Origin of the sequence: Streptomyces sp. NPDC048436 (genome assembly GCF_043200355.1) — a bacterium.
Taxonomy (GTDB): Bacteria; Actinomycetota; Actinomycetes; order Streptomycetales; family Streptomycetaceae; genus Streptomyces.
Genome location: NZ_JBICXP010000006.1, coordinates 278,530 through 502,385, shown reverse-complemented (window position 1 = coordinate 502,385; position 223,856 = coordinate 278,530). Strand labels below are relative to the sequence as shown.

The following is a 223,856-nucleotide window of genomic DNA, read 5'->3' as shown; positions in this document are numbered from 1 at the left end:
TCAGCAGGTCACCGCTGCGGAAGGCGGGGGTGCCTGCCGGAGCGAGCGGCACCAGTGCCTCGTACACCCGCGTACGGAAGCCCGCGACGGCGCGCAGCACGCCATCGTGCCCGAGGAGCCGGTCGGCGTAGCGCAGCGCCCCGCGACCGAGGGCCAGGGCGCGCACGGCGACGATCGCCAGGCTCACCGAGGCGAGCGGCGGCTGTTCGGCGGCGCGAGTGATCAGCCAGGCCGCGGTGGCCGTCAGCGCGGCGGCGGCAAGGTCGCTGCCCGCCGAGGCGAGCGCGGCGGGCAGCAGCCTGCGCCAGTGCGGGAGGAGGTGGCGCAGGAGACGGAGCGTGGGGCGAGGCTTGCGTGCAGAGGCCGGGGCGGAGCGCTCGGCCTGGGGGGCGGTCATGAGGTCACAAGGCCTTCCGCAGACGCCAGTTGAGGAACCTCGAAACGGCCTGCCCGTACGGTGATGACCCGGTCGGCGTACGGCAGCAGGCTCGTGCGGTGGGCGACCAGCACCGAGGTCCGGCCACGCATGAGGTCGACCGTGGCGCGCGTGACGGCGGCCTCGCTCTCGGGGTCCAGGTGGGCGGTCGGTTCGTCGAGGAGCAGGACGGGGGCGTCCTTGAGGAACGCGCGGGCCAAGGCGATCCGTTGGCGCTGACCGGCGGAGATTCCGGTGCCGTGTTCGCCGAGCACGGTGTCGTAAGCCTCCGGCAGCTCCTCGATGAAGAGGTCGGCCGAGGCGACGCGGGCCGCGTCACGCACCTCGGCGTCGCTCGCGTCGGGGCGCCCGAGACGGATGTTGTCCGCGACGGTCGCCGCGAACAGGTGCGGGCGCTGCGGAACCCACGCCACGTGGGCGCGCCACGCGTCGGGGGTGAGCTCCGCGAGATCCGTGCCGCCGACCGTGACCCGGCCCGCGATGGGGTCGACGAAGCCGAGGAGCAGCGAAAGGAGGGTCGACTTGCCCGCGCCGCTCGGGCCGACCAGGGCCACGTGCTCGCCGGGCCGGACGGAGAGGGAGACGTGCCGGAGGGCGGGCGCGGTGCGGCCGGGGTAGTGGACCGTGACCCCGTCGAGGCGCAGGTGGGCAGTGCGCACGTCAGGAGTCCTTGCACGACCGGCGCGCACCACGGACACGGCAGACGCGGCGGACGCCCTGGGCTCCTCCTCGTCAAGGACAGCGAAGACCCGCTCGGCCACAGCGATACCCTCCGCACTGTCATGAAAGGCAGCGCCCGCCGCACGCAACGGCAGATACGCCTCGGGCGCGAGGAAGAGGACGGTGAGGGCCGCGCGCAGGTCCAACTCCCCGTCTAGCAGCCGCAGTCCGACGGGGACGGCGACCAGGGCCACGGAGAGGGTGGCGACCGTCTCCAGGACGAAGGAGGAGAGGAACGCCACGCGCAGCGTCCGCATGGTGGCCCGCCGGTGGGCTTCCGCCATCTCGCCCATCACCCTGGCCTGGTGCTGCTCGCGGCCGAAAGCGCGCAGTGTCGGCAGCCCGGCCACCACATCCAGGAAGTGACCGCCGAGGCGAGCGAGCAACTGCCATTGACGTGCGGTGCGTCGGGCGGTGTGCAGGCCGACCAGCGCGCCGAACACAGGGATCAGCGGCAGCGTCACCACGATGATCAGTGCCGATGTCCAGTCGGTCCACGCCAGCCAGGCGACGACCGTGAGGGGCACCACCGCGGTGGCCGTCATCGTGGGCAGGTAGCCGACGACGTACGGGTCAAGGGCGTCGAGGCCGCGAGTGAGCAGCGTGACCGTCTCGCCGTGGCGGCGGGACGCAAGGCGCAGCGGCCCCGTGTGCCGCAACAGGCGGGTGACGCGGTCCCGCAGCACGCGCTTGGCGTCGGCGGCGGCACGCTGCGCGAGCAACCCGCGGACCCAGGTCAGCAGCGCGCGTGACGCCATGACGGCACCGAGTGCGGCAAGCGGCGCGATCCGGGCTCCGCGTCCGGTGAAGCCGTCCGCGATGACCGTCGCCAGGAGCACCGCCTGGGCGACGACGAGGCAGGGGCCGAGCAACGCGAGGACCGTGGAGTACGTCATGTGCCGCCGCAGCGACGGGAGTTCCCGTATCAGTCGGCGCTCGACCGGCTTCACAGTGCAGCCCCTCTCGTTTCGTCGCTCTCGTCGTGCTGGGGGTCAGAAGTAGCTGGGGTGGCGGCGGCCTGTCCGCCCGCGGAAGGCCCACCAGCTCCACGACTGGTACGCGAGGATCACCGGGATCAGTACGACCCCGAACGCGGTCAGGATCTTCAACGTGGCGCCGTCCGTGACAGCGTGGTGGATCGTCATCCCGCTCCCGGCCGAACTGATCAGGACGTACGGGTAGTGCCCCGCCCCCACAAGCAGCACGGGCAGCGCGCTCGCACAGCACGTGGCCGCGAACGCCCGGACATGATGTCCACCGGTGAGGGACCACCAGGCCCCTGCGAGCGCCGCCGCGAGCAGGGCGGTGATGACCGCCGAGGTCACGCGGTTCGTCATCGATGCGCCCGCGCCGAAGAGCGTGAGGAGCAGCGGGAGGGTCCCCGCGGCCCCGGCCGTACGCAGCAACCGCGTACCCAACCGCGCAGCCCTGCACGCGAGTTCGGGAGCGGAACGCAAGGCGACGAAGGCCGCCCCGTGCGCCGCGAAGAGCAGGGCGGTGGTCGCACCGCAGGCCAGCACGAAGGGCGAGAGCACCTCGCCGAACCCGATGCGGAAGGAACCGTCGGCCCGGCGGGGCACGCCGTGGAGCAGCAGGCCAAGGACCAGCCCCCAGCACACGGCGGGCAGTGCGCCGCCGAACACGATCAGGGCGTCCCACCAGCGGCGCCCGCGGGCCCCGTCGGCCCGGCCGCGGAGCTGAATCGCGGCGTTGCCGAGGACCAGGCCGACGAGGATCGCCACGATCAGCGGATACAGGCCGGACAGGAGAGTGCCTTCCAGATGCGGGAAGGCACCGAACAGGACCCCGGCGAAGGCGACAAGCCAGACCTCGTTGCCCAGGAAGAACGGTGCGATGGCGTCTAGGGCACCATTCCCGCCCGCGCGCTCGCCTTCGCGGCTTTCGCCGCTGTCTCGGCCGAGGAGAGGGTGCAGCATCTGTACGCCGTAGTCGTAGCCGCCGAGCACGAAGTACCCGGCGAGGAGCAGGCCCAGCAGGGCCAGCCAGAGGGTCTCCAGACTCATCTCGCTCAACTTTCTGTCGCGACAGGGAAGGCCATGTCGGTCATCTCAGTGGGGGCCGGTCGGGCCGGATCAGAAGGCCGCCATCGGCTGTTGTTCGTCGGCGTCGTCCGCCGGTCCCCCGGGCGGGCTGCCGGGGAGTGGCTCGGTGGCGCCGAGCTGGGTGGCGTCCGGGCCGCGGCGGGCGAATCGGGTGATCAGGGTCCAGTTCGTCACGGCCAGCGCGAGGAAGATGGCGATGAACACGGCGCAGGAGACGGCCAGCGCGGCGGCACTGACATGGGAGAGCGCGTCCTCGACCGTCAACTCGCCGTAGACGAGCCATGGTTGGCGGCCCACCTCGCGCACGACCCAGCCGCCCACCGAGGCGATGAAGGGGAACGGGACCGTCGCCACCAGCACGTACAAGGCCGGACGCCAGCGCATCAGACGGTTCTTCCACAGCAGGACGACGGCGATGAGCGTGATGGTGGAGACGGTGTTGCCGATGATCGTCATGACGTCCATGGAGATCCGCACCGTGTCCTGCCAGGGCACGTAGTCGCCGGGCCCGTGCTCCTTGACGAGCTGCGCCTGCGCCTCGGCGACGCCGCTGTTCTCCAGGACCGCCGCCTTCATGGGCTGGGTCCGCTCGATGACGGGCCGCTGCATCTCGCCGACGATGACGACGAAGAAGGAGGCGACCGTCGCCACCCACAGCCCCAGACGCATGGAGCCGCGGAACAGCTCGGTCTCCTTGGTGTGCCGCAGGAAGTGGTAGGCACTGACACCGGCGACGAAGACTCCGCCTGTCGTCAGCGCGGCCAGCGCGACATGACCGAGGGCGACCAGGGCGCTGGAGTTGGTCAGCAGCGCGCCGAAGTCGGTCAAGTAGGCGGCTCCGTCCCGGACTTCGTGGCCTACGGGGTGCTGCATGAAGCCGTTGGCGATCAGGATCCAGTACGCGGAGGCGTACGCGGTCAGGGCGACCAGCCAGATGAGCGTGACGTGCACGCCCCTGCGCAGCCGGCCCCAACCGAAGATCCACATGCCGAGGAAGGTGGACTCGGCGAAGAAGGCGATGAGGGTCTCCAGGGCCAGCGGGGCGCCGAAGACATTGCCCGCGAACTTGCTCAGGCCGCTCCAGCTGAGCCCGAACTGGAACTCCATGACGAGGCCGGTCACGATGCCGACCGCGTAGTTGATGACATAGAGCTGCCCCCAGAAGCGCGTCATGCGCTCCCGGACGGCTCTCTTGACGGGATCACGGGTGTACGCGGCCCGGCTGTGCATGATCGCGACGAGGGGGACGAGCCCCATGGTGAGGATCACGAACAGCCAGTGGATGCCGGTGGTGGCCGCGAACTGGAGTCGGGCCAGATCCGCAGCGCTCATGAGGCGACCTTCCTGGTGTGGGGGACGGCGTGAGGGGGACGGCGTGAGGGGGACGGCGTGAGGGGGGCGGCGCCCCCGTCGAAGACCTAGGAAGACCGTAGGGAGAATCGCTTATGCACTCCAAGACCGGTTTCGTCATGTGAAGATGCCTGAGAAGGCATAAGCAAAGGTGGACCGTGGATCTTCTGCAGTTGCGCTATTTCCAGGCCGTAGCCCGTTACGAGCACATCAGCCGCGCCGCGGAGGAGTTGCGCGTCGCCCAGCCCTCGCTCAGCCGCACCATCGCGCGTCTCGAAGCCGATCTCGGCTCCCCGCTCTTCGACCGGCAGGGCCGCCGTATCCGGCTCAACCAGTACGGCGTGATATTCCTGCGCCACGTCGACCGCGCCCTGAGCGAGCTCGACGACGGCCGCAGGGCGGTCAGCGAGGCGCGTGACACGGGGCTCGGCCGGGTCGGTGTCGCTTGCGAGACGCTTCTTACGATCACTCCGATCCTGGGCGGCTTCCGTACCGCGCACCCCCGTGCCGACGTACGGCTCTTCCAGTCGAACGTGGCGGAGATGGACCGCCAATTACGCGCCAGAGAGGTCGACTTCTGCGTGGCGTCGCAGCCGCTGACCGGCACGCATCTCGACTCGGTCGAACTCGCCCGCGAGGAGGTGCTGCTGGCGGTTCCGTACGGGCACCGGCTCGACGGCCGAAAGAGCGTGACGATCCCCGAGATCGCCGACGACCCCTTCGTCACCACACGCGTCGGTCACTGGCAACGCGCCCTCCTAGACCGGCTGTTCGCGGCGGAGGGGCTCACGCCGCTGGTGTCCTGCGAGGGCGACGAGCCCGGTGCAAGCCAGGGCTTGATCAGCGCGGGCCTCGGCATCGGCTTCATCCCGGGGGTGTCACGCCGGCTCGGCACGCAGGAGAGCGTCCCGGTCGCGTGGGTACAGGTGGACGCGCCCGACTGCCACCGGATCCTCAGCCTGGTGTGGAACCGCGGCACCTATCTGTCCGAAGCCGCCCTGAAATTCCGGGAGTTCCTCACCAGCAAGCCCTTCATGGCACACCACCTGCCAGAGCCGCGCCACGGCGACGCGGACCGGTAAGACGCCGCCCGCATTCCTCAGCCCGCCAACGGCGTACCGCAACGAGAGCAGAAGCGGGCGTCGCGCTCGGCGGCGAGACGGCCGCACTCGGGGCAGACGCGGTCGAGCAGGCAGGCCGGTTCACCGGCGTCGGAGCCGGACCCGGAGCCGGGAGCGGAGCCGGACCCGGAGCCTGGAGCGGAGCCGATGGTGAGGGGCTGCCGGCGGCGGTGCGCGGTCACATAGCGGAGCCCCTCCTCCCCCGCGTGTACGGAGCGGGTGGCGCCCGCCGGGAGCCAGGCGAGGGCGCCGGGCGTGAGCGGCCACGCCCCCTCGGGGGTGCGGAGCTCGCCGGAACCGGCCAGCACGGTGACCAGCACACCGAGTGCCGTCTCGGTGTGCTCACCGATACCCGCGCCCGGTGCCAGCCGGACGACGTTGGCGTCCAGGTCCCGCGTGTGACCGCCCAGCGACCACACGACGCTGATCGGCCCGGTCCCGGCGGCTGCGGTCCGCTCGGGTCCGACGAACACCGGGGCGGCGGGGGCGGGCGTACTCATGGGGTCTCCAGTCAAAAGGCGCGGGGACAGGGCGACCGCGAGGGGCGCTCACTCCGAGAGACGGCTACGGCCTCACCCCTTGGGATAAATCGTAGCCCCGGGCTCGGACTTCCGGCTTCCGCCTAGGACATCGCGCCGTGGAACGGCGAGGTCAACGCCAGTCGGGGGCACCCGATACGCGCGACAGGAGGGTTTCGATCTTCGTCTGGATCTCCCGCATGACGGACACCACGCGGCTCTGGTGTTCTTCGGTGAGCCGGGCGACGGGAACCGAGCAGCTGATGGCGTCGACAGCCGGTACGTCGTGCCGCAGGGCGAAGCCGAAGCCCGCGATGCCGGTCACCGTCTCCTCGCGGTCGATGGCGTAGCCGCGCTCACGGACCCGCTCCAGGTCGGCGACCAGGGCGGCGCGGTCGGTGAGGGTGTTCTCGGTGCAGGCCGTCAACGGGCCCTCGGGGAGCGGCACTTCACCCTCCAGGCGCTCCGCGAGGAGAGCCTTGCCGAGGGCGCCCGCGTGCGCGGGGACGCGGCGGCCGACGCGGCTGATGGTGCGCAGGTACTCGTGGGATTCGCGGGTCGCGAGGTACACGACGTTCGGCCCGTCGAGCCGTGCCAGGTGGATCGTCTCGCCGAGGGCGTCCGAGGCCTCGTCGAGGTAGGGGCGGATCGTGCGCACGCTCAGGTCGCTGTCGAGGTAACTCGTACCGGTGAGCAGCGTGCGGATGCCGATGCCGTAGAGGGATCCGGTCGTGTCGGTGCGCACCCAGCCACAGTCGACGAGTGTCTGCAGCAGTTGGTACATGCTGCTGCGCGGGACATCGAGCTCCTCGGCGAGCTCGTCCAGGCGGGCAGGCCGGTCGGCGCGTTCCGCGAGGAGCTCCAGCAACGCCACCGTGCGGAGCGCCGACTTGACCCCGCGGACGCCCGATCCGGCTCCGCGGTCACTTCTGGTCTCCGCCGTGGGCCCCTCATCCGCCATGAACACATCGTAGATCCGCGGTGTCCCACCCATTGACCCCAGTCGTTCATCACCCTAGCCTCCATTCTCATACGTGGACGCCATCTGCATATAGAGATGAGATTCATGAACAAGTTCAGTATGGGGTCCAAGAGTGAGCCCGAGGCCGAGCCCGAGTCCGATCCCGCGGCGGTCGCCCAGCGGCTGCGTGAAGGCATGGCGAGTGGGGTGCTGTCCTTCCCGCTCACGAGCCTGAGAAGCGACGGCAGTCTCGATCTGGAGTCCTACCGGTCGTACCTGACCGCACAGTTGGCCACGGGCCCGGGCGCGGTGTTCCCCGCCTGCGGCACCGGCGAGTTCTTCTCACTGGACGAGGAGGAGTACCGCGGGGTCGTCCGCGTCACCGTCGAGGTGGCGGACGGCCGGATGCCGGTGGTGGCGGGCGTCGGCTACGGCTGGGCCCAGGCGCTGCGGTTCGCGCGGATCGCCGAGGAGGAGGGCGCGGACGCCCTGTTGGGGATGCCGCATTACCTCGTCGAGGCGTCGCAGGACGGCCTGGTGGAACAGGTGCGCCGGATCGCCGGCGGCACCCGGCTGCCGCTCATCGCCTACCAGCGCGGCCAAGTCACGTTCGACGCCGGCGCCCTGCGCCGGATCGCGGAGATCCCCACCGTCATCGGCCTCAAGGACGGGCACAGCGACCTCGACCGGCTGCAACGCCTCACGCTCGCCGCCCCCGAGGGCTTCCTCTTCTTCAACGGCGCCTCCACCGCGGAGATGCAGGCCCGCGCGTACGCCACTGTCGGTGTCCCCGCCTACTCATCGGCCGTCCATGCCTTCGCCCCCGAGATCGCCGATGCCTTCTTCAGCGCGCTGCGGGAGAAGGACGACGCGGCGGTGGACAGGCTGCTGCGGGACTTCTACGTGCCGCTGGTCGAACTGCGCGACCGGGTGCCGGGGTACGCCGTCTCGCTGGTCAAGGCCGCCGCCCGGCTGCGCGGCCTCCCGGTCGGACCGGTGCGCGCGCCGCTCACCGATCCCGGCCCTGACGACACCGCCGAACTGCGAAGGGTGCTGACCGCCGGTCTGAAGCTGGCCACGGAACTGCGCCGCACAGCCTGACCGTTCGAGAGAGTTCAAAACAGTTCAAAGGGGAACTGAATAATGCCGCTCGTCGTAGTCGGGATCAGCGTCCTGATCCTGCTGTTCCTCATGACCAGGCTGAAACTGAACGGCTTCGCCGCCCTCCTGCTCGTGGCGGTCGGCGTCGCGCTGGTGCAGGGGATCCCGGTGGCCACCATCCCGGACGTCCTCTCGGAGGGCATCGGCGGTCAGATCGGCGACACCATGCTGACCATCGGGCTCGGCGCCATGGTCGGCCGCGTCATGGGGGACTCCGGTGCCGCGCAGCGCATAGCCAACAGGATGCTGGAGGCCTTCGGGCCGCGGTGGGTGCAGGTGGCCATGGTGGTCACGTCGATGCTGATCGGCGTCACCATGTTCTACGAGGTCGCCTTCATCATCATCGTGCCGATCGCGTTCACCCTCGTACGCGTCACGGGGGCGAAGCTCCTGTGGATCGGGCTGCCGATGTCCATCACCCTCTCCACGATGCACAGCTTCCTGCCGCCGCACCCGGGCCCCACCGCCGTCGCCGCGACCTTCCACGCCTCGGTCGGACTGACGCTGGTCTACGGCCTGTTCATCGCGATACCCGCCGGTGCGCTCGTCGCGCTCGCGTGGCCGAGGCTTCCGTTCATCAGGGCGATGAACCCCACCATCCCCAAGGGCCTGGTGAGTGAGCGCGAGTTCACCGACGAGGAGCTGCCCGGCATGGGCTGGGCGCTCACCGTGGCCCTCTTCCCCGTCGTACTGATCGCCGCCGCCTCGGTGACCGAGATGGCCGCCTCCGGCGAGAGCCCCTTCCTGCACTTCGTCACGTTCATCGGTTCGGCGCCGATCGCGCTGCTCCTGACCCTCCTCCTGGCGATCTGGGCGTTCGGACCGCGCATCGGCCGCAGCCTGGCCGACGTCAGCGCCTCCTGTACGTCGGCGGCCCAGGCCATGGCGATGATCCTGCTGGTGATCGGGGCCGGCGGCGCCTTCAAGAACGTCCTCGTCGAGGGCGGCATCTCCGACTACATCAAGGACGCCACGGACGGCTGGTCCATCTCCCCGCTCATCCTCGCCTGGCTCATCGCGGTCATCCTGCGCATCGCGCTCGGCTCCGCCACGGTCGCCGTCGTCACGGCCTCCGGTGTGGTCCTTCCGCTGCTCGCCGGCAGCGGTGTCCACCCCGAGATCCTGGTGCTCGCCGTCTCGTGCGGCTCGATCGCCTTCTCCCATGTGAACGACCCCGGATTCTGGCTGTTCAAGGAGTACTTCAACCTCTCCGTCGTCGAGGCCATCAAGGTCCGCACCACGTATACGACGGTGCTCGCGCTCCTCGGCCTCGGCGGCGTACTCGCGGTCGAGTGGGCCCTGGACGTCCTCAGCCTCTGACCCGCCCTCTCTTTCCCCTTCCGCCCTCTCCCACCCGAGGATTCTCTGATCATGAACAGGCAGCCGACCGTCACCGCGTTCACCGTCTATCCGGTCGCAGGGCGGGACTGCATGGAGCTGAACCTCTCCGGCGCCCACGGCCCCTACTTCACCCGCAACATCGTGGTCCTAGAGGACTCCGAGGGCCGCATAGGCCTGGGCGAGGTGCCGGGCGGCGAGAGGATCACCCAGACCTTGCGCGACGCCGAGTCCCTTGTCGTCGGCGCCAAGGTCGGTGACTACAAGCGCGTCCTGCGCGAGATCGGCGACCGTTTCGCCGACCGCGACGCGGGCGGACGAGGCGCCCAGACCTTCGACCTGCGCACCGCCGTGCACGCCGTCACCGCCGTCGAGTCGGCGCTGCTCGACCTCCTGGGACAGCACCTGGACGTTCCCGTCGCAGCCCTGCTCGGCGACGGACAACAGCGCGACTCCGTACGGGTGCTCGGCTATCTCTTCTACGTCGGTGACCCCGACCGCACCGATCTCGACTACGTCCGCGAGCCCGACTCCCCCGTCGACTGGCACCGCGTCCGGCACGAAGAGGCCCTCACCCCCGTCGCGATCGTCCGGCAGGCCGAAGCCGCGTACGACCGCTACGGATTCTGTGACTTCAAGCTCAAGGGCGGCGTCCTGGAGGGCGCCGAGGAGGTCAAGGCCGTCCGGGCGCTGAAGGACCGTTTCCCTCAGGCCCGCATCACCCTCGACCCCAACGGCGCCTGGTCCCTGCGCGAGGCGATCGAGCTGTGCACCCCGTTGGCCGGCACGCTCGCCTACGCCGAAGACCCCTGCGGCGCCGAGGGCGGCTACTCGGGGCGTGAGGTCCTTGCCGAGTTCCGCCGCGCCACGGGCCTTGCGACCGCCACCAACATGGTCGCCACCGACTGGCGGCAGCTGACCCATGCCCTGGCCCTGCAGTCGGTCTCCATCCCGCTGGCCGACCCACACTTCTGGACCATGCAGGGGTCCGTACGCGTGGCGCAGCTGTGCAACGCGATGGGTCTCACGTGGGGCTGCCACTCCAACAACCACTTCGACATCTCCCTGGCCATGGTCACCCACTGCGGAGCCGCCGCGCCCGGCGACTACAACGCCCTGGACACCCACTGGATCTGGCAGGAGGGCCTGGAGCGCCTCACCACCGCCCCGCCCCGCATCGTCGGAGGCGAGATAGCCGTTCCCGACTCCCCCGGACTCGGCGTCCAGCTCGACATGGACCGCCTGCTCGCGGCCCACGAGCTCTACCAGGAGAAGGCACTGGGAGCGCGCGACGACGCCACCGGCATGCGTTACCTGATCCCCGACTGGCAGTTCGACGCCAAACGTCCCTGCCTCGTGCGCTAGCCGCCGCACGGAGGTGATCAGTTGTGCGATCGCGCGTGAGCATGGTGTTCTCGGCGTGGGCGCGACGACTGAAGTACGAGAAGGGACACACGATGGCAGCGGCTGAGACAGTGACATTCCCCTCCGGTGCGAGCGTGCCCGCCCTGGGTCAGGGCACGTGGCACATGGGAGACGATCCCGCGCGGCGCTCCGAGGAACTTGCGGCGCTCCGCAGGGGCCTGGATCTGGGCATGACGCTGATCGACACGGCTGAGATGTACGGGAGCGGCGCCTCGGAGGAGCTGGTCGGCGAGGCGGTGCGCGGGCGCCGTGACGAGGTGTTCCTCGTGAGCAAGGTGCTGCCGTCGAACGCTGACTCCCGTGGCACCGTCGACGCCTGCCACGCGAGCCTGCGGCGCCTCGGCACGGACCGCATCGACCTGTATCTGCTGCACTGGCGGGGCGGTGTGCCGCTCTCCGAGACCGTCGAGGCCCTCGAAAGGCTGGTGAGCGAGGGCAGCGTCGGCGCCTGGGGTGTCAGCAATCTGGACGTCGACGACCTGACCGACCTCCCCGAGGGCGCTCTTCCCCAGACGAATCAAGTGCTGTACAACCTCACCCGGCGCGGCCCGGAGTACGACCTGCTCCCCTGGTGCCGCGAGCGCTCGGTGCCTGTCATGGCGTACTCCCCGCTCGAACAGGGGCGCCTCCTCGGCCACGGAGCCCTGGAAGCCGTGGCGTCGGCCCACGGGAGCACACCGCTCCAAGTGGCGCTCGCCTGGGTGCTGCGCCACCCCGACGTCATCGCCATTCCCAAGGCCTCCACGGCGGCGCACGTGGAGCAGAACCACGCGGCCCTCGACCTGCGCCTCACCGACGACGATCTCAAGGCGCTGGACGCCGCGTTCCCGCCGCCGGTGCGCAAGCAGCCCCTGGAGATCCTCTAGAAGTCTCTGGGCATGCCCCCTTGCGTACGTCGCCCTAGGGTGGGAACCCGGTGCCACGTCACAGGTATCCCAGGCATCCCGAGGAGGACACGGCATGCCCATCGCCACGGTCAATCCCGCCACCGGCGAGACGCTCAAGACGTTCGAGCCGCTCACGGACGAGGAGGTCGAGCGCCGCCTGGCGGCAGCCGCGGCCGCGTTCGCCCAGTACCGCACCAGCGACTTCGCCCAGCGCGCCCGGCTCCTGAACCGGGCCGCCGATCTGCTGGAGGAGGACAACGCGGCCATCGCCCGGACCATGACCACGGAGATGGGCAAGCCCATCAAGGCGGCCAGGGCCGAAGCGGCCAAATGCGTGAAGGCCATGCGCTGGTACGCCGAGCGGGCCGGGGAACTGCTGGCGGACGAGCACCCCGTACAGGCCGATGTGAAGGATTCCGGCGCGTCCCGGGCGATCGTCCGCTACCGCCCGCTCGGCGTCGTGCTCGCCGTGATGCCGTGGAACTTCCCGCTCTGGCAGGTCGTACGGTTCGCGGCCCCCGCCCTCATGGCGGGCAACGTCGGCCTGCTCAAGCACGCGTCGAACGTGCCCCAGACCGCCCTCTACCTGGAGGACCTCTTCCGCCGCGCCGGATTCCCCGAGGGCTGCTTCCAGACGCTGCTGGTCGGCTCGGGCGCCGTGGAGGGCATCCTGCGCGACAAGCGGGTGGCGGCGGCGACCCTCACCGGCAGCGAGCCCGCGGGCCGCTCGGTGGCGTCCGTCGCGGGCGACGAGATCAAGAAGACCGTCCTGGAGCTGGGCGGCAGCGATCCGTACCTCGTGCTGCCGAGCGCCGACGTCGAGCGGGCCGCGGCGACCGCGGTGACCGCCCGGGTGCAGAACAACGGGCAGTCCTGCATCGCCGCAAAGCGCTTCATCGTGCACACCGACGTCTATGACGCCTTCCGGGACCGGTTCGTGGCGGGCATGCGGGAGTTGACCGTCGGCGACCCGTCGAGCGAGGAGACGGACGTCGGCCCGCTCTCCAGCGAACAGGGCCGCAGCGATCTGGAGGAGCTCGTCGACGACGCGCTCGGCCACGGCGCCACCGCGCTGTGCGGCGGGCAGCGCCCCAAGGAGCAGGAGCGGGGCTGGTTCTACTCCCCCACCGTGCTCGCCGACGTGACCGAGCAGATGCGCATCCACCAGGAGGAGACGTTCGGCCCGGTGGCCACGCTCTACCGCGTGGCGGATCTGGACGAGGCCGTGGCACTGGCCAACGACACGCCGTTCGGGCTCAGCTCGAACGTGTGGACGCGGGACGACGACGACGTCGAGCGCTGTGTACGGGATCTCCAGGCGGGCGGTGTCTTCTTCAACGGCATGACCGCCTCGCACCCCGGCCTGCCCTTCGGCGGCGTCAAGCGTTCGGGCTACGGGCGTGAGCTGTCGGGGCACGGCATCCGCGAGTTCTGCAACGCCACGACGGTCTGGCACGGCGCGTCCGACCCGGACGCCAAGAGCTGACGAAGCTCTGGCGCCGGGTCAGGGACGTACGTAAGGAGCAAGGGCATACGGGAGGGAGCGGCGCGGCCGAGTGGCCGCGTCGCTCACTTCTGCGAGAGCGGCGGCTCTCCGTGCTCGGAGCCCGTCAGACGGAGCTGCACCTGTACCTCCTGGTCACCGGAGACGGTCCCGGTCACGGAGGTGGCGAAGGCCGATTCGAGCGTGGCCCGCAGTCGGTTCACCGCCACCGGGCCGCCCTGCAGATCGGCGGTGACGGTGTCCGCGAGCAGCACGCCCCGGACGGGGCCCGGGTCGTGGGCGGCGAGGAAGCCGCCGGTCCAGACTTCGGGGCGGGGCTGCTCGGTCCGGTGCGGCGCGTCGTCACCGCGGTCGGAGGGATAGTGGGTCCGCAGCAGTCCGAAGACGGCGTCCGCGTCTGCCGCGGAGCACTCGCCGAGGACCACTTGCACCTGGTCGGGGGATCCGGACTGCTCGGCGGGGGAATCCGGGGCGGGTGTGTCGTTCACGCTGTTCTCCATGGGGTCGCAGGTACCTGACGTGGTCACGGGTACCCGAAGTGGCGCCAGGTAGTTGAGGGGTTCAGGGATCGCGGGTCAGAGCTCGCGCAGCGCGGGCAGCAGTTTCTTCTCGGCCCAGTCGATGAAGGGACGCTGCTGGTCACCGCCCACCTGGACGAGGGCGACTTCCGTGAAGCCCGCGTCGACGAAGGGGCGTACGGCGTCGACGAAGTCGTCGATGTTGTCGCCGCAGGGGATCTGTTCGCCGATGTCCTGCCGGGTGACGAACTGGGTGGCGCCGGCGAAGCCGGAGGGCCCGGGCAGTTCGGAGTTGACGGGCCAGCCGCCGACCGACCAGCGGAACTGATCGTGTGCGCGGGCGACCGCCGCGTCCTTGTCGGTGTCGAAGCAGACCGGGAGCTGGCCGACGCGGGGCTTGCCGCCCCCGCCGTGCCGCTCGAAGGCGTCCAGCAGCTCGGCCTTGGGCTCGGTCGCGATGACCAGGTCGGCCAGGCGCCCGGCCAGCGCGCAGGACCGCCCGCCGGAGACCGCCACTCCAATGGGCGGCAGCTCGTCGGGCAGGTCGTACAGGCGGGCGTTCGCCACGTCGAAGTGGGTGCCCTGATGGTTCACGTTGTCGCCGGTGAAGAGGGCGCGGATGATGTCCACCGCCTCTTCCAGCATCTCCAGACGGACCTGCGGCGATGGCCAGCCCTCGCCGACGACATGCTCGTTGAGGTTCTCGCCCGAACCGAGGCCGAGCCGGAAGCGGCCCTCGGCGAGCAACTGCATCGTCGCCGCCTTCTGCGCCACCACAGCGGGGTGATAGCGGACCGTCGGGCAGGTCACGTACGTCATGAGCGGGATCCGCGAGGTCGCCTGTGCGGCCGCGCCGAGGACACTCCAGGCGTACGGCGCGTGCCCCTGCGAGTCGAGCCAGGGGAAGTAGTGGTCAGAGGTGACGGAGAAGTCGAATCCGGCCCGCTCCGCCGCGACCAGGTCGTCGACGAGGGCGCGGGGGCCCGCCTGCTCGGTCATCATCGTGTAGCCGATTTGCACCATATTTGTACGCTTTGCCGAACTGCTCCCGCTGAAACCTCGGCCATCCGGCCCATGGGGACCCGAGTGCCCTCCCTGATCACTTCCAGTCGTACGCGTACGCGGCGACCCAGGTGATCTCCAGCTGCGCACTGCTGCCGGGCGCCGCCCCCGGGCCCTCCAGAGCGCTCTCGTTCTGCAGGATCCATGACAGCGGCTGGTCGGGCACGCCCCTGGTGTCGTGTCCCGTCTGCCTGCCGTCCACGAAGAAGCGCACATGTCCGGGGGTCCACTCGGTCGACACCGTGTGCCATCGCGTCCAGTCGTCGGCGCCGCGGAACGTGCCCTGCTCGCCGCCGCCGCACGGGTGGTGGAAGGCGGTGAGGGAGCCGTTCCAATTGCCCTCGGGGTGGTCCATCTCGCAGCCGCCGCCGTAGTGCAGCCAGGCGGACTTGTAGCCGGGGGCCGGCTTGGTCACCTTGATCCGGGCGCTGTATTTGCCGTACTTCATCTGCATGACGGCCCGTGGTACGACCGCCGCGGCGTGCACGGGACCTCCGTCGGCGGGCCGCCACATCCGGATGCGCATGCGGCCGTCGCCGTTCTCCGCAGGGTCTACGCTCACCGTGTCCTCGGGGTGGTAGACACCGACGACGTCACGGCCACGGTCGTTGGACGTGTCGCGCCAACCGGTTGGGTAGGCCCACCAGTTGTCACGGTAGGAGCCGTCGAGTTCGCCGCAGTACGCCGCGGAGGTGTCGGCGTGGTGGTCGCAGTCGCCGAACGCGCCGAGCGGCACCTGATCCTTGTTGAAGTCCTCGGCGAGGACCTGCCAGAACGGCCCGCAGTCACCGCGCGGCAGCTCAGTGCCCACGCCGGTGCCGCAGGCGTCGCCCGGCCGCGGCGCTCCCCCGGCACTGGGAATGGACAGCAGGGCGGCGAGCAAGGCGGTGCCCAGCGCCGCGAGCACGAGGGGCCTGCGCCGTCTCGCCGCCGCGTGTGATCCCATCGCGATGCCCTTCTCCCGGCCGCGCGCCCACCTCCGCGGACGTCCCAAGCGAAGGGGTCATCCTCGCGGAGTGCGCGACGCGCCGCCATACCGGCGACGCTTCGTCCCGCTCGGCATCGTGACCGGCCTACGGGGAACACGGGGAAAAAAATAGGCCGAGGACCGAGGAGGGCCCATGCAGGTGTCCGACGGCGTAGGCGCGATCGCCTACAAGGGCGTGGACAGCACCCCGCCATGGCTGGTGATTCCGCTCGTCCTGCTCACCGTGCTCGGGATCGCGCTGGCCTGGCAGCGGGGGCGGAACCAGTAGGAACCAGCAGGAGCGAGTAGGAACGGTTGGGCGAACTCGCCGGTAACGTGAACTGGTATACGTGTCCGGGCGGTTGGGACGTAGGTTGTGCCCACAACCTTTCAGGCCTCGGGTGAAAGACGGACGCTCTCCATGACCGACAACACGACGACGCCGGGACCGGCGGCGCAGCAGAAGATCGACTCATCGGTGCCGCACTCGGCCCGGATCTGGAACTACTGGCTGGGCGGCAAGGACAACTACCCCGTCGACGAGGAAGCCGGTGACGCGTACGGCGCCGTCTTCCCCGGCATCGTCACCATCGCCCGCAGCAGCCGCGCCTTCCTGCGCCGCACCATCACATACCTGGTCACCGAGGCGGGCATCGGCCAGTTCCTGGACATCGGGACGGGCCTGCCGACCGTGGACAACACCCATGAAGTGGCCCAGCGGCTCGACCCGCGGACCAGGATCGTCTACGTCGACCACGACCCGATGGTCCTCGCGCACGCACGCGCGCTGCTGACCTCCACCCCGCAGGGGGCGACCGCGTACGTCGACGCCGACCTGTCCGACCCCGACCGGATCCTGGCGGCCGCAGCCGAGACGCTCGACCTCAGCCGCCCCACGGCCCTGATCCTCAGCAACATCCTGGGCCACGTCGGCGACTACGACCTGGCACGCGGCATCGTCACCCGCCTGATGGACGCGCTGCCCTCGGGCAGCTACCTGTCCATCAACGACGGCTCGCGTGGCATCGACGCCACCTACGAACAGGCACAGGACGCCTACAACGAAACCGGCGCCGTCCCCTACTTCCTGCGCCCCGTCGACCAGATCACCGCGTTCTTCGACGGCCTCGAACTCCTGGACCCCGGCGTCGTCTCGGTCCCCTTCTGGCGCCCGGAAGCAGGCTCCCCCACCCCGGTGGCCATCGGCGAACACGGCGGCCTCGCCCGCAAGCCGTAGCCGTAAGCCGTATGTAGACGACGGCGGCTACCAGGGAAGGCGGCCTTCAGCGTCCCAGTAACCGCCGGTGGGGCCGCCGGGGTCCACCTGCGCCATGCGCACGATGATCTCGGCGCCCTCTTCGACGGTCTGGACACCGGTGTTGCCGTTCAGGTCCGTCTTGGTGAAGCCGGGCTCCACCGCGTTGATCCGCATGCCCGGGAACGCCTTCGCGTACTGCACAGTGATCATGTTGACGGCGGCCTTCGACGCCGGGTAGGCGACGCCCGGATACGCGTACGCCGGTGTGCCCGCCTCGGCCACCCGGCTCAGGGAGGCCAGACCGCTGCTGAGGTTGACGATGACGGGGGCTTTCGAGCGCCGGAGCAGCGGCAGGAACGCGTGGGTGACGCGCACCATGCCGAAGACGTTCGTATCGAAGACCTCCCGCATCTGGTCGGCGGTCATGTCCGCGGCGCCGGGCGCGTTGTTGTCGGCGTCCCGGCTCTCGATTCCCGCGTTGTTGATCAGTACGTCGAGGCCTCCGCCGGCCGCGACGGTCTCGGCCGCGGCTGCCACGGACGCGTCATCGGTGACGTCGAGCAGGACCGGCCGCGCGCCCAGCAGCTCGGCGGCGCGGAGACCGCGTTCGGCGTCGCGGCTGCCGATGTAGACGGTGTGGCCTACGGAGACGAGCCGGCGGGCCGTCTCGAACCCAAGGCCCTTGTTCGCTCCGGTGATCAGTGTCGTAGTCATGCCCCCAGGCTGCGCCGGGCGGCCGGGAGCAGCCAGGAGTCCCCTCTTCCTGGGACTGCCGGTACCAGGAAGATCCGGGCGGCGCGGTGCACAGTGGTGGCATGGCGAGCACGGAGTTCGGGCGGATGGTGCGGCGGTGGCGCGACCGGGTCCGCCCGGAGGCGGCGGGGCTGCCGGCGGGCGGTCATCGGCGCGCGGCCGGGCTGCGCCGCGAGGAGCTCGCGATGCTGGCCGGGATCTCGGTCGACTACGTGACCCGCCTCGAACAGGGCCGGGCGACCAACCCGTCGGAGCAGGTGGTGGAGGCGCTCGGACGGGCGCTGCGGTTGTCCTCGGCCGAACGTGAGCACCTGTTCCACGGCGCCGGGCTTGTGCCACCGGGGCAGGGCACGGTCCCCGCGTACATCACGCCGAGCGTTCACCGCATGCTGGACCGGCTGACCGGGACGCCCGTCGCGGTCTCCGACGCGTCATGGATGCTGCTGCTCGCCAACCCGCTGTACACGGCGCTGATGGGCGAGCGGCACGGCCGCGACCGCAGCGGCGCGTGGCGCGCCTTCCTCGGCTCGGGCGGCCGTGTCCGCCACACGTCGCAGTCGCAGCTCGCGCTGGAGACCGCGGTCGTCGGCGACCTGCGCGCGGCGGCGAGCCGGTACCCGGCGGATCAGCGGCTGCGGCGGCAGATCGCCGAACTTCGGTCGCGCAGCGAGCGGTTCGCCGAGCTGTGGGACTCCGGCGCCGTGGGCCGTCACGAAGCGTCCCGCAAGACCGTCGACCATCCCGAGGTGGGCCCCGTGACGCTGGACTGCGACGTCCTCAGTGTCGCGGGCAGTGACCTGCGCATCATGATCTACACGGCCGAACCGGGCAGTCAGGACGCCGAACGCCTCGAACTCCTCGCGGTCCTGGGCTGTGCGGGTGTCTGATGTGACCGGCAGTCCCAATGGGGCACGTGTTCTGTGTGGAGCTTGCAGGAGAGAACAACCGCGAACCCTTCGGGGGCAAAAGTCCGGAAGCCCCCGGGATATGACATCTGGTGTGCTGCAATATCCGTCATCTTGACTGGTGTTGGAAGCGAAGCGAGGCACCGATGATGTCAGTGGAATCTCTGCAGGGCTCCGGCGACCAGCAGGGGTTGTTCCGGGGGCTGGTCGAATCCTCGCAGGACGCGATCCTCATGAAGACCCTCGACGGGCAGATCATGTTCTGGAACGCGGCCGCCCAGCATCTGTACGGGTACACGCCCGACGAGGCCGTCGGCAGCCACGTCCGCATGCTCGTGCCCCCCGAGCTCAAGGACGAGGAAGCCGAACTCCTCGAACGGATCGCCGGCGGCGTACGCATCGAGCACTACGAAACCCGCCGCACCGCCAGCGACGGCCGCATCCTCGACATCGACGTCACTCTCTGGCCGATCCGCACCCACGACGGCTCCATCACCGCCGCCTGCTCCATCATGCGCGACATCACCGAACGCAAGAGAGCCGAGGCCGAACTCGCCGAACTGTATGCGCAGCAGCGGCACATCTCGCTGGCCCTCAACCTGATGGGGGCCTCCAAACAGATCCCCGGTGCGCGGGCGGCCAGCCGCTATCTGCCCTCGACACAGGGACAGGGGGTCGGCGGGGACTGGCTCGACCTGATCGACCTGGGGGCCGGGCGGGTCGGGGTGTTCGTCGGCGACGTGATGGGGCGCGGCCTCGACGCGGCCGTGGTCATGGGCCAGTTGCGCTCCGCGGCACGCGCCCTGGCCCTCGCCGGTCTTCCGCCCTGTGAACTGATGCAGGCACTGGACGCGTTCGCGCGCGATCTGCCCGAACCATTCGTCACCTGCGTCTACTTGCAGGCCGACCCGGCCCAGGGCGAGGTAACGGTGTGCTCGGCCGGTCATCTGCCGGTCCTCCTCATCGATCCGGACTCGGGGGTCCACGAGCTGCCGGTACCGACCGGCATCCCCCTGGGAGTGGGCGGAGTGCCGCATCAGCAGGTCCACCTCCCCCTCCGGGCCGGAACGACCCTGGCCCTGTACACCGATGGGATGGTCGAGACCTCCAGCAGCGACATCGACCTCCAGCTGAAACTCCTGACCAGCACGCTGGAGGACGTCTTCGCCACGGCCGACAGCCTTGAGGACGCCGCCGACCGCGTCCTGCGTACGCTGCTGCCCGACACCGACACGTACGCCGATGACGTGACCCTGCTGCTCGTCAACTTCCCCACGGCCCCGCTGGACACCGCGGAGGCGGGCCTGGCACGCGAGGCGGTCTCGGTTCCGGCCGGGCGGCGCTTCCTCCGGGAGAAGCTGCGGGAATGGGGCCTCACGGCGCTGAGCGACAGCGCGCTCCTGCTGGCGTCGGAGCTCCTGACCAACGCGTTCCGCCACGCCGAGGGACCGCTCAACCTGCGGGTGTGGCACAGCGTCCGCGAACTAGGCGTGGAGATCAGCGACCACAGCACGCCCCGGCCACGGGCCCGGCTCGCCGAGGACACGGAGGAGAGCGGCCGTGGGCTGATCCTGGTCGAGGCCCTCGCCGATGCCTGGGGCACCCGGCCCACCGCCGCCGGCAAGAACGTGTGGTTCACCTTGCTCATCCCGCCGGCCGTCACCGGGGCCCAGATTCCGGAAGCACCGGACACCGCCCTGGCTTCGTGACGTTCGGTACGTTCCCTGGGCGGGGTGCCCGGAGAGGTCAGGAGCTGGTGAGGACCACGAGCTGTTGGGTCGCCCTGGTCATCGCGACATAGCGGTCGACCGCTCCCTCGATGCCGTCGCCGAACGTCTGCGGGTCGATGAGGACGACCAGGTCGAACTCGAGCCCCTTCGTCAGCTCCGGGGCCATCGAACGGACCCGGGGAGTCGCCCGGAACGTGGGGTCGCCGATGACGCAGGCGATCCCCTCGGCGTGCGCGCCGAGCCAGGTGTCGAGGACCGAGTCCAGATCCGCGACAGATCCGTGTACGACGGGGACGCCGCTGCTGCGGATCGACGTCGGCACGTTGGCGTCCGGGAGAACGGCCCGGATGACCGGCTCGGCCTGCGTCATGACCTCTTGCGGCGTCCGGTAGTTGATGCTCAGCGACGCCACGTCGATCCGGTCGAGTCCGGCCCGCTCAAGACGTTCCTGCCACGACTCCGTGAACCCGTGCCTGGCCTGGGCGCGGTCCCCGACGATGGTGAAGCTCCGGGACGGGCAGCGGAGCAGCAGCATCTGCCACTCGGCGTCGGTCAGTTCCTGGGCCTCGTCCACCACGATGTGCGCGAACGGTCCCGCGAGCAGGTCCGGGTCGGCGCCGGGCAAGGCGGTGTCGTCGATCAGGCTGTCCTGCAAGTCCCGGCCGCGCAGCATCGTCACCGCGCCTTCGCCGTCGTCGTCGGCCTGGAGCAGGTTGTCGATGACACCGGCCATGCGCTCGCGTTCGGCGGCGACCGCCGCGCTGTGCCGCTGCTCGCGCAGGGACGCCTCCGGGTCGCCGAGCCGCTGCCGTGCCGCGTCGAGGAGCGGCAGGTCGGACACCGTCCAGGCCTGCGGATCCTCCTTGCGCTGGAGCTTGTGTACGTCGTCGGGGCTGAGCCAGGGGGCGCACAGCCGCAGGTAGGCGCGTACCGACCACAGGTCTCCGACGACGTCTGCCGCTTCGAGCATCGGCCAGGCCCTGTTGAGCGTCGTACGCAGTTCCCTGTTCTGCAGCAGCGACTTGCGGAAGAGGTCGGCCGATATCTCGCCGTCCTGCTTGTCCAGCAGGATCGCGACCAGTTCCTCCCAGATCTGCTCGCGCGCCTCGTTGTGCGGGGTGCCGGGCTCCGCCGCCGCGAACGCCTCGGCCCAGTCGTCCGCGCTCAGCCAGCTGTCGGACCAGTGGGTCTCGACCGTCATGCCCTTGGTGGGCGGCTCCTCGTAGAACCTGACGGCGGCCTCGATCGCCTTCACCAGGTCAGCGGAGGACTTCAGGCGGGCCACCTCCGGGTCGGGCTCGGTCGTCGCCGTGGCTCCCTCGGTGACGAGGTCCCGCAGGGTGCAGGTCTGCACGCCTTCCTCGCCGAGGCTGGGGAGCACGTCGGCGACGTAGGCGAGGTAGGACTGGTGCGGGCCGACGAACAGCACGCCGCCCCGGCGGTGACCGAGGCGGGGGTCGGAGTAGAGGAGGTAGGCGGTGCGGTGCAGGGCGACGACGGTCTTTCCCGTGCCGGGACCGCCGTCGACGACGAGCGCGCCGCGGGATCCCGCACGGATGATGGCGTCCTGGTCGGCCTGGATGGTGCCGAGCACGTCGCGCATCCGGGGCGAGCGGCTGCTGCCGAGGCTGGCGATGAAAGCGGACTGGTCGTCGAGGGCGGCGTGCCCTTCGAACCCGTCCGCGGTGAAGACCTCGTCCCAGTAGTCGCTGATCCGGCCGTGGGTCCAGCGGTACCGGCGGCGGCTCGCCAGGCCCATGGGATTGCCGTGGGTCGCCCCGAAGAACGGTTCGGCCGCGGGGGAACGCCAGTCGAGCACCAGCCGGCGTCCCGTGCTGTCCGTGAGGCCGACCCGTCCGACGTACACGGGCTCGGGATCGTCCGCACTGACCATGTGTCCGAGACACAAGTCGAGGCCGAAGCGGCGCAGGGCGCGCAGGCGCGTGGTCAGCTGGTGGACCTCCACGTCCCGGTCCATCGCCGCCCGGCCTTTGCCGCCGGGCGCCTTGAGCGTCGCGTCAAGCCGGTCGGACAGGTCGGCGACGGCATCCGCGAGGCTCTCCGCGATGGCCGCGAAGTGCCGCTCGTCGCCGGCGATCAGCGTCGGGTCGGCTTTGGCCGAGAGATGGTCGGGAAGGTCGAAAGCGCTCGACGACCCATGAACCGACGACAGCAAACTCACTTGGTGAATCCCCCATTTTTTTTCCGCGAGTTCCGGCTACGGTGAGCGATTGTGCGGTACTGCGGGGGCCTTGCCGCAAGCCCCCCTGTGCGCTATAAGTTGAAAGTGGCAAGAGGTGGGTACTCCCCCTTGCCCCCTTCGCCCGCTGCGGTCGGGCCCTCCTCGGTCACCTCTTCGACACATCCGGCATGCCGCGACGCCCCCAGAGGCGAACGGTCATTCAGCCGACCCATTCGGTCACTCACGGGCAGGCCCGGAGCATCCGGTGACCCGAACGCGTCGGTCTCGCGCATGTTCCCCTGGAAAATGCCAATCCTCCTCAGAACCCTCACAGCCTTACGTACCTTCCTCGGCACGGGCGGTGGGGACCGCCCAGTCTCACTCTGGGGAAGGGAGGCCGCGTGCCCGGAATCGATGAGTGTCTGCTCGAAGCGATGACACTGCCCGGCGCACGTGGGGCCGCGATCGTCGACTGGACCAGCGGGCTCTCGCTCGGTTCGGTCGGCGAATCGCCCAACGGCGACCACGAGGCGACCGCCGCCGAGACCGCGGAGGTGGCACGGGCTGCGGCCGAGTACCAGGCCTTCGCTCCCGCCGACGCACAGTGGGATGAACCGGACGGCAAGGGGATTCCCGTCGAGGACCTGATGCTCACCACCCGGACCGGCTTCCACCTGATCCGTTTCGTGGAGACCACGTTCGACAGCAGCGTCTTCCTGCACCTCTGGCTCGACCGTGACACCGGGAATCTCGCGCTCGCCCGCATCCGGCTGCGTGATCTCGCCGACCGGCTGGTGCTGGTATGAGTACCGCTTCGCCCCCCGTCGCCACCTCCCCCATGCTCCTGCGGCTGGCCGAGGAGGAGGCCACCGGCGCGCTCCTGCGCGACCAGGGAGTCCTCTATCTCTCGCAGGGACGCGTCGTGCACGCCGAGAGCCCCGCGGCGCCCGGCATCGACGTACTGCTGACCACCGGCGGCGTGCTGCCCCCGCAGGGCTGGCAGGACGCCCTTTCGCAGGCGGGGTCCCACAACGCGGTCGGGCAGCATCTGATCGACAGCGGCCGGGTGACCGCGGGCGAGCTGGAGATGTGCCACCTCGGCGCGCTCTTCGACGCCGCGTTCTTCGTCCTCGCTCCGGGCAAAGGCGCCACCCGGTTCCGTTATGGCGTCGCCCACTGGCTCGGGCGTCTCCATCCCGTACCGGCCGCGGTCGTGGCCCGTGAGACGCGGCGCCGCCGTGCCCTGCTGGACAGCGTCTGGCCCGACGCGGTGATCGACACCGCCCCCGTCATGGCCCGCACCGCCGCCCCCGGCCAGAAGGTCGGCTGCCGTCAGCGCGCCGTCCTGCGGCTCGCCGACGGCAGTCGTACGCCGACACAGATCGCCTGGGAACTGGGCCGCCCGGCGTTCCACACCCTCCTGGAGGTCCGACGCCTTGCCGCGGCCGGCCTCGTAAAGACGCCACGGCCACCCGAACCGGTGGCGTCCCCCATCCCTCTGTGGTGCGTGGAGTCCTCCACGGACCCGGACATCGCCCTGCTCCGCCGGCTTCGCGACGCCCTGGAGGCGAGCCCGTGACGTTCCGCTCCGCTCACCGGGCCGAGCACCGGCCCTCATGAAGCTCTTCGCGCTCTGGAAGCGCGCCGAGAGGAGACACCTGATGGGTGCCGAAGCCGACGTACTGAGCGAACTGCGACGCCTACGAACCCGGATACCGCAGCTCAGGGGCGCGCTGGCGGCCAGCGTCGACGGTCTGGTGCTCGCCCAGGACGCGACGGACGTGGAGGCCGAAGGCGTGTCGGCCCTGACCGCGGCGGCCCTTGGTGTGGCCCTGCGCCTGTCCGAAGCAACCCACCAAGGCGACTTCCGCGAACTGCTCATCCGAGGTGAGCACGGATACGTCGCCACGTACGCCGCCGGTGCTTCGGCCGTCCTGACACTCCTGGCCGAGCCCCGCATCAACGTGGGCCGGCTGCACCTGGAGGCCCGCCGCTCCAGCACCTGTATCGGAGAGCTGGTCGACGCCGCCGTCGAACGAGCGGAGGAAGGCTGATCCATGCCCCCCACCCCACCCTCACCACGGACACCCGGCAGACGAAAAGGAAGCAAATTCATGACGAACACCGAAACCGCACTCAAGGAAGCCACCACCTCGATCGAGGGAGTCATCGGCGCCGCCCTGGTCGACTACACGAGCGGCATGGCCCTCGGCACGCTCGGCGGCGGCAAGGACCTCGACCTGTCCGTGGCCGCGGCGGGCAACACGGACGTGGTCCGCGCCAAGCTGCGCACCATGGAGATGCTCAACCTCAAGGACGAGATCGAGGACATCCTGATCTCCCTCGGCAGCCAGTACCACTTGATCCGCCTCATCAAGGGGCGCAACAACAACGGCCTTTTCCTCTACCTCGCCCTCGACAAGAACCGCGCCAACCTGGCCATGGCACGCCACCAGCTCAAGCGGATCGAGGCGGACATGGACGTGTGAGCCGGCCTCACGATCGGCGGCGCCGCGCCCCCTGAGGGCGCGGCGCCCATGAGCCGCCCGCGCTAACCCGGCATGCCGGAACGGTTGTCCTGACCCAGGCTGGATACACGGTCACATCCCCGACCGCGTACCGACCAGGGAGCAGAGCACCATGGGAACCGACGTGTTCCACTCGCAAGTGCGCCTCACGGTGAACGGCGAGCCACGCCACATCACCGTCGACCATCGCTCGACGCTGCTCGACGTTCTGCGTGAGCAGCTGGATATGACCGGCGCCAAGAAGGGCTGCGATCACGGCCAGTGCGGTGCCTGCACCGTCCTCGTCGACGGGCGCCGCGCGAACAGCTGTCTGCTGTTGGCCGTCGCCCACGAGGGGTGCGACATCACCACCGTCGAAGGACTGAGCCCCGCCGACGGCCAGGGCCCCCACCCCCTTCAGCGGGCCTTTGTGGAACGTGACGCCTTCCAGTGCGGATACTGCACTCCTGGGCAGCTCTGCTCGGCGGTCGGCGCCATCGCGGAGGCCGCGGCGGGCAGCGCCTCGCATGTGACGGATCCGGGCGCGGCCACGGGCGCGCCCGTGGAGCTGACCCCGGAGGAGATCCGCGAGCGGCTCAGCGGCAACCTGTGCCGCTGCGGCGCCTATCCGCACATCGTCGAAGCGGTCGGGGACGTGGTCCGGTGAAATCCTTCATGTACGTACGCGCGCACAGCGTCGATGAGGCGACCGCGGCCCACGCCGGGCGCCCGGCCTCCCGCTATCTGGGCGGCGGCACCAATCTCGTGGACCTGATGAAGCTCGGCGTGGAGCGGCCGGGCACGCTGATCGACGTCAGCAGGCTGCCGCTGGACGCGGTGGAGGAGCTCCCCGACGGGTCCGTGCGCGTCGGTGCGACGGTCCGCAACAGTGACCTCGCCTCCCACCCGCTGGTCCGCGACCGCTACCCCGTCCTCTCCCAGGCGCTGCTCGCGGGGGCGTCGGGCCAGCTGCGCAATGTGGCCACGACCGGCGGAAACCTGCTCCAGCGCACCCGCTGCCCCTACTTCCAGGACCCGTCCAAGCCCTGCAACAAGCGCGAGCCCGGCAGCGGCTGCGGCGCACGCGACGGCGTCCACCGTGACCACGCCGTCCTCGGCCACTCGCCGCAGTGCATCGCCACGCACCCTTCCGACATGGCGGTGGCCCTCGCCGCGCTCGACGCCCAGGTGGAGTTGCAGGGCCCGCGGGGACGGCGCACGCTTCCGGTCACCGAGTTCCACCGGCTGCCCGGTGACCGCCCGGAGCAGGACACCGAGATCGCGCCCGGCGAACTCATCACCGCCGTCGTGCTCCCGCCCACGGCCGCGGGGCTGCCCAGCGCCTACCGCAAGGCCCGCGACCGTGCCTCGTACGCCTTCGCGCTCGCCTCCGTGGCCGTGGTCCTGCACGTCGAGGACTCCGTCGTACGCCAGGTGCGCATCGCGTTCGGCGGGCTTGCCCACCGGCCCTGGCGCGCCGTGCGGGCCGAGCGGGAACTGCTCGGCGCCGCGCCGGGCGACGACGCGTTCCTGCGGGCCGTCGACGCCGAGCTCTCCGCCGCCGAACCGCTGCGCGACAACGCCTTCAAGGTGCGCCTCGCCCGCAATCTCGCGTGCGACGTCCTGCGGCGCCTCGCCGACTCGTCCCCCGCCTCCTGACCCAGACCCCGCACCGCACCGCAGCTTTCAGGGAGAAATCCATGCCGGACAACGCCGTCAGCGCTCTCGGGGCGCCCGAGGAGCGCAGGGAAGGCCCCGACAAGGTCACCGGCGCCGCCCGCTACGCCGCCGAACACACCCCCGAGCGGTGCGCCTACGCCTGGCCTGTCCCCGCCACGGTCGCGCGCGGCGAGGTCACCGCCGTCGACGACAAGGCGGCTCTTGCGGTACCCGGCGTCGTCGGTGTCCTCAGCCACCTGAACGCGCCGCGTCTGACCGAGCCGGAGGACCCGACCCTCGCCGTGCTCCAGAACGCGCGCGTCCCGCACCGGGGCTGGTACGTCGCCCTCGTCGTCGCCGACACCCTGGAGGCGGCACGCGAAGGCGCCGGTGCCGTCCGGATCACGTACGCCGAGAAACCCCACGACGTCACCCTGCGGGCCGACTCCTCCGACGCCTACGTCCCGGAGGACTCGGACGGCACATCGGGAGAGCACACGCGCGGCGACGCCGAGAAGGCATTCGCCGCCGCGCCCGTCAGAGTCGACGCCACCTACCGGGTCCCGCCGCTGCACAACCACCCCATGGAGCCGCACGCGGCCACCGCCCACTGGCAAGGCGGCCGGCTGACCGTGCACGACTCCAGCCAGGGCGCGACCACCGTCCGCGACGTCCTGGCGAGTCTGTTCTCGCTCTCCAAGGAGCAGGTCACCGTCGTCTCCGAGCACGTCGGCGGCGGCTTCGGCTCCAAGGGCACGCCCCGCCCGCACGTGGTGCTCGCCTCCATGGCCGCCCGCGCCACCGAGAGGCCCGTCAAACTCGCCCTGCCGCGGCGCCAGTTGCCCGCCGTGGTGGGCCACCGCTCACCGACCGTGCAGCGGCTGCGGCTCGGGGCCGAGGCGGACGGGACCCTGACCTCGGTGATCCACGAGGTGACCTCGCACACTTCTCGTATCAAGGAGTTCACCGAGACGGCCGCCGCCGCCACCCGGGTCATGTACGCCTCCCCGCACGGCCGCACCACCCACAAGGTCCTGCCGCTCGACGTGCCGAGCCCCTCCTGGATGCGGGCACCGGGCGAGGCGCCCGGCATGTACGCGCTGGAGTCGGCGGTGGACGAACTCGCCGTGGAGCTCGGCATCGACCCCGTCGAACTGCGGCTGCGCAACGACACCCAGACGGAACCCGACAGCTCCAAGCCCTTCAGCAGCCGTCATCTCGCCGAGTGTCTGCGCGAGGGAGCCCGCCTCTTCGGCTGGTCCGAGCGCGACCCGCGCCCCCGCTCCCGCGCCGAAGGGCCCATCCTGGTGGGCAGCGGGGTCGCCGCCGCGACCTATCCGGTGACGGCCATGCCGTCCCGGGCGAGCGCACACGCCTACCCGGACGGAAGCTACGTGGTGCGGGTCAACGCCACCGACATCGGAACCGGCGCCCGCACGGTGCTCGCCCAGGTCGCGGCCGACGCTCTCGGCGTCCCGGCGGCCTCCGTGCGCGCCGAGGTCGGCAACAGCGACCTGCCGGACGCATCGCTGGCGGGCGGCTCCTCCGGGACCGCTTCCTGGGGGTGGGCCGTCCACGAGGCCTGTACGCGACTTGCCGCGCGCCTGTCCGGGCAGCGGGGGCAGCAACTGCCCCCGGAGGGCGTCGGCGCCACCGCCGACACCGAGGGCACCGCCGACGCCGAGAGCGATTACGCCCGCCACGCCTTCGGCGCCCACTTCGCCGAGGTCGGCGTCGACACGGTCACCGGCGAGGTCCGCGTGCGCCGGCTGCTCGGCGTCTTCGCGGCGGGGCACATCCTCAACTCCCGCACCGCGCGCTCCCAGTTCATCGGCGCGATGACGATGGGCCTGGGGATGGCGCTGACCGAGGGCAGCACGATGGACGCGGCCTTCGGCGACTTCGCGGAGTCCGACCTCGCCGCCTACCACGTCCCCGCGCACGCCGACGTACCCGTCCTCGAGGCGCACTGGATCGACGAGGACGATCCGCATCTCAACCCCATGGGCAGCAAGGGGATCGGCGAGATCGGCATCGTCGGGACGGCCGCGGCCATCGGCAACGCCGTGCACCATGCCACCGGAGCGCGCCTGCGTGAACTGCCGCTCACGCCGGACCGCGTGCTGGCAGCCGTCGAGTGAGTCCGCAGGAGCACGGCCCTTCAGGAGGCGGTCCGTGACCGGTTCTCCCCCGTCCAGGCCAGTAGCTCGTCCGCCGTCCAGGTCGTCACCACGCGCTCGGCGGGCACCCCGCACTCCTCGGCCCGCGCGCAGCCGATCACCTGCCAGTCCAGCTGGCCCGGCGCGTGCGCGTCGGTGTCCACGGAGAACAGGACTCCGGCGTCCAACGCTCGGCGCAACAGCCGACGCGGCGGGTCGAGCCGCTCCGGCCTGCTGTTGATCTCCACCGCCGTGCCCGCGGCGGCGCACGCGGCGAACACCTCGTCCGCGTCGAACTGCGACTCCGGCCTGCCGCGTCCGGTGACGAGCCGGCCGGTGCAGTGCCCCAGCACATCGGCCCGGGGGTTGCTGACGGCGGCGACCATGCGCCGGGTCATCGCGGGGGCGTCCATGCGCAGCTTGGAGTGCACCGACACGACCACCACGTCGAGCCGGTCGAGCAGCTCGGGCTCCTGGTCGAGGGAGCCGTCGTCGAGGATGTCGCACTCGATGCCGGTCAGCAGCCGGAACGGGGCCCAGCGCTCGTTGAGGGCGGCCACCACGTCCAGCTGTTCGCGCAGCCGCTGGGGCGAGAGGCCACTCGCCACGGTCAGCCGTGGCGAGTGATCGGTGAGCACGGCCCACTCGTGGCCGATCTCCCGGGCCGCTTCGCCCATCTCCTCGATGGGGCTGCCGCCGTCGGACCAGTCGGAGTGCAGGTGGCAGTCGCCCCGCATGAGCGCCCGCAACCCGCTGCCGCCCTCCACGATCGGGGTCTGTGCCTCGTCTTCGAGCCGCTCCAGATACCCCGGCACGCCACCGGCCAGCGCCTCACGGATCACTCCGGCGGTCTTGGGGCCGATTCCCTTCAGCGATTCCAGGGACTGGTCCGCGACACGCCGCTCGGCCTCGCCGTCGGCCAGCTCACCGACCACGGCGGCTGCGGTACGAAAGGCCCGCACGCGGTAGGTCGGAGCACGGCCGCGCTCCAGCAGAAAGGCGATGCGTTCCAGCGCCTGCACGGGATCCATCGGCACCTCCGGCCGCCGGTCTCGCTGTGGACGGCGTACGTGTGCTTCCAGCGTCGCCCACACAGGGCCGAGGGGCACGCCCGCGCTACGCCGGTTCGGCGGCCGGGGCGTCCGGCTCGTTCGGGACGACCGTGATCGGCCCCCGGAAGTCGAGGACGTCCTCGGCTCTCTGCTGGGTCTCCTCCGCGGCCTTGCGGGCTGTCGCGAGGACGTCTCCGTGCTCCTGCACGAGGGTGTCGTAGATCGGCGCCTGAACAGCGTCATTGGCTGGCATGACCAGCAGCTCCTTGGGTGTGGCTGTATTGGTTCTCTTCGGCCGCACGACGGCCGGTCCGCGACCTTACGCGTCGATCGCGGGGCGCCGCCGACCGGGGTCGACCGCTGAGACCAGCCGGACCGGTGCCCTGGGGAGACCCTCGTACGCCGGAAATCCGTTGTGCGTACGCGAGATGCGTATCCCACCCACCGGAACGCGGGCGGAATCCGGTGCCCGATGTGAGACTGCAGTGAGGCGGTGATCACATATGGCGAGCGAGCCCAGGAAGCCCGGCCCCGGGGAGCAACTGTTCGAGCAGCTGCTCTCCGCGGCGCACGCGGCGGCTCCGATGGACCTTCCTGTCCTGGTGCAAAGCTTCGCCGAGGCCGTCGGGCTCGACTGGATCGAGGTGTACCTGGTCGACCTGCAGCAGCGGTCCCTGGTGCCGCTGACGAACGGACCGGCCGTCCTCGGCGTGGACAACACCATCGCCGGTTCGGCCTACCGGGCCCACGCGCTGCGCATCGAGGAACTGGACGAGGGCAGGATCACGGCCTGGCTGCCCCTGATCGACGGTGCCGAGCGCCTCGGCGTCATCGGTGCCACGGCGTCGGCCATCGACGCCGCGCTGCTGCGGCGCTGCCGCATGCTGGCCTCCATCCTGGCCATGGTGATCACCTCGAAGCGGTCGGCGAGCGACAGCTACGCGCGCCGGACACGGTCCGAGCGCATGCAGCTACCCGCCGAGATGCTCCGGGCCTTCCTGCCGCCCCGGACCGTCGGCAACTCACGGGTGATCTCGACCGCCGTACTCGAACCGGCGTACGAGATCGGCGGCGACGCCTTTGATCACTCCCTGACCCAGTCCACCCTGCACGTGGCGATCCTGGACGCCATGGGCCACAACCTGGCGTCGGGTCTCACCACCGCCGTCGCGCTGGCCGGCTGCCGCAACGCCCGCCGCGCCGAGGCGGACCTGCCCGAGCTCGTCGACACCGTCCACCGGACACTGTCCCGGTGGCTGCCAGAGCAGTTCTGCACGGGGATCCTCGCCCAGCTCAACCTGGCCGAAGGATTGTTCCGGTGGTGCAACTGCGGGCACCCGCCGCCCCTGCTGATCCGGGACCACCGGGTGCTGGACCGTGCGCTGGAGCGGCCGGCCCAGCCGCCCATCGGCACGCCCGCCGTACTGGCCGACGTGAGGTGGGACATCCACGAGGAGGCACTCCAACCGGGTGACCGCGTGCTGATGTACACCGACGGCGTCACCGAGCTGCGGACCAGGGACGGCGACGAGTTCGGCCTCGAGCGGTTCACCGACAGCATCATCCGGGCGACCGCCGCGGGCGAACCGGCGCCGGAGGCCCTGCGTCAGCTCATTCACTCCATCCTCGACCGGCAGGACAACCAATTGCGGGACGACGCGACGCTGTTGCTCCTGGAGTGGCGGCCGCCGGAAACGTGGTGACCGAACGGCGCCTGCCGGTAGGTGTGCTCTGGATCAGGGTGGAAACACGCAGAACACCGGCATCAGCACCGGCAACGCGCCGCGCGTGAAGGAGGACGAGGACCATGGAGAGCGACGAGGTCATGGGCGACGAGGTCTACCAGCCCGACGCGGACGAGGTCCGCGAGGACGAGGGCATCCTCGACGCGGAGGACACACTCACCGACCTCGCGTCGGATCCGTACGACGAAGGCTGGTCGCCACCCGAGCGACCCCTCGGTGTGGGCCATACCGGCACGACCGCCCAGGAGCAGCAGGAGGGCGAGAGCCTGTCGGAACGGCTCTCCGAGGAGCGGCCCGACCCCGCGCTCGAGGTTCCCGACCCCGTAGAGGGCGACGACGTCATCGACGAGACGTTGACCGATACCGAGGGCGAACCGATTGACGAGACAGAGGTGGCGGATGCCGACGCCGAGCGTCTGCTCGCCCCGGACGAAGGCGCCAGCAACGACCCGGAGGACGACGCCGAACACGACATGATCGGCGAGGACATGGGCATCGACGAGGGGGCGGCCTCGTAGGGCTCAGGGGGATCGGCGCCTGAGGTCGGCCAGCAGCGCGTCCAGGGCGTCTCCGAGCGCCGCACGGTTCGGATCGAACCACGTCGTGCGGATCCGTTCGTTGATACCGCCCGGCGTTTCGTGGCTCGCGGCGATCTGCGGCAGGTCCCTGGTCTCGTCCCCCAGCGGGTGCGCCACGTTCCGGAACAGGTCGCGGACATAGCGGTCCGCGTCCTTCGCCTCCAAGCCCTGCCGGGAGGCCCAATCGGCGAGCGTGGACAAGTACGCGTAGTGCGAGGTGAAGGTCGATGTCAGCGCGGAGAACACGTCGAACGCGCCCTCCGCGGGCGCGACGAGGGACCCGCCCAGTGCGCCGAACAGGGCTTCGGAGACCGGGTGTTCCGGGAAGGTGACGGTGATCGAAGAGCGGCGGCTGACGGCGGGCAGCGGTATCGCCCTGATCACCGGCCCCGAGTGACCGAGCAGGTCACGGAGCTCGTCGACGGCGACACCTGCCATGAGGCTGATGACGACAGTGCCGGGCACAATCGTGAGCGAGGTCAGGGCCTCGCTCCGATCCTGCGGTCGTACGGCCACCATCACGACGCCGGCTTCGTCGGCCACGGCTTGGTTGTCCGTGCACACGCGTACGTTGGGATAGCGGCCGGCCAACTCGGCACCGACGCGGGCCCCTCGTGGGGACAGCAGAATCCGCGGCGGGCTGTCCACGCCCTCGCACAGACCGCTCACGATGGCGTGGGCGATCTCGCCCACGCCGATGATCCCGATCGGCCCTGCTGCCGTCATCCTCGCTCCTTGGTCACGGCGCACCCGATGCGCAAGTCCCTTGCCCACAGGCGCAGTTACGCCTCGTATATCTCATGCATCTCATGCATCTCATGGGCATCGTAGACGCAAGGGATCAGGGGGATGTCGTCGACGCTGTCGCGTCAGGAGCCTGCCTCTCGACGCGCACGCGGGCCACGGACGCGCCCTGAAGGTCGAGGTGCGACTCGGCGACACCGGGGAGGATGGTGTCGAAGCGCTCCAGTCGCCGGCCGCCGAGCCGGACGGTGCCGTCGAGTACCACCAGGGCGGTGGCGGACGCGGCCGAGACCGGCAGCTGCGCGTCGCCCCGGAGAAGGTCAAGGCTGCTGCTGATGCCGGTGCGTGCCATGAGGTTGAGCGCCTGTGCCCTGCCGTCGACAGCGGTGGTGGCCACCGTGGAGTCACCGGCGAACGAGACCACTTGGGTGTACCGCAGGTCGTGCGCGACCCCGTCGATGGACAGCCGCAGGGGCACGGGCGCGGCCGACATCAGATGGCGCTCCATACCCGGGAACGGTGAGAAGGGCCCGGTGTCCTCGATGTCCGCGAGGCTCAGCCGCCACGCGGTCACCCCCGGGTCGCCGGCGGCGGGCTCACGGTGAATCTCACGCGTCCAGCCTCGCCCGTTGGCCCACCGCTGTGGTGCGAGGGTGGCCACCCGGATGACGCGAGGGGCGTCGTCGTCCGCCGAGGCGTTTCCCGGCCCTCCGGAGAGCGGTTGCGGTGTGGGCATGTCGGGCTCGTCTCCTCCCGGTCGGGCTCGGCGGAGCGCGTCATACGTCTGCCGGTGGCCGGACCCGTCCGCCCACACCCTAAGACGCGGGCGAACGGGCAGGTGAGGGCGCCCCGGCGAGTCGGGCATGTTAGGCAGACACGGCAGGTCGCATCAGGGCAGGCGCATGGCGAGGCACCCGGCCAAGTGACAGCGCACGAGGACATGACCCGGCGCCCGGCCCCCGCAACAGCGCCGTAGCCACCCTCATTTCGGGGGGAGTACCCCTCAACTGACCCCACGGAGGCGGCCCTCCGCGCTAGCGTCGCCGCACCCCCGCTGTTCGGCGGGGGAGGTACGGGAGGTGCAGGGATGGGGCGCTCGGCCGCGCATGACGAGCTGCTGCGGCGCGTGGCCGCCGGTCAGGGCACGACCGACGGCTGGGCCACGGCCGCCGCCGGGCTCGACGAGCGCGTCACGGCACCCCTGGTACGGCTTGGACTTGCCCGGGTCGCACCTCCGGAAGACCAGGCGGAGCTCTCCGCGCAGGCCGGCCGTCCCGTGCTGTGGGCGGTGCAGCTAACGGATGACGGGTGGGATGTGCTCCTCTACGCGCAGGCGCGGGCCACTTCGGCGGCCTTCGAGGCTCCCGTACCGGGCCTGCAGAAGGTGGCCCTGCGCCGCTCGGATCTGGACATAGTGAAGCGGTTCCTCGCGGTGGGCGGACGCCTGCGCCGACCCCCCGCACCGGGCCTGGAGGCGGCCGTTGACGCGGCTCGCTACAACGCCGCCTCCAACCGGTGGATCGTGTACGTGAACGGTGAGCAGATGCGGTCGATGGCGCGGGCCTTCTTCCTTGAGCGGCTCGCTGGATCAGCCGCCCCCGGCAACCGTTTCGCCCGCGTCTACGGAGAGATCTATCCGCCTCGGCGCCTCTCCCCCGCCCGCGAGCCGGAGCACGGCGAAGCACGCTAGCCGGCCGCCGTCCCGGCGCCTCTCCTCACACTCCCTGCCCCACGCGTCCCGTATGCGCGGGAGAGTCGACCACCAGCACGAGCTTCCCGCGTACGTGACCGCCCTCGCCGAAGCGGTGCGCTTCCGCCGCCTCGGTGAGCGGGAAGGTCCGCGCGATCGGGAGCGAGAAGCGCCCGGCGTCGATCAACCCGCCGATCTCGGCGAGCGCGTGGAGCGCGCGGCCGGCGTCGCCGCTGCTGAACTTCACCCCGTACTCCTGCGCGCCGCCGAAGTCGGCGATCGTCACGACGTGCTCCGGGGCACCCGCGAGCCCGATGAGCTCGGGCAGGACGCCGCTGCCTGCGACGTCGAGCGCTGTGTCGACGCCGTCAGGCGCGAGCGCGCGAACCCGCTCCACGAGGCCCTCGCCGTAGGCGACGGGCTCGGCTCCGAGCGAGCGAAGGTAGGCGTGGTTCGCCGGACCTGCGGTGCCGATCACGCGCGCGCCGCGTGCAACGGCGAGCTGAACCGCGGCGCTGCCGACGCTTCCGGAAGCGCCGTTGACGAGCAGCGTGCTGTCACTCACGACGCCGAGCTGGTCGAGCGCACGCGTGGCCGTCTCGATGGCGGCCGGCAGCGCGGCGGCGCCGGGGAAGTCGAGCGACGGCGGGACCGGCGCGTAGTGGGACAGCACCGCCAGCTCCGCCTGGGCCGCCCCCTCGGCGGAGAAGCCGAACACGCGATCGCCGACGGAGACATCCGTGACGCCCTCGCCCAGCTCGTCGACGACGCCCGCAGCCTCGTAACCCATGGTCTGCGGGAGCTCCTTGTCCATCAACCCCTGGCGCTTCATCCAGTCGCTCGGGTTGACGCCGGCCGCGCGCACCGCGATCCGGACCTGGCCGGGCCCCGGGTGCGGATCGGGGAGGTCCACGATCTCAAGGACCTCCGGGCCCCCGAACTGGTGGAAGCAGACGGCCTTCATCATTCACCCCGAGCTTCGCCGCGCGCCTCGCCCGCCCGCGCGGCCACCCCGCGCGCCCACATCACCAACGGCACCTGAAGCGGCAGCCGGGCCAGGGCCGCCGTCCTCAGGGGTGCGGGGCGGTCGCGCCAGTCGAACGCCATCTGGACGTTCGCGGGGAAGACGCCCACGAAGAAGGCCGCCGCGGCACGGGCGGCGGGGCGCCGGGTGAGGGGCAGGGCGATACCGGCCGCCAGGGCGAGTTCGACGGCTCCGCTCGCGTACGTCCAGGTGCGGGGATTGCCGGGCAAGGCGCGCGGGATCGTGGCGTCGAACGGCTTCGGCGCGGCGAGATGCAGCGCTCCCGCGCCGGCCAACAGCCCGGCGAGCAGCAGCGACGAGCGGTCGGTGCGGGGCATGGGGTCTCCAGGTTCGCTGTGACGGATGACCTGCTGCCGGGCGATGTTACTGGAGAGTCAGCGATATCGGGCCGGCCGAAGCCCGCATGGTCCACCTCGCAAAAGAAGCAGACGTCACTCGGTGTGGGCAGGCCGCCGTGCGGGCACCAGGGGGCGCGCACGACAGACGAAACCGGCCATCGACAGGGGCTCGGAACGCGACAGGAAACGGAATGCCCACGGGCGCTCCACATGATCTCCACGCGATCTCTGCCCAACGGTTGAGAGTTGGACAAGTTCCCAGCTCGGGGGCGTTTATTACTCAATCTTTGGCAGAATTTTGCCCTGTCATCAGAGGTTAATGTGATGGCAAAGTGGGAGACACGGCAGCCGTCCAGGCTGTCTCCCCGGGGCGACGAACGGCCCGCTGTCACTCAGCGGTCCTCGCCGCCTCACTGTCACCATCGACCCGACCACACCGCGTCCCGGTTTCCGCCGCGAAGACGCAGGAGGCAGGCCACCATGAAGTCCCTGATCGACAACGCCCGTTCCTTCGCCGCGACGCATGTCGCGGACCCCCAGAACTCCGAGGCCTTCGAAGCCCTCAGAGCGGGGCAGTCCCCCCAAGCCCTGTTCATCACGTGCTCCGACTCGCGCGTCGTGCCGGCCCTGATCACCGGAGCGCGCCCCGGCGAGCTCTTCGAACTCCGTACGGCGGGCAACGTCGTACCGCCCTACCCCGGTGCCGTCGACGTCACCGGGAACGGCCACCCCATGAGCGAGGCGGCCACCATCGAGTACGCGGTGTGCGTGCTCGGAGTCCGCGACATCGTCGTCTGCGGACACTCGCACTGCGGCGCCGTGGGCGCCCTGGTGCGGGGTGAGGACCTGTCAGCCGTGCCCGCCGTGCGCGACTGGCTCGAGCACTCCGTCGGCCCCGACGCCGCGCTGCGCTCGTCGCCCCCTGCCTCGCCGGACGTGGCGGAGGCGGTGCAGGCACATGTGCTCGAGCAGCTGGAGCGGTTGTGCGCGTATCCCTGTGTGAAGGAGCGGACCGACGACGGCTCGCTCACCCTGCACGCCTGGTACTACGAGGTGCACACCGGCAACGTCACCGCCCAGCACCCGTCGTCCGAGGGCCGACCGGCGTTCGGTCCGTTGTGAGGGCCGCCGCGCCCCACCGTCCGGCCCGCTCCCACGACAGGACCCCCCACCCTCATGTCCTCCTTCCTCTCCCCACTCCGCTCCCCCTTCAGCGCGCTGCGTGAACCGGGCGTCCTGCGCAAGGACTTCCTCGCCTCGCTCGTCGTCTTCCTGGTCGCCCTGCCGCTGTGCGTCGGCGTGGCGGTCGCCTCCGGAGTACCCGCCGAACTGGGCCTGGTCACCGGCATCGTCGGCGGCCTGGTCGTCGGCTGTCTGCCGGGCAGTGCCCTCCAGGTGAGCGGCCCCGCCGCCGGACTGACCGTGCTCGTCTTCGAGGCGGTACAGGAGTTCGGGCTCGCCATGCTCGGCGCGATCGTGCTGCTCACCGGCGCGCTGCAGATCGCCCTCGGCCTGCTGCGCTGCGGCCGGTGGTTCCGCGCCATCTCGGTGTCCGTCGTCCAGGGCATGCTGGCGGGCATCGGACTCGTACTGATCTTCGGTCAGCTCTACACCATGGCCGGGGCCGAACAGCCGCGCTCCGGCATCGACAAGATAGCCGGGCTGCCCGGGCTGCTTGTCGACGTGCTCGGTGACACCGCCTCACTGACCGCCGCGGCCGTGGGAGTCGGCACCATCGCCGTGCTCGTGCTGTGGCCGAAGCTGCCCGCGGCCGTGCGCGTGGTGCCCGCTCCGCTGGCCGCCGTCGCCCTGGCCACCGCTGTGACGGCCGGATTCGGCCTGGACGTCGCGAACGTGACGGTACGAGGCCTCGTCGACGCCATCCAGCCGCCGGGGCTCGGTGACCTGGCGGCCCTGGGCAGCGTCGCCGTGCTCGGCACGGTCCTGGCGTTCACTCTGATCGCCTCCGCCGAATCCCTGTTCAGCGCGGCGGCCGTCGACCGCATGCACGACGGTCCCCGCACGCAGTACGACAAGGAGCTCGTCGCCCAGGGCGTCGGCAACACGGTCTGCGGTGTACTGGGTGCCCTGCCGATGACCGCGGTCATCGTCCGCAGCTCGGCCAACGTCGAGGCCGGTGCCCGCACCCCGCTCTCGCGCATCCTGCACGGCGCGTGGCTGCTGTTGTTCGCCGTGCTGCTGCCGACCGCACTCGGCATCATCCCGCTGGCGGCGCTCGCCGGTGTCCTGGTGCACGCGGGCTGCAAGCTGATCCCCGTCAAGGAGATCGTCCCGCTCGCCCGTGCCCATCGTGGCGAGGCCGTCGTCCTCGCCGCCACGGCGATCGCCATCGTGGTGACCAACATGTTCGAGGGCGTGATCCTCGGACTTGTCCTCGCGGTGGTCAAGTCCGCCTGGGAGACCTCCCACATCAACGTGGATGTCCGGGAGCTGACCGGTGGCCGCCTCGTCGTGACCCTGACGGGCAATGCGACGTTCCTGCGGCTGCCGCGCATCCTGGAGACGCTGGAGGCCCTGCCCAAGGACAGGCCCATAGAGCTGGACCTGACCGTCGTACGCCACTTGGACCACGCCTGCCGTACGACGCTGGAGAACTGGGCGAAGCGGCACAACGACAGCGGCACGGAGGCGGTGCGCATGAAGGTGTCTCCGGTGGCCGGTTCCGGGGCCGAGAGCCCCTCGGCCGCCTCGGCCGCCTCGCCCGCGGAGACGGGGACGCGGCACTGATGCCGGGCGTCCACTCTCACTGAGGCCAGGCGTCCACCCATACCCGCCGTCTGCCGCCCGCCCCGGCGGCAGACGGTGCGGGCTCGTTGGCATGCCGACTATTGCCAATTAGCGAAACATCGAAACAGCGAACACCTGTGGAGGTTTCATCATGGAGCAGCTCATCAAGCGCATGACCGAGGAGTCGGTGTGGCAGAAGTGGGTCGCAGCCAACTCGGCCACGGCAGGCTCCGGGCAGGGCTCGAAGGACGGCTGTATCAGCTCGGCGCCCAAGAGCGGCTGCATCAGCGCCACCGGCAAGGGCGGCTGCATCTCCTGAGCCGCTGATGTCGCGGGGCCGCCGCCGCACCCGTCGCGGCGGCGGCCCCGCGCCCCGCTCCTCCCCCACGCCCCGCCTGCACCGGAGCCGCCTTGAACCGCCTGCCGAGCGCCGACGTCCTGGACCGCGTACGCGACATCCCCCTCTACCGCGCCTCCGCCGAGCGCGGTGACTTCCCCGTCCTCGAGAAGCCGGACATCGCACGGGGCTTCCCGGACAACTGGATGACACCTGAGCTGGCCCGTGCCCTGGAGACGGGCGAGGCCGAGTTCGTGCTCTCCACCGGGACCAACCACGCCCGCATGCAACTCATCCGGCCCCCGTACTTCCTGCTCCGCTCCTACTACCGGCTGTGGAGCGAGCACCCCGAACTCGGTCCCGCCTGGCACACGGGGGCCCGGCGCGTCTCACTGACCACGGTCCTCGCCACCGAACACGTGGCACGGGTCAACGCCCGTAAGCAGGACGGGACTCCGGGCGAACGGTGGCTCGACGGCCGCACCCTCTACCTCAACCGCCAACTCGACCCGGCCAGTTGGGAGCGTCCGGAGGTCGAAAGGATTCTCGCCGAGATCCGGGAGGTCAGCGCCGCGCACCCCGACGGCTCGTATCTCCTGGACTGCTCCGGCTACCACCTCGCGCATCTGGTCCGCAAAGTCACCGAGTGGGACCTGTGGGACGGCTTTCCGCAGCCGACCGGGATCGTCCACGCCTACGAGTACACGCCGCTGAACGTCCGCTCGTATCTGCGCGCCCACTTCGACTGCCCCGTGGTCGACCTCTTCGGCAGCACGGAACTCGGCTACCTCTTCTACAGCGATGCCGATGGCCGCTACCAGCCCTATCTGGACGGCATGAGCGTGGAGTTGATCCCGGTGGAGCCGGGCAGCGGCATCCACAGCCTCATCGTCACCAGCATCCGCAATCCCTACATGCCGCTCGTGCGTTACCGGTCCGGCGACTGCGTCCGCACCCGCGACGGCAGCACCGACCCGAAGCAGATCGTCTCCTTCTGCGGCCGCGAGAAAGAACTGCTTCCCACGCCCGGCGGGCCCGTCGCCCAGGCCGATCTCGATGCCCGCATCGCCGCCGTCTGCCCCCGCGTCTTCCTGCACCAGCTACATCTGACCGGTGATGACCAGTGCCGACTGTGGTGCACGACGTTCGACGGCACGCCACTGACGGCCGACGAGGAGAGCGAGTTGGCGGCTTCCGTCAGCGTCCTGACGGGCCGCTCCTGCCGCGTGGAGCACCGCGCCCATGTACCGATCGGACGCTCGGGCAAGTACGCGTGGCTGGGCGCACCGGACGCCGTCTGAACCGGGCCACAGATCCGACAAGCCAGTACCGCGACGCCGGTTCCGTTACGCACGCGGCCAGTTGCTCCGCGCCGCCCGCATCACCCCACCCCGCACAGCCAGTTACTGCCCCCTGCGCCAACCGCCGACAGGACCCCGCCATGCACACACCTGCCGCACCCGCCCCTTCGGCCGCCGAGAAGGCCCCCACCGCCGAGGGTCTGCTCGGCACCGCTCTGCACGAGGAGGTGGTGGCGCACTTCGCGGCGAAGCCCGGTGCTCCGGCCGCCTCCGTCGTGACCCACCAGGTCCGCGAGTGTCTGCGCTACCTCTACCTGGTCTCACGCCATCCCGACCGGCTGGCCGGCCTCTTCCTCCCCGTCGAGCAGGACATCGACGAGATCTGGCACTACCTCATCCTGCAGACCCGTGAGTATCGGCAGCTGTGCGAACAGCGGCTGCCCGGGGGTCACTTCATCCACCACCGCAGCATCTCGTACGACGCCTACCAGGCGGATCCGGGGCGTGAGACGGCCGCCGAAGAGGCGCTGCGGTGGATTCCCCTCTACACCGCAGCGTTCGGGCCGTTCGATGAGAACGCCCTGCCGCACTGGACCGTCGTACGTTTCCTGCACGACGAACTGGACCTGTCCCTGGCGCAGATCGCGGACCTGGTCGCGGCCGAGGAGCCCCCCGCGTCCGCGCACGCGCCCGCATGACCCACGTCGTCACGCGGGCCGGGGACGAGGCGTCGCCCCGCGTGCTGCGGCGCGTCCTCGGCGTACTCGTCCTCTCGCAGGCGCTCGGCGGCGCGGGTATGGCGGCCGGCATCACGGTCGGCGCGCTGCTCGCCGAGGATCTGCTCGGCTCCGCGGGCCTGGCAGGACTGCCGACCGCACTGTTCACCGCGGGGGCCGCCCTGGGAGCCGCGGTCATCGGCCGGGTCTCGCAGCGCTTGGGGCGGCGCCCCGGCCTTGCGCTGGGTCATGGCATCGCGGCGCTCGGCAGCGCGGGGGTGGTGGCGGCGGCCGCGGGCCAGTGGGTGGGGCTGCTGCTGGTGTCGCTCTTCGTGTACGGAGCGGGTACGGCGACGGGGCTGCTCGCACGGTACGCGGGCGCCGACCTCGCCCCGCCGGAGCGGCGCGGTCGCGCCACCGGCACGGTACTGCTGGCCACGACGCTGGGTGCGGTCGCCGGTCCCAACCTCGTCGGCCCCACCGGTGAACTCGCGTACGCCTGGGGGATTCCACGGCTGGCAGGCCCCTTCCTGCTGGCAGCGCTCGCCTACGCGGCCGCGGGGCTTGTGCTGCTGGTGTGGCTGCGCCCTGACCCGCTGTTCCTGGCCCGCGTCCAGTCACCGCGCGAGGCGACAGCGGTACCTGCGCCTACGACACCGTCACGGGCTGCCGCAACGGTGCCTGTAGCGACGCCGCAGCAGCGCTTCTCCCCCGGCGTCGTCACGGGCGCCACCGTGATGATCACCGCCCAGCTGGTGATGATCGCCGTCATGACGATGACGCCCCTGCACATGACCGGGCACGGCCACAGCACGCAGGCCGCGGGGTTCGTCATCGCTCTGCACGTGGGCGCCATGTTCCTGCCCTCACCGCTGAGCGGCCTGCTCGCCGACCGGATCGGCCGACTGCCCGTGGCGGCCGCCTCCGGAGCTGTCCTGCTGAGCGCGGGCATGCTCGCCGCAGCCGCCCCGCCGGACAGTGTGCCGCTGCTGTCCTGCGCCCTGGTCCTGCTCGGTGTGGGCTGGAACCTGGCCCTGGTCAGTGGCACGGCCTTGATCACGGACGCCGCCCCGGCCGACAACCGCGCCTCGGTACAGGGATGGGTCGACGTCGGCATGTCGCTGGCGGGAGCGACGGGCGGTATGGCCTCGGGCCTGGTGGTGGCGGGCGGCGGCTACCCGCTCCTGGCGATGGCGGCAGGGACGCTGGCCGTGGCGGTGATCCCTGTGGTAGCCCTCCGGACAGCCACGCCCCGCTGACAAACAGTCAAGCCGCCTCACTGCCACGGCCGTTGTGTCGGCGTGAATGCGACACCCGCCCTCCTGTCCGGCAGCGGCGCCGGTCTTGTTCACCGCTCCCTTCCAGGCGACCATTTCGCTCGGCGCACTCCTGGCCGTCGGGGGTTCCGAGCGACTGCAAGACGGTGCCGCCCGGTCGAACCGCGCCACCAGGCCATCACTCATGGAGACACGAATGCCGACCATGGTTGTCATCGGATACAGGCCAGATCTCGACCAGGCGTTGCAGCGCCGGGACATAAGTCCGTACTACGTCGTGCAGGCGCCGTCGATCCCGCCTTCGGGCCGGAGGTTCACCCGCGTCGCCGACATGGAGAATGCCCAGGAAATCCTGCGTGCGGCGCTCGGGGCGGGCATCGATGAGGTGGCAGGCGTTCTCACCGTCCATGAGATGGGCGTGTTCGGGGCGGCCTATCTCCGACAGCAGCTCGGCCTTCCCGGGAACGCGGACTCGAAGACGGCGCTCTACTTCCGGGACAAGTTTCTCCAGAAGAGCCGGCTGCCGCCTCAAGTGCGGCGTGCGCGCTGCCGTTACGTGTCACACGACACTTCCTTCACGGATCTCGCCGACGATCTGGGGAAGGTCTTCGTCGTCAAGCCCGCCACCGGAGCCGGGTCTCTTCGTACGAACATCGTCCGTTCCGCGGAAGAGTACGCGCAAGCGTCGGAATTGTTCTCGGGGCGGTCGGATGTCGAAGTCGTGGCCGAGTCCTTCATAGACGCCCCGGAGGTTTACCTGGACGGCATCTGGCAGAACGGCGCTCTTCGATGGTCATCCATGACGCGGTATCACCTGTCACCGCTCAGCGCCGCACAAGGCGGCGTCCTGGCCGCGCACTTATTGGACAGAAGACGGAATCCGGCACTGTTCGATCACATGGAGATACTCGCCGGCCAAGTACTCGGAAGCCTCGGCGCACCCGATTGCGTATTCCATATGGAGGCGTTCGTGGAGGAAGAGGGGCTGACCTTCGGTGAGTGCGCCATCCGTCTCCCCGGTGCGCTGTCCCCGCAGATCAACAAGCTGACCTTCGGTGTAGATCTCTTTGACGCCGAAATCAGCATCGCCCTCGGGGAAGAGCTGACGCAGCCCCTCGGCAGCGGCGTACCGGATCGCCTCCACGGATACATACTTCTCCGCAGATCCGCCGACGGGAACCTCACACAGGAGGAGTTCGAGCGCCGCTTCCGGTTTGACGACATCGAATATTTTTCGTCGCCCGATACGCCGCTCGGGCCGTACGGCAAGGTCGGCCACGCGATCGTCTCCGACCCGGATGAGGTGGAACTCCAGAAGACGATCGAGGAAATCGTGCACTTCAATGAGGTGGGCGGAGGAGAGTGACGATCTCCTTCACACGGTCGGTTCGTCCACCGCCGCGAGCAGCTTCGGGCGCAGATGCTCGTAGGCCCAACTCCCAAGCGTGGTAGGGGTCGTCGTCGTCAGGTCGCGTGACTGCTCGGGAACGAGGTCACGCGACCCGGCGGTCATGCCGACGATTCCCTCCACCGCACCGGGCGGCAGCCCCGCCGAGCGGAGCGCGTCGCGGACATCGTCGTCGTCGACGGTCTCCGGCCTGACCGGGTATCCCAGAACGCCGGAAAGGATCTCGGTGACCCGGCGGTGGGTGAGGTCCTCGGGGCCGTGGACGGCCTGGACCACGCGGCCCTGCCAGCTGTCGCTCAGGAGCCGGGCCGCCGCGACGTCCCCGATGTCACGGGGGTCGACCCACGGCATGGCGGCACGCGGGGCGGCGTTGCTGGTCAGCACGCCTCGGGCCAGGTCATCGAGGCTGAGCATGAGGTTCGTGAAGAAGTAGCCGCAGCGAAGGTGGAGGACGTCGGCGCCGGTTGCGTCCAGTTGTTCCTCGATCCTGGCCAGGCCGTCGATGTGCCCCACCCCGTTGCGTTTCTCGGCGCCGACGCTGCTCAACAGGACGGCTCGTGCGATGCCGTTCGCCCGCATCGCCCGGGCGTATCCGGCGCCGATCTCGCGCGAGGCCTCCACCGGTTCGGCGTCCGAGTGCGGTGTGGGATCGACCCAGAAGACCGTACGCGCCCCCTCCGTCGCCTCGCGAACGAAGTCGGCGTCCGCCAGGTCGCCCTGCCGTATGTCGACCGCGTCACGGGTCGCGGCCTCGAGGCGGGCCGGGTCACGGACGATGACGCGCGGGCGGGCACCTGCCTGCAGCAGGAGCCTGACCACACGCGTACCGACGTGCCCGGTGGGTGTGGTGACGACGATGCTCAAGACCGATGTCCCTTCATGCGCGGGGATGGCGGATCATGCGGGGTTGGCGGACGGGCTACGGGGCCGTATGCGTCTGTACCGTCGATCTATACCGCCGATCCCCGGCTCCGGCGCGACATCAGAACCGACTCCTGTTGATCGTGTCGAAAGTCGGAGGCGTGACATACGTTTTCCTGGGCACCCGATACTTGGCCCCGCCGTGTCCCCCCGTCGCGGCGGGGCCGCCGCCTGTCGGTCTTCGAGGCACGCATTGCATTCATGGCGTCATAGAGGGGGTGCCGCCCCCTCCGGCCCCCCGCCGGGCCGGCGTACCGAACGTGGTGATGGTCGAGAACAGCCGCAGTTCCCGTCCGCCGAAGCGAGTTCAGGATCGGGAGCCGTGGCCAGCTGGCGCGTGACGCGGGCGCGGAACATCGCGCGTACGTCGGTCAGGTTGACGACCAGTGAAGCCAGGCCGCGCGGATCAAGACCGAGCCGCACCAGGTTGACCGGCGGGCGCAGCAGGTCGGGGGCCACATGCGCGAAGAACGGGTCGACGGCACGGTTGGTCATCACGATGTTCCAGCGGCGGTCGAAGACCAGCGCCGGGCCGGCGTCAGCGCGTCGGCGCCGAGCGGGCGCTCGGTGTACCGGGGTGCGAAGCCCGCCGCGAGCAGAAGCCGGTTGCGGTCACGCAACGGCACATCGAGCTGATCGCCGAGGCGTGGGAACTCATCGAACCGGTGGCCGAGGCGGCCTCCCACCTCGCCTGGTGGGAGGCGCCACGCTAGTTGCCGCAAGGCCGGGCGTCCGAGCCGTGCCCGGCAAGCGACGAGCGCCGTCAGTACAGCTTGTTGACGGCCTTGACGGTCGTGGCCTTGAAGTCGGCCACCTGCGCGTTGGCGAAGTCGCCCATCTGTCCCCACTGGACGAGCGTCACCGTGGTGCCGTCCCGGCCGACCGAGAACATGTTGATGTCGGAGGATCCACCCGTGGACTCGGTGTGGACGCCGTAGACATGGGCCCCTTCCTCGACGTTCAACTTGCCGTAGTACTTCTGCTCCGCGGTGACATCGGGGTTCTCCCGCATCACCTTGTTCGCGCAGCCGTCGAGGTCCTTGCGCAGCAGGGCCGCGAAGTCCTTGGCACGCTGCTCGCTGCGCTCGACCACGGTCACCTGGAGAGCCCCGGTGTCATAGTCCGTGCGGTACACGCGGTGCACGGAGATCGACGGCAGGGCCTCCCCCACGCACATCGGCAGCGGGTCGGGCTGCCCGGAGGTCACCGGCCCTGCGGTCCAGGCCGACGACGAGTGCGGCGGCAGTTCGGCAGGCGCAAGGAAGCGGGGCGTGCCGGCGGCGGACGCCGGAACCGCACCGGCGAGCACACCGGACACGGCAGCCGCTGCCGCCACAGAACACAGGCCACGGTTGATACGAACGTTCATCCTGGTCAACTCCCCGTTTTTGAAAGGTCAGTTGGTCTCCCCGGGCGGCACACTCCGTCCGGGGGCAGCGGGCCGGTCATCGTCGAACGTGACAGTGCCGGTCCCGCTACCTGACTCCCACGCCCTGTACGACCCGCGACCCCCTGTGCCCGTTGCCCTGCCTCACGTCACAGCTCTGTCCGCGATGTCACCGAACGGCAACGCCGACAGGAAGGAGAAGCGACCAGGGCCTGGTTCCTCACCCGAGGACGAACGGAAGCCTCGCCGCCAGCTCGCCCAGTTGGGCCTGCTCCGCCTCCGTCGGGGCGCGTCGTCCTGTGCCCACCAGCAGCGCGTCCTTGTCGGAGAACGACGCGGGGAACGCGGACCCTGCGATCTTCTCCAGCATCTCCCGGGTCCGGGCGAGCCCCTCCGCCGGCGGCTGCGGCGCGGTCGGGAGGTGGGCGGTCAGGTCGAGGTGGTGCAGGGTCCACTCCAGGACGTACGCGTCGAGGTAGTCCCCCGCGGTGAGGACCTCGTCCTGGGTGCTGACCCGCAGGGCAGGGTCGGCCAGTTCGGCGGCGCGGCCCGCGGCCGAGCCGACGTCGTCCAGGTGGAATGTGAGCAGGCCGGGATCCTCGTACGCGGCGGCCAGCCGCACGGTCAGCGCGTCGAGCGGGTCCTCGCCGGTCGGCGGCGTCCGCGTCACGGCCCAGTAGGTCACCGCATCACGGGTCGGCTCGGTGTCGGCGGGGGTCACGAGGGTGATCAGGACGTCCTGGGCGTCGATGATGAGGTGGCATACCAGGTCCCGCACGAGCCAGCCCTTACAGCCTGACGGGCGTGCGAAGTCCTCGTCCTGGAGTGCGGCGACCGCCTTGCGCAGAGCCGCCCAAGAACGTGAGAAGAGATCCACATCGGCACGCTAGTGCGATGCGGCGAGGGCGGGCAAGTGCCGCGGCGGCGGTGGAGAGGGCCGACTGGGCCGACTGACATCGGTCCTCGCGGGCAGGGGAACATTGGCTCCCGGCCGCCTCCGCGTGACGGACCCGGGTGACGCGTGTCCAAAGGGGTGAGCCGGGATGGCGGTGCGGTAGGCCACAGGCCGTCGGCGAGAGACAACGAGGAGTAGCCCATGGACAGTTCCGGGACGCCCGGGCGTGCGGCGCGCGCAGCCTTTGCCCGTATCGACGACGGGGCAGGAGCCGTTCCCGCCGCTGCCGGGCATGCAGGGCCTGGCGCCGTCCCCGCCCGGTGGGCCCTGCGGGGTACCGCGCTGCGCCGCACCCCGGTGTCGATGTGGAACGACGACGTGTCGGACTGGGCCGCGGCGTTGACGTACTACGCGATCCTCGCTCTGCTGCCCGCCCTCCTGGTCACGGTCAGCCTCATCAGCCTGGTCAGCCCCTCCACGACGCAGGCCCTGATTGCCGAGGTCACCGACTGGGCGCCCGCGCAGTCGGGCAGCGCCTTGAACGAGGCGCTGAGCGAGATGGCCGGTGAACGTTCCGCCGCCGTGACGGTGGTGATCGGCGGTGGCGTCAGCGCCTTGTGGTCCGCCACCAGCTACGCCGCCGTCTTCCGGCGGGCGCTGCACGCCATGCACGGCGTGAAGGACACGCGGCCGGTCCTGCGCAAGGCGCACCGTGTGCTCACGACCGCCGTCGCACTGCTCGCACTGCTTGCCTCCAGCGCGCTCCTGCTCGTACTGAGTGGCTCGCTCGCCAAGACCGTCGGGCGGCGCGTGGGGGTCGGCAACGCCGGGCAGGCCGCGTGGAGTGTCCTGAAATGGCCTGCCCTGGTCTGTCTGGTGGTTCTGCTCGTCCTTGTGCTGTTCCGTAACGCGCCTCCCTCGGCGCGTGGTTGGCGCCACAGTCTGCCGGGCGGGTTGCTGGCCGCGCTGCTGTGGCTGCTGTCCTCGGGCCTCTTCACCGTGTACGCGTCCGGGTTCGGCACGTACGGCAAGCTCTACGGCTCACTGGCCGGCGTGGTGGTCTTCCTGGTGTGGCTCTGGGTGTCCAACCTGGCGCTGCTAGCCGGAGCGCAGTTCACGGTGGAGATGGCCCGCGTCCGCGCCTGACTCGTGCGCCCCCGGGCGGAAACCAGGACCGATCTCCCCGCGTCCGCCCTTCCCTGCGCGCCGCGTGCGCTCCCCTCGGAGGGCTTCGGGCGCGCGTGCGCCGGTGATAAGCCTGAAGGCGTAACTACTCGTGCGCTTGTTCGCCCGCGCGGCCCGCGCGGCATCGAAGAGGAGCGATCGAATGGCCTCGTTCGACACGGGACGGTTGTGCGCGATCGTCAAGATCCTTGACCAGGCAAGCACCCACCTTCGACTGGCCGCCGGGGAGTGGGCCGTCTCCGCGACGGCTGCGACCACGACGGCGGCGACCACGACAGCGGCGCCCGCACCGACGGCCGTGCCTCGGCCGGCCGCCGCCGATCCCACCGCCTCCGGCATCACCGCGCTCCTGAGCGTCTCGGAGCACGCGTCGGTCAGTGTCCGGCGCGCGCTCGTCCACATCCGCAACGGAGAGATCCAGAGCGCCCAGTACGAACTGGACAGGGCCCGAAGTCAGCCGTGCGCGGCGGCCCTCACCCCGGCGGGCCTGCCGCAGCCGCTCCCCCGGCGCGTGACCACGGCCCTGCGCCTCATGCAGGGGATCACGGGTTTCTTCCCTTCCGAGACGGAACAGGTGCTCGTCCAGGCAGCCCTTCCCTGATGCCCTCCCCATTCCCCATCACCCGATTGGACTAGTCGAGCCTGTGGGGGTCAGAAAGTTCCGATCGCCGCAGTCACCCCGCCGAACGCCTCCCGGCGAACAATCCGTGCACGTTCAGTGACGCTTCTAGTTGCACGGCGCACCCGCACGCAGCGCCATGGAGGGGAGGCGTGCGTCGTCCATGGCGAGATTCGATTCTGCCCGTCGCGCGCTCCAAGGGAGTGATCACCCATGACGCAGGGCGAGGCCTTCACCAGCGCCGACGGGCTCGCGGGCCTGACGGCTTACGACCAGACCGGCGAGAAGATCGGCAGCGTCGAGCAGGTATATCTCGACGACCGCACCGGCCGCCCCGAGTGGGTGACCGTGAAGACCGGTCTCTTCGGCATGAAGCAGAGCTTCGTCCCGCTTGCCGGAGCCCGCCGCCAGCAGGACGAGCTGCACGTCGCGGCCACCAAGGAGACCGTCAAGGACGCCCCGCGCGTCGACGCGGACCAGCACCTCGAACCGGGCGAGGAGCACGAGCTCTACGCCCACTACGGACTCGCCCGGCCCGACGCGACCACCCGTGGCCCGGCGGCCGGCGGTCGTGACCGCTCCGGTATGGCGGGAGCGGCCGGCATGGCCGGCGCCGGTATGGGTGGCGCGGGCAACCGTGAGTACGCGACCCGCGCCGGGGCACGTGGCGACAGCAAGGACGAGATGGTGCGCTCCGAGGAGCGGCTGCGGGTGGGGAAGGAAGAGCAGGAGGTCGGGCGCGCCCGGCTTCGCAAGGTGGTCGTCACCGAGGATGTGAAGACCTCCGTTCCCATCTCCCACGAGGAGGTTCGCGTCGTACGCGAGCCCATCCGCGAGGGCGACACCACGCGCGCCAACATCGGCGAGGCGGAGACCGAGGTGACCCTGCACGCCGAGAAGGCGGTGACCCGCAAGGAGTCGGTGCCGGTCGAGCGGGTCCGTCTGGAGACCGAGAAGGTCACCGAGACGCAGGAGGTCTCGGACACCGTGCGCAAGGAGCAGATCGAGTTCGACGACGCCAAGGGCGAGCGCGGTACGAAGGGCGAGGGCTGGCGCGACCGGAAGCAGGGCCCGCGCCACTGACGCCCTGCGGTGGCCCGCGCCCGGTCTGAGGGCGCGTGGAGGGAGGGAACACCCGTCGCGGGTGTTCCCTCCCTCCACGCCATGTGCCAAGCGGAGTCAGGCCTCAGGCGGCGGGCACCGACCCGGTGGCGAAGTACGGCTTGCACACCGAGCCGGACCAGTCCGTGGCGATCTCCAGGAGCCTGTTGCCATCGGCCGATGGCAGCAGGCTTGAGCTGTAGTTGGGGCAGTAGTCGACGGTCGTCGACTCGACGGCGACCGGCGCGGCGATCTCCCGCCAACTGCCAGCGCCACCCGCACTGTTGACCCAGACGGTGCGCCCGCTCCCGGCCGCCCTGCTGCCGTCACGGTTGTACATGACCTGGCCGACCAGGAAGAGCCTGCCCTTCGGGTTGCCCGCCTCGGGCGCCCACGCCAGGTTCGGCGCATGCTTGAAGTACTTGCCGTCCGCGGTCTCCGGGCGGATGCCCAGGGACGTGGGCGCTCCCCAGTTCCAGCCGTCGGACGAGGTCCGGTAGTGCACGACGCACTGGAACTGGCCCGCGGCCGCGCAGATCTCGAACGACATGAAGTAGGTCCCGTCGCCCATCCTGCGCACCACCGCCATGCCGGGCCGGTCCGAGGCGAGCGTGCTGGCGACGGTGTCGTGGTGGCCGGTCCACGTCACCCCGTTCGCGGTACGGGCGGCCACCAGCTTCTGGCTGTGCGCGGCATCGGTCTCGTCGGAGTAGTGCGCCACGAGTTGCCCGGAGGCGTCGACGGAGAACTCCGGCTCCCACAGACCCTTGTCGTTGGACGCCGTGGCGATGGTGGACAGGTAGCTCCAGTTGCGGCCCACGTCAGTGCTCTTGAAGACCCGCAGGGCCATGCGCCGGTTCGGCTCGTCCTGCCCGATCGACGCCGCCCACAGCAGTGTCCCCGCGGGCAGTTTGCCGATGCGCCGCGGGAGTTCGTACAGCGTCGAGCAGCACAGTCCTTGGCCGCCCGCGGCGTCGGGGTCGCGCACCGTGCCGACTTGGCGGAACGAGGCGCCCCCGTCCGTGCTCTCGTGAATGGCGCCGAGCCCGTCGTTCCCGGAGAACGTGACCACGGAGGCCAGGACGCGGCCGTTCGCCTCGCCACTGTGGGCGAGTCTGACGGCGCGTGGGTACAGGCCGGTGCCGTCGCGCAGCAAGGTGCCGGTCGCGGCGTCGGCGGGCGTACCGGACTGCGTGACGAACAGCGCCGCCACGAGAGCGAGCAGCAGGGGAAAGAGAACGGTGGGGCGGAGGAGACGTGGTCGTGCGGGGTGGTGCGCTGACATGGGCCTCTCCTGGCTCTGCGGGAAATGGGTGAGTACGGCGAACTGGGTTGCTCGTCAGTGCTGTTGGGGCGCGAGCCGGATGACGTTCCAGGAGATCGGCGGCAGTTCGGCCGTCAGCGCGCCCTCGGCGGTGATGTGCGTCCCGGACGCACGGCGCGGCACCACCCGGTCCGGCTCGGCCTCGGTGTTGACCGCGTCCGGGTCCTGGTCGGCAAGCACCAGGTGCTCCACGACGCGGTATCCGGCGGCTTCCCCGCGCAGCGCGGCCTCCAGCACCAGCGGCTTCCCCTGGTCGCGGTTGACGGCGAGGACGGTGAGTTCGCCGGTCTCCTCGTCGTACGTCACCACCGAGTCGAGGGCGGCTACATCGCCGTACTGGGAGGTGTCGACGCGAGGTCCGGTGGCCTCGGTGCGCAGCACACGGCCGGTCGCGAACCGCGCGGCCTGCGCGAACGGGTGGAAGATGGTCTGACGCCAGCTCGCGCCGCCGGGCTCGGTGCGGATGGGGGCGATGACGTTGACCAGCTGGGCGAGGCAGGCGATGGCCACGCGGTCGGCGTTGCGCAGCAGGGTGATGAGCAGCGAGCCGACCACGGCGGCGTCCGTCACGCTGTAGGTGTCCTCGATGAGGCGGGGGGTCTCGGCGGTCTTCAGGTTGCGCTCGCCGGGGAAGCGGGCGGCGTACCAGACGTTCCACTCGTCGAAGGACAGCTTGATGTGCTTCTTGGCACCGCGCACCGCCCGTACGTGATCGGCGGTCGACACCACGTCGCGGATGTACTGGTCCATGTGCGCGCCCGACGCGAGGAAGCTGGCGCGGTCGCCGTCGAACTCCTCGTAATAGGCGTGCAGGGAGAGGTAGTCGACCTCGTCGTACGTCTGCTCAAGGACCTCGCGCTCCCAGGTGCCGAAGGTGGGCATGCGCGAGTTGGAGCTGCCGCAGGCGACCAGCTCGATGGACGGGTCGACCTGGCGCATCGCCTTTCCGGCCTCGGCCGCGAGCCGGCCGTACTCGGTGGCGGACTTGTGGCCCGTCTGCCACGGCCCGTCCATCTCGTTGCCCAGGCACCACAGCTTCACGTTGTGCGGATCGGGCACTCCGTGCTTGATGCGGAGGTCCGACCAGGCGGTGCCGCCCGGGTGGTTGCAGTACTCGACCAGGGCGCGGGCGGCGTCGATGCCGCGGGTCCCGAGGTTCACGGCCATCATCGGGTCGAGGCCCAACTGGCGTGCCCAGCCGAGGAATTCGTTCGTTCCGACGTGGTTGGTCTCGATGGAGCGCCACGCCAGGTCGAGCCGCCGCGGGCGCTCGGCGACCGGCCCGACACCGTCCTCCCAGTGGTAGCCGGAGACGAAGTTTCCGCCGGGGTAGCGCACGAGGCCGGTGCCGAGTTCACGCACCAGGTCCGCGACGTCGCCGCGGAATCCGGCGGCGTCGGCGGTGGGGTGCCCGGGGTCGTGGATGCCGGTGTAGACGCAGCGCCCCATGTGCTCGACGAAGGTTCCGTACAGGCGCGGGTCGACGTCGCCGACGCTGAACTCCGGGTCGATGACGAACCGTGCGGTGTGCGGCATGTTCTGGTGCCTCTCTCTGTGGGGCTCTTTCAGCGGTGCTGTTCAGCGGTGCTGTTTCAGTGGAGTGGGGCTACTTGAGGCCGGTGCCTGCGATGCCCTCGACGATGCGGCGCTGGAACAGCGCGAAGACGGCCAGCAGCGGGATCGCGCCGAGCACGGCGGACGCCATGAGCTGGGCGTAGGGGACGCCGAACACGTCCTGGACGGAAGTGAGTCCGACGGGCAGCGTCATCATCTCGGGGTCGGTCACCACGAGCAGGGGCCACAGGAAGTTGTTCCAGACGCCGACGAACACGAAGATCGTGACGGCGGAGACGGCCGGGCGGGAGATCGGCATGACGATCTGCCAGTAGATGCGCAGCCAGCCCGCGCCGTCCGCGCGGGCCGCGTCGATCAGCTCGCGCGGGATCCCGTCGAAGAACTGCTTGAAGACGAACACGGCCACGACGTTGGGCACTTGGGGCAGCACGACTCCCCAGTAGGTGTTCAGGAGCCCCGCCGACTGGAGCGCGAGGAACTGCGGGATCATCAGGACCTGGCCCGGGATCATGATCCCGGCGAGCAGCAGCACGAACGCGGCACGGCGCATCCGGAAGCGGGTCTGCGACAGGGCGAAGGCCGCCAAGGACGCCATGATCACCGTAAGGACCGTGGTGAGGATCGAGGTGATGAAGCTGTTGGCGTACCAGTAGGGCAGCTTGCCCGCGTCGAAGATCTCCCCGTACGCCGCGAGGGTCGGGTGCGCGGTGAACCATCCGGTCGGGTTGGTGACGACCTCCTGCGCGGGCCGCACCGAGGTGGCGAGCGCCCAGGCCAGCGGCACGAGCCACAGCAGCGCGAGGGCGATGAGCGTGCCGAGCGCCACCCGGTTGAAGAGGCGCTCCGAGTCGCGGGGGCGGGTCGGCGGGGCCGTGCTGCCGCGGTGTGCCGTCTCGGGGCGCGTGGCGATCGCGGTCATGGTCAGTTCTCCTTCTCGGCGCGGCGTACGAGGGCGAACCAGACGAGGGAGACGAACAGGATCACCAGGAACAGCAGCAGTGACACGGTCGAGGCGTAGCCCACGCGGCCCTCGACGAACCCGGTGTCGTAGATGAGCTGGAGCGAGGGGCGGGTGCTGCCGTCGGGGCCGCCGCTCGTCATCATGTAGATCTGGTCGAAGACCTTCAGCGAGGCGATGACCTGCAACACCGTGACCAGCGTCGTCGTACGGCCCAGCATCGGCACGACCACGTGACGGATGCGCTGCCAGGGTCCGGCACCGTCGATGGCCGCCGCCTCGTGGACCTCGCGCGGCACGTCCTGGAGACCGGCGAGGTAGAGCACGAAGTTGAAGCCGATCGTCCACCACACGGTGGCCGCCGCTATGGAGATCATCGCCCAGTCCGGGTCGCCGAGCCAGGATGGCGGGATGTCGACGCCGAACCACTTCACCACCTCCTGGGCCAGGCCCAGTTGGTCGGCGTAGATGAACATGAAGAGCAGCGAGACGACCGCCGACGGCAGTACGAAGGGCGCGAAGAACGCGAACCGGAAGAACCAGCGGCCACGCACGAAGCGGTCGGCGAGCAGGGCGAGGGCCAGGCTGAGCAGCACCAGGGGCACGGTCGTCAAGGCCGTGAACCACAGGGTGTTGCGCAGGGTCCGCCAGAACTCCGGGTCGCTGAGCGCCGCCGTGTAGTTCGAAAGGCCCGTGAAGTCACCGAGGCCGCTCTTGAGCAGGCTCGTGTCGAAGAATCCGGCGATCACGGTGTAGATCAGCGGCCCCACGAGGAACACCAGATAGAAGAGGGCGAAGGGCAGCAGCATCCCCGGTCCCGCCCAGCGGTCGCCTCTGCTGGACGTCGGGGTCGGAGCGGTCGTCGTGGCCACGGTTCGGCCTTTCGGTCAAGGCGTACGGGATCCAAGGGCGGGTGGAACAAAAGGGGTCGAGCGGGGGCCGGGTCATACGGGAGCGGGGCGCGAGGCCAGGGTCTGCAGCTCGCGGCGCAGCCGCGCGGCGCCCGCCGTGGGACTGGCGTCACCGGTGAACACCGTGGTCACGACGTCGCCCACCACGGTCTGCATGGTGCCTCCCGCGCCGCCGTACCAGGCGGCCGGGTCGTAGACCGCGCCATCGGCGGCCGTGGCGTAGTGCGACTGCGGTTCCAGTTCCTTGTACGCGCGTGAACGCTGGGTCGGCAGCCAGGCCGGCACATGGCCTCCCTGGGCCCACAACTCGCTGGAGTGCAGCATCGACGCAGCGAACCCCAGGGAGAGATCGAGGCGCTGGGCCTTCGCGGAGGGCGCCTTCGGCAACACCAGGGCGTGCGAGTCGGCGGCGCAGGCGTAGGGCGCGTCCTTGAAGATGCGCGGCAGGGGCCGCATGTCGAACTTCACCTTCGCCGACTGGACCGCGAGGGCCTGCCAGACGCCGTCCATCAGGAAGCCGGCCTTGCCGGTGGTCAGCAGGGTGATGGCGCCCTTGCCGTCGGTGTTGGCGGGGATCACCTTCTCCTGGCTGAGGCGGCGGATGTAGGCGAGTGCTTCGGCCGCGGCGGCGGTGTCGATGACCACCCGCTTGCCCTGGTCGGCGACGAGGTCCCCGCCGCCGACCTGCCGGTAGAGCGACCAGAAGATGCGGAACTGCATGGAGGCGTCCTTGACCGAGGCGATCGAACCGCCCCAGGCGCCGGTGACCTCCTTCGCCGCCCGCAGCGCGTCGATGAACGCGTCGGGCCCGTCGACATCCACCAACTGGCCCTGCTTGTCGAGCAGTCCGGCCTTCTCGGCGATGTCCGTGCGGAAATAGAGCACGAAGGGGTGCGTGTCCAGCGGCACGGCGTGCGGCTTCCCGTTGAACTGGGACTTTCGCCACGGCCGCGCGTCGAACTTGTCCTCGGTCAGCCCGTGTCGGGCCAGGTCGTCGGGGTGCAGCTCGGTGAGCAGGCCGGCCTCGGCGAGCGTGGGCAGCTTCGACAGATGGACGACCGCGACCTGGGGCGGCCGGTCGCCGAGCGTGGCGAGGGTGAGTTTCGTGTAGTACGGGTTGCCCCACAGGAACGTCGCGGACTTCAGTTCGGTCGACCGGTGCGCTGCCCGGTAGACGTCCTGCATCGCCAGCATCCGCTCGCCGTCGCCGCCGGTGAACGGGTTCCAGAAGTTCAGCCGCGACGGCGAGGGGGCACCGCCGGTGAATCCCTGCGCCAGTGTGCTGCCGCAGCCGCCGACGGTGAGCGCGGCGGCGCCGGCCGCACCGAGAGCGAGCCCTCCGCGCAGCACACGGCGGCGGGTCGGGACGGGCGGCGACGGGGCAGGCGGCGACGGGGGCGGTATGCGATCCCGCATGGGCATGCGTCCTTCCACGGCGGACAAGACAGCTACGAAGTACAACGTTGTAAACCGCACCGACGACAGCCGCGTTTCATGGCTGCTCGATGTGGTTACAACGTTGTATCCAGCCAGCAATACGGCGTCAACACCTGGGCACGTATTACCTGTTCACTCAGCTGTTCACGTCCGCTCGGAACCGAATCGCCCTCCGGCCCTCTACAACGTTGGACCATGACGTACGCTGCTGCTGTCCGGGGAGGGAGAACCACGTGGCAGGCACACGCCTGAAGGACGTCGCCGAGCGCGCCGGGGTATCGATCAAGACGGTGTCGAACGTCGTCCGCGGCGAGACCCGGGTCGCCGACCGCACACGCGAGCGGGTCCTTCGAGCCATAGCGGATCTCGACTACCAACCCAACGCGTCCGCGCGGCACTTGAGGACCGGACGCAGCGGCATCATCGCGCTCGCCGTCCCCGAACTCGTGGCACCGTACTTCGCCGAACTTGCCGCGGAGGTCATCTCTGCCGCGAAGAAGCGCGGCTGCACCGTGCTCATCGAGGACACCGGCGGGAACCCGGACGAGGAACTGCGGATCGCCTGCGGGCTCAGCGACCCGCTCATCGACGGCGTCCTGCTCAGCCCGCTCCGGCTCGACGAGCAGGTGCTCGGCGCCCGCGAGCGCCGCGTACCGCTCGTGCTCTTGGGCGAGCAGTCGTACGAGATCCCCGCCGACCATGTCCTGATCGACAACTCGGCGGCGGCCCGCGAGGCCACCGGCCACCTCCTGTCCCTCGGCCGCCGCCGCGTCGCCGTCATCGGCCAGCCATCGGGTCCCGCCCACGCGACGACGGTCCAGCGCATGCACGGCTATCTGACCGCGCTGCACGCCGCGGGCGTTCCGCACGACCCCCAACTCGCCCCGGACACCAGGGCGTTCACTCGCGCCGAGGGGGCCGCCGCGATGCACGCGCTGCTGAGGCTCGGCGACCCGCCGGACGCGGTGTTCTGCTTCAACGACCTGCTGGCGTCAGGGGCGCTGCGGGTCGCGCACGAGCATGGCTTGAAAGTCCCGCACGACGTGGCCGTGGTCGGCTTCGACGACGTGGAGGAGTCCCGCTACAGCGTGCCGACCCTGACCACCATCGCCCCGGACAAGCGGGGCATCGCGGAGCTGGCCGTGGACGCGCTGCTGCGCAGAATCGAGGCCGGCGCGATGGCACCGCACGCGCGGCTCACCGCGGGGTACGAGCTGATGGTCCGCGAAAGCACGCAACCGGCGTCCTGAGCAACGGCGGATGTCATGAACACCGGCCGATGTCCCGCACCGGCAGGTGTTCTGTACTGGCGGATGTCCCGCACTGGCAGAGCAAGGCTTCCGGCTGACAGGATTTGACCATGACTCCGGAGTCCCACGACCTGTCCGACACCTCGTGGCTGGGTGGCCCGATCGACGCTCGCCGTCTGTTCGGGCCCGAGTTGGAGGCGCTGCTCGACACCCTCCATGGCCTGCGCCCCGCCGACTGGGACAAGGCGACGGTCCCGGGCTGGACCGTGCGTGACCTCGCCGTCCACGTCCTCGGTGACTGCTACGGCCGCCTCGGCGCCGCCCCTGACGGTTACCGACGCGTCTTCCGGCCCGCGGAGACCCTGGAGGAGTTCATCCACCGGACCAACCAGGAATGGGTCGACCTCCATGCCGGTGACAGCCCGGCTTCGGTCATCGGCGCCCTGGAGGTGGCCGGGGGTCGTCTGGTCCGCCGGTTCGCCGCCGCCGACCTCGAAGCGCCGGCCCTGGGTGTCTCCTGGGCAGGGGTCGATCCGGCGCCGGCCTGGCTGGACATCGCCCGGGAGTTCACCGAGTTCTGGACCCACCGCCAGCAGATCCGCCACGCCGTCGGCCTCGGCACCGACCCGGGGCCGCATGCCTTGTCCACGGTCCTGGACACCTTCCTGCGGGCCCTGCCCCACACCCTGCGGCATACGACGGCACCGGCCGGGACCCAGATCCGGGTGATCGCCGACGGGCCGGCCGGCGGCAGGTGGACGGTCACCGCCGGCGCGGGCCGCTGGTCGCTGGCAGGACCGCGCGGCGCCCGGCCGGCCGCGTCGGTGCTGATGGACACGGAAACCCTCTGGCGCCTGTGCACACGCGGCCTTGATCCCGCCACTGCCATGGACCGCGCGCACATCCGGGGAGAGGCTCGGCTCGCTCAGGCCGTGTGCCGGATCGTGTCCGTCGTGTACTGAAGTCGGCCGCCTCCCTCTGTTACTCCTCCACCGGGCCGAGGTCCGGCGCGTCGCGCAGTTCCACGGTCCGGGACCGTGGTGGTGCGTGCAGTTCCAGTACGACGATGTCGTTGCGTCCCTGGCGCAGCGCGGGGCCCGGCACATAGAGCGAGTTCTGCGGTCCGCGGGACCAGTAGCGGCCGAGGGCGAAGCCGTTGATCCAGGCGTTGCCCTTCGTCCAGCCCGGGAGGTGGAGGAAGGTGTCGGCGGGCTCGTCGATGTCGAACGTGCCGCGGTGGAAGGCCGGGCCCACGGGTTGCCCCGGCGACTCATAGGCGAGGCCGTCGAGAGAGTCCAGCGGCAGCGGCCGGTTGGTCCAGCCGGTCAGCTCCGCCCCGTCGATGCGGACGCCGCCGAGCAGGCCCTTGCGGTCATGGAGGGCGGGGCCGTAGTTGACCCTCCCCTGGTTCTCGACGAGGACGCTGAGCACCGCGCCCGCGGCGGGAACGTAGAAGGTGAGGGTCTGTTCGTGCCGCTCGCGTTCCAGGACGCCCACCGGCTGGCCGTCCAGGAAGAACTGGGCGCGGTCGTGCACGTCCGGGGCTTCCAGGAGTACTGCGCCCGCTGTGCGCAGTTCCGTCTCGTACAGCACGAATCCGAAGTCCTGATGGAGCTGCTCCATGGTGAGCGGGCGCTCCGAGCGGACTGCGGAGCCCAGGACGGGCGCGTTGGACAGGAGCGGGGCGCATTCGGTCAGGGAGGTGCCCAGGGCGCCGATCTTCTTGGTGCGGTCCGGTACGCCCTCCCGCGGCACCGGGGCGTACCGCGCGATGACGTCCCGGAACGCCGTGTACTTCTCCGTGGGGTCGCCCGCCTCGTCGAGGGGGGCGTCGTAGTCGTAGGAGGTGACCGTGGGGCGGTAGGTGTGCTTGTCGTTGGCGCCGTTGGTGAAACCGAAGTTGGTGCCGCCGTGGAACATGTAGAAGTTCACCGAGGCTCCGGTGGCGAGCAGTTCGTCCAGTTCGCGTGCGGCCTGTGCTGGGTCACGGACGACGTGCCGGCCGCCCCAGCGGTCGAACCAGCCGATCCAGAACTCCGTGCACATCAGCGGGCCGGTGGGTCGGAGCGCGCGCAGGGCTGCGAGGTTCCGCGCCGAGCCGCTGCCGAAGTTGGCGGTCGCCAGGACACCGGGCAGGGATCCGTCCTCCAGGTCGGCGGGCTGGTCGCAGGTGAAGAGGGGGACGTCGGCGCCGCATCGGAGCAACGCCCCCTCGATGTGCCGCAGATGGGCGGTGTCGTCGCCGAAGGCCCCGTACTCGTTCTCCGCCTGGATCGCGAGGATGGGCCCGCCGCGGGTGGACAAGTACGGCAGGACCGCGGGCATGAGAGCCTCGAAGTAGCGGTCCACGGCGGCGAGATAGCGTGGGTCCTGGGTGCGGAGTTGGATGCCGGTGCTGCTGTCGGCCTGGCCCTCCGGCTCTGCGAGCAGCCACGACGGCAGGCCGCCCCCCTCCCACTCCCCGCAGATGTAGGGGCCGGGGCGCAGCAGTACGTGCAGCCCTTCCGCCGCCGCCAGTTCGAGGAAGGCGGGCAGGTCGAGGCCACCGTCCAGCCGGAAGACGTCCGGGCGCGGCTGGTGCAGGTTCCACGGCACATACGTCTCGACGGTGTTGAGGCCCATCAGGCGGGCCTTGTGCAGGCGGTCGGCCCACTGGTCGGGGTGGACGCGGAAGTAGTGCAGGCCGCCGGAGATGATCCGGAAGGGCTTGCCGTCGAGGTGGAAGCCCTCGTCGTCGATCTGCAGTACGGCCATGTGGAGCTGCTCCTGTGTTCCTGTGGTCCTGGTGAAGAGGGCGGGGCTACGTCGAGGGGCCGGGGCCGCCCCGGAGCGGGGCGGCAGCGCAAGCCGCCGGCCCCGCGTAGGGCGGTGCTGTCACGGCGTGCTGACCTCGAAGCCCTGCCGCTTGCCGTACTCGGCGGCGCGCTTCTGCCAGGCGGCAAGACCGGCGGACATGTCGGGGCTGCTGCCGAGGCTCTGCCCGACGGTGTCCTTGAAGACCGAGTTGGCGTACACCTGGTAGGGCAGGTACTGCCAGCCCTTGCCGACGTCGTCCGATGAGGCGGCGAGGACCTTGTTGGCGCGCTGGCCGCCGAGCGCCTCGACCGGCTTGTCGAGGAAGGCCTTGCTCTTGAGCAGGCCGGACGTCGCGGGGAAGAGCCCGTTGTCCGAGAGCGACGCGGTGGCGACCGGGTCGGAGTTCAGCCACTGGGCGAAGGCGACGGCCGCTGCCTTGTTCTTGGTGGTGGTCGGCACGACATTGGCCGAGCCGCCGTTCTCCGCGGAGACGGACTCGCCCGCCGACCACTGCGGGACCGGCGCCGCACGCCAGTCCTTCGTCGTCTTGGGCATGGTGCCCGCGAGGTTGCCCGGAGCCCAGGCGCCGGTGATCCACATGGCGTACTGGCCCTTGCTCATGGACTGCCACCACTCGTTGGTCCAGCCGGGCGTGGCGTCCACGAGCCCGCGGTCGACCAGCGAGGTCCACATCTTCGACACCTTCTTGGCGCCGGCGTCCTGGAAGTTCAGGTCGACGGATGTGGGGTTCTTCTGCTGGAAGGGGCGGCTGCCCGCCTGCCACAGGAGGCTGTCGACACCGCCCGCGTCGCCGGGGTCGATGGAGGTGATGTAGTTCTTCGGGTCCGCCTTGTGGATCTTGACGGCCGCGGCCTCGAACTCCGCCCAGGTCTTGGGCGGCTGGATCTTCAGCTCGTCCAGGACCTTCTTGTTGTAGAACATGGCCATGGGGCCGGTGTCCTGCGGTATGCCGTAGATGCCGTCGTTGATGGCGACCTGGGACCAGGCGGAGGGGGCGAACTTGGACTTGAGGTCGGCGGCTCCGTAGTCCTCAAGGTTGACGAGCCGCTTGGACAGGGCGAACTCCGGCAGGGCGAAGTACTCCATCTGCGCCACGTCCGGCGCCCCGGTGCCCGCCTTGATGGCGGTCTGGAGCTTGGTGTAGGCGGCCTTCGACTGGCCGGCGTTGACGACGTTGACCTTGATCTTCGGGTACTTCTTCTCGAAGAGGTCCACCGTCTTCTGGATGCCCGGCACCCACGTCCAGAACGTCAGGGTGGTCGGCGTGCTCAGCGCCTTGGCGGGGTCGACGGCCTTGTCACTCGATCCGCCGTCCGAGCCGCCGCACGCCGTGAGCGTGAGGGCGAGAGCGGCGGCCGACACCACGGCGGGCCAGGCGCGGCGTGGCGTGAGGCGTGGAGTGGGACGTGCGGCATTCATAGGGAAACTCCTTGCTGGGAAAGGCCGTTCGGGCCGAAGCCGGGGTGAGAGGCGGGAAGCGCGGGCCGCGCTCACTGCTTGACGCTTCCGGCGGCCAGGCCGGACTGCCAGAACCGCTGGAGGAAGAGGAAGGCGACGACGAGCGGCACGATGGCCAGCACGCTGCCGGTGACGACGAGCGGATAGAAGTGAGCGGTGGTCGCGCCACTGCCCGCCGCGCCGGTGGCCATGCTGTTCCACTGGTTGAGCCCGACCGTGAGGGGGAACCAGTCCGGGTCGCTGAGCACGATCAGTGGCAGGAAGTAGTTGTTCCATGTGGCGACGAGCGCGAAGAGCAGCACGGTGACGAAGCCGGGTGCGAGGAGCCGCAGCGAGATGGTGAAGAACGTCCTGATCTCCCCCGACCCGTCGATACGGGCGGCTTCGAGCATCGAGTCCGGCACGGCTTCCTGGGCGTAGACCTTCATCAGGTACACCCCGAACGGGCTGACCAGGGACGGCAGGAGGACCGCCCAGGGGGTGTCGACGACACCCATCTTGCTGAACAGCAGGTACGTCGGTACCGCGAGTGCGGAGCCGGGGATCGCGACGGCGCCGAGGACGAGGGCGGAAAGGGCGGCGCGGCCCCGGAAGCGGTACTTGGCCAGCGCGTATCCGCCCGCCGTGGAGATGAGAGCGGCGCCCCCGGCGCCGACGACGGCGTACATCAGGGTGTTGGCGAACCACCGCAGATAGATGCCGTTGTCGTAGGTCAGGACGTCGTGCAGGTTGCCGAAGAGGTGGAAGCCGTCGCCGAACCAGAGGCCGAAGCTGTTCACCAGGGAGTCGGCGTCCTTGGTGCTGGACATCAGGAGCCAGAACAGCGGCAGCAGGGCGTACAGGAGCATGGCGCCCATGGCGAGGGTGAGCGGAGTGCTCGAGCGCTTGGGGCGCCGGACTCCCTGGGTGACCGTGCGGCTCACAGGCCCTGTCCCTTCCGTATCGACCGGACCTGTACGGCATAGGCGACCACCACGGTCACCAGGCCGAGGACCACCGCGACGGCCGCCGAGTAGTTGTACTCCTGGCCGTTGAACGCGAGGTTGTAGGCGTACATGTTGGGGGTGTAGCTGGTGGTGATCACCTGGGGCGCCAACGACTGCATGATGTTGGGCTCGTTGAAGAGCTGGAAGCTGCCGATGATCGAGAAGACGGTGGCCAGGAGGAGCGCGGGGCGCACGGCGGGCAGCTTGATGCTCCATGCCTTGCGGAACTCGCCCGCGCCGTCCATCGCGGCCGCCTCGTAGAGCTCACTGGGGACGGTGCGCAGGGCCGCGTACAGGATGAGCATGTTGTAGCCCACGAACTCCCAGGTCACGACGTTCCCGATGGAGGCGAGCATCCAGGAGTGGCCGAGCAGGTCGGGCACGTCGGTGCCGATGGCGTCCCCGACCTGGCGGACGAGCCCGAACCGGTCTCCGTACAGATAGCCCCACATCAGTGAGGCCACCACCGCCGGCACTGCGTACGGGATGAAGATCCCGATGCGGAAGAAGCCCGACCAGCGCAGCCGTCCGCTGTCGATGGCGAGCGCGGCGAGGAGCGCGATGCCGAGCATGAGCGGCACCTGGATCACCAGGAAGAGGGCCACGCGCCACAGGCCCGCGCGGAAGAGGCTGTCCCCCAGCGCGCGTCGGTAGTTGTCGAGGCCGACGAAGACGTTGCCGCCCACCAGGCGTTCTTCGAAGAGGCTGAGGTAGGTCGCATAGCCGAGCGGGGCGGCGATTCCGATGATGAAGACCACGAGGAACGGCGCGAAGAAGACATAGCCGTAGCGGCCGTTCCGGTCCCCGGCGCGGCGTTGGCGACGCGGCGTCCGGCGCACCGGGGCCTCGTCGCGCGCGGCGCTCGACGAGGTGGGATTCAGCAGAGTACTCACGGGAATGGGCGCCCCTCGCAACGAATGTTTGCGCGAACATCAAGCTGCGGTGAGTCTCAACGGAGCGAGCTGAAACCGTCAAGGGGTGTGCAGGAGCTATCTGCCCTGGTTTCAGGGCTCGTTCGCGGCCGAGGCGTGGAACGGACGAAGATCGGGGTCCACCTTCCGCCCCGCTGGTCCGGCAGTACGATGTTCGCGCTGACACACTCCGGAAAGAGGCACTCGATGGCAGGTCAGGCCGCTCCCCCGCCCTCGCCCGGCGCCCGCAGGCGTCCTCCGTCCCAGGCGGATGTCGCGGCCGTGGCCGGCGTTTCCGCCCAGACCGTCTCCCGCGTGGCCAACGGACGTTCCAACGTGGACCGGGAGACCCGCGAGCGCGTCCTTTCGACCATGCGCATCCTCGGCTACCAGCGCAACAGTGCCGCACGCGCCCTCGCCCTCGGCCGCTTCCACATGCTCGGCGTGGTCACGTTCGACCTGAGCGCACATGGCAACGCCCGTACGCTGTCGGCGATTTCGAGCGCCGCGCAGACCAAGGGCTACTCGGTCCACGTGGCCTGTGTGGAGCAGCAGACCGAGGACGCGGTCAAGGAGGCCTTCTCCAAGCTGACCGACCAGGCGGTCGACGGAGTCGTGGTGATCGAGGCACAGATACTCGACAGCCGGGGGCTGCATCTGCCCCCGGGCATCCCGGCGGTCGTGGCGGACGGCGACCCCGCGCGAACGCATTCCTCGGTCGACACCAACCAGACGGCGGGGGCCACCGCCGCCACCGAGCACCTGCTCGACCTCGGTCACCGCACGGTGTGGCACGTCGGCGGCCCGCAGGACTCGTACTCCGCGCGCAGGCGCGCCGCGGCCTGGCACAGCACGCTCAAGAAGCGCGGGGCCGCGGTGCCGCCGCTGCGCCTGGGCGACTGGACCGCCGAGTCCGGCTACCGCATCGGCCGGGAACTGGCAGGCAGGCCGGACATCACCGCCGTGTTCGCGGCCAACGACCACATGGCGCTCGGCATCATGCGCGCCCTGCACGAGGCGGGTCGCCGCGTCCCCGAGGACATCAGCGTGGTGGGCTTCGACGACGTGCCCGAGTCGGCGTACTACATGCCGCCCCTCACCACAGTCCGGCAGGACTTCGAGGAGGTCGGGCGCAGTTGCGTGTCTCTGCTGCTCGACCAGATCGAGGCGGACGGCACGCCCGGCCGATCGGTCTCGGTGCCCCCGCAGTTGACGGTGCGCACCAGTTCAGGCGTACGACGCTGAGGCGGGGGCGGCTTCTGCCCCGCGGGTCCGAACTCCGCTCAACCTATTGACAGTTCTCCGTCGCGCTTCGACACTCTCGTGCAGTCATCGATGTTTGCGCCAACATGCATGGAGTGGGTCTCAGTAGCCGCCCCACTCCAGCTCCGGCCCTCACGCCGGAGACGGCGGACGACTCGACCCGTGTTCCATGGCCGCGCTCCCATCGATGCATCCCTGTGTCATGCCCTCATCAGGAATGAGGTTTCCCGCACACATGCTTCGATCGTCTCCGCACAAGAGAACAGCCGTCCTCACCGTGCTGCTCGCTCTCCTCCTCTCCCTGCTCGGCTCGGTGGCCACCGCCTCGGCGGCCGAGGTCACCGTCCCCAACGGCGGGCAGTTCAGCGACACTTCGGGGAATCCCGTGCGCGCCCATGGCGGTGGTGTGATCAAGGTCGGCACGTACTACTACTGGTTCGGCGAGAACCGCAACGCCGACAACACTTTCCGCTACGTCTCCGCCTACCGCTCCACGGACCTCAAGAACTGGCAGTTCCGCCGCCACGTCCTGACCCAGGCCACCGACCCGGAGCTCAAGGACGCGAACATCGAGCGCCCCAAGGTCGTGCACAACAAGGCCACCGGGAAGTTCGTCATGTGGATGCACAAGGAGAACGGCAGTGACTACGGCGAGGCTCGTGCCGCCGTCGCCGTCTCCGACACCGTCGACGGCGACTACTCCTGGAAGGGCAGCTTCCGCCCCCAGGGCCACATGTCCCGCGACCTCACCCTGTTCGTCGACACCGACGGCACCGGCTACATGATCTCGGCCGCCAACGAGAACCGTGACCTGCACGTCTACCGGCTCAGCTCCGATTACCAGTCGGTCGCCGCCCAGGTGCAGAAGCTGTGGGCGGGCCAGTCACGCGAGGCGCCCGCGATGTTCAAGCGGAACGGCGTGTATTTCCTGCTGACCTCCGGCGCCACCGGCTGGTCGCCCAACCAGCAGAGGTACGGCACCGCCACCAGCGTCACCGGCACCTGGAGCGGGCTGAAGGACGTCGGTGACGCCACCTCCTACCGCAGCCAGACCGCGTACGTGCTTCCGGTCCAGGGCAGCGAAGGCACCGACTACCTCTATCTGGGCGACCGTTGGGGCAACGCCACGGGCGGCACCGTCAACGACTCGACGTATGTCTGGCTGCCCCTGGAGTTCCCTACGTCCACCACCATGACCATGGACTACTCGCCGCGGATCACCATCGACGCCGCGGCCGGGACCGTCACCGGCATGGACGGCCCGTGGGAGACCCTGACGGCCGCCCACAGCGGCAAGTGCGCCGACGTCTCCGGATTCTCCATGGCCGAGTCCGCGCCGCTGGTCCAGTACGGCTGCGGCACGGGCGTGAACCAGCAGTTCCGGCTCGACGACGCCGGCGACGGTTACGTACGGATCATGGCGCGGCACAGCGGCAAGTGCGTGACCGTCAGCGGCGGTTCATCCGTGGACGGCGCCAAGGCCGTGCAGAACACGTGCGGTGACGCCACTTCGCAGCAGTGGAAGGCCGAACCGGCCACCGGCGGTGCGGTCCGTCTTGTGGCGCGGCACAGCGGCAAGTGCCTGGACGTCCGGGATGTGTCGGGCGCGGACGGCGCCGCCCTGCAGCAGTGGGCGTGCGACTCGGGTGCCGCGAACCAGCGGTGGCAGCGCACCACGGTCTGAATCCCCCTCGCCCACCGGGAAGTTCGTCCTCCCCCGCCGGGGAGTTCCCCCTCCCGTACCGAAGTTCCCCCCTCTCACGGAGGCACCATGCCCTTCACCAGAACACGTAGCGCCGCCCTGGGCACAGCCGTGCTCGTGGCAGCAGGACTCGCCACGCCCCCGGGCACGGCGGCCGCCGCCGCCGACGCCGCACACGTCACCGTCCGGCTGGACCCCAGCTACCAGCAGCAGCCCTTCCAGGGGTGGGGCACGGCGCTCGGCTGGTTCGCCAATGTCACCGGCGGCTGGCCCGACGCGGCCCGCAACCGCCTCGCCGACGACCTCTACGGAGCCGACGGCCTGGGCTTCACCATCGCCCGGTACAACATCGGCGGCGGTGACAGCCCCGAGACCCCGCCCTATATGCGCGCCGGAGCGGCCGTACCCGGCTACTGGAACCGTCCGGCCGAGTACGGGCCTCCGGCGGACGCCGGGGAGGACTGGAAGGAGACCACCGACTGGTGGGACCCGGCCAATCCCGGCCACTGGAACCCGAAGGCCGACGCCAACCAGCGCTGGTGGCTGAAGGCGGCCAAGCAGCGGGGCGCCCACACGTTCGAGGCGTTCTCCAACTCACCGCCCTACTTCATGACCAACAGTGGCCTGGTGTCCGGAGCCCAGCAGGGCGACAAGGACAACCTCCGCCCCGACCAGTACGGCCGGTTCGCCTCCTACCTCTCCGGTGCGCTCGACCGCGTCGAGGACTCCACCGGCGTCGACTTCGACTCCGTATCCCCCGTGAACGAACCGAACACGAACTACTGGAAGGCGGGCGGCCGCCAGGAAGGATCGCACTGGGACCCGGCTTCCCAGGCCCGCATGGTCTCCACGCTCCGCGACCGCCTCGACGCGGACGGCCTCGACACGCCCGTCGCGGCCATGGACGAGACCAACCCGCAGCTCTTCCGTACCAATTGGGAGTCCTACTCGCCCTCGGTGCGGTCCGACATCGGACGCCTCAACACCCATACGTACGGGACGTCCGGCCGGCCCGCCGCCCGCGACATCTCCAAGGGCTCCGGCATCCCGCTGTGGATGTCGGAGGTCGACCTCGGCGGCAGCGTCGGGCAGAGCTTCACCTCCATGAGCCCCGCCCTCGACCTCACCAAGCGCATCAACGACGACATCAAGGAGCTGGAGCCGAGCGCCTGGGTCCTGTGGCAGGCCGTCGAGGACTACGAGAACATGACGCCGGACCGGGAGAACTCCAACTGGGGTCTGATCCAGACCGACTTCACCCCGGCCGACGCGACCACCGAGCCGCTCCGCAAGAACAAGAAGTACTGGGCCATGGCCAACTACAGCCGCTTCATCAGGCCGGGCGCCCGCGTCATCAACACCGACGGCACCGGCACCCTGGCGGCGCTGCGACCGGGCGGCCGAGGCACGACGGTCGTCCACACCAACGCCACCGACCAGGCGCAGGAGGTCACCTTCGACCTTTCCGGCTTCCGCGACCTCTCCACTGCCCCCGTCCAGCGGTACACCACGGACGCCACCAAGAACGTCGCACGCGGCACCGACCTCTCCGTGGACAGGGAGCACAAGCGGCTCACCGCCACCGTCGCTCCCGGCTCGGTGACGACGTTCGTCCTGCCCGGCGCCACCGGCACCGACCCCGCCGCCGCGACCGCGCCGACCGACGCGCCGCGTCACCTGGTCAACGACAACAGCGGCAAGTCGCTGAGCGCCCCGTCCGACGGGACGTCCACGCCGGTCCAGCGCACGACGGACGCCAAGGACGCAGCACAGGAGTGGAAGTTCACCAAGGTCTCGGGATCCTGGTCGAGCACCGCCGCCTACCGCGTCACGAACGTCGGGACCGGCAAGGCGCTCAGCGTCGGCTCCGACTCCAAGGGCGCCGCGGCCTCCCTCGTCGCCCCCGCCTCCGGGGCGCGTCAGCAGTGGATGCTCTCCACCACCGGCGGCGGACATTACGTGCTGGTCAACAAGGCCACGGGGCTCGTCCTCGACATGACCGGCGCGGCCACGCACGACGGAGCCCCCGTCGGGGTCTACGGCCCCAACGCGGGGAGCAATCAGTCCTGGACGTTGCCGCGGGGTTCGGGCGGCGCTTCGTAGAACACGCGTACATGGCGGACGCGTGCGTGGCGGGCAGCCGGGGGCTGCCCGCCATGGCCAGATCCTTGCACTCCCTGGCCATCTGGCCACTCGTCGGCCTCCGGGGCCGGGGCGCAGGATCGATGGCATGAAGATTCTTTGGGTATTCGCACATCCCGAGCCGCAGTCCCTGAACGGGTCCCTGCGTGACGACGGGAAGCGGGCTCTGCGCGACCTCGGGCATGAGGTCCGCGAGTCCGATCTCTACGCCATGGACTGGAAGCCCGTCGTGGACTCCGCCGACTTCCATCGCGAGAACGCCGACCGGCTTCTGGTCGGCGCCGAGCAGGAACACGCGTACGCCGCGGGCAAGTTGACCGACGACATCGCAGCCGAGCAGGAGAAGATCGCCTGGGCCGACGCGCTGGTCTTCCAGTTCCCGCTGTGGTGGTTCGGGCCGCCCGCCATCCTCAAGGGGTGGTTCGACCGCGTGCTCGTACAAGGCTTCGCCTTCGGGCTCCAGGACCGGCAGGGGCGAACCCTGCGCTACGGGGACGGCGGCCTCGCCGGGAAGCGCGCCATGGTCGTCACCACCGTCGGGGCGCGGGAGTCGGGCTTCGGGCCGCGCGGGATCCACGGACAGCTGGACGAAGTGCTGTTCCCGCTGCTGCACGGCACCTTCTGGTATACGGGGATGGACGCACTGCCGCCGTACGTGGTCTATGGCGCCGACCGCCTCGACGCCGCCGGATTCCGCGACCGCGCCGCCGAACTGCGCGAGCGCCTCCGGGCGTTGCCCCGCACCGAGCCGCTTCCCTTCCGCCACGAGCACCGCGGCGACTACGACGACGAGCTCGTCCTGCGTCCGGAGATCGAGCCGGAGCTCTCCGGCGTAGCAGCCCATCGGGCCCGGTGAGCTCATGCCGTCGACCTGAGCCGGGACTGACCCATGGGCGCCGGCGCATTCCCGCGGCGTCGACGCCCATGGTCGGGCTGCACCGTCTGTGGAGGGGAGCTCATCGCAGGCGGTGCGCCCTACCCCCACGGTCCTCCTCCAGCGGCAGCCAAAACGGACCGCCCCGACGCATTTCCTCTACGCCACTAGGCTCCCGCCCCCGCTCGCGGCCACGGCGCGCCCGGCTTCAGTCCGCGACCGGCGCCTCCGCACCACCATCGCCATCGCCGGGCAGCCGCGCCAAGTAGGCGTCGACCAGCGCGGTCTGCCGCTCGGCGAGGAACTCCTGGGGCGCGAAAAGGGCCTGGACGACCAGGCCGAGTACGAAGCTCTGGGCTGCCGCGGCGGTGTCATCGGCCCGCGGACCGGGCGGCAGTTCGCCCAGCCGCTGGGCGTCCGCGATGTGCCCGGCCATCCGCTCGCGCGCCCGGCGATATCGCTCGGCGTGCTCCCGCGCAAGCTCCGGATCGGTGAGCGCGACGTCCCAGGAGGCCACCCAGATCCGGTTGCTCGCCGCGCTCTCGGCGTCGAGCGGCAGGATGTCGAGCAGCACCGCCCGCAGCATGGCGAGGCCTGACGCCTCCCCTGCCCGCCGCGCCGCCGGGCGCGGCCGGTCGGCCGAGTGCCGGTCGAGCACCTCAAGGGCGTGCTTGAGCAGGGCGCGCTTGCTGGGGAAGTAGTGCGTCAGCAGCCCGGTGGTGGCTCCCATCTCCGCGGCGACCGCGCGCAGCGTGAGGCCGCCGAAGCCGCGGGCGGCCAGGACTCGCCACACCGCCTGGGAGACCTCGGTACGGCGGGCGTCATGGTCGGTCCGGGCGGGCGGCGTCATGACCGTTAGAGTACATACCCAACGTTCGTTACGTACCTGCGGGCGCCGCGCCCGACACCACTCGCGCGCGCCCAGCCGGGCAACGCCGTCACACCACGCCGTCACCACACCGGACAACCGCATAGGACCAGCCATGTACGCCATACCGCTGACCGAGAATGCCGAGCTCCGCCTGCTGGAGCCCTGGCAGGACGCCGAGTTCCTGGCCCACATCGACCGGGCCCGCGCCAACACCGACCCGTGGATCCCCTGGGCCTCGCGCTCCACCGATCTGGAGTCCGCGCGCGCCACCCTCCAGAAGTTCGCGGACAAGCAGGCCGCCGACTCCGGGCGCATCTACGGGATCTGGCGGGACGGCATCCTGATCGGCGGCGTGATGTTCGTGCAGTTCGACGCCACGACGGGCAACTGCGAGATCGGCGTATGGGCCGAACCCGCGGGTGAGGGGCACGGCCTGATCAGCGCCTCCGTCCGGCATTTGATCGCGTACGCGTTCGGCGAGCGCGGTATGCACCGCATCGAGTGGTGGAACAGCGCCGGGAACACCCGCAGCCGGGCCGTCGCCCAGCGCATGGGCATGCGCCTGGACGGCACCCTGCGCGAGCAGTCCCTCTACAAGGGGGTCCGCCACGACATGGAGATCTGGTCCCTGCTCGCGCACGAGTGGCAGGGCGGGCCGAAGGAGGCGTGACCCGAGGAGCCTTGCGGGGGCTGGGTGAGCAGGCGGCTCAGGCCGTGAGGCTTTCCACGAGCAGCAGTACGCCGATCACGATCATCGCGGCGCCCGAGAGCCGGGTGACGGCGCGCGCGGCCGCTGGCCGGGCCGCGAGGACGGTGCGGGCCAGCACGCCCACACCGAGGTAGATCGCGGCGCAGCTGAGCGTGTGGACCAGGCCCAGCGTGCCGATCTGCGCGGCCAGCGGCCAGCTGTCGTTCGGGGTGGTGAACTGCGGCAGCAGGGCCAGGAAGAGCAGGAGCGCCTTCGGGTTGAGACCGCTGATCCCGATCCCCTTGAGGATCCGGGCTCCCACCGCCGCGCCGTCTGCTGCTTTCGAGGCGCCCCCGGCTTGTGCTTCACCACCGGTCCCGGCGACTGCGGGCCGGGCAAGGGTGGTGGCACCGAGCCACACCAGATACAGGGCTCCGAGGACGGTCAGCGTGGTGAGCACGGACGGGGTGCGCGCCACGACCGCCGCCACCCCTGCGGCGACCACGGCGGTCAGTGCGAGATAGCCGAGCAGGAGACCGCCCACGGCCGGCACCACGGAGCGGTCCCGGAGTCCGGCGTTGATCGCGTAGGCCCAGTCCGCCCCCGGCACGAGGATGAGCAGGACTGAGACCGCCCAGAAGGCGGTTATAGAGCTGACGGCCACGACGTACTTCTCCCTCTCGAACTGGTTCCGAGTAGGAGATTAGTTGCGATACGCCCAAAGGTGTTTCTAAGTATTGCCGGTCCGAATGGTCTGGATGGGAGAATCTTCCTCATGGACGATGTGGACCGGAAGATTCTTGCCGAGCTCCAGGACGACGGCCGTCTTACGGTCACGGAACTGGCGGCCCGCGTGCGGCTCAGCCTCTCCCCCTGCCACCGCCGGCTGCGCGAACTGGAGAACAGCGGTGCCATCCGGGGCTACCGCGCGATCCTGGACGCGGGGGCCGTCGGCCTCAGTTTCGAGGCGCTCGTCTTCGTCACCATGCGCCAGGAGGACCGCGACACCGTCTCCGCCTTCGAGCACGCCCTCACCGAGATCCCGCAGATCCTGCAGGCCGAGCGCCTCTTCGGGGACCCCGACTATCTCGTACGCATCGTCAGCAAGGACCTGCCCGCCTTCCAGCGGCTCTACGACGAGAGGCTCGCGACCCTGCCGGGCGTGCAGCGGCTGAGTTCCACGCTGGTCATGAAGCACGTCGTGAGCGAGCGCGCCCTTCCCCTGTGAACTTCCGCGGCGGTCCCGAGGCTGTGCTTCAGCCGCGCCCTCACCACTCGGCGAACGAGCCGTCCGCGTGCCGCCACACCGGGTTGTGCCAGTGAGGCTCGCTGTCGTCGGCCGCGCGCACCGCCGCCTCGTCGATGTCGATGCCGAGTCCCGGGCCGGTCGGGCGCAGCAGATGGCCCTGGTGGAAGCGGAACACCTCGGTGTCGGCGAGGTAGGAAAGGACGTCGGCGCCGGTGTTGTAGTGGATGCCGATCGACTGTTCCTGGATGAGGAAATTGGGGACGCTGACGGCGATCTGCAGGCTGGCGGCGAGCGCGACGGGGCCCAGCGGGCAGTGCGGGGCGATGAGGGTGTCGAAGGTCTCGGCGAGGGAGGCGATCCGGCGGACCTCGGAGATGCCGCCCGCGTGGGAGAGGTCCGGCTGCAGGACCGCGATGCCGGCCTGCAGGGCGGGCAGCACGTCGCGCCGCGAGTACAGGCGCTCGCCGGTGGCGATCGGCACGGGTGAGGACGCGGTCAGCGCCGGCAGGAGGTGGTCGTACTCCGGCAGGAGCGGTTCCTCGACGAACATGGGGCTCAGCGGGGCCAGGTGAGGCAGCAGGCGGCGGGCGTTCGCGGCGTGGAACCGGCCGTGGAAGTCCAGGGCGAAGTCCCGTTCGGGGCCCAGGACTTCGCGGGCCGCGGCGGCACGGGTGACGATCTCGTCGACGTCGGCGACGGTGGCCAGCGGATTCATCCGGCCGCTCGCGTTCATCTTCACTGCGGTGAAGCCCGCCTCGACCTGGGCCGTCACCTGCTCGGTGATGTGGGCGGGGCTGTCGCCGCCCACCCAGCTGTAGGCGCGGACCCGTTCGCGTACCGGGCCGCCGAGGAGCACATGTACGGGCACGCCGAGCCGCTTGCCCGCGATGTCCCACAGCGCCTGGTCGAGCCCGGCCACCGCGCTGGACAGGACCGGGCCGCCCCGGTAGAAGGACCCCTTCGTCATCACCTGCCAGTGGTCCTCGATGGCCGACGGTTCCTTGCCTATCAAAAGTTCGGCCAGCTCCCCGACTGCCGTACGCACCGTGGCCGCGCGCCCCTCGACGACCGGCTCGCCCCAGCCGATCACTCCTTCGTCGGTCTCCACGCGGCACAGCAGCCAGCGCGGCGGCACGGCGAACGTCTCGATGCGGGTGATCTTCATGGGGTCAACCTCCATAGGATTCCGCTTACTTGGTCGCCACATCCGGGGGCGGCCGGTATCAGGCGGACGTCTTGTACACGCTCCAGCCCCCGTCGACGACGAGACTCGCGCCGGTGACGAAGGACGCCTCGTCGCTCAGCAGGAACGCCGCGCTCGCCGCGATCTCGTCAGGGCGGCCCAGCCTGCCCGCGGGCGTCTGCTCGACGCTGCGCGCCCGGTCCTCCGCGCCGATGGCGTCCCAGGCCCGGGTCAGGATCGGGCCCGGCAGCAGCGCGTTGACCCGTACGCCGGGTGCGTACTCCACCGCGAGCTGGCGCGCCAGACCGGTCAGGCCCGCCTTCGCCGCCGCGTAGGCGGGGCGTCCGGGCAGCCCCATCACGGCGTGCACCGACGAGACCAGGACCACCGCGCCTCGCGTGGCACGCAGGTCGTCGAGGCAGGCCCGTACGCCGAGGAACGCGCCGGTCAGGGTGACCGACAACTGCCGGTTCCACTCTGCCGCGTCGATCGCGTCGGCCGCGCCGCCGCGCACGGTGTAGGCGTTGCTGACCAGGCCTGCGACCGGCCCGAAGCGGGCGCGGGCAGCCGCCACCGCCCGCGCCCAGGACTCCTCCTCGGCCACATCACACGCCTCGAAGACCGCGAGCCCGCCGTCCCGGCGGATGGACCGTGCCGTGCGCTCACCCTCCTCGACATCCACATCGGCGATGACCACCCCGGCCCCTTCGGCCGCGAGCCGCCGCGCGGTGGCCGCGCCGATCCCATGAGCCCCGCCGCTCACCAGTACACAGCGGCCGACGAAGCGGTAGCCGGGGGCGGTTGACGGTCGGGGAGGAGGTGTACCCGGCGGCGTACGCGACGCACCAGGCCCACGCGATGTACTCGACGCACCCGAAGCCTCACCACTCACAGGCAACTCCCCGTTCGACCCCATGAAGCCCTCCCTCCCCCGTACGCCACTTCGTAACCGCGGCCCTGGAACACACCCCTCCTGGTTACAGTCTCCCGGGCAACTCAGGTCGATACGAGGAGACAGCACGTGCACCCATTGGCGGTCGAACAGAACTTCAGGATGCGGGCGGGCCGACTGCAGAGTTGGGGAATCGGCCTGCTGGTCTGCGCCTCGCTGCTCTGGTTCTACGCCGTGTGGCAGGTGTTCACGTCGTACACGTCCACCTATGGCGCCGTGGACTGCCCCGCCCCCGTCAACTCCGAACCCAGGGATCTCTATTACGAGGGCGCCGCTGATGCGCACGACGAGGCGCGGCAGTGCGCGTCCGACCGGAGCTGGCCCAAACCGCTGGCGGCCCTCGCGGTCTCCGTACCGCTGACGGCCATAGGCGCGGTGCTGCTCACCGCGGGAACGGTCAGCATCCGGCTGCGCCGCCACGACGACGAACTACGGAGCGCTCAGAAGTGAGCCGCCGGGGAGACCGGGGACCCGGCCAGGTGGGCGGCGGATGACTCGGCCAAGGTGCGGACCGCCGAGTGCCAGGGACGGTCATGCGGTCCGGTCAGTACCAAGCTGCGGGACACCTGAGGCTTCAACGGCAACAGGGCGAGGTCACTGGGGAGTTGGGAGCGGGAGGCCTCGGAGAGGATGGTGACGCCGATGCCTGCCTGCACCATGCTGATCAGGGTGGACAGGTCCCGTACCCGGCGGGCGGGGGTGAATGTCAGTCCAGCCTGGATGTGGATCGTGCGAATGCGGGCTTCGCAGTTGTCGGGCGAGATCAGGAACGGGTCGTCCTCCAGGTCGCGGAGGTCGACGAGCGGCTCGTCCGCCAGGGGGTGATCGCGCGGCAGCACCGCCCGGTAGACATCCTCGGTCAGTTGGATGCCGGTGCCCGGGAGCGGGTCGACGAGGACGGCGGCGTCGGCCACGCCGTCCGCGAGCCAGGACGACACCTCGGCGCTGCCGCCCTCGAAGACGCGCACCGTGAGCCGGGGGTGTTCCTCGCCCCAGTGCCGGAGCAGGTCAGGGATGAGCCCCTGGCAGACCGTGGGCGTGCAGGCCAGCCGTACCGTCCCGGTCAGGGTCTCGGCGGCTTCGGCCGCGATCTCCTCCACGGACCGCGCCGCTGACAGTGCCGTACGGGCGTACGGCAGAATCCGCTCCCCCAGCGCCGTCGTACGTACGGGCGTGGCCCGGACCACCAGCGGAGCCGCCAGCTCGCGTTCGAGGGCGGCGACGGCGTGCGAGACCGCGGACTGGCTCATGCCGAGGTCGGCGGCCGCGGCGCTGAAGCCGCCCGCTTCGACGACGGCGAGGAAAGCCCTGAGCTGGGGGATGTTCACGGTCATGCGAGGGCCTCATACACCTATGACGATTGTGCGTTGGATCCATCGTCCCAGGTTGGCGACGCTTGTCCCGCGCCGCCGCTTCCGGCCCGGCGCCCGTTCAGCGCGTACCGAGGAGAGCCATGCCGTACATCCGGGTCACCGTCACCGACACCGACACCGACACCGACACCGATCTTCCCGCACATGTGCGATGCACCCTCGCCGAAGGGCTGACCAGCCTCGCCGTCTCGGCCCTGCGCAAGTCCAGCACGCGCACCATTGTCCACATCGATGTCGTCCCGGCCTCCTCCTACTACGTGGACGGCAAGGCCCTGACCGACGGGCGCGACGCGCACGTCGAGGTCAGCATCACGCTGGGCACGAACAGCGCCGAGGAGAAGGCAGCCTTCATCGCCGGGGCCGGGGAACTGCTGACGGACGTCCTCGGCCCGCTCGCCCGCTGCGGCGTCGCCCTGCACGAACTGCACCCCGAGAGCTATGGCTACAACGGGGTGACCCAGTTCGACCACTACCGCGCTCGGTAGCCCTGCTCGCCCAGGCCGCAGCCGTAACCATAGGCGAGCAGGGTCCGCGAGGCATCAGGACAGGTACGCCTCCACCTCACTGAACTGGGCCGCGGGCCAGCCCGTGTTGGCGGTGACGCGCAGCCGCAGGTGGCGGATGTTCGGAGTGGATCCGGGCAGCGTCACGGTCACCTTGTTGCCGCTCGCCGGGTCGAAGCGGTAGTCCTTCGCGTCGGCCAGCGTGGTGTAGGTGGTGCCATCCGTGCTGCCCTGGACGGCCAGGGTCTGGGTTCTTGCTCCCCAGGCGGCGGACGGCGGCAGCTTCAGGACGAGTCTGCGGACCGCCTCGGTCTTGCCGAGGTCGACGGTGATCGACTGGGGGAAGGCGTTGTTGGTGGATTCCCAGTACGTCGCCGGGTCGCCGTCGACCGCCTTGGCGGGGGTGTAGACGTCGGCGGAGCCGGTCGCGGTGGCCGGGCGGCCCTTGGCGAGGTTGCGGTCGGGGTCGGGGTCGGGGTTGCCCGCGCCGGGCTTCGGCCAGGTCGAGCAGTCGTCCCAGGTGCTGTTCCAGCCGGAGTTGCCGCCGCCGTCGGTGAGGGCGAAGGTGCCGGATCCGGTCGGGTAGGGGCAGTTGTAGACGCCGGCCGCACCGACGCCGGTGGCCTTGACGTTCGACATCTTCACCGCGCCGGGCGTCTCGGCCTGGACGACGACCGTGCCCACCTTGTCGACGGTCGTGCCGTCGATGTTCACGTTCTTCACCGCCTTGCCGGTGCCGCCGCCCGACACGAACTCGTACGCGCTCCACGGGCTGTCGGTGATCGTCGTGCCGGTGATGTTCACCGTGGCCTCGATGGCACTGTCGTACGCGTCCACGCGCAACGCGCCCATCGGATGCTGCCAGTTGGGGTTCATGGCGCCGGTGCGGACGAGGCTGTTCCCGGAGACGGTGATGGTGCCGGCCAGCGGGAAGAACGGGTCCATGAACTTCTGGTTGGAGATGGCGATGCCGCTGCCCAGGGCGTTCGTGTCGAGGATCAGGTTGTCCTTGACGGTGATGTCGCGACCGCCGTAGATGGCGATGCCGTTGGCGAGGTTGGGCTGCGAGATGGTGTTGCCCGCGAACGTCGAGTCGCTGTTGGTGGTGTTGAGGGCCCACATCGCCAGGGCGTCGTCGCCGGTGTTGCGCAGGAAGTTGTCGCGTACGTTCACGCCCTTGGCCGTGCCGTTGAGGTTGAGGCCGTCGGCCGTCATGTCGAGGATCCGGTTCTTCTCCACGACGAGGTTGTCGTTGTTGCCCATCAGCCAGAAGCCGACCTTGAGGTGTTGCAGCCACATGCCGGAGACAGTGGAGTTCGGGCCGAGCGAGCCGTTGACGAAGTTGTCCGGGTTGTTGTCGACCCGCTCGGTGACCTCACCGATCACCGCGAAGTCGTGCAGGCCCACCTTGCCGGTGGGCGCGCCCGACTGGTCGATGAAGCGTGAACTGCGCACCACCGAGTGCCAGTTGCCCGCGCCGCGGATCGTCACGTTGTCGACGTTGTTGAGGGACTGGGTGAGCTTGTACTCGCCCGGCGGGATCCAGACCGTGCCGCCCTTGGCCGCCCCGATGGTCTCGCGGAAGGCCTGGGTGGAGTCGCCCTGACCTGTGGGGTCGGCGCCCTTGTCGGTGACCGAGAGCGCGCCCGAAGGCTTGGCCGCGGCGCCCGCCACCTGCTCGAAGTCGGCCACATCGACCGTGACTTGGGTCGAGGAGGCCTCCAGCTTCACCTTGTCGCCCGATTGCAGGTTCTGGCCGAGCTGCAGCCGGGCGTTGTCGAAGAGGTGGTGGGTCTTGGAGCCCGCGATCCAGGGGGTGTCGACGTAGCTGTACTTCGAGGTGACGGCCAGCGTCTTGGCGGTCTTCTGCCCGTTGACGTAGACGGCCATCGAACCTGACTGGCCGTCGGGGACGTTGTAGGCGACGTTGAGCGCGTTCGCGGCCTTCGTGAGCGTGAACTCGACGCTCTGGCCCGCCGCGAGACGGACCGCCTGACGGCCCGACGCCTCGGAGGCGACCGTGCCCTGGGCGTAGTCGGGGCCGATCTTGGTGCCGTTCGCGGTCGCGCTCTCCGCCTCGACGGAGGTGAAGGGCACAGTGGCCCCTACCGCCGCCTCCGCGGCCTGCGCTTCGGTGGCCGCGAGGCCGGTGACGAGGGTGCCGACGAGGCCTGCGGCGGCCACGGCGGCGTACCACTTGCGGATCGATCTTGGCGTGCTCCTGTCATGTCTTGCCATGGGGTGATGCACCTTCCTTGTGAGTGGGGAGGTCAGTGCGCGGCCTCGGGATCGAGGCCTAGAGGCAAGGCCCTGGTCAGGGCTTGGGCCATGCGTCGCAGTACGTCGCGGGGAGCTGCTCGTTCCAGCCGGAGTTGCCCGCGCCCCGCGTGATCGTGAAGCGGTCGCCGAGACAGCTATAGACGGGCTCGGGGAAGCCGAGACGCGTGGCCGTCACCCGAGTGAAGGAGGCGGCGCCGGGATCCTGCAGCTGGAGGGCGAAGGTGCCGGTGCCGTCGATGTGTACGTCCTCGAAGCTGACGCCTCGGGTGGTTCCGGAGATGAACTGGATCGCCGAGTAGGAGCTGTCGAGGATGTCGGTGTCGGTGACCTTGATGGCCGCCTTGTCGATGGGGCTGTTGCGGGCGTCGAACCAGAGGGCGCCGATGGGGAAGTCCCAGCCGACGTCGGTGTTGCCCGCCCTGATCAGGGTGTTGCGGGCGAGGGTGATGGTGCCGGTGAGGTCGGTGCCGTTGCCGGGCGTGACGCCGTCGAAGCGGTTGCCCACGTGCAGTCCGCCGCCGTTGGTGAGGTTCTCGCCGAGGACGTTGTCGGTGACGGAGTTGTCCTTGCCGCCGTAGATGGCCACGGCGTTCGCCAGGATCGGCAGGACCACGGTGTTGGACGCGAAGGTGTTGTCGGCATTGGTCTTGGTGTCGGCCCACATCGCGAGGCCGTCGTCGCCGGAGTTGCGTACGAAGGTGTTCTCGACCCTCGAATTGCTCACGCCCCAGTGGAAGTTGACGCCGTCCGCCGTCTGGTCCAAGATCCGGCTGTTCTTCAGCGTGAAGTTGTCCATGGGGCCGTCCATCCAGGCGCCGACCTTGGTGTGCTGCAGCCATACGTTGTCCACGGTCGAGTCGCTCAGGGCACCGCCGATGGCGTTGACCTGGTCGCCGTCGACCCGCTCTGTGATCTCACCGAGGATCGCGAAGTCCTTGAGGATGACGTTGCGGCTCGGCCCGCCCGCCTCGTGAGGCCGTATCTCCCCTTTGTAGCCGCCGCCTTGTACGTATTTGCCGTAGATCCCGGCCGCGCGGTCGCGGTCGGTGGGGTGGCGGCCGGTGAGCTCGGAGTACCAGGGTCCGGCGCCGCGCAGCGTCACCCGGTCGACCACGACGTGGTCGGTGAGCTTGAAGCGGCCCTCGGGGATGTAGACGTCCTTGCCCTGCGAGCTGCCCGCATCGACCGCCCGCTGGAAGGCCGCGGTGGAGTCCTGTCCACCGGTGGGGTCGGCGCCGTAGTCGGTCACCGAGAGGGAACCCGCGGGGCGGGCGACCGGCGCCGCGACCGCTTCGAAGTCGGCGAGGTCGATGACCGCCCAGGGGGTCTCGGTGGTCAAGGGGAGTTGGACGCGCACCTTGGTTCCGGCCTGAAGTGTCTTGCCGAGAAGGGCCCTGGTCTCGTCGTAGAAGTGGTGCGGGGAGCCGTCGGACGGACGGTTGGTGAACGGATAACTGCCGTAGAACCAGCCGTACTTGGAAGTCAGGGTCAGCTTCTTGAGCTGGTCACCGTCCGCGCTGAGTTGGACGGATGCGCTGATGCCGGTGCCTTCGGCACTGTCGGGCAGCGCGTAGCGCAGGGAGATCGCGTTGGCGGGGGCGGTGAGCGTGAACTCGACGTACTCCCCCGCCGCGTCGAGCCGCACGGCCCTGCGGCCGGACGCCTCCGACGGGAGGGTGGTGTACGTCCGGTCGGGTCCGATCACGGATCCCGAGGTGACCGCGGACTCCGCCTCCAGCTCGCTGAAGGGGACGGTCGCGCCCCGGCCCTCGACCGCCAACGGCGACAAGGGGGCGGGCGGTTCGGCGGCGTCGGCCGTGTGGCCCGCGACGCCCAGGGCCACGGCGCAGACGAGTCCGGCGAGCACCGCGGTCAGCCGCTTTAGCGGCGGCACTAATCCGATTCTTGTGGGGGGCATGACATACCTCTCTCCTCGGGGTGGGGGGACGGCGGTGGCGCCGCGGTTCGTGGAGTCAGACGCGCAGCCAGACCGCCGTGTCCTGCGGCAGGCTGCCGGCATCGTCCAGGGGCCCACTGGCCAGCAGAATCCGCGTGTGGGGCGGGAGTTCGCAGGGCGTCGGGGCGAGGTTGAGTACACATGCCATCCCTGGCTCGCGTACGAAGGCCAGTACGCCATCGGCGGACGGCAGCCACGCCAGCGGGCCGTCGCCGAAGCCAGGCTCGATACGGCGCAGGCGCAGGGCCTCGCGGTAGAGCCTGAGCATGGAGTGCGGATCGGCGGCCTGGACGTCGGCGGCATACGCGGACCAGCCCTCCGGCTGCGGAAGCCAGGGGGCGGTCATGGAGCCGAAGCCCGCGTGGGGTTCGGCGGCCGTCCAGGGCAGTGGCACCCGGCAGCCGTCGCGGCCGGGGTCGGTGCCGCCCGAGCGGAAGTGCATGGGGTCCTGGATGCGGTCCAGGGGGATGTCGGCCTCGGGCAGGCCCAGTTCGTCGCCCTGGTAGATGTAGACCGCGCCGGGCAGGGCAAGGGCAAGGAGGGCCGCGGCGCGGGCGCGGCGGGTGCCGAGGGCCAGGTCGGTGGGGGTGCCGAACTCCTTCGTGGCGAAGTCGAAGCCCGTGTCCGCGCGGCCGTAGCGGGTGACCGTGCGGGTCACGTCGTGGTTGCACAGGACCCAGGTGGCGGGGGCGCCGACCGGGGCGTGCTCGGCGAGGGTCGCCTCGATGGACGTACTCAGCTTTCGCGGATCCCAAGGGCAGGACAGGAAGGAGAAGTTGAAGGCGGTGTGCAGCTCGTCGGGGCGAAGGTAGCGGGCGAAGCGCTCGGCGTCGGGGAGCCAGACCTCGCCGACGAAGACGGCCTGGTACTCGTCGGCGATGGCGCGCCAGGAGCGGTAGATGTCGTGCAGTTCGTCGCGGTCGATGAAGGGGTGCGGGTCGGTCCCCTCGGTGAAGTCGGGCAGGGCCGGGTCCTTGGCGGGCAGGGCCGCCGAGTCGATCCGTACGCCTGCCACGCCACGCTCGAACCAGAACCGCAGGACGTCCTCGTGCTCCTGACGGACCGCGGGGTGGGCCCAGTTGAGGTCGGGCTGCTCGGGGGCGAAGAGGTGGAGGTACCACTCGCCGTCCTCGACGCGGGTCCAGGTGGAGGCGGTCGCGGAGAACTGGGAGGGCCAGTCGTTGGGCGGGAGTTCCCCGTGTGCGCCGCGGCCGGGACGGAAGTGGAAGAGCTCGCGCTCCGGGCTGCCGGGGCCTGCCGCGAGGGCCGCCTTGAACCAGGCGTGCTGGTCGGAGACGTGGTTGGGCACGATGTCGACGATGGTGCGGATGCCGAGCGCGCGCGCCTCGGCGATCAGCTTCTCGGCCTCGTCGACGGTGCCGAACGCGGGGTCGATCACACGGTAGTCGGCGACGTCGTAGCCGCCGTCGACCATCGGCGAGAGGTACCAGGGGCTGAACCACAGGGCGTCGACGCCGAGTTCGGCGAGATGGGAAAGCTTGCCGCGGACGCCCGCGAGGTCCCCGGTGCCGTCGCCGTCGCCGTCCGCGAAGCTGCGTACGTACACCTGGTAGATGACGGCCGAGCGCCACCAGGAGGCGTCGGTCGGGGAGGTGACTGCCACGTGAGGGTTCCTTTCGGGCAGGTGGGACCCCGTCGCCGTGGTGCCAGTGCGGTGCGGAGACGGGGTGCGCGTGGTGGGCCCGGGGTCAGCCCTTGAGGCTGCCGGCGGTCAGGCCGCTCATGATGTTGCGCTGGAAGATCAGGAAGATGATCAGGGTCGGCAGTGAGGCGATGGCGAGGGCGGCCAGGAGCCAGTTCTCGGAGACGCTGGCGGCCAGGGAGTAGATGCCGACGTTGACCGTCTGTTTGCCGGGGTCGGGCAGGGTGAGCATCGGCCAGAGGAAGTCCTTCCAGACCGCGACCACCGCGAAGATCGACACGACGCCGAGGATCGGCCGGGAGAGCGGCAGGACCACGGAGCGCAGGGTGCGCAGGGAGGAGGCGCCGTCGATGGCGGCGGCGTCGAGGAGCTCGCGCGGGATGGAGTCGAAGAACCGCTTGAGCAGGAAGATGTTGAAGGCGTTGGTGACCGAGGGGAGCCAGATCGCCCAGGGCGAGTTGATGAGGTTGCGCTCCACGATCGGCACGTCCAGGACGGTCAGATACTGCGGCACGACGAGGACGGTGGCCGGGATCATCAGCGTGAGCAGCATCGCCCCGAGGATCGCCTTGCCGAACACGGGCCGCAGTTTGGAGAGCGAGTAGGCGGCGGCGACGTCGAAGATCAACTGGAAGGCGAGTGCGCCGAACGCGTAGTAGAGGGTGTTGAAGAGGAGCTTGGCCAGGTCCATCACACCCCAGGCGTCCGCGTAGTTCTGCGGATGGACGGCGTCGGGGACGAGTGTCGGCGGGGTCTGGGCGAATTCCTGTGGTGACTTGAGGCCGCTGGTGACCATCCAGTACAGCGGGCCGATGAAGACCAGCGTGAAGACGACCGTCACCAGGGTGAAGGAGCTCCGGTAGAGGAACTTGCCGCGTGGACGGGCCAGTTGGGCCGGGGAGATCAGGGTGCGTGTGCTCATGTCCGTCGTCTCCCCCGGCTAGTCTTCGCTGCCGGCGCGGCTGAGTCGCGCGTACGCGGCCGAGAAACCGGCGAGCAGTACGAGCAGGACCAGGCCGAGCGCGGCGGCGCTGCCGTAGTTGTTGAAGGTGAACGCGTACTGGTAGATGAGGTGGACGACGGTCAGCGTCGCGCCCTCGGGGCCCGCGCCGCCGGTGAGCAGGAACGGCTCCACGAAGACCTGCATGGTGGCGATGATCTGCAGGAGCAGCATCAGCGAGAGGATCAGCCGGGTCTGCGGGATGGTGACGTGCCAGATCCTGCGGAGGACCCCGGCACCGTCCAGCTCGGCCGCCTCGTACAGCTCCCCCGGGATGGACTGCAGCGCGGCCAGGTAGATCAGCGTCGCGCCGCCCATGTTCATCCAGGTGGCGGCGATGACGACGGAGATCATCGCGGTGTCGGTGCTCTGCAGCCAGTCCTGTCCCGGCAGTCCTACGGCTTCCAGGATGCGGTTGAAGAGGCCGTATCCGGGGTCGTAGAAGTACTTGAAGAGCAGGACGGATGCCACCGGTGGCAGCATCACCGGGAGGTAGACGAGCAGCCTCAAGTAGCCGCGACCGTGCCGGAATTCATTGAGTACGAGGGCGATGGCGAAGGGGACGGCGAAACCGAGGAGCAGCGCGAGCGCGGTGAACAGGAGGGTGTTGCGCCACGCCTGCCAGAAGGCCGGGTCGTTGAAGATGTAGGTGAGGTTGGACCAGCCCGCCCAGACCGTCTCGCCGTTCTCCGTCTTCTGGAAGGCCAGGATGAATTCCCTGACCATCGGATACCAGGAGAAGAGCGCGAAGCACAGGATGGCCCCGATCAGGAAGCCGTGCGCGGTCAGGTTGCGCTTGAGTGCCTGGCGGAACGCGGCGCGTTCGGGCCGGGCCCGGCCATCCGTCCGCGGGGACGGCCGGGTCTCGTTCTTGGGGAGGGTGGGTGCGGACATCACTGGTTGGCCAGGACCTGGTTGACCTGTTGTTCGGCGGTCTTGAGGAGCTTGTCCGCGTCGGCGTCCTTGTTGGTGAGCACGGCCGACATCAGGGTGTCGAGCACCTTGTAGATCTCCTGGGCCTTGGGCGGCTCGGCCTTGCCGGTGACCGGCTTGTCGGTGAAGGCCTTGAAGTTCTCCACGGGCATCGTCGAACTCGCCGCGCGGGCCTTGTCGTCCTTCGCCCTGCTGTCACCGGTCCAGAAGTTCGGCTGCGGCAGGCCCACCGGCAGTCCGTCGGCCTTGGAGCGGGCCCAGTCGAACTGGCCCTTGCCGACGGTGAGGAACTTGAAGTTGATCCAGGCGATCGCGGCCTTGATCTGGTCGGGCGAACTGCCCTTCTTGATCATGTAGTCGTTGCCGCCGAAGAGGGTCGCCTTCTGGCCGGGTATCGGGCCCATCCCGAAGTCGTCGTACTTCGCGCCGAGGTTCTGCACCATGTACGTGATGTCGTCGGGCGCGGCGAGGAACATGCCGAGCTTGTCGGCGGCCATCTGCTTCTGCAGGTCGCCCCACTTCAGGAGCTGGGTCTTGCCCATGCTGTCGTCGTCCCAGCGCATGGCCTTCAGGTTGTCGACCACCTGTTTGCCGGTGTCGTTGTTGAAGGCGGCCTTGGTGCCGTCCTCGTTCACGATGTCGCCGCCGAGACCGTAGGTGGTGGCGGTGAAGTGCCAGCCGCCGTTGTTGCCGGCGCTGTACTCGCCGAAGCCCGAGACGCCGTCGCCGAGTGCGGCGATCTTCTTGGCGGCCGTACGGACCTCCGCCCAGGTGGTCGGGGGCGAGTTGGGGTCGAGTCCGGCCTTCTCGAAGAGCTTGCGGTTGATCAGCAGGCCCATCGTGTAGTTGCTGTAGGGCAGGCCATAGAGCTTGCCGTCCTTCTTCAGGACGTCGAGGACGTTCGGATCCATGTCCTTCAGCGCCGGGACGGACTTGTCGTTGACGTACGCGCTGATGTCCTGGGCGCCGTCGTTGTCCATGACCTGCTGAAGGTCGGTGAAGTAGGTGTAGAAGACGTCCGGTTGGGACTTCGCCTTCAGCATCGCCGTGAAGCGGGGAGGCTCCAGGCAGGGGTCGGTCTGCTTCCCCTTGATCGTGACGTTCGGATACTTCGCGCTGAACGCCTTGACGTCCTCCTTCCACTGCTTGAGCTCGGCCTTCTCGGCGGCCGGCGGCATGCAGTCGATGGTGAGCGTCACCTTGGCCTTCGGGTCCAGCGGGGCGGCGGCGTTGGCCGCGTTGCCGCTGTTGTCCCCGTCGGAGTCACCGTCGTCGCTGCTGCTGGTGCCGCAGGCGGCGAGGGCAGTGAGGGCGAGCGCGGAGGCGACGGCGACGGTTGCCGTACGGCGGCGGATACGTGAGAGGTACGGCATTCCGGAGCTGCTCATCGGTGGACCCCTTTGGACAGTGCCACCTGCCCGGGTGGGCAGGGACGGCATGGCAGGAGCAGGAAGCCCACAGCTGCGCGGACTGTGTGGCGGCGCTCACTCAAGCACCGTCCACAGACCAGCGCAATATCTCGCGCGATGATTGCAATAAATTGACAGCAGGGCGGCAGCAGTCACCTACCGCAGCCGACCGACCCGGCTCTCTACCCCTGCGAGGGCCGCGGCGGCTGTCCGGTCGAGCTGCGCACCACCAACTCCGGCTCGAAGAGCAGCTCTTCCGTGGGCACGGCGCTTCCCCCGATCTGCAGGGTGAGCAGCTCGACCGCGGCGCGGCCCATGGCCTCGATGGGCTGGCGCACCGTGGTCAGCGGGGGTTCGGTGCAGGTCATGAACGCCGAGTCGTCATAGCCGACCACCGAGACATCGTGCGGGACGCCGAATCCGCGACGGCGCGCGGCGCGGATCGCGCCGAGGGCGAGGGGGTCGCTGGCGCAGACGATGCCGGTGACGCCGGCGTCCAAGAGGCGCGCGGCGGCGGCCTGACCGCCCTCGATCGAGAACATCCCACGTACGACGTGTTCATCGGGCAGCTCGGTGCCCGCCTTCTCGGCGATGGCGCGGGCGGCGGCGAGCTTGCGCTGCGATGGCATGTGGTCGGCGGGGCCGAGCACCAGGCCGATGCGGCGGTGGCCGAGCGAGGAGAGGTGACGCCAGGCCTGCTCGACGGCGACCGCGTCGTCGCAGGAGACGGCGGGGAAACCGAGCCTCTCGATGGCCGCGTTGACGAGAACCACCGGGATCTTGCGCGCCGCGAGCCGCTTGTAGTGCCCGTGCGGGGCGTCCGCCTGCGCGTAAAGCCCCCCGGCGAAGACGACACCGGACACCTGCTGTTGCAGCAGCAACTCGACGTAGTCGGCCTCGGAGACCCCGCCCTTGGTCTGCGTGCACAGCACGGGGGTCAGCCCCTGCTGGGCGAGCGCTCCGCCGATCACCTCCGCGAACGCCGGGAAGATCGGGTTCTGCAGCTCGGGCAGGACGAGACCGACGAGCCTGGCCCGCTCCCCGCGCAGCTGGGTCGGCCGTTCGTACCCCAGCACGTCCAGGGCGGAGAGCACGGACTGCCGGGTCGCCTCGGACACCCCGGGCTTGTTGTTGAGCACCCGGCTGACCGTGGCCTCACTGACCCCGACCTTCCGAGCCACTTGAGCAAGTCGTCGCGTCATGCACGCAAGAATAGTGCAATTCTTGCGTTCTGTTTGCGTGCTTGCTGAATCCTCTTGACCGAGGCCGAGCGGGGCCGAACGGGGCCGAACGGGTGAAGGCGGATCGTTTTGGCGCCGACTCTCCGTGGATTCAGGTATCACCGCTGGTGAGGCCGGGAATGCCGCATTCCGTTCAACCGCCGTAACCAGCTCACCAGGTAAGGAATCCCTCCATGCGCCTTCGTCACTCACTGGCCGCCGCGGCCGGCGCCGCCGTACTGATCCTCACCGTGCCCGGCTCCGCGTACGCCGCCGAGGGCGACTTCAGCTATACGTACATCGACAGCAGCGGCGACGAGGAGCAGGCCACGCTGCACGACCCGGCGAACGGGGAGTGCATCACGCTCGCCGAGGCGGCCCAGGAGTACACCCAACCGCCCGCGCACTCCCCCAGGAACCGCACCGACGCCTTCGCGACGGTGTTCACCAACGCGGACTGCTCCGGCGACAACTTCATGTTGCGGCCCTCCACCGGGGGCGCGGGCGAGCGGTTGCAGCTCCGGTCGGTCGTGTTCTCCTGACCGTCCCCTGACTCGCGGTGCCCGCGTCAGGCCTCAGGGGACGCGGGCGACCGCCACATAGAAGCCGCTCAACTCGGAGTCGGGGACAGGCGAGTCCTTGTACCAGTGCGTCGCCGTCACCAGGCCGGGATCGACAAGATCAAGCCCTTCGAAGAAGGGCTCGACCTCCGCGCGAGAACGCATCCTCAACGGCACCTGGCCCTTCTTGTAGGTGTCGGTGACGGAATCCGCGAGCTCCGGGTGCTCATCGGTGGTGCCGTGGGACAGCACCAGATAGCTGCCGGAGGGCAGAGCGTTCACCAGGGTGCGCGTGAGGCCGTAGGGGTCCTCCTCGTCGGTGATGAAGTGCATCAGCGCGATGAGGGAGAGTGCGATCGGCCGGTCGAAGTCCAGCAGCTCCCGGGCGTGGTCGAGGATCGCTCCAGGCCTACGTACGTCCGCCTGCACATAGTCCGTGGCGCCTTCCGGGCTGCTGACCAGCAACGCTTCGGCGTGCCGCAGCACGATGGGGTCGTTGTCCGCGTACACGACCCGGGAACTCGGCGCGATCGCCTGGACGATCTGGTGGAGGTTCGGCGCGGTGGGGATGCCCGTGCCGATGTCGAGGAACTGGGTGACACCGTTGTCGGCAAGCCAGGCGGCGGCGCGGTGCATGAACGCCCGGTTCCGCGCCGCGTTCGCGCGCGCCTCGGCCGGCAGCTTCTCGCCCATCGCCTGATCAACCAGGTAGTTGTCCTTGCCGCCCAGAAGCCAGTCGTAGACACGCGCCGGGTGCGGCTTGCTGGTGTCGATGAGGACGTCGGCGTCTTCTGCGGTCATCCGTGGCTCCAGTACGTGTCCGTCCGGGGCCGTACGCGGCGAGCAGGGTGCGCCCGGCCCCGGTCTGCAAGGATCTTCTGAGCGTACAGGCCAATTGTGCTGGCTGGTGAGGTAGTTCGAGGCGGCGAGCGCCACGGGAATCAGGCGTCCCGGCACTCCACGTGTCCCCAGCCGTGCGCGTTCTTCGCGATCTTCTCTCCGGCGGCATAGGGCTTCTGGCAGTGGCAGCGGCCGGGGAACTTGGCCTTGATGACCGCGGTCGAGGACCCCTTGGCCGCCTTACCGGTGGAGCTCTTGCGCGGCCGGGCCGCGGCCGGGGCCGTCATGCGCTCGGGCCGCGGCTCCGGGATCGTCAGCGCCCCGTGCGCGGTGCCCGCGGGCTGCTGCGTCGTGGCGGCGTCGCTGGCCGCGACGTCGGCGATCGCGTTGAGGTGGTCGCCGTCCACCTGGTGGGCGGCCACGTGCCGGAAGGTCACCGCGCGGCCCTGCAGAAGCGCGTCGATGCGTACGACGAGTTCCTTGTTGGCGACCGGCTTCTTCGCCGCGGTCAGCCAGCCGTTCCGCTTCCAGGACGCGATCCACTTGGTGACGGCGTTCATCGCGTACTGGCTGTCCATCCGGACCTCCAGCGGAAGTCCCGGGTCCGTGGACTCCAACAGCTCGGCGAGCGCGGTCAGTTCGGCCACGTTGTTGGTCGTGTCGCCGAGCGGCCCGGCCTCCCAGCGCTGCGGGCGCTCGTCGGCGTCGGCGACCACCCAGGCCCAGGCGGCGGGGCCAGGATTCTTCTTCGCGGCTCCGTCACAGGCGGCGATGATCAAGTCAGACATCCCTCGATGATGCCAGCCGAGGCCCGGCAGGGACGCCACCGCCCCTCCGCATCGGCCCGCGGAGCCAAGCGCCCCTCAGAGCCCCGCACCTCTTCAGGGCGTGGCCGGACCGCAGCGAACCTCACCGCGACGCGACCGCTCAGTGCCGCTCGGCGTCCAGCGCCGGTGCGATGACGGCGAAGGCCCGGTCGGTCAGCTCGGCGGGATCCTCCGCGCCGTCACTGTCGCTCCACCGCTGCAGCACGGCGTCGAAGGCGGTCAGCGCCATCCCGGCGGCCAGCCGCGGATACATCTCACTGTCCGCGTCGAGCCCCAGGCGGTGCGCCACCTCCCCCGTCAGATCGTCGCGCCACTGCGCCTGCCGCTCAAGGAAGCGTGCGCGCAGGGCCGGGGTGCGCAGAATCAGCCGCACCACGGGCAACACCCGCTCGGCGTGGTCGCCGCAGGCGGCGAGGGGAACCCACACGGCGTGCCGCAGCGCCACGGATGGCCGCTCCATGGCGGGGCGGGCCGTCAGCTCCGCGTGGATGCCGGTTCCCATGTCGGCAAGGAACTGGACGACCACGTCCTCCTTCGACGCGAAGTACCGGAAGAACGTCCGCCGCGAGACCCCGGCGCTGGTCACGATCTCGTCGATGGTGACCGCGTCGAACCCCTTCTGGGCGAGGAGTTGCAGCGCCGCTTCGGTCAACTCGTTCGAGACGAGCCGCCGTTTGCGCTCGGCCATGGTCACTTCGGGGCGGGAACTCACGGGGCCAGGATACATGCGCGCCCGCTACACACTGCCTCCCGTGGCACTCAGGATCTTCTTGACACTGAGTGCCACGGGCGACAACATATGCCGCATGACGCAGCAACAGCGCTGGACAGCCGACCAGATCCCGGACCAGACCAAGCGGGTGTTCGTCGTCACCGGAGCCAACAGCGGCCTCGGTCTCGCGACCACCAGGGCGCTGGCCGCCCGGGGCGGGCACGTGATCCTCGCGGTACGCGACGAGGCCAAGGGGCGCCGGGCGGTCACGGAGATCACCGCCGAACACCCGGCCGCCGACCTCGAAGTGCGCCGTCTCGACCTGGCCGACCTCGACTCGGTACGGGGCTTCGCCGACGACCTGCGCGCCGACCATCCGCGGCTCGACGTACTCATCAACAACGCGGGCGTGATGGCGCCGCCTCGTACGCTGAGCGCCCAGGGCCACGAGTCGCAGTTCGCCTGCAATCACCTCGGCCACTTCGCGCTCACGGGCCTGCTGCTCGACCTGCTGGCCGCCGGGAGCGACCCGCGTGTGGTGACGGTGAGTTCGGTCAACCACCGGCAGGGGAAGCTCCACTTCGACGACCTGAACGGCGAGAACGGCTACAAGCCGATGGGCTTCTACAACCAGTCCAAGCTCGCCAACGCCGTCTTCGGCCAGGAACTGCACCGAAGGCTCGCCGAGTCCGGCAGTCCGGTACGCAGCGTGCTCGCCCACCCCGGCTACACCGCCACCAACCTCCAGATGGGCGCCCCCATCGGCCTGTGGCGAGTGGTCCTCGGCCGCATCGGCAATCCGCTCTTCGCCCAGAGCCCGGCGAACGGCGCACTGTCACAGCTGTACGCGGCGACCGAACCGACGCTGGAGGGCGGCGAGTTCATCGGCCCGGGCGGCCTGGCCGAGCTGCGCGGCGCACCGGGGAAGGCCCGGCTCTCCCCCACGGCGACGGATCCGGGGACCGGCCGCCGCTTGTGGGAGGTGTCGGAGCGGCTGACCGGCGTACGGTTCGCGTTCCCGACGCCTGTCTAGAGACCCGCGGATGCGGCGCAGATGATCCGCTGATCCGCGGGACTCACCGCGCGACGGGCCGGACCGCCCGGCGTCCCGGGAGAGGGGCATCAGGGCCTCGTCCGGGATGTCGATGCCGAAATGCCGGCGGTCCGGTTCGACCCGCGAAGCCTGGGCACTCAGGAATTGGCCGACGTGCTGGAGGAGAGCCATCGGCTCCCGCGACCGCGGCTGGTCGACTTGAAGGCCTTTCGCGGCGGGACCACACCGCAGCGCTACGCAACGGCCTTCCGTTCGATGCCAGAGGGAGGCCCAGTGTCGACGCGGAACCAACGCCTGACCATCAACGAGCTCGCGAGTTGCGGCGAATGCGCCGTGCTCCGCGTGAGCGGTGCGCTCGACGCGAGCGGCGAGACGTACTTCCTGCGCACGCTCGGCGGGTCCGTCCTCGCGGGCCATCGTCACCTGGTGCTCGATGTGACGGCCCTGGTGTTCTGCGATTCCCGTGGGCTCAACTGCCTGCTGGGGGTGCGGTGGTTGCTGCGGCGCCGCGAGGGTCGGCTTCTCCTCGCGGGAGCCGGCCGCCATCTCGAAAAGCTCCTTGCGCTGACCGGCAGCACGGAGTTCTTCCCCCGCTACCCCACCGTGGGCCAGGCCCTGCTGTCCTTGCCGCGGGCCCACCGTCCCGCGTGGCCGCCTACTGCCTCACCGCCTTCGGCCTCGCCTCAGGCGGCGGACCCGTAAGGGCTGTGCATGGTGAGGAAGCGGATGGCGAGGTCGGACTCCAGGTAATCCATCCGCGTCTCCCAGAAGGCTCGCATGTGCGGCAGGGCAAGATGCGCGTCGAGGTCGGCCTGGGAGCGCCAGGCCTCGTAGAAGACGAAGACGCCGGGCTCGTTCCGGTCCTCGTGGAAGTGGTACTCCAGGCAACCGGGCTCCTCCCGCGTCGGCTCGACGAACGAGAGCAGAAGCTCTTTCAGTTCGGCGGCACGGCACGGACATGCAGCTCGTTCGCGCTGCCGGTCTCCAAGGCGACCGTCACGCACCACTTCCGCGCACTGCGCGAGGCCGGGCTGATCCAGCAGGTCGCCCGTGGCAACAGCCGGATGGCAAGCCTGCGCCGGGCGGATCTGGAGCGGCGGTTTCCCGGGCTCCTGGGCATTGTGGCGGCCGAGCCGGAGGAGTGATGCCGCAGAAGTGATGCCCGTACCGATGACGGCTGCCGTCATCGGTACGGGCATCACCCGCCACTCTGTCCTGGACTAGCCGACCCGCTGCTCGTACCCCACGAGCCGCACGCACGTGGTGAGCCCCTTGATGGCCTGTTCGAGCTCCGCGAGGCTCGGGTAGCTGGGCGCGATCCGGATGGTCGCGTCGCGCGGGTCATTGCCGTACGGGTGGGTCGCGCCGGCCGGGGTCAGCACGATGCCCGCCTCGGCGGCACGGCGTACGACCTCCTTGGCGCAGCCCTCGGCCACTTCGAGGGTGACGAAGTAACCGCCCTTGGGGTCGGTCCACCGGGCGAGCCCGGTACCACCGAGCTCCGCCTCCAGGATCCGGGCCACGGCCTCGAACTTCGGCTGGAGCAGGGCGCGCTGGCGCTCCATGTGGGCCCGCACCCCGTCGGCGTCCCGCAGGAACAGCACGTGCCGCAGCTGGTTGATCTTGTCCGGGCCGATCGACCGCTTGGCGTTGTTGGCGAGGAGCCACTTCACGTTCGCGGGCGATGAGCCGAAGAAGGCGACACCGGCACCCGCCGCCGTGATCTTCGAGGTGGAGCCGAAGACGAAGGCGCGGTCCTCGTTCCCCGCCTCCGCGCAGGCGCCGAGCAGGTCGGCGATCTCGACGGGCTGGTCGGTGAGGTGGTGGGCGGCGTACGCGTTGTCCCAGAAGATCCGGAAATCGGGCGCCGCGGCCTGCATCGAGGCAAGGCGCGCCACGGTCGCGTCGCTGTAGCAGACCCCGTCCGGGTTGCTGTACTTCGGGACGCACCAGATGCCCTTGACCGCCGGGTTCTCGGCGACGAGCCGCTCCACGACGTCCATGTCCGGGCCCTCGGCGGTCATCGGCACCGGGATCATGTCGATCCCGAACCGCTGACAGAGCGCGAAGTGCCGGTCGTAACCCGGAACCGGGCACAGGAACGCGATCCGCTCCTGCTCGACCCAGCGCGACTCGGCCCCCGGCACCACGCTCAGCAGGGCGTGCACGAGGCAGTCGTGCATCAGCTCAAGGCTGGAGTTGCCGAGCGCGAGCAGCTGCCCGGCCGGCACCTGCAGCACATCGGCGAAGATCTCCCGGAGCTCCACCAATCCCTGCAGACCGCCGTAGTTGCGTACGTCGGTGCCGTCGGCGGAGGTGTACCGCCCGCCCGGCAGGCTCAGCAGCTCCTCGGAGAGGTCCAGCTGCTCGGGGGCCGGCTTTCCGCGCGTGAGGTCGAGCGAGAGCCCTCGTCCCGCGAGCTCCTCGTAGTCCTGGCGGGCCCGCTCGAGGAGACCGGTCAGGGCGTCGGGGCTCAGCTCGGTGGTCATGGTGTGTCCTTACGTTGTCGGCGCTGCCTGCCGAGGATACAAAGCGCCCGGCACAGGCCGTGCCGTCATCCATTCCTCGGGATCGCGGGGAGGGGCGGGGCGGAGGTCACGCCGCCGGAACCGGCCGACGTCGCAGCCCGCCGCCGCTCGTCTCCCCTGCCCAGTGCCACGGAAAGCATGTGACCAGGCGGGACGTGATCAATCCTGCTGGCGTGCGCCTGCCCTGCTGCCTTCCTGCCTGGGCTCAGGGCCCGCGGCCGGGAGCTGCTGTCTGCGCACCGGGAGCTGCCCGGCAACAACCTCACGCGCGCTCCCGCCCCTGCCCTACCATCGGTCGGACATGGCCACACGGGAGACGCGACCCCAGGGCGGTGCGACATGCACGGCTCTCCTCGCCATGGCCTTCCTCTTCCTCGTGCCCTTGCTCGGCATCGAAGTTCCCTCCGGCACCGCTGCCGCGACGGCATCCCAAGACCGCGGCGCGGCCACGGTCGTCCTCGGGCCGTACGCCGACAGCCGTGACGCGGTGCGAGAGGGGGCACGCGACGGCGGCCGTGGCTGTCACGAGGGTGGGAGCAGGGCCCCGGGCGGGGTGTTGCCCGCTCCCGAGCGCACCGGCTCGGCCGCCTTCGTCCCGGCCCCGGCGCCGTACGCACCGCGGGAGGACGTCCCCGCACTGCCCGGGGCGTCTCCCGCGGACGCGACCTCCGTGGACCTCTACAGAACCCAGGTCATCAGAACGTAGACGGGATCTCTCCACCCGCATCCCCGCCGACAGGACCGGTCGGCAGCACCACGTCACCTTCACCGATCCACAGGAGAGATCCGCATGTCCATTTCCACGCGTACGCCCACCGCCTCCCCGGAGGGCGACACCTCCCCTCTCGCCTCCTCGCGGTCCGGCACCGACATCGGGCTCCTGCTGCTGCGCTGCGCGATCGGCCTGACGATGGCCGTCCACGGCGGCCAGAAGCTCTTCGGCTGGTTCAACGGCGCCGGCCTCGACGGCACCGCCGGGTTCTTCGCGAGCGACGGCTACTCGGCCCCGAAGACGATGGCCACGGTCGCCGGGCTCACCGAGACGCTCGGCGGCCTCGGCCTCGCCGTCGGTCTGCTCACCCCGCTCGCCGGGGCGGGCGTCGTCGGCGTCATGCTCAACGCCATCGCCATGAAGTGGGGCAACGGCTTCTTCAACCCCAGCGGCATCGAGTACGACCTGGTCCTGCTCGCGGGTGCCGTGAGCCTGGCCCTCGCCGGACCCGGCAGGCTCGCCCTTGACCACCTCCTGCCGGTCCCGCGCGGGCACCGCCTCTCCCACGGCATCGCGGCCGTGGCACTCGGCGCCGTCTCGGCGGCCGTCGTCCTGGTGGCCCTGCACGACTGACCGCACGGAGCCTCAGCCGGTGGAAGGCGCCTGGAGGAGGTCGCGGACCTCCTCCAGGGTCGTCTCCTCGAGTTCCTCCGCCACGAACACCCAGCGGGTGACGCCGACCGATTCCAGGAAGGCCAGGTCGTGGCCGGCGATCAGGAGGGCGCCCTCGTACGACTGGAGGGCGCCTTTCAGTTGGCGCACACTGGCCAGGTCGAGGTTGTTGGTCGGCTCGTCCAGCATCAGCAGTTGGGGGGCGGGAGCGGCGAGCATCACCGCCGCCAGCGCGGCGCGGAAGCGTTCGCCGCCCGAGAGGGTGCCCGCCGGCTGCTCTGCGCGTGCCCCCTTGAAGAGGAAGCGCGCGAGCTGGGACCGGATGTGGTTGTCGGTGAGACCGGGAGCCAGCCGGGCCACGTTCGCCGCGACGCTCAGCTCCTCGTCGAGGACGTCCAGGCGCTGCGGCAGGAACCGCAGCGGCACGGACGTCTTGACCTCGCCGGACAGTGGGGCCAACTCGCCGGTGAGGGTGCGCAGCAGCGTCGTCTTCCCGGCGCCGTTGCGTCCGACGAGAGCGATCCGTTCGGGCCCCCGCACATGCAGGCTGCCCTCGCGGAGCTTGCCGTACCGCGGGCGCAGCTCGTCCAGGGTCAGCACGGTGCGGCCCGCGGGCACGGCGGTGTGCGGGAGGCTGACGCGGATCTCGGCGTCGTCGCGGATGGCGTCCGCGGCCTCCTCGCGCCGCTCGCGCGCTTCGCTGAGCCGATCCTCCTGCAGCCCGCGGAGCTTGTCCCCCGACTCCTGCGCGGACCGCTTCTTCTCGCCCGCGACGATGCGCGGGGCGCGCCGCTGGGCGTCCATCTTCTTGCTGTGGCGCCGGCGGCGGGCCACCTTCACCTGCGCCTCCTCCAGTTCCCGCTTCTGGCGGCGTACGTCCGCCTCCGCTGACCGCAGCATCCGCCCTGCCGCTTCCTGCTCGGTGGCCAGCGCTTCCTCGTAGGCGGACCAGCCGCCGCCGTACCAGCTCACCGATCCGGCGCGCAGTTCGGCGATGCGGTCGACGCGCTCAAGGAGTTCGAGGTCGTGGCTGACCACGACCAGGACTCCGCTGCGCCAGGAGTCGACCGCTTCGTAGAGCCTGCGGCGTGCGAACAGGTCGAGGTTGTTGGTCGGTTCGTCGAGGAGGAGGACGTCCGGGCGTTCGAGGAGCAGCGCGGCCAGGCGCAGCAGAACGGTCTCCCCGCCGGACAACTGCCCCACGGTGCGGTCGAGTTCGACGTCGCCGAGCCCGAGCGAACCGAGGGTAGCCAGGGCTCGTTCCTCGACGTCCCAGTCGTCGCCGATCGTCTCGAAGTGCTGTTCGCGTACGTCACCGGATTCGATGGCCCGCAGCGCGGCGCGCCGTTCGGCGATGCCCAGGGCCGCCTCGACGCGCAGGGTCGTGTCGAGGGTGATGTTCTGCGGCAGGTAGGCGAGGCTGCCGCCGACGGTCACCGACCCCTGGGACGGGCGGAGCCGACCGGCGAGGAGGCGCAGCAGCGTGGACTTGCCGGTGCCGTTGGTACCGACGAGTCCGGTGCGGCCCCGGCCGAAGCCGAGGGAAAGGCCGTCGAAGACGCTCGTGCCGTCCGGCCACTGGAAGGACAGGGCGGAGCAGGTCAGCGAGGCCGCGGGTGTGGTGGGTGTGGACATGGTGATTCTCGCAGTCGTAAGCGCAGTGATCGGGGGGCTTCGTATGCGAGCACCACGCGGCGACCGAGCCGGAATAGGGGTGCGGCTGTCCGGAAGAAAGAGGGACGGCTCATGCACCGAGGTCGCATCCACGCGGGGTCACGGGCGGCACGGCAAGGCCGGCTGCGGCGTGACGGGCGTACGGCGAGGGCCGTACGGCGCGATGATCGCGAACCTCAGATGCGCAACGTCCACCTCTATCGGAGACAACAGGACGTTGAAAACGATAACGAGGAGGGAAGTGAAAGGCAAAGGACTTTCGCGCGGACTCCCTGTCACCGCCGCGTCTGGATCAAGGCGTGGGTGCCGCTTGTCTTCCAGGCGTGGCCGTGTGCGGCGACGAGTTTCGCCTCGGTCCGCTCGTCGAGTCCCACGATCACGTCGGACTTCAGCGTCCGCAGCGCGGCCACGGGTCCCGGGAAGTACGCGGTGCGTTCGGCGAACGGCGTGGTGGCGGGCCACAGTTGGTCGCCGACCAGGCGCCGGTAGTTCAGGTCGCCCTTCACGACGGTCACGTCGGCGTCGGCGAAGTCCTGGCGCAGGTCGTCGGGCATCTCCGCGTACGGCAGAGGGGCGCACGAGAAGGCGTGGCTACGCAGCGTGAGACGCCCGGTACCCATGGCCGACCACAGGCGCTCGCCCACCTCTGCCGCGGCGCCCCGCGCGCCGCTCAGACGGCGCAGGCAGTCGACGACGTCGGCGGTCATGGCATCCGAGACGTAGTACGGGTACGGCTTGACGTGCAGGACGGCTCGCCCGGCGCGCTGATGGCGCAGGAGGTGGTCGATGAGGATGAGGTCGGGCAGGAGTTCACGCCCTGCGTTGTCCGCGACCAGGCAGAGCGTGGCCGCACCGCGCTCGGGCAGCAGCGACCACAGCGCCTCGGAGTCGTCGGCGACGAGGCGGGCGTCGACGGCATCGGCTGCGTCGCCGTGTGCGGCGATGCTGAAGCCCAGGTCCGCGCGGTTGCCCCACAGCGAGCCGAGGAGCAGCGCCTGGCCTTGCTCGTCGACGGGCCGCCGGGCGAGCGGGTCAAGGGCGGCAAGCTCCTCGTCGGCCTCCGCGGTGTGGAGTTCCGCCTGCTTGAACGGCCGGAACGGGTCGATCCCCTGCCAGGGACCGGGCTCGAAGTATCCGACGGCGGACAGGAGTTGGCGGTAGAAGTAGCTCTCCGCCCACAGGAAGGGGACATCGAACCAGGACATGCCGAAGTAGTCGCGCCCCCACTCCTCCCACTGATGCCGGTCGTGCGCGCCGGGGCCCAGCGGTTCGATGACGCCCTCGGTGGCCTGCTTCAGGAGGGCGTCGAGCGCGCGATGCTCTCGGGGGCCGTAGGGGAAGGCGTCACGTACCTTCTTGATGAGCGCGGGGTGTCGTTCGGCGAGCACGCTTCTCGGGAAAGAACCGGGTTCGTTGCTCAGGATGACGGGCGCGGCGGCTGCTTCTTCCATGGCGTGCTGATCCTTAGGGTCGGTACTCGCATACTGTCGCGTTCCAGGTCATCCCCCGCTGCTCGACCCGTCTTCGCGTTCGCCTCCGCCTCCGCCTGGTCTGGCGCGTACGTGCATGCGCTCGCCCTGGGGCCCGTACAGGGCGAGGAACTCGACGGGGTGATCGCCCGCGTTGGCGAGGCCGTGGGGGGTGCGGGTGTCGAACTCGGCGGCTTCGCCCGCGGTGAGGACGAGGTCGTGGTCGCCCAGGGCGAGCAGCAGGCGCCCGGAGAGGACATAGAGCCATTCGTAGCCCTCGTGCATGCCTTGCTCGGGGCGCGTGGCGGGCCGGTCGGTCTTGGTGACCTTGGTGACCGGCAGGACCTGCTTGTAGGCGTGCATGCCGCCGAGGTGCCTGGTCAGGGGGATCCAGGTGTGGCCGTGGCGCATGAACGGCCGCGGATGGATGCGCGGGTCGCCGGTCTGCGGTGCTCCGACGAGTTCGTCGAGCGGTACGCCGTACGCCTTGGCCAGCGGCAGGAGGAGCTTCAGGGTCGGCTCGCGCTGTCCGGCCTCCAGGCGGGAGAGCGTGCTGAGGGAGATCCCCGTCTCCTCGCTGAGCCGGGCCAGGGTGCCGCCCCGGGCCTTGCGCAGCGCCCGCAGCCGGGGGCCGACGGAGGTCAGCACCTGCGTGAGGTCGTAGTCGCTCATCCCTCCATTTGCCATGGCGGCAAATATCTTTGTCAAGCCGCCGTGGCCGGGCGCAGGGTGGGCGCTGAGCAGAAGGAGCCCACATGAGCGACCAGAGCACCACCCACGCCGACCACGCCACCGGCACGGCCTCCGCGTCCGCCGAGGCGTTCTGGGACGAGCGCTACAACCAGAGCGGCCGTCTGTGGAGCGGCGAGCCCAACGCCGCACTCGTCCGTGAGACCGAGCACCTGACACCGGGCACCGCCCTTGACCTGGGGTGCGGAGAGGGGGGCGACGCGATCTGGCTGGCCCGGCAGGGCTGGCGCGTCACCGCCACCGACATCTCCCGCGTCGCGCTGGACCGCGCGGCCGAGCACGCGGCCCAGGCGCAGGTCGCCGACCGCGTCGACTGGCAGCACCACGATCTCGGTACGTCCTTCCCGGCCGGCACCTACGACCTGGTCTCCGCCCAGTTCCTGCACTCCCTGCACGAGATGCCGCGCGAGCGGATCCTGCGCGACGCCGCCGCGGCCGTCACGCCGGGCGGCATCCTGCTGATCGTCGGCCACATGGGCTTCCCCGCCGAGGAGACCGAGCCGCACCCCGACGTGGACTTCCCCAGCCCCCAGAAGGTCCTGGCATCGCTCGACCTGCCGGCCGGAGAGTGGGACGTACTGGTCTGCGACACCCATGAACACCAGTGGACGAGCCCCGATGGCAGGCCGTCCACGCGGACCAACTACACCGTCGAACTGCGGCGCCGGTGACGGGAGAACGGCGCGCCCCCAGGCGTGGGCGCGCGCCTCACGGGTGACTGCCGCTACAGGGGCAGTCGCACGGTCAGGGTCACCCTCGATCCGCCGGGCCCCGCGTCGATGGTCAGCTCGTCCGTGAGCATCTCGGCGAGCCACAGCCCGCGACCGCCTCCATGACCTTCGAGTCCGGGAGCCAGCGTAGGGATGACGCTGGAGCTGAAGCCCGGGCCCCGGTCATGGATATGGCAGGACAGCTGGCCGTTGACGCGCTGCAGGACGAGCGTGCCGCTGCCGCCCGCGTGCTCGATGGCGTTGACCGCGACGGCGTCCAGGGCCACGATGAACTCGCCTCGGCGCAGTTCGGGCAGCCCTTGGTGACCGGCGTACTGCTCGACGAGCATCCGCAGCCTGGGCAGGTCGTCCTGGGTGAAGCGGGATTCCAGCAGGGTGACGGGCGGGACCTCGGGGTGCCCTGGCGTAGTCGTCATCAGTGCTCCACCTCGCTGATGACGAGGTCCGGCACCTGGTCCGCGCCTGCTTGCCGCAGTATGCGGGCCGGGGTCGGTGGACAGTGGACCTGGACCGGGCCGTGCGCATGGGTGAGGACCAGCCGCAGCAGGTCGAACGCGCAGGCGACGCCGAGGAAGATGAGGCCGGACAGGTCCACGACCAGAAGCCTGGAATCCTCGCTGCGCCTGAGCGCCTCACGCACGGCGCCGATGAACTGCTCCCTGGTGGCCAGGTCCGCCTCGCCGGCCAACTGCACCATGCCCTCCGTCTGTTCCGCGTGCAGGGCGCCCAGACGGGGCAGCAGCCGGCAGGGGTGGGCCTGGTGCATGGCCTCCAGGACCGCGGGCTCGAACCAGCGGCAGTCGTAGGCGCAGATCTCGGTGTAGGGGCGGCCGGTGAAGAGATGCTCGGCGTGGGACTCACGGTGCATCATCACCCCGACATCGGCGTCCAGGTCCCCCACCCAGTGCATGTCGATATAGGTGCGCAGCCCGCTGTAGCCCTCGGCCAGGGCGCGGTCGGTCTCCTCGGTGATGCGCTCCCACTGCCGTTGCGGGGTGAACCCGTCCTGGGGGTGGATGAGGGCGCGCATGCTGCTGAGCACAAGCTGACCGTGCTCGCGAGCGGCGCCGATCAGGGCACCCGGGGCGTCAAGCCGGTTCCAGACCTCGTCCTCGTCCAGGTCCGGAGCGGCGAAGACCATCACCTTCTCCTTCTTCACCAGCCCCGCCCATGCGAAGGCGGACACCACGTCACGGCCCGCATCGTCGTCGGCGTAGCTGACGAACGCGTGGTCGCCCGGCCGGAGGTTCTGGACCGGGATCGTGCCGACCGATGCCGAGCCGGCAGCCGCCATCTCTCACCTCCAGGGCCAAAGGGCCCGACGGGAACAAGTGCGGGCCACACGGTAGCGGCCCGTACCGCACGTTGGAGCATCTCCGCGCAAAGCGACAGGAAGCTGACTCAGCGGCCGCTCATGGTGATCGAGAGTGCTTGTGGATGTTCAACTCGATGCCTGTTCTGTTCACCGGATTCGGCCCTCATGCGCTCCTTCAGGCTGTCGGTCACCATTGCTGCCGTGACCTACCCGACCCCCGAAGTGCCCCCCATGTCGCAGTAGGTGTCCCGGCCGGGCCGTTCCCCCGTCGCCAAGTAGTGGGAGACAGTTCGGTCGCCGCACGCGTTGCCGTTGGCGAGGTAGGCGTCGTGGCCGGTGGAGTCGACCGTGACCATGGTGGCGCGCTTGCCCAGCGCGTCGCGGAGCTTCAGGGCGCCGCTCAGCGGGGTCGCCGGGTCGCGTTCGTTCTGGACGAGGAGGATGTTCGACGGGCCCCGGTCGGTGATGCGTACCGGAGCTTCCTTCGGCCGGTGGGGCCAGGCAGCACACAGCAGCGCGTTCCTCGGCATCCCCGCGGTCAGCGGGTACGCGGCCCGGCTCTCGGCGACCCCCTTCTCGTACGCCGCTGCCGACCTGGGCCACTCGATGTCGTTGCAGAGGACCGCGGAGCCCACCGCGACGGCGTTCTGCAGCACCGACTCCGGCGGTGCCGGCGGCGCGGGCGGGACCGTGCCCTTCTGGGCGGCCAGGATCAGCTTGGCCAGGTCGGGGAAGGCGTCGGGGTCGTAGAGCGTGTTGAGCAGGGTCTGGCGCAGTACGTTGCCGTTGAGCTCGGCGGGGTTGGCGCCGGGCCAGGCGATCGGCTCGCGGTCGAGTTCGGCGGCAAGCCGCAGGAAGAGCGGGCGCACCTCGGCCGCCGTCCGGGCCAGGCGGTCCGGATTGCCGGGCGCCGAGGCCCACTTGGCGAATTCCGGGAAGGTGTCCTCGACCCCTCTCTCGTGCGCGCCGATCCAGCCGCGGGAGACCGTGGTGTGGTCGGGATCGTCGTTGCTGTCCAGGACGACGCGGTCGGTGCGGTGCGGGAACAGCTGCCCGTAGACCGCGCCGACGTACGTCCCGTACGAGACGGCCCACGCGGAGACCTTCCGTTCGCCGAGCGCCGCCCGGACGCGGTCGATGTCGCGGGCCTCGTTGACGGTGCTGATGTGGCGGACGAGGTCGCCGCCGTTGCGTGCGCAGGCGTCCGACATCCGCTGCGCCGTCGCCATGTTGCCGGCGATGGAACCGTCGGCGGCTGGCCAGGGGCGCAGTCTCGACGTGGCGAGGTCGGCGTGTTCGAAGCCGCAGTCGGCCCGGGTCGAGCGGCCGAGGCCCCGGGGGTCGAAGCCGATCAGGTCGTAGGCGTCCCGGACCGCCTGCGGCAACTTCTGACCCTTGCCCGAGGGGTTGTCGATGCCGCTGCCGCCGGGCCCGCCGGGGATGAGGAGCAGTGCGCCGCGGCGTGCTTCGGGGTTCTCGCTGGGGATGCGGGAGACGGCGATGCCGATCTGCTTGCCCTTGGGGTCGGCGTAGTCCATGGGGACTTCTACGGTCGCGCACTGCTGGCGGGGGTCGACCCCCTTGCCCTCGCACTGCTTCCAGTCGAGGGACGGGGGAGCCGAGAGGGGCGCGGCCGTCGCGGCCAGGGGCGCGGTGAGGCTGAGGACCGCCGCGGAGGCCGCGAGTAGGGCCGCGTTTCGCTTGATCTTCGTCATGTGGAAGATCCTCGTCGAACCTTCCAGGCCGCCACATCCCGCCAACTGGCCTATGCGGTCTGGGGTTTACCCCCGTCGTTCCCCTAGGGGACGCGGGGGCGACTGTGGCGGGCGCCACACAATTGACGGTATGTTACTTAGGTAAGCCTAAGCTAAGTTGTGAAGCGATCGCCTCTCCCCAGGGGCGCCTCTGTCAAGGAGATCGACGCAGCATGACCTCACTCACCCGCCGTATCCGTCGTACCGCCGCAGTCGCCGTGGCCCTCGCCGCGGGCAGCGCGCTGACCGTGACCGGCACCGCGACCGCGCAGCCCGGTCAGCACTCCGGCAAAGCGTCCGGCTCGACCGTCGAGTCCGCGCCGCTCGTGAAGGGGCTCTACCAGTCCGCGTACTCCGAGCGGAACCACGTACTGTGGGCCACCTCCTCGGTGGGCCGTCCTCCGGTCACCAACTCCAGCCTGCTGAAGGTCGATCCGCGCACCCTGAAGGTCAAGGCGAGCTACACACCGCCGACCACCGACGCCGGGACCGGCGCCGTCGAGGCCGTCTACGGAGTCGCCGTCGACGACGAGCACAACACCGTCTGGACGACGAACACCCGCGACAACTCCGTCGCCGTGTACGACCAGCGCACCGGCAAGCACCTCGCCTCACTGCCCGGCGTGAACCACGCCCGCGAGGTCGTCGTGGACACCAGGCACAACCTCGCCTGGGCGAGCAGCTTCGGCGACGGCACCGTCGTCGCCTTCGACACCCGCACCTTCAAGGAGAAGAAGCGCGTCACGGTCGAGGGGTCGAGCCCCGCAGGCCTCGCGGTGAACGAGCGGACCGGCGCCACGTACGCCGCCGACCTCGCGGGCGACCAGATCATCGAGATCACCCCGAAAAGCGAGAGCCCCCGCCTCATCCCGACCGGCGACGGACCGATCTCGGTCGCGCTCTCCAAGGACGGCCGCACCGCCTACACCGCGGACCAGGCCGCCGGCGGGCTCTCCGTCGTCGACCTGGCCAAGGGCACCGTCACGAAGTCCGTCGCGACCGGCGCGGGCGCCCTGTCCGTCGCCACCGACCGGCGTTCGGGCCGCGTCCTGGTCGCCAACCGGACCCCCGGCAACGTCACCGTCGTCGACCCCGTCAAGGGCGCGGTCGTCGAGACCCTGACCACCGGCGCCAACCCCAACCACGTCGGCGTGGCGGGCGGCACGGCGTACGTGGTCGACAAGTCCGGCACCGGACCCGAGGGCCAGGACCAGGCGCACCGCATCCGCCTCGGCCGCTGAGGCCACGTCCCGCCCGGGCGTTGACCGCTACGAAGCGGTGCGCCGGCCGCGACGGGTCGGCGCACCGCGCGGGTGCGCCGGTCCGCCCTGCCGGGGCAGTCGCCTTCGTACGAGACGGCTCTGCGCCACGACGGTCGCGATCACCCCCGCGCCGAGCAGCGGCCACGCCAGGTGGCCCGCGGCGATCACGGCCGTGACCAGGAGCGGTCCCCCGCTGCGCTGGGCGGACGAGGACAGACCGTGCACTCCGAGGTAGGCGCCTTGGGCGTCGTCGGGGGCGAGCGCGATGGACAGTTCCCAGGACGCGATCGCGTGGAGTATCTCCGCGAAGGTGAAGGCGATCGCCGCGACCGTGAGGGCGGCGACGGCGAGCCCGGTGCCGCCGGCCACCGACGCCGTCATGGCGGCGCAGCCGATGACGAAGCAGGCGGCGAGGGGCACAAGAAGTGCACGCGCCTTGTCCGGGGTGCGGCCGAAGCGGGAGAGCGGGACCTGGCAGCAGACGACCAGGACGCAGTTGAGGACCATGAGCAGCGGCGCGAGACCGTGCGGGGCGTCGGTGGCGTGGACGATCCAGAGGGGCATACCGACCTGGAGCACCGCGTCGTCGAGGAAGAGTGCCGCCTCGGTGGCGGTGAAGAGCAGGTAGGGGCGGTCGCGCCAGGGACTGGACGGCCGGGTCGCGGCGGCGGCGACCGTCGAGTCGGTGACCACCCGGGACGGGGAGGGCGGTTCGGCACAGCGCAGGGTGAGGAGCGCGGCGGCGACGAAGCTGACGACGTTGCCGACGAGCAGCGCCTGGTAGGCGTGGGTGGTGCCGACGGCGAGGGCGAGCGCGCCGGCCAGGCCGCCGATGGCCCAGCCCGCGTTGGAGACGGTGCGCTGCACGGCCTGGTACTTGGTTCGGTCCGGGCCCGCGATACGGGCGGCGTACAGCTTGGTGAGGACGTTGGCACCGCGGTCGGCGAGACTGCTGACGGCCGAGTACAGCAGGAGCAGCGAGAAGCTGTCCGTCGTGAGCAGCGCCAACAGGGCCACGGCTTGCTGGAGTTGGGCTCCGATGAGGACGCGGGTGACGGGGAACCGGTCGGCGAGATGGCCCGCGAGCGGCGCGCCCGCGATGCCGACGGCACCCGAGACGCCCATGAGTACGCCGACTTCGGTGACGGAGAGCCCGGTGACCAGAGTGAAGTAGAGGGCGGCCGCCCCCATCCAGAGACCGGTCCCCGCCTTGTTGATCAGGGCGATCCAGAGCATGCGTCGGCCGTCGAGGCCCCCTGGTATGCGTGCGTACAGCGCGGCCCGACCGCGGCTTGGGCTCACCGCTCCCCCTTGGCTTGACTGGTCTTTTGTATCGGTACATAATGTGTTACGTGGCAGCACAATATGCGATCAGTGGCACGACCGCCAAGGGCATTACCTCGTCGGTCGAACAAGCCGTGGCCGAGGGCGCTTTGGAGCCGGGCGAAGCGCTGCCTCCCGTGCGCAGGCTCGCCGATGAACTCGGCGTCGGCGCCGGGACAGTGGCGACGGCCTACAAGGAACTCCGGCAGCGCGGCATCGTGGTGACCCGCGGGCGCGGCGGAACCGTCGTGGCGCGGACGCCGGCCGTCGGGTCACGCAGGCCGCCGAAGGTGCCGCAGGGGGTGCGCGATCTGGCGGGCGGGCATCCGGACCCGGCGCTGTTGCCAGTACTGCTGCCGCCCGAGCGGGTGGACCCCGTCAACGGTTCGCACCGCGCGTCGCCGCGCCTCGCGGGCCTTGAGGAGCTGGCCCGGCGGTGGTTCGCGCGGGACGGGGTGCCGGACGCGCATGTGACCTTCGCCCATGGGGCACTGGACTGCATGGCGCGGCTCCTGTCGGTCGAGCTGAAGCCGGGCGACGCGGTGGCCGTGGAGGACCCCGGCTTCCACCATCTCCTCGACCTCGTACCGGCGTTGGGGCTGCGTATGGTGCCGGTGGCGGTGGACGACGAGGGCATCAGGCCTGAGGCGCTGCGCGGTGCGCTGCGCGCGGGGGCCAGGGCCGTGGTGTGCAGCCCGCGGGGGCAGAACCCGGTGGGCGGCTGCTTCTCACAGGAGCGGCGGAACGCACTGCTCGATGTCCTAGGCGGCTTTCCCGAGGTGCTGGTCGTCGAGGACGACCACAACGCCGAGATCGCGGGAGCCGCCGCGCACTCTCCGGCGTCTCCGGCTTCTCTGCCGCCTCTGTCACCTCTGCCGTCTCTGGCGACCGGCAGGCTTGGGCGCTGGGCCCAAGTGCGCACGGTGTCCAAGCATCTGGGCATCGACCTGCGATGGGCGGCACTCGCGTGCGACGCCACCACGCTGGCCAGGCACGAAGGGCGGATGCTGCTCACTTCGGGGTGGGTGAGCCACGTACTGCAGGAGACGATCGAGCGTACGATGACCGATCCCGCCGCGCTGGCGCTGGTGGGCCGCGCCGGGCGTATCTACGCCGAGCGGCGCAAGACGCTGATCGAGGAGCTCGCGCGGCGCGGGATTCCGGCGCACGGGGCGAGCGGCCTGAACGTATGGGTGCCGGTGCGGGACGAGTCCGCTGTGGTCAACGGGCTGCGCTCGTGCGGGTGGTGGGTGGCAGCGGGCGCGCGGTTCCGCATCGCCACACCGACCGCCGTACGGATTACGACGGCCACGCTGGAGGCGGCGGACGCGGCGCGGCTCGCCGACGATTTCACCGCGGTGCTCGGTGAGTCCGAGGCTACGTACGGAGGTTGAGGTGGAAACCCTGCGAGGTGACCCGATGATCAGCTGGCGTCGACTCGACGAACCGGACTTCCCCTTGCTGCGGCGATGGCTGGAGCAGCCGCACGTAGCGCGCTGGTGGAACCACGAGACCTCACCCGAGGCGGTGGCGCGCGACTTCGGCCCGGCGGCGCGCGGAGAGGAGCCGTCGGAGGACCTGCTCATGCTGCTGGACGGCGAACCCTTCGGCCTCGTCCAGCGCTACCGCTTCGCCGACTACCCGGAATACGCCGCCGAGTTGGCGGGCCAGTTCGAGGTACCCGAAGGGGCCATGTCCATCGACTACCTGATCGGGGACCCGCCGCTGGTCGGCCGGGGGCTCGGCACGCGCATGATCCAGGCGGTCGTCCAGGCCACCTGGCCGGACCATCCCGAAGCCACCACGGTCCTCGTCCCCGTACACGCGGGCAATCTCGCGTCCTGGCGGACGCTGGAGAAGGCGGGCCTGCGGCGGGTCGCCGAGGTGTCACTGGCCCCCGACAACCCCATCGACGACCGCGCCCACCACCTCTACCGGATCGACCGCCCGGCGGCGGGCGGGCGCTGACCCGGCTCATCCAGCGGCGGGAGGCGCGATCCGGTCCAGTCGCTTCCACTGTTCGTCGCTGAGACGCAGGCTCGCCGCGGCGACGTTCTCTTCGAGGTGGCCGATCGAGGCGGTGCCCGGGATCGGCAGGACGACCGGTGAACGGCCCAGCAGCCAGGCGAGCGCGATCTGCGCCGCGGTGGCGTCGAGTTCAGCAGCCACGGCCGCGATCTCGGACGCCGCCGTCGAAGTCGCCGTCGATGCCGGGTGGACGGGTCGCCAGGGCAGGAAGGCGATCCCGGCCGCATCACAGGCGTCGAGCACGGCCTCGTGCTCACGATCGAGCAGGTTGTAGCGGTTCTGCACGCTCGCCACGTCGACGATCCGCCGCGCCTCTTCGAGCTCGGCGACCGTCACCTCGGAGAGGCCGATATGGCCGATCCTGCCGTCGAGTTGGAACTCCCGCAGCGTGCCGAGCTGATCGGCGAGCGGCACCATCGGGTCGAGCCGGTGCATCTGGAGCAGCCCGATCCGGTCGACGCGCAGCCTGCGCAGGGCCTGCTCGACCTGCTCACGCAGGAACTCCGGACGGCCGTTGACCGATATCTCCTCGCCGGGACCCGGGCGCTCGATGGCTACCTTGGTGGCGATGAGCAGGTCGTCCGGATAGGGGTAGAGCGCTTCGACGAGAAGGTCCTCGTTGGCGCCCCACCCGTACATGTACGCCGTGTCGATGAGCGTGACGCCGAGTTCGACGGCCCGACGTGCCACCGCGATGCCGGATTCCCTCGCCGCTCCCGCCTCGGTCGGCAGGCGCATGGCCCCGAATCCGAGCCGTCGTACGTCGATTTCTCCGCCGATGCGGAAGGTGCTCGATGTCATGTGTCGCGTCCACCCCTCGGTCGACGCGTCACACTACCTTCACCGTCAGGGCCCGCTCGCCGTCGGCCCGCTAGCCGCGCGGCGTGATGCTGAAGTCGAACGCGGAGGTCCCGGGATCCACCGCCGTCACCCCGCCGTCGACGGTGAGCACCGCGCCGTTGACGAAGGAAGCGGCGGGCGAGAGCAGCCAGGTGATCGCCTCGGCCACCTCATCGGGCTCCCCCGGCCGGCCCGCCGGGAGGAGCCGCGTCGCTTCCTCGTACGCGGCGTCGGCGCCGCCGTCCCCCAGTTGGGCCTCCTCGGCGAAGCGGGCCATCCGCCGGTCCGCCATCTCGGTGCGCACCCAGCTGGGGCACACGGTGTTGGCGCGCAGCCCCGCCTTGCCGTAGTCGACGGCGACGGAACGGCACAGCTGGAGCAGCGCCGCCTTGGACGTCGCGTACGCGGCGTTGGCCACGCCGTTGCGCAGGGCGGCGACCGAGGCGACCGCGACCACCGAGCCCCGCGCCTCGATGAGATGGGGCAGCGCGGCACGCAGGAGGAGGAAAGGGCCGGTGAGGTTGGTGCGCATCACCGTCTCCCAGTCCTCGTCGGAGAGGTCGCCGACCGCTCCGCTGCGCCCCGTACCGGCGTTGAGCACGAGCCCGTCGATGCGGCCGTAGGCTTCCGTGGCCGCCTCGACGAGGCCCGCTACGTCCCCCGGGTCACCCGCGTCGGCGGGGTGGGCGAGCGCCCCGGTCTCCTCGGCCACGCGGCGCAGCGGCTCGGGGCGCCGCCCGGAGACGACGACGCGGTGTCCTGCGGCACGGAGCTGCCGGGCCGTCGCGGCGCCGATGCCCGTGCCGCCACCCGTGACGATGACAACTCGGCTCTCTGTCATGCCTGTTCAGCCTCCGAACGCAGTCGTGAGCACATGCCCATGATCATACGTAGACCGGTGCCCGGCCGCTCACGACCGCGTTCGGAGCGCTCTCGTCCGGCAGTCAGCTGCCGGACGACAGCGCCTACTCGTCGATCGCCGCGCCGAACGCCGCACCGGGTCCGGGCGCGCCCAGCGAGTCCGCGCCGTACGTCCAGGACCCGGACGCGGTGATGCCGCCCGCCCCTGCGGACAGGACCCACACGACGCCGTCACCGGCGTTCTCACCGGGCGCCGCGGCGAGGAGACCGAAGCGTCCGTCGCGGTTCGGGTCCGTCAGGCGCACCTGGGCGCCCCACTTGTCGCCCTTCTCTGCCGCGCCGGGGATGTCCGCGGAGTTCTGGTCCCAGGACTTGGCTCCGGTCGCCGTGACGCCGTGCTCCGAGCCGGGCAGCACCCAGACCGCCCCGGCGTCCGCGACGGTGCCGATGTCCTCGCCGGGTGCGCCGATCGCGATGTCCGCGTAGCCGTCGCCGTCCGTGTCCCCCAGGGACAGGTCGCCGCCCCAGCCGTCGCCGCGCTCGGCGGTGCCGGGCACGCCCGCGGTGTCCTGCGTCCACCACTTGGCCTCGTCCTTGAGGCCGCCCGCGTCGCCGTAACGGATGCCCACCAGGCCACCGGTCTGCGTCTCTCCCCCGTCGTCAGGGGAGTTGGGCTCGCCGGTCACCAGGTCGTCGTAGCCGTCGTTGTCGATGTCGCCGGACGCGGCCACGGGGCCGCCGCGCAGATCACCTTCGTACGTGAGACCGTCGGCGTGCCCCGAGAAGTGCGCGGACCAGCCGTGACCTGGCTCCTCGCCCACGCTCACGCCGGACACGACGAGGTCGGCGTATCCGTTGTTGTCGTAGTCGCCGGTCGTGAGTGACTTCGGCAGGATGTCGCGTCCCTCGGCGGCAGCGGCCAGCGGTTCGCGTGCCTGACGCCGCAGGGGTGCCTGCCCTTCGGGTTGCGGTGCCGCGTCGTACGCGAAGAGTTCCAGGTCGTCCCGGTCCAGTACGGCGAGCACGTCGCCCGGCGTCTGGCCGGTGAAGTGCGCCGCGGCGAGGCCCGAGCCGAACTGCTCGCCCTTGGTGGGTTCCTGGGTCTGAAGCCAGTCGCTGGCCGTGCCGCTGAGGCCCGCCTTGGAGCCCCACAGGATCGCTACCCCGCCGGCGTCCGCCTGGTCGCCGATGTCCTCGCCGGGGATGCCGATGATCGCGTCGTCGTAGCCGTCGCCGTCCAGGTCACCCGTGGCGACGGCCTTCCCGAAGCCGTCGGCCGCCTCGGCGGCGCCCGCGACCCCGGCCGTCGACTGGCTGAAGCGGGCGACGGAGGTGGTTCCTATGCCTCTGGACGAGCCGTACTGGGCCGTGACGAGACCGGCGCCTTTCTGACCACTGACCGTCGCCCCGGGGGCTCCGACCAGGACGTCTTCGTATCCGTCGCCGTTGAAGTCACTGTTGCGGTCGTTGGCATGCGTCCCGCCGGGGGTACCGGCGACGGCGGATGGGGCGGCGGCGATGCACGCGCCGGTGAGAAGGAGAAATGAGGCCGCGGTGAGGGCGGCCGAACGGTTCTTGCGCACGAGCGGCTCCTTTGAAGGAAGGTGGCCGGGCAGCGCGGGGGGTGTCCGGAAAGGGCCCGTTCCTTGTCCGGCGCCCTGTTCGACACCGGATGGGGCACAAGGGTTGTACGCGGCCTTCGTTTCCGTCGTGCTGGTCCTGTCCGGGGCGGCTCAGTGGTCCTTCTTGGTGACCACGAACCGGTCGATGACCAGGTAGTCGATCTCGGTGGCGAGGAAGCACTCCAGCGCGTCCCGCGGCGAGCAGACGATGGGCTCTCCGGCCACGTTGAAGGACGTGTTGAGGAGGCAGGGCACGTCCGTCCGCGCCGTGAAGGCGCGCAGCAGCCGCGCGAGTGCGGGGTTCTGCCGTTCGTCGACCGTCTGGACGCGCGCCGTGCCGTCCACGTGACAGGCGCCGGGGATCCGCTCCTGGTACTCCTCGCGCACCGGGAAGACGAACGTCATGTAGGGCGACGACGTCTTTTTGCCCATCTCGAAGACGCGCGGAGCCTCTGACGCGAGGATGACGGGCGCGAACGGGCGGAAGGGCTCCCGGTGTTTCACCCGGAGGTTGATGATGTCCTTGATGTCGGGGAAGGCCGGGTTGGCGAGGATGCTGCGGTTGCCGAGGGCACGCGGCCCGAACTCGGTGCGGCCCTGGAACCAGCCCACGACGTTCTTCTCGGCCAGCAGTTCCGCCGTCCTGTCGGCGACGGAGGTGACGTCGGCCTCCTCCCGCCATTCGACTCGGTCCGCGTACTGGGCCAGGGTGTCCAGGGTCTGCCTCTCGTCGTACGAGGGCCCCAGGTAGGGGGTGGTGACCGCGTCGGCGGGCCGGTTCCTGAGACCGGCGGCGTAGACGGCCGCGCCGATGGCCACTCCCGGGTCGCTGGCGCCGAAGCTGACCTCCATGCCCGTGAAGGGCGAACGCTCCAGCATCTTCGTGTTGGCGACGCAGTTGAGCGCAAGGCCGCCCTCGAAGAGCAGCGTGTCCAGGCTGGACGCGGCGGTCAGGGACCGCAGTTGATGAGCGGTGACGGCCTCGACCATGTGCTGTGCGAGGCCCGCGACCTTGACGCGGAAGTCGAACTCCTCGCGCTTCTCGCTGTCGCCGCAGAACAGGGCGTCGAACAGGGCGTAGTAGGCCCGTACGTCGGCAGGGATGGAGATGGTGTACGACCCGTTCTCGTGCAGGCGCACGACCTGTTCAAGGAGGGGGTTGTGGAGCGGCGGCGGACCGTACGCGGCCATCCCCATCACCTTGTACTCGTCGTTGTTGGGAACGAACCCCAGATAGCGGGTGATCCTTCCGTAGGCCACGCCGAGTGAGCTGGCCATGTCGACGGTGCCCTCGTCGAAGACGCGGACCACGCCGTCACGCAGCTCGCCCATGACGGAGGAGAGGGTCTCGGCCCTGCCGTCGCTCACCAGGAAGGCGGCGTCGCCCCCGCCGGCCAGGTAGGCGCCGCACATGAGGTGGGCCAGGTGGTGCGGGACGAGGGCGAGCTTGTTGGGGTCCAGTTCGTAGCCGGTGCGCTGGACGAAGTCGCCGTACACCGCTTCGCGGCTGAGCATGTCGGTGTAGAGCTCGCCCGTGCGGCGCAGGGCATCGAATTTCGCGGCAACGGGCAGGTCGCCGTCGCATATTCGCGCCATCATCTCCTCGGCCACGGTCGGTGAGAAGCGCCAGGGGAAGGCGACGACGTCGACCTGGTCGAGCTCGACACCGGCGGAGTCCAGGCACCAGGCGATCGCGTTCGCCGGGAAGTCGGAGGTCTTCTTGACCCGGCTCAGCTGCTCCTCCTCGACGGCCGCGACCACCTCGCCGTCGACCATCAGAGCTGCCGCGGCGTCGTGCCCCACCAGGAGGTTGCGGCCGACGCCGGTCGCTCCGTAGAGACGTCCGAAAAGCTCCGCACCCCTGGTGAATCCGTTGTAACCGAGCACGATCACTGGCCCTCAGCCTCCCAAGCGCGACGGTAGCGGCGCAGGCAGGTTACTCGGCCGGGATACGTGAGGGATAGGCGTGACGCACGAGCATCATGTGGTTTGCTTTCGGGCATGGCAACCAGGAATCCAGGCAATCCGCCTCTTCGTGACCGAAAGGATCCGGCTCGTGGGTATTGACTCTGAGGCCAATCCACCGCTGATCAGCACTGTCGTCGCCGAAGGGTTCGAACGATGGAGCCCCGAACTGCACAAGGACTTCGAGAAGAACGCTCACAACGGCCGGATCGGCCAGACGCTGGTGAAAGAGACTGATGTGCTGCGCGTCTGGGAGACACACCTCCAGCCGGGAGAGCGAATTCCCGTTCACCGGCACGTCCTTGATTACTCATGGACCGCCCTTACGAGCGGACGTGCCCGTCAGCATGAGAGTGACGGCACGTCTCGGGAAATCTCCTACGTCCGTGGAGAGACCTGCCATTTCCGTTTCTCAGAGGGGGCCCATCATCTGCACGACCTGAGGAATATCGGCAACGATGTCCTTTCGTTCATGTGCATAGAGATAAAGGGCGGAGCCAACGAACCAGTTGAGCTCTGAGACAGGCCCCTTCCTCACGGGGCCGAGGAGAGCGCTTCGAGCAGGGTCTTGTTCGCCCGCCGCGTGCCGATGGTGATGCGGCAGGTGGCGGGGACAAGCCTCGCGGTGTCGGCGACGAGAATTCCCGCGTCCCGAAGCTGGTCGACGACACGCTCGTGCTTGTGGAACCTGACCAGCAGGAAGTTGGCCTCCGAGGGGAACACCCGCTCCACCGTGGGGTGTTCGGCCAGGGCCGCGGCCATCCACTCCCGTTCGGCACGAATGCGCTGGATTCCGGCCAGCACCCGTGAGGAGTTGGTCAGCCGGTCCCGCACGGCATGCTGCGACGCGTTGGTGAACCCGAAGGGCACCTGCACCCGCCGCAGGGCGTCGACGATGCCGGGATGGGCCAGGGCGATCCCACAGCGCGCGCCGGCGAGTCCCCAGGCCTTCGAGAGCGTCCTGAGGACGATGAGGTTGTCGTGTTGCCCGATCAACTCGGCGTACGAGGGGTGCTCACTGAACTCGACGTACGCCTCGTCGATCACCACAAGGCCGCGGCTGCGGTCCACCAGTTCGCGCACCTGCGCCCGGTCGAGCCGGGTGCCGACGGGGTTCCCCGGATCGCACAGGACGGTCACCCGCGCGTCGGCAGCCAGAATCCGTTCGGTGTCAAGGCCGTTCAAGTCGTCTCCCCGCAGGGGCACTTCGACGACGGGCAGTCGCAGGAGGCGGGCGAAGTGGGAGTAGAGCTCGAAGGTGGGCGGGGTGACACAGACGCGCTCGCCCGGTGAGGCCAGCGCCGCCAGGAGCAGCATGACACCGTCGACCGCGCCGCTGGTGAACAGCAGGTGTTCCGCGGTCAGTTCGCCGACGCCGTGGTGGCCTGGCAGCTTCGCGATCGTGGCCAGGTATGTCCTCGCGAGGTCCGCCGTGTCGAGTTCGGGGTAGTGGCTCTCGGTGCCCAGGAAGGCGTTGGTGTTGCTCGAAAGGTCGAGCAGGTCGAACCGCGGCCGGTGGCGGAAGCGGGCCGGGCCCGGCACCGTCACCGTCGCGACGGGGGGCGCCGCGAAACCCGACAGGACTGGCTCCGTCGACACCTCTTCCTCTTCCAGGGCTACGAGATCGGGAGCCCGCAGCCAGTGGTCAAGGGGCACGAACAGGTCGGCTCCAAGGCGGCGGTGCGTGGCGGCGTCCCCTTGGCCGAGGTGGACCCAGTCCAGGCCGGAGCGCCGGGCGTCCAGATACAGGCGGTACAGCGACGCCACGTAGAGGTTGCGCCGTGCCACCGGATCGCCGTGGTCGATCGCCTGCGTGAGGTAATAGCTGCCCCGGCCGTTGTGGGACCGCACCGTGAGCCCGGCCTGGACGACGGTGTCTCCTCTACGGCGTACGAACATCTCGGCGCGCTCCGCCAACTCCCCTGTGGCCAGGGCTTCGAGGGCGCCCGTGTTGTACGGGTTGTCGTGGCCGCCGTGGCTCTCGGCGTGGTGCTGGTGCAGTTCCACGAAGGCGTCGCGCGCCCACGGCTTTCCGGCGAGCTCGCTCAACCGGACGCGCTCCCAGGTGACTTCACGGGACACCGCGTGATGTCGGCGGCGCAGATCGGCGAGCTGCCGGGCGCCTACCCGGATCCGCAGCGCCTCGTCCACCTCCCCGGGCAGCCGGGCGACACACTCGGTTCCGGCGGCGACGGGTACGAATCCGGCGGCCCGTAGCGCGCTGGTGTCGTCGGTGCGGCGCACGTGGGGCAGCAGGATCTGGGGCACGCCCAACGCCTCCGCACGGCGCACCAGTTCGTCGAGGGCTTGGGGGGTGGGCGCGGGGCCGGTCGGTGTGTAGGGGGCTCCGCCGCCGACGAGTGTGGGGCGCTTGAGTATCTCGGGGTCGACATCGGCGAAGGCGCTTGCTATGACGCCCAGTTGGGGCAAGGAACACACCGGTTCACCGGTCCCGAGGGCGGCGCCCAGCACGTGCTGCAGCGCGTCGATGTCTGCGGACCTGCGCATGCCGGCTCCACTTCTCTTTCTCTTGTCACTTGGATGTCTTGGCGTTCAGTTGGACGTTCCGGCTCTCCGCGCATCGGTGTACGCGTCGATGCGCTCCCGGTACTCCTCGAACAGTTCGGCCAAGGTGCGGGCGATACCGGCCTTCCAGCCGACCGTGCAGTCACCGATGAGGCCGCGGCGGACACTGTGGTCGAAGATCGCTGTCTCCCGGCTGTAGTCGGTGCGGTCCAGGCTGACCGGCACACCGGTGAGCGCGGACATGTACTCCAGCAGGTCGGTGAAGCCGACCTCCGCGTCGCCGCCCCAGTTCACGACCCGTGCGCGCACCCGCGCCGCGTCCCACAGCAGTGGCACCTGGCGGATGATGTCGTCGGTGTGCAGGAGGTTGCAGTAGTTCTGCCCCTCGCGGGGCACCGCGCACGGCCGCCCCTCGCGCATCTGGTTGAACAGGATCACCGGCACGCCGCCGTGACCGTACGGACCGTAGGCGATGTTGAGGCGCGCTATCACCGTCGGCAGCCCGAGCGCTTCGGCGAGACCCCGTGCCACCCCCTCGGCGGTGATCTTCGCGACGGGGTACGTCGGCAGCCACGGCGCCGACCCGCCCAACGGGTCGCTCTCGCGGTACCGGTGGGTGCCGTCGGCCCTGTCGTAGACGACGCCGGAAGAGACGTACAAGAACGCCTCCGCGGTGGAGCAGTGCGTCATCAGCCGCGCGGTGCCGACGGCGTTGACGCGGGCCGCTTCCTCGAAGTCCTTGCCGTCGCCCCGGTGTACCGCGGAGTGCAGTACGTGGGTGAAGTCGCCCGGGAGGCCCTCCAGTTCGTCGACTGCCATGTTCCAGGTGAAGGTGTGGACTCCGAGTCCTTCCAGGTCCTTGCGGGCGGCCAGGTCACCGAACCGGCCCAGGCACCACACCTCGTTGTCCTGGGCGAGCGCCTCCGCGACGGGCCTCGCGACCTGCCCGGTCCCACCGGTGACGAGAATCTTCTTGCCTTGCATGATCAGCGGCTCCTGGTCGTGTCGGCGATGGCCTCTGCCCGTCCTCAGCCGAGGGCGCGGGTCAGTTCGTGCCGCAAGGTCGCCTGGAAGGTCTGCACGTGCTGCGGGCTCATCAGGGTGTAGTGCTCGCCGTCGACCTCGATGTACGTGTTGGGGTCGCGGGTGAACTCGTCCCAGTGGCGCAGCTGGTTGTCCAGCCATTCCTGTGTGGAGCCGCGCAGCGGGGTGCAGTAGAAGACCCGCACCTGCTCGACCGTCCCGGCCGGTTCGTATGTGCGGCCCAGGTGCACCATGCTCTGTGCGAGGTGTACCCATCGGGTGAACTGGCCGACGGTGAGGTCGAGTTCGGTCAGGCGTCGTTTCGGCGCGTGGTCGATCAGATACTGGAGCTGTTCGGCTTCGGGCAGGCGGCCGAGGGCGGCGGTCAAGCCTTCGACGTCGGCGGCGCTGATCAGCTCCAGGAACAGCGCCAGGTTGATCGCACCGTCGGTGAAGGTGATCTCGTTCATGCGGTCGGAGATGCGCGGCGGCAGGTTGAAGACGCCCACGAAGTCGACCTTGTCGCCTTCTGCCTCCAGGCGTTTGGCGATCTCGAAGGCGACCGCCCCGCCGTAGGAGTAGCCCGCGACGGCGTACGGTCCGCTCGGCTGGGTCCGTCGGATCGCCTCCACATAGGTGGCGACCATTTCGTCGAACGACCCGAAGTGGGTCTCGCCCTCCCCGAACCCCCGTGCCCGCAGCGCGTAGAACGGCCGCTCGCCGGTGAAGTACTTGGCGAGATTGACGAACACCAGCACCTCCCCGAGGCCGGGATGGACGCAGAACAGGGGTGTTCCGTCGCCGGTGACCTGCAAGGGCACAAGCGGGTCGTATCCGGCGTCCCCCTCGGCGTTCCGTCCGGCGCTCAGGCGCCCGGCCAGGGCTCGCACGCTCGGGGCCTGGAGGAGCATGGCCATCGGCACGTCGTCGATACCGAACTCGGCCTGCATCTCCAGCTTGAGGCGCAGTACGTCCAGCGATGTTCCGCCCAGGTCGAAGAAGCTGGCCGTCGCCGGCACCTTCTCGGTGTTCAGTACGCGGGCGTAGAGATCGGCCAGTGCGGTCTCGGCGTCGCCCTCCGGCGCGACGTAGTCGCCGAGGAACCGGGTGCTGACCTCGTCCGACCGGCGGGCCGCCGCGTCCAGGCTCCCGGCTTCGACGGCCGCGCGCAGCCGCGAGCGCTGGACCTTGCCGAGGTTGCCGCGGGGGATGTCGGCTTCGGCGACGGGGAGGATCAGCTGGGGCCGGAACCCCCAGTGCATCACCGTGGAGCTGCGGATCGACACGATGGCGCGGTAGAGGGCCGTGTCGTCGGCGGGATCGCCCGCCGGGACGAACGCGACGGCGAGCTGTTCGGAGTCGGCCCCCTCGGGCCGGATCGGGAAGGCCGCGAGCTGCCCGCGCCGTACGCCGTCCAGCTCGTCGAGGACCGCTTCGAGGTCGTGGCTGTAGTAGTTGACGCCGTTGACGATGACGGAGTCCTTGGTGCGGCCGACCAGCATCAGCCTGCCGTCGGAGTCGAGGCATCCCAGGTCGCCGGTGCGGAACCAGCCGTCGGGGGTGAATGCCTGGGCGGTGGCCTCGTCGTTGCCGAAATACCCGGCGGTGACCATCGTGCCGCGCAGCTGCACCTCCCCCGACTCGGCGCTGCTCGGGTGTTCGGTGGAGGCAAGCACCGTGCCGTCGCCGTCGACGATGCGGATGTGCAGTCCTCGTACGGGGTGGCCCAGCGGAGGGAACTCCGTGTCCAGGTGGCGGGCGGCGAAGTCGCGGTTGAACACGCTGCCCGCGCAGGTCTCCGTCATGCCGAACGCGGGCACGATGACGTCGCCGCGCAGGCCGTTGCGGGCGAGGGTGTCGAGGAACGCCCGCACGGTGGCGGTCACGGTGGCCTCACCGCCGGAGATGATGTGCCGCACGTGCGACAGGTCCAACTCCTGCCGCGGTACGGGACGTTGCGCGAGCGCCTGGTTGATCTGCCCGAACAGGAAGTTGGGCGTGAACGTGACTCTCACCTGGTGGGTCACGAGCATCCTGAGGAACTCCACGGGGTCCGCGAGGACCGTGGCCGGGGTCGTCATGACTTGGTCGGCGCCGTTGAACATCGGCAGTAAGTGCGCCTCGATGGCGGCTATATGGTCGGCCGATATCCAGTTCAGGGAGGTGTCGTCGGGCCCCAGATCCAGCGCCCCTGCCTTCCCGGCCTGCGCCGCGAGGAGGTTGGCGTGCGTGAGCCTGACCGCCTTGCTCGATCCGGTGGACCCGGAAGTGAGCATCAGCAGGGCGAGATCGTCCGGGCCTGGCACATGGGACTGCTCATGCTCGGCCGATGCATGGCTCAACTCCTCCACCGACACGGTCCGCAGCCCGATATCCGGCAGGTCTCCTTGAGCCTCCTTGGAAACGATCACCAAGGGGTCGGCCAGGAGTGTGCGCAGATGCTCCAGCTGCGCACGCCACCGCGCGGGGTCGGCGGGCGGCGCAACCGGGCACGGCACGACACCGGCGAGAACGCACCCCCAGAAGGCCGGGAAGAACTTCTCGGGGTCGGTGGCGGAAATGAGCACTCGGTCGCCAGGGGCGGTTCCGTGGTCGCGCAGTCCTTGGGAAATCCGGCAGGCGCATTCCCGCAGCTCGGCGTAGGAGAGGAAAGATCCGCCGATAAAGGTGACGCCTCGGGAGGTGTTCTGGGCGGCGCGCTCAAGCAGTTGAGGGAGCGTCGAAGAATGACGTTGATCCGGCATGGGGGTGACGACCTCCGAAAGAGAAAAGCACCATGGTGGGGAATCCGGCTCAGCGCACGGCTCCCGTCAACCGCCGACCTCGTTGAATCGCACAATCTCCGCGATTGTTTTCTGCAGTCTCAGCTCGTCCTCGTCAGATACGATTGCTTGCCCGAAACGGCCGTAAGGACCGATGGCGGCGTCCGGCGACGAAGGATACTGAATCTCGTCGAACTGGAAGTTACGCTCAAAATCCTGCTGGGTCAGGCCGACGCAGGAACCGCTCGCGCGGCGCAGAAGTATATATCCATAGAAGCGGTCAGGGGTGCGGATCTCCAGATTCTGGGTGAGCGCTTCCCCTAGCGCGAGACTGATTTCCACGTCGAAGAGGTCGACGCCGTATGTCAATTTGTTGACCTGCGGGGAGAGCGCCCCGGGGAGGCGGACGGCGCACTCACCGAAGGTCAATCCTGTTTCCTGTGCGAATGCTTCGAGATGGAAGACACAATCCGGCGCTTCCAGTCCTGTCAGCGCTTTTTGGACGAGCACATCGGCCTGCCGAAATAGCTCGGGGTGCAGCCTTCTGTCCAGAATGTGCGCGGACAGGATGCCGCCCTGTACGGCGTCGAGCGGCGAGATGTGGTTGCTGCTCATGGAGGACCATTGAAGCTCGCCGTCCTTCCAGATGCCGTCTACGTAGACTTCCGGGGCGTCGACGAACGACTCACCGACGATCTCGACGTCCGACCGGCTCGGGAACAGCTCCAAGGCCCGTGCGTACTCTTCCGGCGTACGGACGATGTTCGTACGCAGGGATCCGGCGCCGATGGCCGGCTTGATGACGAAGGCATCCCCTAAGTCGCCGGAAATCTCCAGGAACGAAGCGTCCTTCGACACATACCGGCAGCGCGCTCGTTTTACTTCGGGCGGCAGTTTGCTCTTCTGCAGATACTTGTCCCGGAAGTAGAGAGCGGACGCTGAATCCGCGTGCCCGGGGAGATTCAACTGCTGCCGCAAATACGCCGCCCCGAAGACACCCATTTCATGGACGGTGAGCACTCCTGCCACATCGTGAAGGCGCGCGGAGAGAACTGCTCGCAATATTTCCTGGGCGTTCTCGATGTCGGCGACGCGCTGGAAACGCCGCCCTTGCGGCGACCCGGCAGGCGCCTGGACGAGATAGTACGGGTCAAAACCCCTGAGTTGCAGCGCCCGGTCGAGATCTTCCCTGTATCCGATGACGATCATCGTCGGTTTCAGCACGCTTGTCTCCCCGAATTACAGCTGGCCAAAACTTTGAGAAAAGCAATCTGCCGTACTGCGACCCGAATGTGATTCGGGTGATCGGTGCGCCGGATCGGTCGAGGCCAACACGCTGGCATCGTGTCACACGAGATCCAGCCATGTGGATATGCCCAAGCATGATCTTTTGATGGGCGAGACGTGACATACGTCACAAGTAAAGCTTTAGTCGGTCAGGCATGAAATGAGCCGCAACACGGCTGATCAGCAAGTCCTATTCACCGCGCGTCCCACTGTCACTTACCTCGCCCTTACATTCCCGGCACGAACAGACACGGCCTACGCAGACGCTATGAATTCGGCCGGTACGGGCAAACAGGACGCGCACGGCACCCCATTTCCCGCGCGGCAGATCATGCGGCGGGGCGACTCCACCCGACCGGGCTGCTACTGCGTTCGGGTGGCTTGATGGAGCCGACGCAACCGGACGACGGCTCCACCGCCTCCTGTCCGACACAGGCACTGCCCGCCCGTCGTGAGGAAGCCGCCATGACTTCACCCGCCACCATCCTGCCGACCGTGAACTGGGACGCGGAAGCCGACTTCCTGCTGCCCCCGCCCGACCCGACACAGCGCCTGGACTTCGGCGTCGACGCCGACGCCGACGTTGCGGCGCGGCCCGTACTGACGTCCTGTGACCGGCACCGTCTCACCCTGCACGCCACGCTCACCAGGGCCGGAATCCCTCCGCACCCGGACGACGTCAAGGCCATCGACGCGCTGAGCGCGCTCGACGACACCGTCGCCCTCGCGATCTGCCGTTGGCTGGGTACGCATGCTCATCCCGCGACGCCGCTCACGTGACGGGGGGCGACGACGCCGCCACCGCGCACCCATCACGCGCGCGCGTTCCGCAGAGGTGACAGAGAGGTGACAGCCTGTCAGCCTCTGCGGAACAGGTCCTGCGGATCGACACGCTCCCAGCCCGAACGCCGGGCGGGCACACGCGGTACTTCACGGTCCCTGGCGCGCCACTCACGCATCAACGCGTCGTAGATGGGGGTCATCGAAGGAGCTTCGCCACCGCCGGCCCTTGTCCCCGCGCGGGGCGGCCGCGGCGAAGGAACCGCTTTCCCCGCATCGCTCATGCCAAGCCCAACGATCCTCCCGCCTTCCGGCAACGCCACCCCCGCGCGGACATGTCCACGCCGGGATCCGACTACGCCGCCTCCCCCTTGGCTCGACGGCGCAGGTCGGCGAGTTCCGTACGCGGCACCTCGTCGACAAGGCGGCGGGACAGGCTGATGAGTCGTCGCCGAAGGGCGGTGTTGCCGACGCCGGGAGCCTGGGCGAGAGCGTTGTAGGTGCGGTCCCAGTCGCGCTGGGTCTGGAGGGGGTCAGGGGTGGGGTCGTTGTGCACCATGACGCCAGTAGAGCATGTGTTCGATTTATTAGGCGAGCCGACGCGAGCCGAAGCCCACCACTCCCCACACCACTCGCAAAGCCGAAGCCGCCCGTACCGAGCGCCGGTAGGCGGACGGCCGGCAGCACCCTCAAGCGCAGTGACGCCCCATATAGGCGTCGAGCGCGGCCGCGCCCGCCAGCATCGCGAGACCCCGCGCCGTCAACCGGTCGCGCCACTCCCCCAGCGTCGCCTGCAGCGGCTCAGTTCCACCGGCGGCCCGGACCTGCTCCAGCACCCGCGCGATCTGCCCAAGGCCGTACCCGCCCCGCCGCAGCTGATGGGCCAGCAGCCCGTCGCGTACGTCGGCGGCCGTGTAGACGCGGTAGCCGGTGCGCCGGTCACGCCGGGGGACGATCAGCCCGGCTCGCTCCCATTTCCGCAGCGTCGCAGGGCGGATGCCGATGCGGTGTGCCAACGGCCCGATGTGCGTCACCCCCGGCTCCGGCTCCCCCGGCGGCGCCAGGTCGCGCAGCGCCACTTCCACGGCCTCCAGCGTGCTGCGGTCGTCGGCCAGCTGCCCGTGACTCGCGTCGATCAGCCGCAGCGCCTCCTGGACCGCGCCGTCGTTCACGGCCCGCATGATCGCCCCGGCGGTCGCATGGCCGTGCGCGGGGATCAACGCCAGGAAGGTCCGCAACGCCGCCGCGTGGCGCGGGGCGTAGACGCGATAGCCGTACGGAGAGCGCTCGGCGGCCGGCAGCACCCCCGACTCCTCGTAGTTCCGCACCGCCTGGGTGGACAGGCCGTGTTCGCGTGCCAGATCGATGGGCCGCAGCCGCATTTTGAAGGTTTGTCCTCATCAGCCGCAGAAAAATCCGCCAAAGTTTACACCGAGGGTTCAACGATACCGTTCAAGGAATGACGGCCTTGATCCGGGACGCAGCCCGTCCCTTCACCGGCGGTGCTCTCACCGCGCTCCTGTCCCCCGCCACGCGCCTGCTCGGCCTCGGCGAACCCACGCACGGCGTCGAAGCCTTCCCGGAGCTGCGCAACGAGCTCTTCCGCCACCTCGTCGAACACGAGGGCTACCGCTCGATCGCGATGGAGAGCGACTGTCTGGACGCCCTGGTGGCCGACGCGTACGTCACCGACGGCATCGGGACCCTCGACGACGCGCTGGCCCGCGGCTTCAGCCACGGCTTCGGCTCCTCGCCCGCCAACCGCGAGCTCCTGCGCTGGATGCGCGCCTACAACGAGCAGCGCACACCCGACGAACGGCTCCGCTTCTACGGCATCGACGGCCCCCTGGAAATGACCGGCGCCGCAAGCCCCCGCACGCCCCTGACCGCACTGCACGACTACCTCGCGCCCCACATCGACCTGGCCTGGAGTCGCGAGACCCTCGACGCGTCGCTCGGCCCCGACGAACGCTGGAGTGACCCAGGCACCCTCATGGATCCCACCCGGTCCATCGGCCGCACGCCCGAGGCGAGGGAACTGCGGCAGATCGCCGACGACTTGGGTGTGCTGGTCGCCGCGCACGCCCCTCACCTGACGGCCGCCACATCCCCCGACGACTTCTGGCGCGCCGAACTGCACGCCCGCACCGCCACCGGACTCCTGCGCTACCACGCGGGTCTGGCCGACACCGCGCCCACTCGCATCGGCGCACTCCTGGGCCTGCGCGACCTGATGATGGCCGACAACCTCGACGCCGTCGTCCGCCGCGAAGCCCCTCGCGGTCCCACGCTCGCCTTCGCCCACAACGGGCACCTTCAGCGCGACAAGAGCCAGATGCGGTTCGCCGGTCTGCCGCTCCAGTGGTGGAGCGCGGGCGCCATCATCGGGACCCGCCTCGGCGACCGTTACTCCTTCGCCGCCACCGCCTTCGGCACCCGCGGCTCCGATGTCCCGCACCCGGACACCCTCGAAGGCGTCCTGTCGTCCCTCCCGCACTCCCGCGCCGTCGTCGACCCCGACCAGCTCACCGCGGCCCTCGACCGGGAGCTGAATCCCCGGGTCCCTGCCGATCACACGTACGCCGCCCTCGACCCGACGACGACCGACCGGACGGACGCCATAGTTTTCGTCAAGGAGATCTGAGCCGGTCGAGGGTCTGAACCGAGCGAACCAACCACTCCGGAAAACGCCTCGGGGGCGACACCATCCGGTGTCGCCCCCGATCTACGCGCCCGCAGTCAGGACTGGGGACGGCTGCCGTGGTTCGCGCCGTTCTTGCGGCGGGCCTTCTTCTTGCGGCGTCGCTTCGAGGACATGGATACCTCCGTGGTTCCGGTATTGCTTCCCGGGTGCAAACCCAGGCGATCATGAGCCGCATACCCAGGACGTCGCCTCGTAATGTCGTGTCCTACGTCACCCGTCCCAGTGACGTGACCGGGCAGGACACGGCGTCCGGCCGCGCACCGGGCTCCCGGCCTCAGGCGGGGAGGGCGTCGACCGAGGGGACGACCGTGCCGAACAGGTCGGTGATGCTCGTCAGGGCCGCGGCCTGGAGCGCGGAGGCGGGCAGGACCGTACCGTCCGGCGTGGGAAGAGCGCGCGTGGCGGTGGCCTCGGCGACGACGGCGGGCCGGTAGCCGAGGTTGAAGGCGCCCTGCGCGGTGTAGTTGACGCACATGTGCGTCATGAAACCGGCCAGCACCAGGTCCTTGCCGCCGCCCGGGCCCGCGCCCAGGCCGCTCAGAGTCTTCTCCAGCTCGGTCGCGTGGAAGGAGTTGGGGAACTGCTTGACCACGACCGCCTCACCGTCCACCGGCGCGACCTCGTCGCTGATGGCACCTATGTGGGCCCGGATGTCGTACGGGGTGTTCTCGCCGCCGTCGTTGATCACGTGGATGACGGGGGTACCCGTGGCCCGGGCACGCTCCAACAGACGGGCGCCCGCCGCCAGCGCCGCCTCGGCACCCTCCAGCGCCATGACGCCGGTGCGGTACGTGTTCTGGAAGTCGATCATGATCAGGACGGACTCGCTCAGCCGGGGCGCGCGGTTGTCCAGGCCGATGACGTCGCGCAGGGTCATGGACGCGTGGTTCGTACTCATGGGATGCCTTTCGTGGGGCGTTGAGAAGTGGGGCATGGCGAAGCGACCGAGCGACTTGGCTCGAAGCCGGACGATGGGTCGGCCCGTAGGCCGTAGCTCAGCCGGTCTGGACGCGGAAGCGGCGGCGGTAGGCAGCTGGGGTGATCGTGAGCTGTCGCCTGAAGGCACGGTGCAGGGTCTCGACCGAACCGAGCCCGGCGGTGGCGGCGACCTGGTCCAGGGAGCAGTCGGTGCTCTCCAGGAGCCTGCGCGCGACCTCCACCCTGGCGGCCTCGACGTAGTCGGCCGTACTGGTGCCCGTCTCCTGTTTGAAGACCCGGGCGAAGTGCCGTTCGCTCAGGCACATCCGGGCCGCGAGCGCCGCCGCGGACAGGTCTTCGCCGAGGTGGTCGGCGATCCACAGCCGCAGCTCGTCGATGTCACGGCGCGTGGAGGCGGGGCGGCTGAGCGGCACGGAGAACTGGCTCTGGCCGCCCTGGCGTTTGAGGTACATCACCAGCTGCCGGGCCACCGACAGGGCGACGTCCTCCCCCTGGTCCTCGGCGACCAGGGCCAGGGCGAGATCCAGGCAGGCGCTGATACCGGCCCCGGTCCACAGCCGGCCACGATCGGTGCGTACGAAGATGGGGTCCGGGTCGACCGTGACGGCGGGGTGGTCGGCGGCCAGTTGGGCGGCGGTCGACCAGTGGGTGGTCGCCGTCTTCCCGTCGAGGAGCCCGGCCGCGGCCAGCAGATGGGCGCCCACGCACACCGACGCGACGCGCCGGGCCTGGGGCGCGGTCGCCCTCACCCACTCCACGACATCGGCGTCGATACGAGCGACGGGGCCGTCGTCGGTCATGTCGACCGCGCCGGGCACCAGCAGCGTGTCCACCTGCCCGCAGGCCTCATCAAAGGTCAAGTCGGTGACGAGCCGCACGCCCGCCGACGTACGAACCGCGCCGGCGACGGGCCCGGCAAGGCGGACCTGATAGCCGGCGCGGCCCGCGGTCTCCCGGTTGGCCAGCGCGAACACCTCGGCCGGGCCGGTGACGTCGAGGAGATCGGCATCGGGGAAGACCGCGATGACGACACGGTGCGGAAGGGACATGTCCCCATCCTCACCACCGCCATCCATGACCGCAATGACGATTCCCTGTCACATCCGGACATGCGCCGTGCCGAGTCGACGCGGGCCCTCGTGATCCGGAGCGCCGTTGGCCAGAGCGATCGGAGCTGAGCGGCGTTGCCATCAGAGCCGGAGCGCTTCACAGTGTCGCCGCGGAACTTGCCATCCCGCACAGGTTCCCCCCACGAGGGCGCTCCCATGAACGCCCCTCCGACCAGCCCCGGGGCGACCGGATACAGTGCGCAAGACGGCAGCCCGGTCAGGGAGGGGAAACGTGACCGACACCAGCGACACTCGGCCCGCCGAGGGGGAAGCGCAGGCGCCGCGGCAGAGCCGACTGCACCGTCTGATGCGGTACATCCCCCTGATCGCCCCCGTCCTGCTATGGGCTGTGCCCTGCTGGCTGCTCCTGCACACCGGCCAGCACTGGCCGCTTCCCGTCACGCTGATCGGCACCGCCCTGTTCGCCCTCGGCCTCGTCGGCATGCCGCTCGCGATGGTGCGCGGTCACGGCCGACGCCAGCAGGACCGGGCGGCGATCGTCGGGGACACCCTGCTCGGCGCCGGCTGGGTCCTGTTCACCTGGTCCGTTCTGCTCGGTGTCCCACTGCGGCTCGCCCTGACCGTAGTCGGCGTCGGCGAGAGTCAGGACCGGGCCCGAATCGTCACCTGGGCCGTCCTCGGCATCACCGCCGTACTGCTCGCCTGGGGGTACACCGAGGCCCGCCGCGTGCCACGTGTGCGCCGACTCGACGTGCAACTCCCGCGGCTGGGTGCCGGGTTGGACGGCATCCGTGTCGTCCTCATCACCGACACCCACTACGGACCGCTCGATCGCGCTCGTTGGTCGGCGCAGGTGTGCGAGACGGTGAACACTCTGGACGCCGACCTGGTCTGCCACACCGGCGACATCGCGGACGGCACGGCTGAACGCCGCCGCGCCCAGGCCGTCCCCCTCGGTACCGTGCGGGCCACCCGGGCCCGTGTGTACGTCACCGGCAACCACGAGTACTTCAGCGAGGCCCAGGGCTGGGTCGACCTGATGGACGAACTGGGCTGGGAGCCGCTGCGCAACCGCCATCTGCTGCTCGAACGCGGAGGGGACACCCTCGTAGTCGCGGGCGTGGACGACGTCACCGCCGAGTCCTCCGGCCTGGCAGGCCATCGCGCACACCTCGCCGGAGCCTTGACCGGCGCCGACCCTGACCTACCCGTCCTGCTCTTGGCACACCAGCCCAAGTTCGTCGACCGGGCGGCAGCCGACGGCGTCGACCTCCAACTCTCCGGCCACACCCACGGCGGCCAGATCTGGCCCTTCCACCATCTGGTCCGCATCGACCAGCCCGCCCTCGCCGGCCTCAGCCACCACGGCCCCCGCACCCTCCTCTACACCAGCCGCGGCACCGGCTTCTGGGGTCCTCCGTTCCGCGTCTTCGCCCCCAGCGAGATCACCCTGCTCGTACTCCGCTCCCCGCACCTGCCCACCTCGCCGTAGCACTGGGCGGCCTGACGCTTCCGCTCGGAGCAGTCCACGAGCCCAGGGGCAGGGTGGGGCGGGGTGGGCATAGCGCTGACCATCAGTCACGATCGCCCATCGGGGCTTCGGCCCCCCGCTGACCGCGGCATCCGCGAACTAGGCAACCTCGGGCGGCAAGTCGGCGTTGGCCCAGGTGTACGGGCAGGTCCCGACGGAGATTCAATCAGCACTGCCGCTCCCGCGCGCCCGGCGCCAGCTCCACTCCCGACGAGACGGCACCCCAGAGATCGCTCCGTCGCGGCTCCGGAGTCCTAGGGCTCGTACGGCGGATCATGGGCCGAGCCAGGGCCGGACCGAGGCGAGGGCCGGTCAGGGCCCTAATCGTGTTGACCGCCCCCGGCAGGCAGTGCTGGAGTCGGCACGTGGACAGCATCCCCGCCAACCGGCGGCTCTGGAACCAGATCAGCAGCGCCTACCAGCACAAGCACGACCCGCAAATCGGCGCCACACCCCGGCTGTGGGGCATGTACTCCATCCCCGACGCGCACCTGGACGCCCTGGGCGACGTCACCGGCAAGCGCGTCCTCGAACTCGGCTGCGGCGCCGGCCAGTGGTCCAGGGCGCTCGCCGCCGAGGGTGCCACCGTGGTCGGGCTCGACCTGTCCGAAGTCCAACTCGCCGCGGCGGCCCGCGCGATGGGAGCGGCCCGCTACCCGCTGGTGCAAGGCGCCGCCGAACAACTCCCCTTCGCCGCCGACAGCTTCGACCTGGTGTTCTGCGACTTCGGCGGGCTCAGCTGGGCGCCCCCGCACCTGGCCGTCCCGCAGACCGCACGCGTCTTGGGCCGAGGCGGGCGCCTGGTGTTCAACGTCGCCAGCCCATGGTTCGAAGCTTGCTACGACGAAGCCGCCAGCCGCGTGACCACGACGCTGCAGCAGGACTACTTCGGGCTGAACACCATCGCCGAAGGCGACGGCGCGACCAGCTATCAGCTCACCTACGGCGACTGGGTCAAGGTCCTGCGCGGCGCGGGTCTCATCATCGACGACCTCATCGAGCCGCGGCCCGAACTCGGAACACCCAACGGCTACAACGAAACCGACCCACCCGACTGGGCACACCGCTGGCCGGCGGAACTGCTCTGGGTAACCCACAAACCGTATGAACGCCCGGGTGGCCGAGCTTGAAGCCAGCGAGCGGACGCCGGCCACCGAGCGGACATCCTGCGCAAGGCGGCCAAGTATTTCGCCGGGGAGACGAACTGGTGAGCAGCCGCTTCCAGTTCGTCCACGACCACCGGAACACCTACGAGGTGAAGCGGCTGTGTCAGGCCCTGGACGTCAACAGGCCCCGCTACTACGCCTCCCGGGCCTTCGCCGACCTGTGCTCCGAACTGGGCGTGGCCCAGTCGGTGGGAGTGGGCGGCACCAGCGCGGACACCGCCGCCTGCGAGAGCTTCCACGCCTACCTCAAACGCGAGGCCCTCCAGGGCACCCGCGACTACGGCAACCCCGCCACCTGCCGCAAGACCGTGTTCGCCTGGCCGACCCGCTACAACACCCGCCGCCAAACTCACCCTCGCCGCGTGACAACCAACCGCGTGTCCACCATCACGGGCGAAGGCCCCACCACAATCAGCCAGTTCCTTGCAAACCGCCCTCTGAATTGCCCGGTGATCCGTCGCCGGGGCCGATCAATCTGAGTGTCGACTCGAAGCCTAGTACGCTTGTCCGAACACAGGAGGTTTCCATGGCCAAGGGCTACTGGGTCAGTGCCTACCGCACCATTTCCGACCCCGCGAAGCTAGCCGCGTACAACAAGCTGGCCGGTCCGGCCGTCCGGGCCGGGGGCGGGCGGACGCTCGCCCGCGGCGGTCGGGCCGTCGCCCACGACGCCGGAATCGCCGAGCGCACCGTCCTGGTCGAGTTCGACACCTTTGAACAGGCGGTCGCGGCACACGAGAGCGCGGCATACCAGGAGGCGCTGGTCGCCCTTTCCGACGGCGTCGAGCGCGACTTCCGCATCATCGAAGGCATCGACTGACCGGCGCACTGACGTTCAGGCCGGCCTGGCGGCCCCGCTGGCCTGGTCGGCAGAACTCACGCTCGCCCGAAACACATAGTCGTGGGTGCGCGCGCTCCCAGCCGGTGCCGCCGATGATGCCGGGCAAGACCCACCGGGTTCCGTACGGCTTGAGCGGACAGATGCTCCGGGGGCTGCCGGATCTGGCTCACACCCCACGGTGAGGGATTGCGGCGCGCGCCGGCAATCACGACGGACGTATCCACTGTCAATCGCCCTAACGAAGCCGCTTCACGTTGTCGCCGAACGTCCAGCCCTTCGACCCGTCCCAGTTGATCGACCAGGTCATCAGGCCCTTCAGCGCCCCGTTGTAGTGGTTCCACGCCTGCGTCACGAGGCTCGGGCTCATGTAGCCGCCGCCCGCGCCCGGTTGGGCGGGCAGGCCCGGCACCTGTTTGTCGTACGGCACCTTGATCGTGGTGCCCTGGATGACCAGCCCCTTGTTCAGGCAGTCCGTCTGCGCGGTGAATCCCTGGACGGTTCCGGCCGAGTAGGAGTCACCGGAGCAGCCGTACATGCTGCCGTTGTAGTACTGCATGTTCAGCCACCACAGGCGGCCGTTGTCCGCGTACTTCTTCACGATGGGCAGGTAGGCACCCCAGATCGAGCCGTACGCCACGCTGCCCCCGGTGACGTACGCCGTCTCGGGCGCCATGGTCAGGCCGAAGTTCGACGGCATCCGGGCCAGGACGCCGTCGATGATGCGGACGAGGTTGGCCTGCGAGGCGGAGAGTTGGCTGATGTTGCCACTGCCCACGAGACCGGTCTCGATGTCGATGTCGATGCCGTCGAAGTTGTACTTCTTCAGGATCGGCACCACAGTCTCGACGAACCGGTCGGCGACCTTGCTCGAGCTGAGGTCGATACCCGCCGCCGCGCCGCCGATCGACATCAGGATGGTGGCGCCGCCCGCCTTGGCCTGGCACATCTCGGCCGGAGTCGCGACCTTCACCGTCGAGTCCATCCCGTTCTCCCACAGGACCGTGCCGTCGGAGCGGATGACGGGGAACGCCGCGTTGATCACGTTGTAGCCGTGGTCGCGCATGCGCGTGTCGGTGATCGGGGTCCAACCGAACGGCGGGTGAACGCCGTTGGCGGAGCCGTCCCAGTTCTCCCAATAGCCCTGGAGCACCTTTCCGGCGGGCTTCGACTTGACCGCGCACGTTTCGTCCTGGGCGATGCCCTGGCGGCTCCGGCCGTCCTGACGGTCCTGGCCGTCTTGCGAGGAGCTGCCCGGCGCGGCGCCGACGAGCAGAGACACAGCGAAGGCCATCGCCAGACCGACCGCCGCGAGACGGGACGGGGCACGGTGCGGGAGAGGGGCACGGGGAGAGGTTCGGGATGACACGCTTACCTCCTGGACTGTGGTGCCTGGAGACGTAAGTGGTGCGACGCGCCACACCGTAAAGAGGTCCAGACCTGCCGTCAATAGGTCTGGACCAACGCAGCGAGCAGGAGGCCTCCCCGCATGGACATCACCCTCGACTCTCAGGACCCCGTTGCTCGAACGGTGACCGAGGTGATCCGGAAGGGTGACGTCCCCGCCCTGCACCAACTCCTGGCCGCGCGGCCGGGTTTGGCCACGTGCCTCATCAGCCAGGACGGGCCCGCCGCGGGCCGACGAAGCCTCCTGCACATCGCCACGGACTGGCCTGGCCACTACCCCCGCGCCGCAGCGGTCATCGCCGCTCTCGTCGCTGCGGGCGCGAACGTGGACGCCCGTTTCGTCGGCAGCCACTCCGAGACACCCCTGCACTGGGCGGCCGGCAACGACGACGTCACCGCCCTGGACGCACTCATCGAAGCGTGCGCCGACATCGAGGCCACCGGCGCGGTCATCGGCGGCGGCACTCCGCTCGCCGACGCGCGCGGCTTCGGGCAGTGGCGGGCGGCGCGCCGGCTCCTGGAGCACGGTGCCCGGGCGGACTTGCAGGACGCGGCCACGCTCGGCCTCCTCGGCCAGGTCGAGGCCTTCCTCAACTCCTCGGACTCCCCCACCGGTTCCGCGATCACCAGCGCTTTCTGGGGCGCCTGTCACGGCGGCCAACTAGCCACAGCTCAGCTTCTGTTGGGGCAGGGAGCCGATCTGAACTGGATCGGTTACGACGACATGACCGCCCTGGACGTCGCCCGCGCCCAGGAGGCTGATGACGTCGTCGAATGGCTGCTCACCCGTGGGGCGAAGGCGCGGGCCGGGCTCGGATAGGTCAGGTCGTTCTCAGACGGCGCCACGGTCCCCGAATGCGCCTTCGGCCGCGAAGGCCAGCTTCGCGAAGCGTTCGCCCATGCGGCGGTGGGCGGCGGCGTCCGGGTGGAGGTCGTCGGGCAGCGGCAGCTCGGCCGAGTCGTCCTCGCCGTAGAGGTCACGGCCGTCGAGGTAGTACAGGTTCGGGTCCTCCGCCGCTCGCTGCTCCACGATCCGGGCCAGCTCTTCGCGGATGACACCCAGGGTCAGTTTCCCGCTCGCCCGCTCCGCCGGATCACCCATGGCACTGAACCGCAGCCGCCCGGCGCTGAGGGCGGTGAGGTCCGGGGCGCTTGGGCCCGGCGTGTCTTCGTGGATGGGGCACAGGATGGGCGAGACGACCAGCAGAGGGGCGGTGGGCTGCCCCTCGCGAATGGTGTCCAGGAAGCCGTGCATGGCGGGGGCGAAAGCGCGCAGCCGCATCACATCGGCGTTGACCAGGTTGATGCCCATCTTGACGCTGATGAGATCGGCCGGGGTGTCCCGCAGGGCGCGGGCGGTGAACGGGTCGAGCAGGGCGCTGCCGGCCAGGCCCAGGTTGATCAGTTCCACGCCACCGAGGGAGGCCGCGAGTGCGGGCCAGATGGTGGTGGGGCCGGCGGCGTCGGAGCCGTGGCTGATCGAACTGCCGTGGTGCAGCCATACCTTGCGGCCCCGGTCCGGTGCGGGCTCGACGGAGGCGTTGGTGCGCAGGGCCACGAGTTCGGTCTTCTCGTTGTGCGGCAGCCAGATCTCGACGTCCTTGACGCGGTCGGGCAGATCGGTGAAACGGAGCGTCCCGACCGCGCCGGGAGTGGTCTCCGCGGATCCGGTGGTCATGTCGATGGTCAGGGTGTTGCCGCCGCTGACGCCGGCCTGCCGGGCAAGGCGCCCGTCGACGAGCAGGTCGTACACGCCCTCGGGCCGGGGCGGGGCGCCCACGTAGGCCTGCTTGGTGGGAAGCGTGTCCAGTTCGACGGCGGTGGCCCGGGTGCGGAAGGCGAGACGTACGCCGGAGGGCTGGGCCTCCGCCATGGCCAGTTGCCCGTCGGTGCACTGGGCGCGGGCCCATGCGGGCAGCCGGTGCGGGAGCACACCGTGGGCGGTCCGCTCCAGGTCGAGGGCGCCGCGCAGGATGTCCGCGGTGATGGGCGTACTTATCCAGTGGCGGTCGGTGTGGTCGGCGCGCTCGACGTGGTCGGTGTGCTCGGTGTGCATGGTGTCCGCCTGTTGATCAAAGCATTCGGGTGGTTGAGGCCGGTGGCTGCGGAGCACCGACATATCGATCGGTCGATACGTCGATGCTCCGATGACAGCGGGCCGACGCGCTAGCCCGGTGAGGGACCGGTCAGGACGCGGGCCAGTTCCGCAGGAGAGCGTCGAGGGCATCGAGGATCCGCGACCACGTCTCCTGCGAATCGGGGGCGCTGTGGCTGAAGCCCCCCGTCATTTCCAAGCTGACGTAGCCGTGGAAGACGCTGCCCAGCATCCGCACCGCGTGGGTCTGGTCCGGCTCCGTCAGGTCGTAGCCGCGCAGGATCGCCCGCGTCATCTGCGCGTGTCTGCCGCCCGCGCTGACGGCCGCCGTCTCCGGGTCGAGCCTCAGCTGGGCCGCGGCATAGCGGCCCGGATGCTCCCGGGCGTAGTCGCGGTAGACGTTCGCGAGCGCGATCAGGGCATCCTTTCCGGCCCGGCCGGCCAGGGCGGCGGCGCCCCGGTCGGCGAGTTCCTCCAGTGCGAGAAGGGCGATCCTCGTCTTGAGGTCCTGCGAGCCCTTCAGGTGCGAGTACAGGCTCGCGACCTTGACGTCGAACCGCCGGGCGAGCGCCGAGACGGTCACCTGCTCGAAGCCGACCTCATCGGCAAGCTCCGCTCCGGCCTGGGCCAGCCGCTCCGTGGTCAGTCCTGCACGAACCATGCCCATCCCTCCGTTTGGCAGAACTGATTATGCAGCCGCCTAATCTCTTTAGGCATATCAGCCATCGCCATAGGGCGGGGTTACGGGGGCTCCGGTAACCCAGCCACCACAGACCGACCCGGGAGACCTGAGACCAGAGCCCAGAGCCCAGAGACCACCGGCGTGACATCACACCGTCTTGACCGTCCCCCCGTCGATCACGTAATCCGCGCCGGTGACATTCCCCGCCACACCCGACAGCAGGAACGCGATCAGCGAAGCAACCTCCTGAGGCTCGGTGATCCGGCCGCTGGTGATGTTGAACGCGGCCGGGATCTGCTCGAGGAACGCCGCGTGCTCGACCCCGGCGCTCGCCGCGACCTTGCCACCGAACCCCTCGGGGTCCTCCCAGATGGCGGTGCGCACCACACCGGGCGAGACGGTGTTGACCCGGACACCCCGCGGCCCGAACTCCTCGGCCAGCGACTTGCCCAGCGAGGTGAGGGCGGACTTGGCGGCGCTGTAGGCGACGGGACCTGCCGCGGGGAGACGGGAGTTGATCGACGAGACGTTGACGATCGCACCGCGGCGCTCGATGAGACTGGGCAGCGCGGCGCGCGTGACGCGGACCGCGCTGAGCAGATTGAGGTCGAAGACGCCCTGCCACTGCGCGTCGTCGGTGTCGAGGAAGCCGACCAGCTCCACGGCATCACCGGCGCCGACGTTGTTCACCAGCAGGTCGATGCCGCCCAGTTCGGCGAAGGCGCCGTCCATGAGCGTGGCCACTCCCTCCGCCGTGCTGAGGTCGGCCGAGACGGCGAAGGCTCCCGACTCCTTGAGTTCGGGGGTGATGGTGCGGGCGGCGCCCACGACGCGGACGCCCTCGTCGATGAGGGTCCTTACGGTGGCCAGGCCGATGCCGCGGCTGGCACCGGTGACGACTGCGGTCTTGGCATTGAGGTCGAGCTTCATGCTTTTCCAGCTCCTTAGAACCAACAGTTCTTGAACTACAGGTACAAAACATGGGCAGACGTCTGCGGCCAAAGCCGCGTCCGGCCAAAAATCAGAGAGAGTCGACCATCGCGTCGATCACCCGGGAAAGACGCCCGGGACCCTCGGCGACCCGCGCCATGAGCCGCAACCCGACGGTCGTGTTCAGCAGCAGACTTCCGACGGCCTGGGCATCACGGCCGGGAGCGATCTCCCCCGCCCGCTGCCCCTCCTCCACCACCGCACAGAAGGCTTCCTCCGTGCGGTCGAACATGCGCCGGACCAACTCGGTAGCCACCTCGTCCGTACCGGCCAGCTCCGCGGCGGTGTTCACCGCCATACAGCCCCGCCGGTCCGGGTCGGCGAGGTCCATCTCGACGAGCAGCCACAGCGCCGCGCGCAACCGCTCCTTGACGGGCCCCGGCTCCCCGAGGATCTCGACGAGGGCCGCGGCCTGACCGTCGCGGTAGCGGCGCAGCGCCTGCTCGAACAGGGCGTGCTTGCTGCCGAAGGTGTTGTAGAGACTGCCCTTGCCGATACCGAGCGCGTCGACGAGGTCCTGGGGTGTCGTGGCGGCGTACCCCTTGCGCCAGAACACCTCCATGGCCTGCGCGATGGCGGTGTCCGGATCGAACTGCTTCGGCCTTCCCATGACTGGGAGCCTAAGCCTTTCTTGACCTCTAGGTCAAGAACTCCGCTCAGGCGGCACGCGACACCCGCGCCGCCTTACGCGGCACGCCGCACCCGCGCCGCCTTACGGGCCTCGGCCATCTCACGCGACTCCCCTGACCGGCGGGAACCTCCGCCGGAGCGGCCCGGGCGCGTCCCCATCCCCCGGAAGGGGGCGCCGCCGCGCTGCTTGGGGCGATCGATGGGCGCACTGCCCCCGATCGGCACCCCGGAGGGCGCCTTGGCTCCCGTGATGCGGCTCAACTCGGCCTCGCCTGAACGCACTTGGGTGATCTGCGGCCTGATGCCGGCGGCGGCCATCAGTCGGCTCATGTCGCGCCGCTGATTGGGCGTCACCAGGGTGACGACGCTGCCGGACTCACCCGCGCGGGCCGTACGGCCACCACGGTGCAGGTAGTCCTTGTGGTCGCTCGGCGGGTCGATGTTCACGACCAGGTCGAGGTTGTCGACGTGGATACCGCGGGCCGCGACGTTCGTCGCCACCAGGACCGACACGGCGCCGGTCTTGAACTGGGCGAGGGTGCGCGTGCGCTGCGGCTGCGACTTCCCGCCGTGCAGCGCTGCCGCGCGTACGCCGCTGCCCATCAGATGCTTGGTGAACTGATCGACGGCGTGCTTGGTGTCCAGGAACATGAGCACGCGGCCGTCGCGCGCCGCGATCTCGGTGGCCGTCGCCATCTTGTCGGCGCCGTGCACATGCAGCTCGTGGTGATCCATCGTGGTGACCGCACCCTTGGACGGGTCGACCGAGTGGACGACCGGGTCGTGGAGGTAGCGGCGGACCAGCAGGTCTACGTTGCGGTCGAGGGTGGCGGAGAACAGCATCCGTTGGCCGTCGGGGCGCACCTGGTCGAGCAGTTCGGTGACCTGCGGCATGAAGCCCATGTCGGCCATCTGGTCAGCCTCGTCAAGGACGGTGATGTTCACCCGGTCCAGGCGGCAGTCCCTGCGCTCGATGAGGTCCTTGAGGCGCCCCGGCGTGGCGACGAGCACCTCGGCACCGGTCCGCAGCGCACCGGCCTGCCTGCCGATGGACATGCCACCGACCACGGTGGCGATGCGCAGCTTCAGCGACCGGGCGTAGGGAGTGAGCGCCTCGGTGACCTGCTGGGCGAGTTCACGGGTAGGAACGAGGACCAGGGCCAGGGGCCGCTTCGACTCGGCACGCTGTCCAGCGGTGCGTACGAGGAGCGGAAGCCCGAAGGCGAGGGTCTTGCCCGATCCGGTGCGGCCGCGGCCCAGTACGTCCCGGCCCGCGAGGGCGTTGGGCAGCGTGGCCGCCTGGATCGGGAACGGCTCGGTCACGTCGAGGTCGGTCAGCGTCTTGAGCAGCTGGGCCGGCATGTCCAGGTCACCGAAGGTCTCCACGGCGGGGAGGCCCGGGGTGATGGTGACCGGCAGTGCGAACTCGCCCTGCGGAGCGACGGGACGGCGGCCCTGTCCGCCGGAGCGGTAGCCGGGGCGGGCGCCTCCGCCCTTGCGCGCGCTGGCGCCGCGGGGGTCGGAGTTGTTGCGGGAGTTGGAATAGCGGTCGTTCGTGCGAGCTGAACGGTTCATGGAGAACCTTCCTCGATAGGGCACGCATCGAGGAATTCTCGGCGTATGTCAACCGAACGAATTGCAAGCACGAGCCGAGTAAAAGAAAAAACTTCTGTAGACAGCAACGAGCTGGTGCCCGCACCGTGAGGTGCGGGCACCAGCGTCGTCTTACGCTTCAGCGTCAGGCAGGAGTGATGTTCTCGGCCTGCGGGCCCTTCTGGCCCTGAGTGACATCGAAGTTCACCTTCTGGCCTTCCTGAAGCTCACGGAAGCCCTGGCTGGCGATGTTCGAGTAGTGGGCGAAGACGTCGGGGCCGCCACCCTCCTGCTCGATAAAGCCGAAGCCCTTTTCCGAGTTGAACCACTTCACGGTGCCAGTAGCCATACTAAATATCTCCTTCGGGGCAAGCTCCGAAGCCCGCACTGTGCGAACCTCGGCGTCGCCACGTTGATTGCCCCGTCCGGAAAACTTCTTCCGGAAATACAAAAGTGCCCGGCGGAATAGATCCACCAAAGGCACTTGAAGTCTTATGGGAACCACAACTGCAACTACGATCAACAGTAGCACGAGATGGGCCTCGCGGCACGGGCACGCGCCACTTATTTCGCCCGACCGGCCCTACGCCCGCACCACATTGCGGAGATTTCCGGACCTCTGGTCTCACCCGGTACGGGAATCTACTCTCGCCATGTACGGAAATCTGATCTCACCCGGGACGAGAAATTACCCAGGGGGCGCTCTCCACCATGGGACCCAGCGCGCCGGTGCGGGCGAAGGTGATCCAGGTGGTGCGCAGCGCGGAGCCGAGCTTGTCGACGTCCTCCCAGTCAGCGTCCCCGAGCATCGGCGACGCCCGCCATGCCTCCCGCGAACCGAAGAGGAGGGGCAACTCGACGCAGTGGGTGGCTCCGAAGGGTGAGCCGGGCGGGCGCCAGTCGAGGCGGTAGGCATGTACGTGCCCGCCGGCCTGCGCCAGGCGGGCACCGAAGAGGGTGAGCGGTTCCTCGTAGGCACGACGGGTCAGTTCAGCCGTGTCGCCACCCTCGACCACACCCTCAACCTCAATCTCACCCTCACCCTCGCTCCTGCCCTTCCCCCCTCCTCCTCCCTTGCCCTTTCCGGCGAACGCGGTCATGTCGTCGAGGTTCCAGCCGTACATGACGTCGAGGCCTCGCACGTTCTCGTCGAAGGCGGGGCCGGGCTCATGAAGGGGGTCGGCCTCGTGGACCGGGGTGAACGCGGGTTGCATCGCGTTGCCGGAGCGGCGCAGGTTCGCCAGGGCCGTCTCGCGCTGTGCCGCAAGGATCGCGGTCACGTCGGCGGTCCGCGGATCCGAGGCCAGGAAGTCGGCGAAGAGGCGGCCCACGGTCCGGGCGTCCTCCCGAGGGCGCGCCGCGAGCGCGAGCGGGGCGCTCTGCAGGATCGCCCGGCGGAACAGCCCCTTGGCCTCCGGCATGTCGAGGAGGAGGCGGATGGACAGGCCGCCCGCCGACTGTCCCACCACCGTGACGTTCCCGGGGTCTCCCCCGTAGGCGGCGATGTGTGCGCTGACCCAGCGGAGCGCCTCCAGTTGGTCGTACAGACCGAGGTTGCCGTCGCTGACTCCGTCGAGACAGAGGTAACCGAACGCCCCGAGACGGTAGTTGGCGCTCACTACCACCACATCGCCCTGGGCTGCGAGCGCGCCGCCGTCGTACCAGTCCATGAGTCCGGCGCCGCTGCTGAACCCGCCGCCGTGGAACCACACGAGCACGGGCCTGGCCCCCGAGTCGCGGGCCGGTGTCGTGATCGCGAGGTTCAGACAGTCCTCGCCCTGCGGGTGGCTGTCGAGCGGTGGGCCCATCACCGCGTCGAGCCGGGACGGCAGCTGCGGGCAGATCTCACCGCTCGCGGGGAAGGGGCCAGGCCCCGCGACCGGGCGCGGGCGGGCGAAGCGCTCCGCGGTGGCGTAGCGGACAGGCCCGGTCCGGATCACCGTCGTCGATGCGGTCATGCTTCTACCCCTCCGCGGCGGGTACGGCTGGTCCCGGCGCAGTCTCGGGCATCGCGCGAAACGGCGCCACCGCCCCACCGGCCTCTTTGCAGCCGCTGTTCGCAGCAGCTGTTTCCAGAAGGAATTGACAAATAGTCAGCAAGGAAGCCGCCTCGATTCGGTTCACCGGGAGAGCGAAATCCGTGCCGGGTGGACAACTCCCGGCCCTCCGGCGAGAGGCGCCTCGAGCCCCCGGGAAATGCATGGATAGGCCATGAGTTTCGACGGAGCGACGGCTTGCTTCCGGGGACGCCCACGGGCCCCGGCCAGTGTCGCCGAGTCCATGACAGGGCGGCCCACCTGCGGTGGCGCGCGGCGGCGCAGCGCCGCGACGGCCCCCGCCGCAGCCTCACCGGCTCGTCCCGCAGCGCCTCTGTTGTCACGTGTAAATGCGGAACAGTTCAATTCCGGAACACATGTTCCATTGCTATCTCGTTATGCATTGACTCCTTGACGCCGGGAAGACCGCAGGGTTGGCTTTCAGCCATCTCGGACCACAACGAAGCGGTCCGATCGAGGAAGTGGGCGAATGAACTCCCGTATGCGTGAAGCCACCGTCGCCGTATCTGTCAGCGCTCTGGCACTCTCGCTCGCCGCATGCGGCAGCCTGTTGGACTCCGACGACGGAAAAGCACAGAGCAAGAGGAAGGGTGACGCGGTCACCATCGGCCTGCTGCTGCCCGAAGCGGAGACGGCCCGCTATGAGAAGTTCGACCACCCCATCATCGAGAAGCAGGTCAGCAAGCTGACCAACGGCAAGGGCAAGCTGGTCTACGCCAACGCCGACGAGGACGCCGCCAAGCAGAGCGGCCAGCTCGAAAAGATGGTCGCCGACAAGGTCGACGTGATCCTCGTGAGCGCGGTGGACGCGAAGAAGATCGCGCCGTCGGTCAAGAAGGCGAAGGAAGCGGACATTCCCGTCATCGCCTACGACCGTCTCGCCGAGGGGCCCGTCTCCGGCTACGTGGCCTTCGACAACGAACTGGTCGGCCAGGTCCAGGGCCAGGCGATCCTGAAGGCGCTCGGCGACGGCGGCCACCAGAGCAGCAAGGTCGTCATGATCAACGGTTCGCCGACCGACCCGAACGCCGCCGTCTTCAAGGAGGGCGCGCTCTCCCAGCTCCAGAACCAGGTGGACGTCGCCAAGTCGTACGACACCGAGGGCTGGAAGCCGAAGACCGCGGGCGCTCATATGACCGACGCGATCACCGCCCTCGGCAAGGACGACATCGCGGCCGTCTACTCCGCCAACGACGGCATGGCGGGCGGCGTGATCAAGGCCCTGAAGGCCGCGGGCCTCACCGACCTGCCGCCGGTCACCGGCCAGGACGCGGAGCTGCCGGCCGTGCAGCGCGTCGTCACGGGCGAGCAGTACATGAGCGTCTACAAGCCCTACCCCGAGGAGGCCGTCGGCGCCGCAGAGATGGCGGTCCGGATCGCCCAGGGGCGCATGGTCGAGTACGACGCCCTGGCCGGGGACAGGTCCGCGAACGCCACCACGAAGAACATCCCCTCCCTCCTCATCTCGGTCCGCCCCCTGACCCAGGACACCATCAAGTCCACGGTCATCAAGGACGGCGTCTACAAGACCGGGGAGATCTGCACGGCCGCGTACAAGTCGGCGTGCGCCGCGATCGGCCTCAAGGGCTAGCGGTCGTAGCCGCGGCGAGGCCGCCTGGGGCATGTGGCACGGCGCGGTACTGACTGACCGTATCGGCGAAGTCCCTCGCCAAGGGCGACAGCGCGTCCCACCGGCGCACCGCCCAACCGGCCCACAGAGTGGGCAGCTCGGACTCGGCGAACCACGTGTCCAGGCACGCCCGGGAGGTCGCGCTCTCCGGGAGTCCGATGAGCTGGATGCCCGCCTCGCACCAGACTCTCCGTCCCGGGCTGCCCGCGCTCCGGTACGCCGGCCGTCCCGGGAAGGGTGACACATGCAGGTACTTGAGACAGTGGCCATCGCTGCCGCGGCCGTCGCGGCCGGCGGCATCAACGCGGTGGTCGGCTCCGGCACCCTGATCACCTTTCCGACCCTGCTCGCCTTCGGATACCCGCCGGTCCTCGCGAACGTCTCCAACACCATCGGTCTCGTACCGGGCGTTCTCAGTGCGGCGTACGGATATCGCGCCGAGCTCAAGGGGCAGCTCCCCCGCCTGCTCAAGCTGGGACTCGCGTCGCTCCTCGGCGGGATCATCGGAGCGGTGCTGCTGTTGACGCTGCCCGCCGACGCGTTCCAGTCGGCGGTGCCGGTCCTGATCCTGGTCGCGTGCGTGCTTGTGGTGCTGCAGCCCCGCCTCCAGAAGTGGCTCACGCGGCGCGACGGCGGCGGCCGTACGGACGGCGGTGTCTCCCTGTGGGCCGGTGTGCTGGGCACCGGTGTCTACGGCGGTTACTTCGGCGCCGCCCAAGGGGTGCTGCTCATGGGGCTGTTCGGGACGTTCCTCCGCGATGACCTGCAGCGCCTGAACGCCGTCAAGAACGTACTCGCCTCGATCGTCAACGGCGTCGCGGCGGTCGTCTTCATCGCCGTGTCCACCGTCGACTGGACGGTGGCCGGTGTGATCGCCGCCGGCTCGACGCTGGGAGGGCTGCTCGGCGCGCGGGTGGGCCGCCGCCTTTCGCCCGCCGTGCTCCGGGGGCTCATCGTGGTCATCGGTGTGACGGCGGCCGTCGCCGTGGCCCTGTGAGTGTCGGCACTGCCCACGGACGCGGCCCGGTCCCGCGTGTCTCCCTGCGCGGGCCCGGGCCGCGGTGCCGCGCCCCAGGGCGTGCGGTCAGCCGGGCCACGTGCCGGTCAGCCGACGGGCGGCAGTGGCTCCCGCGCGGTCGACGGCGGCCTTGGTCGCGGCGAAGATCGCGCCCTGCAGCGTCGCGGCCACCAGCACTTCGGTCCAGGTACGGCCCTCGTCGGTGGCGTCCGGCGCGTCCTCGTCGTAAGCGAGCACCTTCCAGGTCTGCTTGAACACCCCTCCGGCCACCATGCCGCTGACGGCTCCGAGCGCGAGACCGACCGGCTTGTAGGCGATTTTCGATGCCTTCACCAGGTCATCCCTTCTGACGCCTTCATCCGGTCACCCCTTCTTGCGGCGGCGCACAGCCCACAGCGTGACGACGCTCGCGCCGAGCGCCGCGAACAGCACGGTGCGGTTGTCCCGCGCCAACTGGCCGCCCTGTGCCGCCTTCTGCCGCACCGGCTCCGGCGCCTCGGGAAGCTTGTCCTGCACCTGGTGCGCGATGTCGGCGGCCTTGGCCTTCACCTCGCCCGCCTTGGCCGTGGCCCCTTCCTTCACCGCGTCGGCCTTCACCGCCGTCTGCTCCTTGACCTGCACGGCCTTCTCCTTGGCACGGGCCTTGACGTCGGTCTTGGACGCGAGCGCCGCGACGGTCTCCCCGAGCTCGGATCGGGTGTTCTCGACCTGTTCGCGCAGTTCCTCGGGGTTGGAGGCGGTCGGCTCGTCATGAGGCGGCTGAGTCATCGCTGTGCCCTCTCCTTGATCTCGGCCACATCGGCCTTGACGCTGTCGATGGTCTGTCCGGGAGCCGGCGGAGCGGCCCGGCCGACCTGCTTCTTGCCCGTCATCGCCATCACGGCGGCGATCACGCCGAGTACGGCGGTGACGATCAGAGCGGCGGCCCACACCGGCAGCGGCACGGCCAGACCGGCGATCGCGGTGGCCACCAGGGCCTGGAGCATCAGAAAGCCGACGACGCCCGCGCCGCCGAACAGACCGCCGCCCTTGCCGTAACGCTTGCCCTTCTCCTTCATCTCCGCCTGCGCCAGGCGGAGTTCACCGCGCACCAACTCGGTCAGCTGCTGCGAAGCCCGCTGCACCAGCTCGCTCACCGACTCACTCACCGGCTCCTGCCCCGACCGGGCGCCCTGATCGGCTCCGGTGACGTGCGGCTGCGTGCTCGACACGGCGATCACCTCCCGTCTTCTCCATCTCTGCCTGCCGGGCCGCGCTGCGGCGTCCCGGCCCTTCCATCGCGCGAGTACCCAGCTCGGCCCGGATCAGACGGGAGGATTCCCGCTCGAACGGGGCCACCGAGAGGAGCCGGCTCACATCCCGTCGTCCAGTCGGCGCCGGTCCTCCTCGTCCCACGCCCTGGTGTCACGCGGCTCCGCGTAGGGCTCCGCATCCGGCGGGTATCCACCCGCGATCGCCCGCTGCCGTACGGTCTCCGCGTCGAACTCGAGGCCGAGGAGGATCGCCAGGTTGCTGATCCACAGCCAGACCAGGAAGACGATGACGCCGGCCATCGTGCCGTAGGTCTTGTTGTACGAGGCGAAGTTCGCGACGTAGAAGGCGAATCCCGCGGAGGCGAGCACCCAGATGACCAGGGCGAGCAGACTGCCCGGCGTGATCCACCTGAAGCCCCTGATCTTGGCGTTCGGGCTCGCCCAGTACAGGATCGCGATCATCACGGTGACCAGGACGACCAGGACGGGCCACTTGGCGATGGACCACACCGTCAGCGCGCCCTCGCCCACCCCGAGCGCGCCCCCGGCCTGCCGCGCGAGGCCGCCGGTGAAGACCACGATCAGCGCACTGACCACGGCCAGGAGCATCAGCACGACGGTCAGCCCCAGGCGTACGGGCAGGACCTTCCATACGGGGCGGCCCTCGGGCATGTCGTAGACGGCGTTCGCCGCGCGGATGAACGCGCCCACATAGCCCGAAGCCGACCACACGGCCAGCGCGATACCGACGAGGGCCATGACGGATCCGGTGCCGGCGTTGCCCTGCAACTGCTCGACGGCCTTGGTGACGATGTCCCGCGCGGAACCGGGGGTGAGCTGCTTGAGGTTGTCCAGCACCTTGTCGGTGGCGGACTTGCCGGTGATGCCGAGGAGGGAGACGAGCACCAGCATCGCGGGGAAGAGCGACAGCACGCCGTAGTAGGTCAGCGCTGCCGCGCGGTCGGTGAGCTCGTCGTCCTTGAACTCCTTCACGCTGCCCTTGAGCACCGCTCCCCAGGCGTGCTTCGGCAGCTTCGTCGGGCCGTCCGGCGCACGCCGCTCCACCTCGGGTCCCGGCCCGGGGTCCCCTTCCCCGGCCGTCCCGCCGTCGTACTGATTCTTACGCCCCGGTACCTGCGCTTCAGTCATGCGGGCCGGGTATCCCGGGGCGTGGCCGTTACACCGCTCGTCCACGCCGCGCCGGTGGCCGGTGCCCTGGCCCTCGGGATGCTCGCCTGATCGCGACGGCCACCGGAGCGGACGTACGAATTCCATCCCCATAGGGGCAGGTCAGCCGCAACTTCCGCTCCACCAGGAGTACTTGAAGGGTTGACGGTGGCCTGACAATCAGTATGGTCTAGGCCAATGAGTCGACCGAGGCGCCCGGTTGTCTCTCGCCCCTCATCCCCCACCCCAGAGGGAACAGAGATGAACAAGAAGCAGAAGCTGGCAGCCGCCCTGGGCGCGGGATTCGCGCCCGTGCTCGTCCTGGCCTCCGTCACCCCGGCCGCCGCGCACGGCTACGTCTCCTCACCCCCGAGCCGTCAGGCACAGTGCGCGGCCGGGACCGTCTCCTGCGGCGAGATCACCAACGAACCGCAGAGCGTCGAGGGCCCCAAGGGACAGACGACGTGCAGCGGCGGCAACGCGCGGTTCTCCGAACTGGACGACGACAGCAAGGGCTGGAAGGTCACCGACGTCGGGTCGTCACAGGAGTTCAGCTGGAAGCTGACGGCGGCTCACGCCACCAACAGCTGGCAGTACTTCGTCGGCGGAAACAAGATCGCCGAAGTGGACGACGGCGGCGCCAAGCCGGGCGACACCGTCACGCACAAGGTCGACTTCGGAGGCCTCAGCGGCAAGCAGAAGGTGCTCGCGGTGTGGAACATCGCCGACACCGCCAACGCCTTCTACGCCTGCATCGATGTGAACATCGGGGGCTGAGCCTCCCGCCCGGGGTGGCTCCCCCACACCACCCCACCCGGTCTGCCGGGCCCCGGCACCCTCGCGCCGACGGCCTCGCAGACCGGGCTTTTCCGTACGGAGCGGGCTGCCGGTCCTGCCGATGGCTGAGAAGGTGGATACATGGCCGATCTGCGCAGAACCCTGGAGACACACGTCAGCAACGGCTCGGTGCCGGGCGCGGTGGGCCTGGTGGCCCACCGCGACCGGGTCGAGGAGGTCGCGGCCGTCGGGTCCGTCGATGTCGAGGGCTCCGCCCCGATGGCCAGGGACTCCATCTTCCGCATCGCCTCGATCACCAAACCCGTCGTCGCCGCGGCCGTCATGATGCTGGTCGAGGACGGCCGGATCGCACTGGAGGACCCGGTCGGTCAATGGCTGCCTGAGCTGGCGTCACCGAGCGTGGTCCGCACGCCGTCCTCGCCGGTGGACGACGTGGTCCCGGCGGTCCGGCCCATCACCGTGTTCCATCTGCTCTCCTCCCGCGCCGGTTACGGCTTCGCCTCCGACTTCTCGCTGCCCGCGCTCGCGCCGCTGTTCAGCGAGCTCAAGCAGGGGCCTCCGCAGCCGCAGGCCGTGGCGGAACCCGATGAGTGGATGGCCACGCTGTCCCGTATCCCGCTGCTCCACCAGCCCGGCGACGGCTGGCTGTACAACATCTGCTCCGATCTCCAGGGCGTGCTGATCTCCCGGGTCACGGGAACCCCGCTGCCCGACTTCCTGGCCGAGCGGATCTTCGAACCGCTCGGGATGACGGACACCGCATTCTCCGTTCCGCCCGGCAAACTCGACCGGTTCACCAGCTATTACGCCGCCGGTCCCGAGGCCGGGCCCGAGCGCGATCCGATCAGCGGGCTCGAACTGCTCGACGCCCCCGACGGGCAGTGGAGCAGCCCGCCGCCGTTCCCGTCCGGCGCCGGCGGCCTGGTGTCGACCCTCGACGACTGGCTCGCCTTCGGGCGGATGCTGCTCGCCGAGGGGGCGGCGGACGGCCGTCGTCTGCTCACGCCCGACTCGGTGCGCCAGATGACCACCAATCAACTGACCACGTCGGAGCGGGAGTCCGGCGGGCTCTTCCTCGAAGGCATGGGCTGGGGCTTCGGCGGTGCGGTGGACGTCGAGACCGTCGAGCCGTGGAGCGTTCCGGGACGGTACGGCTGGGTCGGCGGCACGGGCACGGCAGCGCACATCATCCCGGCCACCGGCACGGTCACTCTGATGTTCAGCCAGCTGCAGATGGGCGGGCCCAGCTTCCCCGCGCTGATGCGGGACTTCTGGCGGTACGCGGCCGGGGCCTGAGGAGGCGGGCACCCGGCCCGGGGTGGTCAGCCGGCCAGCGGGCAGTCGGTCAGCAGGCCGACCGGGTCCTCCCCCGGCGGGCGCGGGATCGTGCGGCTCGGCGGTGGCCGGTGGCCGGTGCCGAGCCACTCCTCAAGGGCGGTGAACGCCGAGCGGTGGCACGGCAGGAGCGGGCGGAGCCTGTCGGGGAAGGTGTCGTACAGCGCGTCGGTGTGTGTGGCGCCCTCGACGCGGTAGGAGCGGAACATGCCGCCCCGGCCCGCGTCGTCGACCATGCGGGCGTAGACGTCCGCGTCGCGGCTGATGGGCAGCAGCACATCGAGGGTGCCCTGCACGGTGATCAGCGGTTTGCCGATCCGTCCGGTCAGCGCGACCCGCTCCACCGCGCGGTGCACCCGGGCCGGACGGTTCGCGTAGTCGTAGTCCGCGTCGCAGCCGGGTGTCCCGGATGTGCAGTACGGGGTTCCCGCCTCGGTGGCGCCGTCGAAGTCCGGGTCGAACTCCTCGCGGTAGACGCGCTGGGTCAGGTCCCAGTAGGAGCGGTCGTGGTAGGCCCACAGGAACTCCGAGCCCGCGGGGAATCCGGCCGCGATCAGCTGCCGGTGGGCGCGGGACGCTCCGGCGCCGCCCGCCGCGTACACCGGATAGGCGCGCAGAGCGGTCGGCAGGAACGTGAGCGGGTTGGGCCCTTCCGCAGTCCATAGCGTGCCTTCCCAGTCCACGCCGCCGTCATAGAGCTCGGGGTGGTTCTCCAACTGCCACCGCACGAGGTAGCCGCCGTTGGAGATGCCCGTGGCCAGGGTGCGTCGGGCGGGGCGGCCGTAGCGCTGGGCGACGACACCGCGGGCGGCCCGGGTGAGCTGGGTGAGGCGCCGGTTCCACTCCACTACGGCGTCGCCCGGCCGCCGTCCGTCGCGGTGGAAGCCAGGGCCGGTGTTGCCCTTGTCGGTGGCGGCGTACGCGTAGCCGCGGGCGAGTGCCCAGTCGGCGATGGCGCGGTCGTTGGCGTACTGCGCCCGGTTGCCCGGGGTGCCGGCGACGACCAGGCCGCCGTTCCAGCGGTCGGGCAGCCGGATGACGAACTGGGCGTCGTGGTTCCAGCCGTGGTGGGTGTTGGTGGTGGAGGTGTCGGGGAAGTATCCGTCGATCTGGATGCCGGGGACGCCGCTGGGGACGGACAGGTCCTTGGGCGTGAGACCTGCCCAGTCGGCCGGGTCGGTGTGCCCCGACGCGACTGTCCCGGCGGTGGTCAACTCACCCAGGCAGGCTGCCTGTTGATGCTCGGCGCCCGGGACGCGCAGATGGTCGACGCGGTCGCAATCCCGGGGCGCGCCCGTCTGCGGGAGGGCATCGCTCGGGTTCGCGGTGAATGCGAGCAGCAGTACGGCTCCTGCGGCGACGCGGCGCACCAGGCCGCCGCGAGCTGAACTACCCCGCCTCCATGGGGTGTTGCGGTCGGCGGCCTTCACGCGTCGAGCCCGAAGAAGTCCTTGATCCAGTAGCTGGAGCAGATGGAGGCGATGAAGTGGGCGGTCCCGGTGGCGCCGCACTGCTGGGCCGCGCTGCCCGGGTCCACGGGTGTGCCGTGGCCGATGTTCGGCACCCGGTCGACCTCGACCGCGACGCTGCCGTCGGCGGCCAGGTACTGCTCCCGCCGAGTGCTGTCGGGCCCGATCGTGGAGGTCCGGTCGGGGCTCTGCGCCAGGCCGTGCACGGCCGTCCACTGGTCCCGCAAGGCGTCGGCGTTCTTCGGCACGACCGTGGTGTCGCGGTCACCGTGCCAGATGGCGACGCGCGGCCAGGGCCCCGAGTAGCCCGGGTAGGCGTCCTTGACGCTCTTCGCCCAGGCCGCGGGGGTCCGGCTCACTCCGGGGCTCATACAGGTGAACGCCGAGAGTACGTCGGTGGCGCAGCGGTAGGGCAGACCCGCGACCACGGCTCCGGCCCGGAAGACGTCGGGGTAGGTGGCGAGCATGACGGAGGTCATCGCTCCGCCCGCCGAGAGGCCCGTGACATAGGTGCGGGCGGGGTCTCCTCCGTAGGCGGACTGGGCCTTGGTGACCATCTGCCGGATAGAGGCGGCCTCGCCCTGACCGCGTCGCGTGTCGCCGCTCTGGAACCAGTTGAAGCACTTGTTGCTGTTGTTCGACAGGGTCGTCTCGGCGAAGACGAGCAGGAACCCGTGTTGATCGGCGAACTTGGTCAGTCCCGAGTTGTCGGCGTAGACCGCGGCGTTCTGGGTGCATCCGTGCAGGGCCACCACCACCGCGGGGTGGACGGGCGCGGAGGCCGGCTTGTAGACGTACATGTTGAGGGCGCCCGGGTTGGCCCCGAAGTCAGTCACCCGTTCCAGGGCGACGGCCGCGCTCGCCTGGGAGGCGGGGGTGAACAGGGATGCTCCCGAGGCGAGCGCGAGGGCGGCTACCAGGAGGCCGCACCTCCGAAGTCCGCGCCTGAGCCGTCCTCCGGGCAGTGCGGGCGGTGTTGTTCCGTGCGGCATGAGGGCCTCCTGCGGGTGGGCCGGCGTGCGGGGTGCCGGTCACCCTAGGAGTGGCTTTGGCCGCCGCGACATGGCGGCGGACGCCACAACCACCGCTCGCGGCACGGATGTACGCCCTGTTGCGCGGCCGGGTGCGGGGTCGCTGACCGGCAGTCGTGGCAGGGGCGGGGAGGACACCTGTGACGCGGGCGATGAGTTTACGGTGGGCGTCCGGTCTGTAGGGGCGATCACCGAACGTGTGGTCGTCGCCGAGCAGGCGGTGTCCCGATGACGAAAGGCATGTCCATGCGCGTGCGCATCAAGGATTTCGACCATCTCGTTCTCAACGTCCAGGACGTCGAGCGCGCCCTGGAGTTCTACTGCGGTCCTCTGGGTCTCGAACCGGTCCGAGTGGAGGAGTGGCGGGCGGGCAAGGTGCCTTTCCCCTCCGTGCGCATCAACTCGAACACGATCATCGACCTCTTCGACCGCCCGCGCAGCGAGTCGAACGTGGACCACATCTGTCTGGTCGTCGACCCACTCGACTGGCAGGAGGTCATCGACTCGGGCACGTTCGACGTGCTGGACGGCCCCGTCGGCCGCTTCGGGGCCCGCGGCGAGGCGGAGTCTGTCTACATCCGGGACCCCGACGGCAACACCGTCGAACTCCGCTGGTACCCGCAGGACAGGTAAGGGGGCGCCGACACCGCGCGCATCGGGGAGCTGGGCGGACGCGGGCAACCGCGGTCAGGCTCCTCGGGGGTGATCGAGCAGCCGGTCGATGTCAGCCTCGCCGTAGCCGAGTTCGGCCAGGACTTCGCGGCTGTGCAGGCCGAGCGTGGGCGGTGCGGTACGTACGACGGGCCGCTCGCCGCGGAAGCTGACGGGGAAGGCGACCTGCTGGAGCGGGCCGACGTCGGGGTGATCGACCTTGTGGACCATGCCGAGCGCCTCGGTCTGCGGGCAGTCGTAGACCTCGTCGAGGGTGCGGATGGGGGCGACCGGGACGCCGCGGGGCTTGAGCAGCGCGCACCAGTGGGCCACCGTGTCGTCGACGAGGACCGCCTCCAGCTTGGCGTTGAGGGCTGTGCGGTGCGTGACGCGGGCGCGGTTGGTGGCGAAGCGCGGGTCGTCCGCCCACTCCGGGTGGCCGAGGCATTCGCTCAAGCGGCGGAAGAGGCCGTCGCTGCCGACGGCGATCACGAAGTGCCCGTCGGATGCGGCATAGGCCTGGTACGGGACGAGGCTGGGGTGGCCGGAGCCCAGGCGGGTGGGCCGTTCCCCGGTGGCGAAATAGCCGGTGGCCCAGTTGATGTGCAGGGCGAGCTGGGACTCGTACAGGGAAGTGGTGACGTACTGGCCGTGCCCCGTTCGCTCGCGCTCGACGAGGGCCGAGGTGACGCCGATGAGGCCGAACAGGGCGGCGCCCAGGTCGCCCATCGCGTAGCCGGCCTTGACGGGCGGGCCGTCGGGCTCGCCGGTGAGTGACATCAGACCGGCGCTCGCCTGGGCGACCATGTCGTAGCCGGGCTCGTCGCGCAGGGGTCCTGTGTCGCCGAACGCCGAGATGTGCAGCAGGACCAGGCGCGGGTAGCGCTCGCTGAGGGTGCGGTAGTCGAAGACGCCGGCCAGGGAGCTGCCGGGCCGGAAGTTCTCCACCAGGACGTCCGCGTCGGCGAGCATCCGGTGCACGGCCTCCTGCCCCTCGGGGGACTTGAGGTCCAGGGTCACCGAGCGCTTGTTGCGGTTGGCGGCCAGATAGTAGGTGGCGTCGGGGCCGTTGAAGGGCGGTCCCCAGGCGCGGGTGGGGTCGCCGCCCTGGGGGTGCTCGACCTTGATGACGTCGGCGCCCAGGTCGGCGAGGGACATGGTGACGTAGGGCCCGGCGAGGATCTTGGAGAGGTCCACGACCTTCATGCCGGCCAGGGGAGAAGCGGGGCGGAGCTCATCAGGCATGTGCGGCGGCCTCCTTGGGTCCGGGGCGTCGAGGAGCCGCCGGGCGGGCTCCAGGAGCTTGATCTGCTGAGCTCCATTCCGGTGACGATACGGCGCGGTGGCGGCACCAGGCACCCAGCCTCAGGCGGCCGGCACAGGCGTCCCGCGCGGGTTACTTCGCGCGACTTTTGTCAGATGCGTTGACGAACCAACTACCGCCTCCTAGCTTCGAGTTTCCGTTCTTCGTACGTCATATATGAGACGCCATATGTCATACGCGGGACGTACCCGCCGTACCCCTTGCCGCTCGCTCGCCACCCACCAGAGGAAGTGACCCCGACATGAGTTCCCGCATCCGCCCGGGCACGCGCCGATCCGCCCCCGCCGCCATCGCTCTGACTGTCGTTCTCGGCCTCACCGCCTCCGCGTGCGGCGACGACGGGTCAGGCATCGCAGGGGAGAAGGGCGGCGAGGGATCCGGCAAGGGGACCATCACCTTCTGGGACAACAACACGGCCGTCCGCCGCGACATCTGGATGGAGATCATCAAGGACTTCGAGAAGAAGTACCCGGACATCAAGGTCGACTACGTCGGCGTCCCCGCCGAGAACGCCCAGTCCAAGTACGACAACTCCATCCAGGGCGGCGGCCTGCCGGACGTGGGCGGCGTCGGTGCCGCCATGCTCGCCGCGATCGCGGCGCAGGGCGCCTTGGAGCCGTTGCAGGACCGGCTCGCCGAGAGCCCTCTCGAGGGCCGGCTGAGCAAGAGCATGCTCACCTCGACGGCGTCGGCGGGCGGTTCGTCCGAGCTGTTCATGATCCCCACGTCCGCCAACAACGGCGTCCTGTACTACCGCACCGACCTCTTCAAGGCCGCGGGCCTTGCCGCGCCGACCACCTGGGACAAGTTCTACGAGGCGGCCGACCGGCTCACCGACAAGGACAAGAACCAGTTCGGCTACACGATCCGCGGCGGGGTGGGGTCCATCGCCCAAGCCCTGGACGCGATGTACGGGCAGAGCGGCATCGAGTCCTTCTGGAACGCCGACGGGACGAAGACGACCGTCAACGACCCGAAGAACGTCGCGGCCCTCAAGAAGTACGTGGCCCTCTACAAGAAGACGACCCCGTCCGCCGACCTCAACAACAACTTCACGCAGATGGTCGCCCAGTGGGACGGCGGCCGGATAGGCCTGCTCAGCCACAACCTGGGCTCCTACCAGGACCACGTGAAGGCACTCGGCGCAAAGAAGTTCCGCGGCCTGCCCGCCCCGAAGCAGGCCGACGGCAAGCGTGTCCAGGTCTCCAACCCGATCGACGGGCTCTCCATCTTCAGGACAAGCACCAAGAAGAAGGCCGCCTGGAAGTTCATCGAGTACGCCTCCTCGCACGAGGCGAGCTCCAAGTTCAACGAGTCCGCCGGACTGATCCCGGCCAACAACGCGGCGGTCAAGGACGCCTGGGTCAAGAAGTCCGAGCCGACGCGCCTGGCCGCCGACGCGCTCAGCTCCCCCGCGACCACGATCGTCCAGCTGCCGTACTACCTCCCGGACTGGAACACGATCTCCAAGGCCGAGAACGAACCCGGCTTCCAGAAGGTCATGCTCGGCAAGACCAGCGCGAAGGACTTCCTGGACGACCTGGCCGACCAGCTCAACCAAGCGCAGGCGGACTGGAAGCAGCGGAATCCCTGAGGCGTCGGGCCGGCCCCGCAGGAGTTCCTGAAAGCACGATGCGATCATGGCGCGTTATGAAGACAGCGGGGCAGGGCGGCGGGAGCGAGGATGCGGGCGGGTGGCCTGACGTGGCGGGTGACACCGCGCTCACCATCAAGGTCCCCGAGGCCGACCCGCTGGTCCGGGCGGGGTTCCCGGCCCACGTGACGGTCCTGTACCCCTTCGTGCACGAGACGCGTCTCGACGCCGCCGCACGCCGTGAACTGTCCGGCCTCTTCGCCGGGCACGAGGCCTTCACCCTGACCTTCGCCGAGTTCGGCCGCTATCCGGGCGTGCTCTACCTCGACCCGTGGCCGCACTCCCCCGTCACGGCGCTGACCAAGGACCTCACGCGGCGCTGGCCCGACGCGGTGCCTTACCGCGGGATATTCGGCGCCGGGCTCGCCCCGCATCTCACCGTGGCGAACAGCGAAGGGCCCGAGACGCAGGACGCCGCCTACGACGCGCTGCAGGCCGAACTCGCGCCCCGGTTGCCGCTGAGCTGTCACGTCCGGGCCGTCCAGCTCATCGTCTGGGACGGTGAACGCTGGCAGGACGGCGCCGAGTTCCGGCTCGGTCACGCCCCTGCCCCGGGCCTCTAACGCAGCTGCCGCCGCACCAGCTCATGCAGTCGTCCGCCCGTGTCCGCCAACAGCTGGGCGGGCGGGCCCTGTTGGACGACCCGCCCCTCCGACATGACGATGACGCGGTCGGCGTCCATGACCGTGGAGAGGCGGTGGGCTATCACGATCCGGGTGGCGTTGAGGGCCCGGGTGCTGTCGATCACCGTGCGCTGTGTCTCGTTGTCCAGGGCGCTCGTCGCCTCGTCGAAGAACAGGACGCGGGGGCGGCGGATCAGGGCCTGGGCGATCATCAGGCGCTGGCGCTGGCCGCCGGAGACCGCTCCGCCGCCGGAGATCATGGTGTGCAGGCCCATCGGCATGCGCTTGATGTCCTCGGCGAGGCCCGCCATCGCGGCGGCCTCCCAGGCCTCCTCCTGCGTGAACGTCTCTGCGCCGCAGATGCAGTCGAGGATCGAGCCGGTGAGCGGCTGCGCGTTCTGCAGGACGACACCGCACTGACGGCGTACGGCGGCCTGGTCGAGGGCCGACAGATCCTGGCCGTCGTACAGGACGCTGCCCGAGACCGGCTTGTCGAAGCCGATGAGCAGGCGAAGGAGCGTCGACTTGCCGCAGCCGCTGGGGCCGACGACCGCGACGAACTCGCCAGGCCGGATGGCGAGGGACACGTCGTCAAGGACGAGGGGGCCGTCGTCCGCGTAGCGGAAGGAGAGCCCGCGCGCCTCGATCTCGCCCTGCAGCTCGCCCGGCTGTGTGCTCGCGCCCCGCACCTCGGGCGCCTCCTCCAGGACCGGCTTGATCTGTTCGAACATCGGAAGGACGGCCGCCGCGGAGAGCAGCGCACCGGTGAGCTGGGTGACGGACGTCAGGAGCATCGTCACGGCGGTGCTGAAGGTGAGGAACTCGCCCGCGGTGAGGCTGCCGCGGGCCGGACCCGCGAGCAGCATGAACATGATGAGCGTACAGAGCGGCAGATAGACGGCGTTGAGTACCGTCGTCACGTTCTTGATGCGGCCCGCGCGCTGCTGGAGCTCCCGGCTGCGCGCGAACTCCCCGGCCCAGGCCGCGTACGCGAAGCTCTCGGCGCCCGCGACGCGGAGTTTGGGCAGGCCGCGCAGAGTCTGGAACGCCTGGTTGTTGAGCTTGTTGCCGAGCTCGACCAGGCGGCGCTGCCAGCGCAGTTCCCACAGGCCGAGGGTGAGGAACACGGCCGCGATGACGGCCAGCATCCCGAGGGCGGCCAGGGCCAGGGGAACGCTGTAGAGGAGCAGCAGGACCAGGTTCATCGCGCCGACCGTGCCCGACTGGAGGGCGACGGGGCCGATCCCGGAGAGCACACGGCGGATCGCGCTGACGCCCATGGCCGCGCTCGCCAGTTCACCGGTGGAGCGGGAGGCGAAGAAGCGGGTGGGCAGCCTCAACAGGCGGTCCCAGACGGCCGGTTGGAGCGCGCTCTCCATGCGGCCCTCCATGCGCAGGATGGTGAGGTTCTGCAGGAGCATGAAGGCCGCGGAGACAATGCTGGTGATCATGACGGCCAGGGAGACCTGGACGATGAGGCTCTTCTCGGCGTTCGGCACGAAGACGCCGAGCACCTGTCCCGTGGCGATCGGCACGAGCGCGCCGATCGCGACCGTCACCAGACCGGCGATCACGAGGTTGCGTACGTCGCCGCCGTTGCCCCGCAGGCTGAAGCGGAACAGCCGCCAGGGCGTCAACGTCCGCTCCGGCAGCGGGCGGTAGAACATGACGCCCTGCGGCTCGAACTCCTCCGCGTTGCTCTGGTCGATCCGCGTGCGCCGACCGGAAGTGGGGTGCACCGACTCGTACCCGCCGCGCCGCCACAGCAGTGCGACCGGCGCGCCGCTCGCCGCCCGGTGCCCCACCAGCGGCCCGGTGTTCTCGCGCCACCAGCGCCCGTCGAGCCGGACGGCGCGGGTGCGGATGTTCGAGGCGACCGCGACCTGCTCCACCGGGTCGATCCGGTCGCTGACCGCGCCGCCCTCCGACGCACCGGACAGCGTGATGCCCATCGCCTGGGCGACAAGACGGCAGGCCGCGTACGTCAGGTCGTCGCCGCCCCGCGATTCGGTGCGGTGTGAACTGCCCCTGCCCGAGCGGCCGATGGAGGCGATCAGCGTCCGGTCGGCCTGCTCGCGGACCGTCTCGCCCGCCTTGATGCCGGCCGCCGTGCGGTCCTCGTGGGCCCGCTCCAGGCGTTCGATCCAGCGGTCGAGCGTGGAGAGCAGCCGGTACTGCTGGTTGACCATGCGCTGCCACATGGCCGCGTCGACGAGCAGGTCTCCCGCGGCCTCCGCGCTGTAGGCGGAGCCGTACTGCACACTGCCCGGCGCGACCGGCATCCAGAGGATGTCGTCGTCGGTCGCCATCTCGTCGCCGGTGGTGCGGCCGTCGAGCGGTGCCTCGAAGAGGACCCGGTGGCTGCGTCCGATGCCGAGCGCGAAGGCGTGCTCGAGCAGGCTCAGGGACGCGTCCTGGGTGTCGTACTGACTGGGGAACTGCTGCTCGTAGGCCCAGGTGTCGCCGTAGTCGGGGCGGTACAGCTCACGCAGCGGGATGCGGCGCAGCTCGCAGCCCTGGAGCGGGCGCCCGACCAGGGTGTGCTGCGGGCCTTCGACGGGGCCAAGGAGCAGGGTGCCCGGTTCGAGGCGGCCGAGGAAGTGCCAGTGGCCCTGCTGCACGGCGTCGACGGCGAACAGGTCGAGGGCGCCGGCCACGACGAGCCACAGCACCTGCGGGCCTTCGAGGTGCACGCTGCGCAGGTCCGTGCAGTCGGCGGGTGTGCCGAGCGCGCCGAAGGCGGCGGCGACCGAGTCGTTCGTGTAGGACGCGGCGGGCGTAGAGGACGTGTAGGAGGCGTACTGCTCCGGTACCGAGGTCACCTCAGTGCTCCTTGACCAGGTCGGCGTAGGGTCCGCCGGCGGCGACGAGGTGTTCGTGGCGTCCGCGTTCCACGACCGAGCCGTGGTCGAGGACGACGATCTCGTCACTGTCCCGCACGGTGCTCAGCCGGTGGGCGATGACGACGCAGGCGCAGCCGCGGCGGCGCAGATTGTCGATGATGACCTGCTCGGTCTCGGCGTCGAGTGCGCTGGTCACCTCGTCGAGTACGAGGATGCTGGGGCGGCGCACCAGAGCGCGGGCGATCTCCAGGCGCTGGCGCTGGCCGCCGGAGAAGTTCCGGCCGTCCTGTTCGACGCGGCCGTGGATGCCGCCGGGCCTGCGGGCCACGACGTCGTACAGGCAGGCGTCCTTGAGGGCGGCCACGACGGCATCGTCGGGGATGGAGGGGTCCCACAGTGCGACGTTGTCGCGGATGGTGCCCTCGAAGAGGAAGACGTCCTGGTCGACGAAGGACACGGAGGCGGCGAGCGCGCCGCGCGGGATGTCCTCAAGGCGCTGTCCGTCGATCCGGATCGTGCCCTCCCAGGGGCTGTAGAGCCCGGAGATCAGCCGCGAGACGGTCGACTTGCCGCTGCCCGAGCCGCCGACCAGCGCGACCTGCTGGCCGGGTCCGACCGACAGGGAGAATCCGGTCAGCAGCGGCTTGTCGAGGGGGCTGTAGCCGAAGGTGATGTCGTCGAGCGTGACGTGGCCCTTGAGGCGGCGGGTGCTCGCCGCCGGTTCGGGGCGTGAGTAGAGGGTGTCGACGGGGAAGTTCTCGACGTCCTTGAGGCGGGCGACGTCGGCGCCGAAGTCCTGGATGCGGCCCGCGACGCCGTTCAGGCGGGTGATCGGCGCGGTGAAGCGGGTGACCAGGGCCTGGAACGCGACGAGCAGTCCGATCGACAGGTGCCCCTCCACCGCGCGCAGGCCGCCGATCCACAGGATCAGCGCACTGTTGAGGGTGGCGAGCGTCGGCGCGACGACGCCGAGCCAGGCGCTGGGCACACCGAGGCGCTGCTGCTGCTCAAGGGTGGTGGCGTGCTGGCCCGCCCATCGCCGGAAGTAGCCGTTCTCGCCGCCGGTGGCCTTCATCGTCTCGATCAACTGCAGGCCGGTGTACGAGGTGTTGGTGAGCTTGGCGCTGTCGGCGCGCAGCTTCTGGGTGCCGGTGGCCCGCAGCCGGATGACGACGCGCATCGCGACGATGTTCAGCAGGGCGATGCCGACGCCGACGAGGGTGAGCTGCGGATCGTAGGTCCACAGCAGGGCCGCGTAGAGGAGTACGACGATGCCGTCGACCCCCGCGGCCGTGAGGTCACGGGCCAGGGTCTCGGCGACGGCGTCGTTGGACGCGAGGCGCTGGACGAGGTCGGCGGGGCTGCGCTGTGCGTAGAACGTGACGGGCAGGCGCAGCAGATGGCGCAGGAAGCGGGCGCTGCCGAGCGTGGAGGAGATGATGCGGCCGCGCAGCAGGTTCGCCTGTTGCAGCCAGGTGAGCACCACGGTGAGCGCCACCATCGCGCCCATCGACGCGAACAGCGCGCCGAGCAGGGAGGTCTGATCGCCGATCAGGAACAGGTCGATGTACGTGCGGCTGAGCGCGGGCAGCGCCGCGCCGACCGCGACGAGCAGCAGGCTGGCGAAGAGCGCGGCGAGCATGGTGCCCGTGGTGCCGCGAAGGCGCGCGGGCAGGGCCCTCATGACGCCGGGCTTGCGGCCTCCGGTGCGGAAGTTCTCCCCCGGTTCGAGGACCAGGACGACACCGGTGAAGCTGGTGTCGAAGTCCTCGGAGGGCACGAAGCGGCGCCCCTTGTCGGGGTCGTTGATGTGCACGCCCCGGCGGCCGAGGCGGCGCCCCATGCCGTCGTACACGACGTAGTGGTTGAACTCCCAGAAGAGGATCGCGGGCGCCTTGACCTCGGCGAGCGCGGCCGGTTCCATCTGCATGCCCTTGGCCGTCAGGCCGTAACTGCGCGCCGCTTTAAGGAGGTTGCTGGCCCGGGAGCCGTCGCGGGACACGCCGCAGGCGATGCGCAGCTCTTCCAGCGGGACGTGCCGTCCGTAGTGCGCCAGGACCATGGCGAGGGCGGCGGCGCCGCACTCCACGGCTTCCATCTGCAGGACGGTGGGGGTACGGACGGTCTTCTGCCGCTTGCCCTTCGACGCGGGGCGCTGCGCGGTGCGGCGGCGGCTTCGCTGCGGGGGCTCGGGGCGGTGCCTGCGTCGGCCGCCGGGGGGCGGGAGCTGCTGCTGGTGCGCCGGGGAGGGGTGCGGTGCGGTCACGGAAGCAGCCAATCGATCGGGCGCTGCTCGGCGAGGTGGAAGGCGCCGGTGGCCAGGGTCATGGAGTCGAGCGCGAAGGGCGGGCCGCCCGCCGTCGACCAGGCGTAGCCGGACTTGGTGGTGGAGGAGTTCTCCAGCTTTACGAGTACGGCCACGGGCGGTCCCGCCTTGGTGAACTGTGCGGCCAGTTCCTTGTCGCCGAGGAAACCGCCGATCTTCTGCCGGGTCTGCGCGGCGCGCCCGATCGCCTTCACCCGGCCGCGCAGCTTGCCGTACTTCTCCGTGGACACGGACTGCACGGTGAGGTCGACCGAGGCGCCGAGGGGGACGGTGGCGGCGCTGTCGGCCGGTACGTAGATCATGGCGAGGAGTGGGTCGTCGCTGCCCGATACGCGCTCGACGGTCGCGACGTCGGCGCCGGTGGTGACGACGGTGCCGATCCTGGCGACCAGTGCGGTCACCCGGCCCGCGGCGATGGAACGTACGACCTTGTCGCCTTGGTCCGTACGGACTTTGAGCACGGGAGCGCCCGCGGCGAGCCGTTTGCCCTCCTCGGCGAAGACGCGGGTCACCTGACCGGTGACGGGGCTCTGGAGGACGTAACTGCCCTGCCCGTGCGTGAGGATGCCGGGTGCCCGGAGTGTGGAGGAGACCGTGCCGGTCACGGCCCAGATGCTCGCGGCGGCCATGACGACGACGGTGACGGCGAGCACGAGCAGTCCCTGGGGGCGGGCGTAGCGCACCGGCAGGTCGAGTTCCTCGGGCGACTGCAGTTTGGACAGGGCCTGTTGGCGGAACTGCACGGAACGCTTCCCTTACTTTGCCTGTGGCGTCCGTGAGCCCCGGAACCAGTGGTTCCGGGGCTCACGAATTCTGGCGTCTCAGTGAGCGATAGCTCAGAGACCGGCGGTCAGGCCGGAGGCCAGGCCCGTGACGGCGCCGGTGTTGAGGCCGGTGACACCCTCGACGGTGCCGACGACGCCGCCGACGACGCCCGAGACCGGGGCGATGGAGTCAACGGTGCTGGTGACGTTGCCCGCGACACCGGCGACGAGGCCACCGGAGACGTTGTCGAGGTCGGCGTCGGAAATCTCGAGGGTCTCGACCTGGGGGGTGTAGTTCATGGTGTGAGCTGCCCTTCTCAATGAATGTTGCAAAGGTGTTTCCAACACTGCGGAACCTGAAGTACGAATTCCGCGGTGGCCAGGATCAAAGCACGTTCGCACGTCGTACATCCAATCGAGGAGGCACCGCCCTCCTGCGGTCGCGGCATCGAATCACCGCTGCGTGCAGGCATGTTCACCGGGACGTGGCGACTCCTTCACAAGCTTCACAGAAGGAAATCCGGCGCGCGGAAGGACTCCCTCCACCAAAGCGGACACTCGCACATCAAAGAGCAAGTTCTGTGGTCAATGCACAGGGCTATGTGTGGAGTGTTCGCCGAATACCGTGACTGGGTTGCGCATTCGATGTGCAGGTTTATTGAAGACGTGCCGAATCATGGCCGAAGGGGACACCGCCCCAAGGCTGTTGGGGGCGGGGGCGGACTTGTACGGCTCAGGCCTCTGCGACTGCGCCGTCCGTGGAGGCGCCCGAGGCGATTCCGTGGACGGGCTCCGGCACCGACTCCGGGGCGAGCAGCACCGAGCGGCGGCCGTCGACGCCGACCGGTACGTCACCGTCGATGGTCACGCGGCGCAGGGTGCGCTCGTGGTCGTCGGAATCGTCGACTCCGTAGTGCTGCGTCGCACGGTTGTCCCAGATGGCGACGTCACCCGCGCGCCACTGCCAGCGGACCGTGTTCTCCGGCCGCTCCACATGCGACTGGAGTACGCCGATCAGGGCGCGGGAGTCGGCGGCCCGGAAGCCGCTGAGCTTCTGCAGGAAGTTGCCGAGGATCAGGGTGCGTTCACCGGTCTCGGGGTGGACGCGGACCACTGGGTGCTCGGTCTGGAACTTGACGGCGGTGAACACCTTGCGGTGCTGCTGGAGCGCCGCCGATGAGGCGCCGGGGCGGGTGGCCGCGTAGTCGTAGTCATTGGTGTGCACTCCGCGCACGCTGTCGGCGAGGACCCGGAGCGGCTCGGGCAGGTCGTTGTACGCGGCGGCGGTGTTCGACCACAGGGTGTTGCCGCCGTACGGCGGGATGACCTCGGCGCGCAGGATGGAGAACGCCGGGTAGGCGGGCACGAACGTGACGTCGGTGTGCCACTGGTTGGCCCGCCCGCCGTGGTCGTTGTCGATGCCGAGGGCGTAACGGCCGTCCACGGAGGGCACGGTGGGGTGCGCGACGGGAGTGCCGAGCAGTCGGGCGAACGCCTCGTGGCTCTCCCCGTCGAGGTGCTGCTGGTCGCGGAAGAAGACGACCTTGTGTTCAAGGAGCGCGGCGCGTACGGCTGCGACGGTGGTCTCGTCCAGATCGCCGCCGAGGCGGACTCCGGAGATGACGGCGCCGATCCGGCCGCCGACTTTCTGGACGGTGAGGGTCGGGCGCTCGGGGCTTTCAGGGGTTTGCGGGGTCTCTACTACGGGTGCGGACGTCATGGGGTGGGGATCCCTTCGGTGAGGTGGGTGTGGGCCGAGTCGCGACCAGGCGCACCTGGACGGCAGTTGTGCACGGGGGCAAGGCGGCGCGAGCGCAGAGCGCGAGAAGAGCGACGGGCGGCGACGCGGCGGAAGCCGGCGGTCAGGCCACGCGCGGACGACACGCCGCCGAGGCGAGGCGGCCCAGGTCCACGTGGAGCCGCGGGACGAGAGGAGTCATCGCGGTCATGCCCAGGAGCATGGACAGCCGCCGAAAGCATGGTCAAGGCGTTCTTCGCCCGCTTCACGACCCTGCAATGCTCCAGGACCCCGCGATGAGTCCGGCATGCGCCGCTGACCAGGGGCGATACGTTCCGTTCCGGGCGGTGCAGCATAATGCGGCCATGCGGATCTCAGCCAGGGCGGACTACGCGGTACGTGCCGCGCTGCAACTCGCCGCGTGCCAGGACGACGGGCCGCTGAAGGCCGAGGCCATCGCGGACGCCCAGGAGATCCCGCACAAGTACCTGGAGGGCATCCTCAACGACATGCGGCGCGGCGGTCTCGTACTCAGCCAGCGCGGCGGCAACGGCGGCTACCGCCTGGCCCGGCCCGCCGACGACATCAGCATCGCCGACGTCATCCGCGTCGTGGAGGGCCCCTTGGTGTCGGTGCGCGGCGTACGCCCCCCGGAGCTGGCCTACAGCGGGCCCGCCACGTCGCTGCTGCCCCTGTGGATCGCGCTGCGGGCCAATGTCCGCCAGATCCTGGAGGGCGTGTCCCTGGCGGACGTCGCGGACGCCGAACTGCCCACCGAGGTGACGGCCTTGGCCGAGGATCCCGCCGCCTGGACCAACCCGTAGGGACCGACCCCCGGCCTCGGCTTTCTCACACAGCAAGACACGACTGTCCGCCCCTTGAACACCCCCTTGTCGCGGCGTCAGTTCACATCCAGTATTCCTATCAATCAGGTAGGAAAACTAGGAATCTGTGAGGCGTGGCCGTGAGAACGCTGATCCCGACGGGCTGCACCCGCCACTGCCCCTGCCGCGCACCCGGCGCGGCACGGTGAACGACGCGATGCCGACGGTCCCGGCCGCTCCCTTTGCCTGGCTGCGCGTCGTCCACGAACTCGCGGACGACCTCGCCGTGGACGCGGACCTGCGCGACCGGGCGGGCAAGCCTCCGCACGACGAGGTCTCGCGCCTGCGGGAGGCGGGGCTGCCCGCGCTCCTGACGCCGCAAGGCCCGGACGGGCAGGGCGTCGACTGGCGCACCGCGTGTACGGCGGTGCGGGACATCGCGGTGGCGGACAGTTCCGTCGCCGAACTCCTCGCCCACCACCACGCGATGGCGTGGGCCCCGCGCCTCTTCGGCGCCCCCGACGCAGCCGCCGCGCTCGAACTGCGCGCAGTGCGGGAGCAGTGGCTCTGGGGCGGTGACGCCGATCTGCCCGACGGCCGTACGGACACTGGCCTCACGCTCACCCCGACCGCCGACGGGTACGTATTGCGCGGCACGCGCCCCCTCACGGCGGGCGTCTCCGTCGCCGACCGGCTCGTCCACACGGCGCGGCGCACCGACAGCGGCGACTGGGTCGTCGTACACGTGGACCCGGCCCACTCCGGTGTGTCCGCCGAACCGGCGCACGACCTCCTAGGGCAGCGCCTGACGGGAGCGGGCGGAGTCAGCTACGACGACGTACCGCTGGCGGCGCATCAGGTGCTCGGCGTGGCCCCCGTCGACGAGCACGAGATACTGCCCTTCACCGCGCTCTCACCGCTGGTCCGCCGCCTCCTGCTCGTCCAGGTCGGCCTGGGCAACGCGGAAGGCGCCCTCGCGGAGGCACGGGACATCAGCCGGGCCCTGCCGCGTCCCCATGCGATGACCGTGCTGGACCCCGGCGGCGACTGCGGGCCACCGCCCACCGACCCGTATCTGCTGCTCGCCTACGGGGAGTTGGCGACGGCCGCGCACAGCGCCGCCGCGGTGGTGGAGCGCGCGACGGAGGCCCTGGCCCAGGGGCTGGAGACGGGCCCCGCCCTTGGCGCGGGCGAACGGGCCGACATCGCGTTCCTCGTCGGTGCGGCCGAGGCGGTCACCGCCCAGTCCGCCCTGCACATCACCACCCGCGTCCTGGAACTCACCGCCGACGCGCCCGCCCCTTCGACCGACCCCGGCCTCGACAGGTTCTGGCGCAACGCCCGTGCCCTGACGGCCCACAGCTCCGCCGCGCACCGGCTCCGCGACATCGGGGAGCACTACCTCAACGGGCTGCCGTCGTCGCTCACGTTGCGCGCGTGAGGGGTGGGGGCAATCGCCCTCAGGTCAGCGGCAGCCGCATGATCGTCAGGTCGAGCCACCGGCCGAACTTGGTGCCGACCTCCGGCACTGTGCCGACGTGACGGAAGCCGAAGCGTTCGTGCAGCCGGATCGAGCCGCTGTTGCCCGCCTCGATGTCCGCGATCATCACGTGGTGGCCGGCCTGGCGCGCGGCGGAGATGAGGTCGGTCATCAGCGCCGAGCCGATGCCGAGGCCGTGCCGCCCCTCGCGTACGTAGACGGAGTTCTCCACCGTGTGGCGATACCCCTCCAGCTCACGCCATGGGCCGTAGACCGCGAACCCGGCGACCTCGCCGTCCGCCTCCGCCACGAACGCGGAGCCCCGGTCCAGGTGGGCGGCGAGCCAGGCCGCCCCTTCGGCGGGAGACTGCTGGGTCTGCGTCCACAGGGCCGTCGAGTGCTCGATCGCGTGGTTGCGGATGGCGCGGACGGCTTCGGCGTCGCCGGGGTGGGCCGCGCGCACCGTCACCGCCTGCGCCTTCTTGTATATTAGATTCATCGTGTCCAATATAGTAGATCCCCTTGTGGGGCAGATCGCCGCACGCGTCCGCACCGAACGCGACCGACGCCGCTGGACCCTGGCGCAGCTCGCCGAGGCCTCCGGTGTCTCCCGCGCCATGATCAACCGGATCGAGCGGGGCGAGAGCAGTCCCACCGCCGTCATTCTCGGCAAACTGTCCGCCGCCTTCCAGCTCAGCGTCTCCTCTCTGCTCGCTCTCGCGGAGGGCACGGAGGGAGCAGAGGGCGCGGACGAAGCAGCCGGTGATTCGGCCCGTGACGCCGCGAGCCCATCCGGGGGCGTGCGCCGCCAGGCCGACGCCGCCGAGTGGACCGATCCCGCCACCGGGTACCGCCGCCGCCAGGTCACCGGGCCCCGCTTCCCCGCGGAGGTCGCCGAGATCCGTCTGCCGCCCGGCGCCCGCGTGCCGTACCCGGCCGCGGCCTTCGCCTTCCTGCGGCAGGTCGTCTGGGTGCTCGACGGGCACCTGACCTTCCACGAAGGCGACACGGTGCACGAACTCGACGCGGGCGACACGATCGAACTGGGCGATCCCTCGCCGCGCGTCTTCGCCAACACCAGCGGCGCCGAGTGCCGTTACGCCGTCATCCTCGCCCGGGGAGAACAGCCGTGACCCTTCCCCGGGGCGCCACTGTCTTCCTCGCCTGCACCGCCGGGACCGCGATAGCGAACAACTACGCGCTTCAGCCCGCGCTCACCGATGTCGCCGCGGAACTCGGTGTGCCGCTCTCGGTCATCGGTCTCGTACCGACCGCCGCCCTCATCGGCTGCATGACCGGCTTCGCGCTCCTGCTGCCCCTCACCGACCACGTGGCCCCCAACCGCCTGGTCGCCGGGCAGCTCACCTGTCTGGCAGCCGCCCTCGCCCTGGCCGCGAGCGCGCACGGCGCACTCACCCTCCTCGCCGCCTACCTGTTCATCGGCGCGGCGGCCGGCGTCGCGGCACAGGCCGGCAACATCGCGGGCCGCCATACCCCGCCCGGGCGCCGCGGAACCGGCGTGGCCACGGTGGCGGCGGGCATGTCGGCCGGCATCCTGCTCAGCCGCCTGGCCGGCGGCTCCCTCGCCGACGCCGTCGGATGGCGGTGGATGCTGCTCGCCTTCGCCGCCCTCGTCCTGCTGTGCGCACTCTGCGCCGCCGTTCTCCTCCCCCGGCAGGCGCCGAGCCCCGGCCGCGGCTACCTCGCCACGCTCCGTTCGCTCCCGCCTCTGCTGCGGCGCCATCAGCAGCTGCGCCGGGCGGTGGCCGCCGGTGGCCTGTGGTACTTCGCCTTCAACCTCATCTGGGTCACGCTGGCCCTCGCCCTCGCCCAACCGCCGCACTCGCTCAGTCCTACCGCCATCGGGCTGTACAGCCTGGCCGGACTGCTCGGGTTCGGCGCGCTCCCGGTCACCGGACGGCTCACCGACCGCTACGGCGCCCGCACCGTGATCACCGCAGGCATGCTGGCCGGCGCCGCCGGGACCGTTCTGCTCGCCACCGGCCTCGGCTCCCCGCCGGTGACCGGAGCCGGACTCGCCCTGTTCGACGCGGGCTGCTTCGCCGCCCAGGCAGCCAACCAGAGCAGGATCATCGCCATCGACCCCGAACGCGGCGGCAGCCTCAGCAGCGTCTATCTGGTCCTGTACTTCATCTTCGGCGCCATCGGCACGGCGCTCGCGGCGCCCACCTTCGAAACCTTCGGATGGCGCGGCACATCGCTCGCCGCTCTCACGGCCCTGCTGCTCGCGGCCCTGGTCGGGCACCTCGGCGGCCGACGGATCAGCGAGGCGAGGGCAGAGGCCGGCCGTCCGCGGCGGCGTAACTTGTCCCGTCCATGACATCATCACAGATTCGACCCACAACGTTCATACAGTGACGCGCCCACCCGTGCCACTCTCCCGATGACCCACTTGTCAACTCGCGTAGAACGCAGGCCCTGTTGGAGGGATCCGCGGGTACGCGAGCCTCCGGGAGAGGACACCCCCACATGCCCGTCCCTCACATACGCCGCTGGAAACCGCTCGCCATGACGGCCGCCGCACTTCTCGTCGGGATCACCGTCCCGGCCGCCGCCGACGCCGCGACCTCGGACCCCACGCCGACTCGCGCGCGAACGACTGTCGGCGCCTATGACGACACGTACTACAAGGACGCGCTCGGCAAGACCGGTCCTGAGCTGAAGAGCGCGCTGCACACGATCATCAGCGACCAGACCAAGCTCTCGTACGACCAGGTCTGGGACGCCCTCAAGACCACCGACGAGGACCCGGCCAACAGCGGCAACGTGATCCTCCTCTACACCGGCCGCTCGCAGAGCAAGAGCAGCAACGGCGGCGACCCGGACCAGTGGAACCGCGAGCACGTGTGGGCCAAGTCGCACGGCGACTTCGGCACCGCGACCGGCCCCGGCACCGACATCCACCACCTGCGTCCGGAGGACGTGTCGGTCAACAGCACCCGCGGCAACAAGGACTTCGACAACGGCGGCAGCGCGGTCGGCGAGGCGCCGGGCAACAACACCGACGCCGACTCCTTTGAACCCCGTGACGCCGTCAAGGGCGATGTGGCCCGCATGATCCTCTACATGGCCGTGCGCTACGACGGTGACGACGGCTTCGCCGACCTGGAGCCCAACGACAAGGTCGACAACGGCAGCGCACCCGCCATCGGACGGCTCTCCGTGCTCAAGCAGTGGAGCGACGAGGACCCGCCGGACGCGTTCGAGAAGAACCGCAACCAGGTCATCTACGACCAGTTCCAGCACAACCGCAACCCGTTCATCGACCACCCCGAGTGGGTCGGGTCGATCTGGTAGACGCCCGCCCGCCGGCTTCAGGTGGCAGCACTCTCGCAGTGCTGCCACCTCCCGTCATCGGGTGACGGTACGTCAGGAGACCACGTCACCAAGCGGCTTGCCCTCCAGATGACCGGCGACGTTCTGGATCGCGGCGAGCCCGATCCGGACGAGCGTCTCGCGGGTGACGCCCGCGACATGCGGCGAGAGCACCACGTTCGGCGCCTTCAGCAGGCGCAGGGCCTCGGTGGGCGGTTCCGGGTCGAAGACGTCGATGCCCGCCCCCGCGAGGGTCCCGGCCGTCAGCGCGTCGGCGAGTGCGTCCTGGTCGATGAGCGCGCCGCGTGAGGTGTTGACCACGAAGGCCGTCGGCTTGAGGAGGGCGAGGCGCTCGGCGTCCAGGAGGTGGCGCGTGTCCGGCGTGAGCGGGGCGTGCAGGCTGACGTAGTCGGACGTACGGAGCAGCTCGTCGAGTTGTACGTGGCGGGCGCCGCCGAGGCGGGCCTCCGTCTCCGCTGCCGCCGGCCTTGGCCCCGCGTAGACGATGGTCATGTCGAACGCCACGGCGCGGCGGGCGACTTCCTCGCCGATGTGGCCGAGTCCCACGATGCCGAGCGTCTTGCCGGAGAGTTCGGTGATGGACTGCTGGAGCCGGGGCAGCGCCCAGTCGGCCTCGGTGAGGGCGGTGTGCGCGGGGATCAGCTGCTTGGCGAGGGCGAGCATGAGGGCGAAGGTCTGCTCGGCGACGTTCTGCTTCTCGGCGCCGCTGGAGCCGATCGAGCAGACCTGGATGGAGTGTGCGCGGGCCGCGTCCAGGTCGACGTAGTCGAAGCCGTGGCTCGCGCACTGGACGACTTCCAGGGCCGGGGCGGCGGCGATGTGCTCGGCGGTGACGGGCGCGAGGCCGGTGATGATGACGTGCGCCTCGCGCAGGGCCGCCGCATCCTCGTCGGCCGCTTCGACGACGGTGACGTGGGTCGAGGGGGGAAGGAGCCCGGCGAGCGCTCCGCCGGCGGCGCGGCCACCCACATGGGGGGAGACGATGGCGAGGACGTTCTTCACTGTGGTCATGCGGACTCCTCGATCAGGTCGTCGGCGCTGAGCGTGGCGGGCCCGGCGTGCCCGGACAGGGCGAGGGTCAGGTCGAGTTCGGCGAGCAGACAGCGGATGACGTGGTCGACGCCCGCCTGCCCGTCGAGGCCGAGCCCGTAGGCGTACGGCCGTCCCACGAGCACGGCCTCGGCGCCCAGGGCGAGCGCCTTGAAGATGTCGTCACCGGTGCGGATCCCGCTGTCGAACAGGACGCTGAGCCGGTCGCCCACCGCGGCCACGACGCGGGGCAGCGCGTCGGCCGCCGCGACGGAGCCCGCGACCTGACGCCCGCCGTGGTTGGAGACCACCACGCCGTCCATGCCCGCGTCGGCGGCGCGGCGCGCGTCGTCCGGGTGCAGGACGCCCTTGAGCACGATGGGGCCGTCCCAGTTCTCGCGCAGGAACGCCAGGTCGGGCCAGGTCTTCGCGGGGTCGGCGAACATGCCGACGAAGTGCATCACGGCCGCGTTCGGATCCTCGTGCACCGGCTTGGCGAGACCTGCCTGGAACGCGGGGTCGCTGAAGTAGTTGGCGGTGCCCACGCCGTACAGGAAGGGCAGGTAGGCCTGGTCGAGGTCGCGGGGCCGCCAGGCCAGGAGCGGGGTGTCGAGCGTGACGACCAGTGCCGTGTACCCGGAGGCCTTGGCCCGGTCCAGGAAGCTCTTGGTGACGTCACGGTCCTTGGCCCAGTACAGCTGGAACCACCGCTGAGCGTCCCCCATCGCCTCGGCGACCTGCTCCATGGGGGTGCTGGACGCAGACGACAGGATGTACGGGACGCCACGGGCGGCGGCGGCGCGGGCGGCTGCGGACTCCCCGTCCGGATGCATGATCGACAGGACGCCGACGGGCGCGAGGGCGACCGGCGCGGGCAGCCGGTGGCCGAGCACCTCCACGGAGAGATCGCGTTCGTGTACGTCACGCAGCATCCGCGGCACGATCCGGCGCCGGTCGAGTGCCTCACGGTTGGCGCGGGTGGTGCTGCCGTTGCCCGCGCTCCCGGCGACATAGCCGACGGGGCCTGGGCCGAGCCGCTGCTCGGTCAGCTCTTCGAGGCGGGTCAGGTCGGTGGGCAGGCGGGGTACGGCCCCGGTCATGCCGTTGAGGTAGATCTCGTACTGGAAGTCCGCCCAGTTCGGCGAGGTCGTCATGTGGTGGGTCCCGTCCCGTCTCCGTGAGACTGCGCTGTCTACCCGATGATCCTTGCCACTGTGACAAGCCCCGTCCATGGTCGTACGCACCCTTTTCCGATGGGACTATCACCCTGTGACAAACAAGCGGGAACGGGTCCGACAGGAACTCCTGGCCGACCCGCGCCTCGTCGAGGCGGTCGTCGACGCGGTGCACGAGCAGGTTCCGGCGTACACGGCGCTGGACGGCAGCAGGTTCCCCGAGGTGCGGGCCATCGCCGCCTGGGCGACGGACCGGCTGCTCGGCCAGTGGGTGACGGACGGGTCGATCGGCGCCGCCGATCTGCGGCGCTTCCGTGGGATCGCGGCGGCGCGGGCGGCGGACGGCCGCCCCTTGCAGGCTGTCCTGCGTGCCTATCGGGTCGCCGCGGCGGTGCTCGCCGACGAGGTCGCCGCCCGCGCGCCGCAGCTGTCCACGAAGGACGCCTTCGCGCTGACCCAACTCCTGCTGCAGGCCATGGACACCATCGCCGAGGAGATGACGACGGCGTACGCGGCGGCCAGCGAACGCCTCACCGGTGACCGCGACAGGGCGCTGCAACTACTGCTCGACGACCTGATCGCGGGCCGGCACGCGTCGCTGGGAGCGCTCAGCGCGCGGGCGTCCCGGCTCGGCATCCAACTGCCGGACCTTTACTGCCTGTTGGTGGCGGAGCCGGTAGGAGACGCGTCGGCGGACAGCTCCTCCTCCTACGTCTCATCCGACATCTCCCTCGCCACGTCGACCGCCCTGCTCGCGGCCCTCGACGGCGACGGGTCCCGTGGAACGTCCCTCGCGACGACCCACGGTTCCCGTGCCGTCCTGCTCCTTCCGGCCGCGGCCGCCGACGCCGTGCCCGGCGTCCTGCGCGGGCACGCCTGGCGCGGCTGTGTGATCTCCGGCCAGAGCCTGGACCGCGTCCAGGTCGCCCACCGCCTCGCCGCGGGCGCCCTTGACACCGCTCCCCCGCACGCCCACCAGGCCGACCGGGTGCTCACCGACGCCGACGCGCATGTCCTCGCGCTGCTCGCGGGCCACCCGGTGGCGAGCCCCGACCAGATCGGCCGCATCGTCCTCGGCCGGCTCGTCGACCCTGCGCAGCGCCACCTCCTGGAGGCTCTCACCGCGTACATCGACACCGGTTCCGCCAACGCGGCGGCCCGCGAACTCCACCTGCATCCCCAGTCCGTGCGCTACCGCCTGCGCCGGGTCCGCGACCTCACATCGCGCGACCCGCAGAACCCGTGGCAGCGCCTCACCCTGGACATCGCCCGCACGATCGTGCTCGGGGGACGCGGCGGGTAGGACGTCATCTGCGGCGCCACTCCTCGGCGAGCAGTTCGTAGGAGCGCACCCGGTCGGCGTGGCCGTGGGTGATGGTGGTGATGAGCAACTCGTCGGCGCCGGTGGCTTCCTGGAGCTGTTCCAGGCGGTCCGCGACGTGGCCCGGGGAGCCGACGAACTGGGTCTCGGTGCGGTCGTCGACCAGCGCCCGGTCCGCTTCGGTCCAGACGTGCCGGCGGGCCTCTTCGGGCGTGGGGTACTGGATGGCACCCTCGGCCGTACGGATGCTGCGGACCCACGGGGCGTAGCCCGCGGCGAGTTCGCGGGCGGTCTCGTCGTCCTCGGCGACGACTACGTCCGCGGAGACGCTGACGTAGGGCTCGTCGAGTACGTCGGAGGGCTTGAACGCGGCGCGGTATCCCTCCGCCGCTTCGAGCACCGTGCCGGGGCTGACGTGGTAATTCGCGGCGAAGGGCAGTCCGTTGCCGCCCGCCACCTCCGCGCTCTGTCCGCCGCTGCTGCCCAGGATCCACACCTGGATGTCGGCGCCCTCACCCGGGACGACGTGCGCTTCGATGCCATCCGCTGACCGGTACGTCCCTGCCAGGAGCGCGAGGATGTCGTCGACCTGCTCTCCATAGTCCTGCGACTCGGCGTTCGGCTGCTGGAGCAGCTTGCGCTGCAGGGCCACGCGAGGTGAGCCGAGCAGATGCTCGTAGGAGAACCGTGCGGGGATGCGCAGTCCGTTGGGCGCGTGACCGTCGACGACGGGGGTCGCGGTGGGCGGCGCGGCGGCGGGCTTTCCGGGCGGACGGCCGCCGGAACGGCCGAGGCCCAGGTCAAGGCGCCCGGGGTGCAGCGCGTCGATCAGGCCGAACTCCTCGACCGTGGAGAGAGCGGTGCGATGGCCGAGCTGTACGGCCCCCGCACCCAGCCGGATCGTCGAGGTCGCGGAGGCGGTCAGGGCGAGGACGACCGCGGGTGAGGTTCCCGCTACGCCCGGGTTGAGGTGGTGTTCGGCGAACCAGTAGCGGGCGTACCCGAAGCGTTCGGTCTGCCTGGCCAGGTCGATGGAGTTGCGCAGCGCCCCGGCCGCGGTGGAGCCGGACGAGACCGGCACCAGGTCGAGGATGCCGAGAGGGATGGCTGACATGTGCGGTGCTCCTTCTCAGTGGTCGGCGGACGCGGGGACGAGGACGGGTTCGGGCGCGGGCGGGCCCCCGGCATCGGCGTCGGGGCGGGCGTCGGGGTGGGCGAGGCCGAGGTGGTCGCGCAGGGTGGTGCCCTCGTACTCCGTGCGGAAGACGCCGCGCTCCTGGAGCAGTGGGACCACGGTGTCGGCGAAGCCGTCGAGGCCGCCGGGGGTGATGTGCGGTACGAGGATGAACCCGTCGGATGCGTCGGCCTGGACGAAGGAGTTGATCGTCTCGGCGACGGTGGCCGGGGAGCCGACGAAGGACTGGCGATTGCCGGTCTCGATGACGAGGTCACGGATGGACCACTTGTTCGCCTCCGCGAGCTCCCGCCACTCCCGTGCGGTGGCCAGCGGGTCGCGGTACATCCGCACCTGGGCACGACCGCGGGCGATGGTGTGCTCGCCGACGTCCGGATCGATGTCGGGGAGCGGGCCTTCGGGGTCGTACGCGGAGAGGTCGCGGTTCCAGACGAACTCCAGGTGCTTGATCGCCGTGGCGCCGCTGACCTGGAGGCGCCGCACCTCGCGGGAGAGCTCCTCCGCCTCGGCGTCGGTGTCTCCGAGTACGAAGGTCGCGGCGGGCAGGATCAGGAGCTGGTCGTGGGTGCGGCCGTGGCGGGCCAGGCGCCCCTTGACGTCCGTGTAGAACTCCTGGCCTTCCTTGAGCGTGCTGTACCGGCTGAAGATGGCGTCAGCGCCTTCGGCCGCGAACTCACGGCCCTCCTCGGAGTCACCCGCCTGGAAGATGACCGGGCGCCCCTGGGGGCTGCGCGGGACGTTGAACTGGCCCTGGATGTCGAAGTGTTGCCCCTGGTGGACGAAGGCTCCTGCCTGGGCGTCGCGCAGGAAGGTGCCGGTCTCCTGGTCGGCGACGATCTCGTCCCCGCGCCAGGAGTCGAACAGCTCGCCCGCCGTACGCAGGAACTCCTTCGCCCTTGAGTACCGCTCCTCCTGCGGGAGGAATCCGCCGCGGCGGAAGTTCTCGCCGGTGAAGGCGTCCCAGGAGGTCACGACGTTCCATGCGGCGCGCCCGCCCGAGAGGTGGTCGAGGCTGGCGAACTGGCGGGCCACCTCGTAGGGCTCGTTGAAGGTGGAGTTGATGGTGCCGGTCAGGCCGAGGTGCTCGGTGACGGCGGCGAGCGCGCTGAGGACGGTGAAGGTGTCGGGCCGTCCGACGACGTCCAAGTCGTATATCTGGCCGCCCTGTTCGCGCAGTCGCAGCCCTTCGGCGAGGAAGAGGAAGTCGAACTTGGCGCGTTCGGCGGTCCGCGCGAAGTGCGCGAAGGAGCTGAACTCGATGTGGCTTCCGGCGTCGGGGTCGCTCCACACGGTGGTGTTGTTGACGCCGGGGAAGTGCGCCGCGAGGTGGATCTGCTTGAGCGGCTTGTCGGGTGACTTGCTCATGACTGGGTTCCCTTCCGGCTCAGGCGGTGGCGGCGTAGCGGTTCGCGGGGCGGGCGAGGCCCAGCAGTCCGCGCAGGGTGTCGGCTTCGTACGCGCGGCGGAAGACGCCCCGGCGCTGGAGCTCGGGCACCAGACCGCGGGTGATCGCCGGGAGGTCGTGGCCGAGGACCGCGGGACGCAGCCGGAACCCGGAAAGCCCCTCCCTTGCCAACTCCTGGAGTTCGTCGGCGAGTTGAGCGGGTGTCCCCGTGAACACCTTCGCGTCGCTGGTGTACGGGTGGCCTGCGAGGGCGTCCAGGCGCTCGCGGCGGGCCGCGGCGGCGGCCGGGTCGTCGTCCAGGAACACCACCAGGTCACCGAAGAGGTGCAGGGGCTCGTCGGAGCGCCCGGCCCTGTCCTGTTCCGCGCGGACGGCCGTGACGATGGCGCGTGCCTGCCCGGCGTCGTGCGGGGTGACGTATCCGATGTCGGCGGAGCGGCCGAGGAGCCGGAACGGGGCGTCGGTCACGGTCTCGTGGGCGAGGGCGCTGACGAGGGGCTGGCCCTGCGGCGGCCGGGGTGTGATGGAGGGGCCCTTGACGCTGAAGTGCTTGCCCTCGAAGTCGATGTAGTGCAGCTTGTCGCGGTCGACGAAGCGGCCGGTGGCGACGTCCCGTATCTCGGCGTCGTCCTCCCAGCTGTCCCAGAGGCGGCGCACCACCTCGACGTAGTCGGCGGCCTCGTCGAAGAGGTCGAGGAGCAACTCCCGTATGGCCGGGCGCTCCAGGTCCTCGATGCGGAAGGCGGGAAGCGTCCGGCGGCCGAAGTGCGCGGCCTCGTTGCGGCGCGGTGACACCTGTACCCGCAGGCCCGCGCGGCCGTTGCTGACGTAGTCGAGCGTGGCGATCGCCTTGGATGCGTGGAAGGGCTCCGTGTGGGTGGTCACCACGGTCGGCACCAGGCCGATGTGGCTGGTCAGCGGGGCGATGCGGGCGGCGATGAGAACGGCGTCGAGCCGTCCGCGTATCTCGTCGGTGCGTGCGTCGGGTTCGGCGAAAGGCGCGGCTTGCAGGCCGAGCGCGTCCTCGATGGTCACGAAGTCGAGCAGACCGCGTTCGGCCTCGGTGACCAGATCGGCCCAGTAGCGGGCCGTGAGCAACTCCCTTGGGCGGGACACCGGTTCGCGCCAGGCGGCGGGGTGCCAGCCCGCGCCGTCGAGGGCGACGGCGAGGTGCAGCGCGCCGGAGGAAGCGGAGTCCGGAGAAGAAGAGGGGGACAATGGAGACAAAGGGGGCAACGAAGATGATGACGACACGAAAGGTGCGCCTTCCTGATCGACCGGCTGACCGTACGAGGACACCGGCCCCTCGACATGGAGGGCCCGGCGGCGGAGTGACAGGTCAGGGGCGACAGAGCGCGCCGGCCACGCGCTGCAGGTCGATGTGCGGCCGGGAGTACAGATGCACGCGGCGGCTCGGGGCGATCACCATGACGCGCAGGGCGGACGGGGACGGCAGGAGCGACATATGAGGGGCGACCGGCGCATGCGGGAAGAGCGGCACGTCGGTCACCTCCGCCCTTCCGGCCCGGCGGGCTCGATGCCTCGCCGGTATCGCGCTTGCGGAACCCGGATGGGCACCGCCTGGTCTTCACCTGGAGCACCCCACCGCGTCGGAGGGTTGCCGGTCAGCAAGCCAGGGCTTGACGCTGACACTCGTCACCTGTTCGGGACGTTACGCGAGGTCACAGCGGTGCGCAATGCCCGGCGACCACAAGGATCATGGGCGTTCTCACATCGCCGTACGGTGCCGTCAGCTGCCCTTCTCAGCGTCAACCGCCGCGCCACGTCTTCTGTTCCGCATGGACGCGAGGAGTTTCAGGACGGTCGGCGCGGGCCTTCTTGACGGCGCCGGGCGCCCGGACCCACACTTCCCGGGACGGTAGCGCGGCTCTGACGCAACGGGCCTCGACGCAGGGCTGGTGGACATGTCCAGGGCGGTCGGTGGGAGGAACGGCACTCGGCGCCCTTCCCTGTCCACGCCCCGACCGCGCCCCCGCGTCCTCACCCGGCGTCTGCACATCGACCTGCTGCGCGTGTGCAGCGCCACGGCTCCAGCGGTCTGACCTCCACCCACCGGAAGCGTCAGCCGAGAGCGCCGGCCCGAAGCGGTCGGCGCCCCTCACCTGTTGTCTGGAGAGCCATGCCCGAGACCACGTCGACGCCGCACCGTTCCCGCCCCCCGATCCGCAGCCGCATCGGCGCCGACCTCGCGGGCGGCTTCTACCCGGCGCCTCACCGCTACCATCTGTACCTCTCGGCGGGATGTCCGAGCTCCTTGCGCGTCTCGATCACCCTCGACCTGCTCGAGCTCAGGGACTCGGTCTCCACCACGGTCCTGGCCCCGGACGCCCCCATGGCGCTGGACTCCCTGCACCGCTATTACGAGGCCACCGAGCACCACTTCGACGGCACGCCTGCCGTCCCCGCCCTCTGCGACCGGTGGAGCGGACACGTCGTCAGCAACCACACCCCCGACATCCTGCGCGACCTAGCCTGCCGCCTGGCCGCGCACGGCGGCGACCCGCTGCTCGTCCTGCGCCCGTGCGCCCTGGCGGCGCAGATCGACGCCGTGCACGAGCGCCTCGCCGCCCGCCTCTTCCAGGCGCCCGAGCCGGTCCTGGGCGAACTCGACCGCCGTCTGGCCACCCGCCCCTACATCGTGGGCGCCCAACTCACCGCGGCGGACGTGGACTTGTGGGCCACGCTCGTCCACCTCCCCCGGCAAGCGGCTGCCGCGGCCCGCTCCCGTACCCACGTACGCGCCTACGTCGAGCGCCTGCACGACCACCCGGCCTTCCGCGCCAACCACCCACCTACGGCACGTACGAAGCCCGTCTCGCCGTGGCCACCACCTTCACGCCGTCCGCCCCGCTGAGCCGCCCGTCGGCCACCCAGGCGTCGACCACGCTCTGGACGCGCTGAACCAGCGCGCCCTTGTTCCGGAAGGGGGCGGCCGACCAGATGTCGTCGAGGAGGGTCGTGCCGTCGGTCCTGGCCGGGTTGGCGACGCCCGCATCGGTCGTGCCGAAGACCACCCGGGACTCGGCCCGCTGGAAGTAGGCGTGTGTCGGGTCCTCCGTGCCCTCGAAGAACGGGGCGAGGGCGGTGCCGTCGAGCGTGTAGTGCAGCGGCTTGCCCGCGACCGGGGTGAGGGTGGGCAGCAGGTCGCCCGAGAGCGCCGCGTTGCGGTAGAGGCTCAGGCGGAGGTAGTTCCTTGAGCTGTCGCGGGCCACGAGATGGACGGGACCGTAGAACAGGGACTGGATCTCCGGCTTGTCGGGGGTCTTCTCGACGCGCAGGCGGAAGGGGACGGAGATCCGGACGGTGTCTCCGTCGCGCCAGGTCCGGGAGACGGAGAAGTAGCGTCCGGGGGCCGGATCACCCGTCGCCTTCTTGCCGTTGACGGTCACGGTGAACCCGTCCTTCGCCCAGGCGGGCACGCGGAGCCGCAGGTCGAACGCCGTGGTGGCGCCCCGGACGGTGAGCGTGCTCCCCTGCTCCCTCGGGTAGTCGGTCGTCTGCGTGACCATGAGGTTCTTCTCGGACCAGGTCAGCGTGGAGGGGCTGTAGAGGTTGACGTAGAGGGCGGAGCCGTCGGCCTCCTTGAAGTAGACGGAGTCCTGGTATTTGGTGGCGCTCTCCATGCCCGTGCCCTCGCAGCACGTCGTCCCCGCCTTGGGCGTGTAGTCGCGCACATGGCCGGGGAGCAGGCCGATGAAGTACGTGACGAGGGGCTTCTCCGCGTCGGCCTTGTCCTGCTTGGAGCCGAGCACCTGGTTGTAGAGGGCCCGCTCGTAGTAGTCCATGTACTTCGGGTCCTGCTCGTGGAGGAACAGCGTCCGGCTCAGTTTGAGCAGGTTGTAGGCGCAGCAGGTCTCGGCGGTGGTGTCGCTGAGCGTGCCGGCGACGGAGCCGCGCGCCTTCCAGAACTCGCCGGTGCTCGTGCCGCCGATGCCGTACATGCGGGTCGGGACGACCATGCCCCAGAAGTTCCGCGCGGCCGTGAGATAGCGCCGCTCCCCCGTCTCGTCGTACAGCCGCAGCAGTCCCGTGAAGATGGGGATGTGCTGGTTGGCGTGGAGTCCGTCGAGGGTGTCGTCGCCCGCGGCGCACGCGTCGATGAGCTTGTCCAGGTCGAAGAGGCGGGCCAGCGCGAGGTGTTCGGCCTTGCCCGTGATCGCGTACAGGTCGCAGATCGCCTCGACGATGCCGCCGAACTCGCCGCTGGAGAATATCCCCCACATGCGTTGCAGGGTGCTCTGCGGCAGCTTCGAAAGCCGGGAGTGCATCCAGTCGCACAGGCCAGAGGCGAGGTCGAGTGCGCGGGCGTCGTCCGTGTGGAGATAGGCGTCGAGTACGCCGCGCAGGATCTTGTGCGCGGTGTAGTACGGAGCCCACACCATGGTGTAGTCGCCCTGGGTCATCGACTCCAGGGTGATGAACTGCGTCTCGGGGTACGCCGCGAGGAACCCCGGATGGCTCGGACCTCCCCAGGTACGGCGCAGGGTGGCGGCCCTGCCGCGGCCCGAACTGTCGGCGAATGTGGCGCCCTTGGTCTCCTCGAAGGCGTACGAGGCGACGTCCCCGGCACCGGTCGGGCCATCGGCGGCGGGCGCGTCCTGGAGCCCCGCGATCTCGGCCGGACTCAGCGCCCGCGACCAGAAGTTGACCTCGTCGAAGGCCCCGGCGAAGACCGGGTCGGCCGCGTAGCTGGACCGGCCGAGCCAGTTGTCGCGCAGGGAGCCGAGCGCGGCCGGGTCCAGGGTCATCGCCGTGTTCTCCGCGACGGCGGTGCCGTTGACGTAGAGCGTGCCGGTGTCGCCCTTGATCGTCACCGCCACGTGGCTCCACCGGTCGAGGGCCAGCGGCTTCGTGCCGTTGATGGCCTGTTCACCGCCGGGGCCGCCGGTGGTGAGGGCGAAGCGCGGGACGCCGTCCGCGTTGCGGGCGGCGAGGTAGAGATAGCGGCTGGTGTCGTTGCCGCAGTCCAGGATCCGCGCCCAGGCGGCGTCGTGGGCGGGCTTCACCCAGGCCGAGATGGTCACGTCCTTGACGCCGTCGAGGAGGCGGGGCGGTAGATCGACGTACTGGGAGGAACCGCGGACGTTCTCCGCGGCGGTGGAGAACTTGCCCTGGACACTGAGCACTTCGGGCTCGCGGCGCAGCGCGTCGCGGACCTCGGTGAGCGCCCCGACCATGGTCCGGATCTTGTCGGCGTACACCTTCTCGCCCGTACTGCCATAGGCCTGCGCGAGCATGGTGAGGAAGTGGCCGGTGTAGTGCCCGCGCAGGTTTCCGTTCGCCTCGCCGTCGAGCCCCTCCCAGCCGCCGGGTGCCACGGCGCCACGGGCGGAGAGCCCCGCGTTGGCGCGGAAGACCTGGAGCAGCCGGTCCACGTCGTAGCCGCGTGCGTGGTCGAGCATCAGGGCGCGCTTGGCGGCGAAGACACCCTGCCGGAGCTGTACGTCCTTCAGTGCGAACGGCCGCGCGGTCCATGCGGCGGGAGCGGCGGCCGCCTTGGGTGTGGGGGAAGCGGCGGATGCCCGGCCGGAGGCGAGGGCGGACATCACCGGTGCCGCTGCGACGAGCGCCGCGGCGCGGAGGACGGCTCGTCTGGCGGGTGCGGGGGACATGGGTGCCTCATTCCTGACGATGCACGGTCGGCACGTTCGACATGTCGAACGTGGTTCGGATCACCGACCAAAAAGTAGGAGTGCGGCAAGGACACGTCAATGCTTCTGTCAGGATCACCCGGTGGCCGCGGCAGAAGCGCCACGGCCACCGGGAGCGATCACCAGGCCCCTGGGTTCACCAGATCCGTACACGCTCCGCGCGGTCGAGCCAGAGCCCGTCGCCCTCCGCCGTCGCGAACGCCTCGTGGAACTCGTCGAGGTTGCGCACGATGTTCGCCCGGAACTCGGGTGGCGAGTGCGGGTCGATGGTGAGGTACTGCTGCTCCTGCTCCTTGCGGCGCTTGGTGCGCCAGCAGTAGGACCAGTTCATGAACAGCCGCTGGGAGCCGGTGAGGCCGTCGCTCTCGGGCATCGGGGCGCCGTCGAGCGCGATGCGGTACGCCGTGTGCCCGATGGTGAGGCCGCCGAGGTCGCCGATGTTCTCGCCGACCGTCAGCGAGCCGTTGACGGACTCGCCGGGGAGATTGCGGGGCGAGAAGCCGTCGTACTGCTTGACCAGCGCCTTCGACTTCGCCTCGAACGCGGACTTGTCGGCCGCGGTCCACCAGTCGTTGAGGTTGCCCGCGCCGTCGTACTGCGCGCCCTGGTCGTCGAAGCCGTGGCCGATCTCGTGGCCGATGACCGAGCCGATGCCGCCGTAGTTCTCCGCGGGGTCGGCGTCGGGCGAGAAGAACGGCTTCTGCAGGATGCCCGCGGGGAAGCAGATCTCGTTGGTGCCCGGGTTGTAGTACGCGTTGACCGTCTGCGGCAGCATGAACCACTCGTCGCGGTCGACCGGCGAGCCGATCTTGGCGAGCTCCCGGTCGGACTCGAACGCCGCCGCCGCGTGGGCGTTGCCGAGCAGGTCGCCGGCGGAGACCTGGAGCGCCGAGTAGTCCCGGAAGGTGTCCGGGTAGCCGATCTTGGGACGGAACGTCGCCAGCTTCTCGTAGGCGCGCTCCTTCGTCTCGTCCGTCATCCAGTCGAGGCGGGCGATCGACTGCCGGTAGGCCTCAAGAAGGTTGGCGACGAGGTCGTCCATCATCGCCTTGGAGCTCGGCGGGAAGTGCCGCGCGACGTACTCCTTGCCGACGGCCTCGCCCATGGCCCCCTCCACGTGCGCAACGGCGCGCTTCCAGCGGGCGCGGAGCTCCGGGGTGCCGTTGAGGGTGCGGCCGTAGAAGTCGAAGTTGTTCTGGACGAAGTCGTCGGTCAGATAAGGCGCGGACGAGCGCAGCACGCGGGCCAGCGCCCAGTCACGCCACTGCTCGATCGGGGTCTCGGCGAGCACCGCGGAGAGGTGGCTGAGGTAGGACGGCTGGCGGACGCAGGTCTCGGCGATGGTGGCGTCCGAGCCGCCGAGCCCCTCGACATAGCCACGCCAGTCGAACTCCGGGGCAAGGGCGGTCAGTTCGTCCAGGGTGGTGAGGTTGTAGGTCTTCTGTACGTCACGTGTCTCGGCCCGCTCCCAGTGGCCGGTGGCCAGCCGGGTCTCCAGCGCGAGTACGGTCCGTGCCGCGTCGGCCGGGGAGGCGTGCTTCCCGAGCCTGAGCAGCTCGGTGAGGTGGGCGACGTACTTCTCGCGGATCTCGGCGAACTTCTCGTCGCGGTAGTACGACTCGTCGGGCAGGCCGAGGCCGCCCTGGAGGATGTTGAAGAGGTAGCGGTCGGAGTTCCGGTCGTCGGAGTCGACGTAGATGCCGAAGAGGCCGGAGCCGCCGATCCGCTCGAAGCGGCCGAGGAACGCCGCGAGGTCCTTACGGTCCCGCAGCCCCGCGACGGCGTCGATCAGCGGCTGTGCGGGGGTCAGGCCGCGGGCGGCGATCGCCTCCTCGTCCATGAAGGCCGCGTACAGCGTGGCGATCTTGCGTGCGTCCTCGGAGTCGGCGCCGTCCGTCGCGGCCGACGCCAGCTCCTGGATGATCACCTTCACTTGCTCTTCGGCCGTGTCGACCAACTGCACAAAGGGGCCCCAGCTGGAGCGATCCTCGGGGATCGGCTCGTTCTCCAGCCAGTGACCGTTGACGTGGCCGAACAGGTCGTCCTGCGGCCGGATCTCAGGGTTCATGCCCGCGCGGGCGTCATCCAGCATGCTCATTCACGCACCCTACGCGGACACCGCCTCCGAGCACGATCGGCGAGCGACCGCCGACCGGCCCTCGGCCCGTCCTCAGCCGGTGACGTACTCCCGCAGGTGCCGCGCGGTCACCGTGTCACCGTCGGCCACCAGGGCCGCGGGCGTCCCGGTGAAGACCACCTGGCCGCCGTCGTGACCGCCGCCGGGGCCGAGGTCGACGATCCAGTCGGCGTGCGCCATGACCGCCTGGTGGTGCTCGATGACGACCACCGAGTTCCCGTCGTCGACCAGCCGGTCCAGGAGGGCGAGCAGCTTGTCCACGTCGGCCATGTGCAGTCCGGTGGTCGGTTCGTCCAGGACGTACGTCGATGACTTCTCGGCCATGTGGATGGCGAGCTTGAGGCGCTGGCGCTCGCCGCCGGACAGGGTGTTGAGCGGCTGGCCGAGCCGCAGATAGCCGAGGCCCACGTCGGTGAGCCTGCCGAGGATGGTGTGCGGCCGACCCGAGGGGAAGAAGTCGTACGCCTCGGCGATGGACATGCCGAGGACCTCGCTGATGTTCTTGCCACGCAGCCGGTAGGTGAGGACCTCGGCGGTGAACCGCTTGCCCTCGCACTCCTCGCAGACCGACGCCACTCCCGGCATCATCGCCAGGTCGGTGAAGATGAGCCCGATGCCGCCGCACTTGGGGCAGGCGCCCTCGGAGTTCGCGCTGAACAGCGCCGCCTTGACGCCGTTGGCCTTGGCGAAGGCGGTCCTGATCGGCCCGAGGAGTCCGGTGTACGTCGCCGGGTTCGAGCGGCGTGAACCGCGGATCGGTGACTGGTCGGCCACCACCACGCCCTCGCGCCCGGAGAGGTAGCCGTGGATCAGCGAGCTCTTGCCGGAGCCCGCGACGCCGGTGACGACGGCGAGCACGCCGAGCGGGATGTCGACCTCGACGTCCTTGAGGTTGTGCAGGTCGGCGCCCTTGATGGACAGCTCCCCCTTGGGTACGCGCACCTGCTCGCGCAGTTGAGCCCGGTGCCCCAGATGCCGTCCGGTCAGCGTGCCGGAGTCGCGCAGCCCCGCGACGTCGCCGGTGTAGCAGATCTGTCCGCCGGCCGATCCGGCTCCGGGGCCGAGGTCCACGACGTGGTCGGCGATCGCGATGACCTCGGGCTTGTGCTCCACCACGAGCACCGTGTTGCCCTTGTCGCGCAGCCGCAGGAGAAGGTCGTTCATGCGCCGGATGTCGTGCGGGTGCAGGCCGATGGTCGGCTCGTCGAAGACGTACGTCACGTCGGTGATGCTGGAGCCGAGATGGCGGACCATCTTCACGCGCTGCGCCTCGCCGCCGGAGAGCGAGCCCGATGTCCGGTCCAGACTCAGATAGCCGAGCCCGATCTCGACCAGCGATTCGAGCAGCTCGCGCAGGCTCGTGATCAGCGGCGCGACGGTGGGGTCGTCGAGGCCGCGTACGAATTCGGCCAGATCGCTGATCTGCATGGACGAGCAGTCGGCGATGTTCTTGCCGTCGATCTTCGACGACAGCGCGGCCGTGGTCAGCCGCGTGCCCTCGCAGAGCGGGCACCGGGCGAACACCACGGCCCGGTCCACGAACTCCCTGACGTGGGGCTGCAGGGAGGCGCGGTCCTTGGAGAGCCAGGTCCGCTGCATCCGGACGATCAGGCCTTCGTATGTGAAGCCGTTGGTGCCCGCCTTCACCTTGACCGCGGGCTTGTGCAGGAAGTCGGCCCACTCCTGCTCGGTGAAGTCCTTCAGCTTCTTGTCGGGGTCACAGAAGCCGGAGGTGGCCATGACCTTCCAGCTCCAGGAGTCCACCGCGAAGTACGGGACGGTGATCGCGCCCTCGTTCAGGGAGAGTTCACGGTCCACGAGCTGGTCGACGTCGACGGTGGAGACCTCGCCGGTGCCCTCGCAGTCGGGGCACATACCGTCGGGGACGTTGAAGCTGAAGGCGCTCGCGGTGCCGATGTGCGGGGCGCCCATGCGGCTGAAGATGATCCTGAGCATGGTGTAGGCGTCAGTGGCGGTGCCCACCGTGGAGCGGGAGTTGGCCCCCATGCGCTCCTGGTCGACGACGATCGCCGCGCTGAGATTGCGCAGTCCGTCCACGTCGGGGCGGCCCTGGCTCGGCATGAACGACTGGATGAACGCGGTGTACGTCTCGTTGATCAGCCGCTGCGATTCGGCGGCGATGGTGCCGAAGACCAGCGAGGACTTGCCGGAGCCGGAGACTCCGGTGAAGACGGTGAGCCGCCGCTTGGGGATGTCGAGCGAGACGTCTTGAAGGTTGTTCTCGCGGGCTCCTCGCACCTGAATCACGTGGTGGCTGTCGGCGGGGGTGACCGTCACTGATGCTCCTTGGCCTGTCCGTCTTACCGGCTGAACCGAGTCAACCGGCTCGACCGGGTGGAATGAAAAGCGTACGCCGTACTCAGTCAAGCGTACATCGTACCCAATCCCTGTGCGGTGTGCGGCGTTACAAGGGTCAATTACCGCCAGGGACCGCCCAGTTGGTATGGACATGACCGTCGAGCCGCTTCTATGCTCCGCCTGAACTCATCGTGAGAGCGCTCTCAGCACCCTGTTCCTCCCCTGTTCCCCCCCCTGTTCACCCCTTGTTCCTCCCCCACCCCGTTGGAACGACAGAAAGGGCACCGTCATGAGACGCAGAACCGGAGTCCGCATCGCCCTCTCCTCCATGCTCCTGATGGGCACCTGGGCGAGCGCCTCCCTCGCCCCCACCGCGAGCGCCGCCCCCGCACCCGCCGCTCCCCCGGCCTCCGCGGGAATGCTCACCGCCCTCCAGGACGACCTCGGGCTCACCGCGAGCCAGGCGCGCGCCCGGCTCGCCTCCGAGAAGACCGCCGTCGGCGTCGACCGCGCCGCGCGCCGGGCTGCCGGGGCGGCCTACGGCGGCTCCTGGTACGACGCGGCCACCGGCAAGCTGACCGTGGCGACCACCAGCGCCGCCAAGGCCTCCGCCCTTCGCGAGACGGGAGCCGCCGTCCGCGTGGTCCGGCACAGCGCCAAGGAACTGGACGCGGCCAAGAAGCGCGTCGACGCCCTGCCCGCCCCCTCCGGAGTCAGCAGCTGGCACGTGGCACCCCGGAGCAACCGCGTCATCGTGAACGTCGTCGCCGCCCAGAAGGACGACAACGATGTCCAACGCTTCGTCGAGCGCGCCAGGCGAGCGGGCCCCGTCCAGGTCAAGACGGTGGGCGAGGCACCGGCCACCTTCGCCGCGGGCACGGTGGGCGGCGACCCCTTCTACACCGGTAACGTCCGCTGCTCCATCGGCTTCTCGGTGCACGGCGGGTTCGTCACCGCGGGCCACTGCGGGCAGGCCGGGGCCGGGGTGCGCGGCTGGGACGGTTCGAACATCGGCAGCTTCCAGGGCTCCTCGTTCCCCGACAACGACTACGCGTACGTCAGCGTGGGCAACGGCTGGTGGACCGTGCCGGTGGTCCTCGGCTGGGGCACCGTCTCCGACCAGCTGGTCCGCGGCTCGGCCGAGGCCCCGGTGGGGGCGTCGATCTGCCGCTCCGGGTCCACCACGCACTGGCACTGCGGCACCGTCCTCGCCAAGAACGAGACGGTGAACTACAGCCAGGGCGCCGTCCACCAGATGACCAAGACCAGCGTCTGCGCCGAACCGGGCGACTCCGGCGGCTCCTTCATCAGCGGCGACCAGGCCCAAGGCGTCACCTCGGGCGGCTGGGGCAATTGCAGCGGCGGCGGTGAGACCTGGCACCAGCCGGTCAACGAAATCCTCAACCGGTACGGGCTGACCCTGCACACGGCCTGACCTCCGATGCGGCGCGCCGGACACTGTGGCGGACGGTCCGGCGCGTACGCCCCCCGTGGTGAGTCCTGGCCGCTGGATGGCCCTAACCGGGTTCACCGGCGGCGCACGGAGGAAGGAGTGCGGCTGCCACTTCAGGAACGACTGGTCCCGGAGCCACGTGTTCGGGGACGAACGGAGAGCCGCGATGACAGCAAGGTCGGCCGGGGGCAGACGCCGCGCCCGCATCGGGACCAGACTCCTCGCCACACTCGCCGTGGGCGCACTCACCCTGGGAGCCGCCGCCCACGCGAGCACATCGGCGGACGACGGCGCCCCGCCGCGCGGCCGTTCGCCCTTCACCGGCCTTACGGCACATCAGGGCCCGGTGCTCGCGGTGAAGTTCGACAACGCGCCGACGGCCAGGCCGCACACCGGCCTCACCCAGGCCGACATCGTGTACGTGGAGAAGGTCGAGGGCGGGATGAGCAGGCTCATGGGGGTCTACTCCAGCCGCCTGCCCAAGGCCGTCGGACCGGTGCGCAGCGCCCGGGAGTCCGACATCGAGCTGCTGCGCCAGTTCGGCCACCCGGCGCTCGCCTACTCGGGGGTGCGCAGCTCGCTCAACAAGGTGCTCCGCGACTCGCCGCTGTACGCCCGCCCGGAGGGCCGCTTCCCGGGGGCCTACTTCCGCGACGCCAACCGCCCCGCCCCGCACAACCTCTTCGCGCGCCCCGAGGCGGTACTGCGCTCGGCCCCCAAGGCGGGCCTCGCCTCCGACGTCGGCTTCCGCTTCGGCCCGGCTCCGGCGGGCGGCGCCCCCACCGCGGCACGGACCGTCCGCTACTCCGCGGCGAGCCACACCTTCGCCTGGTCGCCACAGGAGCGGCGCTGGCTCGCGTCCTTCGACGGCGCCCCGGCCCGCGGCGCGTCGGGAGCGCGCCTCGGCGGGAAGACGGTCGTGATCCAGTACGTGGACATGCCGCCGTCGCGCTACAAGGACGTCAACGGTGCGGCGACCCCGTACATCAAGACGGTCGGCAGCGGCAAGGCGCTCGTCCTGCGCGACGGCAAGGCGTACAAGACCCACTGGAAGCGGTCGAGCCCCGAGGGCGGCACGCACTTCACGCTCTCCAACGGCAGGCCGATGCCGTTCGCGCCGGGCCAGGTCTGGATGGTGTACGCGGACCGCTAGACCCGGCGGAGGACAGCCGTCAGCCCGGTGACCGTGAAGACCGGTCACCGGGCTGACGTGGGGTACTGCTCAGCGAGCGTCAGACACTCAGCCGCGTACGGACTCCAGCTCCCTGTCGTCGCGGTCGGCTTCCGTCGGCACCGGGAAGTCGCCGAGCTGCTTGTGCAGCTTCTCGCCCTCCACGTCGACGTTCGGCAGCAGCCAGTTCAGCCACTTCGGCAGCCACCAGGCCGACTTGCCCAGGAGGGCGAGTACGGCCGGGACGATCGCCATGCGGACGACGAAGGCGTCGAAGAGGACCGCGATGGCCAGGCCGAAGCCCATCATCTTGATCATGTCGTCGTTCTCCATGATGAAGCCGGAGAAGACGCTGATCATGATGACCGCGGCGGCGGCGACGACCCGTCCGCCGTGTGTGAAGCCGGTGACGACCGCCTCGCCGGCGCGCGCCCCGTGGACGTACGCCTCACGCATGCGCGTCACGAGGAAGACCTCGTAGTCCATGGCCAGACCGAAGACCACGCCGATCATGAAGATCGGCATCATGCTCATGATCGGGCCAGGCTGGTCCACGCCGACGATGTCGGCGAGCCACCCCCACTGGAAGACCGCGACGACGGCGCCGAGCGCGGCGGCCACCGACAGGAGGAAGCCGAGCGCCGCCTTGAGCGGTACGAGGACCGAGCGGAAGACCAGCATCAGGAGCAGGAAGGCCAGGCCGACGACGAGGCCCAGGTAGGGCAGGAGCGCGTCGTCCAGGGTCTGCGAGAAGTCGATGGTCATGGCGGTCGCGCCGGTGACAAGGACCTCGGAGCCCGTCTTGTCCCCGAGACCGTCGACCGTCGAGCGGATCTCCTTGACGACGCCCTCGGTCTTGTGGTCGCTCGGACCGGTCTTCGGTACGACGTTGAAGATCGCGGTGTCGTCGGGCTTGTTGGCGTGGGCCGGCGCCACTGCGGCGACGCCGTCGATCTTGGCGATCTCCTTGCCGACCGTGTCGGCCGCCGCGGCGGCGCCCTTGTCCTTGTCCGTGTCGACCGTGACCATCAGCGGGCCGTTGAAGCCGGCGCCGAAGGACTCGGACAGCATGTCGTACGCCTTGCGCTGCGTGGTGTCCGGCGCCGAGGTGCCCTCGTCCGGCAGGCCGAGCTCCAGGCTGGTGGCCGGGATGGCGACCGCGCCGAGGCCGACCACCGCGAACAGCAGCACCGGGAGCGGGCGGCGCAGCACGAAGCGTGCCCAGCGCGTGCCCAGATTCGGCTTGGCGTTCGGGGCGTTGAGCGTGCCCGCGGGCTTCTTGCGGTCCTTGCGGCGCAGCACCTTCTTGCCCGCGAAACCGAGCAGCGCGGGGATCATGGTGAGCGCGATGAGGACGGCGATCGCGACGGTGCCGGCCGCGGCCAGACCCATCTTGGTGAGGATCGGGATGTTGACGATCGCGAGGCCGGACAGCGCGACGATGACGGTGAGTCCGGCGAACACCACGGCGGAACCGGCGGTTCCGGTGGCGCGGCCCGCCGCATCCTCCGGTTCGCGGCCGTCGGCGATCTCCGCCCGGTAGCGGGAGACGATGAAGAGGGCGTAGTCGATGCCGACGGCGAGGCCGATCATCGACGCGAGCGTCTTGGTCGTGGCCGAGAGGTCGAGCAGGCTGCCCAGTGCCGCGATGCCCGAGACACCGATGCTCACGCCGATGATGGCGGTGAGGAGCGGCATGCCCGCGGCGATCATCGAGCCGAAGGTGATGATCAGGACGACCGCGGAGACCGCGATGCCGATGAGTTCGGCGGAGCCGCCCATCTCCTGCTCGGCCATGACGGCGTCGCCGCCGGTCTCGACGGTGAAGCCCGTCTTGCGGGCGTCGTCGGTGGCCTTGGTCAGCGCGTCGCGCGCCTTGTCGGTGAGTTCTTGGGCGTTGACCTTGTACGTGACGGACGCGTACGCGGTGGTGCCGTCCTTGCTGACGGCGTCGGCCTTGTACGGGTCGGCGACCTCGGAGACCTGGGGGCCTGCGCCCAGGTTCTTGACCAGCTTCTCGACGTCGCCCTTGGGGCCGGCCTGGGTCAGCTTCTCGCCCTCGGGGGCGCGGATGACGACACGGGCGGTGGCGCCTTCGGCGCTGGCCGCGGGGAACTTCTCGTCGAGCAGGTCGAAGGCCTTCTGGGACTCCGTACCCGGCATGGAGAAGGAGTCTTCGGGCGGTGCGGGTGCCGCGGACGCGGAGAAGCCGACGCCGGCAAGGAGCACCACCCACATCAGTGCCACATAGCGGCGTCGCCGGAAGGCGAGGCGGCCCAGTTTGTAGAGGAACGTAGCCACGGCGAAAGGGCTCCCGTCGGGAATTGGCTGGCAGGGACTGGCAGGGGCGACTCCCCCGTCGTCACATCGGTGCACGTCAGGGCGGTCAGCAGGTTCCCTTCAATAGTCCGGGTGGGAACCGGCCCGGAAGTCAGACTCAGAGTCGGACTATCGGCCCACGGCCGCTGTAGTGCCGTACACGCTGGGTCATCCTCGGGGAGGAGAAGTGACCAGAGTGTGTAGACCCCACATCGGGACGCCTGTCGCCGGAGGCCTCGCCTCCGCGGCTCCGGCTACTGGTTCCGCTCGCAACAACTCGCCCTCATACCACCCCAATAGGAGAGATAAGGTGTCTGGTCAGCACGCAGATACTTGTCATCACCATCCAGGAGAACCTTCGTGACTCTTGCCATCGCGCCCTCTGAAGCCGCCGACTCGTCCGACGTGCCTGAGGCGGTGGCCCGGGACGCCCGCGAGTTCGGTGCCTACGCGCGCACCGGCGGCTGGGCCTTCGCGCTGAAGGTCGCCCGCAGTGTGCGCCCCGGCGGGCAGGGCGCCGACGAGACGCCGAAGATCTCGGCGAAGGAGTTCAGTGAGCTCGCCGGCTGCTCGGCCGAGCGCGTCATGCGCTACTACAAGGCCTGGGACAAGGCAGCCGACGACGGTCTCGTGCCCCACTTCGAGGCCCTCACCCCTGGCGAGGACATCGAACTTCCGGACTCCGACGCCTGGTTGACGTACTACGCGTCGCGCTCCAGCGCCCTCACCCCGCGTGGCAACGCGATCACGGAGGCCGCCGAGGCCGAGGGCATCCGCCCCACCAAGGCCCTGGAGGTCGCCGAGAACCCCACCGCCCTGCGCGCCGCGATCCTCGCCGACCCCGGGACCGCCGAGGCCGCGCGGCGCGCCCTGATGGACCGGCTCGGGGAGGACCCGGCGCTGCGCACCGAGCTCGTGCGCGACATCGTCCGGGCCGACGACCTCAAGAAGGCGGTCGCGGCCGAGGCGAAGGCGGGCGACCGCGTCGACTACGTACGCCAGATCGTCGACAAGGGGCAGGTCAAGACGCCCGCGGGTCAGCTGATCGACGCACCCGCCGAGCTGAAGGAGGAGGCCGAGCGCCATCTCTCCCTCATCGACGAGCTGGACGAGGGCGAGGACTCCGGCGAGTGGGCCCGCGAGGCGTACGACACCGTGAAGGACCTGGTCGCCCAGACCGTGCAGAGCGATCCGCGGCTGCGGGTGCAGGAGCGCCGCGCGAAGTTCTACAGCAGCCTGCAGAAGGCGACGAAGGTCTTCGAGGAGCTGACCTTCGACGACGCGGAGGTCGACGACATCTACGAGGACGACATGCTGCTGCGCCTCGAGGAGCTGCAGAAGTCGATCACCGCGTGCATCACGGCGCTGCAGGCGGCTACGGCGGGCTCGGCTGCCGCCGGTTCCGCCACTGCCGCTGCCACCGCCACGGCCACGGCGGACGCCGTTGCCGTCTTCGACGACATGCCCGTCTTTGATGACACGGCCGACACCGCGCAGGACGTCGGCTGACGGCCGCGGGGCCCCACTCCCCCGTACATCCCGATGATGACCAAGGGCCACACGCGTAGCTCTGGAGTCGTACGGAATGACCCATACGCGGAGGGATTCGCCGCACCCCGCCCCGCTCGTAGCTTCTTGATCAACGTACGGAGACCGGCGTACGGAGTTGATCGAGAGGTCATGGATCTATGCACGGCAAGGCATTCGCGCCCGAATACCAGGGCGATCTTGGCTCGGCGCTCGGGGTGAACTCCTCCTACGAGGAGGTACTGACGGAGGCGGGCCGCGCCCTCTCCCAGGCGGACACCGCGCTGGAGAGGGCGCGCGCCGCGCTCGCCCTGGCCGAAGCCAACCGGCGGCTCGGCCGGGTGGACGACGCCCGCGCCGCCTGGCGCAAGAGCTACCGCAGCGCACGGGCCGCGGGGGAGGCGGGGGCCATGGCCTGGGCCCTGTGGAGCGGCGGCACGCTCGCCCGCCAGTGCGGGGAGCTGCGGCTGGCCCGGCGGCTGCTGGCCTGGGGGGTCGCGCTGGCCGCCGACAGCGGGGAGCGGCTCGCGCACGGCTACGCGCTCGCCGGGCTCGCCGAGACCGGGCGCATCCAGGGGGACTACGCGGCGGTGGCCGCACTGCACGAGCAGCTGCTCGAACAGGGCAGGGCGCACGGCGAGGCGCGGCACATGGTGTGGGCGATGTCCGGCATCGCCCAGATGCGGCGGAACACCGGCGACTACGCCGAGGCCCTCGAACTGTTCACGGAGTGCGTCCGCATCTCGGCCGAAGCACAGGACGCGCGGGGGCGTGCCTGGTCGCTGCGCGGGGTCGCCGACGTCCTCTCGCTAAGGGGCGAGGCGGAGCGCGCGCTGACACTGCTCTCGGAGGCGGAGACCATCTGCCGGGCCATGGATCTGGCAAGCGCGCTCGCGTACAACCACAAGATGCGCGGCAACGTCTTCTACCGGGACGGGCGTTATGGCGCGGCGCGCGAGATGTACGCCATCGCCCTGGAGGAGTTCAGCGCCATGCGGGAGCCGCGTGGCGTGGCGCTTTCCCGGCTCGGCCTGGTCAAGTCCCGGGCCCGGCTCGGCCGCGACCGGGGCGAGACGCTGGCCGAACTGGCCGAGCTGGAAGGCGACTTCGCACGCATCGGGCTGCGGGGCGCGCGGGAGACGGTCGTCGCCTTCCGCCAGGAGCTGGCCACAGAGCTGAGCATGGCGTGACGCGGGGCGCGCTCATCCGGCCGCCGAGATGCGGATCCCCACCGTCCCGCTCGTGCCGCGCCGGAGCTTGCTGCCGAGCAGGGTGAGGCGGCCCATCAGCCCGTACTTGCGGGCGATGAGGGTGCGGTAGCGCGCCGTGGTCCCCGGGTCGCAGATCTCGGCGGTGGCGGGGATCTGCTCGCCCGTCGGGTTGCCGCGCAGGTCGCAGGGGCCGATCAGGACGTCGGCGCGGTTGCGGATCCGCTTGACCTTCCAGGAGTCCGCGGCCGTCCAGACGCCGAGCGCGTCGCCGTCCTCGACGACCCAGACGGGGCTCGGCACCGGGGTGCCGTTCTTGCGGTAGCTGGTGACCAGCAGATATTTGCCGGCACCGAGCCCCGCCCGCGCTACGTCGTCCATGTCGCCGATCCAGACTCGTGTTGGCTGAGATGGGGACAGCCTATGGCGCGGACGGCACTCGCGATCAGCTGTCCGGACCGATCAGGAATTGAGAAGCGCAAGCCTGCACGTCGCGTCTAGCGTGAACGCCAGTAGAACCGGACCCGCTGCCCGAAGATGGTCCCGATCGAGCCACGCGACGCCGACGATGACCGCGATGGCGGGACGTCCAGAGATGGAGACACGATGAGCAAGGCCAAGAGAACGGACACGCAGTCGTCCGCACCGCGTGCCGCCGCGAGCCATGATCTGATCCGGGTGCACGGCGCACGCGTGAACAACCTCAAGGACGTCAGCGTCGAGATCCCCAAGCGCCAGCTCACCGTGTTCACCGGCGTCTCCGGCTCGGGCAAGAGCTCCCTGGTGTTCGACACGATCGCCGCGGAGTCACAGCGGCTGATCAACGAGACGTACAGCGCCTTCGTTCAGGGCTTCATGCCGACCCTCGCGCGGCCGGAAGTCGACGTACTCGAAGGGCTGACCACCGCGATCAGCGTCGACCAGCAGCGGATGGGCGCCGACCCGCGCTCCACGGTCGGCACCGCCACGGACGCCAACGCGATGCTGCGCATCCTCTTCAGCAGGCTCGGTACGCCGCACATCGGCCCGCCGAGCGCCTACTCCTTCAATACGGCGTCGGTCCGGGCGAGCGGCGCGATCACTGTCGAGCGCGGCAACAAGAAGACGGTGAAGGCGACCTTCAACCGCACCGGCGGCATGTGTACGCGCTGCGAGGGCCGGGGCAAGGTCTCCGACATCGACCTCACCCAGCTCTACGACGACTCCAAGTCGCTCACCGACGGCGCGTTCACCATCCCCGGCTGGAAGTCGGACAGCCAGTGGACCGTGCAGGTCTACGCCCAGTCGGGCTTCGTCGACCCGGACAAGCCGATCCGCGAGTACACGAAGAAGGAGCTGCAGGACTTCCTCTACGGCGAGCCGGTCAAGGTGAAGGTCAACGGCGTCAACCTCACCTACGAGGGGCTGATCCCCAAGATCCAGAAGTCGTTCCTGTCCAAGGACAAGGAGGCGATGCAGCCGCACATCAGGGCATTCGTGGAGCGCGCGGTCACCTTCACCACCTGCCCCGAGTGCGAGGGCACCCGGCTCAGCGAGGGGGCGCGGTCCTCGAAGATCAAGCGGATCTCCATCGCCGACGCCTGCGCGATGGAGATCAGGGACCTGGCCGAATGGGTCCGCGGCCTCAAGGAGCCGTCGCTCGCGCCGCTGCTCACCGCGTTGCAGGGGACTCTCGACTCCTTCGTGGAGATCGGCCTCGGCTACCTCGCGCTCGACCGCCCGGCCGGCACCCTTTCGGGCGGTGAGGCGCAGCGCGTCAAGATGATCCGCCACCTCGGTTCCTCGCTCACCGACGTCACCTATGTCTTCGACGAGCCCACCATCGGTCTGCACCCCCACGACATCCAGCGGATGAACGACCTGCTCCTGCGGCTGCGGGACAAGGGCAACACCGTGCTCGTCGTGGAGCACAAGCCGGAGACGATCGTGATCGCCGACCATGTCGTCGACCTCGGCCCCGGCGCCGGTACGGCGGGCGGCACGGTCTGCTTCGAGGGCACCGTCGACGGGCTGCGGGGCAGCGACACCATCACCGGGCGGCATTTCGACGACCGGGCCTCCCTGAAGGAGACGGTTCGTACGCCCAAGGGCACGCTGGAGATCCGCGGCGCCACGGCGAACAACCTGCGCAAGGTCGACGTCGACATCCCCCTCGGGGTGCTCACCGTCGTCACCGGAGTCGCGGGCTCCGGCAAGAGTTCGCTCGTGCACGGCTCGCTGGCCAACGGCTCGGCGGCCCCCGACGCAGAGGTCGTGTCGGTCGACCAGAGCCCGATCCGGGGCTCGCGGCGCAGCAACCCGGCGACGTACACCGGTCTGCTCGACCCGATCCGCAAGGCGTTCGCGAAGGTCAACGGCGTGAAGCCCGCTCTGTTCAGCGCCAACTCCGATGGCGCCTGCCCCGCCTGCAACGGCGCGGGAGTCATCTACACCGACCTGGGGATGATGGCCGGGGTGGCCACCCCGTGCGAGGACTGCGAGGGCAAGCGGTTCCAGCCGTCGGTCCTCGACTACCACCTCGGCGGCCGGGACATCAGCGAGGTGCTCGCGATGTCGGTGACCGAGGCCGAGGAGTTCTTCGGCTCAGGTGAGGCACATACGCCGGCCGCGCACCGCATCCTCGGCCGGCTCGCCGACGTCGGGCTCGGCTACCTCAGTCTCGGCCAGCCGCTCACCACGCTGTCCGGCGGCGAGCGGCAGCGGCTCAAGCTGGCCACCCACATGTCCGAGAAGGGCGGCGACCGGCTCGTCTACGTACTCGACGAGCCGACCACGGGCCTCCACCTCGCCGACGTCGAGCAGTTGCTCGGCCTGCTCGACCGGCTCGTGGACGCCGGCAAGTCGGTCATCGTCGTCGAGCACCACCAGGCGGTGATGGCGCACGCCGACTGGATCATCGACCTCGGGCCCGGGGCAGGGCACGACGGCGGCAAGGTCGTCTTCGAGGGCACGCCGGCCGATCTGGTCGCCGCGCGTTCCACCCTCACCGGGGAGCATCTGGCGGCGTACGTCGGCGGCTGAGCGACTGCCGGAGGCGGTCGGCCACGGCGAAGGTCTGCCGTGGCCGACCGCTCGTGGGTGACCGCCGGTGGCCCGGGATACTTCGATCATGAGTACGCGAATAGAGCGGCCCCAGAGGGCGCAGGTCCCGGCCCCGCAATGGACGCTGCGGGCCGCGGAGCCCACCGATGTGGAGCCGATCGCCGAGCTGCGCGCGACGGTGATGCGCCCGGACCTGGAGCGCCTCGGCCGCTACGACGAGCACCGGGTGCGCCGGCGACTGCGGGACGCCTTCTCGCCCCGGCACACCTCGGTCATCGTCGCCGAGGGCGCCTTCGCGGGCTGCGTAGCCCTGCGGCCCGCCGACGACGGGCTGTGGCTGGAACACTTCTACCTCGCCCCGGCCCTCCAGGGCCGGGGCCTCGGTTCGGCCGTCCTGCGTACGCTGCTCGCCCGGACCGACGCCGGCGGCGACCTCGTCCGCCTGAACGTCCTGCGGGGCAGCGCGGCCCAACGCCTTTACGAGCGCCATGGGTTCAGCGTGGAGAACGAGGGCCCGGTCGACGTCTTCATGGTGCGGCAGGCGGGCTGACCCCGGCGAGCACGTCCGTGGGGTGGCCTCGGCCCTTCTGCGGATTGGCCCAAGTTCATGGCCCGTAAATGGTCCACAGTCTGGACCACTTCGCTGACTAGCCTCATCTCATCAGCAGAGAAACGGCCCAACGGCCGCCTACCTTGGGAGCGTTGTGCCGCTTCAGATCCTGCCGCCGGGCGGAGCACCCCGCGTACTCGCCGCCGCACAGTTGAGCAACTCCCTGGGCGACGGCGCCTACTACGTGACGTCGGCCCTGTACTTCACCCGCGTCATCGGCCTCTCCCCCACCCAGATCGGGCTCGCGCTCACGGTCGCCTGGGCCATCGGCTCCGTGACGGGCGTACCGCTGGGCGCGCTCGCCGACCGGAAGGGACCACGCGGCACGGCGGTGCTGCTGGCCCTGGCCACCAGCGCGTCGGTCGCCTCCTTTCTCTTCATCCGCTCCTTCGTCCCGTTCCTCCTCGCCGCCTGCCTGTACGCCGTCGCCCAGTGCGGGCTCGCCGCGGCACGCCAGGCGCTGCTCGCCGGTCTTGTGACACCCGCGGCACGTACGGGCGTACTCGCCCACCTCCAGTCGACGCTCAACGCAGGGCTCGCCGTCGGTGCGGCGCTCGGCGGGCTCGCCCTGCACTACGACACGCGCGGGGCGTACCTGGCCGTCTTCGTGCTCGACGCGGTCAGCTTCCTGCTCTGCGCGCTGGTGCTGCTGCGGCTGCCCTCGGTGCCGCGGACCCTGGCCCGTGCGAAGGGTGAGCCCCGCCTGGCCGTGCTCCGCGACCGGCCCTACGCCGTCATCACCGCGCTCAACGCCGTCCTGCTGCTGCGGATGCCGCTCCTGAGCCTGGCGATCCCGCTGTGGGTGGTGGACCGGACGAACGCGCCGAGCTGGCTGGTCTCCGCCCTCTTCGTCCTCAACACCCTTGCCGTGATGGCCTTTCAGGTACGCATCGCACGTGACGTCGACGGACCGCGTACAGCAACGCGCTCGGTACGGCGCTCCGGGCTCATCATGCTCGCCTCGTGCGCGGTCTTCGCTCTCTCCGCCGCCCGGCTGCCGGTGTGGGTGACGGTGGCCGTCCTGGTGGCGGGGGCGGCCCTCCAGGTCATCGCGGAGATGCAGCAGTCCGCGGGCTCCTGGCAGATCAGCTTCGACCTGGCGCCCGCGCACCAAGTCGGCCAGTACCAGGGCTTCTTCGGTACGGGAGTTCCCGTGGCCCGCACCATCGGCCCGCTCCTGCTCACCTCGCTCCTCGTGGTGTGGGGCGTGCCGGGCTGGCTGCTCCTCGGCGGCGTCTTCCTCCTGGCGGGACTCGCCATGGGGCCCGCGGTGCGCTGGGCGGAGGGTGCGCGGGGCGGCGCGGCGGCAGAGGCCGAACCGGCGGGGGCCTAGGCCGCGGAGGGTATATTCACCCAATTCACCGACCCACTACCGGCACCACGAGGAGGCGGGTTCTCCGCACATGGGCGACGTCGTCGAGATCGATGAGGCACTGGTGCGCTCCCTGCTGCATGAGCAGCACCCGGATCTCGCGGACGGCGATCTCCACGGGACGGTCACCGGCTGGGACAACCAACTCTGGCGTCTGGGCGATGAGTTGGCGGTCCGGCTGCCGTGCACGGAGCGCGCCCCGGAGCTGCTGCGCAAGGAGCATCGCTGGCTCCCGCTGCTGGCCCCACGCCTCCCGCTGCCGGTGCCGACGCCGCTGCGGATCGGTGAACCCTCCGCGCGCTTCCCGATGCCGTGGACGATCGCGGCCTGGGTCCCCGGTGAACCGGGCGACCGGGCCGTGGTCAGCCGCGGCGAGCATGCGGCGGACACGCTGGCGGGCTTCCTCAGGGCGCTGCACACCAACGCGCCCGCCGACGCCCCGGCCAGTCCGATGCGCGGGGTTCCCCTCAGCACCTTCGCGGACGGTTTCGACGAGGACTTCCGGGCTGTCACCGCCATCGGCATCCCCGAAGGCGTACGGGAGATCTGGCGGGACGCCCTCGCGGCTCCCGCCTGGCAGGGCCCGCCCCTGTGGCTCCACGGTGACCTGCATCCCGCGAATGTCGTCGTCTCCGGCGGGACACTCTCCGGCGTGATCGACTTCGGCGATCTCTGCGTCGGCGACCCGGCGACCGACCTCGCGGCAGCTTGGATGCTCCTTCCGGCGGGCGCCGCGTCGCGCTTCTTCGACGTGTACGCCCACGCGGACGGGGCGACGGTCCGGCGCGCCCGCGGCTGGGCCGTCCTCCGCGCCTTCGGCCTCATCCATATCGGGCGGGCCGGCGACCGGGGCCTCCCCGGCGGGAAGCCCACGTGGGGGCCGGCGGGCCAGGCCACGCTCGACCGTCTGCTGGCAGGAGGCTGAGGCTCCGTCAACTGGCCGCCGCGATGCGGGTGATGGCCTCGGTGAGTGTCTGCGGGGAGCAGCCGAAGTTGAGCCTCGCCCATCCGTTGCCCGAAGTGCCGTAGCGGTGACCCGCGTTGAGGGCGACGCGTGCGGCGTCGAGGATGTGTGCGCTCGGGTCGTCGCCCCAGCCGAGCGCGCGGAAGTCCAGCCAGGCGAGGAAGCCGGCCTGGGGCATGCGGTAGCGGACGGCGGGGAGCAGTTCCGTCAGGAGGTCGTCCAGGAGCCTTCGGTTGTGGTCGAGGGTGTCCATCACGTCGGCGAGCCACGGGCCGCTGTCGTTGAACGCGGCCACCGTGGCCAGGACGCCCAAATGGCCGGTGCGGTAGAGCGAGTGGGGCGGGAGCCGGTCGACGTAGCGCTTCGGCGCCGGGTCGGCGGTGATGACGGCGGCGGCCTTGAGCCCGGCCAGGTTCCACCCCTTGCTGGCGGACAGGAACGCGAACCCCCGGCGTCTCGCCTCGTCCGACACCGAGAGGAAGGGCACGAACTCGGCGCCCGGCAGGACGAGCGGGGCGTGGATCTCGTCGGAGAGGACATGGACGCCGTACTTGTCGGCAAGGTCGGCGAGCGCCTTGAGGTCGTCACGTCCGTGCACCAGGCCCATCGGGTTGTGCGGGTTGCAGAGGAGGTACGCCGTGGCTCCGGCGGAGAAGGCGCGCTCCAGGGCGTCCAGGTCCAGCCGCCATCCCCCGGGCCCTTCGGCCAGCGGTGCCTCGACGACATGGGCGCCGACCTCACGTACCCACCAGGAGAACGGCTCGTAGACCGGCGGGCTGATCACCACGCGGTCTCCCGCGCCGACGATCCGGCGCAAGACCTCGACGATGCCGATTCCGACGTCGGCCACCGTGCGGATGCAGCCGTCACCGATGCCCCAACGCCAGCTGCGCCAGGCGTAGTTGCGTACTGCCTCCGCGAGGTCGGGGGTGGGCGCCGCGTATCCGGTGTCCGAGCGGTCGATCGCCTCACGCAGGACCTTGGCCACCGGCTCGGCCAGCGGGAAGTCCATCTCCGCGACGGGCAGCGGCAGGACGTCTTCGGGGAACGTCCGCCATTTCGCGCTCCGGCGTCTCCTCAGCTCCGTGAGGGGGTCGATCGAGAGGTGCTCCATGCCCATGGCGGCGTACTCCGAATTCCTGAACTCCCGCGCTGTGCAGCTCCGTACGAAGACCATGATCGGCGCGGCCGTGGCCCGCCCGCTTCCGATAAAGTGCCTGCTTGTGTCGAAAATCCGCCACGCTCCCCGCGCGACCACCGGGCTCCTCCCCCTCCGTGCGGGTACGGAGGTCGACGCGCACCGGCACGACGAGCACCAGATCGTGTACGGGGGGCGCGGCGTCCTGGCGGTCACCACCGACGCGGGCAGCTGGGCCGCACCCGCGACCCGGGCGCTCTGGATCCCGGCCGGAACGGTCCACGAGCACCGCGCCCACGGCGACACCGATCTCCACCTGGTCGGGCTGCCGGTGGCGGTCAATCCGCTGGGTCTGGACCGGCCCGCCGTCATCGAGGTCGCCCCGCTGCTGCGCGAGCTGATCATCGCGTACACCCGGCAGACCGAACTGCCCACCGACCGCTCGGCCGGACGCACCGCGGACCACGCCACGAGACGCACCGCCGAACGCCGCAGGCTACGAGCCGTCCTGCTCGACCAGCTGCGCCACTCGACCGAGCGGCCCGTCCACGTCCCCGCGGCCCGCGATCCGCGTCTGGTCGCGGTGTGCGCCATCCTCCGCGACAACCCGGCAGAGGGCCGGACCCTGGCGCGACTCGGCGCCGCGACCGGCGTCAGCGACCGCACCCTGACCAGGCTCTGCCGAGCCGAACTCGGCATGAGCTTCCCGCAGTGGCGCACCCAACTGCGCCTGCACCACGCCCTTCTCCTGCTGGCCGAGGACACCCCGGTCACGGTCGTCGCGCACCGCTGCGGCTGGGCGTCGACCAGCGCCTTCATCGACGTCTTCCGCCGGGCGTTCGGCCACACGCCCGGTTCCTGGCGCGCACGCCCCTGACCGTCGAGCCCGTGTCGTACGGAAGCGTGCGGCGTACGAGGATGGCGACGTCCCCAGGTGCCGGGCGAAGGCCCTGCGCAGCGTCTCGTCACTGCCGAGGCCGCTGCGCTCGGCCGCTTCGGTGACACTCGCGCCGCGTTCGAGGAGCATGCGGGCGGCCTCCAGCCTGAGGGACTCCACGTACGCCGCGGGTGTGGTGCCGAGCTGCTGTGTGAAGAGCCGGGACAGATGCCGAGGGCTCACGGCGGCCCGCCCGGCCAGGGTCGCGAGCCGGTGGTCGGCCGCCGGGTCGGCGGCGACGGCGTCGAGGAGTGGGCGCAGCACCGGGTGCGCGGTGGCCGGGGTGCGCGAGGCGGCGGAGAACTGGGACTGGCCACCGGGCCGCTGGAGGAAGACCACGAGATCCCGGGCGACCCGGCGGGCGAGGTCGGGCCCGTGGTCCTGCTCGACCAGAGCCAGGCATACGTCGATGCCCGCGGTGACCCCGGCCGAGGTGAAGACGGAGCCGTCCTGGACGTAGATGGCGTCCGCCGTGACGGTGGTGTCGGGGTACAGCCGGGCCAGCTTCGCCGCGTACTCCCAGTGCGTCGTCGCCCTGCGGCCGCGCAGGAGACCGGCCGCGGCGAGGGCGAAGGCCCCGGTGCATACGGAGGCCAACCGTCCTGTCCCACTTGCCAGTTGGGTCACGAGCTCGACGAGTTCGGGCCGTTCGGCGAAGGTGACGAACTCGGCGTGGCCGGGCACGACCAGGGTGTCCGCGCGGCCCACTTCGGCTGCCGGTACATCCGCCGCGATGCGCAGCCCGGTGGAGGTCCTGACGTCCTGCCCGTCGGGGGTGCAGACCCGCGCGGTGTAGCGGCCGCCGGTGTAGCGGGCCGCTGTGGCGAAGACCTCCAAGGGCGCCGCGACGTCGAGGAGGCGCACTCCGTCGAAGGCGAGGACGCAGACGTCGTGGGGGCGGGGTTTGTCCGGTTGCTCGGGCACAGGGCCACGGTAGCCGCAGGGCGTGTCCAGATGTGTGGGGTACCTGTCCACATGGACATGGCAGCAGAGGTCGCAACCGAGCAGGCTGGTTCTCAGCAGCCTTGCCCCGCCCCGCCCCGCCCCGCCGATGACAGGAGTCACACCATGAGCGCCCACACCTCGCTCACCCACGCATCCTTCGCCGCCGGAGTCTCGGTGCCGGACACCAAGCTGGCCGCCGCGGCCACCGAACTCGTGCGGGACACGACGAGCGAGCTGATCTACCACCACTCCCGCCGCGTCTTCTGGTTCGGCAGCCTGCAGGGCGGCCGGCGCGGGCTGGACTTCGATCCCGAACTGCTCTACATCGGCGCGATGTTCCATGACCTGGGCCTGGGCGAGCGCTTTCGGGACAGTGGCCGCCGCTTCGAGGTGGACGGCGCCGAGGAGGCCCGCGCCTTCCTGCGCGGTCACGGCGTGCCCGAGGACAGCGTGCGCCGGGTGTGGACCGCCATCGCGCTGCACACGACGCCGGGCATCCCCGAGTTCATGGAGCCGGAGGTCGCCCTGGTCACCGCCGGTGTCGAGTACGACGTCCTGGGCATCGGCTACGACGATCTGAGCGCCGAGGACCGCGCCGAGATCACCGCTCTGCACCCGCGCCCCGACTTCAAGCGGCGCATCCTGGAGGCGTTCACCGAAGGCATCGCCCCCAAGCCGGAGACCACCTTCGGGAACGTGAAGGCCGACGTTTTGGAGCACTTCGTCCCTGGCTACACGCGCGGTGACTTCGTCGCGGTCATCCAGGACTCCCCCTGGGAGGAGTAGGCGAACCTGGTGTCAACCCGGGGTTGACACTCTCTCGACTGTCAACCTACCGTTGACACATGACGCAACCCACACATCCCATCCGCCTTGACGACCTCATCCAGGCCATCAAGAAAGCCCATCCCGAAGCTCTCGACCAGCTCTCCGACGCCGTGATCGCCGCCGATCACCTCGGCGACGTGGCGGACCATCTGATCGGCCACTTCGTGGACCAGGCACGCCGCTCGGGTGCCTCGTGGACGGAGATCGGCAAGAGCATGGGGGTCACCCGGCAGGCCGCCCAGAAGCGGTTCGTGGCCAAGGACCCCGGCGAGATGTCGGACCTCGATCCCCGGCAGGGCTTCAGCCGGTTCACGCCCCGGGCGAAGAACGTGGTCATGGCCTCACAGGAGGAGGCCCGCGCCGCGGGCAACGACGAGATCGGTCCCGCACATCTGACGCTCGCCCTCCTCACCGAGCCGGACGCGCTCGCCGCGAAAGCCCTCCTCGCGCAGGGAAGTTCACTCGACGCGATCCGTGAGCGCGTCACCGAAGCGCTGCCGCCCGCGGTGGGCGAGGTGCCCGACCTCATCCCGTACGACGCCGGGGCGAAGAAGGTCCTGGAGCTCACCTACCGCGAGGCGTTGCGGCTCGGTCACAACTACATCGGGACCGAGCACATCCTGCTCTCGCTCCTGGAGGCCGAGGGCGGTAGGGGCACGCTCGCCGGGCTCGGCATCGACAAGGCGGCCGTCGAAGCGAACATCACGGAGGCCCTGGAGGCGATCCGCGCCTCCCTCGACCAGCAGTGACAGAATCGGTGTCGACGTTTCACCGCCCGGCTTCCGTCCGCGCATCGGCCGCGGTGATGTCCGCCTCCAGCCTGCGCAGCCGTTCCGCGTCGCAGACGCGCGGGCAGGTGCCGCAGGCCTCGGCGGCGCGGATCGTGTAGTAGAGGCAGCAGCCGAGGCGGGTGCGGGTCGGGTGGCGTTCGCCGTCGCGGGTCGTCAGATGGCGGAAGGCGGCGCCGCCGGGGAAGGGCGCGACGGGGCCGGGGAGCAGGGCGTCCACCGCCCGCAGTGCCTCGTCCTCCTGGCCGAGCATGCGGCCCAGGTACCAGATCCCGGAGATGAGATCGTCACCGGCCATGCCCCACAACGCCCGCCGGCCGCGCCTCAGTCGGGGCCCGATCGCGGCGAGCAGTGGTCGCATGTGGGCGACGACCGCGGCTCGGAGTTCGGTGCGCAGCGACGCCTCGTCGGGGAGGACGCGCGTTCCCGGGAGACCGGCCGCCGGGTCGTCGGAGAGGCAGGCCAACGAGCCGGGGACGATCTCGAAGGCGCCGGTCTCCAGATGAACGCGTACGTCTTCGGGGCGGATCCGCGGCACGCGCCGCTCCAGGTACCAGGCGCCGCTCATCAGCAGCGAGACGGACCAGAGGTAGCCATGCAGCGCGCGGGACGCGGCGACGTCCGGCCGCGGGGTGTGGTCATGACCGGAGCGGATGCGTGCGGCCTCAGCCGCGACGAAGGCGTCGAGCGCGCCCTGATGTTCCGTCAGTTCGGTGCCGGTGAGCCACCCTTGACCGGCCGTCGAGCCGGTTTGCGCGACCGTGACGTCGAGCGTCCCGCAGTGCGCCGTGAGCCGTTGGTAGGTCGCGGCGAGCAGGGCGGCGGGGCTCAGGGCGGTGGCGGTGGACGCCAGGTCCGGGGCCACGGTCAGCGGCACTCGTACTCCTCGCAGGGCAGGTCCATGGGCGGTCCAGCGGCGGTCCCATCCGCCACGAACTGAGTAAGGCTTACCTTATTTCGCTTCAACTTGCCTCATCGTGAGCGGCGCGCCGCCACACCCGACAGGGGTGTGCCGACGCGCCCGCCGTCGCCAGGGATCCGGTTCTCACAGCAAGTTGACATCCTTAGGTATACCTAACCTAAACTCTCACCCCGTGTCCAAGATCGATCGGGCCGTCCCGCCGGGCAGCCTCTCCGCGCGGCGGATCCCTCTACTCCTCGCCGGAACAGGCGCGTTGGTGCTCTGTGCCGCGCTGAGCCTGGCCCTGGGGTCGCGTCCCGTGCCGCTCTCCACGGTGGCCGATGCCCTCTTCGGTGACGCTCACGGACGGGACGCCCTCGTGGTGACCGGGCTGCGCCTGCCGCGCACCGTCGTCGCGCTCGCCGTGGGCGCCGCACTCGGCGTGGCCGGAGCCGTCGCGCAGGGCATCACCCGCAACCCGCTCGCCTCGCCGACCACCCTCGGCATCAACGCGGGCGCCGGGTTCGCGGTCGTCGTCGCCATCTACGCCCTGCATCTCACGCGGCCCGTCGAGTATCTGTGGTTCGCCTTCTTCGGGGCCGCGGCGGCCGGGATGTTCGCCCAGGCCATGGCCCGGCGCGCGGGCGACCTCGACCCGGTGCGGCTCGCTCTCGGCGGTGTCGTCCTGCAGATGGTCCTGCTGTCCTGGACCCAGGCCGTGATGCTGGCCAGCGAACGCACTCTGGACGAGGCCCGCTTCTGGCTCGCGGGGTCGCTGTCAGGGCGCACCCTCGACGTGCTCTGGCCGGTCCTGCCCACGCTCGTCGTCGGACTTGTCCTCGCGGTCGCGGTCTCGCCCGCGCTCAACGCCCTTGCCCTGGGCGACGATTCGGCGCAGGCGCTCGGCGTTCCGGTGACCAGGATCCGTGTGATCGGCGGCATCGCCGTCATCCTGCTCGCGGGTTCGGCCGTCGCGGTCGCCGGGCCCGTCGCGTTCATCGGGCTCGCCGCCCCGCACCTGGTGCGGCTCGCGGTCGGCTCCGACCACCGGCTGCTCGTGCCGGGCTGTCTGATCGCCGGACCGCTCCTCCTTCTGACCGCCGACATCCTCGGCCGCGTCGTGATCCGCCCCTCCGAGCTGGAGGTCGGCATCGTCAGCGCCTTCCTCGGCGCGCCGCTCCTCGCGGTCCTGGCCCGGAAGGTGGCGCGATGACCGTCTTCGCCGTACGTGACATCGAGGCGGCACCCGGTGGGGCCCGGACCCGGCAGCGGCGTCGCCTCGCGCTGCTCGCCTGCTGCGGCGTCGTCGCTCTCTTCGTACTCGTCACGCTCGCCCTGACGACAGGGCAGCTGCCGCTGTCCCCGTCCGTCGCGCTGCGCGGCCTTGTCGGGCTCGGCGACCCTGGGGATGTGCTGGTGGTGCAGGACTTCCGGGCGCCCCGGGTGATCGCCGCCGTCGTCGCCGGGGTCGGTCTCGGGGTCGCGGGCTCCCTGTTGCAGCGGGTGTTCCGCAACCCGCTGGCGTCGCCGGACGTGATGGGTGTGACGGGCGGGGCCTCCTTCGGGGCCGTCGTGCTGCTCGCCACGGGGGCGTCCCAGACGCTCATCCCTATGGCCGCGCTTGGCGGCGGCCTCCTCGCCGCGCTGCTGCTCGGCGTGTTCGGCTGGCGCTCCGGGCTCACCGTCACACGGCTCGTGCTGGTCGGACTCGCCGTCCAGGCCGGACTCGCCGCCGCGGTGAACCTCATGGTCGTACGCTTCCCCGCCGAACTCGCGGGCTCCGCCCTGCAGTGGACCACCGGATCGCTGTACGGGCGGACGTGGGCCGAGGTGGGGGCCGGCGGGGGCGCGGTGGCGCTCGCGCTGGTGGCCGCGTTCGCGTTGCAGCGGCGGCTCGCCGTACTGGACCTGGGCGACGAGTCGGCGGGTGGTCTCGGCCTGAACACGTCGGCCGCGCGGCTCCAACTGCTGCTCACCGCCGTCATATTGGCCTCGCTCGCCGCCGCGCTGACCGGACCCGTCGCGTTCGTGGCGCTCGCCGTGCCGCACCTGGTGCGGTTCGTCGCCGGTCCGCCGACGCCGGGGACGCTGGCGCTCACCGGTCTCGCCGGGGCGGTGCTGCTGCTCGCGTCCGACCTGGTGGTGCAGCACCTGCTCCCGGTGTCGGGCCTGCCGGTCGGCGTGGTCACCGCGACGCTCGGTGCGCCCTGGCTCCTTGTGCTGATGATCCGACAGAGCAGTCCCGTCAACCGGAGTTCCGCATGAGCCCTACGAGCCCTACGAGCCCCACGAGCTGCGCGCAGACGTCCGCACCGGCGTCCCCCAAGTCCCCCCTCAACCAACTCTCCACACACGGGCTCGACTTGCGGTACGGCGACAAGGTCGTCGTCGGGGGCCTGGACGTGACGCTGCCCGGCGGCGCCGTCACCGCCATCGTCGGCCCGAACGCCTGCGGCAAGTCCACGCTGCTGCGCGGCCTGACGCGGCTGATCGCGCCCGCCGGCGGCAGTGTCGCCCTGGACGGCGCGGACATCCACCGGATGTCGGCGCGTGCCCTTGCCCGGCGGATGGGCCTCCTGCCGCAGCAGCCGGTGACGCCCGAAGCCATCACCGTCGAAGCACTCGTACGCCTGGGCCGCTACCCCCACCAGACCTTCCTCAGCCCCTGGTCCAAGGCCGACCAGGCGGCGGTGGACGAGGCCCTTGAGCGCACCGGCACGCTGGAGCTGCGCGAGCACAGCGTGGACCGGCTCTCCGGCGGCCAGCGCCAGCGCGCCTGGATCGCCCTCGCGCTCGCCCAGGACACGGAGTTGCTGCTCCTGGACGAGCCGACCACCTTCCTGGACCTGCGCCACCAGCTCGACGTGCTCGATCTGGTCGCCGACCTGCACGCCGACGCGGGTCGCACCGTGGTGATGGTGCTGCACGACCTCGGGCAGGCCGCCCGGTACGCGGACCATCTGGTCGTCCTCAAGGACGGGCGGCTGGCCGCGGCCGGGAGGCCCGCCGACGTACTCGAGGCGGAACTCGTCAAGGACGTGTTCGACGTCGACTGCCGGGTCATCCCCGACCCGGAGACCGGCACCCCGCTGGTCGTACCGAAGGGCAGAACCGCTCGCCTCACCAAGGGCGATCGCGCCAAGGGTGATCCGGCCGTCCCCGCCTGATCACCCCGCTCTGTCCGATCTCGGCGGACCTGACACGTACGTCCTCCCGTCAGGCCCGTTCCAACCTCCGCTCACAGCAAGGGAATCCAGCCCTCATGACCACAAGAAGCCTTCCGCGCAGGGTCAGTGCCGTCCTGCTCACCGTCGTCCTCGGCGCCGGCACCCTCGCCGCGTGCGGCGACTCCGGCGACGACGACAAGGGCGAGGCTGGCGCAGCCGCGGACACCGGTTTCCCGCGCACCATCGAGCACGCCATGGGCAGCACCGAGATCCCCGCCGAGCCGAAGAAGGTCGTCGTCCTCGACACCGGCGAGCTGGACGACGTCACGCTGCTCGGCGTCAAGCCGGTCGGCGCCGTCTCCCCGCACTTCAAGACCTCGGGCGGCTTCCCCTCGTATCTCAAGGACAAGATCGGCGGGGTGAAGGACGTCGGCCCGATGGAGGAGCCGAACCTGGAGCTGATCGCCTCCCTCAAGCCCGATCTGATCCTGTCCTCCAAGGTCCGGCACGAGAAGGTCTACGACAAGCTCAAGGGCATCGCCCCGACCGTCTTCACCGAGACCACGGGTTCCCCCTGGAAGGAGAACCTGAAGGTCCACGCCAAGGCCCTCGGCATGGAGAGCCAGGCCGACACGGCGCTCAAGGACTACGAGACGCGCGCCAAGGCGCTCGGTGAGTCCATCAAGGCGAAGTACGACGGGAAGATGCCGTCCGCCTCGGTCGTCCGCTTCATCGCGGGGCCGACCCGGCTCTACCAGAAGTCCGCCTACAGCGGCATCGTCCTCGACGACATCGGCCTCACGCGCCCGGCGTCGCAGAACTCGTCCGACCCCGAGAAGACGATGCTTGACGTCAGCCCCGAGCAGATCGACAAGGCCGACGCCGACCTGGTCTTCGTGACCGTCGCCGACGCCCCGGACAAGACCCAGCAGAAGGACGTCACGTCCAACCCGGTGTGGAAGGACCTGAAGGCCGTCAAGCAGGACAAGGTCTTCACGGTCCCGGACGAGACGTGGATGTCGGGCATCGGCGTCCAGGCCGCGGAGCACGTCCTTGAGGACGTGGCGAAGGCGACGGGCGTGGAACTGCCGGAGAAGTAGCCACACTTCGACCCCGGGCGGACCGCCCCTGAGACGGTCCGCCCCCGCTCCCCCGCTCCCCCGCAGCCCCCGCGCGCCTGCGCACGCACTCGGAAGTGGACTCGCCCATGCGGCTGTACGTCCTTGCCCGCAATCCCACCGACTCGGTCACCGAAGGCTTTCTGCCCGCCGCACGCGGGCTCGGCCTCGACGTCACGCTCCTCACCGATCAGCCGGATTCCCATCGGCGGGACCACCCTGACCTGGAGATCCTCGAGTGCGACGTACGTGACTTCCGCGCCGTCATCAGCCGGATCTCGGCGCATCACTCCCCCGACGCGGTCTTCACCAACAGCGACCACCTCCAGACCCAGGCCGCCCTGGCCGCCGAGTACTTCGGGCTTCCCGGCAAGGACTGGCGGGCGGCGCTGCGCACCAAGGACAAGGCGCAGATGCGCCGCCATCTCGCGGCATCGGGCGCCGACGCCGTCTGGGCCGCGGAGCTCCCGGCGGGCCATGACCCGGCCGAACTCGCCTCTCTGGACGCACCCTTCCCGTGCGTGGTCAAACCGCGTGAGGGCGTGGCGAGCGAGGACGTGATGCTGGTCGACGGGCCGGAGCAGCTGGTGCGGCGGTGCGCGGAGATCCAGGCGCGGCGGCCGGGGGCGGCGCTCGTCGTCGAGGAGTATCTCGCCGGGGAGCTGTGCACGCTGGAGACGCTCGGCGACGGCCGCGTCCGGCACGTCCTGGGCGGCTTCCGTACGGAGGTGTCCGCGCCGCCGTATTTCATAGAGGAGCGGCTGACGTTCACCCCCGCGCATCCGCCGCCGGTGGTGGATCAGGTGCTGGCTCAACTGGACGCGCTCGGCGTCGGGTTCGGGGCCTGCCACACGGAGTTCGTGGTGCACGAGGGCCGGGCCAGGCTCATAGAGGTCAACTACCGCGCCATCGGCGATCAGTGCGATCTGCTCCTCGCCCAGCTGCTGGGCATCCCGCTCTTCGAGCACATCCTCCGTACGCATCTGGGCGAGCCGCTCCCCACGGATCTGGGGGCACGGACCGACGGACGGGCGCGGCTCGACTACCCGTGCGCCCGCATCGCCGGGACGCTGACGGCCGCGCCGCACGCGGCCGACGTGACGGCGGCGGGCGGCGTGCGGCTCACGTACCGGCCGCTGCGTGCCCTCGGCGAGCGGCATGAACTCCACGGCACCAACCGGGACTTCCTCGGCGTCATCCGCGCCACCGGCACCGACCAGGCAGCGGTGGACCGGGCCGTGGCGGAGTTCCTGGCCGCGCACCGCTGGGAGATCACGCCGTGACGCGCGGGGTGCCCTCGGCGGTGCTCGGCCTTGAGGGTGAGCTGCTGTTACGCGTACTGAGCGCGCTGCTGCGCGAGGACGTGGTGGGGTGGCGCACCCGGAGCACGGCGGTACGGCAACCGGACGGCTTGTGGCTGAGGCTGCCGGTGGCGGTGCGCAACGCCTCTACCGCAGGTGAAACCACCGCCAGGGTCGCCGCCCCCCTGCCCGGCGACGCCCTGCTGATGCCCGTCCACGCGGACGGCTTTCAGGGAACCTACGCCGCACGGCGCCCCCTGCTCCGGTGGGAGTCCGACGGAGTCGAACTCGTCGACGCGGGCAGCGTTCTGTGCGCCCTGCGTGACCTCGCCGACCCCGTCGACCGTGAGGGGTTCGAGGCGCTCGCCGCAGAGTGCGGTCAGGCCCTCGACGCCATGCGGCTGCACGCCGGGACGAAGGATGAGGTGGACGGCCTGCTCGCCGGGCGGTACGGCGAGGACCCCGCCCGCTGGACGGGAGTCGCGAGCGGCAGCGCCTACGACGCACTCGCCGCGCGGGCGGATCACCCCGTGTATCCGACCTCGCGTGGCCGCTCCGGGCTCACCGTCACCCAACTGCGCGCGTACGCCCCCGAGTTCCACCCCACCTTCGCGCTGCGGCAACTGGCTCTGCCCAGCGACCGCGTCACCCTCGGCGGTGACACCGACGCCTGGCTCTCCCCCTCCGCCGCAGGGGCACCCGAGCTGGAGGGCAGCCATCTCGTGCTCCCCGTGCATCCGTTGACCGCCGAGGGCCCCCTGCGTGAAGCGCTGCGGAAGACGGGGCTCGACGGTCGCGCCCAGCTCCTCGAAGGGCCCGGCCCCGACGTCGTACCGACCCTGTCGATGCGCACCGTCGCCCTCCTCTCGGACCCGGCGCGGCACCTCAAACTGCCCCTGGCCACCGCGACCCTCGGTCTGCGCAACCGGCGCACCATCAAGCCGGGCACCCTCGTCGACGGCGCCGCCGGCCAGCGTCTGATCGAAGCCGTCGTCGCCCGTGAGCCCCGCTTCCAGGGCATCGTGCTGCACGCGGACGAGACCCGCTTCGCCCACGCAGGGCACGAACTCCTCGCCGTGCTCCTGCGCCGCTATCCGGCAGGCCTGGACGGCGCCGTCGTCGTGCCGATGGCCGCCCTGCTCTGCCCGTCCCCCGGCAGCTGCCGGCTCCTGATCGACCGCCTCGCCGAACGCTTCTACGGCGGCGATCCCCTCGCCCTTCTCGACGCCATGCTCACGCTCCTCTTCGACTGGCAGACCACCCTCTTCGCCTACGGGATCGCCCTGGAGTCCCACCAGCAGAACATCTCCCTGGTGCTGGACGACCGGCACCAGGACGACGGCAACGGCCCCCGGACCCGGCTTCGACTGCTGTTCAAGGACAACGACGGGCCGCGGATCAACCACGCCCGGCTGTGTGACGTCATGGGGCAACAGGCGCCGCCGACCGGCGAGTTCGACGACGCGAGGATTTTCGTCGACGGGGACCGGCCCGTGCTCGACCTGTTCACCACCATCACCCTCCACCTCTGCGCCGGTTCCTACGCCTTCGGTCTCGCCCGGCACGGCCACGCCCCGCTGGAGCGACTCCTCCGCCTCGTGCGCGAGCGGCTCGCCGAGGCCGTCGAACGGCTCGGCACAGGCGCCGGTGAGCCGGGGGCTCTGCTGCGGGCGCATGTACTCGACGCGCCGGAGCTGCCCGTCAAGGCGATGGTCACCGCGGGCACCCTCCTCTCCAAGGAGCGCTCCGGGGCCGCCGACATCAACAAGCACTACACGACAGGCCCCAACTACCTTCGGCGGACGGGGACTTCCTGATGGCCACCGCTTCGTCGACACACGCGCTCACGGAGGGCTCTGCCGTGGGCCCGGAACTCGGGCGACGCCAGGTGCACGCCGTCGCCGCCTGCTACTTCGTCGCTTCCTTCGCCGCGCTCGGACTGCCCCCGTACCTCACCGAGATCCTCCCGGAGCTCGGGGACGCGAGCGCCCGCTGGGCCGGGCTCCTCTATGTCGTCCCGACCGTCTTCGGCGCGCTCGGAGCGCCCCTGTGGGGCCGTGCCGCCGACCGCTTCGGACGAAAACGGCTGCTGCTGCGGGCCCAACTGGGCCTCGCTGTCTCCTTCTTGCTCGCGGGGTGGGCCGACTCCCTCGGGGGATTCGTCACCGCACTGGTGCTGCAAGGGATCCTCGGCGGCACGTTCGCCGCGTCCAACGGCTATCTCGCCGCCGCGCTCACCGGTTCGGGGCTCTCCAAGGCCCTCACCCTGATGCAGGGCGCGGCACGGGCGGCGCTCGTCGTCGCACCGATCGCCGTCGGCTCGCTGACGCCCTGGATCTCGCCGCACCGCCAGTACGCACTGCTCGCCGTCCTGCCGCTGGCCGCGGCCGTGATGCTCGCCGCGCTCCCCGAGCCCGCTCCGGTGCCGCCCGCAGCGGCCGTGGCCACGGAGCCGGACGCCGCCGCGCGGCTCGCTCCGCTCAGGGCGCTCTACGCGTTCGAGTTCGCCTTCGTCTTCTCCACCGTCATCTCCTTCCCCTACCTGATCGCGCTGGTCGAGGACCGAATACCCGGCGTGTCGCCGGTCGCGTCCGGCGCGCTCTTCGCCCTGCCGCACCTGTGCTATCTCCTCTTCGCGCTGCGCGTGCACCGGATCGTCGAGCACCGCCCCCTGCCGGGGATCGCCGCCGGGTTCGGTCTTGTCGCGCTCGGTCTCGCCGGGCACGGCGTCGCCGATTCGCTCGCCGCCTTCACCGGCGTACGGCTGCTGCTCGGCGCGGGCCTCACCTTCGGCCTTGTCAGCCTGTCCGTGCTGGCCGCCGAGTGCGCCAGGGGCAGACCGCCCGGCGGGATGTTCGGCTCGCTCGAACTCGTCTCCAAAGGGGGCGCGGTCGCCGCCGGACTCGCCGCCGCGGCCGGCAACGGCCTCCTCGGCCCGCCCGCGCCCCTCCTGACCGGCACCGCGATCGCCCTGCTCGCCCTGGCCGCCGCCACTCTCCCCGCCCTGTTCCGCCGCTCGACCCGCATCCGCTGGAGCCGTTGATGTCCTTGCCGAACGGCACGTTCGCCCCGTCCGCGACAGCCGCCCACTCCGCCGCCCTGACCACCGGCAGCGTCGCCGGCGCGGCGCCCACCGGACTGCCCAGCGCCGACGAGGCGGTGACGCACACCCTCCTCAACTGCCTGCTGCGTGAGGTCTCGGGCCCCGAGCACCAGACCGCCGTGGTCGACGGCCGGCTCCTGCTCCGGCTGCCGCGCCGTGGTGTCCTGCTGCGCGTCGCGCTGCGCCGTACCTCACTCCTCGGTGCGCACCGCTTCACCGGGCCGGTGACCGAGCAGCGCGACGGCGGCTGGGCGGAGGTGGACTGGCCGCGCCTCGCCGAGTACACGCACGCCGAGCTGTCCCTGCGTACGGGCGTGCGCAACGAGGAGTTCCTGGAGCAGATCGCCTCCAGCCACGAAGGTGTGAGCGCCGCCCTCGCCGCCGCCCGCCAGGCACCCTCCCCCAAGACGGCCCCCAGCCCGCCCGCGGCCTACCTCGCCTCCGAGCAGTCCCTGCTGTTCGGCCACCGGTTCCACCCCACTCCGAAGGCCCGCGGCGGCGACCTGGCCGACTGGTCCGCGTACGCCCCCGAGAACGCGTCCTCCTTCCCGCTGCGCCACCTCGCCGTACGGGACCACCTCATCGCCGAGGAGTCGGCGCGCCCGGGAGCCACGGACCCGCTCGACCGGCTCGGGACCGTGCCGGACGGCTACCGTCTGCTGCCCGTGCACCCCTGGCAGTACGACCTGCTGCGGGAGCACCCGGGGCTGCGCGCGGCCCTGGACCGCGATGACGTACTCGACCTGGGTCCTGGCGACTCGCCCTTCGCGGCCACCGCGTCCGTGCGCACGCTGTACGACGGTGACACCTTCCTGAAGTTCAGCCTGAATATCCGCATCACCAACTGCCTGCGCAAGAACGCCAGTTACGAGCTGTCGGGCGCCGTCGCGCTCACCCGCGTACTGGAGGGCGCCCTGGACGACCTCGCCGCCCGCTTCCCCGGCAGCGCCGTGCTCCGCGAGCCCGCCTACCGCAGCCTGGCGCTCCCGGGTCCGGGCGGTAGCCCCGATCCCTCCCTCCTGGAAGGCTTCGGCGTCATCGTCCGCGAAGGCCTTGCCGGGCGGCTCATCGCCGGTACGACGCCGCTCCTCGCCGCGGCGGTCGCGGACGAGTATCCGACGGGGCCCGGGCACATCTCCCGGCTGCTCGCGGGCGCCGGTCCGCAGCGGGCCCTCGACTGGTGGCGCAGGTATCTGCGGCTGCTGCTGCCGCCCGTGCTCGCCGCGTACTTCGACCACGGCCTGGTCCTCGAACCGCATCTGCAGAACGTCCTGGTCTGCGTCGACGACGACGGCATGCCCGCCCAGGTGCTCTTCCGTGACCTGGAGGGCACCAAGCTCGTCCCCGAGCGCCACAGCCGGACTCTCGCAGCGCTCCCGCCCGAGGTGGCCGGCCCGCTGACGTACGACGCGCAGCGCGGCTGGGACCGCGTCGTCTACTGCCTCCTGGTCAACCACGTCGCCGAGATGCTCGCCGCCCTCGCCGACCTGCACCCGCAGACCGAGCCCGCACTCTGGTCCCAAGTACGCGCCACGCTTCAGGAGTTCGGGGACACGCACGGCTGCCCGCCCCGGCTCAGCGCGCTGCTCGCCGGTGTCCCGCTGCCCGCCAAGGCCAATCTGCTCACCCGCTGGGAGCGCAAGGCCGACCGTGACGCGGGCTATGTCCGTCTCACCTCGCCCTTTCCGCTCGCCGAACATGTACGGGACCTCGGTGCCCGCACCGACGCACCTTGGAGCGCCGCCGGATGACCGACCCCACTTCCGTCGTACGGGACCGCGCCCTGGACCTGGCGTCCGATGAACTGCCCGCTTATATCTACGACTTGACGGCATTGAGCACGCACGCAGCCGCCGTGCGTGCCGCGCTTCCCCGGCAAGTGGAGCTGTATTACGCCGCCAAGGCCAACCCGGAGCCGGAGATCCTGGCGGCGCTCGGCCCGTACGTCGACGGCTACGAGGTCTCGTCGGGCGGTGAACTCGCCCACGTGTCCAAGGCGGTTGCGGGGCGTCCGCTGGCCTTCGGCGGTCCTGGCAAGACGCCGGACGAGATCGCGGCGGCCCTTGAACTCGGCGTGGAGCGTTTCCACGTGGAGAGCACGTACGAGCTGGGAATGCTGGCCTCCCTCGCCGCCCGCATCGCTCCGCGCACCCGGATCGGTGTACTGCTCCGCTTCAACCTTGCCCTCGACTCCGGTTCCCTGTCCGGGAGTTCACTGGCGATGGGCGGGCGCCCCACCCCCTTCGGCCTCGACCCGCAGGAGGCCGACGCCACGGTCATCCGGTTCACGGACGGCAGCCTTCCCCAGCTCCGGCTGCTCGGCGTGCACGCCCATCTGGCCAGCGGCCTCGACGCGCCGCGGCAGCTCACCGTGGCCCGGTCCGTCGTGGCCTGGTCACAGGCGCTCGCCCGGCGGCACGGCATCCGCCTCGCGGAGGTCAACGTGGGCGGCGGAATGAGCGTGGACTACACCGCCCCCGACGCGCACTTCGACTGGGCCGCGTACGGCGAGGGCCTCGCCCAACTCTGCGCGCGGCACCCCGGACTGACGCTCCGCATCGAACCGGGGCGGGCCTTGACGGCGTACTGCGGCTGGTACGCCACCGAGGTCCTCGACGTGAAGCAGAGCCACGGGGAGGAGTTCGCCGTGGTGCGCGGCGGCACCCACCATCTGCGCACCCCTGCCGCGAAGGGCCACGACCAGCCCTGCACCGTGCTCCCGGCGCGCGAGCCGTGGCCGCACCCCTGGCCGCGGTCCGAGGCGCGGCAGGAACGGGTGACGTTCGCGGGCCAGTTGTGCACCCCCAAGGACGTCCTGTCCCGGCGGGTTCCGGCGGCGGGGCTGCGGGCGGGCGACCGGGTGGTGTTCGCGATGGCGGGCGCGTACGCGTGGAACATCTCGCACCATGACTTCCTCATGCACCCCAGGCCGAACTTCCACTTCCTGTGAACGCCCTCCGCCTGACGGCACGTTGGGGGGGCGGCCGCCGCCCGAGTGATCGCGCTCAGGTCTTCCGCGCCTCGACGAGGCACCAGTGAGGGCTGCCGTCCGCCCGGCGGCCGAACTCCTCCAGCGGACGCAGCCTTACCGTGAACCCCGCCCGCACCAGGTCCTCCCGCACGTCACGCAGCGGGAAGGTCCGGTAGTACATGACGAACGGCGGCCGCCACAGGAGATTGCGCGCCCGCATCACGCCGTCGAAGCCGAGCAGCGCCCAGTACAGCGGTGACGTCAGGGGCTGTGGCGCGCCGATCGGGAAGGCGAAGACACCGCCCGGCCGCAGCGCCCGGCCGACCTCGGCGAACAGCCGTGGCCGCTCGGCGGGCAGGAAGTGTCCGAACGCCCCGAAGCTCACCGCCAGGTCGAAGGCCCCGCTGAAGGGCAGGTCACGGGCGTCGGCCCGCACCCACTCCACCGCGGGCCCGCCCACCCGGCCGGTCACGGAGGCCCGGGCCTCGGCCAGCATCCCCGTACTGAAGTCGACCCCGGTGACCCGCTCCCGGCACAGCGGCAGCAGCGCCCCGACGCCCGCGCCGGTGCCGCAGCAGACGTCGAGCCCCGCGTCGAAAGGCCCGAGGTCACGCAGCGTGTCGCCCACCGCGCGCAGCATTCGGTCCGGCGTACGGAAAGGGGTGTGGTCGAACTTGGGGGCCAGCAGGTCATAGCCGTCCTCGATGGAGGACAGGGCCTGCGCGGCCAGTTCGCGGAGCGTGGGGCCCTGGGAGGTGAACACCGGCCCCACCCTAGTGAGCGGCGGGCGGCAAGGGCTCGACCATGGACAAACCTGGGCATATCTTGGTAATGACGGGCGACTCGAAAGATTGGGGGTCGTCATGGTCACAGAGCTGCTCACAGCAGGGGCCGCGGTCGTGTCCGCAGGCCTGGTGTACACCGCGGCGGCGGCCAGGGTGGTCAAGCAGTACGAGAGAGGCGTGGTGCTCCGCCTCGGACGGCTGCGGGAGAACATCCGCGACCCGGGCTTCACTCTGGTGGTTCCCGGCGTGGACCGGCTGTACAAGGTGAACATGCAGATCGTGACGATGCCGATCCCCGCTCAGGACGGCATCACGCGGGACAACGTCACGGTCCGGGTGGACGCCGTCATCTACTTCAAGGTGATCGACGCCGCGGACGCGGTGATCAAGGTCGAGGACTATCGTTTCGCGGTCTCGCAGATGGCACAGACGTCGCTGCGCTCGATCATCGGCAAGAGCGATCTCGACGATCTGCTCTCCAACCGCGAGAAGCTCAATGAAGGCCTGGAGTTGATGATCGACTCGCCCGCGCTCGGCTGGGGCATTCAGATCGACCGGGTCGAGATCAAGGACGTATCCCTTCCGGAGACGATGAAGCGGTCGATGGCCCGGCAGGCCGAGGCGGACCGTGAGCGGCGGGCGCGTGTGATCAACGCGGACGCCGAGCTGCAGGCCTCCAAGAAGCTCGCCGAGGCCGCGCACGAGATGGCGGCCGAGCCTGCCGCCCTCCAGCTGCGGCTCCTGCAGACCGTCGTGGCGGTCGCGGCGGAGAAGAACTCGACGCTCGTACTGCCCTTCCCCGTGGAGCTGTTGCGCTTCCTGGAGCGGGCTCAATCGCAACAGCCGCTGTCGCCCGCACCACCCGCCCCCGCGGCCGGGCCGATTCCCGGGCGTCCGGCCGCGGCGTAGGGCAGGTCTCAGCCGTTCAGGCCTGAACCAGCCGCGGAGGCGCCCTTGGACACCGGTGCGTGATCCGCCCCTGACCAGCCCGCACGAGGCACGGGCCGGGGCGCGGTCCAGCTCGCGTAACCGCTGACATGGCCGGTTACCGCCAGGAGGTCTACCGGGTCGAGCCATGGGTCGGGTAGACGTATCGCGGCCGTAGACCCGCCACTCAGCACGAGGAGGCATGCCTCATGACCGGTGCCCGAACCACCACCGCCGCAGGCAAGACCCGGTTCGACGACATCTACAACCAGCCTGACCCCCGCGCCTACTTCCGTACGCTGTCACCCTTGCGCTACGAGATACCGCAGCAGGCCCAGGACGTCTTCCGGCGCACGCTCGCCCAGCGGTCCGCGGTGCGCGGCACCCATCTGCCCGTGACGGTTCTCGACCTGTGCTGCTCGTACGGGATCAATGCCGCGCTGCTCAACCACGACCTCACGCTCGCGGACCTGTACGCGCACTACACCAGCGAGGCGACCGGCTCCCTCAGCCGGGGTGAACTCATCGAGTTCGACAAGGAGTTCTACGCCTCGCGGCGGCGCACGGACGCCGTTCCGGTCATCGGCGTCGATACGGCCGAGAACGCGACCCGCTACGCCCTGGAGGTGGGGCTGCTCGACGAGGCCTATGCCGAGAACCTCGAGCGTCACCCGCCCAGCGACGGGCTGCGCAGCGCGGTCGGACGTGTCGGCCTGATCACCGTGACCGGGGGCATCGGCTACATCACCCACCGCACCTTCGACGCCCTCCTGGACGCGACGCGCCTTCCGGTGTGGGTGAGCGCGTTCGTCCTGCGCACGGTGCCCTATCAGCCCATCCTGGCCAGCCTGGACGCCCACGGTCTGGCCACCGAGACGGATCCCGAACGGGCCTACCCGCAGCGGCTGTTCACCGACCTCACCGAGCAGCGCAACGCCGTCGACCAGGTGCTCAAGGCCGGCGACGACCCCACAGGCCTGGAGGCGGACGGCCGCTACTACACCCGCCTCCACCAGTCACGGCCGCGCCCAGCGTAACCCTCGCGGTGCGGGGCGTGGTCCCACCGCGCCCCGCACCCCACCCGCGGCAGCGACAGAGGTCAGCTCAGCTCGTGAAGAACTCGGTGACCTGCTCCGCGAACTGCTGCGGATTCTGCTCGTGCACCCGGTGCCCGCCAGGAAGCGTGATCAGCCGCGAGTCGGGGATCGCCGCCGCCATGTCGGGGATGCGCTCCTGCGGCATGCTGCTGTCCGGGCCGCCCGCCACGATCAGGGTCGGCGCGACGATCTCGCCGAGCCGCTCGGCCCACTCCGGATCGGGGTCGAAGATCTGGGCGCGGACGGCGGGGGACACGGGCCAGTCGTAGTCGATGGCCCCTTCGGGGCGCGGGACCTCGACCCAGTCGCTCGGATAGGGCGGCGGCGTCTCCTCCAGGACCAGGCGCTCGACGCGGTCGGGGTGCTCCTCGGCCAGCAGGTACGCCACGACTCCGCCCATGGAGTGGCCGACGACTCCGACACGGTCGAGGCTCAGCTCGTCGAGGAAGCCGAGCACGTCGTCCCGCATCAGCTCGACCCCGTACTCGTCGGGCCAGTCGCTCTCCCCGTGCCCGCGCAGATCGACCGCGTACACCCGCCACTCCTGGCCGAGCAGCTGCCCGACCTGCTCCCAGGTCGCCGATGACCCGCCGAGCCCGTGCAGCAGCACGACGGGCGAGCCGTACGAGTCGCCCCAGGTCCGATAGGCCAGGCGTACGTCGCCCACATCCACCACTGCGTGATCGTTCATGCCCCTGACGCTACAGCGCGGTGCGTCCGAACCATTGAGCGGTGGCACACGCGCGTGCTAGAAAGCGCTTACCCTCACGCGGTCCCCCGCAGCTCTCCCCTCCCTCGCCATCACCTCACCATCGGAGACCCCATGACATCTCCTTGGTCCCGCCGCGCTTTCCTGCTCACCACCGGCGGCTCCGCGCTCGCCCTGACCGCTGCGGGGGTCCTGCCGCCCGACGAAGCGGCGGCTGCCGACGCGTACGAGGCCCTGCGCACCAAGTGGCGCACGCTGATCCTGGGGGACGGTTTCGTTCCCACGGCCGAGCCGTTCAAGAGCCGCCTCGCGGAACTCGGCACCACCGCGCGGGAGCTGCGCGCCGCCATGGCCCCTGCCACGGGGTCCCTCTGGCCGGACATCTCGTACGCGGATCCCGATCCGGACACCGACCAGGAGTCGTACGGCTATTCGGCAAACGTGGTAACCGGTTACAGCAGGCTCAGCACCATGGCGCAGGCCTACCGCCAGGAGGGCACGGGGCTGACCGGCGACGCGGGCCTCAGGGCCGACATCCTGACCGGCCTCGACCACCTCTACGCGCAGGTCTACAACGAGAACCAGGCGCGCTTCGGCAACTGGTACAGCTGGCAGATAGGCGCCCCGCAGCACCTCCTCGACCTCTGCGTCCTGATGTACGACCAGCTGTCGGCGGCCCAGATATCCAACTACTGCAAGGCCGTCGACCACTTCGTGCCGGACTCGGCGGTGGGCAGCTACACCGGGACGAGCACCGGCGCGAACCGCGTCGACCTGTGCCGCGTGCTCGCGCTGCGCGGGGTCGTCGGCGCCGACTCCGCGAAGATCGCGCTCGCCAGGGACGCCCTCTCCCCCGTCTTCCCCTACGTGACGGCCGGCGACGGTCTCTATACCGACGGCTCGTTCATCCAGCACACCACCGTGCCCTACACCGGGTCGTACGGATCGGTGATGCTGGGCGGCATCGGCATGCTCTTCGCCCTTCTGCGCGGCTCCAGTTGGGAGGTCACGGACCCCAAGAAGCAGATCATCTTCGATGCCGTGGAGAAGGCGTGGGCGCCGTTCATCTACAACGGCCTCGTCATGGACGGCGTGGCGGGCCGGGCCATCAGCCGTGGCCTAGCCGCGTCGGACGCCAAGAAGATCCAGGCCGACGACCATCTGCGCGGGCATCCGATCCTGTCCGCCGTCGTCCTCCTGGGCCAGGGTGCGAGCGCGGCCGAGAACGCGCGCTGGCGCGGCCTGGTCAAGGGCTGGGTACGGCGCGACTACTACAGCCCGCCGCTGAGCGACCCCTCGCTCGGCCTGACGGCGCTGGCCCGGCTCAAGGGCGTCGAGGACGACACCACGGTGGCCGCGACCGCCGAACCCACCGGCCACCGCCTGTTCACCGACATGGCCCGCGCCACGCACCGGCGCCCCGGCTGGGCGGCTTCGATCAGCATGGCGGATCCCCGCATCACGTACTACGAGACGGGCAACGGCGAGAATCTGCGGGGCTGGCACACGGGTTCCGGAATGCTCTATTGGTGGGGCGACACCTACGCCAACGGCCAGTACAGCGACGCCTTCTGGCCCACCGTCGACCCGTACCGCCTGCCCGGCACCACGGCGTCCCGCAAGGCTCTCGGGGACGCGGCGGGCGGCGACTGGGGCGCGTCGCTGCCGGACGTGAAATGGGTGGGCGGCGCGAGCGACGGGCAACGGGCGGCCATCGGGCAGTACTTGAAGGGCCTCCAGAGCACACTGCGCGCGAAGAAGTCCTGGTTCTGTCTGGACGACGCGATCGTCTGTCTGGGTACGGGCATCGCCTGCACGGACGGCGCGGCGGTCGAGACGACCGTCGAGAACCGCAATCTCGGCCCCACGGGTACGACGCCCTTCCAGGTGGACGGCGCCGCCAAACCGACCGCCGTGCCCTGGTCCGCCACCCTCACCGGCGCCAAGTGGGCCCACATAGGGGGCCACGGCGGCTACGTCTTCCCCGGCGGCGCGACGGTCAAGGCACTGCGCGAGGAGCGCACCGGCAAGTGGAGCGACATCAACAAGGGCGGCGCCACGACCGCGATCGCCCGCAAGTACCTCACGATGTACGTCGACCACGGCACCGCCCCGACGAAGGGGACGTACGCCTACGTACTGATGCCCGGCGCGAGCGCGGCCCAGACGGCGGCTCGCGCCACGGACACGGGATGGCTCCAGATCCTGGCCAACTCCGATGACCAGCAGGGTGTTTCCGTGCCCACGCTCGGTTTCACCGGAGTCAACTTCTGGTTCGGCGGCACGGTCGGAAAACTCACCGCGAGCGCTCCCTGCTCCGTGCAGATCAGCGAGAAGAGCGACGGCACCGCGGTCATCTGCGTCAGCGACCCGATGCGCGCGCAGACCTCCCTGACGCTGGCCTGGAACCGCGCCGTTTCCGCGGTGACGGCCAAGCCCGCCACGGTGACATCCGCGGCCACGGGAGCGTCCTTGAAGCTGACCTTCGGCGACCTGAGCGGTACCAGGGGGGCGAGTCAGCGGATCACAGTGAAGCTCGGCTGACAGCGGGCGCGGCGCCGCGCCCTTTAGCACCGATGCTTTCAGGTCGTCCCTGAATTCCGGTAGAAAATCAAAACAACTGTCCTTGCAGGTCAGGCGGTTGTTCTTGCTTGCACCATCGACTCCGGTCCGCATGGTGGACACTCTTCGCGCGCTGCTCCACCCTCTCTTCGCCCGCCCTGAGCTGCCCGAACAGTCGTCCGGTGACCGCTGAGCGGACACATCCATCCGGAAATCGACCATGCAATTGGTGCTCACTCTCCGCACCGGCAAGACTCCCGACCGCAATCAGGAACACACCCGCATCAAAGGAGAGTTGACGTGCGCTACTTCCTCAAGACCGTGGGCGCCACCGCTGTCGTGGCCGCCTGCGTGATGTCCGCAGCCGCCGGCACGGCACAGGCTCAGCCCAAGGCCGCCGCCGCGAGCCTCTACGCGCCCTCGTCGCTGGTCCTCGCCGTCGGCCAGGGCGAGGACGCGGCCACGGCGACGATGCTGCGCGCCGTGACCCTGACCTGTATGCCCAAGGCCTCGGGGAGCCACCCGTCGCCGTCCGCCGCCTGCGCCGAACTGAGGGCCGCCGACGGCGATTTCGCCCAGCTGGTCGGCTCGCCGTCCGGTATGGCGTGCACGAAGGAGTGGAAGCCCGTCGTGGTCAGCGTCGACGGTGTCTGGCAGGGCAGACGCGTCGCGTGGTCCAAGACCTTCGGCAACAGCTGCGAGATGCGGGCGAGCCTGCCCGAGGGTTCCGCGCTCTCCTTCTGAGGGCCGAGGCGTCAGCCGCACGGGGCGCACGACACGCGCGCCCCGTGCACGTTGCCGCCGCCCACCTCACGCCCCGCGGGAATCCCCGGACCTGACCGGCGGGAAGAGCGTTTCCTGGGCCAGGCTCGCGGCAAGGGTCCCCTCGGCCGTGTACATCCCGCCCGAGTACCAGCCGCGGCCCTGCGCGACGGTCCGCGGGACCATGTCGAGGAGCACCCACGAGTCGAAGCTGACCGGACGGTGGAACCACACGGCGTGGTCGAGCGTGATGCCCGCGTATCTGCCGCCGCCGCTGACGCCGGAGATGCCGGTCGACACGTCGGAGACGTACGTCAGCGCGCACGCGTCCAGAAGCGGGCTTCCGGGAAGTGTGTCCTTGGCCCGCGCCCACAGGCGTGTGGGCAGGCCGCGCCCCCACGGCTGTGTCTGCGCGGGCAGGCGCCATTCGATCAGCGGAAAGCGCCGCATCTCGAAGGGCTCGGACTCCTCCGGCGGCGTCGGGGCCGGTGCGTCGCCGAGCTGGGTGTCCTGACCCGCCGAGGGCTCGTGGAAGGAGGCCGACATGGTGAAGACCACCCTTCCGTGCTGGCGGGCGACAACTCGGCGCGCGCCGAAGGAGATTCCGTCCCTGGTCCGCTCCACCTCGAAGTCGACGGGGCGCGTGGTGTCACCGGGCCGGAGGTAGGCGGCGTGCAGCGAGTGCGGCAACTGCCGCTCCGGCACGGTCAGTCCCGCGGCGAGCAGCGCCTGGGCGGCGAGTTGGCCGCCGTACAAGGAAAAGGGCTCGGTGACGACGACGTCGGCCCGGTAGCGGTTCTCCCCCGTCTCCTCGACCACCAGCAGATCGGAGAGCGTGCACCGCGCCTGAGTGGTCAACGCGCACCTGCCGGGGCCGGGTCGGGCGTGTTTGCCGCGCCTTGGACGGCTGCGTCTCGGACAGCTGCGTCTCGGACGGCTGCGCGTCGGATGGTCCGGTCCACGGGGCTCCTCCTTGATCCAGCTGCCAGTGTGCCCCGGCGAGCGGGCCGGGCAGCGCCCGCATGACGCACATCACAGGGCGCCGGGTACGCTGCCTCGCGCCGCGGCCGCCCATCGCCCCTTGAAGGAGCCGTCTCCAGCCATGGTCCACGCACAGGAGATCACCACCGCCCGTCTCGTCCTCGTACCCCTGCGGGTCGAGCACGCTGATGAGATGGCCGATGTGCTCTCCGATCCGGCCCTGCACACCTACATCGGCGGCTCGCCGGACGATCCGGGGGCCTTGCGTGCCCGCTACCGGCGGATGACCGCAGGGGCGCCCGACCCGGCGGTCTCCTGGTGCAACTGGGTGCTGCGGCTGCGCGACGAGGGCCACCTGGCAGGGACCGTGCAGGCGACCGTCGGTCCGGCCGCCGACGGCGGTGAGGGGCTTGTCGCGGAGATCGCCTGGGTCGTGGGGACCCCCTGGCAGGGGCGGGGCCTCGCAGCGGAGGCGGCCCGTGGCCTCGTCGGCTGGCTTGCGGGGCAGCGGGATGTGGCCGGCGTCATCGCGCATGTCCACCCGGATCACCTGGCTTCGGCCGCCGTCGCCACCGCCGCGGGCCTTGCGCCCACGGACGAGTGGCAGGACGGCGAGGTCAAGTGGGCGCGGAAGCTGGAGCGTTGAGCGGAGCCGGGCGTCGACGCGCCCGGAAGCCATGCGTCGAAGCGCCGCTCAGCGTCGGCCGCGGAACGTACGGCGCAGGTCGCTGATCCAGCCCTCGGGGATCTCCCAGGGGATGAAGTGGCCGCCGCCCTCATGGGCGTTGAGGTTGACGTGGTGATACCAGTCGGCGCGGTCGCCCGCGAGCCAGCTCTGGACGCGCTGCTCGGCGGTGGTGACGCCGGGCGGGTTCTCGTGGCCGACGAAGGTGAGGCCGGTGGGCGCCTCGATGACCGGTCGGCGGTCGTGGGAGGGGGTCCAGGGGTAGCGGTTGGCGTTGGCGTAGTAGCGAATCGACGTTCCGATGGCGTTGTTCACCCAGAAGATCATGGCGTGGGTGAGGAGATCGTCCTTGGAGAAGACGCTCTCCACGTCGCCCCGGTTGTCGCTCCACTTGTCCCAGCGCTCCAGGATCCAGGCGAGCAGGCCGACCGGTGAATCGCTCAGCCCGTAGGCGAGGGTGCTGGGGCCGAGGACGTGGACGGCCAGGTGGGCGGCGAAGCGCCGTTCCAGGGAGAGCAGTTGGCGGTGGGCGGGCTCGGGCAGCCCCTCGGGGATCGGCTGTCCGCCGCTGAGGTCCCAGCCGCGGTCGCCGTTGAACAGGGTGAGCTTCTGGCCGGAGCCGATGTGGATGCCGAGGAGCTCGTCGGCGTACTTGTGGCCGAGCTGGCCGGTGACAAGGGCGCCGATGTCACATCCCGCGGCGGCGTACCTCTCGTGGCCGAGCGTGTCGGTCATCAAGGTGTGCCAGAGGTCGGCGACCTTCCAGAAGTTCATGTCGGGGTGGTCCGGCAGCGGCGTGGAGAAGCCGAAGCCGGGCAGCGAGGGCACGATGACGTCGAAGGCGTCGGCCGGGTCCCCGCCGTGGGCGGCGGGGTCGGCGAGGGCGTCGACGACCTTGGACCAGTGCCAGAAGGTCCAGGGCCAGCCGTGGGTGAGGACGAGCGGCGTCGGTGCGGGGCCCACGCCGGGCCTGCGCATGAAGTGGACCGGCACACCGTCGACGTTCACCCGGTAGTGCTCGTAGGCGTTGATCGCGGCTTCGGCCTTGCGCCAGTCGTAGTGGTGGAGCCAGTACTCGGCCAACTCCTGGAGGTAGCCGCGGCGGACGCCGTAGTACCCGTCGTCGTTGCCCACGTCGTCGGGCCACCTCGTCAGCCGCAGCCGCGCCCTGAGGTCGTCGAGCACCGCGTCGGGGACGTGGATCGGCTCGGGCGTCAACGGGAAGCGTGCTGCGGCTGCCATGGGGGTCCTTCCGAGGAAGAGAATCAGTACGGGCGGTCGCCCGCGATCGCGACGCGTTCGGCCACGCGACGGTGCGGGGCGTAGTCGTCGACCGCGTAGTGCTGCGTGGAGCGGTTGTCCCAGAAGGCGACGTCGCCGGCCTGCCAGTGGAACCGCACCTGGTACTCCGGGACTTGCGCCTGCCGCACGAGGTAGCCGAGCAGCCGGTCGCTCTCCGCCCGGTCCATGCCCACGATGTGCGTGGTGAAGGAGGTGTTGACGAAGAGCATCCGCCGCCCGGTCTCCGGGTGCCTGCGCACCACGGGGTGCGTGACCGGCGGGAACTCCTCCTGGAGCGGGATCAGCTTCTCGGGGCCGTAGAAGCGGGCGAAGCCGGGGATGAAGTCGTGCACGGCCTGGGCGTCCTCGATGCGGGCCTTCACCTCGTCCGGGAGGTTGTCGTAGGCGGCGGCCATGTCCGCCCACATCGTGTCGCCGCCCACCGGCGGCACCTCACGCAACTGCAGGACGGCGCCGAGCGCGGGGCGTTCGCGGAAGGTGACGTCGGCGTGCCAGACGTTCTCGTACGTGGGTGTGGCGCTGCCGCCCTTGTCGAACCGGACGACGTCGTCGGCGGAGCCGCGCGCGAGCAGCGGATTGGTCTCCAGGTCACCCCAGTTGAGGGCGAAGGCACGCTGCTGCTCGGAGGTGATTCCGGCACCCCGGAAGAACAGCACCTTCCACTCCAGGAGTGCGCGGTTGAGCTCCTCGCGCAGCCCGGCGGTGAGCGGCCGCGCGAGGTCGACCCCGCGGATCTCGGCGCCGATGATGCGGCCCTGGGGGACGACGTCGATCAGTTCGTACGGGCGCTCTTCCCAGCCTTCCGGCACGCGGTGCAGGGTGCGGCGTCCTTCGTACATGCCGTCGGCGGGGACGCGGGCGTCACGGAGAGCGGGCGACGCGGCCGGCGCGTCAGGGGACGACCCC

At 70.3% G+C, this 223,856-nt stretch carries 204 protein-coding genes, 3 pseudogenes and 1 riboswitch (1 of these 208 running past the window's edge); of the genes and pseudogenes, 97 read left to right on the top strand and 110 right to left on the bottom strand.

Annotation, left to right across the window (positions count from 1 at the left end):
• The 4 genes from cydC to ACGFX9_RS23690 all read right to left on the bottom strand — a co-directional run.
• On the bottom strand, positions 1–397 hold the 5' portion of the coding sequence (cydC, locus tag ACGFX9_RS23705; RefSeq protein ID WP_393475294.1) for a thiol reductant ABC exporter subunit CydC. Its footprint begins 1,337 nt before the window's first position; only the first 397 of its 1,734 coding nucleotides appear in the window; its start codon is at positions 395–397; its stop codon lies off the left edge, out of view.
• The gene (gene cydD / locus ACGFX9_RS23700) at positions 394–2,106 is read right to left on the bottom strand and encodes a thiol reductant ABC exporter subunit CydD (RefSeq protein WP_393475291.1); all 1,713 of its coding nucleotides are present in this window, start codon (positions 2,104–2,106) and stop codon (positions 394–396) included. Before cydD ends, cydC begins: the two co-directional genes overlap by 4 nt.
• A gap of 42 nt (positions 2,107–2,148) precedes the next feature.
• Entirely contained in the window at positions 2,149–3,180 is a 1,032-nt protein-coding gene (gene cydB, locus ACGFX9_RS23695) for a cytochrome d ubiquinol oxidase subunit II (RefSeq protein WP_393475288.1), read from the bottom strand.
• Positions 3,181–3,249: 69 nt separating this feature from the next.
• The gene (locus ACGFX9_RS23690) at positions 3,250–4,551 is read right to left on the bottom strand and encodes a cytochrome ubiquinol oxidase subunit I (RefSeq protein ID WP_393475285.1); all 1,302 of its coding nucleotides are present in this window, start codon (positions 4,549–4,551) and stop codon (positions 3,250–3,252) included.
• A gap of 176 nt (positions 4,552–4,727) precedes the next feature.
• Here ACGFX9_RS23690 and ACGFX9_RS23685 point away from each other — a divergent pair, with 176 nt between their 5' ends.
• Positions 4,728–5,651, top strand: a complete 924-nt coding sequence (locus tag ACGFX9_RS23685; RefSeq protein WP_393475282.1) for a LysR family transcriptional regulator — start codon at positions 4,728–4,730, stop codon at positions 5,649–5,651.
• A gap of 17 nt (positions 5,652–5,668) precedes the next feature.
• Here the strand turns inward: ACGFX9_RS23685 and ACGFX9_RS23680 are convergent, their stop codons facing one another.
• Together ACGFX9_RS23680 and ACGFX9_RS23675 are read right to left on the bottom strand one after the other, a co-directional pair.
• Positions 5,669–6,190, bottom strand: a complete 522-nt coding sequence (locus ACGFX9_RS23680; protein ID WP_393475279.1) for a hypothetical protein — start codon at positions 6,188–6,190, stop codon at positions 5,669–5,671.
• A 151-nt stretch (positions 6,191–6,341) separates the two neighbouring features.
• A complete protein-coding gene (locus ACGFX9_RS23675) occupies positions 6,342–7,169 on the bottom strand; it encodes an IclR family transcriptional regulator (RefSeq protein ID WP_393475276.1) in 828 nt (275 codons plus the stop codon).
• 120 nt (positions 7,170–7,289) lie between these two features.
• On the opposite strand from ACGFX9_RS23675, the gene ACGFX9_RS23670 reads away from it, so the two are divergent.
• From ACGFX9_RS23670 to ACGFX9_RS23650, 5 genes are all read left to right on the top strand, one after another.
• Entirely contained in the window at positions 7,290–8,270 is a 981-nt protein-coding gene (locus ACGFX9_RS23670) for a 5-dehydro-4-deoxyglucarate dehydratase (RefSeq protein ID WP_393475422.1), read from the top strand.
• Between the two features lie 42 nt (positions 8,271–8,312).
• Positions 8,313–9,650: a gluconate:H+ symporter gene (locus tag ACGFX9_RS23665; RefSeq protein ID WP_393475274.1), complete on the top strand. Its 1,338-nt coding sequence runs from the start codon at positions 8,313–8,315 to the stop codon at positions 9,648–9,650.
• 51 nt (positions 9,651–9,701) lie between these two features.
• Complete coding sequence (locus ACGFX9_RS23660; protein ID WP_393475271.1) at positions 9,702–11,033, top strand: enolase C-terminal domain-like protein; 1,332 nt, start codon at positions 9,702–9,704, stop codon at positions 11,031–11,033.
• 92 nt (positions 11,034–11,125) lie between these two features.
• Positions 11,126–11,959, top strand: coding sequence for an aldo/keto reductase (locus ACGFX9_RS23655; protein ID WP_393475268.1), 834 nt, complete (start codon positions 11,126–11,128; stop codon positions 11,957–11,959).
• Positions 11,960–12,053: 94 nt separating this feature from the next.
• Positions 12,054–13,466, top strand: a complete 1,413-nt coding sequence (locus ACGFX9_RS23650) for an NADP-dependent succinic semialdehyde dehydrogenase (protein WP_393475265.1) — start codon at positions 12,054–12,056, stop codon at positions 13,464–13,466.
• An 83-nt stretch (positions 13,467–13,549) separates the two neighbouring features.
• On the opposite strand, the gene ACGFX9_RS23645 is transcribed toward ACGFX9_RS23650, so the two are convergent.
• The 3 genes from ACGFX9_RS23645 to ACGFX9_RS23635 all read right to left on the bottom strand — a co-directional run bounded on the left by ACGFX9_RS23645 (position 13,550) and on the right by ACGFX9_RS23635 (position 16,010).
• The gene (locus tag ACGFX9_RS23645) at positions 13,550–13,972 is read right to left on the bottom strand and encodes a hypothetical protein (RefSeq protein ID WP_393475262.1); all 423 of its coding nucleotides are present in this window, start codon (positions 13,970–13,972) and stop codon (positions 13,550–13,552) included.
• A gap of 87 nt (positions 13,973–14,059) precedes the next feature.
• The gene (locus ACGFX9_RS23640; RefSeq protein WP_393475259.1) at positions 14,060–15,025 is read right to left on the bottom strand and encodes an LLM class F420-dependent oxidoreductase; all 966 of its coding nucleotides are present in this window, start codon (positions 15,023–15,025) and stop codon (positions 14,060–14,062) included.
• Positions 15,026–15,101: 76 nt separating this feature from the next.
• Entirely contained in the window at positions 15,102–16,010 is a 909-nt protein-coding gene (locus tag ACGFX9_RS23635; protein WP_393475256.1) for a glycoside hydrolase family 16 protein, read from the bottom strand.
• A gap of 175 nt (positions 16,011–16,185) precedes the next feature.
• Between ACGFX9_RS23635 and ACGFX9_RS23630 the strand changes: the two genes are divergently transcribed.
• The gene (locus ACGFX9_RS23630) at positions 16,186–16,320 is read left to right on the top strand and encodes a hypothetical protein (RefSeq protein WP_393475254.1); all 135 of its coding nucleotides are present in this window, start codon (positions 16,186–16,188) and stop codon (positions 16,318–16,320) included.
• 132 nt (positions 16,321–16,452) lie between these two features.
• Positions 16,453–17,268, top strand: coding sequence for an SAM-dependent methyltransferase (locus ACGFX9_RS23625; protein WP_393475251.1), 816 nt, complete (start codon positions 16,453–16,455; stop codon positions 17,266–17,268).
• Between the two features lie 27 nt (positions 17,269–17,295).
• Here the strand turns inward: ACGFX9_RS23625 and ACGFX9_RS23620 are convergent, their stop codons facing one another.
• Complete coding sequence (locus tag ACGFX9_RS23620) at positions 17,296–18,003, bottom strand: SDR family NAD(P)-dependent oxidoreductase (protein ID WP_393475248.1); 708 nt, start codon at positions 18,001–18,003, stop codon at positions 17,296–17,298.
• A 101-nt stretch (positions 18,004–18,104) separates the two neighbouring features.
• Between ACGFX9_RS23620 and ACGFX9_RS23615 the strand changes: the two genes are divergently transcribed.
• Both ACGFX9_RS23615 and ACGFX9_RS23610 read left to right on the top strand, forming a co-directional pair.
• Positions 18,105–18,929, top strand: a complete 825-nt coding sequence (locus ACGFX9_RS23615; RefSeq protein WP_393475245.1) for a helix-turn-helix transcriptional regulator — start codon at positions 18,105–18,107, stop codon at positions 18,927–18,929.
• 173 nt (positions 18,930–19,102) lie between these two features.
• Positions 19,103–20,656 carry a SpoIIE family protein phosphatase gene (locus tag ACGFX9_RS23610; RefSeq protein WP_393475243.1) on the top strand — a complete coding sequence of 518 codons (1,554 nt, stop codon included), beginning with the start codon at positions 19,103–19,105 and terminating at the stop codon, positions 20,654–20,656.
• Positions 20,657–20,693: 37 nt separating this feature from the next.
• Here ACGFX9_RS23610 and helR read toward each other — a convergent pair whose 3' ends face one another.
• A complete protein-coding gene (helR, locus tag ACGFX9_RS23605; RefSeq protein WP_393475240.1) occupies positions 20,694–22,859 on the bottom strand; it encodes an RNA polymerase recycling motor ATPase HelR in 2,166 nt (721 codons plus the stop codon).
• A 401-nt stretch (positions 22,860–23,260) separates the two neighbouring features.
• Here helR and ACGFX9_RS23600 point away from each other — a divergent pair, with 401 nt between their 5' ends.
• The 7 genes from ACGFX9_RS23600 (at position 23,261) to ACGFX9_RS23570 (ending at position 29,166) form a co-directional block, all read left to right on the top strand.
• Positions 23,261–23,665 carry a hypothetical protein gene (locus ACGFX9_RS23600; RefSeq protein WP_393475238.1) on the top strand — a complete coding sequence of 135 codons (405 nt, stop codon included), beginning with the start codon at positions 23,261–23,263 and terminating at the stop codon, positions 23,663–23,665.
• A complete protein-coding gene (locus tag ACGFX9_RS23595; RefSeq protein WP_393475236.1) occupies positions 23,662–24,438 on the top strand; it encodes a transcriptional regulator in 777 nt (258 codons plus the stop codon). Before ACGFX9_RS23600 ends, ACGFX9_RS23595 begins: the two co-directional genes overlap by 4 nt.
• An 82-nt stretch (positions 24,439–24,520) precedes the next feature.
• On the top strand, positions 24,521–24,913 hold the full coding sequence (locus ACGFX9_RS23590; protein ID WP_393475233.1) for a roadblock/LC7 domain-containing protein: 393 nt from the start codon (positions 24,521–24,523) through the stop codon (positions 24,911–24,913).
• A 60-nt stretch (positions 24,914–24,973) separates the two neighbouring features.
• Positions 24,974–25,348 (top strand): hypothetical protein, encoded by a 375-nt coding sequence (locus ACGFX9_RS23585; protein ID WP_393475230.1) that lies wholly within the window; start codon positions 24,974–24,976, stop codon positions 25,346–25,348.
• A gap of 151 nt (positions 25,349–25,499) precedes the next feature.
• A complete protein-coding gene (locus tag ACGFX9_RS23580; RefSeq protein WP_393475227.1) occupies positions 25,500–26,033 on the top strand; it encodes a 2Fe-2S iron-sulfur cluster-binding protein in 534 nt (177 codons plus the stop codon).
• A complete protein-coding gene (locus tag ACGFX9_RS23575; RefSeq protein WP_393475224.1) occupies positions 26,030–27,025 on the top strand; it encodes an FAD binding domain-containing protein in 996 nt (331 codons plus the stop codon). Before ACGFX9_RS23580 ends, ACGFX9_RS23575 begins: the two co-directional genes overlap by 4 nt.
• A 41-nt stretch (positions 27,026–27,066) precedes the next feature.
• On the top strand, positions 27,067–29,166 hold the full coding sequence (locus ACGFX9_RS23570) for a xanthine dehydrogenase family protein molybdopterin-binding subunit (protein WP_393475221.1): 2,100 nt from the start codon (positions 27,067–27,069) through the stop codon (positions 29,164–29,166).
• Between the two features lie 20 nt (positions 29,167–29,186).
• Here ACGFX9_RS23570 and ACGFX9_RS23565 read toward each other — a convergent pair whose 3' ends face one another.
• Together ACGFX9_RS23565 and ACGFX9_RS23560 are read right to left on the bottom strand one after the other, a co-directional pair.
• Entirely contained in the window at positions 29,187–30,215 is a 1,029-nt protein-coding gene (locus tag ACGFX9_RS23565) for a PHP domain-containing protein (RefSeq protein ID WP_393475219.1), read from the bottom strand.
• Positions 30,216–30,300: 85 nt separating this feature from the next.
• On the bottom strand, positions 30,301–30,489 hold the full coding sequence (locus ACGFX9_RS23560) for a hypothetical protein (RefSeq protein WP_393475216.1): 189 nt from the start codon (positions 30,487–30,489) through the stop codon (positions 30,301–30,303).
• A 250-nt stretch (positions 30,490–30,739) separates the two neighbouring features.
• On the opposite strand from ACGFX9_RS23560, the gene ACGFX9_RS23555 reads away from it, so the two are divergent.
• Together ACGFX9_RS23555 and ACGFX9_RS23550 are read left to right on the top strand one after the other, a co-directional pair.
• On the top strand, positions 30,740–31,939 hold the full coding sequence (locus ACGFX9_RS23555; protein WP_393475213.1) for a PP2C family protein-serine/threonine phosphatase: 1,200 nt from the start codon (positions 30,740–30,742) through the stop codon (positions 31,937–31,939).
• A 104-nt stretch (positions 31,940–32,043) separates the two neighbouring features.
• Positions 32,044–32,499 (top strand): DUF5709 domain-containing protein, encoded by a 456-nt coding sequence (locus ACGFX9_RS23550; RefSeq protein WP_393475210.1) that lies wholly within the window; start codon positions 32,044–32,046, stop codon positions 32,497–32,499.
• Between the two features lie 3 nt (positions 32,500–32,502).
• On the opposite strand, the gene ACGFX9_RS23545 is transcribed toward ACGFX9_RS23550, so the two are convergent.
• On the bottom strand, positions 32,503–33,285 hold the full coding sequence (locus tag ACGFX9_RS23545; protein ID WP_393475207.1) for an NAD(P)-binding domain-containing protein: 783 nt from the start codon (positions 33,283–33,285) through the stop codon (positions 32,503–32,505).
• Positions 33,286–33,400: 115 nt separating this feature from the next.
• The gene (locus ACGFX9_RS23540) at positions 33,401–34,039 is read right to left on the bottom strand and encodes a HutD family protein (protein WP_393475204.1); all 639 of its coding nucleotides are present in this window, start codon (positions 34,037–34,039) and stop codon (positions 33,401–33,403) included.
• Positions 34,040–34,390: 351 nt separating this feature from the next.
• Between ACGFX9_RS23540 and ACGFX9_RS23535 the strand changes: the two genes are divergently transcribed.
• Positions 34,391–34,993: a DUF6417 family protein gene (locus ACGFX9_RS23535; protein ID WP_393475201.1), complete on the top strand. Its 603-nt coding sequence runs from the start codon at positions 34,391–34,393 to the stop codon at positions 34,991–34,993.
• 25 nt (positions 34,994–35,018) lie between these two features.
• Here the strand turns inward: ACGFX9_RS23535 and ACGFX9_RS23530 are convergent, their stop codons facing one another.
• Together ACGFX9_RS23530 and ACGFX9_RS23525 are read right to left on the bottom strand one after the other, a co-directional pair.
• Positions 35,019–35,957, bottom strand: coding sequence for an NADP-dependent oxidoreductase (locus tag ACGFX9_RS23530; RefSeq protein WP_393475420.1), 939 nt, complete (start codon positions 35,955–35,957; stop codon positions 35,019–35,021).
• The gene (locus ACGFX9_RS23525; RefSeq protein WP_393475198.1) at positions 35,957–36,355 is read right to left on the bottom strand and encodes a DoxX family protein; all 399 of its coding nucleotides are present in this window, start codon (positions 36,353–36,355) and stop codon (positions 35,957–35,959) included. Before ACGFX9_RS23525 ends, ACGFX9_RS23530 begins: the two co-directional genes overlap by 1 nt.
• A gap of 501 nt (positions 36,356–36,856) precedes the next feature.
• On the opposite strand from ACGFX9_RS23525, the gene ACGFX9_RS23520 reads away from it, so the two are divergent.
• The 7 genes from ACGFX9_RS23520 (at position 36,857) to ACGFX9_RS23490 (ending at position 44,121) form a co-directional block, all read left to right on the top strand.
• Positions 36,857–37,498: a carbonic anhydrase gene (locus ACGFX9_RS23520; RefSeq protein WP_393475195.1), complete on the top strand. Its 642-nt coding sequence runs from the start codon at positions 36,857–36,859 to the stop codon at positions 37,496–37,498.
• A gap of 54 nt (positions 37,499–37,552) precedes the next feature.
• A complete protein-coding gene (locus ACGFX9_RS23515) occupies positions 37,553–39,124 on the top strand; it encodes a SulP family inorganic anion transporter (protein ID WP_393475192.1) in 1,572 nt (523 codons plus the stop codon).
• A 151-nt stretch (positions 39,125–39,275) separates the two neighbouring features.
• Positions 39,276–39,443: a hypothetical protein gene (locus ACGFX9_RS23510; protein ID WP_393475189.1), complete on the top strand. Its 168-nt coding sequence runs from the start codon at positions 39,276–39,278 to the stop codon at positions 39,441–39,443.
• Positions 39,444–39,535: 92 nt separating this feature from the next.
• On the top strand, positions 39,536–40,762 hold the full coding sequence (locus ACGFX9_RS23505) for a hypothetical protein (RefSeq protein WP_393475186.1): 1,227 nt from the start codon (positions 39,536–39,538) through the stop codon (positions 40,760–40,762).
• A 140-nt stretch (positions 40,763–40,902) separates the two neighbouring features.
• Positions 40,903–41,460 carry a hypothetical protein gene (locus ACGFX9_RS23500; protein ID WP_393475184.1) on the top strand — a complete coding sequence of 186 codons (558 nt, stop codon included), beginning with the start codon at positions 40,903–40,905 and terminating at the stop codon, positions 41,458–41,460.
• Positions 41,457–42,737 (top strand): MFS transporter, encoded by a 1,281-nt coding sequence (locus ACGFX9_RS23495; RefSeq protein ID WP_393475182.1) that lies wholly within the window; start codon positions 41,457–41,459, stop codon positions 42,735–42,737. Before ACGFX9_RS23500 ends, ACGFX9_RS23495 begins: the two co-directional genes overlap by 4 nt.
• Before the next feature lie 214 nt (positions 42,738–42,951).
• Entirely contained in the window at positions 42,952–44,121 is a 1,170-nt protein-coding gene (locus ACGFX9_RS23490) for an acetyl-CoA carboxylase biotin carboxylase subunit family protein (protein ID WP_393475179.1), read from the top strand.
• Between the two features lie 9 nt (positions 44,122–44,130).
• Here ACGFX9_RS23490 and ACGFX9_RS23485 read toward each other — a convergent pair whose 3' ends face one another.
• The 4 genes from ACGFX9_RS23485 to ACGFX9_RS23470 form a co-directional block, all read right to left on the bottom strand.
• On the bottom strand, positions 44,131–45,027 hold the full coding sequence (locus ACGFX9_RS23485) for an NAD(P)H-binding protein (protein ID WP_393475176.1): 897 nt from the start codon (positions 45,025–45,027) through the stop codon (positions 44,131–44,133).
• Positions 45,028–45,291: 264 nt separating this feature from the next.
• A complete protein-coding gene (locus tag ACGFX9_RS23480) occupies positions 45,292–45,579 on the bottom strand; it encodes a hypothetical protein (RefSeq protein WP_393475173.1) in 288 nt (95 codons plus the stop codon).
• Between the two features lie 268 nt (positions 45,580–45,847).
• A complete protein-coding gene (locus tag ACGFX9_RS23475) occupies positions 45,848–46,453 on the bottom strand; it encodes a hypothetical protein (RefSeq protein WP_393475170.1) in 606 nt (201 codons plus the stop codon).
• A 238-nt stretch (positions 46,454–46,691) separates the two neighbouring features.
• Positions 46,692–47,348: a maleylpyruvate isomerase N-terminal domain-containing protein gene (locus ACGFX9_RS23470; RefSeq protein WP_393475167.1), complete on the bottom strand. Its 657-nt coding sequence runs from the start codon at positions 47,346–47,348 to the stop codon at positions 46,692–46,694.
• Positions 47,349–47,567: 219 nt separating this feature from the next.
• Between ACGFX9_RS23470 and ACGFX9_RS23465 the strand changes: the two genes are divergently transcribed.
• From ACGFX9_RS23465 to ACGFX9_RS23455, 3 genes are all read left to right on the top strand, one after another.
• A complete protein-coding gene (locus ACGFX9_RS23465; RefSeq protein ID WP_393475164.1) occupies positions 47,568–48,512 on the top strand; it encodes a YihY/virulence factor BrkB family protein in 945 nt (314 codons plus the stop codon).
• 181 nt (positions 48,513–48,693) lie between these two features.
• The gene (locus ACGFX9_RS23460; protein WP_393475161.1) at positions 48,694–49,152 is read left to right on the top strand and encodes a hypothetical protein; all 459 of its coding nucleotides are present in this window, start codon (positions 48,694–48,696) and stop codon (positions 49,150–49,152) included.
• A 231-nt stretch (positions 49,153–49,383) separates the two neighbouring features.
• Complete coding sequence (locus ACGFX9_RS23455) at positions 49,384–50,253, top strand: DUF2382 domain-containing protein (RefSeq protein WP_393475158.1); 870 nt, start codon at positions 49,384–49,386, stop codon at positions 50,251–50,253.
• Positions 50,254–50,356: 103 nt separating this feature from the next.
• On the opposite strand, the gene ACGFX9_RS23450 is transcribed toward ACGFX9_RS23455, so the two are convergent.
• The 5 genes from ACGFX9_RS23450 to ACGFX9_RS23430 form a co-directional block, all read right to left on the bottom strand.
• A complete protein-coding gene (locus ACGFX9_RS23450; protein WP_393475155.1) occupies positions 50,357–51,556 on the bottom strand; it encodes a sialidase family protein in 1,200 nt (399 codons plus the stop codon).
• Positions 51,557–51,610: 54 nt separating this feature from the next.
• Positions 51,611–53,131, bottom strand: a complete 1,521-nt coding sequence (locus tag ACGFX9_RS23445; protein ID WP_393475153.1) for an alpha-N-arabinofuranosidase — start codon at positions 53,129–53,131, stop codon at positions 51,611–51,613.
• Between the two features lie 70 nt (positions 53,132–53,201).
• Positions 53,202–54,089 (bottom strand): carbohydrate ABC transporter permease, encoded by an 888-nt coding sequence (locus ACGFX9_RS23440; protein ID WP_393475150.1) that lies wholly within the window; start codon positions 54,087–54,089, stop codon positions 53,202–53,204.
• Between the two features lie 2 nt (positions 54,090–54,091).
• A complete protein-coding gene (locus ACGFX9_RS23435) occupies positions 54,092–55,000 on the bottom strand; it encodes a carbohydrate ABC transporter permease (protein WP_393475147.1) in 909 nt (302 codons plus the stop codon).
• Between the two features lie 72 nt (positions 55,001–55,072).
• Positions 55,073–56,455, bottom strand: coding sequence for an extracellular solute-binding protein (locus ACGFX9_RS23430; RefSeq protein WP_393475145.1), 1,383 nt, complete (start codon positions 56,453–56,455; stop codon positions 55,073–55,075).
• A gap of 254 nt (positions 56,456–56,709) precedes the next feature.
• On the opposite strand from ACGFX9_RS23430, the gene ACGFX9_RS23425 reads away from it, so the two are divergent.
• Positions 56,710–57,726 (top strand): LacI family DNA-binding transcriptional regulator, encoded by a 1,017-nt coding sequence (locus tag ACGFX9_RS23425; RefSeq protein WP_393475142.1) that lies wholly within the window; start codon positions 56,710–56,712, stop codon positions 57,724–57,726.
• A 110-nt stretch (positions 57,727–57,836) separates the two neighbouring features.
• Positions 57,837–58,688: a maleylpyruvate isomerase family mycothiol-dependent enzyme gene (locus tag ACGFX9_RS23420; protein WP_393475139.1), complete on the top strand. Its 852-nt coding sequence runs from the start codon at positions 57,837–57,839 to the stop codon at positions 58,686–58,688.
• A 19-nt stretch (positions 58,689–58,707) separates the two neighbouring features.
• On the opposite strand, the gene ACGFX9_RS23415 is transcribed toward ACGFX9_RS23420, so the two are convergent.
• From ACGFX9_RS23415 to ACGFX9_RS23400, 4 genes are all read right to left on the bottom strand, one after another.
• Positions 58,708–60,480, bottom strand: coding sequence for a beta-galactosidase family protein (locus ACGFX9_RS23415; protein WP_393475136.1), 1,773 nt, complete (start codon positions 60,478–60,480; stop codon positions 58,708–58,710).
• 120 nt (positions 60,481–60,600) lie between these two features.
• Positions 60,601–61,962, bottom strand: a complete 1,362-nt coding sequence (locus tag ACGFX9_RS23410; RefSeq protein WP_393475133.1) for an ABC transporter substrate-binding protein — start codon at positions 61,960–61,962, stop codon at positions 60,601–60,603.
• 71 nt (positions 61,963–62,033) lie between these two features.
• On the bottom strand, positions 62,034–62,924 hold the full coding sequence (locus ACGFX9_RS23405) for a carbohydrate ABC transporter permease (RefSeq protein WP_393475130.1): 891 nt from the start codon (positions 62,922–62,924) through the stop codon (positions 62,034–62,036).
• Positions 62,921–63,880, bottom strand: coding sequence for a carbohydrate ABC transporter permease (locus ACGFX9_RS23400; protein WP_393475127.1), 960 nt, complete (start codon positions 63,878–63,880; stop codon positions 62,921–62,923). Before ACGFX9_RS23400 ends, ACGFX9_RS23405 begins: the two co-directional genes overlap by 4 nt.
• A 225-nt stretch (positions 63,881–64,105) precedes the next feature.
• On the opposite strand from ACGFX9_RS23400, the gene ACGFX9_RS23395 reads away from it, so the two are divergent.
• From ACGFX9_RS23395 to ACGFX9_RS23380, 4 genes are all read left to right on the top strand, one after another.
• The gene (locus tag ACGFX9_RS23395) at positions 64,106–65,143 is read left to right on the top strand and encodes a substrate-binding domain-containing protein (protein WP_393475124.1); all 1,038 of its coding nucleotides are present in this window, start codon (positions 64,106–64,108) and stop codon (positions 65,141–65,143) included.
• A 253-nt stretch (positions 65,144–65,396) separates the two neighbouring features.
• Complete coding sequence (locus ACGFX9_RS23390) at positions 65,397–66,845, top strand: RICIN domain-containing protein (protein WP_393475122.1); 1,449 nt, start codon at positions 65,397–65,399, stop codon at positions 66,843–66,845.
• Between the two features lie 87 nt (positions 66,846–66,932).
• Entirely contained in the window at positions 66,933–68,966 is a 2,034-nt protein-coding gene (locus tag ACGFX9_RS23385; protein WP_393475120.1) for a glycoside hydrolase, read from the top strand.
• Positions 68,967–69,093: 127 nt separating this feature from the next.
• Complete coding sequence (locus tag ACGFX9_RS23380) at positions 69,094–69,861, top strand: NAD(P)H-dependent oxidoreductase (RefSeq protein ID WP_393475118.1); 768 nt, start codon at positions 69,094–69,096, stop codon at positions 69,859–69,861.
• 226 nt (positions 69,862–70,087) lie between these two features.
• Here ACGFX9_RS23380 and ACGFX9_RS23375 read toward each other — a convergent pair whose 3' ends face one another.
• Complete coding sequence (locus ACGFX9_RS23375) at positions 70,088–70,729, bottom strand: TetR/AcrR family transcriptional regulator (protein WP_393475116.1); 642 nt, start codon at positions 70,727–70,729, stop codon at positions 70,088–70,090.
• Between the two features lie 133 nt (positions 70,730–70,862).
• Here ACGFX9_RS23375 and ACGFX9_RS23370 point away from each other — a divergent pair, with 133 nt between their 5' ends.
• Entirely contained in the window at positions 70,863–71,420 is a 558-nt protein-coding gene (locus ACGFX9_RS23370) for a GNAT family N-acetyltransferase (protein WP_393475113.1), read from the top strand.
• Positions 71,421–71,457: 37 nt separating this feature from the next.
• Here ACGFX9_RS23370 and ACGFX9_RS23365 read toward each other — a convergent pair whose 3' ends face one another.
• Positions 71,458–72,102 carry a LysE family translocator gene (locus ACGFX9_RS23365; RefSeq protein WP_393475110.1) on the bottom strand — a complete coding sequence of 215 codons (645 nt, stop codon included), beginning with the start codon at positions 72,100–72,102 and terminating at the stop codon, positions 71,458–71,460.
• Between the two features lie 111 nt (positions 72,103–72,213).
• On the opposite strand from ACGFX9_RS23365, the gene ACGFX9_RS23360 reads away from it, so the two are divergent.
• A complete protein-coding gene (locus tag ACGFX9_RS23360) occupies positions 72,214–72,666 on the top strand; it encodes an Lrp/AsnC family transcriptional regulator (RefSeq protein ID WP_393475106.1) in 453 nt (150 codons plus the stop codon).
• 40 nt (positions 72,667–72,706) lie between these two features.
• Here the strand turns inward: ACGFX9_RS23360 and dgoD are convergent, their stop codons facing one another.
• Positions 72,707–73,852: a galactonate dehydratase gene (gene dgoD, locus ACGFX9_RS23355; RefSeq protein ID WP_393475103.1), complete on the bottom strand. Its 1,146-nt coding sequence runs from the start codon at positions 73,850–73,852 to the stop codon at positions 72,707–72,709.
• Between the two features lie 58 nt (positions 73,853–73,910).
• The gene (locus ACGFX9_RS23350) at positions 73,911–74,633 is read right to left on the bottom strand and encodes an SDR family NAD(P)-dependent oxidoreductase (RefSeq protein ID WP_393475100.1); all 723 of its coding nucleotides are present in this window, start codon (positions 74,631–74,633) and stop codon (positions 73,911–73,913) included.
• 258 nt (positions 74,634–74,891) lie between these two features.
• Here ACGFX9_RS23350 and ACGFX9_RS23345 point away from each other — a divergent pair, with 258 nt between their 5' ends.
• Positions 74,892–75,272, top strand: a complete 381-nt coding sequence (locus ACGFX9_RS23345; RefSeq protein ID WP_393475097.1) for a hypothetical protein — start codon at positions 74,892–74,894, stop codon at positions 75,270–75,272.
• On the opposite strand, the gene ACGFX9_RS23340 is transcribed toward ACGFX9_RS23345, so the two are convergent.
• Positions 75,263–76,156 carry a LysR family transcriptional regulator gene (locus tag ACGFX9_RS23340; RefSeq protein WP_393475094.1) on the bottom strand — a complete coding sequence of 298 codons (894 nt, stop codon included), beginning with the start codon at positions 76,154–76,156 and terminating at the stop codon, positions 75,263–75,265. The genes ACGFX9_RS23345 and ACGFX9_RS23340 overlap by 10 nt on opposite strands.
• A 119-nt stretch (positions 76,157–76,275) precedes the next feature.
• Between ACGFX9_RS23340 and ACGFX9_RS23335 the strand changes: the two genes are divergently transcribed.
• A complete protein-coding gene (locus ACGFX9_RS23335) occupies positions 76,276–76,680 on the top strand; it encodes a 4-oxalocrotonate tautomerase family protein (RefSeq protein ID WP_393475092.1) in 405 nt (134 codons plus the stop codon).
• Between the two features lie 54 nt (positions 76,681–76,734).
• Here ACGFX9_RS23335 and ACGFX9_RS23330 read toward each other — a convergent pair whose 3' ends face one another.
• The 7 genes from ACGFX9_RS23330 to ACGFX9_RS23300 form a co-directional block, all read right to left on the bottom strand.
• Positions 76,735–78,936: a discoidin domain-containing protein gene (locus ACGFX9_RS23330; protein ID WP_393475089.1), complete on the bottom strand. Its 2,202-nt coding sequence runs from the start codon at positions 78,934–78,936 to the stop codon at positions 76,735–76,737.
• A gap of 76 nt (positions 78,937–79,012) precedes the next feature.
• A complete protein-coding gene (locus tag ACGFX9_RS23325; RefSeq protein ID WP_393475086.1) occupies positions 79,013–80,896 on the bottom strand; it encodes a glycosyl hydrolase family 28-related protein in 1,884 nt (627 codons plus the stop codon).
• A 55-nt stretch (positions 80,897–80,951) separates the two neighbouring features.
• Positions 80,952–82,559 (bottom strand): glycoside hydrolase family 13 protein, encoded by a 1,608-nt coding sequence (locus ACGFX9_RS23320; protein ID WP_393475083.1) that lies wholly within the window; start codon positions 82,557–82,559, stop codon positions 80,952–80,954.
• Positions 82,560–82,644: 85 nt separating this feature from the next.
• Positions 82,645–83,520, bottom strand: coding sequence for a carbohydrate ABC transporter permease (locus ACGFX9_RS23315; RefSeq protein ID WP_393475080.1), 876 nt, complete (start codon positions 83,518–83,520; stop codon positions 82,645–82,647).
• A gap of 18 nt (positions 83,521–83,538) precedes the next feature.
• Positions 83,539–84,492, bottom strand: coding sequence for a carbohydrate ABC transporter permease (locus tag ACGFX9_RS23310; RefSeq protein ID WP_393475077.1), 954 nt, complete (start codon positions 84,490–84,492; stop codon positions 83,539–83,541).
• Entirely contained in the window at positions 84,492–85,919 is a 1,428-nt protein-coding gene (locus ACGFX9_RS23305) for an extracellular solute-binding protein (protein ID WP_393475075.1), read from the bottom strand. The genes ACGFX9_RS23310 and ACGFX9_RS23305 overlap by 1 nt, the downstream gene beginning before the upstream one ends.
• Positions 85,920–86,122: 203 nt before the next feature.
• On the bottom strand, positions 86,123–87,142 hold the full coding sequence (locus ACGFX9_RS23300) for a LacI family DNA-binding transcriptional regulator (protein ID WP_393475072.1): 1,020 nt from the start codon (positions 87,140–87,142) through the stop codon (positions 86,123–86,125).
• A gap of 212 nt (positions 87,143–87,354) precedes the next feature.
• Here ACGFX9_RS23300 and ACGFX9_RS23295 point away from each other — a divergent pair, with 212 nt between their 5' ends.
• The gene (locus ACGFX9_RS23295; RefSeq protein WP_393475069.1) at positions 87,355–87,702 is read left to right on the top strand and encodes a hypothetical protein; all 348 of its coding nucleotides are present in this window, start codon (positions 87,355–87,357) and stop codon (positions 87,700–87,702) included.
• Between the two features lie 33 nt (positions 87,703–87,735).
• On the opposite strand, the gene ACGFX9_RS23290 is transcribed toward ACGFX9_RS23295, so the two are convergent.
• The 3 genes from ACGFX9_RS23290 to ACGFX9_RS23280 form a co-directional block, all read right to left on the bottom strand.
• Complete coding sequence (locus tag ACGFX9_RS23290) at positions 87,736–88,521, bottom strand: SAM-dependent methyltransferase (protein ID WP_393475066.1); 786 nt, start codon at positions 88,519–88,521, stop codon at positions 87,736–87,738.
• A gap of 140 nt (positions 88,522–88,661) precedes the next feature.
• The gene (locus ACGFX9_RS23285; protein WP_393475063.1) at positions 88,662–89,348 is read right to left on the bottom strand and encodes a ribonuclease H; all 687 of its coding nucleotides are present in this window, start codon (positions 89,346–89,348) and stop codon (positions 88,662–88,664) included.
• 139 nt (positions 89,349–89,487) lie between these two features.
• A complete protein-coding gene (locus ACGFX9_RS23280) occupies positions 89,488–90,114 on the bottom strand; it encodes a TetR family transcriptional regulator (protein ID WP_393475060.1) in 627 nt (208 codons plus the stop codon).
• 79 nt (positions 90,115–90,193) lie between these two features.
• On the opposite strand from ACGFX9_RS23280, the gene ACGFX9_RS23275 reads away from it, so the two are divergent.
• Entirely contained in the window at positions 90,194–91,132 is a 939-nt protein-coding gene (locus tag ACGFX9_RS23275) for an oxidoreductase (protein WP_393475057.1), read from the top strand.
• Between the two features lie 294 nt (positions 91,133–91,426).
• Positions 91,427–91,855 (top strand): STAS domain-containing protein, encoded by a 429-nt coding sequence (locus ACGFX9_RS23270; protein WP_393475054.1) that lies wholly within the window; start codon positions 91,427–91,429, stop codon positions 91,853–91,855.
• Here the strand turns inward: ACGFX9_RS23270 and ACGFX9_RS23265 are convergent.
• Complete coding sequence (locus ACGFX9_RS23265) at positions 91,837–92,079, bottom strand: putative quinol monooxygenase (protein WP_393475417.1); 243 nt, start codon at positions 92,077–92,079, stop codon at positions 91,837–91,839. The two genes, ACGFX9_RS23270 and ACGFX9_RS23265, sit on opposite strands and share 19 nt — an antisense overlap.
• On the opposite strand from ACGFX9_RS23265, the gene ACGFX9_RS23260 reads away from it, so the two are divergent.
• Entirely contained in the window at positions 92,020–92,298 is a 279-nt protein-coding gene (locus ACGFX9_RS23260; RefSeq protein ID WP_393475051.1) for an ArsR/SmtB family transcription factor, read from the top strand. The two genes, ACGFX9_RS23265 and ACGFX9_RS23260, sit on opposite strands and share 60 nt — an antisense overlap.
• A 75-nt stretch (positions 92,299–92,373) precedes the next feature.
• Here ACGFX9_RS23260 and ACGFX9_RS23255 read toward each other — a convergent pair whose 3' ends face one another.
• Positions 92,374–93,642, bottom strand: a complete 1,269-nt coding sequence (locus ACGFX9_RS23255; protein ID WP_393475048.1) for an aminotransferase — start codon at positions 93,640–93,642, stop codon at positions 92,374–92,376.
• A 340-nt stretch (positions 93,643–93,982) separates the two neighbouring features.
• Between ACGFX9_RS23255 and ACGFX9_RS23250 the strand changes: the two genes are divergently transcribed.
• The gene (locus tag ACGFX9_RS23250) at positions 93,983–94,387 is read left to right on the top strand and encodes a hypothetical protein (protein ID WP_393475045.1); all 405 of its coding nucleotides are present in this window, start codon (positions 93,983–93,985) and stop codon (positions 94,385–94,387) included.
• An 84-nt stretch (positions 94,388–94,471) separates the two neighbouring features.
• Complete coding sequence (locus ACGFX9_RS23245; protein WP_393475042.1) at positions 94,472–95,026, top strand: DoxX family protein; 555 nt, start codon at positions 94,472–94,474, stop codon at positions 95,024–95,026.
• 12 nt (positions 95,027–95,038) lie between these two features.
• Here the strand turns inward: ACGFX9_RS23245 and ACGFX9_RS23240 are convergent, their stop codons facing one another.
• The 3 genes from ACGFX9_RS23240 to ACGFX9_RS23230 all read right to left on the bottom strand — a co-directional run bounded on the left by ACGFX9_RS23240 (position 95,039) and on the right by ACGFX9_RS23230 (position 98,880).
• The gene (locus ACGFX9_RS23240; protein ID WP_393475040.1) at positions 95,039–96,700 is read right to left on the bottom strand and encodes an ABC-F family ATP-binding cassette domain-containing protein; all 1,662 of its coding nucleotides are present in this window, start codon (positions 96,698–96,700) and stop codon (positions 95,039–95,041) included.
• Positions 96,701–97,014: 314 nt separating this feature from the next.
• Positions 97,015–98,190, bottom strand: coding sequence for a damage-control phosphatase ARMT1 family protein (locus ACGFX9_RS23235; protein WP_393475037.1), 1,176 nt, complete (start codon positions 98,188–98,190; stop codon positions 97,015–97,017).
• Between the two features lie 48 nt (positions 98,191–98,238).
• Positions 98,239–98,880 carry a helix-turn-helix domain-containing protein gene (locus ACGFX9_RS23230; protein WP_393475415.1) on the bottom strand — a complete coding sequence of 214 codons (642 nt, stop codon included), beginning with the start codon at positions 98,878–98,880 and terminating at the stop codon, positions 98,239–98,241.
• Between the two features lie 83 nt (positions 98,881–98,963).
• On the opposite strand from ACGFX9_RS23230, the gene ACGFX9_RS23225 reads away from it, so the two are divergent.
• Positions 98,964–99,629 (top strand): class I SAM-dependent methyltransferase, encoded by a 666-nt coding sequence (locus ACGFX9_RS23225; protein ID WP_393475034.1) that lies wholly within the window; start codon positions 98,964–98,966, stop codon positions 99,627–99,629.
• A gap of 53 nt (positions 99,630–99,682) precedes the next feature.
• Here ACGFX9_RS23225 and ACGFX9_RS23220 read toward each other — a convergent pair whose 3' ends face one another.
• From ACGFX9_RS23220 to ACGFX9_RS23210, 3 genes are all read right to left on the bottom strand, one after another.
• Entirely contained in the window at positions 99,683–100,105 is a 423-nt protein-coding gene (locus tag ACGFX9_RS23220) for an ATP-binding protein (protein WP_393475031.1), read from the bottom strand.
• Entirely contained in the window at positions 100,105–100,983 is an 879-nt protein-coding gene (locus tag ACGFX9_RS23215; protein ID WP_393475028.1) for an MEDS domain-containing protein, read from the bottom strand. The genes ACGFX9_RS23220 and ACGFX9_RS23215 overlap by 1 nt, the downstream gene beginning before the upstream one ends.
• Before the next feature lie 227 nt (positions 100,984–101,210).
• Complete coding sequence (locus tag ACGFX9_RS23210; protein ID WP_393475025.1) at positions 101,211–102,719, bottom strand: alpha/beta hydrolase; 1,509 nt, start codon at positions 102,717–102,719, stop codon at positions 101,211–101,213.
• Positions 102,720–102,931: 212 nt separating this feature from the next.
• On the opposite strand from ACGFX9_RS23210, the gene ACGFX9_RS23205 reads away from it, so the two are divergent.
• Positions 102,932–103,999, top strand: coding sequence for a YncE family protein (locus tag ACGFX9_RS23205; protein ID WP_393475022.1), 1,068 nt, complete (start codon positions 102,932–102,934; stop codon positions 103,997–103,999).
• A gap of 27 nt (positions 104,000–104,026) precedes the next feature.
• Here ACGFX9_RS23205 and ACGFX9_RS23200 read toward each other — a convergent pair whose 3' ends face one another.
• Positions 104,027–105,322 carry an MFS transporter gene (locus tag ACGFX9_RS23200; RefSeq protein WP_393475019.1) on the bottom strand — a complete coding sequence of 432 codons (1,296 nt, stop codon included), beginning with the start codon at positions 105,320–105,322 and terminating at the stop codon, positions 104,027–104,029.
• Between the two features lie 50 nt (positions 105,323–105,372).
• Here ACGFX9_RS23200 and ACGFX9_RS23195 point away from each other — a divergent pair, with 50 nt between their 5' ends.
• Both ACGFX9_RS23195 and ACGFX9_RS23190 read left to right on the top strand, forming a co-directional pair.
• Complete coding sequence (locus ACGFX9_RS23195; protein ID WP_393475016.1) at positions 105,373–106,737, top strand: aminotransferase class I/II-fold pyridoxal phosphate-dependent enzyme; 1,365 nt, start codon at positions 105,373–105,375, stop codon at positions 106,735–106,737.
• Between the two features lie 25 nt (positions 106,738–106,762).
• Positions 106,763–107,311 (top strand): GNAT family N-acetyltransferase, encoded by a 549-nt coding sequence (locus ACGFX9_RS23190; RefSeq protein ID WP_393475414.1) that lies wholly within the window; start codon positions 106,763–106,765, stop codon positions 107,309–107,311.
• A gap of 6 nt (positions 107,312–107,317) precedes the next feature.
• Here the strand turns inward: ACGFX9_RS23190 and ACGFX9_RS23185 are convergent, their stop codons facing one another.
• The 4 genes from ACGFX9_RS23185 to ACGFX9_RS23170 form a co-directional block, all read right to left on the bottom strand.
• Positions 107,318–108,172 carry an aldo/keto reductase gene (locus ACGFX9_RS23185; protein WP_393475013.1) on the bottom strand — a complete coding sequence of 285 codons (855 nt, stop codon included), beginning with the start codon at positions 108,170–108,172 and terminating at the stop codon, positions 107,318–107,320.
• A 70-nt stretch (positions 108,173–108,242) separates the two neighbouring features.
• Positions 108,243–109,052 (bottom strand): SDR family NAD(P)-dependent oxidoreductase, encoded by an 810-nt coding sequence (locus ACGFX9_RS23180; protein WP_393475011.1) that lies wholly within the window; start codon positions 109,050–109,052, stop codon positions 108,243–108,245.
• Between the two features lie 124 nt (positions 109,053–109,176).
• Positions 109,177–110,655: an esterase gene (locus ACGFX9_RS23175; protein WP_393475008.1), complete on the bottom strand. Its 1,479-nt coding sequence runs from the start codon at positions 110,653–110,655 to the stop codon at positions 109,177–109,179.
• A 150-nt stretch (positions 110,656–110,805) separates the two neighbouring features.
• Positions 110,806–112,587 carry a carbamoyltransferase gene (locus ACGFX9_RS23170; RefSeq protein WP_393475005.1) on the bottom strand — a complete coding sequence of 594 codons (1,782 nt, stop codon included), beginning with the start codon at positions 112,585–112,587 and terminating at the stop codon, positions 110,806–110,808.
• Positions 112,588–112,750: 163 nt separating this feature from the next.
• Here ACGFX9_RS23170 and ACGFX9_RS23165 point away from each other — a divergent pair, with 163 nt between their 5' ends.
• Entirely contained in the window at positions 112,751–113,179 is a 429-nt protein-coding gene (locus ACGFX9_RS23165; RefSeq protein ID WP_393475002.1) for a hypothetical protein, read from the top strand.
• A 14-nt stretch (positions 113,180–113,193) separates the two neighbouring features.
• On the opposite strand, the gene ACGFX9_RS23160 is transcribed toward ACGFX9_RS23165, so the two are convergent.
• The 4 genes from ACGFX9_RS23160 to ACGFX9_RS23145 all read right to left on the bottom strand — a co-directional run bounded on the left by ACGFX9_RS23160 (position 113,194) and on the right by ACGFX9_RS23145 (position 120,179).
• Positions 113,194–115,167, bottom strand: a complete 1,974-nt coding sequence (locus ACGFX9_RS23160) for an aminotransferase class I/II-fold pyridoxal phosphate-dependent enzyme (protein ID WP_393475000.1) — start codon at positions 115,165–115,167, stop codon at positions 113,194–113,196.
• Between the two features lie 45 nt (positions 115,168–115,212).
• On the bottom strand, positions 115,213–116,169 hold the full coding sequence (locus ACGFX9_RS23155; protein ID WP_393474997.1) for an NAD-dependent epimerase/dehydratase family protein: 957 nt from the start codon (positions 116,167–116,169) through the stop codon (positions 115,213–115,215).
• A 44-nt stretch (positions 116,170–116,213) separates the two neighbouring features.
• A complete protein-coding gene (locus tag ACGFX9_RS23150; RefSeq protein ID WP_393474994.1) occupies positions 116,214–118,952 on the bottom strand; it encodes an alpha/beta fold hydrolase in 2,739 nt (912 codons plus the stop codon).
• 66 nt (positions 118,953–119,018) lie between these two features.
• Positions 119,019–120,179 carry an acetyl-CoA carboxylase biotin carboxylase subunit family protein gene (locus ACGFX9_RS23145; RefSeq protein WP_393475411.1) on the bottom strand — a complete coding sequence of 387 codons (1,161 nt, stop codon included), beginning with the start codon at positions 120,177–120,179 and terminating at the stop codon, positions 119,019–119,021.
• Positions 120,180–120,722: 543 nt separating this feature from the next.
• Here ACGFX9_RS23145 and ACGFX9_RS23140 point away from each other — a divergent pair.
• Positions 120,723–121,037, top strand: a complete 315-nt coding sequence (locus ACGFX9_RS23140) for a hypothetical protein (protein WP_393474991.1) — start codon at positions 120,723–120,725, stop codon at positions 121,035–121,037.
• Positions 121,038–121,114: 77 nt separating this feature from the next.
• Here the strand turns inward: ACGFX9_RS23140 and ACGFX9_RS23135 are convergent, their stop codons facing one another.
• From ACGFX9_RS23135 to ACGFX9_RS23125, 3 genes are all read right to left on the bottom strand, one after another.
• Positions 121,115–121,240, bottom strand: coding sequence for a hypothetical protein (locus ACGFX9_RS23135; protein WP_393474988.1), 126 nt, complete (start codon positions 121,238–121,240; stop codon positions 121,115–121,117).
• Positions 121,241–121,392: 152 nt separating this feature from the next.
• Entirely contained in the window at positions 121,393–121,596 is a 204-nt protein-coding gene (locus ACGFX9_RS23130) for a hypothetical protein (protein WP_393474985.1), read from the bottom strand.
• 130 nt (positions 121,597–121,726) lie between these two features.
• Positions 121,727–122,419, bottom strand: coding sequence for a MerR family transcriptional regulator (locus tag ACGFX9_RS23125; RefSeq protein WP_393474982.1), 693 nt, complete (start codon positions 122,417–122,419; stop codon positions 121,727–121,729).
• 77 nt (positions 122,420–122,496) lie between these two features.
• Here ACGFX9_RS23125 and ACGFX9_RS23120 point away from each other — a divergent pair, with 77 nt between their 5' ends.
• Positions 122,497–123,681, top strand: coding sequence for an erythromycin esterase family protein (locus ACGFX9_RS23120; protein WP_393474979.1), 1,185 nt, complete (start codon positions 122,497–122,499; stop codon positions 123,679–123,681).
• A 95-nt stretch (positions 123,682–123,776) separates the two neighbouring features.
• On the opposite strand, the gene ACGFX9_RS23115 is transcribed toward ACGFX9_RS23120, so the two are convergent.
• From ACGFX9_RS23115 to ACGFX9_RS23105, 3 genes are all read right to left on the bottom strand, one after another.
• Positions 123,777–123,854, bottom strand: coding sequence for a 50S ribosomal protein bL37 (locus tag ACGFX9_RS23115; protein WP_370443954.1), 78 nt, complete (start codon positions 123,852–123,854; stop codon positions 123,777–123,779).
• 161 nt (positions 123,855–124,015) lie between these two features.
• Positions 124,016–124,639: an isochorismatase family protein gene (locus ACGFX9_RS23110; protein ID WP_393474976.1), complete on the bottom strand. Its 624-nt coding sequence runs from the start codon at positions 124,637–124,639 to the stop codon at positions 124,016–124,018.
• Positions 124,640–124,736: 97 nt separating this feature from the next.
• Positions 124,737–125,729 (bottom strand): GlxA family transcriptional regulator, encoded by a 993-nt coding sequence (locus ACGFX9_RS23105; protein ID WP_393474973.1) that lies wholly within the window; start codon positions 125,727–125,729, stop codon positions 124,737–124,739.
• Positions 125,730–126,021: 292 nt separating this feature from the next.
• Between ACGFX9_RS23105 and ACGFX9_RS23100 the strand changes: the two genes are divergently transcribed.
• The 4 genes from ACGFX9_RS23100 to ACGFX9_RS23085 all read left to right on the top strand — a co-directional run bounded on the left by ACGFX9_RS23100 (position 126,022) and on the right by ACGFX9_RS23085 (position 129,267).
• Entirely contained in the window at positions 126,022–127,242 is a 1,221-nt protein-coding gene (locus ACGFX9_RS23100; protein WP_393474970.1) for a metallophosphoesterase, read from the top strand.
• Positions 127,243–127,646: 404 nt separating this feature from the next.
• The gene (locus ACGFX9_RS23095) at positions 127,647–128,411 is read left to right on the top strand and encodes a class I SAM-dependent methyltransferase (protein ID WP_393474967.1); all 765 of its coding nucleotides are present in this window, start codon (positions 127,647–127,649) and stop codon (positions 128,409–128,411) included.
• Positions 128,412–128,488: 77 nt separating this feature from the next.
• Entirely contained in the window at positions 128,489–128,926 is a 438-nt protein-coding gene (locus ACGFX9_RS23090) for a hypothetical protein (protein WP_393474964.1), read from the top strand.
• A 47-nt stretch (positions 128,927–128,973) separates the two neighbouring features.
• Positions 128,974–129,267, top strand: coding sequence for a DUF1330 domain-containing protein (locus ACGFX9_RS23085; protein WP_393474962.1), 294 nt, complete (start codon positions 128,974–128,976; stop codon positions 129,265–129,267).
• A gap of 256 nt (positions 129,268–129,523) precedes the next feature.
• Here the strand turns inward: ACGFX9_RS23085 and ACGFX9_RS23080 are convergent, their stop codons facing one another.
• The gene (locus ACGFX9_RS23080; RefSeq protein ID WP_393475408.1) at positions 129,524–130,579 is read right to left on the bottom strand and encodes a chitinase; all 1,056 of its coding nucleotides are present in this window, start codon (positions 130,577–130,579) and stop codon (positions 129,524–129,526) included.
• 195 nt (positions 130,580–130,774) lie between these two features.
• Here ACGFX9_RS23080 and ACGFX9_RS23075 point away from each other — a divergent pair, with 195 nt between their 5' ends.
• Complete coding sequence (locus ACGFX9_RS23075) at positions 130,775–131,512, top strand: ankyrin repeat domain-containing protein (protein ID WP_393474960.1); 738 nt, start codon at positions 130,775–130,777, stop codon at positions 131,510–131,512.
• 12 nt (positions 131,513–131,524) lie between these two features.
• Here ACGFX9_RS23075 and ACGFX9_RS23070 read toward each other — a convergent pair whose 3' ends face one another.
• The 7 genes from ACGFX9_RS23070 to ACGFX9_RS23040 form a co-directional block, all read right to left on the bottom strand.
• Positions 131,525–132,748 carry a GDSL-type esterase/lipase family protein gene (locus tag ACGFX9_RS23070; RefSeq protein ID WP_393474957.1) on the bottom strand — a complete coding sequence of 408 codons (1,224 nt, stop codon included), beginning with the start codon at positions 132,746–132,748 and terminating at the stop codon, positions 131,525–131,527.
• 130 nt (positions 132,749–132,878) lie between these two features.
• On the bottom strand, positions 132,879–133,448 hold the full coding sequence (locus tag ACGFX9_RS23065; protein WP_393474954.1) for a TetR/AcrR family transcriptional regulator: 570 nt from the start codon (positions 133,446–133,448) through the stop codon (positions 132,879–132,881).
• A gap of 168 nt (positions 133,449–133,616) precedes the next feature.
• Positions 133,617–134,399, bottom strand: a complete 783-nt coding sequence (locus ACGFX9_RS23060) for an oxidoreductase (RefSeq protein ID WP_393474951.1) — start codon at positions 134,397–134,399, stop codon at positions 133,617–133,619.
• 91 nt (positions 134,400–134,490) lie between these two features.
• Complete coding sequence (locus ACGFX9_RS23055) at positions 134,491–135,069, bottom strand: TetR/AcrR family transcriptional regulator (protein WP_393474948.1); 579 nt, start codon at positions 135,067–135,069, stop codon at positions 134,491–134,493.
• Positions 135,070–135,143: 74 nt separating this feature from the next.
• Positions 135,144–136,664, bottom strand: a complete 1,521-nt coding sequence (locus ACGFX9_RS23050) for a DEAD/DEAH box helicase (protein ID WP_393474946.1) — start codon at positions 136,662–136,664, stop codon at positions 135,144–135,146.
• Positions 136,665–136,827: 163 nt separating this feature from the next.
• Entirely contained in the window at positions 136,828–137,031 is a 204-nt protein-coding gene (locus ACGFX9_RS23045) for a cold-shock protein (protein ID WP_393474944.1), read from the bottom strand.
• Positions 137,032–137,353: 322 nt separating this feature from the next.
• Entirely contained in the window at positions 137,354–138,640 is a 1,287-nt protein-coding gene (locus ACGFX9_RS23040) for a carboxylesterase family protein (RefSeq protein ID WP_393474941.1), read from the bottom strand.
• Positions 138,641–139,220: 580 nt separating this feature from the next.
• On the opposite strand from ACGFX9_RS23040, the gene ACGFX9_RS23035 reads away from it, so the two are divergent.
• Positions 139,221–140,330 carry a sugar ABC transporter substrate-binding protein gene (locus ACGFX9_RS23035; protein ID WP_393474938.1) on the top strand — a complete coding sequence of 370 codons (1,110 nt, stop codon included), beginning with the start codon at positions 139,221–139,223 and terminating at the stop codon, positions 140,328–140,330.
• On the opposite strand, the pseudogene ACGFX9_RS23030 reads toward ACGFX9_RS23035, so the two are convergent.
• Positions 140,320–140,544 (bottom strand): annotated as a pseudogene (locus ACGFX9_RS23030) (hypothetical protein); the annotation flags it as partial. The gene ACGFX9_RS23035 and the pseudogene ACGFX9_RS23030 overlap by 11 nt on opposite strands.
• Positions 140,545–140,613: 69 nt before the next feature.
• Here ACGFX9_RS23030 and ACGFX9_RS23025 point away from each other — a divergent pair.
• Entirely contained in the window at positions 140,614–141,366 is a 753-nt protein-coding gene (locus ACGFX9_RS23025; RefSeq protein ID WP_393474935.1) for a sulfite exporter TauE/SafE family protein, read from the top strand.
• Between the two features lie 87 nt (positions 141,367–141,453).
• Here the strand turns inward: ACGFX9_RS23025 and ACGFX9_RS23020 are convergent, their stop codons facing one another.
• The 4 genes from ACGFX9_RS23020 to ACGFX9_RS23005 all read right to left on the bottom strand — a co-directional run bounded on the left by ACGFX9_RS23020 (position 141,454) and on the right by ACGFX9_RS23005 (position 143,789).
• Entirely contained in the window at positions 141,454–141,720 is a 267-nt protein-coding gene (locus tag ACGFX9_RS23020) for a DUF4235 domain-containing protein (protein WP_393474932.1), read from the bottom strand.
• 30 nt (positions 141,721–141,750) lie between these two features.
• Positions 141,751–142,155, bottom strand: a complete 405-nt coding sequence (locus tag ACGFX9_RS23015; RefSeq protein WP_393474929.1) for a DUF3618 domain-containing protein — start codon at positions 142,153–142,155, stop codon at positions 141,751–141,753.
• Entirely contained in the window at positions 142,152–142,523 is a 372-nt protein-coding gene (locus ACGFX9_RS23010) for a phage holin family protein (RefSeq protein ID WP_393475406.1), read from the bottom strand. Before ACGFX9_RS23010 ends, ACGFX9_RS23015 begins: the two co-directional genes overlap by 4 nt.
• Before the next feature lie 216 nt (positions 142,524–142,739).
• Positions 142,740–143,789, bottom strand: coding sequence for a YihY/virulence factor BrkB family protein (locus tag ACGFX9_RS23005; RefSeq protein WP_393474927.1), 1,050 nt, complete (start codon positions 143,787–143,789; stop codon positions 142,740–142,742).
• Between the two features lie 279 nt (positions 143,790–144,068).
• On the opposite strand from ACGFX9_RS23005, the gene ACGFX9_RS23000 reads away from it, so the two are divergent.
• The gene (locus ACGFX9_RS23000) at positions 144,069–144,584 is read left to right on the top strand and encodes a lytic polysaccharide monooxygenase auxiliary activity family 9 protein (RefSeq protein WP_393474924.1); all 516 of its coding nucleotides are present in this window, start codon (positions 144,069–144,071) and stop codon (positions 144,582–144,584) included.
• 141 nt (positions 144,585–144,725) lie between these two features.
• Positions 144,726–145,901 (top strand): serine hydrolase domain-containing protein, encoded by a 1,176-nt coding sequence (locus tag ACGFX9_RS22995; protein WP_393474921.1) that lies wholly within the window; start codon positions 144,726–144,728, stop codon positions 145,899–145,901.
• Positions 145,902–145,927: 26 nt separating this feature from the next.
• Here ACGFX9_RS22995 and ACGFX9_RS22990 read toward each other — a convergent pair whose 3' ends face one another.
• The gene (locus tag ACGFX9_RS22990; protein ID WP_393474917.1) at positions 145,928–147,310 is read right to left on the bottom strand and encodes a tannase/feruloyl esterase family alpha/beta hydrolase; all 1,383 of its coding nucleotides are present in this window, start codon (positions 147,308–147,310) and stop codon (positions 145,928–145,930) included.
• A gap of 62 nt (positions 147,311–147,372) precedes the next feature.
• Positions 147,373–148,401, bottom strand: a pseudogene (locus tag ACGFX9_RS22985) (alpha/beta hydrolase family esterase); the annotation flags it as partial.
• Positions 148,402–148,668: 267 nt separating this feature from the next.
• On the opposite strand from ACGFX9_RS22985, the gene ACGFX9_RS22980 reads away from it, so the two are divergent.
• On the top strand, positions 148,669–149,073 hold the full coding sequence (locus tag ACGFX9_RS22980) for a VOC family protein (protein WP_393474914.1): 405 nt from the start codon (positions 148,669–148,671) through the stop codon (positions 149,071–149,073).
• A 54-nt stretch (positions 149,074–149,127) separates the two neighbouring features.
• Here ACGFX9_RS22980 and ACGFX9_RS22975 read toward each other — a convergent pair whose 3' ends face one another.
• On the bottom strand, positions 149,128–150,336 hold the full coding sequence (locus ACGFX9_RS22975; protein WP_393474911.1) for a CaiB/BaiF CoA transferase family protein: 1,209 nt from the start codon (positions 150,334–150,336) through the stop codon (positions 149,128–149,130).
• Between the two features lie 320 nt (positions 150,337–150,656).
• Between ACGFX9_RS22975 and ACGFX9_RS22970 the strand changes: the two genes are divergently transcribed.
• On the top strand, positions 150,657–152,009 hold the full coding sequence (locus ACGFX9_RS22970; RefSeq protein ID WP_393474908.1) for an ABC transporter substrate-binding protein: 1,353 nt from the start codon (positions 150,657–150,659) through the stop codon (positions 152,007–152,009).
• Positions 152,010–152,065: 56 nt separating this feature from the next.
• On the top strand, positions 152,066–152,632 hold the full coding sequence (locus ACGFX9_RS22965; RefSeq protein WP_393474905.1) for a 2'-5' RNA ligase family protein: 567 nt from the start codon (positions 152,066–152,068) through the stop codon (positions 152,630–152,632).
• Here ACGFX9_RS22965 and ACGFX9_RS22960 read toward each other — a convergent pair.
• The 6 genes from ACGFX9_RS22960 to ACGFX9_RS22935 all read right to left on the bottom strand — a co-directional run bounded on the left by ACGFX9_RS22960 (position 152,629) and on the right by ACGFX9_RS22935 (position 160,565).
• Entirely contained in the window at positions 152,629–155,514 is a 2,886-nt protein-coding gene (locus tag ACGFX9_RS22960; protein WP_393474902.1) for an NHLP bacteriocin export ABC transporter permease/ATPase subunit, read from the bottom strand. The genes ACGFX9_RS22965 and ACGFX9_RS22960 overlap by 4 nt on opposite strands.
• A 1-nt stretch (position 155,515) precedes the next feature.
• Positions 155,516–157,801 (bottom strand): NHLP family bacteriocin export ABC transporter peptidase/permease/ATPase subunit, encoded by a 2,286-nt coding sequence (locus ACGFX9_RS22955; RefSeq protein ID WP_393474899.1) that lies wholly within the window; start codon positions 157,799–157,801, stop codon positions 155,516–155,518.
• Positions 157,798–158,604, bottom strand: a complete 807-nt coding sequence (locus ACGFX9_RS22950; protein WP_393474896.1) for an HlyD family efflux transporter periplasmic adaptor subunit — start codon at positions 158,602–158,604, stop codon at positions 157,798–157,800. The genes ACGFX9_RS22955 and ACGFX9_RS22950 overlap by 4 nt, the downstream gene beginning before the upstream one ends.
• A gap of 93 nt (positions 158,605–158,697) precedes the next feature.
• Positions 158,698–158,925, bottom strand: coding sequence for a type A2 lantipeptide (locus ACGFX9_RS22945; protein WP_249585724.1), 228 nt, complete (start codon positions 158,923–158,925; stop codon positions 158,698–158,700).
• Between the two features lie 433 nt (positions 158,926–159,358).
• Positions 159,359–160,345, bottom strand: a complete 987-nt coding sequence (locus ACGFX9_RS22940) for a TauD/TfdA dioxygenase family protein (protein ID WP_393474893.1) — start codon at positions 160,343–160,345, stop codon at positions 159,359–159,361.
• 142 nt (positions 160,346–160,487) lie between these two features.
• Positions 160,488–160,565: a putative leader peptide gene (locus tag ACGFX9_RS22935; RefSeq protein ID WP_383334283.1), complete on the bottom strand. Its 78-nt coding sequence runs from the start codon at positions 160,563–160,565 to the stop codon at positions 160,488–160,490.
• 163 nt (positions 160,566–160,728) lie between these two features.
• Between ACGFX9_RS22935 and ACGFX9_RS22930 the strand changes: the two genes are divergently transcribed.
• The gene (locus ACGFX9_RS22930; RefSeq protein WP_393474890.1) at positions 160,729–161,187 is read left to right on the top strand and encodes an RrF2 family transcriptional regulator; all 459 of its coding nucleotides are present in this window, start codon (positions 160,729–160,731) and stop codon (positions 161,185–161,187) included.
• Between the two features lie 127 nt (positions 161,188–161,314).
• Positions 161,315–162,628 carry an acyl-CoA dehydrogenase family protein gene (locus tag ACGFX9_RS22925; RefSeq protein WP_393474888.1) on the top strand — a complete coding sequence of 438 codons (1,314 nt, stop codon included), beginning with the start codon at positions 161,315–161,317 and terminating at the stop codon, positions 162,626–162,628.
• Between the two features lie 19 nt (positions 162,629–162,647).
• On the opposite strand, the gene ACGFX9_RS22920 is transcribed toward ACGFX9_RS22925, so the two are convergent.
• A complete protein-coding gene (locus ACGFX9_RS22920) occupies positions 162,648–163,166 on the bottom strand; it encodes a GNAT family N-acetyltransferase (protein ID WP_393474885.1) in 519 nt (172 codons plus the stop codon).
• A gap of 1 nt (position 163,167) precedes the next feature.
• Here ACGFX9_RS22920 and ACGFX9_RS22915 point away from each other — a divergent pair, with 1 nt between their 5' ends.
• From ACGFX9_RS22915 to ACGFX9_RS22905, 3 genes are all read left to right on the top strand, one after another.
• Positions 163,168–163,800, top strand: coding sequence for a helix-turn-helix domain-containing protein (locus ACGFX9_RS22915; protein ID WP_393474882.1), 633 nt, complete (start codon positions 163,168–163,170; stop codon positions 163,798–163,800).
• On the top strand, positions 163,797–165,008 hold the full coding sequence (locus ACGFX9_RS22910; protein ID WP_393474879.1) for an MFS transporter: 1,212 nt from the start codon (positions 163,797–163,799) through the stop codon (positions 165,006–165,008). Before ACGFX9_RS22915 ends, ACGFX9_RS22910 begins: the two co-directional genes overlap by 4 nt.
• A 188-nt stretch (positions 165,009–165,196) precedes the next feature.
• Positions 165,197–165,985 (top strand): endonuclease I family protein, encoded by a 789-nt coding sequence (locus ACGFX9_RS22905; protein ID WP_393475404.1) that lies wholly within the window; start codon positions 165,197–165,199, stop codon positions 165,983–165,985.
• Positions 165,986–166,057: 72 nt separating this feature from the next.
• Here the strand turns inward: ACGFX9_RS22905 and ACGFX9_RS22900 are convergent, their stop codons facing one another.
• On the bottom strand, positions 166,058–167,035 hold the full coding sequence (locus ACGFX9_RS22900; RefSeq protein WP_393474876.1) for a 2-hydroxyacid dehydrogenase: 978 nt from the start codon (positions 167,033–167,035) through the stop codon (positions 166,058–166,060).
• Complete coding sequence (locus tag ACGFX9_RS22895; protein ID WP_393474873.1) at positions 167,032–168,207, bottom strand: lactate 2-monooxygenase; 1,176 nt, start codon at positions 168,205–168,207, stop codon at positions 167,032–167,034. The genes ACGFX9_RS22900 and ACGFX9_RS22895 overlap by 4 nt, the downstream gene beginning before the upstream one ends.
• A 115-nt stretch (positions 168,208–168,322) precedes the next feature.
• Between ACGFX9_RS22895 and ACGFX9_RS22890 the strand changes: the two genes are divergently transcribed.
• Entirely contained in the window at positions 168,323–169,531 is a 1,209-nt protein-coding gene (locus tag ACGFX9_RS22890; protein ID WP_393474870.1) for a PucR family transcriptional regulator, read from the top strand.
• Positions 169,532–169,535: 4 nt separating this feature from the next.
• Here the strand turns inward: ACGFX9_RS22890 and ACGFX9_RS22885 are convergent, their stop codons facing one another.
• The 4 genes from ACGFX9_RS22885 to ACGFX9_RS22870 all read right to left on the bottom strand — a co-directional run bounded on the left by ACGFX9_RS22885 (position 169,536) and on the right by ACGFX9_RS22870 (position 173,659).
• Positions 169,536–170,663 (bottom strand): LLM class flavin-dependent oxidoreductase, encoded by a 1,128-nt coding sequence (locus ACGFX9_RS22885; RefSeq protein ID WP_393474867.1) that lies wholly within the window; start codon positions 170,661–170,663, stop codon positions 169,536–169,538.
• A gap of 15 nt (positions 170,664–170,678) precedes the next feature.
• On the bottom strand, positions 170,679–172,109 hold the full coding sequence (locus tag ACGFX9_RS22880) for an NtaA/DmoA family FMN-dependent monooxygenase (protein ID WP_393474864.1): 1,431 nt from the start codon (positions 172,107–172,109) through the stop codon (positions 170,679–170,681).
• Positions 172,110–172,128: 19 nt separating this feature from the next.
• Positions 172,129–173,376, bottom strand: coding sequence for an LLM class flavin-dependent oxidoreductase (locus tag ACGFX9_RS22875; RefSeq protein WP_393474861.1), 1,248 nt, complete (start codon positions 173,374–173,376; stop codon positions 172,129–172,131).
• 112 nt (positions 173,377–173,488) lie between these two features.
• Positions 173,489–173,659: a putative leader peptide gene (locus ACGFX9_RS22870; protein ID WP_393474858.1), complete on the bottom strand. Its 171-nt coding sequence runs from the start codon at positions 173,657–173,659 to the stop codon at positions 173,489–173,491.
• Positions 173,660–173,697: 38 nt separating this feature from the next.
• Positions 173,698–173,810, bottom strand: a riboswitch (SAM riboswitch).
• A gap of 479 nt (positions 173,811–174,289) precedes the next feature.
• Between ACGFX9_RS22870 and ACGFX9_RS22865 the strand changes: the two genes are divergently transcribed.
• A complete protein-coding gene (locus ACGFX9_RS22865; RefSeq protein WP_393474855.1) occupies positions 174,290–175,024 on the top strand; it encodes a glutathione S-transferase C-terminal domain-containing protein in 735 nt (244 codons plus the stop codon).
• Here the strand turns inward: ACGFX9_RS22865 and ACGFX9_RS22860 are convergent.
• The 3 genes from ACGFX9_RS22860 to ACGFX9_RS22850 form a co-directional block, all read right to left on the bottom strand.
• Positions 174,963–177,782, bottom strand: coding sequence for a beta-L-arabinofuranosidase domain-containing protein (locus ACGFX9_RS22860; RefSeq protein WP_393474853.1), 2,820 nt, complete (start codon positions 177,780–177,782; stop codon positions 174,963–174,965). The genes ACGFX9_RS22865 and ACGFX9_RS22860 overlap by 62 nt on opposite strands.
• Before the next feature lie 175 nt (positions 177,783–177,957).
• Positions 177,958–179,919, bottom strand: a complete 1,962-nt coding sequence (locus ACGFX9_RS22855; protein WP_393474851.1) for a M13 family metallopeptidase — start codon at positions 179,917–179,919, stop codon at positions 177,958–177,960.
• Positions 179,920–179,991: 72 nt separating this feature from the next.
• Positions 179,992–182,256: an ATP-binding cassette domain-containing protein gene (locus ACGFX9_RS22850; RefSeq protein WP_393474848.1), complete on the bottom strand. Its 2,265-nt coding sequence runs from the start codon at positions 182,254–182,256 to the stop codon at positions 179,992–179,994.
• A gap of 310 nt (positions 182,257–182,566) precedes the next feature.
• On the opposite strand from ACGFX9_RS22850, the gene ACGFX9_RS22845 reads away from it, so the two are divergent.
• Positions 182,567–183,712 (top strand): S1 family peptidase, encoded by a 1,146-nt coding sequence (locus ACGFX9_RS22845; protein WP_393474846.1) that lies wholly within the window; start codon positions 182,567–182,569, stop codon positions 183,710–183,712.
• 184 nt (positions 183,713–183,896) lie between these two features.
• Positions 183,897–184,883: a DUF3048 domain-containing protein gene (locus tag ACGFX9_RS22840; RefSeq protein WP_393474843.1), complete on the top strand. Its 987-nt coding sequence runs from the start codon at positions 183,897–183,899 to the stop codon at positions 184,881–184,883.
• An 87-nt stretch (positions 184,884–184,970) separates the two neighbouring features.
• On the opposite strand, the gene ACGFX9_RS22835 is transcribed toward ACGFX9_RS22840, so the two are convergent.
• Positions 184,971–187,202 (bottom strand): MMPL family transporter, encoded by a 2,232-nt coding sequence (locus ACGFX9_RS22835; protein ID WP_393474840.1) that lies wholly within the window; start codon positions 187,200–187,202, stop codon positions 184,971–184,973.
• Positions 187,203–187,580: 378 nt separating this feature from the next.
• Here ACGFX9_RS22835 and ACGFX9_RS22830 point away from each other — a divergent pair, with 378 nt between their 5' ends.
• Complete coding sequence (locus ACGFX9_RS22830; protein ID WP_393474838.1) at positions 187,581–188,729, top strand: hypothetical protein; 1,149 nt, start codon at positions 187,581–187,583, stop codon at positions 188,727–188,729.
• 179 nt (positions 188,730–188,908) lie between these two features.
• Positions 188,909–189,937: a tetratricopeptide repeat protein gene (locus ACGFX9_RS22825; protein ID WP_393474835.1), complete on the top strand. Its 1,029-nt coding sequence runs from the start codon at positions 188,909–188,911 to the stop codon at positions 189,935–189,937.
• A gap of 12 nt (positions 189,938–189,949) precedes the next feature.
• Here ACGFX9_RS22825 and ACGFX9_RS22820 read toward each other — a convergent pair whose 3' ends face one another.
• Positions 189,950–190,336: a PPOX class F420-dependent oxidoreductase gene (locus ACGFX9_RS22820; RefSeq protein ID WP_393474832.1), complete on the bottom strand. Its 387-nt coding sequence runs from the start codon at positions 190,334–190,336 to the stop codon at positions 189,950–189,952.
• Positions 190,337–190,561: 225 nt separating this feature from the next.
• Here ACGFX9_RS22820 and ACGFX9_RS22815 point away from each other — a divergent pair, with 225 nt between their 5' ends.
• The 4 genes from ACGFX9_RS22815 to ACGFX9_RS22800 all read left to right on the top strand — a co-directional run bounded on the left by ACGFX9_RS22815 (position 190,562) and on the right by ACGFX9_RS22800 (position 195,904).
• Positions 190,562–192,976, top strand: coding sequence for an ATP-binding cassette domain-containing protein (locus ACGFX9_RS22815; RefSeq protein ID WP_393474829.1), 2,415 nt, complete (start codon positions 190,562–190,564; stop codon positions 192,974–192,976).
• An 88-nt stretch (positions 192,977–193,064) separates the two neighbouring features.
• Positions 193,065–193,547: a GNAT family N-acetyltransferase gene (locus tag ACGFX9_RS22810; RefSeq protein WP_393474826.1), complete on the top strand. Its 483-nt coding sequence runs from the start codon at positions 193,065–193,067 to the stop codon at positions 193,545–193,547.
• Between the two features lie 154 nt (positions 193,548–193,701).
• The gene (locus ACGFX9_RS22805) at positions 193,702–194,940 is read left to right on the top strand and encodes an MFS transporter (protein ID WP_393474823.1); all 1,239 of its coding nucleotides are present in this window, start codon (positions 193,702–193,704) and stop codon (positions 194,938–194,940) included.
• Positions 194,941–195,010: 70 nt separating this feature from the next.
• The gene (locus ACGFX9_RS22800) at positions 195,011–195,904 is read left to right on the top strand and encodes an aminoglycoside phosphotransferase family protein (protein WP_393474820.1); all 894 of its coding nucleotides are present in this window, start codon (positions 195,011–195,013) and stop codon (positions 195,902–195,904) included.
• A 7-nt stretch (positions 195,905–195,911) separates the two neighbouring features.
• On the opposite strand, the gene ACGFX9_RS22795 is transcribed toward ACGFX9_RS22800, so the two are convergent.
• Positions 195,912–197,063 (bottom strand): MalY/PatB family protein, encoded by a 1,152-nt coding sequence (locus ACGFX9_RS22795; RefSeq protein WP_393474817.1) that lies wholly within the window; start codon positions 197,061–197,063, stop codon positions 195,912–195,914.
• A gap of 55 nt (positions 197,064–197,118) precedes the next feature.
• Here ACGFX9_RS22795 and ACGFX9_RS22790 point away from each other — a divergent pair, with 55 nt between their 5' ends.
• On the top strand, positions 197,119–197,958 hold the full coding sequence (locus ACGFX9_RS22790) for an AraC family transcriptional regulator (protein WP_393475402.1): 840 nt from the start codon (positions 197,119–197,121) through the stop codon (positions 197,956–197,958).
• 39 nt (positions 197,959–197,997) lie between these two features.
• Here ACGFX9_RS22790 and ACGFX9_RS22785 read toward each other — a convergent pair.
• Positions 197,998–198,942 (bottom strand): annotated as a pseudogene (locus tag ACGFX9_RS22785) (GlxA family transcriptional regulator); the annotation flags it as partial.
• A gap of 144 nt (positions 198,943–199,086) precedes the next feature.
• On the opposite strand from ACGFX9_RS22785, the gene ACGFX9_RS22780 reads away from it, so the two are divergent.
• Positions 199,087–199,749: an HD domain-containing protein gene (locus tag ACGFX9_RS22780; RefSeq protein ID WP_393474814.1), complete on the top strand. Its 663-nt coding sequence runs from the start codon at positions 199,087–199,089 to the stop codon at positions 199,747–199,749.
• Positions 199,750–199,808: 59 nt separating this feature from the next.
• The gene (locus tag ACGFX9_RS22775; RefSeq protein ID WP_393474811.1) at positions 199,809–200,540 is read left to right on the top strand and encodes a Clp protease N-terminal domain-containing protein; all 732 of its coding nucleotides are present in this window, start codon (positions 199,809–199,811) and stop codon (positions 200,538–200,540) included.
• 19 nt (positions 200,541–200,559) lie between these two features.
• On the opposite strand, the gene ACGFX9_RS22770 is transcribed toward ACGFX9_RS22775, so the two are convergent.
• Complete coding sequence (locus tag ACGFX9_RS22770; protein ID WP_393475400.1) at positions 200,560–201,450, bottom strand: (2Fe-2S)-binding protein; 891 nt, start codon at positions 201,448–201,450, stop codon at positions 200,560–200,562.
• Between the two features lie 223 nt (positions 201,451–201,673).
• On the opposite strand from ACGFX9_RS22770, the gene ACGFX9_RS22765 reads away from it, so the two are divergent.
• The 9 genes from ACGFX9_RS22765 (at position 201,674) to ACGFX9_RS22725 (ending at position 213,119) form a co-directional block, all read left to right on the top strand.
• The gene (locus ACGFX9_RS22765; RefSeq protein WP_393474808.1) at positions 201,674–202,693 is read left to right on the top strand and encodes a FecCD family ABC transporter permease; all 1,020 of its coding nucleotides are present in this window, start codon (positions 201,674–201,676) and stop codon (positions 202,691–202,693) included.
• Entirely contained in the window at positions 202,690–203,745 is a 1,056-nt protein-coding gene (locus ACGFX9_RS22760; protein WP_393474806.1) for a FecCD family ABC transporter permease, read from the top strand. The genes ACGFX9_RS22765 and ACGFX9_RS22760 overlap by 4 nt, the downstream gene beginning before the upstream one ends.
• Entirely contained in the window at positions 203,742–204,647 is a 906-nt protein-coding gene (locus ACGFX9_RS22755) for an ABC transporter ATP-binding protein (protein WP_393474803.1), read from the top strand. Before ACGFX9_RS22760 ends, ACGFX9_RS22755 begins: the two co-directional genes overlap by 4 nt.
• Before the next feature lie 95 nt (positions 204,648–204,742).
• The gene (locus tag ACGFX9_RS22750) at positions 204,743–205,747 is read left to right on the top strand and encodes an ABC transporter substrate-binding protein (RefSeq protein ID WP_393474800.1); all 1,005 of its coding nucleotides are present in this window, start codon (positions 204,743–204,745) and stop codon (positions 205,745–205,747) included.
• A gap of 107 nt (positions 205,748–205,854) precedes the next feature.
• A complete protein-coding gene (locus ACGFX9_RS22745) occupies positions 205,855–207,048 on the top strand; it encodes an acetyl-CoA carboxylase biotin carboxylase subunit family protein (protein ID WP_393474797.1) in 1,194 nt (397 codons plus the stop codon).
• On the top strand, positions 207,045–208,883 hold the full coding sequence (locus ACGFX9_RS22740) for an IucA/IucC family protein (RefSeq protein ID WP_393474794.1): 1,839 nt from the start codon (positions 207,045–207,047) through the stop codon (positions 208,881–208,883). The genes ACGFX9_RS22745 and ACGFX9_RS22740 overlap by 4 nt, the downstream gene beginning before the upstream one ends.
• On the top strand, positions 208,883–210,109 hold the full coding sequence (locus ACGFX9_RS22735; protein ID WP_393474791.1) for an MFS transporter: 1,227 nt from the start codon (positions 208,883–208,885) through the stop codon (positions 210,107–210,109). Before ACGFX9_RS22740 ends, ACGFX9_RS22735 begins: the two co-directional genes overlap by 1 nt.
• A complete protein-coding gene (locus tag ACGFX9_RS22730) occupies positions 210,109–211,920 on the top strand; it encodes an IucA/IucC family protein (protein WP_393474788.1) in 1,812 nt (603 codons plus the stop codon). The genes ACGFX9_RS22735 and ACGFX9_RS22730 overlap by 1 nt, the downstream gene beginning before the upstream one ends.
• Complete coding sequence (locus tag ACGFX9_RS22725) at positions 211,917–213,119, top strand: type III PLP-dependent enzyme (protein WP_393474786.1); 1,203 nt, start codon at positions 211,917–211,919, stop codon at positions 213,117–213,119. Before ACGFX9_RS22730 ends, ACGFX9_RS22725 begins: the two co-directional genes overlap by 4 nt.
• A gap of 55 nt (positions 213,120–213,174) precedes the next feature.
• Here ACGFX9_RS22725 and ACGFX9_RS22720 read toward each other — a convergent pair whose 3' ends face one another.
• Positions 213,175–213,903: a class I SAM-dependent methyltransferase gene (locus ACGFX9_RS22720; protein ID WP_393474783.1), complete on the bottom strand. Its 729-nt coding sequence runs from the start codon at positions 213,901–213,903 to the stop codon at positions 213,175–213,177.
• A 100-nt stretch (positions 213,904–214,003) separates the two neighbouring features.
• Here ACGFX9_RS22720 and ACGFX9_RS22715 point away from each other — a divergent pair, with 100 nt between their 5' ends.
• A complete protein-coding gene (locus ACGFX9_RS22715; RefSeq protein WP_393474780.1) occupies positions 214,004–214,834 on the top strand; it encodes a slipin family protein in 831 nt (276 codons plus the stop codon).
• Positions 214,835–215,061: 227 nt separating this feature from the next.
• Positions 215,062–215,889: a hypothetical protein gene (locus ACGFX9_RS22710; protein ID WP_393474778.1), complete on the top strand. Its 828-nt coding sequence runs from the start codon at positions 215,062–215,064 to the stop codon at positions 215,887–215,889.
• 67 nt (positions 215,890–215,956) lie between these two features.
• Here the strand turns inward: ACGFX9_RS22710 and ACGFX9_RS22705 are convergent, their stop codons facing one another.
• Positions 215,957–216,640, bottom strand: a complete 684-nt coding sequence (locus ACGFX9_RS22705) for an alpha/beta fold hydrolase (protein WP_393474775.1) — start codon at positions 216,638–216,640, stop codon at positions 215,957–215,959.
• A 132-nt stretch (positions 216,641–216,772) separates the two neighbouring features.
• Here ACGFX9_RS22705 and ACGFX9_RS22700 point away from each other — a divergent pair, with 132 nt between their 5' ends.
• Positions 216,773–219,202: a polysaccharide lyase 8 family protein gene (locus ACGFX9_RS22700; RefSeq protein ID WP_393474772.1), complete on the top strand. Its 2,430-nt coding sequence runs from the start codon at positions 216,773–216,775 to the stop codon at positions 219,200–219,202.
• A 318-nt stretch (positions 219,203–219,520) separates the two neighbouring features.
• On the top strand, positions 219,521–219,964 hold the full coding sequence (locus tag ACGFX9_RS22695) for a subtilase-type protease inhibitor (RefSeq protein WP_393474769.1): 444 nt from the start codon (positions 219,521–219,523) through the stop codon (positions 219,962–219,964).
• Positions 219,965–220,030: 66 nt separating this feature from the next.
• Here ACGFX9_RS22695 and ACGFX9_RS22690 read toward each other — a convergent pair whose 3' ends face one another.
• The gene (locus ACGFX9_RS22690; protein ID WP_393474765.1) at positions 220,031–220,840 is read right to left on the bottom strand and encodes an acyl-CoA thioesterase; all 810 of its coding nucleotides are present in this window, start codon (positions 220,838–220,840) and stop codon (positions 220,031–220,033) included.
• 244 nt (positions 220,841–221,084) lie between these two features.
• Between ACGFX9_RS22690 and ACGFX9_RS22685 the strand changes: the two genes are divergently transcribed.
• Positions 221,085–221,609 (top strand): GNAT family N-acetyltransferase, encoded by a 525-nt coding sequence (locus ACGFX9_RS22685; RefSeq protein ID WP_393474762.1) that lies wholly within the window; start codon positions 221,085–221,087, stop codon positions 221,607–221,609.
• A 48-nt stretch (positions 221,610–221,657) separates the two neighbouring features.
• Here the strand turns inward: ACGFX9_RS22685 and ACGFX9_RS22680 are convergent, their stop codons facing one another.
• On the bottom strand, positions 221,658–222,890 hold the full coding sequence (locus ACGFX9_RS22680) for an epoxide hydrolase family protein (protein ID WP_393474759.1): 1,233 nt from the start codon (positions 222,888–222,890) through the stop codon (positions 221,658–221,660).
• A 23-nt stretch (positions 222,891–222,913) separates the two neighbouring features.
• On the bottom strand, positions 222,914–223,789 hold the full coding sequence (locus ACGFX9_RS22675) for a TauD/TfdA dioxygenase family protein (RefSeq protein WP_393475397.1): 876 nt from the start codon (positions 223,787–223,789) through the stop codon (positions 222,914–222,916).
• Between the last annotated feature and the right edge of the window lie 67 nt (positions 223,790–223,856).

Excerpts from the sequence above, each read along its gene's own strand:
- cydB (WP_393475288.1), bottom strand. The coding sequence starts at position 3,180 with ATGAGTCTGGAGACCCTCTGGCTGGCCCTGCTGGGCCTGCTCCTCGCC.
- ACGFX9_RS23690 (WP_393475285.1), bottom strand. The coding sequence starts at position 4,551 with ATGAGCGCTGCGGATCTGGCCCGACTCCAGTTCGCGGCCACCACCGGC.
- ACGFX9_RS23680 (WP_393475279.1), bottom strand. The coding sequence starts at position 6,190 with ATGAGTACGCCCGCCCCCGCCGCCCCGGTGTTCGTCGGACCCGAGCGG.
- ACGFX9_RS23675 (WP_393475276.1), bottom strand. The coding sequence starts at position 7,169 with ATGGCGGATGAGGGGCCCACGGCGGAGACCAGAAGTGACCGCGGAGCC.
- ACGFX9_RS23670 (WP_393475422.1), top strand. The coding sequence starts at position 7,290 with ATGGGGTCCAAGAGTGAGCCCGAGGCCGAGCCCGAGTCCGATCCCGCG.
- ACGFX9_RS23665 (WP_393475274.1), top strand. The coding sequence starts at position 8,313 with ATGCCGCTCGTCGTAGTCGGGATCAGCGTCCTGATCCTGCTGTTCCTC.
- ACGFX9_RS23660 (WP_393475271.1), top strand. The coding sequence starts at position 9,702 with ATGAACAGGCAGCCGACCGTCACCGCGTTCACCGTCTATCCGGTCGCA.
- ACGFX9_RS23655 (WP_393475268.1), top strand. The coding sequence starts at position 11,126 with ATGGCAGCGGCTGAGACAGTGACATTCCCCTCCGGTGCGAGCGTGCCC.
- ACGFX9_RS23650 (WP_393475265.1), top strand. The coding sequence starts at position 12,054 with ATGCCCATCGCCACGGTCAATCCCGCCACCGGCGAGACGCTCAAGACG.
- ACGFX9_RS23640 (WP_393475259.1), bottom strand. The coding sequence starts at position 15,025 with ATGGTGCAAATCGGCTACACGATGATGACCGAGCAGGCGGGCCCCCGC.
- ACGFX9_RS23635 (WP_393475256.1), bottom strand. The coding sequence starts at position 16,010 with ATGGGATCACACGCGGCGGCGAGACGGCGCAGGCCCCTCGTGCTCGCG.
- ACGFX9_RS23630 (WP_393475254.1), top strand. The coding sequence starts at position 16,186 with ATGCAGGTGTCCGACGGCGTAGGCGCGATCGCCTACAAGGGCGTGGAC.
- ACGFX9_RS23625 (WP_393475251.1), top strand. The coding sequence starts at position 16,453 with ATGACCGACAACACGACGACGCCGGGACCGGCGGCGCAGCAGAAGATC.
- ACGFX9_RS23620 (WP_393475248.1), bottom strand. The coding sequence starts at position 18,003 with ATGACTACGACACTGATCACCGGAGCGAACAAGGGCCTTGGGTTCGAG.
- ACGFX9_RS23615 (WP_393475245.1), top strand. The coding sequence starts at position 18,105 with ATGGCGAGCACGGAGTTCGGGCGGATGGTGCGGCGGTGGCGCGACCGG.
- ACGFX9_RS23595 (WP_393475236.1), top strand. The coding sequence starts at position 23,662 with ATGAGTACCGCTTCGCCCCCCGTCGCCACCTCCCCCATGCTCCTGCGG.
- ACGFX9_RS23590 (WP_393475233.1), top strand. The coding sequence starts at position 24,521 with ATGGGTGCCGAAGCCGACGTACTGAGCGAACTGCGACGCCTACGAACC.
- ACGFX9_RS23585 (WP_393475230.1), top strand. The coding sequence starts at position 24,974 with ATGACGAACACCGAAACCGCACTCAAGGAAGCCACCACCTCGATCGAG.
- ACGFX9_RS23580 (WP_393475227.1), top strand. The coding sequence starts at position 25,500 with ATGGGAACCGACGTGTTCCACTCGCAAGTGCGCCTCACGGTGAACGGC.
- ACGFX9_RS23570 (WP_393475221.1), top strand. The coding sequence starts at position 27,067 with ATGCCGGACAACGCCGTCAGCGCTCTCGGGGCGCCCGAGGAGCGCAGG.
- ACGFX9_RS23565 (WP_393475219.1), bottom strand. The coding sequence starts at position 30,215 with ATGGATCCCGTGCAGGCGCTGGAACGCATCGCCTTTCTGCTGGAGCGC.
- ACGFX9_RS23560 (WP_393475216.1), bottom strand. The coding sequence starts at position 30,489 with ATGCCAGCCAATGACGCTGTTCAGGCGCCGATCTACGACACCCTCGTG.
- ACGFX9_RS23555 (WP_393475213.1), top strand. The coding sequence starts at position 30,740 with ATGGCGAGCGAGCCCAGGAAGCCCGGCCCCGGGGAGCAACTGTTCGAG.
- ACGFX9_RS23550 (WP_393475210.1), top strand. The coding sequence starts at position 32,044 with ATGGAGAGCGACGAGGTCATGGGCGACGAGGTCTACCAGCCCGACGCG.
- ACGFX9_RS23545 (WP_393475207.1), bottom strand. The coding sequence starts at position 33,285 with ATGACGGCAGCAGGGCCGATCGGGATCATCGGCGTGGGCGAGATCGCC.
- ACGFX9_RS23540 (WP_393475204.1), bottom strand. The coding sequence starts at position 34,039 with ATGCCCACACCGCAACCGCTCTCCGGAGGGCCGGGAAACGCCTCGGCG.
- ACGFX9_RS23535 (WP_393475201.1), top strand. The coding sequence starts at position 34,391 with ATGGGGCGCTCGGCCGCGCATGACGAGCTGCTGCGGCGCGTGGCCGCC.
- ACGFX9_RS23530 (WP_393475420.1), bottom strand. The coding sequence starts at position 35,957 with ATGAAGGCCGTCTGCTTCCACCAGTTCGGGGGCCCGGAGGTCCTTGAG.
- ACGFX9_RS23525 (WP_393475198.1), bottom strand. The coding sequence starts at position 36,355 with ATGCCCCGCACCGACCGCTCGTCGCTGCTGCTCGCCGGGCTGTTGGCC.
- ACGFX9_RS23520 (WP_393475195.1), top strand. The coding sequence starts at position 36,857 with ATGAAGTCCCTGATCGACAACGCCCGTTCCTTCGCCGCGACGCATGTC.
- ACGFX9_RS23515 (WP_393475192.1), top strand. The coding sequence starts at position 37,553 with ATGTCCTCCTTCCTCTCCCCACTCCGCTCCCCCTTCAGCGCGCTGCGT.
- ACGFX9_RS23510 (WP_393475189.1), top strand. The coding sequence starts at position 39,276 with ATGGAGCAGCTCATCAAGCGCATGACCGAGGAGTCGGTGTGGCAGAAG.
- ACGFX9_RS23500 (WP_393475184.1), top strand. The coding sequence starts at position 40,903 with ATGCACACACCTGCCGCACCCGCCCCTTCGGCCGCCGAGAAGGCCCCC.
- ACGFX9_RS23495 (WP_393475182.1), top strand. The coding sequence starts at position 41,457 with ATGACCCACGTCGTCACGCGGGCCGGGGACGAGGCGTCGCCCCGCGTG.
- ACGFX9_RS23490 (WP_393475179.1), top strand. The coding sequence starts at position 42,952 with ATGCCGACCATGGTTGTCATCGGATACAGGCCAGATCTCGACCAGGCG.
- ACGFX9_RS23480 (WP_393475173.1), bottom strand. The coding sequence starts at position 45,579 with ATGACCAACCGTGCCGTCGACCCGTTCTTCGCGCATGTGGCCCCCGAC.
- ACGFX9_RS23475 (WP_393475170.1), bottom strand. The coding sequence starts at position 46,453 with ATGAACGTTCGTATCAACCGTGGCCTGTGTTCTGTGGCGGCAGCGGCT.
- ACGFX9_RS23465 (WP_393475164.1), top strand. The coding sequence starts at position 47,568 with ATGGACAGTTCCGGGACGCCCGGGCGTGCGGCGCGCGCAGCCTTTGCC.
- ACGFX9_RS23460 (WP_393475161.1), top strand. The coding sequence starts at position 48,694 with ATGGCCTCGTTCGACACGGGACGGTTGTGCGCGATCGTCAAGATCCTT.
- ACGFX9_RS23455 (WP_393475158.1), top strand. The coding sequence starts at position 49,384 with ATGACGCAGGGCGAGGCCTTCACCAGCGCCGACGGGCTCGCGGGCCTG.
- ACGFX9_RS23450 (WP_393475155.1), bottom strand. The coding sequence starts at position 51,556 with ATGTCAGCGCACCACCCCGCACGACCACGTCTCCTCCGCCCCACCGTT.
- ACGFX9_RS23445 (WP_393475153.1), bottom strand. The coding sequence starts at position 53,131 with ATGCCGCACACCGCACGGTTCGTCATCGACCCGGAGTTCAGCGTCGGC.
- ACGFX9_RS23440 (WP_393475150.1), bottom strand. The coding sequence starts at position 54,089 with ATGACCGCGATCGCCACGCGCCCCGAGACGGCACACCGCGGCAGCACG.
- ACGFX9_RS23430 (WP_393475145.1), bottom strand. The coding sequence starts at position 56,455 with ATGCGGGATCGCATACCGCCCCCGTCGCCGCCTGCCCCGTCGCCGCCC.
- ACGFX9_RS23420 (WP_393475139.1), top strand. The coding sequence starts at position 57,837 with ATGACTCCGGAGTCCCACGACCTGTCCGACACCTCGTGGCTGGGTGGC.
- ACGFX9_RS23415 (WP_393475136.1), bottom strand. The coding sequence starts at position 60,480 with ATGGCCGTACTGCAGATCGACGACGAGGGCTTCCACCTCGACGGCAAG.
- ACGFX9_RS23410 (WP_393475133.1), bottom strand. The coding sequence starts at position 61,962 with ATGAATGCCGCACGTCCCACTCCACGCCTCACGCCACGCCGCGCCTGG.
- ACGFX9_RS23395 (WP_393475124.1), top strand. The coding sequence starts at position 64,106 with ATGGCAGGTCAGGCCGCTCCCCCGCCCTCGCCCGGCGCCCGCAGGCGT.
- ACGFX9_RS23390 (WP_393475122.1), top strand. The coding sequence starts at position 65,397 with ATGCTTCGATCGTCTCCGCACAAGAGAACAGCCGTCCTCACCGTGCTG.
- ACGFX9_RS23385 (WP_393475120.1), top strand. The coding sequence starts at position 66,933 with ATGCCCTTCACCAGAACACGTAGCGCCGCCCTGGGCACAGCCGTGCTC.
- ACGFX9_RS23380 (WP_393475118.1), top strand. The coding sequence starts at position 69,094 with ATGAAGATTCTTTGGGTATTCGCACATCCCGAGCCGCAGTCCCTGAAC.
- ACGFX9_RS23375 (WP_393475116.1), bottom strand. The coding sequence starts at position 70,729 with ATGACGCCGCCCGCCCGGACCGACCATGACGCCCGCCGTACCGAGGTC.
- ACGFX9_RS23370 (WP_393475113.1), top strand. The coding sequence starts at position 70,863 with ATGTACGCCATACCGCTGACCGAGAATGCCGAGCTCCGCCTGCTGGAG.
- ACGFX9_RS23360 (WP_393475106.1), top strand. The coding sequence starts at position 72,214 with ATGGACGATGTGGACCGGAAGATTCTTGCCGAGCTCCAGGACGACGGC.
- dgoD (WP_393475103.1), bottom strand. The coding sequence starts at position 73,852 with ATGAAGATCACCCGCATCGAGACGTTCGCCGTGCCGCCGCGCTGGCTG.
- ACGFX9_RS23340 (WP_393475094.1), bottom strand. The coding sequence starts at position 76,156 with ATGACCGTGAACATCCCCCAGCTCAGGGCTTTCCTCGCCGTCGTCGAA.
- ACGFX9_RS23335 (WP_393475092.1), top strand. The coding sequence starts at position 76,276 with ATGCCGTACATCCGGGTCACCGTCACCGACACCGACACCGACACCGAC.
- ACGFX9_RS23330 (WP_393475089.1), bottom strand. The coding sequence starts at position 78,936 with ATGGCAAGACATGACAGGAGCACGCCAAGATCGATCCGCAAGTGGTAC.
- ACGFX9_RS23325 (WP_393475086.1), bottom strand. The coding sequence starts at position 80,896 with ATGCCCCCCACAAGAATCGGATTAGTGCCGCCGCTAAAGCGGCTGACC.
- ACGFX9_RS23315 (WP_393475080.1), bottom strand. The coding sequence starts at position 83,520 with ATGAGCACACGCACCCTGATCTCCCCGGCCCAACTGGCCCGTCCACGC.
- ACGFX9_RS23310 (WP_393475077.1), bottom strand. The coding sequence starts at position 84,492 with ATGTCCGCACCCACCCTCCCCAAGAACGAGACCCGGCCGTCCCCGCGG.
- ACGFX9_RS23305 (WP_393475075.1), bottom strand. The coding sequence starts at position 85,919 with ATGAGCAGCTCCGGAATGCCGTACCTCTCACGTATCCGCCGCCGTACG.
- ACGFX9_RS23300 (WP_393475072.1), bottom strand. The coding sequence starts at position 87,142 with ATGACGCGACGACTTGCTCAAGTGGCTCGGAAGGTCGGGGTCAGTGAG.
- ACGFX9_RS23295 (WP_393475069.1), top strand. The coding sequence starts at position 87,355 with ATGCGCCTTCGTCACTCACTGGCCGCCGCGGCCGGCGCCGCCGTACTG.
- ACGFX9_RS23290 (WP_393475066.1), bottom strand. The coding sequence starts at position 88,521 with ATGACCGCAGAAGACGCCGACGTCCTCATCGACACCAGCAAGCCGCAC.
- ACGFX9_RS23285 (WP_393475063.1), bottom strand. The coding sequence starts at position 89,348 with ATGTCTGACTTGATCATCGCCGCCTGTGACGGAGCCGCGAAGAAGAAT.
- ACGFX9_RS23280 (WP_393475060.1), bottom strand. The coding sequence starts at position 90,114 with ATGTATCCTGGCCCCGTGAGTTCCCGCCCCGAAGTGACCATGGCCGAG.
- ACGFX9_RS23275 (WP_393475057.1), top strand. The coding sequence starts at position 90,194 with ATGACGCAGCAACAGCGCTGGACAGCCGACCAGATCCCGGACCAGACC.
- ACGFX9_RS23255 (WP_393475048.1), bottom strand. The coding sequence starts at position 93,642 with ATGACCACCGAGCTGAGCCCCGACGCCCTGACCGGTCTCCTCGAGCGG.
- ACGFX9_RS23250 (WP_393475045.1), top strand. The coding sequence starts at position 93,983 with ATGGCCACACGGGAGACGCGACCCCAGGGCGGTGCGACATGCACGGCT.
- ACGFX9_RS23245 (WP_393475042.1), top strand. The coding sequence starts at position 94,472 with ATGTCCATTTCCACGCGTACGCCCACCGCCTCCCCGGAGGGCGACACC.
- ACGFX9_RS23240 (WP_393475040.1), bottom strand. The coding sequence starts at position 96,700 with ATGTCCACACCCACCACACCCGCGGCCTCGCTGACCTGCTCCGCCCTG.
- ACGFX9_RS23235 (WP_393475037.1), bottom strand. The coding sequence starts at position 98,190 with ATGGAAGAAGCAGCCGCCGCGCCCGTCATCCTGAGCAACGAACCCGGT.
- ACGFX9_RS23230 (WP_393475415.1), bottom strand. The coding sequence starts at position 98,880 with ATGAGCGACTACGACCTCACGCAGGTGCTGACCTCCGTCGGCCCCCGG.
- ACGFX9_RS23225 (WP_393475034.1), top strand. The coding sequence starts at position 98,964 with ATGAGCGACCAGAGCACCACCCACGCCGACCACGCCACCGGCACGGCC.
- ACGFX9_RS23220 (WP_393475031.1), bottom strand. The coding sequence starts at position 100,105 with ATGACGACTACGCCAGGGCACCCCGAGGTCCCGCCCGTCACCCTGCTG.
- ACGFX9_RS23215 (WP_393475028.1), bottom strand. The coding sequence starts at position 100,983 with ATGGCGGCTGCCGGCTCGGCATCGGTCGGCACGATCCCGGTCCAGAAC.
- ACGFX9_RS23210 (WP_393475025.1), bottom strand. The coding sequence starts at position 102,719 with ATGACGAAGATCAAGCGAAACGCGGCCCTACTCGCGGCCTCCGCGGCG.
- ACGFX9_RS23205 (WP_393475022.1), top strand. The coding sequence starts at position 102,932 with ATGACCTCACTCACCCGCCGTATCCGTCGTACCGCCGCAGTCGCCGTG.
- ACGFX9_RS23190 (WP_393475414.1), top strand. The coding sequence starts at position 106,763 with ATGATCAGCTGGCGTCGACTCGACGAACCGGACTTCCCCTTGCTGCGG.
- ACGFX9_RS23185 (WP_393475013.1), bottom strand. The coding sequence starts at position 108,172 with ATGACATCGAGCACCTTCCGCATCGGCGGAGAAATCGACGTACGACGG.
- ACGFX9_RS23180 (WP_393475011.1), bottom strand. The coding sequence starts at position 109,052 with ATGACAGAGAGCCGAGTTGTCATCGTCACGGGTGGCGGCACGGGCATC.
- ACGFX9_RS23160 (WP_393475000.1), bottom strand. The coding sequence starts at position 115,167 with ATGCGCAGGTCCGCAGACATCGACGCGCTGCAGCACGTGCTGGGCGCC.
- ACGFX9_RS23155 (WP_393474997.1), bottom strand. The coding sequence starts at position 116,169 with ATGCAAGGCAAGAAGATTCTCGTCACCGGTGGGACCGGGCAGGTCGCG.
- ACGFX9_RS23150 (WP_393474994.1), bottom strand. The coding sequence starts at position 118,952 with ATGCCGGATCAACGTCATTCTTCGACGCTCCCTCAACTGCTTGAGCGC.
- ACGFX9_RS23145 (WP_393475411.1), bottom strand. The coding sequence starts at position 120,179 with ATGATCGTCATCGGATACAGGGAAGATCTCGACCGGGCGCTGCAACTC.
- ACGFX9_RS23140 (WP_393474991.1), top strand. The coding sequence starts at position 120,723 with ATGACTTCACCCGCCACCATCCTGCCGACCGTGAACTGGGACGCGGAA.
- ACGFX9_RS23135 (WP_393474988.1), bottom strand. The coding sequence starts at position 121,240 with ATGACCCCCATCTACGACGCGTTGATGCGTGAGTGGCGCGCCAGGGAC.
- ACGFX9_RS23130 (WP_393474985.1), bottom strand. The coding sequence starts at position 121,596 with ATGGTGCACAACGACCCCACCCCTGACCCCCTCCAGACCCAGCGCGAC.
- ACGFX9_RS23125 (WP_393474982.1), bottom strand. The coding sequence starts at position 122,419 with ATGCGGCTGCGGCCCATCGATCTGGCACGCGAACACGGCCTGTCCACC.
- ACGFX9_RS23120 (WP_393474979.1), top strand. The coding sequence starts at position 122,497 with ATGACGGCCTTGATCCGGGACGCAGCCCGTCCCTTCACCGGCGGTGCT.
- ACGFX9_RS23115 (WP_370443954.1), bottom strand. The coding sequence starts at position 123,854 with ATGTCCTCGAAGCGACGCCGCAAGAAGAAGGCCCGCCGCAAGAACGGC.
- ACGFX9_RS23110 (WP_393474976.1), bottom strand. The coding sequence starts at position 124,639 with ATGAGTACGAACCACGCGTCCATGACCCTGCGCGACGTCATCGGCCTG.
- ACGFX9_RS23105 (WP_393474973.1), bottom strand. The coding sequence starts at position 125,729 with ATGTCCCTTCCGCACCGTGTCGTCATCGCGGTCTTCCCCGATGCCGAT.
- ACGFX9_RS23085 (WP_393474962.1), top strand. The coding sequence starts at position 128,974 with ATGGCCAAGGGCTACTGGGTCAGTGCCTACCGCACCATTTCCGACCCC.
- ACGFX9_RS23080 (WP_393475408.1), bottom strand. The coding sequence starts at position 130,579 with ATGGCCTTCGCTGTGTCTCTGCTCGTCGGCGCCGCGCCGGGCAGCTCC.
- ACGFX9_RS23075 (WP_393474960.1), top strand. The coding sequence starts at position 130,775 with ATGGACATCACCCTCGACTCTCAGGACCCCGTTGCTCGAACGGTGACC.
- ACGFX9_RS23070 (WP_393474957.1), bottom strand. The coding sequence starts at position 132,748 with ATGCACACCGAGCACACCGACCACGTCGAGCGCGCCGACCACACCGAC.
- ACGFX9_RS23065 (WP_393474954.1), bottom strand. The coding sequence starts at position 133,448 with ATGGTTCGTGCAGGACTGACCACGGAGCGGCTGGCCCAGGCCGGAGCG.
- ACGFX9_RS23060 (WP_393474951.1), bottom strand. The coding sequence starts at position 134,399 with ATGAAGCTCGACCTCAATGCCAAGACCGCAGTCGTCACCGGTGCCAGC.
- ACGFX9_RS23055 (WP_393474948.1), bottom strand. The coding sequence starts at position 135,069 with ATGGGAAGGCCGAAGCAGTTCGATCCGGACACCGCCATCGCGCAGGCC.
- ACGFX9_RS23050 (WP_393474946.1), bottom strand. The coding sequence starts at position 136,664 with ATGAACCGTTCAGCTCGCACGAACGACCGCTATTCCAACTCCCGCAAC.
- ACGFX9_RS23045 (WP_393474944.1), bottom strand. The coding sequence starts at position 137,031 with ATGGCTACTGGCACCGTGAAGTGGTTCAACTCGGAAAAGGGCTTCGGC.
- ACGFX9_RS23040 (WP_393474941.1), bottom strand. The coding sequence starts at position 138,640 with ATGACCGCATCGACGACGGTGATCCGGACCGGGCCTGTCCGCTACGCC.
- ACGFX9_RS23035 (WP_393474938.1), top strand. The coding sequence starts at position 139,221 with ATGCGTGAAGCCACCGTCGCCGTATCTGTCAGCGCTCTGGCACTCTCG.
- ACGFX9_RS23025 (WP_393474935.1), top strand. The coding sequence starts at position 140,614 with ATGCAGGTACTTGAGACAGTGGCCATCGCTGCCGCGGCCGTCGCGGCC.
- ACGFX9_RS23015 (WP_393474929.1), bottom strand. The coding sequence starts at position 142,155 with ATGACTCAGCCGCCTCATGACGAGCCGACCGCCTCCAACCCCGAGGAA.
- ACGFX9_RS23005 (WP_393474927.1), bottom strand. The coding sequence starts at position 143,789 with ATGACTGAAGCGCAGGTACCGGGGCGTAAGAATCAGTACGACGGCGGG.
- ACGFX9_RS23000 (WP_393474924.1), top strand. The coding sequence starts at position 144,069 with ATGAACAAGAAGCAGAAGCTGGCAGCCGCCCTGGGCGCGGGATTCGCG.
- ACGFX9_RS22995 (WP_393474921.1), top strand. The coding sequence starts at position 144,726 with ATGGCCGATCTGCGCAGAACCCTGGAGACACACGTCAGCAACGGCTCG.
- ACGFX9_RS22980 (WP_393474914.1), top strand. The coding sequence starts at position 148,669 with ATGACGAAAGGCATGTCCATGCGCGTGCGCATCAAGGATTTCGACCAT.
- ACGFX9_RS22975 (WP_393474911.1), bottom strand. The coding sequence starts at position 150,336 with ATGCCTGATGAGCTCCGCCCCGCTTCTCCCCTGGCCGGCATGAAGGTC.
- ACGFX9_RS22970 (WP_393474908.1), top strand. The coding sequence starts at position 150,657 with ATGAGTTCCCGCATCCGCCCGGGCACGCGCCGATCCGCCCCCGCCGCC.
- ACGFX9_RS22965 (WP_393474905.1), top strand. The coding sequence starts at position 152,066 with ATGAAGACAGCGGGGCAGGGCGGCGGGAGCGAGGATGCGGGCGGGTGG.
- ACGFX9_RS22945 (WP_249585724.1), bottom strand. The coding sequence starts at position 158,925 with ATGAACTACACCCCCCAGGTCGAGACCCTCGAGATTTCCGACGCCGAC.
- ACGFX9_RS22940 (WP_393474893.1), bottom strand. The coding sequence starts at position 160,345 with ATGACGTCCGCACCCGTAGTAGAGACCCCGCAAACCCCTGAAAGCCCC.
- ACGFX9_RS22935 (WP_383334283.1), bottom strand. The coding sequence starts at position 160,565 with ATGACTCCTCTCGTCCCGCGGCTCCACGTGGACCTGGGCCGCCTCGCC.
- ACGFX9_RS22930 (WP_393474890.1), top strand. The coding sequence starts at position 160,729 with ATGCGGATCTCAGCCAGGGCGGACTACGCGGTACGTGCCGCGCTGCAA.
- ACGFX9_RS22920 (WP_393474885.1), bottom strand. The coding sequence starts at position 163,166 with ATGAATCTAATATACAAGAAGGCGCAGGCGGTGACGGTGCGCGCGGCC.
- ACGFX9_RS22905 (WP_393475404.1), top strand. The coding sequence starts at position 165,197 with ATGACGGCCGCCGCACTTCTCGTCGGGATCACCGTCCCGGCCGCCGCC.
- ACGFX9_RS22900 (WP_393474876.1), bottom strand. The coding sequence starts at position 167,035 with ATGACCACAGTGAAGAACGTCCTCGCCATCGTCTCCCCCCATGTGGGT.
- ACGFX9_RS22895 (WP_393474873.1), bottom strand. The coding sequence starts at position 168,207 with ATGACGACCTCGCCGAACTGGGCGGACTTCCAGTACGAGATCTACCTC.
- ACGFX9_RS22885 (WP_393474867.1), bottom strand. The coding sequence starts at position 170,663 with ATGTCAGCCATCCCTCTCGGCATCCTCGACCTGGTGCCGGTCTCGTCC.
- ACGFX9_RS22880 (WP_393474864.1), bottom strand. The coding sequence starts at position 172,109 with ATGAGCAAGTCACCCGACAAGCCGCTCAAGCAGATCCACCTCGCGGCG.
- ACGFX9_RS22865 (WP_393474855.1), top strand. The coding sequence starts at position 174,290 with ATGCCCGAGACCACGTCGACGCCGCACCGTTCCCGCCCCCCGATCCGC.
- ACGFX9_RS22860 (WP_393474853.1), bottom strand. The coding sequence starts at position 177,782 with ATGTCCCCCGCACCCGCCAGACGAGCCGTCCTCCGCGCCGCGGCGCTC.
- ACGFX9_RS22855 (WP_393474851.1), bottom strand. The coding sequence starts at position 179,919 with ATGAGCATGCTGGATGACGCCCGCGCGGGCATGAACCCTGAGATCCGG.
- ACGFX9_RS22845 (WP_393474846.1), top strand. The coding sequence starts at position 182,567 with ATGAGACGCAGAACCGGAGTCCGCATCGCCCTCTCCTCCATGCTCCTG.
- ACGFX9_RS22840 (WP_393474843.1), top strand. The coding sequence starts at position 183,897 with ATGACAGCAAGGTCGGCCGGGGGCAGACGCCGCGCCCGCATCGGGACC.
- ACGFX9_RS22825 (WP_393474835.1), top strand. The coding sequence starts at position 188,909 with ATGCACGGCAAGGCATTCGCGCCCGAATACCAGGGCGATCTTGGCTCG.
- ACGFX9_RS22820 (WP_393474832.1), bottom strand. The coding sequence starts at position 190,336 with ATGGACGACGTAGCGCGGGCGGGGCTCGGTGCCGGCAAATATCTGCTG.
- ACGFX9_RS22815 (WP_393474829.1), top strand. The coding sequence starts at position 190,562 with ATGAGCAAGGCCAAGAGAACGGACACGCAGTCGTCCGCACCGCGTGCC.
- ACGFX9_RS22810 (WP_393474826.1), top strand. The coding sequence starts at position 193,065 with ATGAGTACGCGAATAGAGCGGCCCCAGAGGGCGCAGGTCCCGGCCCCG.
- ACGFX9_RS22800 (WP_393474820.1), top strand. The coding sequence starts at position 195,011 with ATGGGCGACGTCGTCGAGATCGATGAGGCACTGGTGCGCTCCCTGCTG.
- ACGFX9_RS22795 (WP_393474817.1), bottom strand. The coding sequence starts at position 197,063 with ATGGGCATGGAGCACCTCTCGATCGACCCCCTCACGGAGCTGAGGAGA.
- ACGFX9_RS22790 (WP_393475402.1), top strand. The coding sequence starts at position 197,119 with ATGATCGGCGCGGCCGTGGCCCGCCCGCTTCCGATAAAGTGCCTGCTT.
- ACGFX9_RS22780 (WP_393474814.1), top strand. The coding sequence starts at position 199,087 with ATGAGCGCCCACACCTCGCTCACCCACGCATCCTTCGCCGCCGGAGTC.
- ACGFX9_RS22775 (WP_393474811.1), top strand. The coding sequence starts at position 199,809 with ATGACGCAACCCACACATCCCATCCGCCTTGACGACCTCATCCAGGCC.
- ACGFX9_RS22760 (WP_393474806.1), top strand. The coding sequence starts at position 202,690 with ATGACCGTCTTCGCCGTACGTGACATCGAGGCGGCACCCGGTGGGGCC.
- ACGFX9_RS22755 (WP_393474803.1), top strand. The coding sequence starts at position 203,742 with ATGAGCCCTACGAGCCCTACGAGCCCCACGAGCTGCGCGCAGACGTCC.
- ACGFX9_RS22750 (WP_393474800.1), top strand. The coding sequence starts at position 204,743 with ATGACCACAAGAAGCCTTCCGCGCAGGGTCAGTGCCGTCCTGCTCACC.
- ACGFX9_RS22745 (WP_393474797.1), top strand. The coding sequence starts at position 205,855 with ATGCGGCTGTACGTCCTTGCCCGCAATCCCACCGACTCGGTCACCGAA.
- ACGFX9_RS22735 (WP_393474791.1), top strand. The coding sequence starts at position 208,883 with ATGGCCACCGCTTCGTCGACACACGCGCTCACGGAGGGCTCTGCCGTG.
- ACGFX9_RS22730 (WP_393474788.1), top strand. The coding sequence starts at position 210,109 with ATGTCCTTGCCGAACGGCACGTTCGCCCCGTCCGCGACAGCCGCCCAC.
- ACGFX9_RS22725 (WP_393474786.1), top strand. The coding sequence starts at position 211,917 with ATGACCGACCCCACTTCCGTCGTACGGGACCGCGCCCTGGACCTGGCG.
- ACGFX9_RS22715 (WP_393474780.1), top strand. The coding sequence starts at position 214,004 with ATGGTCACAGAGCTGCTCACAGCAGGGGCCGCGGTCGTGTCCGCAGGC.
- ACGFX9_RS22710 (WP_393474778.1), top strand. The coding sequence starts at position 215,062 with ATGACCGGTGCCCGAACCACCACCGCCGCAGGCAAGACCCGGTTCGAC.
- ACGFX9_RS22705 (WP_393474775.1), bottom strand. The coding sequence starts at position 216,640 with ATGAACGATCACGCAGTGGTGGATGTGGGCGACGTACGCCTGGCCTAT.
- ACGFX9_RS22700 (WP_393474772.1), top strand. The coding sequence starts at position 216,773 with ATGACATCTCCTTGGTCCCGCCGCGCTTTCCTGCTCACCACCGGCGGC.
- ACGFX9_RS22685 (WP_393474762.1), top strand. The coding sequence starts at position 221,085 with ATGGTCCACGCACAGGAGATCACCACCGCCCGTCTCGTCCTCGTACCC.
- ACGFX9_RS22680 (WP_393474759.1), bottom strand. The coding sequence starts at position 222,890 with ATGGCAGCCGCAGCACGCTTCCCGTTGACGCCCGAGCCGATCCACGTC.
- ACGFX9_RS22675 (WP_393475397.1), bottom strand. The coding sequence starts at position 223,789 with ATGTACGAAGGACGCCGCACCCTGCACCGCGTGCCGGAAGGCTGGGAA.